174 protein-coding genes, 1 tRNA gene, 7 pseudogenes and 3 CRISPR repeat arrays (2 of these 185 only partly in view) are annotated in these 230,686 nt (G+C 71.2%); of the genes and pseudogenes, 94 read left to right on the top strand and 88 right to left on the bottom strand.

The window, feature by feature from the left end; all coding sequences use genetic code 11:
• The 8 genes from ACN27J_RS06080 to ACN27J_RS06045 all read left to right on the top strand — a co-directional run.
• Positions 1–1,155, top strand: partial view of an extracellular solute-binding protein gene (locus ACN27J_RS06080; protein WP_421364367.1) — the 3' portion only. 273 nt of this gene lie to the left of the window's left edge; 1,155 of the gene's 1,428 nt are visible here — the last part of the coding sequence; the start codon falls outside the window, past its left edge; its stop codon occupies positions 1,153–1,155.
• The gene (locus tag ACN27J_RS06075; protein WP_421364365.1) at positions 1,152–2,102 is read left to right on the top strand and encodes a carbohydrate ABC transporter permease; all 951 of its coding nucleotides are present in this window, start codon (positions 1,152–1,154) and stop codon (positions 2,100–2,102) included. The genes ACN27J_RS06080 and ACN27J_RS06075 overlap by 4 nt, the downstream gene beginning before the upstream one ends.
• Positions 2,102–3,013: a carbohydrate ABC transporter permease gene (locus ACN27J_RS06070; RefSeq protein ID WP_421364363.1), complete on the top strand. Its 912-nt coding sequence runs from the start codon at positions 2,102–2,104 to the stop codon at positions 3,011–3,013. Before ACN27J_RS06075 ends, ACN27J_RS06070 begins: the two co-directional genes overlap by 1 nt.
• A complete protein-coding gene (locus tag ACN27J_RS06065) occupies positions 3,013–4,080 on the top strand; it encodes an ABC transporter ATP-binding protein (protein ID WP_421364361.1) in 1,068 nt (355 codons plus the stop codon). Before ACN27J_RS06070 ends, ACN27J_RS06065 begins: the two co-directional genes overlap by 1 nt.
• 62 nt (positions 4,081–4,142) lie before the next feature.
• Positions 4,143–5,156 (top strand): ABC transporter ATP-binding protein, encoded by a 1,014-nt coding sequence (locus ACN27J_RS06060; RefSeq protein WP_421364360.1) that lies wholly within the window; start codon positions 4,143–4,145, stop codon positions 5,154–5,156.
• A gap of 65 nt (positions 5,157–5,221) precedes the next feature.
• A complete protein-coding gene (locus ACN27J_RS06055) occupies positions 5,222–6,682 on the top strand; it encodes an NAD-dependent succinate-semialdehyde dehydrogenase (protein WP_421364358.1) in 1,461 nt (486 codons plus the stop codon).
• Positions 6,683–6,709: 27 nt separating this feature from the next.
• Complete coding sequence (locus tag ACN27J_RS06050) at positions 6,710–7,915, top strand: iron-containing alcohol dehydrogenase (RefSeq protein WP_421364356.1); 1,206 nt, start codon at positions 6,710–6,712, stop codon at positions 7,913–7,915.
• A gap of 685 nt (positions 7,916–8,600) precedes the next feature.
• Positions 8,601–9,335, top strand: a complete 735-nt coding sequence (locus tag ACN27J_RS06045) for a DUF981 family protein (protein WP_421364354.1) — start codon at positions 8,601–8,603, stop codon at positions 9,333–9,335.
• Here ACN27J_RS06045 and ACN27J_RS06040 read toward each other — a convergent pair whose 3' ends face one another.
• The 7 genes from ACN27J_RS06040 to ACN27J_RS06010 all read right to left on the bottom strand — a co-directional run bounded on the left by ACN27J_RS06040 (position 9,336) and on the right by ACN27J_RS06010 (position 22,074).
• A complete protein-coding gene (locus ACN27J_RS06040) occupies positions 9,336–9,674 on the bottom strand; it encodes a DUF5984 family protein (RefSeq protein WP_421372126.1) in 339 nt (112 codons plus the stop codon).
• A 67-nt stretch (positions 9,675–9,741) separates the two neighbouring features.
• Positions 9,742–10,578, bottom strand: a complete 837-nt coding sequence (locus ACN27J_RS06035) for a TIGR02452 family protein (RefSeq protein WP_421364353.1) — start codon at positions 10,576–10,578, stop codon at positions 9,742–9,744.
• Between the two features lie 98 nt (positions 10,579–10,676).
• Positions 10,677–11,156: a nuclear transport factor 2 family protein gene (locus ACN27J_RS06030; protein WP_421364351.1), complete on the bottom strand. Its 480-nt coding sequence runs from the start codon at positions 11,154–11,156 to the stop codon at positions 10,677–10,679.
• Positions 11,157–11,241: 85 nt separating this feature from the next.
• Entirely contained in the window at positions 11,242–12,132 is an 891-nt protein-coding gene (locus tag ACN27J_RS06025; protein WP_421364349.1) for an SDR family oxidoreductase, read from the bottom strand.
• Positions 12,129–13,535, bottom strand: a complete 1,407-nt coding sequence (locus tag ACN27J_RS06020) for a phthiocerol/phthiodiolone dimycocerosyl transferase family protein (RefSeq protein ID WP_421364347.1) — start codon at positions 13,533–13,535, stop codon at positions 12,129–12,131. Before ACN27J_RS06020 ends, ACN27J_RS06025 begins: the two co-directional genes overlap by 4 nt.
• On the bottom strand, positions 13,532–14,710 hold the full coding sequence (locus tag ACN27J_RS06015; RefSeq protein WP_421364345.1) for an FAD-dependent monooxygenase: 1,179 nt from the start codon (positions 14,708–14,710) through the stop codon (positions 13,532–13,534). The genes ACN27J_RS06020 and ACN27J_RS06015 overlap by 4 nt, the downstream gene beginning before the upstream one ends.
• Positions 14,707–22,074: an amino acid adenylation domain-containing protein gene (locus ACN27J_RS06010; RefSeq protein ID WP_421364344.1), complete on the bottom strand. Its 7,368-nt coding sequence runs from the start codon at positions 22,072–22,074 to the stop codon at positions 14,707–14,709. Before ACN27J_RS06010 ends, ACN27J_RS06015 begins: the two co-directional genes overlap by 4 nt.
• 478 nt (positions 22,075–22,552) lie before the next feature.
• Between ACN27J_RS06010 and ACN27J_RS06005 the strand changes: the two genes are divergently transcribed.
• Genes ACN27J_RS06005 through ACN27J_RS05995 form a run of 3 tightly spaced genes read left to right on the top strand, consistent with a single transcriptional unit; the run spans position 22,553 to position 26,372 of the window.
• The gene (locus tag ACN27J_RS06005) at positions 22,553–23,920 is read left to right on the top strand and encodes a cytochrome P450 (protein ID WP_421364342.1); all 1,368 of its coding nucleotides are present in this window, start codon (positions 22,553–22,555) and stop codon (positions 23,918–23,920) included.
• Entirely contained in the window at positions 23,917–25,281 is a 1,365-nt protein-coding gene (locus tag ACN27J_RS06000; protein ID WP_421364340.1) for a glycosyltransferase, read from the top strand. Before ACN27J_RS06005 ends, ACN27J_RS06000 begins: the two co-directional genes overlap by 4 nt.
• Positions 25,278–26,372 (top strand): sulfotransferase, encoded by a 1,095-nt coding sequence (locus ACN27J_RS05995; protein WP_421364338.1) that lies wholly within the window; start codon positions 25,278–25,280, stop codon positions 26,370–26,372. The genes ACN27J_RS06000 and ACN27J_RS05995 overlap by 4 nt, the downstream gene beginning before the upstream one ends.
• Before the next feature lie 100 nt (positions 26,373–26,472).
• On the opposite strand, the gene ACN27J_RS05990 is transcribed toward ACN27J_RS05995, so the two are convergent.
• The 4 genes from ACN27J_RS05990 to ACN27J_RS05975 all read right to left on the bottom strand — a co-directional run bounded on the left by ACN27J_RS05990 (position 26,473) and on the right by ACN27J_RS05975 (position 29,301).
• Positions 26,473–27,348 carry a hypothetical protein gene (locus tag ACN27J_RS05990; protein ID WP_421364336.1) on the bottom strand — a complete coding sequence of 292 codons (876 nt, stop codon included), beginning with the start codon at positions 27,346–27,348 and terminating at the stop codon, positions 26,473–26,475.
• A gap of 457 nt (positions 27,349–27,805) precedes the next feature.
• Positions 27,806–27,892 (bottom strand) — tRNA-Leu (locus tag ACN27J_RS05985).
• Positions 27,893–28,048: 156 nt separating this feature from the next.
• A complete protein-coding gene (locus ACN27J_RS05980; protein ID WP_421364335.1) occupies positions 28,049–28,312 on the bottom strand; it encodes a hypothetical protein in 264 nt (87 codons plus the stop codon).
• Positions 28,309–29,301 carry an AraC family transcriptional regulator gene (locus ACN27J_RS05975; RefSeq protein ID WP_421364333.1) on the bottom strand — a complete coding sequence of 331 codons (993 nt, stop codon included), beginning with the start codon at positions 29,299–29,301 and terminating at the stop codon, positions 28,309–28,311. Before ACN27J_RS05975 ends, ACN27J_RS05980 begins: the two co-directional genes overlap by 4 nt.
• Positions 29,302–29,578: 277 nt before the next feature.
• Here ACN27J_RS05975 and ACN27J_RS05970 point away from each other — a divergent pair, with 277 nt between their 5' ends.
• The 7 genes from ACN27J_RS05970 (at position 29,579) to ACN27J_RS05940 (ending at position 36,030) form a co-directional block, all read left to right on the top strand.
• A complete protein-coding gene (locus ACN27J_RS05970) occupies positions 29,579–32,044 on the top strand; it encodes a phosphoketolase family protein (protein ID WP_421364331.1) in 2,466 nt (821 codons plus the stop codon).
• A gap of 29 nt (positions 32,045–32,073) precedes the next feature.
• Positions 32,074–32,388 carry an antibiotic biosynthesis monooxygenase family protein gene (locus ACN27J_RS05965; protein WP_278169432.1) on the top strand — a complete coding sequence of 105 codons (315 nt, stop codon included), beginning with the start codon at positions 32,074–32,076 and terminating at the stop codon, positions 32,386–32,388.
• 19 nt (positions 32,389–32,407) lie between these two features.
• Positions 32,408–33,079 carry a potassium channel family protein gene (locus ACN27J_RS05960; protein WP_421364329.1) on the top strand — a complete coding sequence of 224 codons (672 nt, stop codon included), beginning with the start codon at positions 32,408–32,410 and terminating at the stop codon, positions 33,077–33,079.
• Positions 33,027–33,233, top strand: a complete 207-nt coding sequence (locus ACN27J_RS05955; protein ID WP_421364327.1) for a hypothetical protein — start codon at positions 33,027–33,029, stop codon at positions 33,231–33,233. Before ACN27J_RS05960 ends, ACN27J_RS05955 begins: the two co-directional genes overlap by 53 nt.
• Before the next feature lie 41 nt (positions 33,234–33,274).
• Complete coding sequence (locus ACN27J_RS05950; RefSeq protein ID WP_421364325.1) at positions 33,275–34,420, top strand: mechanosensitive ion channel family protein; 1,146 nt, start codon at positions 33,275–33,277, stop codon at positions 34,418–34,420.
• Between the two features lie 402 nt (positions 34,421–34,822).
• Positions 34,823–35,440, top strand: a complete 618-nt coding sequence (locus tag ACN27J_RS05945) for a hypothetical protein (RefSeq protein ID WP_421364323.1) — start codon at positions 34,823–34,825, stop codon at positions 35,438–35,440.
• Complete coding sequence (locus tag ACN27J_RS05940) at positions 35,425–36,030, top strand: copper resistance CopC family protein (protein ID WP_421364322.1); 606 nt, start codon at positions 35,425–35,427, stop codon at positions 36,028–36,030. The genes ACN27J_RS05945 and ACN27J_RS05940 overlap by 16 nt, the downstream gene beginning before the upstream one ends.
• A gap of 33 nt (positions 36,031–36,063) precedes the next feature.
• On the opposite strand, the gene ACN27J_RS05935 is transcribed toward ACN27J_RS05940, so the two are convergent.
• The gene (locus ACN27J_RS05935) at positions 36,064–37,104 is read right to left on the bottom strand and encodes a T3SS (YopN, CesT) and YbjN peptide-binding chaperone 1 (protein ID WP_421364320.1); all 1,041 of its coding nucleotides are present in this window, start codon (positions 37,102–37,104) and stop codon (positions 36,064–36,066) included.
• Positions 37,091–37,480 (bottom strand): hypothetical protein, encoded by a 390-nt coding sequence (locus ACN27J_RS05930; RefSeq protein WP_421364318.1) that lies wholly within the window; start codon positions 37,478–37,480, stop codon positions 37,091–37,093. Before ACN27J_RS05930 ends, ACN27J_RS05935 begins: the two co-directional genes overlap by 14 nt.
• 250 nt (positions 37,481–37,730) lie before the next feature.
• Here ACN27J_RS05930 and ACN27J_RS05925 point away from each other — a divergent pair, with 250 nt between their 5' ends.
• On the top strand, positions 37,731–38,891 hold the full coding sequence (locus ACN27J_RS05925) for an AbfB domain-containing protein (protein ID WP_421364316.1): 1,161 nt from the start codon (positions 37,731–37,733) through the stop codon (positions 38,889–38,891).
• Here the strand turns inward: ACN27J_RS05925 and ACN27J_RS05920 are convergent.
• Positions 38,869–39,837, bottom strand: a complete 969-nt coding sequence (locus ACN27J_RS05920; RefSeq protein ID WP_421364314.1) for a hypothetical protein — start codon at positions 39,835–39,837, stop codon at positions 38,869–38,871. The genes ACN27J_RS05925 and ACN27J_RS05920 overlap by 23 nt on opposite strands.
• Positions 39,834–40,055 carry a hypothetical protein gene (locus ACN27J_RS05915; RefSeq protein WP_281555132.1) on the bottom strand — a complete coding sequence of 74 codons (222 nt, stop codon included), beginning with the start codon at positions 40,053–40,055 and terminating at the stop codon, positions 39,834–39,836. The genes ACN27J_RS05920 and ACN27J_RS05915 overlap by 4 nt, the downstream gene beginning before the upstream one ends.
• Before the next feature lie 290 nt (positions 40,056–40,345).
• On the opposite strand from ACN27J_RS05915, the gene ACN27J_RS05910 reads away from it, so the two are divergent.
• A complete protein-coding gene (locus ACN27J_RS05910) occupies positions 40,346–41,266 on the top strand; it encodes a helix-turn-helix domain-containing protein (protein WP_421364312.1) in 921 nt (306 codons plus the stop codon).
• Here ACN27J_RS05910 and ACN27J_RS05905 read toward each other — a convergent pair.
• A complete protein-coding gene (locus tag ACN27J_RS05905) occupies positions 41,172–42,038 on the bottom strand; it encodes a transposase family protein (RefSeq protein WP_421362034.1) in 867 nt (288 codons plus the stop codon). The two genes, ACN27J_RS05910 and ACN27J_RS05905, sit on opposite strands and share 95 nt — an antisense overlap.
• 207 nt (positions 42,039–42,245) lie before the next feature.
• On the opposite strand from ACN27J_RS05905, the gene ACN27J_RS05900 reads away from it, so the two are divergent.
• Positions 42,246–42,434 (top strand): DUF397 domain-containing protein, encoded by a 189-nt coding sequence (locus tag ACN27J_RS05900; RefSeq protein ID WP_421364310.1) that lies wholly within the window; start codon positions 42,246–42,248, stop codon positions 42,432–42,434.
• 133 nt (positions 42,435–42,567) lie between these two features.
• Positions 42,568–43,633: direct repeats of the CRISPR family, unit length 29 nt; unit sequence CTGCTCCCCGCGCACGCGGGGATGGTCCC.
• 82 nt (positions 43,634–43,715) lie between these two features.
• Positions 43,716–44,355: a CRISPR direct-repeat array (repeat unit 29 nt; unit sequence CTGCTCCCCGCGCACGCGGGGATGGTCCC).
• 164 nt (positions 44,356–44,519) lie between these two features.
• Here the strand turns inward: ACN27J_RS05900 and cas3 are convergent.
• Positions 44,520–47,393, bottom strand: a complete 2,874-nt coding sequence (gene cas3 / locus ACN27J_RS05895) for a CRISPR-associated helicase Cas3' (RefSeq protein ID WP_421364308.1) — start codon at positions 47,391–47,393, stop codon at positions 44,520–44,522.
• Between the two features lie 305 nt (positions 47,394–47,698).
• Here cas3 and casA point away from each other — a divergent pair, with 305 nt between their 5' ends.
• From casA to ACN27J_RS05855, 8 genes and pseudogenes are all read left to right on the top strand, one after another.
• Positions 47,699–49,348 (top strand): type I-E CRISPR-associated protein Cse1/CasA, encoded by a 1,650-nt coding sequence (gene casA, locus ACN27J_RS05890; protein ID WP_421364306.1) that lies wholly within the window; start codon positions 47,699–47,701, stop codon positions 49,346–49,348.
• Positions 49,345–50,004, top strand: a complete 660-nt coding sequence (casB, locus tag ACN27J_RS05885; protein ID WP_421364304.1) for a type I-E CRISPR-associated protein Cse2/CasB — start codon at positions 49,345–49,347, stop codon at positions 50,002–50,004. Before casA ends, casB begins: the two co-directional genes overlap by 4 nt.
• Positions 50,001–51,146 (top strand): type I-E CRISPR-associated protein Cas7/Cse4/CasC, encoded by a 1,146-nt coding sequence (cas7e, locus tag ACN27J_RS05880; RefSeq protein WP_421364302.1) that lies wholly within the window; start codon positions 50,001–50,003, stop codon positions 51,144–51,146. The genes casB and cas7e overlap by 4 nt, the downstream gene beginning before the upstream one ends.
• Entirely contained in the window at positions 51,143–51,844 is a 702-nt protein-coding gene (gene cas5e, locus ACN27J_RS05875; protein ID WP_421364300.1) for a type I-E CRISPR-associated protein Cas5/CasD, read from the top strand. Before cas7e ends, cas5e begins: the two co-directional genes overlap by 4 nt.
• Position 51,845: 1 nt before the next feature.
• The gene (gene cas6e / locus ACN27J_RS05870; RefSeq protein WP_421364298.1) at positions 51,846–52,526 is read left to right on the top strand and encodes a type I-E CRISPR-associated protein Cas6/Cse3/CasE; all 681 of its coding nucleotides are present in this window, start codon (positions 51,846–51,848) and stop codon (positions 52,524–52,526) included.
• Positions 52,523–53,485 (top strand): type I-E CRISPR-associated endonuclease Cas1e, encoded by a 963-nt coding sequence (cas1e, locus tag ACN27J_RS05865; protein WP_421364296.1) that lies wholly within the window; start codon positions 52,523–52,525, stop codon positions 53,483–53,485. The genes cas6e and cas1e overlap by 4 nt, the downstream gene beginning before the upstream one ends.
• Positions 53,485–53,877: a type I-E CRISPR-associated endoribonuclease Cas2e gene (gene cas2e, locus ACN27J_RS05860; RefSeq protein ID WP_421364294.1), complete on the top strand. Its 393-nt coding sequence runs from the start codon at positions 53,485–53,487 to the stop codon at positions 53,875–53,877. The genes cas1e and cas2e overlap by 1 nt, the downstream gene beginning before the upstream one ends.
• A 40-nt stretch (positions 53,878–53,917) precedes the next feature.
• Positions 53,918–55,777: direct repeats of the CRISPR family, unit length 29 nt; unit sequence CTGCTCCCCGCGCACGCGGGGATGGTCCC.
• Between the two features lie 305 nt (positions 55,778–56,082).
• A pseudogene (locus tag ACN27J_RS05855) lies at positions 56,083–56,163 on the top strand (PadR family transcriptional regulator); the annotation flags it as partial.
• Here the strand turns inward: ACN27J_RS05855 and ACN27J_RS05850 are convergent.
• From ACN27J_RS05850 to ACN27J_RS05840, 3 genes and pseudogenes are all read right to left on the bottom strand, one after another.
• Positions 56,146–56,873 (bottom strand): annotated as a pseudogene (locus tag ACN27J_RS05850) (YybH family protein); the annotation flags it as partial. The pseudogenes ACN27J_RS05855 and ACN27J_RS05850 sit on opposite strands and share 18 nt — an antisense overlap.
• A gap of 102 nt (positions 56,874–56,975) precedes the next feature.
• A pseudogene (locus ACN27J_RS05845) lies at positions 56,976–57,931 on the bottom strand (RNA polymerase subunit sigma-70).
• A 124-nt stretch (positions 57,932–58,055) separates the two neighbouring features.
• Positions 58,056–59,279, bottom strand: a complete 1,224-nt coding sequence (locus ACN27J_RS05840; RefSeq protein WP_421364292.1) for an effector-associated domain 2-containing protein — start codon at positions 59,277–59,279, stop codon at positions 58,056–58,058.
• Between the two features lie 106 nt (positions 59,280–59,385).
• On the opposite strand from ACN27J_RS05840, the gene ACN27J_RS05835 reads away from it, so the two are divergent.
• The 3 genes from ACN27J_RS05835 to fxsT (ACN27J_RS05825) are packed head-to-tail and all read left to right on the top strand — an operon-like array spanning position 59,386 to position 66,159.
• Positions 59,386–60,852, top strand: a complete 1,467-nt coding sequence (locus ACN27J_RS05835) for an effector-associated domain 2-containing protein (RefSeq protein WP_421364290.1) — start codon at positions 59,386–59,388, stop codon at positions 60,850–60,852.
• On the top strand, positions 60,845–61,897 hold the full coding sequence (locus ACN27J_RS05830) for an AAA family ATPase (RefSeq protein WP_421364288.1): 1,053 nt from the start codon (positions 60,845–60,847) through the stop codon (positions 61,895–61,897). The genes ACN27J_RS05835 and ACN27J_RS05830 overlap by 8 nt, the downstream gene beginning before the upstream one ends.
• Entirely contained in the window at positions 61,897–66,159 is a 4,263-nt protein-coding gene (fxsT, locus tag ACN27J_RS05825; protein WP_421364286.1) for an FxSxx-COOH system tetratricopeptide repeat protein, read from the top strand. The genes ACN27J_RS05830 and fxsT (ACN27J_RS05825) overlap by 1 nt, the downstream gene beginning before the upstream one ends.
• 8 nt (positions 66,160–66,167) lie before the next feature.
• On the opposite strand, the gene ACN27J_RS05820 is transcribed toward fxsT (ACN27J_RS05825), so the two are convergent.
• A complete protein-coding gene (locus tag ACN27J_RS05820; protein WP_421364285.1) occupies positions 66,168–68,024 on the bottom strand; it encodes an HEXXH motif domain-containing protein in 1,857 nt (618 codons plus the stop codon).
• Positions 68,025–68,489: 465 nt separating this feature from the next.
• Here ACN27J_RS05820 and ACN27J_RS05815 point away from each other — a divergent pair, with 465 nt between their 5' ends.
• Genes ACN27J_RS05815 through fxsT (ACN27J_RS05805) form a run of 3 tightly spaced genes read left to right on the top strand, consistent with a single transcriptional unit; the run spans position 68,490 to position 74,502 of the window.
• Positions 68,490–68,927 carry a hypothetical protein gene (locus ACN27J_RS05815; protein WP_421364283.1) on the top strand — a complete coding sequence of 146 codons (438 nt, stop codon included), beginning with the start codon at positions 68,490–68,492 and terminating at the stop codon, positions 68,925–68,927.
• Positions 68,928–68,969: 42 nt separating this feature from the next.
• Positions 68,970–70,490 carry an effector-associated domain 2-containing protein gene (locus ACN27J_RS05810; RefSeq protein ID WP_421364282.1) on the top strand — a complete coding sequence of 507 codons (1,521 nt, stop codon included), beginning with the start codon at positions 68,970–68,972 and terminating at the stop codon, positions 70,488–70,490.
• 55 nt (positions 70,491–70,545) lie between these two features.
• Positions 70,546–74,502, top strand: a complete 3,957-nt coding sequence (gene fxsT, locus ACN27J_RS05805) for an FxSxx-COOH system tetratricopeptide repeat protein (protein WP_421364280.1) — start codon at positions 70,546–70,548, stop codon at positions 74,500–74,502.
• A gap of 42 nt (positions 74,503–74,544) precedes the next feature.
• On the opposite strand, the gene ACN27J_RS05800 is transcribed toward fxsT (ACN27J_RS05805), so the two are convergent.
• From ACN27J_RS05800 to ACN27J_RS05785, 4 genes are all read right to left on the bottom strand, one after another.
• Entirely contained in the window at positions 74,545–76,443 is a 1,899-nt protein-coding gene (locus ACN27J_RS05800; protein WP_421364278.1) for an HEXXH motif domain-containing protein, read from the bottom strand.
• Positions 76,440–76,700 carry a hypothetical protein gene (locus tag ACN27J_RS05795; protein ID WP_421364276.1) on the bottom strand — a complete coding sequence of 87 codons (261 nt, stop codon included), beginning with the start codon at positions 76,698–76,700 and terminating at the stop codon, positions 76,440–76,442. Before ACN27J_RS05795 ends, ACN27J_RS05800 begins: the two co-directional genes overlap by 4 nt.
• Positions 76,701–76,773: 73 nt before the next feature.
• Positions 76,774–77,895, bottom strand: coding sequence for an effector-associated domain 2-containing protein (locus ACN27J_RS05790; protein WP_421364275.1), 1,122 nt, complete (start codon positions 77,893–77,895; stop codon positions 76,774–76,776).
• Positions 77,892–78,992 carry a PaaX family transcriptional regulator C-terminal domain-containing protein gene (locus ACN27J_RS05785; protein ID WP_421364273.1) on the bottom strand — a complete coding sequence of 367 codons (1,101 nt, stop codon included), beginning with the start codon at positions 78,990–78,992 and terminating at the stop codon, positions 77,892–77,894. Before ACN27J_RS05785 ends, ACN27J_RS05790 begins: the two co-directional genes overlap by 4 nt.
• A gap of 249 nt (positions 78,993–79,241) precedes the next feature.
• Here ACN27J_RS05785 and ACN27J_RS05780 point away from each other — a divergent pair, with 249 nt between their 5' ends.
• Complete coding sequence (locus tag ACN27J_RS05780; protein WP_421364271.1) at positions 79,242–80,615, top strand: PHB depolymerase family esterase; 1,374 nt, start codon at positions 79,242–79,244, stop codon at positions 80,613–80,615.
• A 306-nt stretch (positions 80,616–80,921) separates the two neighbouring features.
• Here the strand turns inward: ACN27J_RS05780 and ACN27J_RS05775 are convergent, their stop codons facing one another.
• The 4 genes from ACN27J_RS05775 to ACN27J_RS05760 form a co-directional block, all read right to left on the bottom strand.
• The gene (locus ACN27J_RS05775; protein WP_421364269.1) at positions 80,922–82,241 is read right to left on the bottom strand and encodes a cytochrome P450; all 1,320 of its coding nucleotides are present in this window, start codon (positions 82,239–82,241) and stop codon (positions 80,922–80,924) included.
• A 122-nt stretch (positions 82,242–82,363) separates the two neighbouring features.
• Positions 82,364–83,110 carry a hypothetical protein gene (locus ACN27J_RS05770; RefSeq protein WP_421364267.1) on the bottom strand — a complete coding sequence of 249 codons (747 nt, stop codon included), beginning with the start codon at positions 83,108–83,110 and terminating at the stop codon, positions 82,364–82,366.
• On the bottom strand, positions 83,107–83,922 hold the full coding sequence (locus tag ACN27J_RS05765; protein WP_421364265.1) for a hypothetical protein: 816 nt from the start codon (positions 83,920–83,922) through the stop codon (positions 83,107–83,109). Before ACN27J_RS05765 ends, ACN27J_RS05770 begins: the two co-directional genes overlap by 4 nt.
• Positions 83,919–84,635 carry an ABC transporter ATP-binding protein gene (locus ACN27J_RS05760; protein WP_278166953.1) on the bottom strand — a complete coding sequence of 239 codons (717 nt, stop codon included), beginning with the start codon at positions 84,633–84,635 and terminating at the stop codon, positions 83,919–83,921. Before ACN27J_RS05760 ends, ACN27J_RS05765 begins: the two co-directional genes overlap by 4 nt.
• Positions 84,636–84,768: 133 nt before the next feature.
• Between ACN27J_RS05760 and ACN27J_RS05755 the strand changes: the two genes are divergently transcribed.
• A complete protein-coding gene (locus ACN27J_RS05755) occupies positions 84,769–85,632 on the top strand; it encodes a sensor histidine kinase (RefSeq protein WP_421364263.1) in 864 nt (287 codons plus the stop codon).
• Positions 85,629–86,324 carry a response regulator gene (locus ACN27J_RS05750; protein WP_421364261.1) on the top strand — a complete coding sequence of 232 codons (696 nt, stop codon included), beginning with the start codon at positions 85,629–85,631 and terminating at the stop codon, positions 86,322–86,324. Before ACN27J_RS05755 ends, ACN27J_RS05750 begins: the two co-directional genes overlap by 4 nt.
• A 252-nt stretch (positions 86,325–86,576) precedes the next feature.
• Here the strand turns inward: ACN27J_RS05750 and ACN27J_RS05745 are convergent, their stop codons facing one another.
• Together ACN27J_RS05745 and ACN27J_RS05740 are read right to left on the bottom strand one after the other, a co-directional pair.
• Entirely contained in the window at positions 86,577–88,271 is a 1,695-nt protein-coding gene (locus ACN27J_RS05745) for a S8 family serine peptidase (protein WP_421364259.1), read from the bottom strand.
• A gap of 128 nt (positions 88,272–88,399) precedes the next feature.
• Complete coding sequence (locus ACN27J_RS05740; protein WP_421364257.1) at positions 88,400–89,194, bottom strand: siderophore-interacting protein; 795 nt, start codon at positions 89,192–89,194, stop codon at positions 88,400–88,402.
• 117 nt (positions 89,195–89,311) lie between these two features.
• On the opposite strand from ACN27J_RS05740, the gene ACN27J_RS05735 reads away from it, so the two are divergent.
• Entirely contained in the window at positions 89,312–89,437 is a 126-nt protein-coding gene (locus ACN27J_RS05735; protein WP_421364255.1) for a hypothetical protein, read from the top strand.
• Here the strand turns inward: ACN27J_RS05735 and ACN27J_RS05730 are convergent.
• Positions 89,427–91,115 (bottom strand): amidase, encoded by a 1,689-nt coding sequence (locus tag ACN27J_RS05730; protein WP_421364253.1) that lies wholly within the window; start codon positions 91,113–91,115, stop codon positions 89,427–89,429. The two genes, ACN27J_RS05735 and ACN27J_RS05730, sit on opposite strands and share 11 nt — an antisense overlap.
• Positions 91,116–91,288: 173 nt before the next feature.
• Between ACN27J_RS05730 and ACN27J_RS05725 the strand changes: the two genes are divergently transcribed.
• Positions 91,289–92,500 carry an RNA-guided endonuclease InsQ/TnpB family protein gene (locus tag ACN27J_RS05725; RefSeq protein ID WP_421364251.1) on the top strand — a complete coding sequence of 404 codons (1,212 nt, stop codon included), beginning with the start codon at positions 91,289–91,291 and terminating at the stop codon, positions 92,498–92,500.
• A 14-nt stretch (positions 92,501–92,514) separates the two neighbouring features.
• On the opposite strand, the gene ACN27J_RS05720 is transcribed toward ACN27J_RS05725, so the two are convergent.
• The 4 genes from ACN27J_RS05720 to ACN27J_RS05705 all read right to left on the bottom strand — a co-directional run bounded on the left by ACN27J_RS05720 (position 92,515) and on the right by ACN27J_RS05705 (position 97,402).
• Positions 92,515–92,820, bottom strand: a complete 306-nt coding sequence (locus ACN27J_RS05720) for a hypothetical protein (protein ID WP_278169395.1) — start codon at positions 92,818–92,820, stop codon at positions 92,515–92,517.
• Positions 92,821–92,932: 112 nt separating this feature from the next.
• Positions 92,933–94,105, bottom strand: a complete 1,173-nt coding sequence (locus tag ACN27J_RS05715) for a hypothetical protein (protein WP_421364249.1) — start codon at positions 94,103–94,105, stop codon at positions 92,933–92,935.
• Complete coding sequence (locus ACN27J_RS05710) at positions 94,098–94,655, bottom strand: RNA polymerase sigma factor (protein WP_421364247.1); 558 nt, start codon at positions 94,653–94,655, stop codon at positions 94,098–94,100. The genes ACN27J_RS05715 and ACN27J_RS05710 overlap by 8 nt, the downstream gene beginning before the upstream one ends.
• Positions 94,656–94,711: 56 nt before the next feature.
• A complete protein-coding gene (locus ACN27J_RS05705; RefSeq protein WP_421372125.1) occupies positions 94,712–97,402 on the bottom strand; it encodes a hypothetical protein in 2,691 nt (896 codons plus the stop codon).
• A gap of 434 nt (positions 97,403–97,836) precedes the next feature.
• On the opposite strand from ACN27J_RS05705, the gene ACN27J_RS05700 reads away from it, so the two are divergent.
• Genes ACN27J_RS05700 through ACN27J_RS05690 form a run of 3 tightly spaced genes read left to right on the top strand, consistent with a single transcriptional unit; the run spans position 97,837 to position 101,426 of the window.
• Positions 97,837–98,790 (top strand): LCP family protein, encoded by a 954-nt coding sequence (locus ACN27J_RS05700; RefSeq protein WP_421372124.1) that lies wholly within the window; start codon positions 97,837–97,839, stop codon positions 98,788–98,790.
• Positions 98,791–98,846: 56 nt separating this feature from the next.
• Positions 98,847–100,289: a sugar transferase gene (locus ACN27J_RS05695; protein WP_421364245.1), complete on the top strand. Its 1,443-nt coding sequence runs from the start codon at positions 98,847–98,849 to the stop codon at positions 100,287–100,289.
• A 45-nt stretch (positions 100,290–100,334) separates the two neighbouring features.
• Positions 100,335–101,426 carry a glycosyltransferase gene (locus ACN27J_RS05690; RefSeq protein ID WP_421364243.1) on the top strand — a complete coding sequence of 364 codons (1,092 nt, stop codon included), beginning with the start codon at positions 100,335–100,337 and terminating at the stop codon, positions 101,424–101,426.
• Between the two features lie 19 nt (positions 101,427–101,445).
• Here the strand turns inward: ACN27J_RS05690 and ACN27J_RS05685 are convergent, their stop codons facing one another.
• The 5 genes from ACN27J_RS05685 to ACN27J_RS05665 all read right to left on the bottom strand — a co-directional run bounded on the left by ACN27J_RS05685 (position 101,446) and on the right by ACN27J_RS05665 (position 108,111).
• Positions 101,446–102,612: a hypothetical protein gene (locus ACN27J_RS05685; protein WP_421364241.1), complete on the bottom strand. Its 1,167-nt coding sequence runs from the start codon at positions 102,610–102,612 to the stop codon at positions 101,446–101,448.
• Positions 102,613–102,731: 119 nt separating this feature from the next.
• A complete protein-coding gene (locus ACN27J_RS05680) occupies positions 102,732–103,427 on the bottom strand; it encodes a hypothetical protein (protein WP_421364239.1) in 696 nt (231 codons plus the stop codon).
• Positions 103,417–104,520: an adenosine deaminase gene (locus ACN27J_RS05675; protein ID WP_421364237.1), complete on the bottom strand. Its 1,104-nt coding sequence runs from the start codon at positions 104,518–104,520 to the stop codon at positions 103,417–103,419. Before ACN27J_RS05675 ends, ACN27J_RS05680 begins: the two co-directional genes overlap by 11 nt.
• Before the next feature lie 22 nt (positions 104,521–104,542).
• On the bottom strand, positions 104,543–107,278 hold the full coding sequence (locus tag ACN27J_RS05670) for a molybdopterin-dependent oxidoreductase (protein WP_421364236.1): 2,736 nt from the start codon (positions 107,276–107,278) through the stop codon (positions 104,543–104,545).
• Positions 107,275–108,111 carry an FAD binding domain-containing protein gene (locus ACN27J_RS05665; RefSeq protein ID WP_421364234.1) on the bottom strand — a complete coding sequence of 279 codons (837 nt, stop codon included), beginning with the start codon at positions 108,109–108,111 and terminating at the stop codon, positions 107,275–107,277. The genes ACN27J_RS05670 and ACN27J_RS05665 overlap by 4 nt, the downstream gene beginning before the upstream one ends.
• A 147-nt stretch (positions 108,112–108,258) precedes the next feature.
• On the opposite strand from ACN27J_RS05665, the gene ACN27J_RS05660 reads away from it, so the two are divergent.
• Together ACN27J_RS05660 and ACN27J_RS05655 are read left to right on the top strand one after the other, a co-directional pair.
• The gene (locus ACN27J_RS05660) at positions 108,259–108,921 is read left to right on the top strand and encodes a nucleotidyltransferase family protein (RefSeq protein ID WP_421364233.1); all 663 of its coding nucleotides are present in this window, start codon (positions 108,259–108,261) and stop codon (positions 108,919–108,921) included.
• Positions 108,918–110,159, top strand: a complete 1,242-nt coding sequence (locus tag ACN27J_RS05655) for an XdhC family protein (protein WP_421364231.1) — start codon at positions 108,918–108,920, stop codon at positions 110,157–110,159. The genes ACN27J_RS05660 and ACN27J_RS05655 overlap by 4 nt, the downstream gene beginning before the upstream one ends.
• On the opposite strand, the pseudogene ACN27J_RS05650 reads toward ACN27J_RS05655, so the two are convergent.
• A pseudogene (locus tag ACN27J_RS05650) lies at positions 110,106–111,572 on the bottom strand (PucR family transcriptional regulator); the annotation flags it as partial. The gene ACN27J_RS05655 and the pseudogene ACN27J_RS05650 sit on opposite strands and share 54 nt — an antisense overlap.
• A 154-nt stretch (positions 111,573–111,726) precedes the next feature.
• Here ACN27J_RS05650 and uraH point away from each other — a divergent pair.
• Genes uraH through alc form a run of 7 tightly spaced genes read left to right on the top strand, consistent with a single transcriptional unit; the run spans position 111,727 to position 120,231 of the window.
• Positions 111,727–112,647 (top strand): hydroxyisourate hydrolase, encoded by a 921-nt coding sequence (uraH, locus tag ACN27J_RS05645; protein WP_421364229.1) that lies wholly within the window; start codon positions 111,727–111,729, stop codon positions 112,645–112,647.
• A 4-nt stretch (positions 112,648–112,651) separates the two neighbouring features.
• Positions 112,652–113,512, top strand: a complete 861-nt coding sequence (gene pucL / locus ACN27J_RS05640) for a factor-independent urate hydroxylase (RefSeq protein ID WP_421364227.1) — start codon at positions 112,652–112,654, stop codon at positions 113,510–113,512.
• Entirely contained in the window at positions 113,506–114,909 is a 1,404-nt protein-coding gene (locus tag ACN27J_RS05635) for an 8-oxoguanine deaminase (protein WP_421364226.1), read from the top strand. Before pucL ends, ACN27J_RS05635 begins: the two co-directional genes overlap by 7 nt.
• A complete protein-coding gene (aceB, locus tag ACN27J_RS05630; RefSeq protein ID WP_421364224.1) occupies positions 114,909–116,531 on the top strand; it encodes a malate synthase A in 1,623 nt (540 codons plus the stop codon). Before ACN27J_RS05635 ends, aceB begins: the two co-directional genes overlap by 1 nt.
• Positions 116,531–117,841: a DUF6986 family protein gene (locus ACN27J_RS05625; RefSeq protein ID WP_421364222.1), complete on the top strand. Its 1,311-nt coding sequence runs from the start codon at positions 116,531–116,533 to the stop codon at positions 117,839–117,841. The genes aceB and ACN27J_RS05625 overlap by 1 nt, the downstream gene beginning before the upstream one ends.
• Positions 117,831–119,156: an allantoinase AllB gene (gene allB / locus ACN27J_RS05620; protein WP_421364221.1), complete on the top strand. Its 1,326-nt coding sequence runs from the start codon at positions 117,831–117,833 to the stop codon at positions 119,154–119,156. The genes ACN27J_RS05625 and allB overlap by 11 nt, the downstream gene beginning before the upstream one ends.
• The gene (gene alc, locus ACN27J_RS05615) at positions 119,146–120,231 is read left to right on the top strand and encodes an allantoicase (RefSeq protein WP_421364219.1); all 1,086 of its coding nucleotides are present in this window, start codon (positions 119,146–119,148) and stop codon (positions 120,229–120,231) included. The genes allB and alc overlap by 11 nt, the downstream gene beginning before the upstream one ends.
• Before the next feature lie 78 nt (positions 120,232–120,309).
• On the opposite strand, the gene ACN27J_RS05610 is transcribed toward alc, so the two are convergent.
• The 3 genes from ACN27J_RS05610 to ACN27J_RS05600 all read right to left on the bottom strand — a co-directional run bounded on the left by ACN27J_RS05610 (position 120,310) and on the right by ACN27J_RS05600 (position 124,088).
• Positions 120,310–120,897 (bottom strand): hypothetical protein, encoded by a 588-nt coding sequence (locus ACN27J_RS05610; protein WP_421372123.1) that lies wholly within the window; start codon positions 120,895–120,897, stop codon positions 120,310–120,312.
• Positions 120,898–121,234: 337 nt separating this feature from the next.
• Positions 121,235–122,227 (bottom strand): glycosyltransferase family 2 protein, encoded by a 993-nt coding sequence (locus ACN27J_RS05605; protein ID WP_421372122.1) that lies wholly within the window; start codon positions 122,225–122,227, stop codon positions 121,235–121,237.
• A gap of 28 nt (positions 122,228–122,255) precedes the next feature.
• Complete coding sequence (locus tag ACN27J_RS05600) at positions 122,256–124,088, bottom strand: hypothetical protein (RefSeq protein ID WP_421364217.1); 1,833 nt, start codon at positions 124,086–124,088, stop codon at positions 122,256–122,258.
• 174 nt (positions 124,089–124,262) lie between these two features.
• On the opposite strand from ACN27J_RS05600, the gene ACN27J_RS05595 reads away from it, so the two are divergent.
• Genes ACN27J_RS05595 through ACN27J_RS05585 form a run of 3 tightly spaced genes read left to right on the top strand, consistent with a single transcriptional unit; the run spans position 124,263 to position 128,056 of the window.
• Complete coding sequence (locus tag ACN27J_RS05595; protein ID WP_278169382.1) at positions 124,263–124,604, top strand: hypothetical protein; 342 nt, start codon at positions 124,263–124,265, stop codon at positions 124,602–124,604.
• Positions 124,605–124,645: 41 nt separating this feature from the next.
• Positions 124,646–125,053: a hypothetical protein gene (locus ACN27J_RS05590; protein ID WP_278169381.1), complete on the top strand. Its 408-nt coding sequence runs from the start codon at positions 124,646–124,648 to the stop codon at positions 125,051–125,053.
• Between the two features lie 27 nt (positions 125,054–125,080).
• Positions 125,081–128,056: a hypothetical protein gene (locus tag ACN27J_RS05585; protein ID WP_421364216.1), complete on the top strand. Its 2,976-nt coding sequence runs from the start codon at positions 125,081–125,083 to the stop codon at positions 128,054–128,056.
• 56 nt (positions 128,057–128,112) lie between these two features.
• Here ACN27J_RS05585 and eccB read toward each other — a convergent pair whose 3' ends face one another.
• Positions 128,113–129,549, bottom strand: coding sequence for a type VII secretion protein EccB (eccB, locus tag ACN27J_RS05580; RefSeq protein WP_421364214.1), 1,437 nt, complete (start codon positions 129,547–129,549; stop codon positions 128,113–128,115).
• A 3-nt stretch (positions 129,550–129,552) separates the two neighbouring features.
• On the bottom strand, positions 129,553–130,908 hold the full coding sequence (eccD, locus tag ACN27J_RS05575) for a type VII secretion integral membrane protein EccD (RefSeq protein WP_421364212.1): 1,356 nt from the start codon (positions 130,906–130,908) through the stop codon (positions 129,553–129,555).
• A 214-nt stretch (positions 130,909–131,122) separates the two neighbouring features.
• Here eccD and eccCa point away from each other — a divergent pair, with 214 nt between their 5' ends.
• Positions 131,123–135,052: a type VII secretion protein EccCa gene (eccCa, locus tag ACN27J_RS05570; RefSeq protein WP_421372121.1), complete on the top strand. Its 3,930-nt coding sequence runs from the start codon at positions 131,123–131,125 to the stop codon at positions 135,050–135,052.
• Positions 135,053–135,118: 66 nt separating this feature from the next.
• Here eccCa and ACN27J_RS05565 read toward each other — a convergent pair whose 3' ends face one another.
• On the bottom strand, positions 135,119–138,391 hold the full coding sequence (locus tag ACN27J_RS05565; protein WP_421364211.1) for a right-handed parallel beta-helix repeat-containing protein: 3,273 nt from the start codon (positions 138,389–138,391) through the stop codon (positions 135,119–135,121).
• Positions 138,392–138,648: 257 nt separating this feature from the next.
• On the opposite strand from ACN27J_RS05565, the gene ACN27J_RS05560 reads away from it, so the two are divergent.
• The 4 genes from ACN27J_RS05560 (at position 138,649) to ACN27J_RS05545 (ending at position 148,873) form a co-directional block, all read left to right on the top strand.
• Positions 138,649–138,942 (top strand): hypothetical protein, encoded by a 294-nt coding sequence (locus ACN27J_RS05560; protein WP_278169375.1) that lies wholly within the window; start codon positions 138,649–138,651, stop codon positions 138,940–138,942.
• Positions 138,942–139,364: a YbaB/EbfC family nucleoid-associated protein gene (locus tag ACN27J_RS05555; RefSeq protein WP_421364209.1), complete on the top strand. Its 423-nt coding sequence runs from the start codon at positions 138,942–138,944 to the stop codon at positions 139,362–139,364. The genes ACN27J_RS05560 and ACN27J_RS05555 overlap by 1 nt, the downstream gene beginning before the upstream one ends.
• Positions 139,365–139,475: 111 nt before the next feature.
• Positions 139,476–139,787, top strand: coding sequence for a hypothetical protein (locus ACN27J_RS05550; RefSeq protein WP_421364208.1), 312 nt, complete (start codon positions 139,476–139,478; stop codon positions 139,785–139,787).
• Between the two features lie 26 nt (positions 139,788–139,813).
• Positions 139,814–148,873 (top strand): hypothetical protein, encoded by a 9,060-nt coding sequence (locus tag ACN27J_RS05545; protein WP_421364206.1) that lies wholly within the window; start codon positions 139,814–139,816, stop codon positions 148,871–148,873.
• Here ACN27J_RS05545 and ACN27J_RS05540 read toward each other — a convergent pair.
• A complete protein-coding gene (locus ACN27J_RS05540; protein WP_421364204.1) occupies positions 148,857–151,421 on the bottom strand; it encodes a hypothetical protein in 2,565 nt (854 codons plus the stop codon). The genes ACN27J_RS05545 and ACN27J_RS05540 overlap by 17 nt on opposite strands.
• Before the next feature lie 179 nt (positions 151,422–151,600).
• On the opposite strand from ACN27J_RS05540, the gene ACN27J_RS05535 reads away from it, so the two are divergent.
• Entirely contained in the window at positions 151,601–152,182 is a 582-nt protein-coding gene (locus tag ACN27J_RS05535) for a sigma-70 family RNA polymerase sigma factor (RefSeq protein ID WP_421364202.1), read from the top strand.
• On the opposite strand, the gene ACN27J_RS05530 is transcribed toward ACN27J_RS05535, so the two are convergent.
• A complete protein-coding gene (locus ACN27J_RS05530; RefSeq protein ID WP_421364200.1) occupies positions 152,133–153,434 on the bottom strand; it encodes a LysM peptidoglycan-binding domain-containing protein in 1,302 nt (433 codons plus the stop codon). The two genes, ACN27J_RS05535 and ACN27J_RS05530, sit on opposite strands and share 50 nt — an antisense overlap.
• A 188-nt stretch (positions 153,435–153,622) precedes the next feature.
• Between ACN27J_RS05530 and ACN27J_RS05525 the strand changes: the two genes are divergently transcribed.
• The gene (locus ACN27J_RS05525; RefSeq protein ID WP_421364198.1) at positions 153,623–155,485 is read left to right on the top strand and encodes a S8 family serine peptidase; all 1,863 of its coding nucleotides are present in this window, start codon (positions 153,623–153,625) and stop codon (positions 155,483–155,485) included.
• Positions 155,486–155,495: 10 nt separating this feature from the next.
• On the opposite strand, the gene ACN27J_RS05520 is transcribed toward ACN27J_RS05525, so the two are convergent.
• Positions 155,496–157,118: a ricin-type beta-trefoil lectin domain protein gene (locus tag ACN27J_RS05520; RefSeq protein WP_421364196.1), complete on the bottom strand. Its 1,623-nt coding sequence runs from the start codon at positions 157,116–157,118 to the stop codon at positions 155,496–155,498.
• Between the two features lie 266 nt (positions 157,119–157,384).
• On the opposite strand from ACN27J_RS05520, the gene ACN27J_RS05515 reads away from it, so the two are divergent.
• From ACN27J_RS05515 to ACN27J_RS05490, 6 genes are all read left to right on the top strand, one after another.
• Complete coding sequence (locus tag ACN27J_RS05515) at positions 157,385–160,750, top strand: S8 family serine peptidase (protein ID WP_421364194.1); 3,366 nt, start codon at positions 157,385–157,387, stop codon at positions 160,748–160,750.
• Between the two features lie 363 nt (positions 160,751–161,113).
• Positions 161,114–161,548 carry a hypothetical protein gene (locus ACN27J_RS05510; protein ID WP_421364192.1) on the top strand — a complete coding sequence of 145 codons (435 nt, stop codon included), beginning with the start codon at positions 161,114–161,116 and terminating at the stop codon, positions 161,546–161,548.
• A 22-nt stretch (positions 161,549–161,570) separates the two neighbouring features.
• Entirely contained in the window at positions 161,571–164,168 is a 2,598-nt protein-coding gene (locus ACN27J_RS05505) for a TIR domain-containing protein (RefSeq protein ID WP_421364190.1), read from the top strand.
• A 15-nt stretch (positions 164,169–164,183) separates the two neighbouring features.
• The gene (locus ACN27J_RS05500; protein WP_421364188.1) at positions 164,184–165,104 is read left to right on the top strand and encodes a radical SAM protein; all 921 of its coding nucleotides are present in this window, start codon (positions 164,184–164,186) and stop codon (positions 165,102–165,104) included.
• Entirely contained in the window at positions 165,104–165,661 is a 558-nt protein-coding gene (locus tag ACN27J_RS05495) for a hypothetical protein (protein WP_421364186.1), read from the top strand. Before ACN27J_RS05500 ends, ACN27J_RS05495 begins: the two co-directional genes overlap by 1 nt.
• Positions 165,658–166,125 (top strand): NUDIX domain-containing protein, encoded by a 468-nt coding sequence (locus tag ACN27J_RS05490; protein ID WP_421364185.1) that lies wholly within the window; start codon positions 165,658–165,660, stop codon positions 166,123–166,125. Before ACN27J_RS05495 ends, ACN27J_RS05490 begins: the two co-directional genes overlap by 4 nt.
• A gap of 112 nt (positions 166,126–166,237) precedes the next feature.
• Here ACN27J_RS05490 and ACN27J_RS05485 read toward each other — a convergent pair whose 3' ends face one another.
• Positions 166,238–167,689 (bottom strand): PepSY-associated TM helix domain-containing protein, encoded by a 1,452-nt coding sequence (locus ACN27J_RS05485; protein ID WP_421364183.1) that lies wholly within the window; start codon positions 167,687–167,689, stop codon positions 166,238–166,240.
• 158 nt (positions 167,690–167,847) lie between these two features.
• On the opposite strand from ACN27J_RS05485, the gene ACN27J_RS05480 reads away from it, so the two are divergent.
• Positions 167,848–168,354 carry a DUF5134 domain-containing protein gene (locus ACN27J_RS05480; protein ID WP_421364181.1) on the top strand — a complete coding sequence of 169 codons (507 nt, stop codon included), beginning with the start codon at positions 167,848–167,850 and terminating at the stop codon, positions 168,352–168,354.
• Between the two features lie 115 nt (positions 168,355–168,469).
• Here ACN27J_RS05480 and ACN27J_RS05475 read toward each other — a convergent pair whose 3' ends face one another.
• The 6 genes and pseudogenes from ACN27J_RS05475 to ACN27J_RS05450 all read right to left on the bottom strand — a co-directional run bounded on the left by ACN27J_RS05475 (position 168,470) and on the right by ACN27J_RS05450 (position 170,930).
• Complete coding sequence (locus tag ACN27J_RS05475; protein ID WP_421372119.1) at positions 168,470–168,649, bottom strand: DUF397 domain-containing protein; 180 nt, start codon at positions 168,647–168,649, stop codon at positions 168,470–168,472.
• On the bottom strand, positions 168,646–168,792 hold the full coding sequence (locus ACN27J_RS05470; RefSeq protein ID WP_421372118.1) for a Scr1 family TA system antitoxin-like transcriptional regulator: 147 nt from the start codon (positions 168,790–168,792) through the stop codon (positions 168,646–168,648). Before ACN27J_RS05470 ends, ACN27J_RS05475 begins: the two co-directional genes overlap by 4 nt.
• Before the next feature lie 31 nt (positions 168,793–168,823).
• Positions 168,824–169,234 (bottom strand): annotated as a pseudogene (locus tag ACN27J_RS05465) (DUF5753 domain-containing protein); the annotation flags it as partial.
• Between the two features lie 27 nt (positions 169,235–169,261).
• Positions 169,262–170,050, bottom strand: a pseudogene (locus ACN27J_RS05460) (ISAs1 family transposase); the annotation flags it as partial.
• Positions 170,051–170,150: 100 nt separating this feature from the next.
• Positions 170,151–170,450, bottom strand: a pseudogene (locus ACN27J_RS05455) (transposase family protein); the annotation flags it as partial.
• A gap of 96 nt (positions 170,451–170,546) precedes the next feature.
• A complete protein-coding gene (locus ACN27J_RS05450) occupies positions 170,547–170,930 on the bottom strand; it encodes a Scr1 family TA system antitoxin-like transcriptional regulator (RefSeq protein WP_421364179.1) in 384 nt (127 codons plus the stop codon).
• A 353-nt stretch (positions 170,931–171,283) separates the two neighbouring features.
• On the opposite strand from ACN27J_RS05450, the gene ACN27J_RS05445 reads away from it, so the two are divergent.
• The 6 genes from ACN27J_RS05445 to ACN27J_RS05420 all read left to right on the top strand — a co-directional run bounded on the left by ACN27J_RS05445 (position 171,284) and on the right by ACN27J_RS05420 (position 176,573).
• Entirely contained in the window at positions 171,284–171,628 is a 345-nt protein-coding gene (locus ACN27J_RS05445; RefSeq protein WP_421364178.1) for a hypothetical protein, read from the top strand.
• Entirely contained in the window at positions 171,621–171,971 is a 351-nt protein-coding gene (locus ACN27J_RS05440; protein WP_421364176.1) for a hypothetical protein, read from the top strand. Before ACN27J_RS05445 ends, ACN27J_RS05440 begins: the two co-directional genes overlap by 8 nt.
• 45 nt (positions 171,972–172,016) lie before the next feature.
• Complete coding sequence (locus ACN27J_RS05435) at positions 172,017–173,174, top strand: hypothetical protein (protein WP_421364174.1); 1,158 nt, start codon at positions 172,017–172,019, stop codon at positions 173,172–173,174.
• Positions 173,175–173,308: 134 nt separating this feature from the next.
• Positions 173,309–174,484, top strand: coding sequence for a DUF262 domain-containing protein (locus ACN27J_RS05430; RefSeq protein WP_421364173.1), 1,176 nt, complete (start codon positions 173,309–173,311; stop codon positions 174,482–174,484).
• A complete protein-coding gene (locus tag ACN27J_RS05425) occupies positions 174,481–175,629 on the top strand; it encodes an AAA family ATPase (RefSeq protein ID WP_421364171.1) in 1,149 nt (382 codons plus the stop codon). Before ACN27J_RS05430 ends, ACN27J_RS05425 begins: the two co-directional genes overlap by 4 nt.
• A gap of 20 nt (positions 175,630–175,649) precedes the next feature.
• The gene (locus tag ACN27J_RS05420) at positions 175,650–176,573 is read left to right on the top strand and encodes a hypothetical protein (protein WP_421364169.1); all 924 of its coding nucleotides are present in this window, start codon (positions 175,650–175,652) and stop codon (positions 176,571–176,573) included.
• Between the two features lie 109 nt (positions 176,574–176,682).
• Here ACN27J_RS05420 and ACN27J_RS05415 read toward each other — a convergent pair whose 3' ends face one another.
• Together ACN27J_RS05415 and ACN27J_RS05410 are read right to left on the bottom strand one after the other, a co-directional pair.
• Positions 176,683–177,075, bottom strand: coding sequence for a hypothetical protein (locus ACN27J_RS05415; protein WP_421364167.1), 393 nt, complete (start codon positions 177,073–177,075; stop codon positions 176,683–176,685).
• 64 nt (positions 177,076–177,139) lie between these two features.
• Positions 177,140–178,519 carry a helix-turn-helix domain-containing protein gene (locus tag ACN27J_RS05410; protein ID WP_421364166.1) on the bottom strand — a complete coding sequence of 460 codons (1,380 nt, stop codon included), beginning with the start codon at positions 178,517–178,519 and terminating at the stop codon, positions 177,140–177,142.
• A gap of 173 nt (positions 178,520–178,692) precedes the next feature.
• Between ACN27J_RS05410 and ACN27J_RS05405 the strand changes: the two genes are divergently transcribed.
• Together ACN27J_RS05405 and ACN27J_RS05400 are read left to right on the top strand one after the other, a co-directional pair.
• Positions 178,693–178,899: a hypothetical protein gene (locus ACN27J_RS05405; RefSeq protein WP_421364165.1), complete on the top strand. Its 207-nt coding sequence runs from the start codon at positions 178,693–178,695 to the stop codon at positions 178,897–178,899.
• A 351-nt stretch (positions 178,900–179,250) separates the two neighbouring features.
• The gene (locus tag ACN27J_RS05400; RefSeq protein WP_421364163.1) at positions 179,251–180,099 is read left to right on the top strand and encodes a hypothetical protein; all 849 of its coding nucleotides are present in this window, start codon (positions 179,251–179,253) and stop codon (positions 180,097–180,099) included.
• Between the two features lie 18 nt (positions 180,100–180,117).
• On the opposite strand, the gene ACN27J_RS05395 is transcribed toward ACN27J_RS05400, so the two are convergent.
• Positions 180,118–181,542 (bottom strand): Nramp family divalent metal transporter, encoded by a 1,425-nt coding sequence (locus ACN27J_RS05395; RefSeq protein ID WP_421364161.1) that lies wholly within the window; start codon positions 181,540–181,542, stop codon positions 180,118–180,120.
• A gap of 300 nt (positions 181,543–181,842) precedes the next feature.
• Between ACN27J_RS05395 and ACN27J_RS05390 the strand changes: the two genes are divergently transcribed.
• Positions 181,843–182,739 (top strand): hypothetical protein, encoded by an 897-nt coding sequence (locus tag ACN27J_RS05390; RefSeq protein WP_421364160.1) that lies wholly within the window; start codon positions 181,843–181,845, stop codon positions 182,737–182,739.
• 175 nt (positions 182,740–182,914) lie between these two features.
• Positions 182,915–183,913, top strand: coding sequence for a hypothetical protein (locus ACN27J_RS05385; RefSeq protein WP_421364158.1), 999 nt, complete (start codon positions 182,915–182,917; stop codon positions 183,911–183,913).
• On the opposite strand, the gene ACN27J_RS05380 is transcribed toward ACN27J_RS05385, so the two are convergent.
• Genes ACN27J_RS05380 through ACN27J_RS05365 form a run of 4 tightly spaced genes read right to left on the bottom strand, consistent with a single transcriptional unit; the run spans position 183,891 to position 188,006 of the window.
• Complete coding sequence (locus ACN27J_RS05380; RefSeq protein WP_421372117.1) at positions 183,891–185,165, bottom strand: adenylosuccinate synthetase; 1,275 nt, start codon at positions 185,163–185,165, stop codon at positions 183,891–183,893. The genes ACN27J_RS05385 and ACN27J_RS05380 overlap by 23 nt on opposite strands.
• 17 nt (positions 185,166–185,182) lie before the next feature.
• Positions 185,183–186,151: a hypothetical protein gene (locus ACN27J_RS05375; RefSeq protein ID WP_421364156.1), complete on the bottom strand. Its 969-nt coding sequence runs from the start codon at positions 186,149–186,151 to the stop codon at positions 185,183–185,185.
• Positions 186,152–186,180: 29 nt separating this feature from the next.
• On the bottom strand, positions 186,181–187,191 hold the full coding sequence (locus ACN27J_RS05370) for a serine/threonine protein kinase (protein ID WP_421364154.1): 1,011 nt from the start codon (positions 187,189–187,191) through the stop codon (positions 186,181–186,183).
• Complete coding sequence (locus ACN27J_RS05365) at positions 187,188–188,006, bottom strand: NUDIX hydrolase (protein ID WP_421364152.1); 819 nt, start codon at positions 188,004–188,006, stop codon at positions 187,188–187,190. Before ACN27J_RS05365 ends, ACN27J_RS05370 begins: the two co-directional genes overlap by 4 nt.
• A 221-nt stretch (positions 188,007–188,227) precedes the next feature.
• Between ACN27J_RS05365 and ACN27J_RS05360 the strand changes: the two genes are divergently transcribed.
• From ACN27J_RS05360 to ACN27J_RS05340, 5 genes are all read left to right on the top strand, one after another.
• Complete coding sequence (locus ACN27J_RS05360) at positions 188,228–189,970, top strand: ABC transporter transmembrane domain-containing protein (protein WP_421364150.1); 1,743 nt, start codon at positions 188,228–188,230, stop codon at positions 189,968–189,970.
• On the top strand, positions 189,967–191,766 hold the full coding sequence (locus ACN27J_RS05355) for an ABC transporter ATP-binding protein (RefSeq protein ID WP_421364148.1): 1,800 nt from the start codon (positions 189,967–189,969) through the stop codon (positions 191,764–191,766). The genes ACN27J_RS05360 and ACN27J_RS05355 overlap by 4 nt, the downstream gene beginning before the upstream one ends.
• A 46-nt stretch (positions 191,767–191,812) precedes the next feature.
• Positions 191,813–193,219 carry a cellulase family glycosylhydrolase gene (locus tag ACN27J_RS05350; RefSeq protein WP_421364146.1) on the top strand — a complete coding sequence of 469 codons (1,407 nt, stop codon included), beginning with the start codon at positions 191,813–191,815 and terminating at the stop codon, positions 193,217–193,219.
• A 287-nt stretch (positions 193,220–193,506) separates the two neighbouring features.
• Complete coding sequence (locus ACN27J_RS05345; RefSeq protein WP_421364144.1) at positions 193,507–195,468, top strand: AMP-binding protein; 1,962 nt, start codon at positions 193,507–193,509, stop codon at positions 195,466–195,468.
• Positions 195,469–195,576: 108 nt separating this feature from the next.
• Positions 195,577–196,458 (top strand): metallophosphoesterase family protein, encoded by an 882-nt coding sequence (locus ACN27J_RS05340; RefSeq protein WP_421364142.1) that lies wholly within the window; start codon positions 195,577–195,579, stop codon positions 196,456–196,458.
• Positions 196,459–196,493: 35 nt separating this feature from the next.
• Here ACN27J_RS05340 and meaB read toward each other — a convergent pair whose 3' ends face one another.
• From meaB to ACN27J_RS05300, 8 genes are all read right to left on the bottom strand, one after another.
• A complete protein-coding gene (gene meaB, locus ACN27J_RS05335) occupies positions 196,494–197,528 on the bottom strand; it encodes a methylmalonyl Co-A mutase-associated GTPase MeaB (RefSeq protein ID WP_421364140.1) in 1,035 nt (344 codons plus the stop codon).
• A complete protein-coding gene (scpA, locus tag ACN27J_RS05330) occupies positions 197,525–199,729 on the bottom strand; it encodes a methylmalonyl-CoA mutase (RefSeq protein WP_421364138.1) in 2,205 nt (734 codons plus the stop codon). Before scpA ends, meaB begins: the two co-directional genes overlap by 4 nt.
• A complete protein-coding gene (locus ACN27J_RS05325; RefSeq protein WP_421364136.1) occupies positions 199,726–201,618 on the bottom strand; it encodes a methylmalonyl-CoA mutase subunit beta in 1,893 nt (630 codons plus the stop codon). Before ACN27J_RS05325 ends, scpA begins: the two co-directional genes overlap by 4 nt.
• A gap of 97 nt (positions 201,619–201,715) precedes the next feature.
• Entirely contained in the window at positions 201,716–202,621 is a 906-nt protein-coding gene (locus tag ACN27J_RS05320) for an oxygenase MpaB family protein (RefSeq protein WP_421364134.1), read from the bottom strand.
• 11 nt (positions 202,622–202,632) lie between these two features.
• Positions 202,633–203,865: an MAB_1171c family putative transporter gene (locus ACN27J_RS05315; protein WP_421364132.1), complete on the bottom strand. Its 1,233-nt coding sequence runs from the start codon at positions 203,863–203,865 to the stop codon at positions 202,633–202,635.
• 6 nt (positions 203,866–203,871) lie between these two features.
• Entirely contained in the window at positions 203,872–204,426 is a 555-nt protein-coding gene (locus ACN27J_RS05310; RefSeq protein ID WP_421364130.1) for a hypothetical protein, read from the bottom strand.
• A gap of 47 nt (positions 204,427–204,473) precedes the next feature.
• The gene (locus tag ACN27J_RS05305) at positions 204,474–204,941 is read right to left on the bottom strand and encodes a helix-turn-helix domain-containing protein (RefSeq protein ID WP_421364128.1); all 468 of its coding nucleotides are present in this window, start codon (positions 204,939–204,941) and stop codon (positions 204,474–204,476) included.
• Positions 204,942–205,196: 255 nt separating this feature from the next.
• The gene (locus ACN27J_RS05300) at positions 205,197–206,252 is read right to left on the bottom strand and encodes a hypothetical protein (RefSeq protein ID WP_421364126.1); all 1,056 of its coding nucleotides are present in this window, start codon (positions 206,250–206,252) and stop codon (positions 205,197–205,199) included.
• A 296-nt stretch (positions 206,253–206,548) separates the two neighbouring features.
• Between ACN27J_RS05300 and ACN27J_RS05295 the strand changes: the two genes are divergently transcribed.
• The 5 genes from ACN27J_RS05295 to ACN27J_RS05275 are packed head-to-tail and all read left to right on the top strand — an operon-like array spanning position 206,549 to position 212,214.
• Positions 206,549–207,571: a LacI family DNA-binding transcriptional regulator gene (locus tag ACN27J_RS05295; RefSeq protein ID WP_421364124.1), complete on the top strand. Its 1,023-nt coding sequence runs from the start codon at positions 206,549–206,551 to the stop codon at positions 207,569–207,571.
• Positions 207,568–209,172 carry an FAD-dependent oxidoreductase gene (locus ACN27J_RS05290; protein WP_421364122.1) on the top strand — a complete coding sequence of 535 codons (1,605 nt, stop codon included), beginning with the start codon at positions 207,568–207,570 and terminating at the stop codon, positions 209,170–209,172. Before ACN27J_RS05295 ends, ACN27J_RS05290 begins: the two co-directional genes overlap by 4 nt.
• A 33-nt stretch (positions 209,173–209,205) precedes the next feature.
• Positions 209,206–210,465 (top strand): ABC transporter substrate-binding protein, encoded by a 1,260-nt coding sequence (locus ACN27J_RS05285; protein WP_421364120.1) that lies wholly within the window; start codon positions 209,206–209,208, stop codon positions 210,463–210,465.
• On the top strand, positions 210,465–211,382 hold the full coding sequence (locus tag ACN27J_RS05280; RefSeq protein WP_421364118.1) for a carbohydrate ABC transporter permease: 918 nt from the start codon (positions 210,465–210,467) through the stop codon (positions 211,380–211,382). The genes ACN27J_RS05285 and ACN27J_RS05280 overlap by 1 nt, the downstream gene beginning before the upstream one ends.
• Positions 211,372–212,214, top strand: a complete 843-nt coding sequence (locus tag ACN27J_RS05275; RefSeq protein WP_421364116.1) for a carbohydrate ABC transporter permease — start codon at positions 211,372–211,374, stop codon at positions 212,212–212,214. The genes ACN27J_RS05280 and ACN27J_RS05275 overlap by 11 nt, the downstream gene beginning before the upstream one ends.
• Here ACN27J_RS05275 and ACN27J_RS05270 read toward each other — a convergent pair.
• Positions 212,204–213,874: a SulP family inorganic anion transporter gene (locus ACN27J_RS05270; protein ID WP_421364114.1), complete on the bottom strand. Its 1,671-nt coding sequence runs from the start codon at positions 213,872–213,874 to the stop codon at positions 212,204–212,206. The genes ACN27J_RS05275 and ACN27J_RS05270 overlap by 11 nt on opposite strands.
• Positions 213,871–214,224: an ArsR/SmtB family transcription factor gene (locus tag ACN27J_RS05265; RefSeq protein ID WP_421364112.1), complete on the bottom strand. Its 354-nt coding sequence runs from the start codon at positions 214,222–214,224 to the stop codon at positions 213,871–213,873. The genes ACN27J_RS05270 and ACN27J_RS05265 overlap by 4 nt, the downstream gene beginning before the upstream one ends.
• A gap of 220 nt (positions 214,225–214,444) precedes the next feature.
• On the opposite strand from ACN27J_RS05265, the gene ACN27J_RS05260 reads away from it, so the two are divergent.
• Entirely contained in the window at positions 214,445–214,999 is a 555-nt protein-coding gene (locus tag ACN27J_RS05260; protein ID WP_421364110.1) for a snapalysin family zinc-dependent metalloprotease, read from the top strand.
• Positions 215,000–215,052: 53 nt separating this feature from the next.
• Here ACN27J_RS05260 and ACN27J_RS05255 read toward each other — a convergent pair whose 3' ends face one another.
• Positions 215,053–216,876: a metallophosphoesterase family protein gene (locus ACN27J_RS05255; RefSeq protein WP_421364108.1), complete on the bottom strand. Its 1,824-nt coding sequence runs from the start codon at positions 216,874–216,876 to the stop codon at positions 215,053–215,055.
• A gap of 106 nt (positions 216,877–216,982) precedes the next feature.
• A complete protein-coding gene (locus ACN27J_RS05250; RefSeq protein ID WP_421364107.1) occupies positions 216,983–217,729 on the bottom strand; it encodes an SDR family NAD(P)-dependent oxidoreductase in 747 nt (248 codons plus the stop codon).
• An 84-nt stretch (positions 217,730–217,813) separates the two neighbouring features.
• Between ACN27J_RS05250 and yidD the strand changes: the two genes are divergently transcribed.
• A complete protein-coding gene (gene yidD / locus ACN27J_RS05245) occupies positions 217,814–218,218 on the top strand; it encodes a membrane protein insertion efficiency factor YidD (RefSeq protein WP_421364105.1) in 405 nt (134 codons plus the stop codon).
• A complete protein-coding gene (locus ACN27J_RS05240; RefSeq protein ID WP_421364103.1) occupies positions 218,218–218,826 on the top strand; it encodes a class I SAM-dependent methyltransferase in 609 nt (202 codons plus the stop codon). Before yidD ends, ACN27J_RS05240 begins: the two co-directional genes overlap by 1 nt.
• Before the next feature lie 22 nt (positions 218,827–218,848).
• Here ACN27J_RS05240 and ptsP read toward each other — a convergent pair whose 3' ends face one another.
• The 11 genes from ptsP to ACN27J_RS05185 form a co-directional block, all read right to left on the bottom strand.
• Complete coding sequence (gene ptsP / locus ACN27J_RS05235; protein WP_421364101.1) at positions 218,849–220,498, bottom strand: phosphoenolpyruvate--protein phosphotransferase; 1,650 nt, start codon at positions 220,496–220,498, stop codon at positions 218,849–218,851.
• Positions 220,491–220,802 (bottom strand): HPr family phosphocarrier protein, encoded by a 312-nt coding sequence (locus tag ACN27J_RS05230; protein WP_421364100.1) that lies wholly within the window; start codon positions 220,800–220,802, stop codon positions 220,491–220,493. The genes ptsP and ACN27J_RS05230 overlap by 8 nt, the downstream gene beginning before the upstream one ends.
• A 73-nt stretch (positions 220,803–220,875) precedes the next feature.
• Positions 220,876–221,916, bottom strand: a complete 1,041-nt coding sequence (locus ACN27J_RS05225; RefSeq protein ID WP_421364098.1) for a zinc-dependent dehydrogenase — start codon at positions 221,914–221,916, stop codon at positions 220,876–220,878.
• The gene (locus ACN27J_RS05220; protein ID WP_421364096.1) at positions 221,913–222,380 is read right to left on the bottom strand and encodes a PTS sugar transporter subunit IIA; all 468 of its coding nucleotides are present in this window, start codon (positions 222,378–222,380) and stop codon (positions 221,913–221,915) included. The genes ACN27J_RS05225 and ACN27J_RS05220 overlap by 4 nt, the downstream gene beginning before the upstream one ends.
• A complete protein-coding gene (locus tag ACN27J_RS05215; protein ID WP_123601681.1) occupies positions 222,373–222,681 on the bottom strand; it encodes a PTS lactose transporter subunit IIB in 309 nt (102 codons plus the stop codon). The genes ACN27J_RS05220 and ACN27J_RS05215 overlap by 8 nt, the downstream gene beginning before the upstream one ends.
• 2 nt (positions 222,682–222,683) lie before the next feature.
• A complete protein-coding gene (gene mtlA / locus ACN27J_RS05210) occupies positions 222,684–223,856 on the bottom strand; it encodes a mannitol-specific PTS transporter subunit IIC (protein WP_421364094.1) in 1,173 nt (390 codons plus the stop codon).
• Between the two features lie 68 nt (positions 223,857–223,924).
• Entirely contained in the window at positions 223,925–224,869 is a 945-nt protein-coding gene (gene pfkB, locus ACN27J_RS05205) for a 1-phosphofructokinase (RefSeq protein WP_421364092.1), read from the bottom strand.
• On the bottom strand, positions 224,866–225,627 hold the full coding sequence (locus ACN27J_RS05200; protein ID WP_278169287.1) for a DeoR/GlpR family DNA-binding transcription regulator: 762 nt from the start codon (positions 225,625–225,627) through the stop codon (positions 224,866–224,868). The genes pfkB and ACN27J_RS05200 overlap by 4 nt, the downstream gene beginning before the upstream one ends.
• Before the next feature lie 301 nt (positions 225,628–225,928).
• Positions 225,929–227,368 (bottom strand): amidase, encoded by a 1,440-nt coding sequence (locus tag ACN27J_RS05195; protein WP_421364091.1) that lies wholly within the window; start codon positions 227,366–227,368, stop codon positions 225,929–225,931.
• Positions 227,369–227,409: 41 nt separating this feature from the next.
• Positions 227,410–228,123: an alpha/beta fold hydrolase gene (locus tag ACN27J_RS05190; RefSeq protein ID WP_421364089.1), complete on the bottom strand. Its 714-nt coding sequence runs from the start codon at positions 228,121–228,123 to the stop codon at positions 227,410–227,412.
• Between the two features lie 59 nt (positions 228,124–228,182).
• Positions 228,183–229,166 carry an AraC family transcriptional regulator gene (locus ACN27J_RS05185; protein ID WP_421364087.1) on the bottom strand — a complete coding sequence of 328 codons (984 nt, stop codon included), beginning with the start codon at positions 229,164–229,166 and terminating at the stop codon, positions 228,183–228,185.
• Between the two features lie 193 nt (positions 229,167–229,359).
• Between ACN27J_RS05185 and ACN27J_RS05180 the strand changes: the two genes are divergently transcribed.
• Together ACN27J_RS05180 and ACN27J_RS05175 are read left to right on the top strand one after the other, a co-directional pair.
• Positions 229,360–230,130 carry a sugar transferase gene (locus ACN27J_RS05180; protein WP_421364085.1) on the top strand — a complete coding sequence of 257 codons (771 nt, stop codon included), beginning with the start codon at positions 229,360–229,362 and terminating at the stop codon, positions 230,128–230,130.
• Positions 230,127–230,686, top strand: the 5' portion of a protein-coding gene (locus ACN27J_RS05175) for an NAD-dependent epimerase/dehydratase family protein (protein WP_421364083.1). Its footprint extends 349 nt past the window's final position; only the first 560 of its 909 coding nucleotides appear in the window; the start codon lies at positions 230,127–230,129; the stop codon falls past the right edge of the window. Before ACN27J_RS05180 ends, ACN27J_RS05175 begins: the two co-directional genes overlap by 4 nt.

The raw sequence follows: 230,686 nt of genomic DNA, 5'->3' as shown, positions 1-230,686 counted from the left end.
AAGGTCAACACCGTGCCGAACGCGAACTGGCACGACGCGATGTTCACCCAGTTCGCCGCGCGCAAGACCGACTTCGACATCGCGATCCTGGACTCGCAACACATCGGCGAGGCCGTGACGAACGGCAACATCCTCGACATCACCGACTTCGTCAACGAGAACATCGACGTCGAGGCCTACGACCCGTACCTCCTGGCGGCCTACGGCCAGTTCCCCCAGGCGGAGACCGGCCAGCGCGACGAAAACGCCAGCCTGTACGGCCTGCCGCTGCTCGGCGACACCTGGACGATGATCTACCGCAAGGATCTGATCGGCGACGAGCCACCGGAGACCTGGGACGAGATGATCTCGGTCGCCGAGAAGTGCCAGGCGGACAACCCTGGCGTCAGCGGGCTGGCTTTCCACCAGGCCAACGGCTCCGACGCCGCAGCCGTAACGTACAACACGGTCAACGGCGTCTACGGCGGAAACCTCTGGAACGCCAAGGAGCGCAAGATCGAGGGCGTTCTCAACGACGAGGCGGGGCACGAGGCGATGGACGTCCTCGTCAACAAGATGAAGCCGTTGACCGCCAAGGGTTCCGGGAACTGGTTCATCGACGAGGTGAACGCGGCGGTCGCCCAGGGCAAGGCATGCATCGCGTTCAACTGGATCGCCGCGAGCGGCGGCCTGCTTGACCCGGAGCAGTCGACGCTCGGCACCTCGCGCGAGGAGATTCTCGACAAGCTGGGTTTTGCCACCCTGCCGGCCCAGAAGACGAACCTGGTGCCCCTCGGCGGCATGGGGATGCACGTGTCGGCCTACGCCTCCGAGGCGAACCAGGCGGAGGCCCTGAACTTCATGAAGTGGTTCGAGCAGGCTGAGATTCAGAAGAAGTGGGCCTCGGCCGGTGGTGTGCCATCGCGCACGGACGCCCTGGAGTCGCCCGAGTTCCTCGATGCCCAGCCGTTCAACCAGGTGTACACCGACTCGGTTTCACGGATGCGGGACATGTGGAACGTGCCCGAGTACGCGCGCCTCGTCGACATCGAGAACACCAACGTGAACGCGGCTCTCAACGGCGTGAAGACGCCGAAGGAGGCGCTCGACGACATCGCCAGGGAGCAGCAGAGCGTGCTCGACTCCAGCAGCCGCGAGGGTGGCGGCGGACTGTGAGTGACTCCGCCCCTCTGACGACCGACCGCCCGGTGCAGGTGGCATCTGCGACGCCACCTGCACCGGGGTGGTCCCGCCGATTGAGTGACCGCGGGCTCGCCGTGGCCTTCATCGCCCCCGCCTTGCTCCTGCTGCTCGCGATGTCGGTGTTTCCGTTGCTGTGGGCGTTGTACCTGTCGTTCACCGACTACTCGGCCACTCGCGGGGGGCCCGCCCACTTCATCTGGTTCGGGAACTACACCGCCGTCCTGACCTCGTCGCAGGTCCACCAGCGGGCCTTGACGACGTTGATCTACGTCGTCGGTGCGGTCACCCTGCAGACCGTGCTCGGTTTCGCCATCGCGTACCTGATCTCACGGCGCACCCACGGGCGAGGACTGCTGACAACTCTGTTCCTGGTCCCGATGATGCTGTCGCCGGTCGTGGTCGGGCTGTTCTGGCGATTCATGCTCGACACGCAGTTCGGCGTGATCAACAGCATGCTCGGCTCGCTCGGCCTGGGGCAGGTGGAGTGGCTGACCCAGCAGCGAACCGCATTGTTCTCCCTGATCCTGGTCGACACCTGGCAATGGACGCCGTTCATCATGCTCATCGCACTTGCCGGCCTTACGGCGGTCCCCAAGTACCTGTACGAGGCCGCCTCGATCGACCGGGCATCCGAGTGGTTCCGGTTTCGCCACATCACTCTTCCGCTGGTATGGCCGCTGCTCCTCATCGCCGTGTTGTTCCGGGCCATCGAGGCCTTCCGGCTGTTCGACCTCGTCTACATCCTCACTAGCGGAGGTCCGGGTGTCTCCACCGAGACGTTGTCGTTCCACGTCTACAAGGTCGCGTTCCTGGGCTTCAACACCGGAACCGCATCGGCGTACGGGATCCTCATGGTCCTCGTCGTCATCGTCCTCACGCAGTTCTACCTGCGCTACCTAAACAAGCTCAAGGAGGACTGATGGCCGTCTCCGTCGACGAGGCCGTGTCCACAGGTCCTGCCCGGGACAACCCGCCCCCAGCGCGCCGTTTTCGCGGCCGGGGCCGCTCGGTGCTGGAGGTCGCGCTGCTGGCCGTGCTGGCCGTCGTGATGCTCTTTCCGGTGCTGTGGATGATCGAGACGTCCATCAAGGAAAACCGGGACGTCTACGCGATCCCAGCCAAGTTTCTTGGCTTCACGGTCACCATGGACCATTTCAAGGATGTGTTCGTCGGCTCGGCCGGCGGTCGCTCATCCTTGTCCGTCGCGTTCCTCAACTCCGTCGTCGTCGCCGGGGTCTCCACGGTGCTGGCCACCGTCCTGGGAGTCCCGGCAGCCTGGGCCTACTCTCGCTTCGCCGTGAAGGCCAAGAAGGATCAACTCTTCTTCATCCTGTCCACCCGCTTCATGCCGCCCGTGGTGGTCGTTGTCCCGATTTTCCTGATGTATCGTCAGGTCGGACTCATCGACACCAAGCTCGGACTGATCCTCATCTACGCCGCGTTCAACCTCCCGTTCACCATCTGGATGATGAAGGGGTTCGTCGACGAGGTGCCCGCGGAGTACGAGGATGCCGCCATGCTCGACGGCTACACCAGGTTGCAAGCGTTCTGGCGATTCACGCTTCCGCTGCTCGTGCCCGGCATCGCCGCGACAGCGGTCTTCGCGCTCATCTTCTCCTGGAACGAGTTCGTGTTCGCCATCTTCCTTACCTCCAGTGACGGCGTACGGACGGCCCCGCCCGCCATCGCGGGCCTGATCGGTGGCACCACTGTGGACTGGGGCCTGGTGGCTGCTGCCTCCGTGGTGTTCGCCCTGCCGGTGCTCGTCTTCGCCTACCTGGTGCGTAAGCACCTCGTCGCCGGTGTGACGCTCGGGGCGGTGCGACGCTGATGGCGGGCATCGAGGTGACCGCGCTGCACAAGCGCTACCCGGACGGGACGGTCGCGGTCGAGCACGTGGATCTGTCCATCGGCGACGGCGAGCTGTTCGTGATGCTCGGCCCTTCGGGCTGCGGCAAGACGACCACGTTGCGGGCCGTAGCCGGCCTGGAGAGGCAGACGACGGGCGACATCCGCATCGGCGACACCCTGGTCAACGACCTGCCGCCCGCCGAGCGCGACATCGCCATGGTGTTCCAGTTCTACGCTCTCTACCCGCATCTGAGAACCCGCGACAACCTGGCGTTCCCACTGCGGGCCGAGGGCCTACCCAAGCCGGAGGTGCGCGAGCGGGTCGACGAGGCCGCCCGGCTGATGCGGCTCGGTCCACTCCTGAACCGACGGCCGCGCCAGCTGTCCGGCGGGGAGCAGCAGCGCGTCGCGCTTGCCCGCGCCCTGGTCCGACGGCCGCGTGCATTCCTCATGGACGAACCTCTCACCAACCTGGACGCGGAGCTGAGGGCGGACATGCGTACCGAGATCAAGCACCTGCAGGGGGAGCTGGGGGCGACGATGGTCTACGTCACCCACGACCAGGTCGAGGCGATGTCGCTCGGTCACCGAATCGCCATCCTCAACAAGGGCCGCGTCGAGCAGATCGGTACGCCGCTGGAAGTCTACGACCGTCCGGCGAGCCTCTTCTGCGCCGCGTTCATCGGCTCCCCGCCGATGAACCTGATCGAGGTGGAACTGGTCGACGGGAAGCTGCGCAGTCAGGGCGGACTGGTTCTCCCGCCACCGCCGGGCCTGCGGCGCGACCGTCGCCTGGTCGCAGGCGTCCGGCCGGAGGCACTGGAAGTCACCGAACCAGGGGCGGACCGTTCGGTCCCGGCCCGCGTGGTCTCGGCGGAGTGGCTGGGCGACGAGATCATCTACGTGGTCGACCACGGCGGCCAGCGTGACCTACGGGTTCGGATGCCACCGACGGTCCGTTTCGCCGCTGACGCATCGGTCGGGCTGCGGCACATCGGCGGGACCCCGGCGGTCTACGACGTGAGCACGGAAGAGCTGGTGGCCTGATGGGAACCGTGGCAGTGAACGGGCTGTGCAAGTCCTTCGGCAAAGTCCAAGCCCTGGACGGGGTGACGCTGGACGTGCCGGACGGCTCGTTCTTCGTCGTGCTCGGGCCCTCCGGGGCAGGCAAGACGACGACCCTGCGAGCGATCGCCGGCCTTGAGAAGCTCGACGCCGGGTCGGTTCATCTGGACGGGAGGGACGCGACCGGCGACACTCCGGCCGCACGCGACCTGGCCATGGTGTTCCAGAGCTACGCCCTCTACCCGCGACACACGGCGTACGAGAACATCGCTTCGCCGCTGCGGGCACGCCGCTGTTCTTCGAGCGAGATCGCCGCTGCCGTCGACCAGATGTCGAGCCTGCTGCACATCGAACGGCTGCTGCAGCGTCGGCCCGCTCAGTTGTCGGGCGGCGAGATGCAGCGCGTCGCCCTGGCCCGGGCACTGGTCCGTCACCCGCGCGCGTTTCTCATGGACGAGCCGCTGACGAACCTCGACCTCAAGCTCCGCGTCGAGATGCGCACCGAGCTCACCCGCATCCACCGCAGCCTCGGCGCAACCTTCGTCTACGTGACCAACGACCAGGTCGAGGCCTTGTCCATGGCCGACCAAGTCGCGGTCCTCAAGGAAGGGAAGGTGCAACAGGTCGGAACGCCGACCGAGGTGTACGAGCGGCCAGCCAACCAGTGGGTCGCGGGATTCGTCGGGAGCCCGCCGATCAGCCTGCTCGCCTGCCGCGCCGAGGGAGACCGTCTGGTCGGTGCGGACGGCTGGACGCTGCCGAGGCCCCGCTGGACCACGGCCGAGGACGGTCGTGCGCTGCTGCTGGGCCTGCGCGCCGAGGACCTGTCCGTCGAGCGGCGTGGGGACGCGTCGTTGCCGGGGGAGCTCTACGGGCTTGAGCCGCTCGGTGACCGCACGGTGGTCGACGTTCGAGTGGGGACGGAGATTCTCAAGGTCAAGGCACGACCCACCGTCACCGGTACGCCGGGCGAACGGCTGCTTGTCACGGTCGACCTGGACCGGGCGCACCTGTTCGACGCGGGCACCGGGCTGTCACTGTCCGAGGCGGGGCGGTAGCCGTGTCGGATGCGATCGCCGAGGTCCCGCCGGAGATCAGCAAGAAGATCGCAGGAGGCGACGCAATGAGCGACCCGATGAACATCCTGGCCCCCGAGCACCGGCGGCTCCGGATCGGCGACGCCTGGCGCGACGCCGCAAGCGGTGCCACCTTCTCCGTAGAGGACCCGGCCACCGGCAAGACCATCGCCGAGGTGGCGGACGCCGACGTCGTCGACGGGCTCGCCGCTCTGGACGCGGCGAGCAAGGCGATGGCGCAGTGGGCGGCGACCCCGCCGCGGAAACGGTCAGAGTTGTTGACCGCGACGTACCGGGCACTGACCGAGCGATCCGAGGAGGTCGCCCGGCTGATAACGCTCGAGATGGGCAAGCCGCTCGCCGAGGCTCGGGCCGAGGTGGTCTACGGCGCCGAGTTCTTCCGCTGGTTCGCCGAGGAGGCGGTGCGCGTCGAGGGGCGTTACAGCACCGCTCCCGCAGGTGGATATCGCATCCTCACCGTGCCGAAGCCGGTCGGACCGTGCGTCTTCGTGACGCCCTGGAACTTTCCGTTGGCCATGGGTGCCCGCAAGATCGCTCCTGCGCTGGCAGCGGGCTGCACGACGATCACGAAGCCGGCAGCTCAGACACCACTCACCATGCTGTTCCTGGCCCGCATCATGGAGGAGGTCGGCGTACCCCCGGGCGTCGTCAACGTGGTGACAACCAAGCGTGCCGGCGAAGTGGTCTCCGCTCTGCTAGCCGACCGTCGGACCCGCAAGCTTTCGTTCACCGGGTCGACCGAGGTCGGGCGCGTGCTGCTCCGGCAGGCGGCGGACAACGTGCTGCGCACCTCCATGGAACTGGGTGGCAACGCGGCCTTGATCGTGTGTGCCGACGCGGATCTGGACGTCGCGCTCGACGGTGCCATGGTGGCCAAGATGCGCAACGTCGGGGAGTCCTGCATCGCGGCCAACCGGATCTACGTCGAGGAGCCGGTGCGCGAGGAGTTCACGGCGCGCTTCGCCGCGCGGATGGGCGCACTTTCGGTGGGCCATGGTCTCGACGACGGCGTGGACGTCGGGGCATTGATCGACGAGGCCTCGGTCGCCAAGATCGACGAGCTGGTCGCCGACGCGGTCGATCGCGGTGCCCGTGTCTTGGTGGGCGGCGAGCGTCCGGATGGGCCGGGCCACTTCTATCCGCCTACGGTCCTTGTCGACGTGCCCGAAGACGCGCGGATCCTGGAGACGGAGATCTTCGGCCCGGTGGCGCCGATCATCCCGTTCACGTCCGATGACGAGGTGATGGCGAAGGCCAACGACACCGAGCACGGCCTCGTCGGATACGTCTTCACCCGTGACCTGCAGCGGGCGCTGCGGTTCACCGAAGGGCTGGAGACGGGGATGTTGGGCATCAACCGTGGGCTGATCTCGGACCCGTCAGCTCCCTTCGGAGGCGTGAAGCAGTCCGGGATCGGCAGGGAGGGGTCGCACGAGGGCATCCTTGAGTACCTCGACCTCACCTACGCGGCGATCGACCTACCGTGACCGATCTGCTGCCGGGGAGGCGCCGACATGCTTGAGACCGTCCGCGGACCACGCCAGCTGATAGTGGGCGAAGGGGTCGCGCAGAACATCCCACGAGTGGTGGCCGAGAGCGGTTCGCGAGTCCTCATCGTGACCGACCAGGTTCTACTGGGACAGCCGGGCGTGGCCGAGATCGTCGCCGCTGTGCGGGAGAAGGTCGAGATCGTCGAGGTGTTCGCCGACGCCACTTCGGATGTGCCGCTCGCCGATGTCGCCCTGGCCGTCTCGGCCGCCGCAGAGGTGGACGCCGACGTGATCCTCGCCATCGGTGGCGGCACGGTGATCGACCTCGCCAAGATCGTCGGCGTGATCCGGCGCCACGGTGGGACGCCGCGCGACTTCTACGGCGAGTCGAAGGTGCCGGGGCCGACGATTCCTCTCGTCGCGGTCCCGACGACGTCCGGCACCGGCTCCGAGCTCACACCCGTCTCGGTGTTGACCGACCCGGACCGCGAGCTGAAGGTGGGGGTTTCCAGCGTCCACATCGTGCCCGACTTCGCGATCGTCGACCCCGAACTCACCTACACCTGCCCTGCGACCGTCACCGCCCACTCGGGCATCGACGCGTTCTGCCACGCGGTGGAGAGCTACACCGCGCGACCCCGGGCCCACGGACCGCGCGACCCGGTGGAGCAGGTGTTCCTCGGCCGCAACCCGGTCACCGACCACTACGCGCTCCTGGCTGCGGAGCGGATCGGACGTAGCTTGCGTCGTGCGGTCCGGAACGGAGGCGACAAGGACGCGCGCGCGGACATGTCCTACGGGTCAATGCTAGCCGGGCTCGCGTTCTCCCACGCAGGCAACGCGGCCCCGCATGCCCTCCAGTACCCCATCGGCGCAGCCACCCACACGCCGCACGGCCTGGGCGTCGGACTGCTACTGCCCTACGCGCTGGCCGCGGCCAGGGATGCCATCGGAGACCGGCTGGCCATCCTCGCCGGGGTTTGCGGGCTCGACGTGACCGACGCCTCGGAGGCCGAGGCCGCAGATGCGTTCCTCACCTGGCTCAACGGGCTCCTTGCCGACATCGGCATCCCACCCACCTTGGCGGACATCGGCGTGGCCCGTGCCGACCTGCCGCGCTTCGCGGAGATGGCCAGTGGCGTCACCCGTCTGATCCAGAACCATCCGGGCCCGACCGACACCGCGAGCCTGACCGCCATCCTCGAAGCGGCCTGGACCGGGGACCGGTAAGGCGCGGAAGCGGCGGCTGGCATCAGTTGGACCAACTGTGGCCGGCCAGGTCCCAGGCTGCCGGGACTGGCTCTGGCCGACGGCGACGGCCGTCGCCGTGGCGGTCTTCCTGCCGTCCGGTGTGGGCTGTACTGATAGGACAACACGCTTCGGCCCTGGCGCCGGCGGGTCGGCGGTCGGTCGGTAGGCGGTCCATGGCGAGGCAGCGCGTCCAATGTCGTCGGTGCCGCCCGTCCCGACGTCGAGTCGCCGGCAGATCACCTGGCGTTCCAGCAAATGTCACTGTGGATGATCAAGTTGGCCCGGTCAAAGCCCTGGCGTAAGCAGGTTGATACTACGTAAAGTGGCTATGTGGTTACAGCCCAGCTGACCATTGGTTGGATGCGACGCGGACCGGCGACCACTGTGGTCACGGATGAACCGCCACGCGGATCCGCTCCAGCCGGTGCCACCTGGGGCCAGATTCCCGAACTCGACGAGCGACTCCCGGACCGCGACACGCCGACAGCCGGCGACGGCCGCGCGGGCAGCACGGAATCGCTCGCCGTCGCGGTCGCGGAAGACCGGGCGGATCCGACCGCGCAGTGCCGCTGCCCAGGCAGCGGCGGCCGCGGTCATGGTGACGGGCGGATGCCGACGAGGCACCGATCCCAGGCAAGGGTCGACACCACATGAGGGAGGGCACGTGATTCTCTACAACACGTCCATGGGAGTGGTCGCCGGGCTGGCATTGATCCTGGTGTCGCTACTGCTTCGGCGGGCGGCCGCAGCCGCCCTGCCGGCTTTCGACAACACGGAGCCCGATCTAGCGCAGGACCGGCCGGTGGCGGTGGCACCAGCCGGTGGCACCTTCGACCCGCGGCTGTGGGCGGTGGTATTCGGCGCGCTCGGCCTGGTCCTCGCGCCGCTGGGCGCGCTGATGGCGACCACCTGGCCGTTGACCGTCAACCCGCCGCTCAACTTCATCTTCGGCGAGCCGTGCCTGATCCTGGGCGTCTTGCTGCTCGCCGCAGCGGTCTACCTCTGGCACCTGCGAGGCGACCTCGCCGGTCTGCAACAGGTGGACCTCACCCCGGTCGCCGTGGTCGTCATCGGACTCGGCGGCGTCCTGATCGCCTGTGCCGCCGCCATCGCACGGTTCGAGATCGTCGGCGGCGCGCCGGCCGCCGAACCCATCACCGGGCTGCTCAACGGCTATCCACTTGTGGAGAACACCTTCTTCGTGCTGCTCTACCTGGCTGCCGGCCTCGGTGCCATCCTGGCGCCGCTGAGCCGCCTGCGTCCGGGCTGGCTGCTCACCGCCGCGCGGTGGCTCTGGTTCGGCAGCGGACTGGTCTTCGCCCTGTTCAGCATTCTGAACTACTACACCCACGCCGGCCTGGACATCAACCTTCGTCTCGGTACGGAGTACCGGATCTGATCAGCCTGCGCCCGGCCTGACCACAAACGAATCCGCCGCGACCCGTGAGACGCCGGCACCGGCCCGGCGTCTCACCACGAGCAGACGGCAACCAACAGCCGCTGCGTTCATGGCGGCCATCGGGTGGCGATCCAGATCACGCACCGCATCGGTGAACTGCTGTGTGCCGAGCTGTACGCCCCGCGTACCGGGCCGGCGAAGGCGATGTCGTCGTCGCCGGCGGCGCGCCGTCTCGGCGGAGTAGCGCAGCAGCTGATGTCCGTTGAGGTCGAGCCGGTACCAGCCGTCGGTGAGTCCGAACCAGCGCAGCGTCTGCTTGTCCCGACCGCAGGGGTGCACCTGGTTCAGCGGGCGTAGCTGGAACTGGAAGCGGATTGCCGGTGGTGTCCGGCGTACCGGGCGGTGGTCAGCCACGAGGGTGGCCGCTGGTCCGTTCGTCGGTGGTGAGGCTGAAACGTTGGGCGAACGCCGCGTGGACCGGCGTTCCGGGCAGGTTGTCGCGGATGGCGAAGACGACGTGGTCGAAGTGAGCGACCGCGTTCAAGGCTTGGGCGAACGCGTCGGCCACGGTCGCGGCATCGTTGCGGAACACCCCGCATCCCCACGCGCCGAGCACGAGGCCGCGATGCTGGTGCGCGGCGGCGACCTCGAGGATCCGCCGGGCTCGCCGGGCGAGTACGGCTGGCACGTCAGCGGCGTGGTCAGGTTGGTTGCGTACGATCGCGCCGAGGTTCGGCGCGGCCGCGGTCAGCAGCGAGGTGGTGTACGGCTGGTCGAGCAGGTTGCCGTGGTCGTCGCGGAATACCGGCACGTTGGGGGAGTAGACGAGCCGGTCGCTGTAGCGCAGGTCCTGTTGGGCGCGGTGGAAGGCGTAGAAGTCGGGTGCGGCCCGCAGACATGCGTAGAGGGCTGAGGATCGGGCGATGCTCTCCTCCTGCGCTTGGGCGCCGTTGAGGAACCCGCCGCCGGGATTCCTGGCCGAGGCGAACACCAGAGCCGCCGCACCGGGGCCGAGGCGGCGTGCCGCGAGCAGCGTCGATTCGTCTGTCACCTCCACTGTGCAGGTACCTGCCTCGCGGCGCGCGAGGGTGATCGTCTCATAGGGTAGGTAATGCCGGGTCCCGGCGACCGCGGCGCGGACCGCGTCAGCGATGACGACCTCGTCACCGATGTCGTTGCGGTAGCGGCCCGAATCCGTGATCGTCACCGTCTGCCGCGCGATCTGGCGAAGACGGCCGCTCACGGGTACACCGGGCCGGTGATCTTGCCGAAGAGTGACACAGCCAAGGAACCTACGCAGCACCGTGGTGGCGGACAACCCGATTACGGTAGGGCGCGAGGTCAAGCTGGCCCTCGCTTGGATGCCGGACGCATCAGATCGACGAGACCACGCCACACGTGGCCGACCGTGGCGGCGGCGCGGATCGTCACCAGCGGGTTCCAAAAGTCCCGGAAGTGGACGATGCGGCCGTCCCGGAAGCGGACCACGGAGATGTAGACCTGGTGGAACGGTCGCCTGGTGACCACACCCCTGCCCTCGCCCACGAACTCGGCGATCACCAGTTCGGGATCGGTCGTCTCGTGAAAGGTGAGGCCGGAGAAGCGAACGTCGAACTGCTTCGGGAAGTCCTTCATGTGCTCGTACAGTTCCTGGTGCCCGACGAACCGGGACGGCACGCCCGGCGGCGGATACGGGAACTCCAGCACCCCGGCCGGGTCGAACAGCTCCACCCATTCCCGGATGCGTCCAGCGGTGATGTACTCGAGGTTGCGGGCGAACACCTCCTGCGCCTGCGCCCGGGTCTGCTGGTCGATGTCCACGGTGTCCACCTTTCGAGGTCGGTCGTCACGAGCCGAGGTTCCGGGGCCGGGCCTGGTCTCTGCCCGGCACCGCGGGGCGGGCGGGTCAGCCCGCGCGGGGCCGCACCCGCGCGGCGAGGTTGCGGTCGATCAGGGTGTCCGGCAACAACCGGGCGGCCAGGCTGGCGAACCGGACGTCCGGGCCGACCGGATAACGGGTCTTCGGCCGGGACGCGGTGAGGGCGCGAGCCACCGTCCGGGCGTACCGCGCAGGTGTGGTCCTGCTGCGGAGCACCTGGCGTGCGTTGTCGCGCAGGAAGGCCCGGAACGGACCCCGGTACAACGCCACGGTCGACTCCGGCGCGCCGTCGATGACCTCCTCGCCGGCCTGGTCGAGCTTCTCCCAGATCGGGGTACGGATCGCGCCCGGCTGCACCACCGACACCGTGACGCCGGACGGACGCAACTCGCGCCGCAGGCTGTCGCTGATCGCTTCCTTCGCGAACTGCGCTGCCGCGTACGCGCCGAGGTACGGCAGCGCGACCCGGCCGAGCCCCGAGGTGACGTTCACGATCCGGCCCCGGCCGGCCCGCAGCAGGGGCAGGAACCCCTGGATCGTCTCGACCTGGCCGATCACGTTCGTCTCCAACTGCCGCCGGAGCGCTGCCGTGGGCAGGCACTCCAACGGACCGGGTTGGGCGACACCGGCGTTGTTGACCAGGCCCCAGAGTGCGGTGTCGCCGAGCCGCCCGGTCACCTCGTCGACCGCCTGCCGGATCTGTTCGGATCGCGTCACGTCGATGCGTAGCGGATGCAGCCGGTCGCCCGACGACTCCGCGAGCAGCCGCTCGCCGTCGGCCGGGGCGCGTACTCCGGCGAAGACCTGGAAACCGATCCGGGCCAGATGCAGCGCCGCTTCCCGGCCGAGGCCGGACGACGCGCCCGTGATCACCACGGTACGGCCTGTCGGGGAGATGCGTCGCGTTCCCTTGGTCATGGCCGGCGCCGCTCCGATTGAGAGTCGATCGCGGCGAGTACCGCGTCGATACTCGCCGCCACCAGCGCGGCCGCCCGATCCGGTGACAGCGCGTCGGGCACGTAGGTGAAGTTCCAGAACAGTTGCCCGTGGCTGGTATTCACAGTGGATACGAAGTAGCCGACCACGGACAGTCCGGCGATGAACTGGGCACCGCAGAGCCGCCACGGCCCGACCCGGTCGGGAAAGTCGTACCGACCGATGTTGGACAGGCACAGGTTGACCGGTCCGGTCCGTTCCATCATTGCGATGAACCGCCCGGCGGTGGCCACCGACCTCGGGCAGGAGATCGTGACCAGGTCGACCATGGCGAAGTGGCCGCCCGCCTGGCGGCGGACCGCGAGATCCGCACCGATCGACCGGGCGACGTCCCAGAGGGAGCGGTCCGGACGGTACGCGACGAAGGTGGGCACGGTGGCGACGTACGTGCCGACGGCCCGCTCGGGTACGGCGGGTACCAGCGCGTCCCGGAAGGTGATCGGGGAACCGATCGTGACGTGTCCCGGTGCCGGTGAGCCGGCCTCCCCGGCCACGGCCAGCACCATCGCCGCCGCGAGCGCGCCGTGCACCGTGGTCTGCTCCCTACGGCAGGCCGCTACCAGCGCCTCGACCTGCGCCGGGGCGAGGGCCCGGGAGATCAGCCGGGTACGTCGCTCGGTGAACGGCACGAAGCGGCTCGGTACGACCCGGGCCGGCCGGTACCGGCGTACCCGGAACAGGTCCTGGGCCAGCAGCCACCGCAGCCGCAGCGTCCCGACCAGGCCCCGGTACCGTCGGGGAAACATCGCCTCGCACCCGGGTAGCGCCGGCTCACCCGGCTCGGTGTCCCCGCTGCCGTCAGTGACCGCGGCACGGGAACGCTCCAGCTCGGCGAGGTCGATCCACTGTCGCAGCAGGGAGAGCACGGTCGTGCCGTCGGCGACACAGTGCGGCATGGTCAGCAGCAGGTCGTGTACCTCGTCGTCGGCCACCGCGCGTGCGCAGGGGCGGGTCAGCGCCACGGCCCGGCACAGCGGGCCGCTGCGCCAGTCGACCCGGTCGACGAGTTCGTGCTCGTTGACCCACCGTTCCCAGCCTGCCTCGTCGTCGGCGGCCCGGCGCAGCGGGATCGGCCGGTCGGTCGGCACGAACCGGGGGGAACGCCCGTCCGGCTCGGTGGCGATCGCCACCCGCAGCAGCGGGTGTCGCCGGCGCAGTCGGTCCAGTGCGGCGCGCAGCAGCGGTTCAGGTAGCGGCCCGCGTACCTGGACGCGGGCGATGACGTTGAGCGGCGAGACCTGATCGGCGATCCAGTACCAGCGTTCGAGCGGGCTCAGCGCCCGCCGTACCTCGGCCGGTGAATGACTGTTCGGCTGCGCGTTCATCCAGGTGCCACCGTCTCGTCGCGCACACCGGGGAAGGTGAGCGCGATCTCGTTGCGTCGGTCGAGGAGACGACCGGGCAGCCAGCGCAGGTAGACGCGGCGGGCCAGGTCGGCGAGTGGGTGGGCCAGCTGCTCGACCCGACTCAGCGCGTACGCCTGGTGGACCATCCAGCGGGTCCGCTCGCGTCGCGCGGCCTCGTAACGCCGCAGGGCCAGCGGCAGGTCGACCGCCTGACGCAGGCAGTGGGCGAGGACGACGGCGTCCTCCACGGCCACCGCCGCGCCCTGACCGAGGCTCGGCAACATCGGATGTGCCGCGTCACCGAGCAGCGTCACCGGTCCGTGGCCCCAGCGTTCGAGGAACGGCCGGTCCCGTGCCGGCACGGCGATGATCGCCGACTCGGGGGTCCGGGCGATCGCGGCCCGGACCTCCTCGGCCCAGCCCGTGTACGTCCGTTCGATGTCGGCCTTGCCGCCCCGCCAGTCGCGGGCCATGGCCGGTGCCATGTTCAACGTTGCCCACCAGTAGACCCGGTCGCCGTCGAGCTGTACCAGGCCGAACCGCTGGCCCCGTCCCCAGTAGTGGGCGGCGTAGCCGTCCCGGATCTTCGGGTGCCGCATCGGGACGGTCGCGAGCCAGCAGACGTACCCGGGCTCGCGGGGCTGTTCGGGCCCGGCGATCTGCCGGCGGACCACCGAATGGAATCCGTCGGCGCCGATGAGCAGGTCGCCCTCGGCGGTCCGCCCGTCGCGGAACTCGACCCGGACCCGGTCACCGGCCAGCTGGAACCGCCGGGCCGCCGCGTCGAGGCGCACCTGCGGGTCGCCGGCCGCCGCGAGCAGGGCCTGATGCAGCTCGGCGCGGTGGATGGCGACGCTCTGCGCGCCGACCCGGTCGCCGAGGTGCGCGAACGGTACGGTCCTGATCAGGTGGCCGGCGGCGGTGCGCAGCTGCAGTGCCGGGTACACCCGGCCTCGCTGTTCGACGTCGAGATCGATGCCGAGGGTGCGCAGCGCGACGCGCGCGTTGCCGGTCAGTGACAGCGCCGACCCGGCCGGTCGCGGTTGGGCGCCCTGTTCGTAGATTTCCACGTCGATGCCGACCCGACGCAGCGTCGCCGCCGCCGCCAGTCCGCCGATGCCCGCGCCGACGATCAACGCCTTGGGCGCGGTCACTGCGCACCGCCGACCGGGCTGGATTCGACCCGGGCGGCCGACCACGCCGACGAATCAGCCAACAGCCCGGCGATCCGGTCCGCCACGCCCGCCACGTACGGCGGTTCCATCAGCGCCAGGTGGTTGCCGGGTACGTCGAGCACGTCGATCCGGCCGGTGGTCAGTTCGCCCCATCCGTTGCGGGGGTCGCGATGCAGCGTTCCGGCGATGTCGTGCATCGGTACGAGCAGCGTCGGTAGTGGATCGCCGGCCCGCAACAGTGTGATGTCCTGGTCGACGACCTCCGGGTGGTAGGTGATGATCGCCTCCCAGTTGGCCTTGAAGACCTCGAACAGCCGCCGCACCGCCGCCCGCGATTCGCCCGGACGCAACACTCCGGCGGCGCCGGCCCGGCGGGCGACGAAGTCGAGCTTCTCCTCGGGCGTCACCAGATTCGTCGGGATCGGCTCCAGCGACGGCCGGTCCTGATCGAGCGGGATCAGCTCCCAGAAGAACCAGTCGAGCAGTACGTCGTCGGCGACCGGCACCGGATCACCCGGCCGCCGGGCGATCGGGTCGATGAGAATGAGCGGCTCGACCGGGCCAGCTGCGGCGGCGTCGAGTTGGCGGGCCATCTCGAAGGCCACCACGCCGCCGAACGACCAGCCGCCGATCGCGTACGGCCCGTCGGGCTGGATCCGGCGGATCGCCGCGACATAGCTGGCGGCCAGCGCCGGCACGGACCGCACCGGCTCGGTCCCGGCGTCGACCCCGGCCGCCTGCAGCGCGTAGACGGGTTGATCGCCGGGCAGCTGTCGGGCGAGCTGGAGATAACACAGGACGTTGCCGCCGATCGGGTGCACGAGGAACAGCGGTGGCCGGCTGCCGCTGGCGCGGACCGGCACCAGCGGGTCGAACGCCGCCGGGTCCGCACCGCCGACCCGAAGCAGCTCGGCCAGGCTGGCCACGGTGGGGGCGGTGACGAAGGCGGAGACCGGTACGGCGACGTCGTACCGCTTCTCGATCAGGGTGACCAGGCGCATCGCGGTGAGTGAGGTCGCGCCCAGTTCGAACAGGTTGTCGTCGACGCCGATCTGCGGCAGGTGCAGCAGGTCCGCGACGATTTCGGCGAGAACATGTTCGCGTCGGTTCCGTGGTGCCACCGGCCGTGCGGTCTCCACCCGCAGCGGCAGCTCCCGCAGGCGGCGGTCGTCGCGCTTGCCGCTCGGCGTCAGCGGCATCTCGGGTAGCCAGCTGAAATTGGTGGGAACGAGGTGTTCGGGCAGTGTTTCCCGCAGCCGTCGACGCAGGTCGGTGAGGTCGACCCGGGCCGGGTCGCCGACGAGGAAGGCGGCCAGGAAGGCATCGACGCTGTCCCGCCGGCGCGCCACCACCGCGGCCTCGCGGATGCCCGGATGCTGCGCGGCCAGCTTCATGATCGCTATCTCGGCTTCGAGTGGTTCCACGCGGAAGCCCCGGATCTTGGTCTGGGTGTCGGTACGGGCCAGCCAGACCAGGTCGCCGTTGGGCAGCACCCGGGCCAGGTCGCCGGTGCGGTAGATCCGGTCGCCGGGCGGGCCGAACGGGTTGGGCAGAAACCGCTGGCTGGTCAGTTCGGGCTGCCGGTAGTAGCCCTGCGCCACCTGTACCCCGCCGAAGTAGAGCTCCCCGGCGACCCCGGTAGGCACCGGGCGTAGCCGTTCGTCCAACAGGTACACGTCGACCCCGGGAATCGGCGGTCCGATCGGGGGCAGGTTCGGGAAGCGCTCCGGGTCGCCGGCCATCGGGTACGCGGTGACCAGGTGGGTTTCGGTTGGTCCGTACTGGTTCTCCAGGATCGCGCCGGCCGGCAGCGCGGCGATGAACCGGCGGATCTCGGCGGTCACCCGCAACTGCTCGCCCGACGAGATCACCACCCGCAGCGCCCGGGGATAGATACCGAGCACCACCGCGGCCTCGGCGAGCTGCTGGAGTGCCACGTACGGCACGAAGATCCGTTCGACGGACTCGCGGTCGAGCAGCCGCAACAGCTCCGGGGTGTCCCGACGCTGCCGCTCGTCGATGATCTGCAGGGTGCCGCCGGCGCTGATCGTGGTGTAGATCTCCTGGAACGACACGTCGAAGCTGAGCGGGGCGAACTGCAAGGTGACGCCGCCCGCCGCCGAGCTGGCCGCCGCCACCTGCCACTGCTGGTAGTTGTCGAGGGCGGCGTGGGACATCGCCACCCCTTTCGGGGTACCGGTCGAACCGGAGGTGAACAGCACGTAGAGCAGGTCGTCGGGCCGGATCGGGGGCAGCGGAGTCGGCACGATCGCCCGGGACGGCGTACGGAGGTCATCCACGACGAGCACCGTGGCCGGTTCGCCGATCAGTCCGGCGTGCTGCCGGTCCGCGACGACCAGGGCCGGTCGCGCCTGGGCGAGCATCGCCGCGATCCGCTCCGGCGGGTAGGTCACGTCCAGCGGGACGCAGGCCGCCCCGGCCAGGGCGATGCCGTAGATCGCCGCGATCATCTCGGGGGAGCGGCCCACCGCGACCCCGACCAGGTCGCCCCGCCGTACGCCGGCGTAAGCCAGCGCGGAGGCGATCCGGTCGACCTCGCGGTGGAACCGCGCGTACGTCCACCGCCGGGTTCCGGCGGCGACCGCGACGGCCTCCGGGGTACGCCGTACGTGGTCGGCGAGGCGGCGGACGATGTCGCTGCGTGCCCCGCCCGGCGTGCCGGTGGGCTCGGCTGTGCCGCTCGGCCCGGGCGCGCCGCTCGGCCCGGGCGCGCCGCTCGGCCCAGGCGTGGCCAGCGCCCTGGCCGGGGCGGCCAGGAACCCGAAGTCCGGTACGGCGTCCGGCTCGTCGACGATCCGGCCGAGGATCCGCAGGTACGTGTCGGCGATCAGGCCGCTCTGCGCCCAGGTGATCGTCCGGCGGTCCGCGTCGATGCGCAGCGACACGCGCTGCTGCGCCGGGTGCACGAACACGTTCAGCAACAGCGTGAAGTTGGTTTCCTCCCAGGCGTCGAAACCGAGCGGTTCGATCGTGGGCAGTTCGAGCAGTGGGGCCAGGACGTGCATGTGCACGTAGTTGAAGGCGAGTTCGAACACCGGCCCGGCACCTCGGTCGTGCTGGATCGCGTGCAGCGGATACCGCCGGTACGGCTGGCACTCCTGCTCCCGCCGGTACACCTGCCGAACGGTCGCCAGCCAGGAGGCGGGCTCGGGTCCGGGCCCGAGGCGCAACGGCACCGTGTTGAGGAACAGCCCGGCCATCCGGTCCGCCCCGGCCAGTTCCGGGCGGCCGTGGGTGACCAGCCCGACGGTCACGTCGGTGGCACCGGAGTACAGCCGTACCGTCAGGCAGTAGGCCGCCAGGAACAGCGACTTCACCGGCAGCCCGTGATCGCGGGCGAATGCGCGTACCCGCTGCTCCAGGGATTGCGGCAGGTCGACCAGGCGGACCGGCGGCTCGTCGGCGCCCGGCGGCTCGTACTGCCGGAAGCCGTCGAGCTGGGTCGGCTCGGCACCGGCGAGCCGGTCGGCCCAGAACTGTCGGGCCGGTTCCGAGGCGAGCGCCCGGCGCTCCTCGGCGGCGTACGCGGCCGGTCCGGGCAGCGCCGTCTCGCTGACCGCCGCGATCGCGGCGCCGGTCAGGTGCAGGTAGTCGCGGAACAGGTCACCGATGACGGTGGCCACGCTCCAGCCGTCCAGCAGGACGTGGTGGAAGCTGAACACCAGGTCGACCACACCGGAAGGGAGCAGGTGCGCCCGGAACAGGAACAGCGGGGGGCGGTCGAAGGCGTACCGGTGGCGGCGCCGCTGTCGCATGTGCGCCAGCACCTCGGCGCGGGCAACCTCCGGGTCGCAGGTGCGCAGATCGACCACCTCGAGGCCGCCGGCGATCCGGTTGTGCACGATCTGCAGCGGCTCGGTGAAGCCGCCCAGGTCGAAGGAGGAGCGTAGGCCGGGGTGTCGGGCGACGAGCCGGTCGTACGCCGTGCGGAACGCCTCCTCGTGCCACGACATCCGGACCGAGTAGCGGAAGACGTCGTGGTAGGCGGTGGCCGCCTCGTGCTCGCTGCTGTGGTACAGGAGGCCGAGTTGCAGCGCGGTGGCCGGGGAGGCGTCGGCCGCCTCGCCGAGCCGGGCCCGGTCCAGCGGGGAGACGAGCGCGAACGGGGCGGCCGGGTCGGCCGGCTGGTCGGCCGGCGCGATGTGCCGTACCTTGCTCGCCAGCGCCGCCACGGTCGGCCGCTCGGCCAGGTCGGCGAGGGTGAAGTGCAGGCCCTGCCGCTGCGCCTCGGCATGCACCCGCAACGCCAGGATCGAGTCGCCGCCGACGGCGTAGTAGTCCTGGTGGATGCCGATCGACGGCAGGTCGAGCACCTGCGACCAGATCGCGGCGAGCGTCCGTTCCACGTCGTCGCGGGGCTGCTGGTCGAGTTCCCGCTGCTGCCGAGCCACGGGGTCGGGCAGCGCCTCGACGTCGAGCTTGCCGTTGCGGGTGAGCGGAACCCGGTCCAGCCGGGCGAACAGGGCGGGCACCATGAAGTCCGGCAGTTGGCGCAGCAGGTGGCCGCGCAGCCGTACCGGATCGAGATCCGTCTCCGCCACGTAGTAGCCGGCCAGGTAGGCATCCCGGCTGGCGGAGGTACGGGCCACGACCACCGCCTCCCGGATCCCCGGGTAGCTGGCGAGTACCTGCTGGACCTCGCCGGGCTCGACCCGGTTTCCCCGGATCTTCACCTGTCCGTCGATGCGGCCAACGTATTCGAGGCTGCCGTCGGCGAGCCGGCGCGCGAGGTCACCGGTGCGGTACATCCGGCCCGCGCCGCGTACCGGATCGGTGACGAACCGCGTTGCGGTCGGGGCCGCCCCATCGGCTCCGGCATCGCCGGCTCCCGCCCCACCGGATCCGGGGCGGTCCAGGTAGCCCCGAGCGACGGCGACCCCGGCGACGCACAACTCGCCGACCGCGCCCACCGGCTGCGGTTGGTCGTCGGGGCCCAGCACGTAGAGCCGGACGTTGTCGATCGGGCGGCCGATCGGCACCCGACGCGTCGGCCGGTCCGGATCGTGGTGGCACTCGTGATGCGAGACGTCGACCGTCGCCTCGGTTGGCCCGTACAGGTTGACCAGCCGTGGCCCGGTGGTGGGATCAGCGCCTGGTGGCGGGTGCCACAGTCGGTGGAACTGGTCGACCCGCCGGGCGGGCAGCTCCTCGCCGCTGGCGAAGACCAGCCGGAGCGTGTCGGCCTGCCGACGCCGGTCCGGCTCCTGGGCCAGCAGGTCGAGAAACGGCCCCAACATCGACGGTACGAAGTGGATGACCGTCACGCCGTGCCGCGCCACGATGGCCTCCAGCGTACGAGGATCCCGGTGCGCCCCGGGGCGGGGCAGGACGAGCCGGGCACCCGCGAGCGCCCACCAGAACAGCTCCCACACCGAGACGTCGAACGAGACCGGCGTCTTCTGCACCAGCACGTCGTCGCCGGTGAGAGGGTACTGACGCTGCATCCAGGCGAGCCGGTTGACCACCGAGCGGTGCTCGACCATCACCCCCTTGGGCTCGCCGGTCGATCCTGAGGTGTAGATGACGTAGGCGAGGTCGGTGGCCCGGGCGAGTGGTCCGACCGGGTCGCTCGGACAGGTCGTCAGCGCGTCGAGGTGGCGCACGGTCAGTCCCGCGACGACGTCGTGGTCGCCGCGCTCCCGCTCCGCGTGCGCGGTCGTCAGTAACACCTTGGCGCCGCTGTCGACGAGCAACCGCCGGATCCGGGCCGGCGGCTGGTCCGGGTCGATGGGAACGTAGGCTCCGCCCGCCTTCAAGGTGCCGAGGATCCCGGCGATCAGGGGCACTCCCCGTTCGGCCAGGATGGCCACCCGGTCGTCGCGGCCGACGCCGTCGGCGCGCAGCGTTCGCGCCACCTGGTTCGCGCGGGCGTCGAGTTCGGCGTAGCTGAGTGTGTCGCCGGTGCCGTCCGTCACCACGGCGACCCGGTCGGGTGTCCGGGCGGCCTGTTGCTCGAACAGGCCGTGCAGCGTCGCCTCGGTCGGGTACTCGACCTCACTGCCGTCGTGCGCCCCGGTGACCAGGTCGCGTTCGGCGTCGGTGAGCATCGGGATCCGGGCCAACGGCTCCCCGGGCCGGTCGAGCGCGTTGCCGATGAGGGTCTCGAGGTGCCGGGCCAGCGCCGTGACGGGGGAGTTCTCGTCGAACACGTCGAGGGAGTAGTCGAGGTCGACCGTCAGCGCGCCGTCGTCGTACTCGTTGACGAGCACGGCCAGGGCGTCCTGTTCGTGTAGCCGGCTGGCGGCCACCGTCCGGTGGGTGATGCCGGGAATCGGCTCCGGTCGTGGCCAACGCAGCCAGGAGAGAGTCACGTCGTAGAGCTGCCGGGGCCCGCCCGGTGGCATGATCTCGCGCAGCAGTTCGCCCCGGGACAGGCGTTGGTGGGTACGCAACGAGCGCAGGGTCCCTTGCAGTTCGGCTACCAGGTCGAGCATGGTGTGCGTACCGGGAACCGCGACCGGTACCGGTAGCTCGTTGGCGAAGTGTCCGACTGTCTGCCGCTGCGCGTACGTGCTCCGGTTGAGCACCGGTACGCCGAGTACGACCTGCTCGGTGCGGTGTATCCGGCCGAGGTAGACCGCGAGGGCCGCCGCGAGGAAGGTGAACGGTGACTGGCCGGTGGCCCGAATCCGGTCGACGACCTCCGGACGCAGGGGGAAGTTGTACCGGGCGGTCCGGTAGCGACCGGCGGTCCGGCCAGCGAACAGCGCGGGGGTGACTCCGTCGAGGCTGGCGCGGAAGTATTCGACGTCGCGTTGTCGCTGGGGGGAACCGGCGTAGTCGACGGTGCTTCGCGCGAGGTCCAGGTAGGAGGGGACACGGTCGACCGCAGGCTCTGCTCCCGTGACGGCGGCCGCGTACCCGGCGCAGAGCTGCCGCAGCAACAGCCGGGCGCCCCAGCCGTCGGTGACCAGGTGGTGCGCGTTGAGGTACGCGTAGGCGACGGACTCGCTCTCCCGGAGCAGGGCCACCCGGTACAGCCGGTTGCGGCGCAGCTTGAACGGCTGGGAGAACGCCTGTGCCATCCAGGAATGGCACGCCTGGTGGGGGTCGGGTGCGGTGGCGAAATCATGGACCTCGACCACCGCCGACTCAGGCTCCACCCATTGGACGAGCTGCCCGTTTTCCTCGTCGAAACGTAATTGAAACGCGTCGTTCCGTTGTAGGGCCTGTTGCATACAGGACAGCAGGACCTCGTGGTCGATCGGGCCGACGAACTGTTCGTATCCGCACACATTAAACTGCGGAAGATCGGGAGATAGGCGACTTGCGACCCAGATGTCTGATTGGTAGGTGGTTGGCGGCGTCCGACCTGAGTCCATCACGGGGCACCTTCTACTCGCTGCCGCTCACTGACCTGGGCCTTTGCGAATCATGCATGATCAAGAGCCGGGTCAACGTGCCGGCGACACTGCTGGAGTCGAAACTTGGCCACCACGGAGCGCCCTCGTGACGGCAGAGTCCATGCGAAGACCGTACTCAGCTGTTTCCTGATGCCTGTTCCTGGTGCACGCGTAGCGCAAATCGTTCGAGCGTGGCTTTGTGTCACAGCTGCCCAGTTGATCACGCTGGGTCAGCATACCCGAGAGGCTACGCAATGTCATCGCCGTGAGTCAATCCTTGCCGATCGAGCCTCTCGCTCACCAATCTGGGAGGCGTTGCGTGCTGACCATCGACTGCTGTATAAGTGTATTCGGGTCGGCGCACTCGACGCCCAATGAAAACCATCGATGTCCGACCGGGGTTGATGTACTGGTGTTCGGCTCTGGTCACCAGCGGTTTTGGAAGGGAATGGGGCGGGTGGACTCGTCGGATCGACGATCTGAGGCCGGCATCGCGCACCGGACGAGGGGAGTGCCGAGGGCCGGGCCGGGAACCTTCCTCCGGTGGGCGACCCGGCACGGACTGCTGCGGCTCAGCGTCGCCGCCGCGGCACGCCGGGATGATCCACAGGCCCGCCACTTCCTCGATCCGATGATTCGCGAGGACCCGTACCCGTTCTACCGCCAGGTCCGCCAGGCCGGTGCGCTCGTAGGTGGCCACCTGACCTGGAGCACCGCCCGGCACGACGTGGCCACCGAGGTGCTCCGCAGCGACGCATTCAGTGTCGATCCGGACACCTTGCCGTTGCCCGCCCCGATCGCGATGCTGCGCGACCTCGGCCGACGCCGGATGCCGGTCGGGCCGATCGACCCGCCGTCGATGCTCGTCACCGACCCACCCGAGCACACCCGTTACCGCAGGCTCGTCGTCAAGGTCTTCACCGCGCGGGCGGTCGAGAGCCTCCGACCCCGGGTCGAGCGGCACTGCGCCGACCTGCTCGACGAACTGGGGCGGGCCGCGCCGGACGGCGGGCCGGTGGACCTGGTCGCGCACTACGCCAGCCTGCTACCGGTCACCATGATCGCGGAGATCCTCGGCGTGCCGGCACAGTTGCGGCAACGCTTTCTGGACTGGGGCGCCGCCGTATCGCCAGCATTGGACCTGGGACTGTCCCTCGGCCAGTTTCGGCGCGTCGAGGCGGGAACCCGGCAGCTGAACGACTGGCTGCGGGGACACTTCGCCAACCTGCGCGCCGACCCCGGTGATGACCTGCTGAGCCAACTGGTGCTGCCGAACAGCGAGGGTGAACGACTGACCGAGGACGAACTGGTCGCCCTCGCCGGACTGCTCATGGCCGCTGGCTTCGAGACGACCGTGAACCTCCTCGGCACGGGCACGGCGCTGCTGCTGGCTCACCCCGAACAACTCGCCCTGCTGCGTGCCGAGCCGCACCGGTGGCCCACCGCGGTGGAGGAGATCCTGCGCTACGACTCCCCGGTGCAGACGACCGGCCGGTACTGCCGGACCGACACCGAGGTGGCCGGTGTACGGCTACGCCGAGGCGAGATCGTGATACCGATGCTGGGCGGGGCCAACCGGGACCCGACCGTCTTCGCCGATCCGGACCGCTTCGACGTGACCCGGCTCAACGCGCGCGACCACCTCTCCTTCTCCAGCGGTGCGCACTACTGCCTCGGTGCCAGCCTGGCCCGGCTCGAAGGTGAGATCGGGCTGCGTAGCCTGTTCGAGCGGTACCCCGACCTGGCGCTCGGCGGCGTGCCACGGCGTCGGCCGACCCGCGTCCTACGTGGCTACGACCACCTGCCAGTGCGGTTGCGGTCATGATCGGGCCCGCGCCGCCACCCCGACCGATCATGTTCGCCAGCTCGTCCCACTCTGGACAGCTCAACCCGCTGCTGACCATCGCAGCCGAGATGTCCCGACGGGGGGAACCCGACCTCTGGTTCAGCGTCGACGCCGAGGCCCGGCACCGGGTCGAGTCGGCAACGATCGGCAGCCCGCTGCGGTACCTTCCCGGCGCGGACACCCCCGTGCGGATCGACGGCGAGCTGTACGCCGCGATGGCCCGGGGGCCACGAAGCACCGCCGGCGTGGCCGCACTCGCCCGGACCATGCGTACGGCCGATGCCACCGCGCAGGTCTACCAGCGGACCCTGGACCACATCGATCGGGTCAACCCACGACTGATGGTCATCGACGTGATGAACCTCGGTGCGCTCGACGCGGCGACCACCGCAGGCGTGCCCTTCGTGCTGAGCGTGCCGTATCCGGTAAGTGCCGTCTACCTGAGCCGTCTGCCGTGGAACTATCCGACGCCCACCTCCGGGCTGCCGCGCCGGCTGACCAGGACACAGAAGTTGACCAATGCGCTGTTCCGCGTACGGTTGCACCTGGCGCTGCTGCGCGCGGTGGCCGGACCGACCCGGCGGCGCCAAACCCTGGGGCTGGCCAACGCGTCCGGCGACCCCGCGAAGCACGCCGCCGCCGCGGTCGCTGTCTTCGGCTACACGGTGTTCGGGCTGGAGTATCCCTTTCCCGCGCCGGACCACCTGCACCTGTTGGGCGCGATCGTGCCCACCGACGTCACCGGGCCCGGCCAGCCCGTCGACGAACTGACCGCCTGGCTGGACCAGCATCCCAGCGTGGTCTACGTCGGCCTGGGTACCCTCGCCACCCTCTCAACCGCCCAGCTTGACGCGTTCGCCGAGGCACTGGACCGGATCGGCCCGCGACACCGGGTGCTGTGGAAACTCCCGGCCGACCAGCGCGCAGCGCTGACCAGGCCACTGCCCCCGCACGTCCGCACCGAGGAGTGGATCCCGTCCCAACTGGCCGTGCTCGCCCACCCGCACGTACGGGCCTTCGTCTGCCACGGCGGGGCGAACGGCTTCCACGAAGGCGTCCACTTCGGGCAACCCATGCTGCTCACCCCGTTCTGGCTGGACTGCTACGACATCGCGGCCCGGGCCGTCGACGCGGGCGTCGGACTGGCTCTCGACGACCCGCCCACGGTGGACCCGGACGAGGTTGCCGGCAAGCTGCTCCGGCTGCTGTCGGAGGACGGTTTCCGGCAGCGCAGCCGGTACTGGGGCGAGCAGAGCCGTAAGGCCGGTGGGGTGCAGCGCGCGGCGGACCTGTTGCGCGAGCTCGCCGGCCGCGACGAGCGACCACGGGAGACGGCATGATCGCGCAGGTGCTACGGATCGTCGACAAGGTGGCTCCGGGCGAGTTCTTCCCCGCCGTACCGCAGAACTTCGTGACACACGCGGACGGGCAGCTCCCGGCGCGGGACCTGCTGCACCGACCGGACGTCAGTCTCTACTGCCTCGACATCGACGACCAGCTGGCGTACTTCGTCGAGACCGCCCCAGGTGTCGACCTGACCAGGGCGCCATTCGTCTACCTCGCCCAGTACCGGAACGCGCGGCGACTGTTCACCGTGCCGTACGAGACGCTGCACCGGATCGCCGAGGAGGTGCCGGACCCGGTGCGGCCGATCCTGGTCTACTCCGTGGGTCGCTGCGGTTCCACCGCCCTCAGCCACGCGCTCGGGGCGGTGACCGGCGTCCGCAGCTATTCCGAGCCCGACGTCTTCACTCAGATCGCCGTGTCGCGGCACGAGGATCCCACCCGTGACGACGAGTACGCGAAGCTGCTCCGCAGCTGCGCCCGGCTGCTCGGGCGGGGAGCCGGGACGCTGGCCGTCAAGTTCCGCGCCAGCGGCATCCAACTCGCCGACCTGTTCCAGCAGGTCTTCCCCGACGCCCGTGGCATCTTTCTCTACCGGCACGCCGAACGGTGGCTGGAGTCGATGCACGTGGGCTTCACCCCGCACCTGTCCGCTCCCCAGGATCAGCAGACGTTCCTGCGGTACGTCACCGCGCAGGCGCCGCTGCTGATGCCCTTCGCCGTCCGGCACCAGCGCCAACCCGCCCCGGTCGAGGCGTACCTGCTCACCTGGCTTTCCGCGATGGAGGCCTGCCTGCGGCTGGGCCGGGCCGGCGTGCCCCTCCGGCCGGTTCGCTACGAGGACCTCACCGCCGATCTGTCGGCGACGCTGGCCGCGGTGCTGGCATTCTGTGGGCTGCCCGCCGACGAGATCGACGCCGCGTACCGGACGTTCGCGGCCGACTCCCAGGAGGGCACGGCGCTGTCCCGGGCCAGCCGCCAGCGCACCGAGACACCGGTGCTGCGCGAGGATGAGTACGCGCTGGCACGTGCCGTACTCGCCGAGCATCCCACGATCAACGTGCCCGACTTCGCCGTACCGGCGTGAATCATGGCTGGGTGCCGCCGCCGCCCACCAGCAACTCGACGGGTCCCTCACGCACACCGGACTCACTCTCGAATCCGCCACAATCTGACCATTCAAGGTCTTATCCGTGCAGGGCGCGGTTCACCGTGTATACCAGGTCCGGATCATCGCTTTTCGCGGCGGCGATGAAACGGATCCGTTGGCCCGACCGCAGGGTCACGGTGTAGTTGACCCACGTGTACACCCACGTGGCTGCCGACCACCCGTCGATGCCGGCGATTTGGTGCCAGGTGGCCACCATCCGCAGGCGCCCGGTCACACCGGTCACCACGAGGCCGCCGTCATGGAGCAGCAGCATCGAGTGCCGGCGAATCCACACCACGGTCCAGGCGGCGGCCGCAGCGATGGGTACCGCGCCCAGGCCGAAGTACCACGAAAGCACCAGCCCCAGAATCGCCGCTTGTGACGTCAGGAGGATGCCGATCAGCACGAAGGGGCCGACGAACGGGCGGTAGCGCCATTGGACCGCGCCGAGATCGGCCTGCCGGGCAGCGTTCGCGGCACGCTCTCCGGCTTCGACGCGCTCGGACCGTGCGTGGAGCCGGCGGTACCGGGCCTCATCGCGGGCGTCGGCGGCCCGCGCGGCCGATACCCGGGTGTAGACCTCACCCGCCAGCGGGTCCAGGGTCGCCGGCGTGACGCCGTCGACAAGCGCGGCCAGCGCCGGTGGCAGGTCGCGGCCGGCGGTGAGCGCCTCGTCGATCGGCGTCGCCCAGTCGGCGGCTGCCGCGACGAGGTTCTGCCGGCTCTCCCGGCCCCGCGCAACGCTGCCGCGGATCTCGGCGACGTCGGAGGGACCGAGCCCGGCGTAGGCTGCGACCGTCTTTGCCAGCCGGTCCCCGTCGGCGTCACCACCGGCAGCAGAGCCGTGTGCGAGGGCCTCGATCATCCGGGCCGCGATCGTGGACGACCATGCCATCTGGGCGGCGGGCTTCATACGTCAACCTCCAGAGTGCACGCGGCGGTTGCGCCGAGATCGTTTACGACGGAGCGGATCCCGCGCCACGGCCACCCCGGAAACATCGCGTGTCTCGTCGCAGGCTCCGATACCGTCGCGTACGCCGAACGCCTGGCGCAAGCGGGTTCTCCTCCCTATCGGCGAGGGTACGGGAACGAAGCTCGGCCATGGCCCGCGCTGCTTGCCGGCTTTCACCCGGTATCGGGCGGGGTCGCGGTCGGTGGGGCAGTGGGGTGGGGATGAAGGCGCCGATGAGCTGCTCACGGTCGCGGCGACGAGGTGATGTCAGGGCCGGTCCAACCGGGAGTACGCCGCTGCGCGCCGGTAGCGATGTGCGGCTCGCCGGTGCCGACGATCACCTGTTACAGCGGGTATGTCGTGCGTGCACAGCTGCGGAGTCGAGTCCGACTCATCATCAGTAAAACTCCACCAGAACTGGTGTCCGAGGGGGGACTTGAACCCCCACGCCCTATACGGGCACTAGCACCTCAAGCTAGCGCGTCTGCCATTCCGCCACCCGGACCTGCCCGGACCACTCTACCGCCCCCATCCGATAGGTCGACATCCGGACGTCGACACCGTGGGGCCGGCGGCTGAGGGCCGCACGGGGCAAGACTGTACACGAAGGGAGTGGATCATGCACAACCGTGCTGACGGGCGTTGCCGGCAGGCACGGCGGCTAACCGGACAGGAGCACCTGGATGGTGCCGGCCACTGCGGCCACCGCGTCGAGCGGGGCGTCCGCGAGCCGGCAGATCGCCACACCGAGCAGTAGCCAGGCTCCTCGGCGGCGCAACACGACCCGGACGGTGACATGGAACTCGACCGGCGGCAAGGGCCGGGCCGCCTGGCTCGCTCCGACGCTGCCATCGCCGCCAGCGTCCGCGCTGTCACCGGGTCCGCGTCGGCCTTTGTCTCCGACGGGCCCTCGTCCGGTCGTCATGGCCGATTCCGATCTCCGGCCGACCGGTCCCGGACCGACTGACGTACCTCGGTGGCCGACATGCCGAACAGTTGCCTGAAGTCTCGGGCGAACTGGTCCGGACGGGAGTAGCCGTGCGCGGAAACGATCTCGTTGATGGCGGTCGACGACAGTTCCGGGTCGCGCAGGCTGCGGTGGCATTCAGCCAGCCGCAGTTTCTTGACGAGTTGCATCGGTGTCGTCCCGGTGTCTTCGAAGATCCTGTACAGGTAGCGTGGCGAGATGCTGGCGGCCCTGGCGATCCCGTCCAGGTCGAGATGCGGATCGGCGAGTTTCCGACGGATCACTGCGGTGACGTGGGCGCGGTGCAGCATCCGGCGCGCGGCCGGGCTGATCCCCGGACGTTGGCCGAGTCGTTGCCGGATGATTCCGCCCACACATTCGCCGAGAGCGTCGACGAGCTGGGGGTCCGCCGCCGGATCCGCGGCCTCGGCGATTCCGACCAGGAACGCCGCGACGAGCCCGCGTCCCGGCATCCGTCTCGGTAGGGCCGAGCCGACGAGTGGGCGTACCGCCGCCTCGGGCACTGGCACGAGAGCCCGGGGGAAGGTCACCATCGCCAACCGCATGGGGGTACGCCCGGGCACGTGCCGGGCGTCCCAGGGGCGTGACGTGTCGTAGAGCGCGATATCCCGTGGGCGTAACCGCCCCTGGTTACCGTTCTGCTCGACCCGGAGCTCACCGCTGACGAGGACGCAGATCCGGTAGGACTCCGGGTCACTGGCCCGGATCAGCCGTTGCGTCCGGAGGGCCACGCCTTCGATGTCGGACCGCCAACTCGTCGCCTCGATCTCATATCGGCCGACCTGGGCGATCCGCATCGCGGCGGTGAGGGACAGCGACGATCGGCCACGGATTTCCACCGGCGCCACCTCGGCCGTCGCTTCCGTTCGGTAGTACTCGTAGCGGTCCAGCGGATGGACCGACCCAGTGTCGTAGAGGGTACGCACTGCAGATCACTTCCTACTCGAAACTCCTCTGACAAGAAAAGTGTCGGGCACTACGGGCCGGGTCGAGTTGGCTGTGGACGCACAAATCACACTGCCGTGCGTCGATCGACTGACTGCCGCCTTCCAGCTCACCGTGGCCGCCGGCGGTGGCCAGCAACGGCCCCGGCCAGGGGCATGTCAGGGCATGTCAAGGGTCGTTGTGCCCCTGCCCGACAGGCACTGGAGCCGCGAAAAACCTCAGCCGTCCCTCTACGATCAGTCGTGGACGTACCCCTTGATGAGGAGGAATCCGCTCGTGACTGCCGTGACCGATCAGCGCACCCCGACCCTGACCGGCCGTGCCGGCGCGGACGACGGGCTGCTGCGGGTCCTCGCCGCGCCCGACGACGCCGAGCTGGCGCAGCTGGACGCCTGGTGGCGGGCCGCCAACTACCTGACCGTCGGGCAGATCTACCTGCGGGGCAACCCGCTGCTGCGCGAGCCACTCGCCTCGGAGCACATCAAGCCGCGACTGCTCGGCCACTGGGGCACCAGCCCCGGCCTGTCGCTGATCTACGCCCACGTGTCCCGACTGATCCGGCACACCGGGCAGCAGACGATCTACCTCACCGGCCCCGGTCACGGCGGCCCGGCGCTGGTCGCCGCCGGCTACCTGGAGGGCACGTACACCGAGATCTACCCGGACGTCACCCGGGACGAGGCCGGCATGCTGCGGCTGTTCCGGCAGTTCTCCAGCCCCGGCGGCATCCCCAGCCACGTCTCGGTCACCACTCCCGGCTCCATCCACGAGGGCGGCGAGCTGGGCTATGTCCTGGTGCACGCGTTCGGCGCGGTGATGGACAACCCGGACCTGCTGGCCATCGCCGTGGTCGGTGACGGCGAGGCGGAGACCGGCCCGCTGGAAGGTTCCTGGAAGGGTGTCTCGTTCATCAACCCCGCCCACGACGGCGCCGTACTGCCGATCCTGCACCTCAACGGCGCGAAGATCGCCGGGCCGACGGTGCTGGGACGCAAGGACCGCGGCGAGGTCCGCTCGCTGCTGGAAGGCCACGGGTACGAGATCATCGAGGTCGAAGGCGACGACCTGCCCGGGATGCACTACCGGTTCGCCGCCGCCCTCGCCGATGCATGGGGCAAGATCCGCAGGATCCAGGAGGCTGCCCGCTCCGGCGACTGGGACGGCTCCCGCCCCCGCTGGCCGATGATCATCCTGCGGTCGCCGAAGGGCTGGACCGGTCCGGAGAAGGTCGACGGCATCACCGTCACCGGCACCTGGCGGTCGCACCAGGTGCCGCTGTCCGGCGTCCGGGACAACGCCGACCACCTGGCGATCCTGGAGACCTGGCTGCGCTCGTACCGCCCGGAGGAGCTGTTCGACGCCGACGGTGTGCCGACCGCGACGGTGACCGGCGTCAACCCCGACGGCGACCTGCGGATGAGCGCCAGCCCGCACGCCAACGGCGGCCTGCTCACCCGCGACCTGGACATGCCCGACTTCCGGGAGTACGCCGTCGACGTGCCGCAGCCGGCGCAGCTACGCGCCGAGTCGACCCGCAAGCTCGGCGAGCTGATGCGTGACATCTACACCCGCAACCCGGACCGCTTCCGGCTGTTCTGCCCGGATGAGACGAACAGCAACCGGCTCGGCGCCGTCTTCGACGTCTCCGACCGCGGCTTCATGGAGCAGGTGTACCCGACGGACACCGCGATCAGCCGCAACGGCCGGGTGATGGAGGTGCTGTCCGAGCACAACTGCCACGGCTGGCTGGAGGGCTACAACCTGACCGGCCGGTACGGCATGTTCGCCACCTACGAGGCGTTCGCCATGGTCAGCGCGTCGCAGACGGTGCAGCACGGCAAGTGGCTGCAGGAGGCGGCGCACCTGCCGTGGCGGGCCAAGGTGCCGAGCCTCAACATCCTGTTGACCTCGACCGCCTGGCGTAACGACCACAACGGCTTCTCCCACCAGGGGCCCGGTCTGATTCAGGTGGTGCTCAACCAGCGGGGCACGGTGTCGCGGGTCTACCTGCCGCCGGACGCCAACTGCCTGCTGTCGGTCGCCGACCACTGCCTGCGGTCCAAGTCGTACGTGAACCTGATCGTCATCGACAAGCAGCCGCAGCTGCAGTGGCTGACCATGGACGAGGCGGTCGAGCACTGCGCCAAGGGTGCGGACATCTGGGAGTGGGCCGGCACCGACGACGGCAGCTCCGAGCCGGACATCGTGCTGGCCTGCGCCGGTGACGTGGTCACCATGGAGACGGTCGCCGCCGCGCAGATCCTCCGGCAGCGGCTGCCCGGCATGAAGGTCCGGGTGGTCAACGTGGTCAACCTGATGCGGCTGCCCCGGCCCAAGGACCACCCGCACGGCATGAGCGAGACGATGTTCTCCGAGCTGTTCACCGACTCGGTCGACGTGGTGTTCGCCTTCCACGGCTACCCGGGCGCCATCCACCAGCTGGTGCACGGCCGGCCGGACGCCGACCGGTTCCGGGTGCGGGGCTTCATCGAGGAGGGCACCACCACCACGCCGTTCGACATGACGGTCCGCAACCGGGCGTCGCGCTACCACCTGGTGATGGACGCGATCAACAACGCCCGGCGGCTGCCGCGCGGCGCCGCCGACCTGAAGGTCTGGTGCGAGCAGCAGCTCGCCAAGCACGAGGCGTACGTGGTGGAGCACCTGGAGGACATGCCCGAGGTACGGGACTGGTCGCTGGGCGACTGGGCCAAGCAGGGCTGACCGCGCCCACCCCCGACTAGGCTGTCCACATGGCAGTCGTGAAGATCAACGCGATCGAGGTCCCCGACGGAGCCGGCGACGAGCTGGAGCGACGGTTCGCCGCCCGCCAGGGGGCGGTGGAGAACGCGCCTGGGTTCCTGGCGTTCGAGCTGCTGCGCCCGGTCGCGGGGGAGGGCCGCTACTTCGTCTACACCCGGTGGGAGAGCGAGGAGGCCTACCAGGCGTGGGCGGCCGGCCCGGCCCGGCAGGCCCACGCGGGCGGGGACGGCGAGCGTCCCCGCCCGCCGGTGGCGACCGGCGCCAGCCTGCTCGAGTTCGAGGTGGTGCAGTCGACCAGCCGGTAAACGGGGTATACCTGCGCCCATGATGTGGCTGTGGGCGGTACCGGGTGGCGCGTTGATCGCCGTGGTGGTGCTGGTGACCGGCACTTTCCTGGCCTGGATCGTGCCGCTGGTGGTCGGCGTCGCGTTGGTGGTGTGGCCGCACCTGGACGGCTACCACCGGGTCGCCGGCTACGGCCCGACCGGTTTCGACGACGCCCTGTACTTCTCCGCCGGCACCCTCACGGTGCTCGGCTACGGCGATCTCACCCCGGACACTCCGGCGCAGAAACTTCTCGCGGTGTGTGTCGCGGCGCTCGGCTTCGCGCTGTTCGCCGCGCTGGCGACGTACCTGATCGAACTGATCACCGGGTTGACGGTGCGGAACCGGTTCGCGCTCGCCGTGCACGACCAGGTCCACGGCAGCGACGGCGTCGGGCTGATCGTCCGTAGCCTGACCGCCGAGGGGGTCGACATCACCCGGCAGCGCTGCGCGGACTGGGCGGCCGACCTGCGCGCGATCGAGGACACCGTCCGGCGGTACCCGCTGGTGGCGCTCACCTACCGGCCGCGGCGGCCGGACTACGACCTCGAACCGGCCCTGGAACATGTCATCGAGGCGACGGTCGCCGCGCTGCTCACCGCCCGCTGCGCCACCTGGCGTGGTCTCGGACCACGGGCGCCTGCAGTCGCGGCTCGCCGCCGAGCTGGGTGACCGGTACGACCAGCAGACGAGCCGGGACGGGCTGGTCGGGGTGGTGCTGGCCCGGTCCGTACCGTTCCTGGCCGGTCTGCGTGGCTGGTCCGCGCCGTTGGTCACGCTGCGCGACGTCGACCGGTCCTCGGCCGGCACCGGTCGATGTGATTAGCTGGCCGCTGCCGACAAACCGATGGGAAGGAGATGTCGGACGTGTCCGACGCCCTGGTCAGCGCCGCGATCGTGATCGGATCGGCGGCTGCGGCGGCCCTTGCCGTCACCGTCGTCTACCGCATCCTCCGCTTCGCGGGCCGCCGCTCCACGCTGCTCACCGACATCTCCCGGCGCGCCTTCTGGCCGACAGCGATCATCGCCGCGCTGCTCGCCGCCCGCTTCACCATCCCGATCGCCACCACCAACGGCTGGCACGAGCCGGTGCAGCACGCGATCCTGCTGGCCACCATCGCCACCGGCGGCTGGCTGGTCGCCACCCTGCTCGGGCTGGCCGCCGACACCGCGCTGCGCCGCTTCCCGATCGACGTCAACGACAACCTCGCCGCCCGCCGCGCGCACACCCAGATCACCGTGATCCGCCGGGTCGCGTTCGCCGTCGTCGGCGTACTCACCGTCGGCGCGATGCTGATCACCTTCCCCGGGGCCCGCGCCGCCGGGGCCAGCGTGCTGGCCTCCGCCGGCCTGGTCGGCGTGGTCGCCGCGCTCGCCGCGCAGAGCACCCTCGGTAACATCTTCGCCGGCCTGCAGCTCGCCTTCGGCGACGCGCTACGCCTCGACGACGTGGTCGTCGTCGAGGGCGAATGGGGCCGCATCGAGGAGATGACCCTCGGCTACGTGGTGGTGAAGATCTGGGACGAGCGCCGGCTGATCCTGCCGTCGAACTACTTCACCACCACGCCGTTCCAGAACTGGACCCGGACCGCGTCGTCGGTGCTCGGCACCGCCGAGATCGACGTCGACTGGAGCCTGCCGGTCGAGGCGATGCGTCAGGAACTGCGCCGCATCGTCGAGTCGGAGGCGGCCGCGCCGCTGTGGGACGGTCGGGTCTGCGGGCTTCAGGTGACCGGGGCCACCGGCGGCAACATCCGGACCCGCGCGCTCGTTTCAGCCGCCAACTCGTCCGCGTTGTGGGACCTGAGGTGTCTGGTCCGGGAGCAGCTGGTCGCCTGGGTGCAGGAGCAGCACCCGCAGTCGCGGCCCCGGGTCCGCGCCGAGGTCGGCGGTCACGACAGCGGTACGTCGCACCCGTCGGCCCCGCTGCAGCGGGTCAACCTGTCCGACCCCGAGGCGGTCGAGACCACCCCCGGCGTCGGCGACCAGAGCTCCTCCGCCGACCACCGGTAGCGGCACCAGCACGGTAGCGGTACGGGCTGTCATCGATATTCGGCCGCCGGTGACGGTGCGCTTCGGTCCTTGTGCGCAACGCTACCGCTTCGGGTCGAGGTGCGGGTCGAGTCTGATGCCGGAGATGCATCAAGATGCACCTGCGGCATCACGTCCTCTGCAGCACCACCGAGTATCTGGGGGCCGGCCCGGGGCCGGTGCCGTGATCAGGAGTAAGCCGACGGCGTCACAACCCTGACACTACGGAGTCGATCTCGCGGGAACTTCCGCGTGGGCGCGTCCGACTCAACACAGGGACGGCCCAAGAACGCACGGACCGCCCGAACGGTCAGACATGTGCCGGCAACCGGGCGGTCCCGGCGGCCGGCCTGCCTTCGTATCCGAACAGGGAGAACACGACACGTGAAGATCAACGGATCGGACCGCTGGCGTACCGCTGTCGCGGTGGTCGGCTTCGCGGCGGTCGGCGTCCTCGCCGGCTGCGGCGACGACTCGTCCGGCACCACCGACGCCGCCGACCCGACCCCGGAGCCGTCGGCGACGGCCTCCGCGATGTCCGACAACATGGACTCCGACGGGATGGACAGCATGGACGGGATGATGAACGACCCGTCCGCCACCCCGGCCGACCAGATCGACGGCGCGGTGGAGGCCACCTTCGCCCTGCTCGACACCCGGCCACCGGGCACCGACGACGCCGCCGGGACCGCCTGGCTGGCGCAGACCGACGACGGTACGACGGTCACCGTCACCATAACCGGGCTGGAGCCCGGCGCGCAGTACATGGGCCACCTGCACGCCCAGGAGTGCGCCGCCGACAACGGCGGACCGCACTTCAAGTTCGACGAGAGCGGCCCGGAGACCCCGCCCAACGAGGTCCACCTGGGCTTCACCGCCGCCACCGACGGCACCGGCACCGCGACCGTCACCAACGAGCAGCAGGTCGGCGACGCCGCCAAGTCGGTGGTCATCCACCCGATGGAAGCCATGGACAACCGGCTGGCATGCGCCGACTTCTGAGCCACGCCACGGCCCTGGCCTGCGCGGGGGTGGCGGCGGTCGCGTTCGCCGCTCCCGCGTGGGCACACACCGAGCTGGTCGCCGCCGCACCCGGGCCGGGCGACGAGGTCGCCCCCGGCGTGGCGACCATCGCGTTGACGTTCGGCCCGCTGGCCGGCACCGGGGAACGGCGGATCACCCTCACCGGCCCCGACGACACCACCGTCGCGGTGGGGGAGGCGATCGTGGTCAACGCGAAGACCCTGTGCGCCACCGTCGACCCGCTGACCACCGGCGTGCACACGCTCGCCTACGAGGCGACGTCGGCCGACGGACACGAGATCAGCGGCAAGTTCTACTTCGAGGTCGTTGACGGCGGCACCGACAGCGCCGACCCGGCCGACTGCGCCCGCGCGGTGCTGCCGGCACCAGGCGCTGCGGCGGCCGAGCCGGCCGACTCCGCCGATCGCGATGGCGGTACGGCCGACACGGCCGCCGCCGGGTCGGACGACCGGGGCAGCGGGCCGCTGCTGGCCGGGGTCGCCGCCGGCGGCGGGGGACTGCTCGTGCTGCTGCTCGCCGGCTGGCTGCTCCGTCGGCGGGCCCGGTAACGCCTGGCCGGCTCGACGTCGAGCCGGCCAGGCTCAGCCTGCCCGGTCGCGCAGCAACGCCACCGCCTCGTCGACGCGGCCCTGCCGGGCCAGCAGGGTCACCAGCAGACCCACCCCGTGCCAGTCGTCGGCGGCCACCCCGGCCTGCAGCAACGCGATCGCCTCGTCGACGTCGCCCCGCCCGGCCAGTACCGTCGCCAACTCGGTCCGCGCCGACGGCTCGCCCTTGTCGGCCGCCAGCCGCCAGAAGTGCTCCGCCTCGGCCTGCTCGCCCTGCGCGTACAGCAGGGTCGCCAGCCGGGACGCCGCATGCCAGTCACCGCTGGCCGCCAGGGTCCGCAGCTGGTCCAGGTGGCCCCGGTCAGCGAGCAGGTCGACCAGGATCCGCCCGGCCGGCGACTCACCGGCCGCCGCCAGGTCCCGCAGGTAGCCGGTCGGGTCGGGCAGCGCCGCCAGGCCCGGTGACTCCGGCCCGGCCGCCCGGCTGCCGCCGAACTCCTGCTGCAGCCGGTCGTCGAGGTCGTCGGCGAGGCGCAGCATGGCCCGGATCGCCAGCAGCAGATGGGTGGGCTGGAAGTCGACGCCGAGCACCGGGATTGAGGCCCACACCGTGTCGCCGGTGCAGTAGATCCGACCGACCGGCATCGTCACGGTCAGGTCGGTCAGCCGCCGTAGCAGCGTCTCGGACGGCTGCACCCCGGTCAGCAACGGCGAGAAGACCTCCACCAGCGGCGGGTCCTCCTGGGCGCGTACCAGGATCATCGCCGAACCGGCGCGGATGCCGATGTCACCGTCGGAGTCCAGCAGCAGCTGGTCCACGGTGGTCTTCAACAGCTCCGCGACGACCAGCTTGACCTGGCCGGTCAGCTTGTCCCCGGCGGACACCGCCCCGGCCGCCGTGCCGACGACGGCACTGTCGGCGGGCCGGTCGATTGGCTGCCCGACCACCGGCCGGGCGGCGAGCGCCGCCGCCAGCCTGGTCCGCGCCGGCAGCGGCACCGACGTCGTGGTCTCGGCCGGCCGGGCGGCCAGCGCCGCGACCAGCCGGGACAGGAAACCGTCACGGGCTTTCATCGCCAGGCTCCCGTACAGGTGAATCGGGGTCTGCGGCAGAGCGGTGCGTGATCGACGGCGGCGGCGTGCCCCGGTCCACCACCCGGACCTGGTCGAACATCCGGGCGATGAACAGCGGCGCGGCGACGCCGAAGACGAACGTCGCGAACGCCGTGGTGGCCACCCCACCAGCCGCCGCGGCGGCGGCCAGGCCGGTGCCCGCGACGGCCCGCAGCGTGACGGCGAAGATGATGATGGGCTGGTCCGCCCGGGTGCGCCACGGCCACTGCCAACGCCCCTTCGACTCGGTGGTCGGGCGCATCATGGCGTAGAGATTGAGCGCTTCGGCGACTACGCTGCCGACCAGTCCCCACGTCGCTGCGATCCACAGAGGCACGTCCCCACTCTACTGATCGTGGTCGCCCGTTCACTTGCGGGGACCGACCTGATCGACTTCGCTACCGTGAGTCGACCGGTCACCCTCGTAACGGTAACCGAGACCGGCAACGAACCCGGCGAACACCGAAAAGAGATCAACTCAGTGGCTCCGGGTACTGGCGCAGCCCAGGGGCGAAATGAGAATGTATGCGCCGCGATGCAGTGACAAAACCGGAACAGTCTGTGATCCGGAAAGTGGGAGGACCGCGATGTCCGACGAGGACACCCAGCAGGATCCGCTGCGCGTCGGGCGCTGGCTCACGTCCGAGGGGGAGCCGACACCCGGCCGCGAGCTGTCCCGGCGGGCCCGCGCCAACCCACGTTGGCCCAGGCCACCGGCGGAGAGCCCGCTCACCGAGGCCACCGCCCGGCTCGGCCAGGTCAGCTGGTCGGCCTCCCCGACAATCGACGGAGAGGTCACCGACGGCACCGCAACCGGCGGCACGGTACCGGGCGGCAGAGGACCCGGCGGTGGGGGACCGGGCAGCAAAGCATCTGGTGCCCACGCCCTGCCCGCCGCGCCGGTCAGCCACGCCGAGCGTCCGGCGATCCCGCAACGCCGTACCGCCATCGGTGCCGTTGCGGTGCTCACCGCCGCCGTCATCGCCGCGACCGTGGCCACCAACCGGGGCGCCCAGCAGGAGCCGATCCGGGGCGAGTTCGTCGCCGGAGCTCCGAGCGGCGTCAACACCGGGTCCGGCCCCGGCAACTCCCCGGCCGACACCGACCCGACCGGCGACCCCGGTGCGACCGCCGACCCCTCGGCCGTACCGCCGACCGGCGAGCCGACGGCACAGGCCGGACCGGTCGGCGACGGCGTTCACACCACCACGCCCGACGCCGCCGCACCCGGCGGCGGATCGACCTCGGCCGCCCCGGCACCACCGCCGCCGGCCACCGACCCGAAGCCGGACCCGAAACCGACCGCCCCCGCGCACCTCACCCTGACCGTCGGCGGCATGTACGGGCTGGAGCCGGTCAACCTGCCCGGCCGCAGGGTGCGGCACTTCGAGTTCGAAGGCCGCGTCGACGTCGTCGACCAGCGCAGCAAGGCCGACGCCGCGTTCGTGGTCCGCCGCGGCCTGGCCAAGTCGGACTGCATCTCCCTGGAGGCTGTCAACTTCCCCGGCTACTACCTGCGCCACCAGGACTTCCGCTTCTTCCTGCACCGGATCGACGGCAGCGCCCTGTTCCGGGCCGACGCCACGTTCTGCCCGGTCGCCGGACTGACCGGGCAGCACACCTCACTGCGCTCCTACAACTACCCGGACCGCTACCTGCACCACGACGGCAGGTACCTGAAACTCGCCGAGATCGGCAGGGGCGCCAACGCGTCCTACGCCACCTTCATCGTCCGTACCCCGCTGTAGGCGGAATCGGCCGGGTGCCGGGGTCGCGGCGCATCGACCACAGCGGCGGCCCGCCGGGGGAGAGGTGCCGGGGGCCGGGCGTCCGCCAACCCCGCACCGCCAGCAGGTCACGGGCGTACTCCTCGTCGGTGACGGTGTGCCCGACCAGCCCGGCGGCGTCCAACGTGCGCTGGTGGTGGTCGAGCAGCGCCGCGCCGATCCGGCGGCGTCGCAGCCACGGCGCCGCCGCCAGATACACCAGCTCGTGGCCGACCACCGGCTCCGGCGCGGACCCGCCGGCCGGCCCGGCCGACCCCACCGGCGACCGCGCGGACAGGCTGGCCGACGGCCCGACCGGCAGCCGCAACGCCGCCGCCCGGTGCTCGTCACGCACCGCCCGCAGGTGCGCGACCCGCCGCCGGTAGATGCCGGCCGCGCCGAGCACCTCCCGCTCGTGGTCGGTCACCGTCGTCAACCGCATCGGGTACGGCTGCCAAACGGCCACCCCTTCGCGGTTGCCGGCGACGTGCACGACGCCGTGCCTCAGCCCGTGCGTCAACTCGACGTCGAACAGCCGCAGGAACGTGGTGTACCGGGTGGACACGTCGGCGATCAGCCAGCCGGCCACCGGATTGGTCACGAACGCCTCAGCGAGCAGCGCCGACAACTCGGCGATGTCGGTCACGTCGGCGTCCCGGACGGTCATCTCGGATTCCATCGTGGTCTCTCCAGTGGGTTCGGAACGGGTGGCGGCCCGCGCCCAGCCGAGGAACCGGGCGTACGCCGCCGCCGGGGTCAGCCCCGGCAGGTCGAGGGCGGCCGCCGCGGACCGCTCGGCCACATACAGACACAGGCCGATCCGGTCGTACGCGGCGACAAGTTGCGCCTTCGCCGGCTGACACGGCCACGGTGCCCGGCACACCCGGCACCGCCACGACGGCCGCGCCGCCACATGCTCGACGGTCACCGGCCGGCTGCCCGGGTCGCCGACCGCGCCCGGGGCGACCAGCGCCGCCCGGTCGTCGGCCGGATGTCGAAGGTGACGAACTGCCGGGAGCCGCAGTCGGGGCAGCGCAGCGTCTGCCCGCAGGCCGGGCACCAGCGCCGCCGCAGCCGGCACAGCAGCAGACCCGGCGGAATGCCGAGCACAAAGCCGGCGGCAATGAACGCGAGGGCGGTGGACATTTCATTTCCTCCCGAGCGAAGATCAATTAATCGTGCGGGCAGGAGCGCATGCGCCGGGCCCGCCGCAGCCGGTCACGGGGGGTTCTCCGACTGCGGCGGGTGACTATGGACAGCACCGGCATCAGTTATCTAAGTTGGACCGCATGCATAAGACAAGGCGCGATGCGCACTCATCGTCGTGGGCAACCTCTGGTCGAGGTCAATCATTTCAGTGCCGAGCGCCTTCACGATTATGAAGGCGCTCGTCAGTTGATTGTCCGCCACGTTGGTGACTACACTCACCACAGAGGATGAAGGGGGCGAGCGATTTGTCCGGCTCCATCGGCACAACCCTGCTCCGCCGACACATCGGCCGCTGGCTCACCGTCTTGCGGGAGTCCGCCGGCATCAGCCAGGACGCCGCAGCTCGGGCACTGCAACGCGGCTCCTCCACCATCTGGCGCATCGAGGCCGGCGACGAGCGGATCCGCTTCCGCGACGTCGACGTCGACGCCATGTGCACCCTCTACCGGGTCTCCCCGGAGACCCGCCACCGCCTGCTCACCATGACCAGAGAGACCCGCGAAGCCCCGAGGCGTGCCTGGTGGCACGACTACACCGAATCGGCTCTACCCGCCTGGTTCGGCCTCTACGTCTCCCTCGAAGACAGCGCCGCCATGATCCGGCAGTACGAGCCGGAGTCAGTTCCAGGACTACTGCAAGTACGTGCTTACGCCGAGACGGTGACCCGCCTTCCGGTCGGGCTGCTCACCGAGGAACAGATCGCACACCGAGTCAAGGTTCGTATTGAACGGCAAGCGCTTCTGGCTTCGCCGCGCCCGCCACACCTGAAGGTGATGCTGAACGAGGCCGTACTGCGTCGGGAGGTCGGCGGGCCTGAGGTGATGGTCGAGCAGCTTCAGCACCTTCTCGACATGACCGAGCGGCACAGTGTCTCGGTTCAGGTGATCCCTTACACGGTCGGTGCCCACGCCGGCATGAACTCGGCGTTCAGTTTCCTGACCTTTCCCAACGCCCCGCTCAGCCCGGATCCGGTTGAGCCGCCGCTGGTCTACGTCGACACCCTGACGGGATCGCTCTACCTGGAGGACTTCCCGAAACTATTACCGGGCTTTCTCAACGTAATCCGTAAACGCGAAAGATCTCCAACTTCATTACCGTACGTAATGTGGCAGGAAAGTGTTCCAACGATCTGCGGAACCCGGTCTTGAGAACCTTCCAACACTTCAGATGGGCGATCGCGCGTTCGACGGCGGCGCGGAGCCGGTTGAGTGCGGTGTTGCACGCGCGTCGGACCCCGGTCAACTCCCGACCCCGAGGCTTCTTGTACGGACTCACGATGCCGGCACCCTGGTACCCCTTGTCACCGATCATCCCGGGCCCGCCGGGGGCGTAGTGGCCGGCCCACCCGGCGGCGATCCCGGACACGTCGAACGCCTTCCGGTCGTGCATGCCACCCGGACACGGGTCACCCACATCGACCACCCGCCCGGCGAGATTGGCCACCACCTGCACGTTCTGCCCACAGAAGCCCTTCTTCTCGGAGAACAGCCCGTCGACGTCGTCGCGTTCCCCGACCGGCGCGACCAGACCATCGACCAGGACCGCGTCCCGGCGGGCCTGGTCACGGACCTGCTCGTACAGCGGGGTCAACACCACGTCCACCAGCGGCTCCAGCTCCTCCTGATACCGCTCCACGGTCGTCGAACCGCAGCCGAAAACCTCACCGATCACGTCCGGCGCCAGATTGTGCCGCAGCCCGAACAACACCAGCACCAACGCCGTGTACAGCGGCAACGCCCGAGGGCGCCCCACCGGCAGGTCCCAGTCGACCAGCGCGTCCACCTGCTCGTACAGCCAGTCCAGTTGATCGGAGTCCAGTCCGGTCATACGCTCACAGCGCGGCGGCCGGCCGTCGATCGTTTGAGTCCACACAACCCAGATGATCCAGACGTCGCCGGCCGCCGTTTCCACAAACGACACGCCCACCTTGGTCACACCACAGGCCGTCACCCCACGTAATATCGACGAACCTCGGTGCCAATCGGCTCGAAGCCTATTGGGAAGTCCTCCTGAACAAGGCCGATGAAGTCAGGGCCTACGATTTGGTCTGGAAGGATCTTGAGAGCCGTGCCCTCGACGAATCGGCGTCAAGGGATCTCATCCGTCAGATACTGGAGGAATTCGCTAGTGGACAGCCTGACCGACGCGAAGTGGCGGAAGAGTAGCCGAAGTGGCAACTCGGGCAACTGTGTCGAGGTGGCGACGAACCTGCCCGACGTCATCGCCGTACGGGACAGCAAGGACGCGACCGGCTCGGTCCTGACCTTCGCCCCCGCCCAGTGGGCCACCTTCACCGCCCACCTGCCCACCCGATAGGTCACCGTCTGGCGGATGCAGACAGGTACCCTGCCTGCATCCGCCCCGCAACACCTCGTTGGACCTGGAGTAGCTCCGAATGAAAGTGAACGAAAACCGGCCGGTAACCTCGTAAGCGCCCAGGTCAGGAAGTCTGCTCCCCGCGCACGCGGGGATGGTCCCGGGCGTTTGCCGCTGAAGCACTCGTCTTCGCGCTGCTCCCCGCGCACGCGGGGATGGTCCCCGGCGCAGGCAGTGGGTGGCCAGCTGCCCACGCTGCTCCCCGCGCACGCGGGGATGGTCCCGCGCCAGCGGCGGGGAACTGACCGTGTCCCTCCTGCTCCCCGCGCACGCGGGGATGGTCCCGAGGTCATTGGACGCAACCCGGCCGTCCTCAACTGCTCCCCGCGCACGCGGGGATGGTCCCTCGCCAAGCCAGCCAAGTAGGCGCGGCAGGTTCTGCTCCCCGCGCACGCGGGGATGGTCCCTTCACCAGCTGGGGCAGCGCGTCGGGGACGTTCTGCTCCCCGCGCACGCGGGGATGGTCCCCGCTACAGCCGCAACCTGGGCGGGTTCGTCGACTGCTCCCCGCGCACGCGGGGATGGTCCCCAGGCGATACGCGACGGATAGCCGGTACCGACCTGCTCCCCGCGCACGCGGGGATGGTCCCGGCTGGTAGTGGCTGCCGTTGCGCGCGGGGCGCTGCTCCCCGCGCACGCGGGGATGGTCCCGCGGACCGGATGCGCGAGCTGAAAGAGGGCTTCTGCTCCCCGCGCACGCGGGGATGGTCCCGCGCTGCAGCCGACACCGAGCGCGCCCAGCTCCTGCTCCCCGCGCACGCGGGGATGGTCCCTGCACGCCCAGGGTGTAGTCCTCGCCTGCGTCCTGCTCCCCGCGCACGCGGGGATGGTCCCGGGTGGAAGCCACCGATGGCCTACCGGTACGGCTGCTCCCCGCGCACGCGGGGATGGTCCCTGCGCCCCGGTACTGACGGATTACCTGTCGCTCTGCTCCCCGCGCACGCGGGGATGGTCCCGCCTCGGTAGCCCTCCCAGCCCTCGATGGTGTCTGCTCCCCGCGCACGCGGGGATGGTCCCAGGACCCGGACGAGTGGGAGTCGGCCGAGCTGCTGCTCCCCGCGCACGCGGGGATGGTCCCAACGCCACTAGCGTCTGTTCCATGGATCGAACCTGCTCCCCGCGCACGCGGGGATGGTTCCCCAGTCCTTCGCGGCGGTGGACGCGCCAGCGAGCTGCTCCCCGCGCACGCGGGGTCCTAATCAGCCTCCAATCCACCGTGCCACTGCTCACCGCGCACGCGGGGATGGTCCCGTCAGCGACTTCATGGCCATGGTGTTGAGTTCCTGCTCCCCGCGCACGCGGGGATGGTCCCGCGGCGAACTACCACGTCAGCCCGATCATCGACTGCTCCCCGCGCACGCGGGGATGGTCCGGTTCAGGCCTACGCGACCGCGTGGGGTACGGACTGCTCCCCGCGCACGCGGGGATGGTCCCGTGACCTCGTTGGTCGCGGCCTGGCCGAGCTGCTGCTCCCCGCGCACGCGGGGATGGTCCGTGGGCGGTCGACTGGATCGTCACCGGCTGGACCTGCTCCCCGCGCACGCGGGGATGGTCCCGGGTGGCAGACGCGCCCGCCGCGCGGCAAGGGCTGCTCCCCGCGCACGCGGGGATGGTCCCTCGTCCATCAGCTGCGGGTACGCGGGGCTGGTCTGCTCCCCGCGCACGCGGGGATGGTCCCGGGGCGGGGATGGCCCGGATGGGACGGCACCGCTGCTCCCCGCGCACGCGGGGATGGTCCCTGCTCGCGGTGTGCGCGGTCATCGTCGCCGTCCTGCTCCCCGCGTACGCGGGGATGGTCCTCCGGGCCTCTCGAACGCCGCTACGTGGACAGTCTGCTCCCCGCGCACGCGGGGATGGTCCCGGAACCGTCGCCCAGGACGAGATCACCGACGTTTGCTCCCCGCGCACGGGGATGGTCCCAAGAACCTGTATGGGGGCGAGGGCGGGATCGTGCTCCCCGCGTACGCGGGGATTAGATCTTGAGTTTCCTGGACGCTGGTGGGCTGGTCACATGGCTGACGCCTGTCAGGTCGGTGACGCGTCCAGTTTGGTGACGGTGAGTCCGTCGGTGTTGTCGTAGTGCAGGTCGAAGCCGGCGATCTGGGTGTGGCCGGTGTCGTCGATGTCGAGCACGAGTTCGCCGGCCAGCCAGTGCGACGCGTCCCAGGCCGGGAAGCAGTCGCGGGCCTCCAGCTCGGCGATCACCTCATCGAGTCTGCTGGTCATCAGCTGCGGCAGGGCGAGCGTGCACCGGGCCACCGACCGGGCCAGCCGGTTGTCCGGTGCCATCTCCGTCGGCACCTCACGACCCGGGTCGTCCGGCACCCAGTCCGGGATGTGCAGCCGGCCGTCACGGCGTACCAGGAGAATCACCTCCAGGCTCTCGGCGGAGTCGGCGCGGACGTGACCACGCCCGCGCGCGTCGTCGCCACCCGCGTCGGCGTCGCCGATGTGCGCCACCAGCCAACCGAGCAGGGCGGCCGGCTGCGCCGCAACCGATTTCAGCCGGTACGCGTCCGCCCGTACACAATGCTCCTGCTGCTTTTTCGTCGCCGCCTCGTCGGCTTCGCGCATCGCCGGATGCCAGCCGGTCGGGCCGACCAGCGGCACGTCGTACGCGGTCTGCACCAACGTCGGGATGTCCCCGGGCAGCTCGACCGGGACGTCGCCGTCCAGATGCGGCCAGAGGACGCCGGCAGCCCGCCACAAACCGGCCCGGCCGTACACGATGCGTGAACCCTGCACCGGCTCGGGTGGGTCCGTCGACCAGTCCGCGCCGGTGATCAGGCAGCGCGCCGTCGCCAGATGAGCCGGCCGGCTGCGGTGATGCCGGTGCAGCCGGCCCATCCGCTGCAACAGCAGATCGACCGGGGCCAGATCGGTGACCAGCAGATCGAAGTCGACGTCCAGCGACACCTCCGCCACCTGGCTGGCGACCACGACATACCGCTCCGGGCGGTCCGCGACCCGGCTCGGCGGACCGAACATGTCCAGCAGCCGCCGGTCGTTCGCGGCCCGGTCCGGTGCCAGGAAACGGGAGTGCGCCACGAACACCGGGATGTCCGTGCCGAACCGTCGCCGCAGCACGGCGGCGGTTTCCTGGACCCGCCGGACCGTGTTGCGGACCACCAGGGCGCAGCCGCCCCGACCGATCTCGTCCGCGAGCAGGTCGGCGAGGCGCTGCGGGTCGTCGTCGAGGCGGCTCACCCGCACCTGCACCGCCCGGCCGGACGAAGCCGTCGTCGTCACCGCCGGCTGCCGGTCCGTCGCGCCGGAGCAGGTGATCACCGGGTAGCCGATGTCCCCGGCCAGGCCGGCGTACGGGTCGGCATCCGTGCCTGGGGCCGCGTCGGATGCCGGCGTGCGTCGCCGCTGCTGGCGCTGCGTCGGCTGACCGAACCGGCCGTCGTCGTACGCCTTCATCATCTCCCGGCGACGCCGCGCCGGCAGCGTCGCCGACAGCACGATCACCGGTACGCAGTACGCGGCCAGCCACTCCAACGCCCGGTCCAGGTACTGGCTCATGTGCACGTCGTAGGCGTGCGCCTCGTCGACAACGACGACCTTGCCGGCGAGCCCGAGGTGACGCAGCACCACGTACCGGGCCTTCAACGCCATGAACAGCAGCTGGTCGACGGTGCCGACGACGAAGTCGGACAGCAGGATCTTCTTGCGCGACGCCAGCCACCGGTGCACGGCGAGCTGCACGCCGTCCTCGTCGACGCCGATCGAGCTGGGACGCCGGTCCATGCGCAGCGTGTCGTACTCGTTGTTGAAGCTCGACTTGCCGTGCGCCAGCGCCACCCCGTAGGCACCACGGTCGGCGTCGCGGTCCGGCAGCCGCTCCATCCAGGACAAACCTCGGGACAGCATGGCGTCGCTGGTGGCCCGGGTCGGCAGCGCGACGAAACAGCCGGACAGCCCGAACCGGGCGGCGAGGATCTCGACGGCGGCGAGCGCGGCCTCCGTCTTGCCGTCGCCCATCGGCGCCTCGACGATCATCAGACCGGATTCGGCCATCCGCCGGGCCTGGTCGATCACCGCCCGCTGCACCGGGTACGCGGTCGCGCCGGCCGGCAGCCCGAACCGGGTGGCGATGATCGCGTCGGGGGAGAGGTCGAGGTCGACGGCCCGCCACGGCGACGGCAGGTCCAGGTCGTCCCAGGCCCGCTCGACCCGGTGCGCGTCGGCTGTGTACGTCACCGGGAACAGCTCCTGGTTGCTGGCGATCCAGTCGGCGACCACGACGATGCCGGTCAGCAGCGCCTGCACCGGCTGGGGGAGCCGGACGTCACACCAGGCGGGCAGCCGGTCCCGTACGCCGCACCGGTCGGTCATCCAGTCCAGCAGCTCTCGCTGCACCGCCGGCCACGGCCCGGTGCCGAGCAGGTAGCCGAGGCTGCGGGCCGCGTGCAGCTCCTTGTCCGTCGGCGGTACGCCGTGATGGCCACCGACGACCACGGCGAACGTGGCCGCCGCTCGCGGCACCCAGTCGTGCCCGTCGATCAGCCAGTCCTCCAGCAGGATCTGGCCGGCCAGGGCGTGCGGCGCGATACGCCGGTCTGCCTTGACACGGTTGTCGACCGTCAGCCCGCGAGCGTGCATCCGGCTCATCAGATCGTCGCGCTGCACGGCGAACGCCGGTGTCGCCTTGCCGATGTCGTGCACCCCCGCCAGCCAGGCGACCAGGAGTCGCCCGTCGGCGTCACCGCCGGGCAGCGCCGAGCTGATCCGCTGCCGTACGGCGTCGTTGAGCCAGTGCCGCCACAGCCGTTCCGCGACGGCCGCCGCGTCGGCGAGATGCTGCCACAGCGGTAGCCAGCCGGGGCCGTCCTCGCTCGTCTTGCCCCACGCCGACGACGCCGCGTCGCTCAACTCAACCGTCTGTTGCGTAGCCACGGCTGTTGATCCAAGGTGCCAGCTTGGCCAGTCGCCATAGCGTGATCGACCGGACAACGTGGCCGAACGGTTGAGGATCTGTCGGCAAGGCGACTGCATTTTTGCCATCTGTGGTCTTGTTCGAGGCCGCCCGGCTCCTTGCCCCGGCCAGAGCTGAGGAGACAATTCCCTGCTCAGGGCAAGGATTGCTAGCGAAATGCGATGTCACCTCGTATCCCGATGATCAAGTTTGGAATGTCGGTGGCCCGCAGTAGGGTCCCGATCCATGTCAGAGCGTCCTGTCTGGCCACGATGGGAAAAGCCCAATGTCATTTGATCTTGTTGATCGGCCCTGGCTGCTCGTGCAGCGGCTCGACGGGCAGGTGGAGGAGGTGTCGCTCGCCGACGCCTTCCGCCGGGCCGGCGCGCTACGCCGGATCACCGGTGACGTGCCGACCCAGGAGTTCGCCGTCCTGCGCCTGCTGCTCGCCGTCCTGCACGACACCGTCGGCGGCCCCAGCGAGGACGACTGGGAGCAGCTGTGGGGTGCCGCCGACCTGCCGGTCGACGACATCCTCGACTACCTCGACGAGCGCCGGGAACGGTTCGACCTGCTGCACCCGACCACGCCCTTCTACCAGGTCGCCGACCTGCGGACCAGCAAAGGCGAAGTGTTCGGTCTCGGACGGATCATCGCAGACGTGAACAGCGGCGCACCGCTGTTCACCGCCCGGTCCGGCCCCGCACTGCGCCGGATCACTCCGGCCGAAGCCGCCCGCTGGCTGGTGCACGCCCAGGCGTACGACGTCTCCGGGATCAAATCCGGCGCGGTCGGTGACAGCCGGGTCAAAGGCGGCAAGGTCTACCCGCTCGGCACCGGCTACGCCGGCTCCCTCGGCGGCGTCTTCGTCGAAGGCGACAACCTGCGCGAGACGCTGCTGCTCAACCTGGTGCCACACGACGTGCCGTACCTGCGCCGCGACGACAACGACGCGCCGATCTGGGATCTCGACCCACCCGGCCCCGCCGAGCAGGACGACCTGACACCGTCAGGAGTGCTGCGCCTCTACACCTGGCAGTCGCGGCGGATCCGGCTGCACGGTGACGAGCACGGCATCACCGGCGTGGTGCTCGCCTACGGAGACCCGCTCAGCCCTCGCGACCTGCACCAACGAGAACCACTCACCGCCTGGCGGCGCAGCCCCACCCAGGAGAAGGCACTCAAGACCACCCCGGTGTACCTGCCGAAGACCCACGCACCCGGCCGGGCGCTGTGGCGCGGCCTCGAAGCGATGCTGCCCGGCACCGCCGGACGCGGCGGCAGCGGCGAACCACCGGCCAACCTCGACCCCGGCGTCCTCGAATGGATCGGGTACGCCGCCAACCGTCGGCTGCTGCGCCGACCCGTCATCCGGCTCTGTGCCGTCGGCGCCGTCTACGGCACCCAACAGTCCGTCCTGGACGAGATCATCGACGACGCGGTCACCATGCCGGTACGGGCCATCACCGACCCGCAGGCCGCCATCGAGGTGCAACGCGCCGCCGACGACGCCGACCAGGGCGTACGCGCCCTCGTCAACCTCGGCCGCAACCTGCTGCGCGCCGCCGGCGTCCGCGACGACAAACGCGTCGAAGGTGCCCGCGACGAGACGACCGCCGAAGCGTACGCCGCCCTCGACCAGCAGTTCCGCGACTGGCTGCGCGGGCTCGTCGACGGAGTCGACCTCGCCGAGGCCCGCGCCGCCTGGCACCGCGCCGCCGCGAAGTCGCTGCGCGGACTCGGTGACCGGATGGTCGCCGAAGCCGGACCGGTCGCCTGGGCCGGCCGGGAAATCGACAAGACCCTGATCACCAGCGCCCAGGCCGACGCCTGGTTCCGCAACCAACTGTCGAAGGCGCTGCCACTGGCCGGCCCGCTCCGGCCGGCACAGCCAGACACCACCGACCGTCCGCAGGAGGAAGTGGCCCTGACATGAGCCAGACAAGCACCCCGGCCAGGGCGGCGATCCGTCGGCGACGCCCGTTCGGCGACGACGTCGCCAAGGACGTCGCGAAGCTCCAGAGCGCCTTCATCAACGACGCGCCCGCCGCCATCGCCACCCTCGCCCGGCTGCGGGCCGCCGCCGGCACCCTCGCCGGATCACGCCTGGACATCCTCGGCGTCACCGCCGTACCGACGGAGTTCCTGCCCCGGCGGCTCGCCGACGACCCCGAGCCGGTCGAACACGCCCGGCACGCCGCGCTCACCCTGTACGCGGTACACCAGCAGTCGGCACACGACCGTGGGATGCACCGCGACGGGTACGGCTTCGGCCAGGCCGTCGCGCTGCTCGCCGCGCAGAGCCCCAGCAAGGAAGCCGTGCGGCGGCGGTTCGTCGCGATGGGCACCGCCGCCACCTTCACCGAGGCGCTGCACCACTGCCGGGGCCTGGTCCGACTGCTGCGCAACAAACGCATCGCCCTCGACTACGGGCTGCTCGCCGACGACCTGCGCGAATTCCAGGCACCCGGCGGCCCGGACAAGATCCGCTCACTGTGGGGCCGCGAATACCACCGCACCACGGACACCACCACCGGCACTGACACCGACGCCGACACCACCGACAGCGACTCCTCGAAGGACCAGCCATGAGCCGAACCGTGATCGACATCCACATCCTGCAGACCGTCCCGCCGAGCAACCTCAACCGGGACGACACCGGCTCACCGAAAACCGCCGTCTACGGCGGCCAACGCCGGGCCCGGGTCTCCAGCCAGGCGTGGAAACGCGCCACCCGGACCTCGTTCGACGCGCTGCTCGACCGCGCCGATCTGGGGGAGCGGACCAAACGGCTCGGCGAATCCCTCGGCGGGCTGATCGTCGGGCAGGCACCGGACCTCGCCGGAGTGAAGATCGACCTCGCCAACAAGGCACTGACCGCCCTCGGGCTCGCCAAACCGGCCAAGGCGACCAAAGCCGCCAAGAACAAGGCCGACGACGGCGTCACCGCAGCAGAGTCCGAGTACCTGGTATTCCTCAGCCACCACCAGCTCGACGCGATCGCCGCACACGCCATCGCCGCGCACCGCGCCGGCAAGGACCCCGACGGCAAAGAGCTGAAGAAGCTCGCCAATCAGCGGCACTCCGTCGACATCGCACTATTTGGCCGGATGCTCGCCGACCTGTCCGACATCAACGTCGACGCCGCCGTCCAGGTCGCCCACGCGATCAGCGTGCACGCCGTCAACAACGAATTCGACTACTACACCGCCGTCGACGACCGCAAGGACGACGCGAAGGAACAAGGCGCCGGCATGATCGGCACCGTCGAATTCAACTCGTCGACCCTGTACCGCTACGCCACCCTCGACGTCGACCGGCTCAACGACAACCTCGGCGACCCGGAAGCCACCCGACGCGCCATCCACGCCTTCGTCACCGTCTTCGCCAAGAGCATGCCGACCGGCAAACAGAACACCTTCGCCAACCGCACCCTGCCCGACGCCGTCATCGTCCGGCTGCGCGACACCCAGCCGATCAACTTCGTCGGCGCGTACGAAGAAGTCGTCACCTACGACTCGCCGACCGGCCGGGTCCGGGAAGCCGCCGAGCGCCTCGCCTCCTACGCCACCTCCGTCGAAACCACCTACGGCGAGCAGCCCCTCGCCGCCTGGATCAGCCGGGTCGGCGAACACACCGCCGCGCTCGACACCCTCGGCGACGCGCTGCCCTTCGCCGACCTCGTCACCGCAGTCGCCGACGAGGCCGCCGCGCGACTCGGGAAGGAAGAATGAACACCCTGATGCTGCGGCTCGCCGGACCGCTGCAAGCCTGGGGCGCCAGCAGCCGGTTCGTCTACCGTGGCACCGAAGCCGCGCCGACGAAAAGCGGCGTCATCGGCATGCTCGCCGCCGCCAAGGGCATCCGGCGCACCGAGCCGCTGACCGAACTGCTCGGGCTGAGCTTCGCCGTACGCGTCGACCAGCCCGGCACCGTGCTGCGCGACTTCCAGACAGCGCGACGCCTCGACGGCTCCGCACTACCCCTGTCCTACCGGCACTACCTCAGCGACGCCGTCTTCGTCGCCGCCGTCGGCGGCGACGAAGACCTGCTCACCGGCCTGCACGACGCGCTGCGCCGACCACAGTTCCCGCTCTACCTCGGCCGCCGCTCCTGCCCGCCGGTGCTGCCCGTCAGCCTCGGCGTGCACACCGGCACCCCGGTCGACGTGCTGCACCGACACCGCTGGGAAGCGTCCGCCTGGCACCGGCGCACCAGACGGTCAGCGACCGTGACCCTGGAGATGCTGCGCGACGCCGACGCCACCGACCCGTTCACCGAGACGCTCCGCGACCAGCCGGTCAGCTTCGACCCCACCCACCGGCAACACGGGTGGCGGCTCGTCGTGCGCGAACACGTCGAACTGCCCCACCCCGACACACGGGTGGCCACCATCCCCAGCCACGACCCCATGCAAGTCCTCGGAGGCTGACGTGTACCTCACCCGGTTCCGACTCAACAAGGCACGTCGGGACAGCCGACGACTCCTCGGCTCGCCGCAGGTCATGCACGCCGCCGTCATGTCCGGCTTCGCCGACGACGCCGACCACACCCGCGACGGCCGGCGCACCCTGTGGCGGCTCGACACCACCGGCAACCAGCCGGTGCTCTACATCGTCAGCCCTGGCCGACCCGACCTGACCCACCTCGTCGAACAGGCCGGGTGGCCGACCACCGGCGAACGGTGGCAGACCCGACCGTACGGCGGCTTCCTCGACCAACTCGCCACCGGACAGCAGTGGGCGTTCCGCCTCACCGCCAACCCGGTCCGCGACGGCCGGCCCAAGGACCCCACCGCCGACACCAAACGGTACGGCCACGTCACCGTCGACCAGCAGACCCAGTGGCTGGTCAAACGCGCCGAACCGAACGGGTTCGAGATCCTGCGCGGCACCGACGACGACCTGAACCTGATCCTGCACAACCAGACCACCCAGAGTTTCGGGCGACGCGGGGGAGACCGCCCGGTCGTCATCCGTACCGTCACGTACGACGGCGTCCTCGCCGTCCGCGACCCGCAGGCGCTGCGCCGCGTGCTCACCGCCGGTATCGGGCACGCCAAGGCGTACGGCTGCGGGTTGATGACCCTGGCCCCCGCCGACGCCGCGCGATGAAGATCCCCGGCGTACGGCCCCCGGAGCTGCCCGACCTGGTCCGCGCCCAGGACCGGATCAGCTTCATCTACCAGGAACGCTGCGTCATCCACCGGGACAGCAACGCCATCACCGCGACCGACGCCAAAGGGACAGTGCACATCGCGGCCGCGAGCCTCGGAGTGCTGCTGCTCGGCCCCGGCACCACCGTCACCCACCAGGCGATGATGCTGCTCGCCGACAACGGAGCCACCGTCGTCTGGGTCGGCGAGCAGGGCGTGCGCTACTACGCCCACGGCCGATCGCTGGCCCGGTCCAGCCGGCTGCTCGTCGCCCAGGCCGCCGCCGTGTCCCACCGGGACCGGCGGCTCGCCGTCGCCCGCGCCATGTACGACATGCGTTTCCCGGACGAGGACACCGACAAGCTGACCATGCAGCAGTTGCGAGGCAGGGAAGGAGCCCGGGTCAGACGGATCTACCGGGAGCATGCCCGGCGTACCAAGGTGACCTGGACCCACCGGGACTACGACCCGGAGAACTTCGCCGGATCCGACCCGATCAACCAGGCGTTGTCCGCCGCGCACGTCTGCCTGTACGGGGTCGTCCACGCCGTCATCGTCGCCCTCGGCGCGGCACCCGGCCTCGGCTTCATCCACACCGGCCACGAACGGTCCTTCGTCTACGACATCGCCGACCTGTACAAGGCGGAAGTGAGCATCCCGGTCGCGTTCGACGTCGTGGCGGGCGGATCGGTCGACGTACCGGCGGACACCCGCCGCGCGGTCCGCGACAAGCTGTTCGAGCTGAACCTGCTCGACCGGTGCGCCGACGATGTCCGCAGACTGCTTCTGCCGCCGTCCGCCAGCGACGAGCCGGACGGGCACGCCTTCAGTGAGGACGTTGTCAACCTCTGGGACGAGTCCGGTGTCGAGATGCCCAGCGGCATCAACTACGCCGACGAGTACGAGGTCGACTTCTGATGGTCGTCATCGTCCTCACCGCCTGCCCCGCGGGCCTACGCGGGCACCTGACGCAGTGGCTGCTGGAGATCTCGGCCGGCGTGTACGTCGGTCACGTCACAGCCCGGGTACGCGACCGGCTCTGGGGCAGAGTCGTCGAGCTCGCCGGCCCCGGCCGTGCCCTGATGGTCTACCAGGTACGCGGCGAGCAGCGGCTGTCGTTCAAGGTGCACGACCACCACTGGCACCCGGTCGACTTCGACGGCATCATGTTGATGCGCCGTCCGGCCGATCCCGCCGCCGTTGCCGCTGCACCGCCAACGGGGTGGAGCAAAGCGTCCAAGCGGCGCCGATTCGCCCGACGCGCCTCCACCCGGTCCACTGATCGACAGGAGCCAAACCAAAGTGAATGAAAACCCGGCCCCGCGCCTCTAAACGCCCAGGTCAACAAGCCTGCTCCCCGCGCACGCGGGGATGGTCCCTTGATGTGCGCTCAACACGTTACAGCACGTTCCTGCTCCCCGCGCACGCGGGGATGGTCCCAAGGGCAGGCTGCGCCACCCGGTCTACGGCAACTGCTCCCCGCGCACGCGGGGATGGTCCCTCGTGACGGGTCACCGAGCGACCCCGGGGCGACTGCTCCCCGCGCACGCGGGGATGGTCCCTCGTGACGGGTCACCGAGCGACCCCGGGGCGACTGCTCCCCGCGCACGCGGGGATCGTCCCCGGGCGTTCAGCCCGGAGGAGCAGGGCCAGTGCTGCTCCCCGCGCACGCGGGGATGGTCCCCAGAAGATCCGGGTCAAATAGCGATGGCGCGGCTGCTCCCCGCGCACGCGGGGATGGTCCCTCGGACCGCATGAATATCTACGGGCTGATACGCTGCTCCCCGCGCACGCGGGGATGGTCCCTCTGGTCCGATCACTTGCTGCAGTCCTTCATGCTGCTCCCCGCGCACGCGGGGATGGTCCCCAGCTGGGGCCCGGTGTCACCGTTCCGGCAACCTGCTCCCCGCGCACGCGGGGATGGTCCTTGGCCGGTGAAATCGCGCAGGTCATCGCTGATCTGCTCCCCGCGCACGCGGGGATGGTCCCAGCTGGTCGGCCAACCGGTTGGCCTCGTCCTTCTGCTCCCCGCGCACGCGGGGATGGTCCCACCAGCGTCTATCCAGGTGAGATGTCGACTCACTGCTCCCCGCGCACGCGGGGATGGTCCGGCTTCCCGAAAGGGACGGACGTCGGGAAGAGCCTGCTCCCCGCGCACGCGGGGATGGTCCCAGGACGACGCGGTCGGCGACGGTGGCGGGGATCTGCTCCCCGCGCACGCGGGGATGGTCCCTTCACGTCGTGGGGGTCGGCGTCGGGGACGTACTGCTCCCCGCGCACGCGGGGATGGTCCCGCGCCGATCGAGGCGGGCGACCTCGTTGTCGTCTGCTCCCCGCGCACGCGGGGATGGTCCCGGCCCGCTTTCGCGGGCCGTTTCAGTCGCTCACTGCTCCCCGCGCACGCGGGGATGGTCCCGGCGCCGCGACGGTGTCGCCCTCGCGGGTGGACTGCTCCCCGCGCACGCGGGGATGGTCCCGCGGACGCCCGCGCTTCGGCCTGCTTCGGCGTCTGCTCCCCGCGCACGCGGGGATGGTCCTGGCAGGACCTGAAACGGTCCCGAGACTCCGGCGCTGCTCCCCGCGCACGCGGGGATGGTCCCTCCACATAGACCGCGTACCGGGCGGTAGCGGACTGCTCCCCGCGCACGCGGGGATGGTCCCCGGGTTTCGAGGCCGGCCCGGCACCGGCCGACCTGCTCCCCGCGCACGCGGGGATGGTCCCCGCGAATTCGGCAATCAGGATGCGCTGTGCCGCTGCTCCCCGCGCACGCGGGGATGGTCCCCTACCGAACGCCGCCATGACCGTGGCCACCGACTGCTCCCCGCGCACGCGGGGATGGTCCCGGGTCGCTAGACGAGCGAATGAAGGCGGCTGTCTGCTCCCCGCGCACGCGGGGGTGGTCCGCAGTGGCTGCTCAACGCCGCCATGTACGCCAACTGCTCCCCGCGCACGCGGGGATGGTCCCCCGACCGCCTACGACTGGCGCGACGCCCAGCTCTGCTCCCCGCGCACGCGGGGATGGTCCCTTTCGGTCGGGGTGACGATCGGGCCGTGTTCGCTGCTCCCCGCGCACGCGGGGATGGTCCCAGGTAGGAGTCGAGCCGGTCGAGCACCGGCGGCTGCTCCCTGCGCGCGAGGGGATGGTCCTGTTGCGATCCTCGCCGGACCCGGATGTCCGGCTTGCTCCCCGCGAATGCGGGGATTGACCCCAGCTCTGCCCTTACGACGAGACCGGCCAAGGTCGCTCGCAGCGTACGCGGAAAAGGCTTTTTCGGGTTTAGCGTTTGCCCCGTTTGGCGGCCACGAGCAGGGCGGCGATGACTGCTGTGGTACCGCCGACGCACAGTAGACCGGTGAGCAGCAGTACGGCCAGATGCCAGGGCTTCAGCGCGTGCATGGCTTGCCACCGTACCTGGGTGGAGACACCAGACGTGTACCGCCGCATCGAGGGGGAATGCTTACTGGGCAACTACCTACTTGGTCGCGTGTCCGGTATGTAGCGAACTGCGGCGCGGTGGGGCTGTTGGCTCTCTTCGCCGACGGCCCCAAGTACGGCAACCAGCTCAGGACCGAGTTTGGCACCCGTCCACGGGGGGGTCGTAGGGTACGAAAGGTGCTGGTGGACCATCCGCCACGCGCCATCCCGACGTTGGAACACGCGGGTCCGGCGCGACCAGCTGCCGGAGGGCGTCGCTTCGGCCGGCTCCAACCGGACGTGGTTCAGGACCGCAGAGGTTGCTCGTGTTCGTAGGAGACGACGTCGTCGGCGATCGGGGCGGTCGGCCGTTCGAGGTCCTTCGCCGTGGTGGCGTCGAACCAGTCCTGGTGCAGCTAGCGTAGGTCTTGTTCGGCTTGGGTCGCGCCCTGATCCGAGGTCGGGTCCGGGGCCGGGTTCTGCGGGGCGGTGTCGGCCAGTGGGAAGGAATGGTGCTCGTGGGCGACAATCCACCGGCCGCTGTGCCTGCGCAGGCCGAGGGTCAGTCGCAGCCGGACGTCCGGGTGCTCGGCGAAGCTCGCCTCGGTGCCGCAGCGCAGCAGCGCGTACGCGTAAGCGACGTCGTCGCCTGCGGTGACCTCCAGCGATTCGATCTCGAACACCCCACCTCCGCTGGCCAGCCACTGGAAGAACGGCGGCCAGCTCTCCCGGTAGGCGTCGATGCCGCGTACCCCCTGCTGCGGTGGTGGGACGTCGAACATCACGATGTCGTCGGCGTGGTCGGCCAGGACGGCGGCCAGGTCGCGGCGCTGGACCGCCGCCGTCCAGCGTCCGATCAGCGTACGGATTTGTTCTTCGGTGGTGGCCATGGTCGGTGGTGTCCTTCCGGTTGGTGTGTCCGTCGGGACTACCACCCCGGCCGGGCCGCAAACTCATCGCGCCGCGCCACACCGGTCCGATCGGCCGGCCGGTCAGCGGGTCAGCTGGGCCGGTAGGCCGAAGGTCGGCAAGTCGGCGTCGAGGAACGCGACCACCTCGGCGACCTGCTGTCCGCGCAGCGTGAGCACGTCCAGGCCGGCGGGGACGTACGCGTCCCGGTCGTCGTTCCACAGGTACGTGCCGAAGGCGAGTTGCCCGTTGGCCCGGGTCGGCAGGAACCGCCAGCGGTGCCGCAGCACCACGTCGACCAGGAAGGGGCGGATCGCGTCGCGTCCGTCGTACCAGGTGGTCATCGGCGGCATCGAGTAGCGCGCGTCCTCGGTCAGCATCGCCACGATGGTGTCGACGTCGTTCGCCTGCCACGCGGCCGCGTACCGTCGGGCGAGCTCGCGCCGTGCGGCGTCGCCGAGCGCGGCCAGGGTCCGCTGCTGGCTGGCGGCCGGGTGCAGCTCGGCGACGGCTCTGCGGGCGCGTTGCAGGGCGCTGTTGACGGCGGGGACGGTCGTGTCCAGCAGGTCGGCGACGTCGCTGGCCGGGTAGGCGAGTACGTCGCGGAGCAGCAGGACCGCGCGCTGCGTGGCCGACAGGTGTTGCAGGGCCGCGACGAACGCCAGCTCGACGCTTTCCTGGGCGATGATCTGCGCTTCCGGGCTGCGCGACGCCGTCGGTCCGGCCGGCTGGTCCGGGTACGGACCCAGCCACACCGTCTCGGCCAGGGGTGCCCCCTGTGGGCTCAGGTCGGTGGGGAGTTCCCGTCGTCCGCGACGCTCGATGATGGTCAGGGCCCGAAGGTTTCCTGGACCGCGTCGTCGGCGTCGTGCACTGAGCCGAGCATCCGGTAGCAGTAGGCGTGCAGTTCGTCGCGGAGCGGGCCGACGAGGTGGCCGAAGGCGGTGCCGTCGCCGGCGCGCGCCGCAGTCAGCAGCTGCGGTGCGTCCGTCCCATTCGTCTGATCCGGGCTGCTCACCCGGTCTCCTACCTCGCTCATCTGCGAGACGGTACGCGTCCGCTGGAGCGGCATGCCGCTGTCGCCCAATCAACCGGGCAGTTCGACGGTGGCGCGGTTCGGCCGGGTCTTCTCCGCTGGATCGGCGAGGGCGTGCGGTCGGTGATCAGCTGGCGGCGGTGAGTCGGTGTGCGGCGGCTGCGAAGTTGTCGGCGCGGGTGGTGTCGCTGCTGAAGAAGCGGACAGCTTCCACCAGTTCTGACAAGCCGCCGGAGTAACGGCTGCAGGTCCGAAGCGCGCTAATGGCCTCCAGCCGGGCGTTGGCCTGCCGATTGATCGACGCGTAGATGCTGCGGCGCAGCGTAGACAGTATTTCCTCGCGTGTGTCCATGCGGACGAACTCGTCGATCATCACCAGGGCGTCGGCAGCGGTGCCCAGCAGCCGCAGGTCGACCCGGGCCGAGTGGGTGGGCGTGGCTGGTGCCGGGCCGGACTGCAGCAGCTGTCCCTCGTCGCCGTGCCGACTGCGGTACCACAGGTAGGTAGGTGTCTGTCCGTGGACGCCGCTGTCGCGCAACCGGGTGAAGTGCTCCCGGAGCCGGGCGGTGAGCGCGTCGATGTCGGGCGGCCACGGCCCTTGGTCGACGGCTTCGAGTTCGCGCAGGACCTCGGCGCTGAACAGGCCGGTGCGCGCGGCCGTCAGGTTCAGCGCTGGTTGTCCCAGGCTGGCTGCGAACAGCGCGTCCTGGTCGCGGGTTTGTTCCGGAGTGCCGAGCGGGAACGTCTCGGTCCCGGCCACCCAGCGTGGTCTGGCCGCGACGCCGTGAGTTTGACAGGCGTCAATGACCCAGATCTGCCGATCGAACGCGGGGATGTAGCTGCTCGCAGCCATGGCCATCGCCGATTCGAGGTCGAGGGTTGCTGGGTCGGCGTGGGTGGAGTCAGCGTAGTAGAGGCGCCGCCGCCGTAGTTCGTCGACGGCGCCGTGGCCGCCCCAGACTACCCACAGCAGGTCGCCGTCCCACTTCGGCAGGTCACGGGTGAGCAGGCGGTGGATGTCGGCTTTGCCGGCGCTACGGACGTCGACGCCGGCGCTTCGGAGCTCGTCGGCCTTCGGGGGGCACGGCGTGACGGCGAGATGCAGCCTGGCGGCGGGCACGCCGCTCTTGAGGAACCACTGGGTGAACCGGATCGCGTCGTCGACGGGTCCGGTCAGCCGTGCCGCTGTCCCGATTTCGTACTCGTCGATCCCGACGACGATGGCGTGTGTACGAGAAGGACCGGCCATGAACGACACCATCGCATGCAGCCAGACGGTTTGCCTATCGGCCGGGCGTGTCAGCTGTATGCGAGTGGCCTTCGATGCTTGCGTTGCGGGTACGCCGATCAATTAGCATGCCATCAGTGGACCAAGCCGGTAGTCGGCTACAACGCTTTGGACGGTGCTCAGCCGCATGCCGGAGACGCCTGCTTTCGATCATGGTTCGAAGACGGCCATGCATGACCGGTGGCGCCTCCGCGGCCGGCTCGTTGCTCTCCTCGGGGAGTCGCCCACCATCCGCAGTACCGCAGGACGTCAGCTCTTTCTGCAGGAACTCGACACCGTACTGGGCGGTCCGCCGCCCAGGCGCGAGCACGAGGTGCTCCATCTGCAGTTGGTCGAGCTGGTGAAGTCGTGCGCTGAGCAGCCGGGAGCCCTCCGGTCACTGGCCGAGTGTCTGGAGTCGCTGGAGCCGAACACCCGGCGGGTCGCCGAGGTGTACCGGCTGGTGGATGAGTGGCATGCGACCGAGGTCTTTGATGGACACGAGGTCTGGTGGCTGCGGGAGGAGTTGCACCGTCTGCGCGGGCGTGAGGTGCTGCGCCATCTGCTCGTGGCGGCCAGATCACCGGAGGCACCACCGTACTGCGCATCGGCGTGGCACGTCCTCGCCCATCTGTCCGGGCTCAACGCCGTCGACGGCATGCCGCCCTGGCTGCGGTTTCTCGACGCTGTGGCGCCGTTGCTGCCGCCCGAGGCGGAGTCGCGACTGCAGGCGCTGGCCGCAGCGCTGGCCGACAACTGGGGCATGGGCGCGCAGTTGACGGCCCTGCGGACGCGCCGATCCGAGCCGTCACCGGGGCCCAGCATGGCCTACCTGGTGATTCAGTTCGAGAAGTACGGCGGAGACGACGACTCGTACATCGTCTCCTACTGGCGGCAATGGGCGTCGCCGGTCTGGCAGCCGATCCGGGGTGAGGACCAGCGGGTCGAGCGGGACGGTCTGGAGGCTGCGGTCGACCGCATCGTCCTCCGGACAGAGAGCGACTGGGCGGACAAGGACGGCCCGGTGACGATCGAGTTCGTCCTGCCCTGGGAGTTGCTCAACACGCCGGTGGACGCCTGGCGTAAGGAGCTTTCGTCGCCGTCGCCGACGCCACTGGCGATGGACTACCCGGTGGTGATCCGGAGTCTCGACCGTCTCTACGCCCGGCAGTGGCACCGCCTGTGGCGATCCCGCTGGCGACAGCTTACCGACGGCTCCGGGCACCCACACCCGGTCTACTACGCCGAGCCCGATCAGAACGACATTCGGCTCGAGGCGATCCTGAAGGACGAGGCCGGCATCGTGGCGATGGTCCTCAACCAGCCGCCGACACCGAGGAGCCCCGGCGAGAGCCAGGCGCTCGCCGGGCTCCGCGCCGGTCTGCCGATTCTCATCTGGCACCGGAGTCAGGTGGTGGACTCGAGCCTCCGTTCGCTGGTGGCGGCGCTGTTGGGCGTAGGGACGTCTGCGGAGTCCGAGCTGGCGCAGTTGCCGGTGCGGATGGCCCAGCTGAGGCGTCGGGCGTGGACCGAGGACACCGCGCATCGGGAACAGCACGTCGGGCACGGATTCTCCATCTTGTGGGACGATCCGGATCGGCAGCCCGGACGTATCTGGCCACCAGAGAGCGCACCGAGAGAGGCTCGTAATGACTGACCAGGACCAGCAGGATCCGCCTCCGGCTGCGGGGTGGTGGCTGTACGACGGATCGGGACACCCTCGGCTGGGAGCAGACGGGGGCACCTGGCCTGATCCGCCGCAGTGGCGCGCCTTCAACGGTGGTCCCGACCTACCGGATCCGCCGGACGACCCCGACGAGACCGCGCGCCGGCTGGGCAGCCCTGGCGTGGCCCGCCCGGACCGCGACCAGTTGGACGTGATCAACACGGCGCTGCGGCTGTACCGGCCGCTCCTGGTCACCGGGCGTCCTGGTGTCGGCAAGTCGAGCCTGGCCTATCAGCTTGCCCGGGATCTCCGGCTGGGCCGGGTGCTGCACTGGCCGATCACGTCCCGGTCCAACCTGCAGTCCGGACTGTACGACTACGACGCGATCGGCCGGGCACAGGCCGCCGCCGAGCGGCCCGCCGGTGAGCAGTCGCCGGATGGCCCCGAGTCGGTTCTCGGCGACTTCATCCATCTCGGCCCGCTCGGCACCGCGTTGCTGCCATACCGGCGTCCCCGCGTCCTGCTCATCGACGAGCTCGACAAGAGCGACATCGATCTGCCGAACGACCTGCTGAACGTCTTCGAGGACGGCATGTTCTCGATTCCCGAGCTGATCCGGGCCAGGAACCGGATGCCGGCGGTTGAGGTGCACACGGCCGACCCTGGCCACCGCGCCGTCATCCGGGAAGGGATTGTCCACTGCCATGCGTTCCCCGTCGTGGTGATCACGTCGAACGGTGAGCGGGACTTTCCGCCCCCGTTCCTGCGTCGCTGTATCCGGCTCGACCTGCCGGACCCGGATGAGAAGCGGCTCGCCGATCTGGTGTCGGCGCACTTTCCCAGAACTGATGAGAACGCGCGGCAGCTGATCACGGCTTTCATCGAGCGGCGTGGCGAACAAGGTACGCTCGCGGCGGACCAACTCCTCAACGCCGTCTTCCTGGCGGCGTCCGGGGCACGCCCGGCCGGCGACGAGGCGGAGTGGACCCGGCTGCTCGACACGGTGTGGCGCAACCTGTATGCGACGGGTGTGTAATGGAACCTTCGCAGTGGCCGCGCCCGACTTCACTGCATTGGTCAGACATCGCCGATGCGCTGTGGCTGGCCAGCCGTGACGGGTTCGAGGCGGCCACGCGGGCACTGGTTGCGGTGCCGGACGAGGCGGAGCAGGCAGCTGCTGCAGGAGGCGGTGTTTCCGATCCGGAGGCATCGCCCGGCGGGCCCGACCCGGCAGACCCGGAGCCGTCGGTGCCGGACCCCGGCGTCGGTGCCGGCATCGACGCCGGGTTCGCTGAGGCGGCACGGCCCGAGCCTTCGGCGCGTACCCGGCAGCAACTGGCCGTCCCAGTCACGCAGGGGCGGGCCGACTTCTTCGCGAGCCTGAGACAGGACGTGCCGTCCAGCACGGACCTGGTCATCGACGAGGAGGCGACAGCGGAACGTGGCGTGATCGACCGCCGCTGGCTGCCGGTGATGCGTCCCGCAGTCGAGCGCCGGTGGAGTGTCGTGCTGTTGGTGGACACCGGGCCGTCGATGTGGATCTGGTCCGGCTATGTCGCCACCATCTCCGCGTTGCTCGAACGGCAGGGTGTGTTCCGGGACATCCGCGTGCGGACCATGGCGTCCGACGGGCGTGACGGGATCGGGATCGGCTCTGTCTCCGGCCGGGCGACGATGGCACCAGCCAACATCGTCGACCCCACCGGTCGTACCGTCGTGTTGATCCTCACCGACGGATACTCGGAGATCTGGTGGACCGGCGCGGCGCAGTCGGCCGTCGCGCTCTGGTCGTCGCGCATGGTCGTCGCACTGCTGAACCCGTTACCGCAGCAGCGGTGGTCGCAGACCGCGCTCGACCCGCGGCGGACCTGGCTGCGCACGACCAAGATGGCCACGACCGCGCGAGTGTCGTGGAGCAGGTCCGCGATCGATGCCGCGGACCCGGACACGGCCCGGCTGGCCGACCCGGTCGCGGTGCCGGTGCTGGAGATCGACGGCCGGTGGGTTCGCCGCTGGGCGAACCTGGTCGCGGGGACCGGGCCTGGTGTGGTGGCGATGCCGGCGATTCTCGTCTCGGCCAGCCACCCGCGGATGACCGCAGTACAGGACGACAACGTGGGCCAGCACTCCGCGGAGTACGCGGTAGCCCGGTTCCGGGCGATGACTTCACCCACTGCGGTCCGGCTCGCGATCGCGCTTGCCGCCGCGCCGCTCAACGTCCGTACCATGCTCGCCGTTGCGCGGAGGCTGCCACGGGCCGGCCCGGCAGAGCTGGCGGAGGTGCTCACCAGCGGGCTGATCCGCGCCGTCGTGCCGGACGAGGAGGTCACCGATCCGGCCAGGGTGACCTTCGATTTCACCCGTGGGGTCCGGCAGCGGCTGCTGGAGTACGGGCACCGCGACCGGACGATCGACGTTGTCAGGATCGTCGAGGCGGAACTCCGCGACGAGGTGGAAGCCGTCCAGGGCCTGAGTCGCCGGATCGCCGCGCCGGCCACCGCCGAACCGCCTGGCCCAACCGAGGGTAACCGTCCGTTTCTGCGGGTCGAGCTGGCCGTCAACGAGGCGTTGAGCGGACCCCACCTGGTCGCGGCCGCCCGGCTGCGGAATCTTCTCGCTGATCGCCCGGCGGTCTCCGGGCCACGCCCTACGCTGGTAACCATGGCGCCGGTGGATCGGTCCGACGTTCCCGCCTCCCGCCTCGACGAGTTGCTCGGGCCCGACCAGCACCGCGCCGGCGACACCGATCTCGGCCGTGGCGTGGAGTCGTCCGCCGAGCGGGAGAGCCGCCGTGTCGCCACCATCAGCAACATTCCCCCGCGGAACGCGAATTTCACCGGCCGAGCCGAGCTGCTCGCCATCCTTCATTCGCGGCTGGGTTCGGGGACGACCGCAGTGCTGCCGGAGGCGATCCACGGTTTCGGCGGCGTGGGGAAGTCTCAGCTGGCGAACGAGTACGTGCATCGCTACCAGAACGACTACGACATCGTTTGGTGGATTCCCGCCGAGCGGCCTGCACAGATCCGCAGCGCACTCGTCGAACTGGCGCAACGCCTCAACCTGCCGGTCGCGCCGCTGGCGGGTTCGGCGGTCCCAGCTGTCATCGACGCGCTTACCCGGGGCGAACCGTCGCCGTCCTGGCTCCTGGTGTTCGACAACGCCGTACATCCCGACGACGTTCAACCGTTCTTCCCTGCGGGGGAGTCGGGCAAGATCATGGTGACGTCACGGAATCCGGAGTGGGGCGAGGTGGCCAACCCGATCCCGGTTGACGTGTTCAGCCGAGCGGAGAGCATCCTACTGTTGCGGCGGCGACGTGGGCGCTCGCTGTCCGAGAGAGACGCTGACCGGCTGGCCGAGGCGTTGGGCGACCTTCCGCTCGCCGTGGAGCTGGCTGCGGCTTGGGTCGCCGAGACCGGCATGACGACCGACGAGTACCTGCGGCGCCTGGACGCTGGACGGCCGGCTCTGACCACGGCGGCCGCCGATGGCACAGCGGTCTCCTCGCCGCTGGACTATCCGGAGGCGGTCGCCGCCGCCTGGAGTATGTCGCTGATCGCGCTCCGGGAACGGGAGCCTGCGGCGTTGCGCCTGCTCCAGGTGTGCGCCTTCTTCGCGCCCGAGCCGATCAGCCGCATCCTGCTGTCCAACGCGCGCGGCCTGGGCATCCATCCGGACCTCGACCCGGTGCTGCGCAACGCGACCCGGTTCAACCAGGCGGTGAGGACCATCGGCCGCTACTCGCTGGCGAGAGTGGACTACCGCACTAACTCGCTGCACATGCACCGCCTGGTGCAGCGGGTGCTGGTGGCCCAGATGGATCCGGACGAGCGTGATGAGCTGCGTCACAGCGCGCATCTGCTGCTCGCCGCCAATGACCCTAACCTTCCCGACGAGACGGATCACTGGCCACGGTACGCGGAGCTGTACCCGCACGTGCTGGCGTCACAAGCGTCGCAGTGCCAGAACGGCTACGTCCGTGACCTGGTGCTCAACGAGGCGAAGTACCTGTCCCGCTGGGGTGACTTCCGGGGTGCCCGGGACCTGGCCCGACAGGCGTACGACGTGCTGGTCCGAGTCGAGGGTTCAGCGCATCTCGACACACTGCGGATGGCGAACTGGTTGGGCTACATGCATTTCACCGTCGGTGACTACCGTGCGGCGGCTGATCTGAACGCCGACACCTTGCAGCTCTATCGAGAGGCGCTGGGTGACGACCGTGAGGAGACCCTGGACGCCATCGGCTCGGTCGCTGCCGATCTACGGGTGGCCGGTGACTTCTCTGGCGCACTCGACCGGTCGCTGACTGTCTATGAGCGGTCCCGTGCCAGCTTTGGCGAGGGCGAGCCGTTCACCCTCCGGGCCGCGCACAACCTCGCCGTCAGCCTTCGGCTGTCCGGGCTGTTCAGCCGGGCGCTTCAGCTGGACGAGCGGACCTATCCCCAGCTTGTTCAAGTGCTTGGTGCGGACCATCTGGAGACCCTGAACACCCGGGGCGGCATCAATCTGGACCGGCGTGAGCTCGGGGATCACGTGGCGGCCCGTACCGACCAGGAGAGCCTGGTCACCCTGGTTCGTAGCCTGCTGCCGGACGAACGCCATGCGCTGCTGCTCAGCCAGACGCAGCAGCTGGCGGTCACCCGCCGGAAGGCCGGTGACCTGGCGAACGCGCTGACGATGTCAGAAGGGGTGCTGCTGCGCTACCAGGAGCGGTACGGCGAGGGCTATCCGGACACCACGCTGGCGAGACTGACCGTATCGATAGATCAGCGGGTGCTGGGCAACCTCACGGCCGCCCGTGAGGCGGGCGAACTCGCGGCCGAGCAACTGCGCCAGCTGTACGGCCCAGACCATCCGCACACGGCCAGCGCCGACGTCAACCTGGCGATCACGATGCGCCTGCAAGGGGAGAGCGAGACCGTACGGCAGCTGGACGAGCGGTCGATCGCCCGGCTGACCGACCGGCTGGGCCCGAACCACCAAAACGTTCTGCACGCCCGCATCAATCTCGCGAGCGACTACCAGGCCGTCGGTGAGGTGGCCCAAGCGCGCGACTTGGGCGCGATCGTCCTGCGGCAATGCCGGGACCTGCTCGGCGTCAACCATCCCACGACCCTGGCCTGTGCGGTGAATTTCGCCTGGGACCTACAGCGGACCGGACGCGCCGAGGACGGTGAACGGCTGCTGGCGGACACACTCGTTCGATTCCGGGCGGTCCTCGGTGCGAGGCATCCCGCGACGGTCAGCGCGGCCGATGGGGTCCGGGCCAACTGTGACATCGACCCGTTACCGCTGTAGCCGGCCGTTCAGACGATCTGCCAGACCGCAGGCACCGGCATGTCCAGCGACTCCGCTGGTAGCCCGGCGCCGAGCCACGCGGCCAGCCGCACCGGATCGGGTGAGGGTTCAAGTAGGGACGCCACCGCTCGGACGAGTTCCGGTCTGCTCAGGAGGGCGCGGGCGGCCGCGTCGCCGGTCTGCTCCGACCGGGCCAGCCCGAGACCGACCCAGGCATGGATGCTCGCGGGGTCGGCCGCGATGATGTCCGCGTACGCCGCCTGCGCGGCCTGCCGATCACCGGAGATCAGTAGGGCGTCGGCCGGCCGGGCGCCGGACACGGTGGCCGCCAGCAGATCGGGATCGTCCCGCATCCGCCGCATTGCGGCCGGGTCGGTGAGCTGATGCCGGATCAGCACCGCGCGGGTGTCGAACAGCCCGACCTCGGGACTGGTAGACGTGGTCACCCGGCAGCTGCCTGCTGGGACGACGGCCGGCCCGCCCCGCCGCCACGCATCCGCCAGCGTCTCTGCGGATGCTGGGTCCACGACCAGGTGGTGACCACGCCACATCGCGCGATGGTCGATCGCGGCCATCCGGGCAAGGCGTTGCAACGACTCGGGCACAGGCTTGTCGAGGCACGCCTCGACGGGGCCGTGCAGGGGGTCGAGAAACTGCCGCCCGCGCGGGGTGAGTCTGCCGCTGGCGATCAGGGTCTGCAACGCGCTGGAGGTCTGTCCACGCCACAGGCTCAGTTCGAACCCGGCGAGATCCGCGTGTTCGGGTGACTGGTGCCGGCTCCAGAACTCGGTTATGCCGGCGAAGGCGTACACCCCCTGCAGGAGGCCGCTCAAGGGCCGGGGGTCGTCACGCCACGGCGCGTAGTACCGCCGATCCGCGTCTTCGTCATGGAATGTGAGCAGATGGAGAAGAGCGCCCAGCTTCTGATGCTGTGTCTCGTGGACGAGGGTAACCGCTAGGTCGACGGCGTCATCGAGACCGGACAGCAGAACGTTGCCGAAGGCCTCGCCGCCGGAGGCGGACAGGTAGCGGAACCGTTCGCGGGACTGCACCGGGGTGAGTACCCGTAGGGTGGCGGCGATCGCCGGGGCGCGTTCCGGCTGTTCGCGGACGAGGATGGACCAGGCTTCGGTCAGTAGCCGTTGCCACTGGCTGACCTCGGTGGGCGATAGTGAACGGGGCGCGGTCGGGCCGCGTAGGTCCCGGTAGTGATCCCGGTCCATCAGTTCCACGGACAGGGAGAGTCTGCCCGCCGTCGCGGTCACGACGATCGGCGGCCGCCAGGCACCGGCGCCCGGCCCCACCGCGGTTTCGTCGGCGGTGAGGACCTCGAACACTCCATTCACGCAGCTGACATGAGCCGTAGACCAGGGCTCGGCGTCCGGAACTGCTGCCGAGCCGATCGTGGGTAGCACTACCATTCCGTCACGCGCCGGGACCGTCAGCTCGAACGTCAGGCCGGCACGGATCGCGGCGGCTGCTGCCAGCGTGTGCAGATACCCGGCCTCGGCCCACAGCGGAGGTGTTCTGCTGCCCTGATCCCAGCCGTTGAGGCGGCGCAGCAGGTGGGCGGCCCAGATGCCGACCTGGGGCTGGGCTAGGACGTCCTCGGCAACACCAGGATCGGCCCGGTCGGCCGCTACCACTAGTTGCCAAGCTTCACTGGCCGGGACCAGATTGCCGGATTTATCGCCAGCACTGGCCAGCCCGTTGAGCAGGAGAGACAGCACGACCATGCGCCAGCTGCGCTCGGTGGACCGCAACTGCTGAATGGCTTTCTCATCGCCGAGGCCGACGGAGAGGGCTCGGTAGCCGTCTACGCTCAGGCGGTGTCGAGGCCGGGTGGCGGCCAAGCCGATCGTCATGACCCGTGTGCTGTGGTTGGCGCTGAGTTGTCCGGTTCGGCGAACTTGCCGCTGTAACCGCTGATGCTGCCGCCTGACGCTTGTAAACGACGTGAGACCCAGGCTTCGGCTTCCGCCAGCCGGGTTCGGTGCAGTTCCGCGAGAGCGACCAGGGACAGGTCGACCAACTCGCACTCGACCGAGGGCTCAACCTCTCGCGAGGGTTCAGTCATCTGGGGCAGTCCTTCCACCCACCGCTTGGCGACGGCTAATCATGCCTTACCGCCTGACGCCGAAGGGCCATCGGGCAAGAGGTTCGTGCTGCACCGCTGGGGGAATCGTACCGGCGGTCCTGCGCTGCGACCGCCTAGCCGCGCGTAATCGCCACTTCCGCAGCCATCTTCTGGCGGTCACCCGAAGGTGCCTCAGAAGCCGCCCGGTCGGGCGGGGACGTCCGGGCTCGCGTGGTCCACATACCATCGTCACATGCTCTCCGAGGAATCCGTCGTCACCGTGCCCGCAGATGCCAGTCCGGGGCCCGTGGCCGGCACCGACGTGGTGTTTCTGCCGCAGGCGTTCGACCACGGCACACCGGTCTACCCGGCACATACGACACAGTTGGTCGACCAGTTGACCGCGCAGGGGGTCACCGCGCGCACCTGGCATCCGGCGGCGGATTCCGAGTTCCTGTCCGCCCGAGGCCCAGTGGGCGACACGTTGCTGCAGATCGCGGTCGGCATCGCGTCGTCGGCCGGCTGGTACGCGATCCAGTCGATGTTGCGCAGCCGCTCCGGGCCGCTGCGAGTGATCGCCGTGTTCGAGCAGGACGGTCAGCGGCGGCGGGCGGATCTGGCCGGTGACGCCGACGACGTGGTTCGCGCGCTGAAGACATTGGACCCGTTCGGACCGGGACGGCCCGATTGATCCGGTTCGGGTCGTCCCAGTGTCCGTGGAGTGGCCAGCCCGATGTTGGACCCGAGTGACGGCGAGCGGCGTGTGCCGTCCCTGCCTGGGAAGGAACATCGCCGGATCACCACCAAGGTAGCCGAGCTGCTTGAGGAGTCGGAGGTGGTCCGGGATCCGAGCAGCCGTCAGTCGCTGCTGCGTTTGATCGAGCGCGATCTGGCTGGGCCGCTGCGGCTGCGTGAGCTGGGGGGGGTGCGCCTGCAGTTGGTGGAGCTGATCACGGCCTGCATCGACCGTACAGGTGGGCTGCGGCTGCTGGCGGAGTGTCTCGACCTGCTGGAGCCGGACAGCGCGCGGACCCTGACGCTGTTCCAGTTGTCCGACGAGTGGCAGGTGTTCGAGCAGTTCACCGATCATGACTTGGGTTGGTTGCGTGACGATCTGTCCCTGTTGCCAGTGACCGCGCAGTGGCGCCGGTTCGTGGCCGAGTGCCGGCAGCTGCCGCCGCCAGAGCACTGCACGTCGCTTTGGCATCTGTTCGCCCACCTGGTGCTGGCACCGCCGGCCGGCGGGGTGCCGCACTGGTTGCGGCTGCTTGGCCGGCTCGACGACAGTGTGCCGGCCGGGTCGCGGCAGCGGCTGCGCCAGCTGGTGCGGACCCTTGCCGAGGAGTGGGACGTGCTGGAGGACGCCCTCGTCGCGACGGCCGTCTCCGACTCCACCGTCGCCCCGGACGAGGCCGCCGGCCCGGCGACGGCCTACCTGATCATCCAGTTCGAGAAGTACGGCGGCGACGACGACACCTTCATCATGTCGCACTGGTACCAGTGGGCGTCGCCGACTTGGGAGCCGGTGCGTGGTGAGCACCGCTATGTGCGCAACGGTGATCTCGAGGCCGCGGTCGACGAGGTGCTGTCGGAGACGGAGCGGCGCTGGGCATATCAGGCGGGTCCGGTAGCGATCGAGATCATCCTGCCGTGGCAGTTGCTCAACGAGCCGGTCGACACCTGGCGCAAGGAACTTCGGTCGCCGGTGCCGAGCCCGTTGGTGGTGGAGTATCCACTGGTGATCCGCTCGTTGGAGCGGCTGCGATCGCCCGAGTGGCATCGGCGTTGGCGGGTGCGTTGGCGTGGCGTTGCTGCGGGCGGTGGGTCTTCTCGGATATTCTGCGCCGCGCCTGATCAGGTTGACGCACAACTTGAGGCGTTGCTGACGGGTGACGAGGCGGCGGTCGTTCTGGTGTTGAGCGATCCGCCGTTGCCGGACAGCGCGGCCGAGCGGCAACTGCTCGTCGGCGTACGGTCCGGTGTCCCAGCCATCGTCTGGCACCGCGATCCGGTGCTGGCCGTTGAGCTGTGCCGGGTGCTGCGATCGATGGTCGAGTCGGCGAATGGGTTCGCCGGGGGGATGGCGCAGCTGCCCATGCATGTCGCAAAGTTGAGGAAGTCGGCCTGGGGTGAGGATCCGTCTGCCTCGGGCCGGCATGTCGGGCACGGCTTTGTGATCTTGTGGGACGATCCGATGCGGCAGCCCGGACAGACTGGCTCAGCCGGCGACGACTTGGGAGAGGCCCGCGAATGAGCGGTGACGGTCACCGGGGGACGGTCGGCGACGCCACTCGCCCTGATGGTGCACCATGATGGATTCTGTATGGTCGCGCGGGTCGGCCTTCGCCATCCGCCCATCCCTGCCCGAGCCGACCCGGCAGTTGGAGATCGTCGGTCGGCGTGAGGTACTCGTCGTCATCGACGACGACCCGGTGATGGAGTTCTGGTCCGACGAGTTCGCCCACTTCCTGGCGATGCTGCGCGAGCAGGACTGTTTCGCCTCGGTATCGGTCCGGTCCATGGTGGTCGCCGACGGCGCGGTGCGCTGGCGCGACGACCCACACGCCCCGCTGACCGTCCCCTCGGGTGACGGCGGGCCGCCGGTGGTCTTTCTGGTGACGCACGGCCGGTCATCGGCCTGGACCACCGGGTTGATCTTCCCGGTGCTGGTCGGCTGGGCAGCCCTGGCGGCGTTGGCCGTGGTCAACGTGTTGCCGCAGCAGCACTGGTACGACCGGGGAATGGACACCGCCGAGGTGCTGTGGACCCCGGCCGACGCCCGGCTGCCGACCGCTGAGCGTGCATGGCGGACCAGCGTGCCGGATGCGTGGTCGGCGACGGAGCCGGCGCAGACCGCCGTGCCGGTGATCGAGCGCGGCGGCGACTGGCTGTCGCGGTGGGGCCGACTGCTGGCCGGGTCGACGGCCGGTACGGTGCGGATGCCGGCGCTGCTGGTGCGCTCGTGGCGTACTGGCTCGGACCTGGATCCGGATTCGGGACCCGATCGGGTCCCGGGATCGGTGCGCGTACCGCGGCTGGTGCCCTCGGGGCTGCGGGCGACGGAGCTGGTCGCCCGGTTCCGGGCCAAGGCGTCGCCCCGGGCGTTCGCGTTGGCGACCCGGCTCGCCGCCGCCCCGTTGACCTCGCGGATCATCCGGGCGGTGCAGCGGACCGCCGGGCGGCTCGGCCCGGCGCATCTCACCGAGGTGCTGACGAGCGACTTGTTGCGGCCGGTCCGGCACGGCGGCGGTACGTCCGGCGGGGACACCCGGCTGCGGTACGAGTTCCGCCACGGGGTTCGGGACCAGCTGCTGGCGTCGAGTTACCGGGACCGCATCGTCGAGGTGCAGTACACGGTGGAAAGTGAGCTCGGCCGGGACATCGAGGCGGTGCGGAACCTGACCCGTCGGGTACGTAGCCCTCGCCAGGCCACGTACCCCCGGGTGACCCCGGCGTCCGAGCCGTACCTGCGGGTCGAGTTGGCGGTGCACCTGGCGTTGGGCGGCCCGAACCTGGTCGCCGCCGAGCGGCTCGGACGGGCGTTGGGATCGCCGGTTCGAGCCCGGAGACCTCGCTATCCGGCGACAAATTCGCAAGCGAGTCATACAGGTATGGAGCGGTCGATGTCTGACATAATGGAGCCACCGGGAGCGTCCTTCCCGTTCGGCGCCCGGCAGCCGGTGCCCCACCCCGGATCCGACCTAGAAGGGAGTGCGGTGTCTCCGACCGGCAGTGTCGTCCCGCCAACCACCGCTGTCCTGCACGCCCAGCGGCGCGACCAGCAGCCAGCGGTCGTCGGTAACCTGCCGCCGCGCAACACCAACTTCACCGGGCGGCGGGCGCTGCTCGACACGCTGCACCAGCGGTTGCGTGCCGGCACCACCGCGGTGCTGCCCGAGGCGGTGCACGGTGCCGGCGGCGTCGGCAAGTCCCATCTGGTCATCGAGTACGTCTACCAGCATCAGCAGGACTTCGACCTGGTCTGGTGGATCTCTGCCGAGCGGCCGGCGCAGATCCAGTCCGCGCTCGCCGAGCTCGCCAGCCGGCTCGATCTACAGGTGCCGGCGACGGCGAACACCGCTGTGCCTGCGGTGCTCGACGCGCTGCGCGTCGGTCGCCCGTACGCCAACTGGCTGCTGGTGTTCGACAACGCCGAGGATCCCGAAGACGTGGAGCGGTTCTTCCCCCGCGGCGGGCCGGGCAGCATCGTGGTCACCTCGCGCGACCCGCGGTGGGGTGAGATCGCCAGCAGCCTACCGGTCGACGTGTTCGACCGGCAGGAGAGCATCGAGCTGCTTCGTCGGCGCGACCCGGACCTGCTGGTCAGCGACGCCGAGCGGCTCGCCTCCGCGCTGCGTGACCTGCCATTGTCCATCGAGCAGGCAGCGGCTTGGCGTGCGGAGACGGCGATGACCGCCGACGAGTACCTGCAACTCCTGCACGACAGTCAACCCGACGTCGACGACGTGACCGACGTAGAGCAGGACTACCCGCCGCTGGTCGCCGCGGCCTGGCACATCTCCCTCAACGGGCTGCGGGAGCGGGACCCGTCGGCGCTGCGACTGCTGCAGGTATGCGCGTTCTTCGCGTCCGAACCGATCGGCCGGTCGCTGCTGTCCAAGCCCCGGTTGCAGATCCATCCCGACCTGGACCCGCTGGTGCGCAGCCCGATCCGGCTCAAGCAGGCAATCCGGACCATCGGCCGGTTGTCGTTGGCCCGCATCGACCACCGGACCAACTCGTTGCAGATGCACCGGCTGGTTCAGCGGGTGCTGATCCACCAGATGCGCGAGCAGGACCGCAAGGAACTGCGGCACAGCGCCCACCTGCTGCTCGCCGGCAACGACCCTGACGAGCCCGACGACGCCGACCACTGGCCGCGCTACGCCGAGCTGTACCCGCACATCGTCGCGTCCGGAGCCGATACCTGCCGGAACGAGCTGGTCCGGGACATGGTGCTCAACGAGGCGAAGTATCTGTGGCGCTGGGGCGACCACATCGGTGCCCGCGACCTCGCCCAGCGGGCGTACAGCTCGTGGATCGAGATGGGTGATGAGACCCACCCGGACAGTCTGCGGATGGCGACCTGGCTCGGATTCATGTACTTCGTCGTCGGGGACTACGCCGCCGCTGCGGAGTTGAATGCCCGGACGTTGCAGTTGTACCGGCAGACGGTCGGCGACACCGAAGAGGAGACGCTTGACGCGCTCGGTGCGGTCGCCGCCGACCATCGCGTCGCCGGTGATTTCGACGGGGCGCTGGAGCGCTCGATCACCGTCTACGAGCAGTCCAAGCGCAGCTTCGGCGACGAAGAGCCGTTCACCCTGCAGGCGGCACACAACCTCGCGGTCAGCATGCGGCTGTCCGGCCTGTTCGGTCGGGCGCTGCAGCTCGACGAGCAGACCTACGAGGGATTGGTGCAGATCTACGGCACTGATCATCCGAACAGCCTGGACACCCTCGGCGGCATCAACCTCGACCGGCGTGAGCTGGGCGACTACGCCGCTGCACACACGAGTCAGGAGAATCTTGTAGCAACCGCCCGGCGGGTGTTCAAGTACGATGACCACCCAGACCTGATCCGGCAGAGCCACCAGCTTTCCTGCTTCCGGCGTAAGGCCGGCCAGCATCACGAGGCGCTGGACCTGTCGACCGACGCGCTGCGGCGGTTCCGCATCCGCTACGGCGACGACCACCCGGACAGTGTGCTGGCCAACCTGACCGTCTCGATCGACCTGCGCGTCACCGGTGACCTGCGGGCCGCGCGGCAGGCCGGTGAGGCAGCCGTGCAGGGCCTACGGGCGCTGTACGGTGACGACCACCCACACACCGCCGGGGCGCAGGTCGACATGGCGGTGACGTTGCGCCTGCTCGGCGAGCACGAGCAGGCCCGGGAGGTTGCCGAGGATGGCCTGCGCCGGCTGACGCGGCGTCTCGAGGACGGACATCCTCTGGTTCTCGCCGCCCGCATCAACCTGGCCAGCGCCTGGTGTGAACTCGGTGAGTACGAGGCGGCGCGGGCGCTTGACGATGAGACGTTCGCCAGCTGCGTGGAGCATCTCGGGCCCGGCCATCCGACTACGTTGGCCTGCGGAGTCAACCTGGCTATGGACCTGCGCGGGCTGGGGCGGGAGCCGTCGGCGAGCCTGCTGTTCGACGACATCGTGGAACGGTACCGGTCGACGTTCGGTGAGCTGCATCCGGCGACCGCGGCTGCGGCGGCCGGGGTGCGAGCCAACTGCGACATCGATCCACTGCCATTGTGAGCAGGTACCGTCGGCGTAGCTGATCGGCCCGAACGGGTTAGCTCACCGGCCGGCCGGGCCCCGTACCGGCCAACCAGAGGACTCGTCCTGGCCGGCCGGGGTATTCGCCAAGCACTCACCGACCCAGGTCGCCAGTTCAACCGGGTCCGGTAGGTCGACCGCTGCGCTGCCGCGTGCGGTCTGCCGCAGCGTCTCCATGACCAGCTCCGGCCGGTGCAGCAGGGCCCGCGCCGCCGGGTGTGTCGACTCATCTGGCCAGGTCAGTCCCAGCCCAACCCAGCTGTGCGCCGCCATCGTCCCGCCAGCCAGGTCAACGGCCAGCTGTCGCAGGTAGCCGGCGCGGGCCCGGTCGACGTCGCCGCCGACCAGCGCGACGTCGGCGGCGGTCGCGCCGGCGACTCGGTCGGCTGCCGCGTTCGGCTCGGCGCACCACCGCTCGAAACCGGCCGGGTCGGCCAGCCGGTGGCGGACCAGCACCGCGCGGGCGTCGAACCAGGCCCGATCGGGCCGGGGCAGCGCGGCCGGCTGGCCGGACCGGGCATCCAGCAGCCACGCCGGCACCGGCCGCCGGTCAGACCAGGCGGCGGCCAGCTCCGCCCGTGCGGTGGCGTCGAGCCGTAGGTTGTGAGCCCGCCACAGGGCCCGGTGGTCGACCGCCATCCGGTCGGCCATCCGTAGCGGGTCGGCCGGCACCGGCTCGGTCTGGAAGGCGGCGACCGTGTCGTACAGGATTTCGACGAACTGGGTGCCGTGCCCGGTGAGCCGACCTGAGCCGAGCAGCGACCGTATCGCGTGCCGGGTCTGGCGGCGCCACAACGCGAACTCGAAGTCGGCTAGCCCGACCCGCCGGGCCGGGGCCTGCCGGCGGTGCATCCGCCAGAAGTCGGTGATGCCGGCGAACGCGTACACGCCCTGCAACAGCCCGGCTGCCGGTCGCGGGTCGTCGCGCCACGGTGCGTAGAAGCGCCGGTCGGGATCGTCGCGCACCAGGGTCAGCAGATGGGTCAGCGCACCCAGCTTGTGGTGCTGGGTCTCGTGCACCAACGTCATCGCGAGCTCGGTGGCGTCCTGGGGGTCGGACAGCAGTATGGCGCCGAATGCTTCCGCGCCGGAGGCGGACAGCTGCCGGAACGGCTCCCGGGCTGGTAACGGCGCGACGGTCCGCAGCACCGCCGCGATCGCCCGGGCACGGTCCGGCTGTTGCCGCACCAGCAGATCCCATGCCTGCTGGGTCAGCTCCCGCCAGCGGCGTACCCGCTCTTCGGCCAGCGGTGCCGGCGAAGCTGGTCCGCTGAGGTCCCGGTAGACGTCTCGGTCGAGGAGTTCCACCCGCAGGTCGATGCCGCCGGCGGTGGCGACCAGTCGGACCGGCGGATGCCATTGGGGGTCGCCAAGGCTGACCGGACCCGCGTCGCCTGCGGACACCTTGACCGTCCCGTCGACGGCGACCACCCGTAGCAGATCTACCTGTGGGTCGAGTTCCACGGCGGCGACGGTGGGCAGCACCAGGTGACCATCCCGGGCCGGGACTACCAGGTCGAAGCGGAGCCCAGCGCGGACCGCCGCTGCGGTGGCCAGCGCGTGCAGATAGCCGACGTCGACCCAGAGCGGGACGTCGCCGGGCCCGTCGGCGGTGAGCCGGCGCAGGGTGTGCGCCGCCCAGATGCCGACCTGCGGTTGGGCGACGACGTCCTCGGTGGCGTCCGGGTCGGCGCGGTCGGCTCGGACCAGCAACTGCCACGCGGCGTCCACACCGGGCAGCGGGCCGGTGGCGTCGGTGCGATGTCGGGCGGCGTCCACCAGGGCACGCAGCGCGGTCAGCCGCCAACTGCGTTCGGATCTGCGCAGGGCGGCGATGGCACGCGCGTCGCCGCCGGTGGCTGCCAGCTGCCGGAAGTCCTCCGCCGTGACGGTGTGCGTAGCTGTTGCCGGGCCGCTCAACCGAGCAGGTCTTCCGCCTGCGGGCCGGCGGGGGCGGCCCGGCTGGCAAACGAGACGCTGTAGCCGCTGATGTTGCCATCAGGGTCGGCGATCCGGTGCCGTACCCGGGTGATAGCGGCGGTTATGCCGCTACCGTTCATGCTGGTGAGCTGCGATATTCCCACCGTCGACAGATCGAGCATCTCGGACTCGATACCGGCCGGGGTGCTGTCCATCAGCGGTAGCCCTTCACGAAAGGTGACGGTCGATATCCTCATCATCGCCTATCCCCGCACGGCAACGGAAGCGCCGAGGCACATGCGTCACAGTGGTCGCGTCGATCGGCGGCACCTACGCGGCGAGCCGTCGGACTGTCTCGGCGAGGTGGTCGACGGCCGGATCGTCGCCGGTGAAGAAGCGGACGGCGGCGACGAGTTCGGACAGTCCGGTGGTGTGACGTAGGCAGCCGCGGACGATGTTGACGGCGTCGATCCGGGCAGCCGGGTTACGCCGGATCGAGGCGTACACCGACGGGGGCAGCAGGGACAGCATCTCCTCGCGGTCGTTCGGCCGGAGGAACTCCGGGATCTCCAACAGCGCGTCCACCACCGCGCCGATCGCCGCCGTCGACGGCCGCACCGGCCTCTCGACGGGCTTGCGCGACCCGCCCGGCTCCGCCGCCAGTAGTAGACCTTCGTCGCCGTAGGCGTTGCGGTACCACAGGTAGGTCGGGGTCTGCCCGGTCAGACCGTCGGCGCGTAGCGCGGTGAACTGGGCCCGCAGCAGCTCCGCGAGCCGCTGCGCGTCGTCGAGCGCCGTCATGCCGTCGGTGTCCATCAGCCGCAGCAGTTCCCGGCTGAACAGCCCGGTCCGCTGCCGGTCCAGGTTGGCGGAGGGTTGGCCGACGGCTGCGGCGAACAGCACGTCCTGGCTGCGTCCGGTGACCGGCCCGCCGCTCGGGAAGGTCTCATGTCCGTCGATGTGGCGCGGCCGGGCCGGGCCGTACGTCTGGCAGACGTCGACCAGCCAGAGCTGCCGGTGCAGCGCCGCGACGAAATCCGAGGCGTACGTCGCCAGCAGCGAGTCCAGGTCGAGGTCGACGGCGTCGGCGTCGGTGGCGTCGGCGTAGTACAGCCGGCGTCGCCGACCGGGGTCGACGAAGCCGTGACCGCCCCAGTAGACGTACAGTTCGCGCGCGGAGCTGGCGGGCAGCTCGCGCAGCAGCAGTTGGCGGACGGTGGCCCGGTCCGCGCGTCGCCGCCGCACCCCGGCCGGCAGGTCGTCAGCCGGCGGCGCCGGGTCGGTCAGCAGGTCCACGTTTCCGGCGGGTACGCCGTGGGCGACGAAGAACCGCGCGAACCGGATGGCGTCGTCGACCGGCCCGGTCAGGGCCCAGTCGTCGCCGGCCTGGTAGGCGCCGACGCCGACGGTGACCACCCGGATGTCGGGGCGCTGCGGCCCGGTCGTGGTCACCGTCCGACGGTACGGGTCGCCGACCCGGCTTGCGTCGTCTGGTCACCGGCTCCGGCTCCGAGGCCGAGGCCCAGGCCCGTTCCCAAGCCTGGGCCGGGGCTGAAACCGGGGCCCGGGCTGTAGCCGGGGCCAGGGCCGGCCGGCTGGACTCCCGCCAACAGGTCGCCGGTGGTGTGGGCCCGCACGTCGTCGGGGGCCGCGTCACCGGCGAAGCGGGTGACGACGGCCCGGACGTGTCGTTCGGCGACGTCGGCGAGACCGTCGTAGACGGCGGCGAAGACCTCCCGGGCGGGATCCCGTAGCCAGTTGGCCGGCAGCAGCTCGACCGGCAACTGCGGATCGAGGGTGGGGAACCGCCGGAAGGTGTCCATCACCTCGGTGCGGGCCCGTACCGCCGCCGGTCCACTCACCTGACCGGAGCGCACCTGGGGCAGCAGCGCCTGCCACCGGTCGACGAAGTCGCCGTACTGTCCGGCGATGGCCTCGACGTCCCAGGCGTCGAGCGGGTCGCGACCGGTGGTGGCGCCCAGGTCGGCCTGCCGGCCACGGAAGACCGAGATGGTGCCGGGAGTGAGCTGGGCGAGATGGCGCATCGCGGGCCCGGGCAGCGTGCGGGGGGAGATCCACAACCCGTCGTAAAGCGGCGCGAACCCCAGCCACCGGAGCTGGCCGCGCAGCGCCCGCCGTTGCGCACTGTGCTCCTGCGGTAGCGAGAACGCGACCAGGGTCCACTGGCCGTCCCACGGCCGGGTCGTCGCGGTGGCGGTGAGAATCCAGTGCCCGCCGATCGCCAGGCTGGCGGCGGCGGCGTGGGCGAGCCGGTACGAGCTGTGCCGGCCGCGCCGACTGCCTTCGAGTACCCCTCGGCGGGCGAGCCGGCTGATCGCGGTCCGGGCGCCGGCCGGCGTGACGCCGGACTCGGCGAGCAGCGCGACGATGGCGGCCGACGGCAGCCAGGCACGGGTCCGCAGGGTGTAGTCGGCCAGCAGGGTCACCGCGAGGCCCTGCGGCGAGTTGCCGGTCTGCCGTCGGGGCAGGCGTACCGGCCGGCCCGCCTCCTCGGGATAGATCTCCTCGATGCTGAACAGGCTCGTCACGGGCACTCCGGCGTGGCTCGGGGGCAGCGGTACCGACTGTAGACGGCGTGATCTCCGGTTGGCGCAGGTGACCTGGGTTCCTCGGTGCCGCCGCGCCTGCTGATAGAGCCACATCGATTGACACTTGTCGGTCCGGCGGGAACACTAAGTGACACACGTTGCCGTGCGAAGGCCGGGCGGGGCAGGGCCGGACGTCCCGCCGGTCGGCACACGACAGGGGACAGCACACGACAGGAAGGAGTCAGGTGCATGAGAATCAGACGAAAACTGCTGCTCGGCATGGCGATGTCGCTGGTCGCCGCCGGCCTGGTCGTCCCGGCGCTCCGGCCGGCGTACGCGGCGTCGTTGGTCCAGGTGACCAACTTCGGCAACAACCCGGGCGGGATGCAGATGCACGTCTACGTGCCGGACAGCCGTCCGGCGAACCCGGCGATCGTCGTGGCGATGCACGGCTGCGGCGGATCCGGGCCCGGCTTTTACTCCGGCAGCGAGTTCGCCTCACTGTCCGACCGGTACGGCTTCATCGTGATCTACCCGACCGCCACCCAGCAGGCCGGCTTCGGCAACTGCTTCGACGTCTGGTCCGAGGCGGCGAAGCGGCGCGGCGGCGGCAGCGATCCGGTGTCGATCATGTCGATGGTCCAGTACGCCCAGCAGCAGTACGGCGGCGATCCCAACCGGGTGTACGCCACCGGCAGTTCGTCCGGCGGCATGATGACCAACCACATGTTGGCCGTCTACCCGGACGTGTTCAAGGCCGGGTCGGCGTTCATGGGTGTGCCGTACAACTGTTTCGCCAACGCGGCGGACTATCCGCCGTGGAGCAGCCAGTGCACCGGCGGCAACATGAACCGGACCCCGCAGCAGTGGGGTGACGCCGTTCGCCAGGCGTACCCGGGTTACTCCGGCCCGCGGCCGCGGGCGCAGCTGTGGCACGGCACCGCCGATACCCTGGTGCCGTACTCGTTGCTGCAGGAGGCGGTCGACCAGTGGACCAACGTGTTCGGGCTCAGCCAGACGCCGACCCGTACCGACACGCCGCAGCCCAGCTGGAACCGACGTCAGTTCGCTGACAGCTCCGGCACCGTCCAGGTCGAGGCGTACAGCGTCCAGGGCGCCGGTCACAGCCTGCCGGGTGGCGGCATGGCCGCCGTCGCCATCGAGTTCTTCGGGCTGACCTCGACCGCGCCGCCGACGACCGCACCGCCGACCACGGCGCCGCCGACGACCGCGCCGCCGACGACCGCGCCGCCGACGACCGCACCGCCGACGACCGCGCCGCCGACGACGCAACCGCCGCCTACCGGCGCCTGCCGGGTCGCGGCCACCATCAACGCCTGGAACAACGGGCTGACCGGGAACTTCCGGATCACCAACACCGGTTCCAGCGCGGTCAACGGTTGGTCGCTGGTCTTCACCCTGCCCGGTGGGCAGACCATCACCGGGGGCTGGAACGCCACCTACTCACCGAATTCGGGGCAGGTGACGGCCCGCAACATGTCCTACAACGCCAGTATCCCGGTCAACGGCTCGGTGGACATCGGCTTCCAGGCCACCCACACCGGCAACTCCGGCGCACCGAGCTCGTTCACCCTCAACGGTGCCGCCTGCACCATCAGCTGACCAGCGGCTGAACCACCGTTCCGGGCAGGCTGGAACACCGGTCCGGGCAGTCAGACAGGGAGGGTCCCCGGGGCCCCGCGATCGGCGGGGCCCCGGGGACCCAGTCCTGCAGTCGTCGACGTCGTCCGCCGGGTCGGTCTACTCGTAGTGGTAGGGCCAGTAGATGTACCGGCCGCTGACCCGCTTCCTGCCGGCCAGCCGGGCGGCCAGGTGACGCAGTGTCCGCATGGCTACCTCCTCGCTCGATCGAGGTGAGTAATTCTCATGACCATCGCACACCGGTCACCTGTACGCAACGAGACGTGATCACGACTTTCTGTCGATAAAGCGGGCCCGTAGGCCGGCCGGTGCGAGCCGACCGGCGAACCGCAGCCGGGTCGACGCGGCGTTCGACGACTCGACCGAGCCGCGCTGGGCCAGCCGGGAGACGGTGAGGGTGAGCTGGCGCATGGTCAACGCCGTACCGATACAGACCCGGGGCCCGGCGCCGAAGGGCAGGAACGCCGCCCCCGGTGCCGGCCGGCCCGCCGCCCACCGGCCGGGGTCGAACTCGTCAGGCCGCCGCCACCACCGTGGATCCCGGTGGATCAGGTACGCGCCGATCAGCACCTCGTCGCCGGGCCGCAACGTCCACGGACCCAACCCGGTGGCCGTACGGGCGGTCCGGGTCATCAGCCACGCCGGCGGATACAGCCGCAGCGCCTCGTTGACCACGGCCTCGGCCAGCGGTAACCGGGCCGCCGGCGGCGGGTCGCCGGACCCGGCCGGCCCGCCCGCCTCCGCCCGCAGCGCGGCGACAAGCTCCGGCCGGCTGGCGAGTTCCCAGGTCAGCGAGGTCAGCGCGGCAGCCGGCACGCCGTGTCCGCCGAGCAGGACCGGGCGCAGCGTCGACACGACCGCCCGGTCCGGCAGTGCCGGCCGGGCCGCCAGCAGCACGTCCAGCAGGTCCGGGGTGGACGTACCAGCCGAGGATGTACCAGTCGGGGCCGTCCCGGCCCGACGGCGTCGCACCACCGACAGCAGGGCGTCGGTGAACGCGCGGTGCGCGCGGAAGAACCGACGGTTGCGGCGCACCGGCAGCCAGGCCGCGAACCCGTACCTGGCGGTCTCGAACGGCGCGGTGGCGGCGACGCCCTCGGCGAGCAGCTCCGGGACCCCGGCGGCGTCGGCCCCGAAGCAGTAGTCGGCGATCGTCGCGGCGGCGTACCGTCGCATCAACGCCAGCACGTCGGTCTCCCGACCGGCGGCGGCGTCGAGGGCCGCGTCGAGGATCTCGACGGTACGCCCGTCGAAGGCGGCGCTGGCCTGTCGGTCGAGACCGGCCCATGCGGCCCGGCGGGCCGGCAGCCAGGCATCGGCCCGCTCGGCGGCCCGGTCGAGATCGGGGCGGGCGTCGAACGGGGCCAGCTCGGGCAGGAACGCGTTGCCCGGCCGGGTGAGCACGTCGTGGGCCAGCTCCGGATCGATCACGAATACGGTGCGGTCGTCGAAGGTGAACACGTCGCCGTACTCGCGGTGATTGCGCTCGATGAAGCCGATCCGGTCGGCCTCGTAGGCCGGGGTGTTGCCGGTGAGCCAGTGCCCGCGCGGCCCCGGTGGCCGGTCGCCCTGCTCCCACCGTGCCATGGCCGTCTCCTGCCCGCGCACGCGACCACTTCCTGAACCGGCCTCGTGCTGATCTCGTCAGGCGAATGTCCACCGTGATCGTTTCACGGCAATGGCGCCGAACACAACGCATCGCACACGGCTCAGACGTCCCGTCGGAGGAAGACCGTCGCCGCCACCGTGCCGATGACCCCGATCCAGCCGAGCAGGACGATCAGCCCGGTCACCAGATCCGGCACGGCGACCGCAGCAGTGTCCGACGCTCCGGCCAGCAGCCGACCGGCCCGCTCCGGCAGGACACCGGCGACGCCGGTGAACCCGGCCAGCACCGGGCAGACCACGAACACCAGCCCGAGCGTCACGGCCAACCCTGGTAGGACTCCGCGCAGCACGACCGCGACGGCGTGGCCGAGCAGTCCGACCAGGACCAGATAGCCGACCGCGCCGACCGACACCTGCACAGCGGCCCACCCGACCGGCCGCACGGCGGCACCGGCGATCCAACCGGTCGTCAGGCCGGCGCCCAGCGCCGCCGTGGCGGTGAGCGCCGAGACGACCAGGTACGCCGCCGCCCGACCGGCGAGCACCGCCCGCCGGTCCGGGCAGGCGACCAGGGTGGTCCGCAGCAGGCCGCCGGCGTACTCGGCCGCGCCGCCGAGGACCCCGATGATGATCGGGCCCGCCTGCAGGAAGGGAACCGCCCGGCAGGCCAGGGCCACGGCGTCGACATCCGCTGGCCCGCCCTCGCCGGTCGACCGGGCCGTGGCGACCGTGGCGGCGACGACGGCGACCGCCGTGCCGACCGTACCGCCGAGGGTGGCGACGACACCCGGCAGCGTCCGCAGCTTGACCAGCTCGGCCGCGACGACGTCGCCGAAACCGCCGGTCACACGTCGCGCCGATGGAGTACCCCGGCGGCGACGGCGAGCAGCCCGAACGTCCAGCCGGCCATCACCAGCCCGCCGGCCAGTGGGGCGAGCGCGTCGCCGAAAGCGACGTGTTCGCGGGCGAACAGCCGGATGCCGGCGAGATCCGGCAGGTAGCGGGCCAGCGGGGTGACGTACGACAGCAGCAGTGACAGCGACACCAGCGAGTTGTTGACGATGAGCACGGTCATCGGCACGATCCCGTTGCGGGTCACGACGGTGACCGCCAGTGCGGTGAGCGCGGTCAGCGCCCAGTAGACGGCCGCGCCGACCGCCCGGACCACGGTGTCCGCCGTCGCGGTGGCGCCGGCGACGGTGGCGGCACCGGCGTTGGCGCCCGCCCCGCCGACGACAGCATGGGCCAGGGCCAGCGACGCGGGCACCGCCACCCCGGCCGTCACGGCGACCAGCCCCACCGCGACCAAAGCCTTCGCCGCCAGCACCGGCAGCCGCCGGGGCGCGGCGGTCAGCGTCGTGGTGATCTGCCGGCCACCGCCGCTGTCGCTGCTGTTGGCGGTGTACTCGCTGCCGACCACGACGACGCCGATGACGACCGCGCCGACGGTGCCGAGTGGCACAGCGGCGAAGAACGCCTCCGGCGCGGACGTGTACGCGACCAGTTCGGGACGGCCGGACGCCAACGCGCCGCGTACCGTGACCGAGTTGACCAGGGTGATCGCGACCGATCCGATGACCGCGACGGCCATCGCGACGGCGGTCGCCGGCAGGGTGACGGCCTTGCGCCATTCGGCGGCGACCGTGTCGAACGCCGTCACCGGGCGCCGGGCCGGGCGTCGCTGCCGGTGAGGGCGAAGAACGCCGCCTCGGCAGTGCCGTGTCCGGCGACGACCTCGGCCAGCGGGCCGGCCGCGACGGTCCGGCCGTCGGCGACGACCACCAGGTCGTCGGCGATGCCGGCGAGTTCGCCGATCAGGTGACTGGACAACAGCACCGTCCCGCCGGCGTCGGCGTGGGCCCGCAACAGCCGCCGGACCCACCGGACGCCGTCCGGGTCGAGTCCGTTGACCGGTTCGTCCAGCACCAGCGCCGCCGGCTCACCGAGCAGCGCGGCGGCGAGCCCGAGTCGGCGGCCCATCCCGAGGGAGAACCGGCCCGCCCGCTGCCGGGCGGCCTCGGCCAGCCCGACCTGGTCGAGGACCTCGTCGACCCGGCGTCGGGGGATCCCGTTGCTGCGCGCCAACCAGGTCAGATGGCTGCGGGCGGTACGGGACCGGTGCGCGCCGGAGCCGTCGAGCATCGCACCGACCGTGTGCAGCGGCCGGCGCAGCTCTCGGTACGGCCGTCCGGCGACCAGGGCCCGGCCGGCGTCGGCGCGGTCCAGACCGAGCAGGATCCGCAGTACGGAGGACTTCCCGGCCCCGTTGGGGCCGACGAATCCGGTCACCCGACCGGGCACCGCCTCGAAGCTGACGCCCCGCAGCACCTGTCGGGCACCTCGCCGTTTGACGACGTCGTCGATGAGCAGCATGCCTGCCATCCCACCGCCGATCCGTCGCCGTGTCGTCGGGCCGGGGACGGGACCTGCGGACCGGTCCTGCGACCGTGGTCGTGCGACCACGGTCCGATTGTCGGCCCGACCCGGCGGACCTAGACTCGGGCCGGTGGACAGCAGTGGGCGTCCGACCTGGCGTTCCCGGGTGTGGCTGGTCGCCGCCGCGCTGGCCGCCGTCCTTGTCACGCTGGCCCTCGTGACCGGTGCCGAAGGGCCGGCGGCGCTGGTCGTTCCGGCCCTCGCGATCGTCTCGGCGTTCGTCGTGCTGGCCTGGGCCTTGGTCCGCAGCCGCCGGCAGCGCCGCCGCTACGAGGAGCGGCTGACCGCCTGGGCCGCCGAGCGGGCCGGTCAGACCGAACGCCTGCGGATCGCCCGTGACCTGCACGACCTCGTCTCACACGGGCTGGGCCTGGTCACGGTGCGGGCGGCGGCCGCCAACCGGGTGGCCGGCGTGGGCGGTGACGCGGAACGTGCAGCCGCACTCGCCGACATCGAGCGGGTGGCCCGCGAGACGACCACCGAACTGCGACGGCTGCTCACCGTCCTGCGTACCTCGGGTGACGGGCCGGCACCGGTGCTGCCGGCGGCGTCGCTGGGCGACCTGCCGGAGATCGTCGACGCGGCCCGGGACAGCGGGCTGCCCGCCGCGCTCGACCTGGCGGAGCTGGGCACGGTCTCGCCCGGGGTGCAGCTGGCGGTGTGCGCGGTGGTCCGGGAAGGACTCCACAACACCGCCCGGCACGCCGGGCCGACCGACGTCCGGGTCAGGGTGCACCGCGACGGGGACGCGGTGGTCGCCAGCGTCCGTGACGGCGGACCCGTTGCCGGATGGTGCCCGCAGCCCGGTGCCGGCCACGGGCTGACCGGGCTACGCGAGCGGGTGGACGCCCTCGGCGGGTCGCTGCACGCCGGTCCGGTCGGTCCCGGGTTCCACCTGGTGGCGCGGCTACCCGAGCCTGGGGCGGCGGGGTGACGTCGCGACCGGTGCGGGTCCTGGTCGCCGACGATCAACCGTTGCTGCGGCACAGCCTCGCCATCGTGATCGACAGCGTCGACGACCTGGTGGTGGTCGGTTCGGCCGCCACCGGCGCGGACGCGGTGACCCTCGCACGGCAGCTGCGCCCGGACGTCGTCCTGATGGACATCCGGATGCCCGGCGGGGACGGCATCGCCGCCACCCGCGCGATCACCGGCGACGGCACGCTGCCCGACGTGCGGGTGGTGGTGCTCACCATGTTCGAACTCGACGAGTACGTGTACGGAGCGTTGCGTGCCGGCGCGAGCGGATTCCTGCTCAAGGATACCCACCCGGACCGGCTGCTCGACGCCGTCCGGCGGATCCACGCGGGGGAGTCGTTGTTCGCTCCCAGCGTCCTGGCCCGGATCGTGGAGCACTACGTGGACCGTGCCGACCGGCGCGCCGCGCGTTGCGCGCCCACCCTCGACGGGCTCACCGACCGGGAGAAACAGGTGCTGGTCCAGGTCGCCGGGGGGTTGTCCAATGACGACATCGCGCAGGTACTGACCATTTCGGTGAAGACCGTCAAGACCCACATCGGCAACCTGCTGACCAAGCTGGCCGCCCGGGACCGGGCACAGCTGGTGATCGCGGCGTACGAGAGCGGCCTGGTCCACCCGCGACCCGCCGGCCGGCGGTCCTCCTGAACAGGCTGTCCGGCGCCAGCCGGTCGATGGGTGGGCAGTGGCCACCCGAACGACGGCGCAACCTTGACCGGTCACCGGACCGGCCTGTGGTCCGTACCCTGCGAACCTGACGATTCTGTTGGTATGACGAGGAGGGTCCGATGGATTCGGCGATGTCACGCGACGTCGACCGGCGGCGGTGCGGAACCGGCTGCGGCCGGCGGCCGGGGTGGGCGGTGATCAGCCAACCCCGGCCGTCCGGACCGGACGTCCTCAGTGGTGGTGCAGCGGTCGGGTGACCGCGGCGAAGGCGTCGACGATGCCGTGGCCGTAGAAGCCGTTGAAGCTGGTGCCGCCGTCGCAGTAGGCGTCCCATTCGGGGGACCGGCCCTCGTTGGCGTAGGACACCAGGCGCGGCTCGGGGCAGGCCGTGTCGGCGGCGGTCCGGTACAGGTGCCGTTCCACCTTGTCCGGGTCCAGGGTCAACCCGCCCCGGTGGCCGTCGCGCTTGCCGTACCGGCTGACGATCAGCGCCGCCACCCCGGAGACGTGCGGCGACGCCATCGAGGTGCCCTGCAGGTACGTGTAGTAGCCGCAGGTCCCGGCCGACGTGCACTCCTTGAACACGTACGACTCGGCGTCCGGCACGATGTTGCCGTCGGCGTCGACCGCGCCCTCCTCCTGCAGTACGTGCAGCGGGTACGACGACAGGATGGTGTTGTCGTAGGTCCGGTGGGTCGGGGTGCCGTACCCGTCGCGGAACCAGCCGCCGGGCGCGGCGACCGAGATCTCCTCGGTGCCGTAGTTGGAGTAGTCCGCCTTGGCCTTCGACGGGCCGAGCGCCGACACCCCGATCACGTGTGCACCTTCGACCGGCAGGTCCCAGCAGGTGTCGTTGTCGATGGTGCGCAGCCGGGGGGTCCCGCCGTAGTTGGGGCTGGACGAGTCCGGGCGGGGGTCGCCCAGGTCCTCGTGGTTGTTGCCGAGCGAGCCGACCAGCGTGACGCCCCGCTTGTGCGCGTACCGCAGCGCCCGGTTGACCGCCTCGATGGTGGCCCGCTGCGACGCCTGCTCCTCGGCGGAGTCGGCCGGGTTGTCCAGACAGTTGTACAGCCACGGGTCGATGTAGAACGACATGTTGACCACATCGATGCCGGCGTCACCGGCGTAGACCAGGGCGTTGACCACCGAGTCGAGGAAGAAGTAGCCGGAGTCCTGGCCACCCTTGAGCGCCACCAGGGTGACGTTGGGGGCGACGCCGGACAGGCCGAAGCGGTTGGCGGCGGCGCCGATGGTGCCGGCGACGTGGGTGCCGTGGCCGCTGTCGTCGCGGTCGACCGGGTCCAGGCAGGACTCCACCTCGCACGTCCCGTCGATGTCGGGGATGTCGGGGGCGAAGTTGCGCGACAGCGAGTAGCTGAAGTTGGGCCTGATGTCCGGGTGCTGCCCGTCGACCCCGGTGTCCAGGATGCCGACGGTGACCCGCCGGTCGCCCGGCTCGACCCGGCGTGACTTGTCCGCCCGCATCATCGGCAGGCCCCAGAGCTTGTCGTCGAGCGGGTCCATCCGGGTGCCGCGTCGCCCGGCCGCCCCGGCGGATGTCGCGCCGGCGATGTGGTGCTCCTGCTCCACCGCGTCGAAGCGCTGGCGTGGCGCGTACCCGATGGCCCGCTTCTCCGCGGCGCCGAGCAGCGCGGGAGCGGCGGCGACCTTGGCAGCGAACTCGGCGTCGTCGGTGACGACCTGGTACATGCCCACGTCGACGGTGCTGCCGGTGACGGTCCCGCCGGCGGCCTCGATGGCCGCTGTCGCCTCGGCGGTGCCGGTGCCGGCCTCGGCGACCACCGTGTACTCGGTGACGTCGCCCGAGGCGCCGGGGGCGGCGGCGGCCGGTCCGGCCGGTACGGCGCCCAGCAGGGCCAGGGTCGTCGCGGTAGCGACGGCACCGGCGGTGAAGCGTCTGCTCACCACATCATCCCTTCGTAGAATGTGCACGGACGAACCGTGATCGGCACCACCGGGGGGCGGTGGCGCTGGGGGGTAATCTACCGCCGCCTCCGGCGCAGAAGGATCCACTGCGGTCTGCGATTCGCCGTTCAGTGCGTCTTGCCGAGCCGCCAGTAGCCGGTGAAGCTGATCCTGCGCTTCGGAACACCAGATTCGACCAGGTGGCGGCGGGCCCCGGCGGGCAGGGCCTGCTCGCCGGCGAAGTAGGCGGACACCGTGGTCGGGCTGTCGGTCGTCCAGGCCTGCACCGCGGCGAGCGCGAGGCTGCCCGGCCGGGCCTCGGCCGGGCGGGGCAACCAGCGGACCTCGAACCCGGTGGGCGCGTCGACCGGCTGGGTGTCGGCGGGGTCGGGGATCTCGACCACGGCCAAACCGGTGGCGTCGCGCGGCAGGTCCCGCAGGATGCCGACGATCGCCGGCAGCGCGGTCTCGTCGCCGGCCAGCAGGTGGAACGTGGTGTCGGGGGCGAATTCGTAGCCGCGGCCCTGGTCGAGCAGGGCGACGGTGTCACCGGCCTTGGTGCGTTGCACCCACCGGCTGGCGACCCCCTCGTCGCCGTGCACGACGAAGTCGATGTCGAGTTCGCGGGCCTGCGGCCGGAACGCGCGGACCGTGTAGTTGCGCAGGTGTGGGCGGGTCGCCGACGGGATCCGCAGGTACTTCAGGTAGCCGATGGTGTCGGCCCGGTTGGGCAGGTCGAAGGTGGTCTCGCCGTGTTCCTGCGGCAGGAAGAGCCGGAACCAGTGGTCGAATCCGTGGTCGGGCAGGCGCTGCAACTGGTCGCCGCCGAGGGTTACCCGGATGAAGTTCGGGCTGATCCGTTCGGTGCCGACGACGTTCACCACACACAGCGTGGTGTGCTTCTTGGCGTCCTTGAAGCTCATCGCTCTCCATAAGGTCGCGCGGGAGCACGCCCGGCCGAGCGACAGCGGCCGGTGCGGCTGGCGTGGCCACGGACTCCCGGTGTGGTCAGGTTTGCCTAACCTTAGTTGGTGGTGCCGGTGTCCGGAAGGCCGACCCGCAGCGAGCGTCGGGGCACCGCGTTCCGCCGGGTGGCGAACTGCGGGCCGCCCACCCGCCGGGTGGACGGCCCGCAGCGCGCCGAAGCGCGTCCGGTCACTGGGTGAGCTCGGCGACCTCCTCGGCGGTCAACCGGCCCCGCGACGGTGTCGCCGCCGTGGACCGGGCGGCGGCGGTGGACGCGGTCGGCGACGGGCCGACCGCCGGTGGGTCGGCCGGCCGCCGCCAGTGCCAGTCGGTGACCGCCTGGTACGCGGCGACCACCGACAGCGGACGGTCCTCGGCGTACGGCTGCCCGCCGAGGATGGTGCCGATCGGTACCCCGCCGCCGGAGAAGCCGATCGGGAACGCGATCTCCGGCAGCCCGACGATGTCGAACGGCACCGGGCTGGTCTGCACCACCACGTCGCAGCTACTGAAGATCTGGTCCAGAATCCGGTCCAGCAGCAGCAGCTTGGCGCGCTGGCCGGTGACCCACCCGTTGGCGCCCAGCAAGGCACCCTGCAGCCAACTGGTCACCGACACCCCGAAGCCACGCAGGTCACTGCGCAGGTACGGCATGAACGGCTCGCTGCGTTCCGGCAGCCGTACGTTGTTGAACGCGCTTCCGGTGAGCAGGCTCCACTCGTCCGGGAACGGCACCTCGACCAGCTCGCACTCCGGTATGGCGGACATTTCGGCGAGGAACGCCCGGCGGGCCGCCGCCGTCTCCGAGCCGCCGTCGGCATAGCCGGGCAGCACCCCGATCCGGGTCTTCCAGCGCATCCGCAGGTTGTCGCCGTCGTAGCGGGGCGTTGCCGCGTTGATCAGGTTCGGCACCGGCGGCAGGCCCTGGCTGCGCGGGTCGGCCGGGTCCGGGCCGGCCATCGCCATCAGCATGATCGCCGCGTCCTTGGCGTCGCGGGCGAGCGGGCCGGGGTGGTCGCGGGTGTAGGTGAGGGGGACGATCCCGGCCAGCGACACCCGGCCCATCGTCGGTTTGATGCCGGTGAGGTTCTGGGCGTTGGACGGCGAGGTGATCGAGCCGCCGGTCTGAGTGCCGATCCCCGAGCTGGCCAGCCGGCCGGCGACGGCGGTGGCGGTGCCGGTCGACGATCCGCCCGGGTTGGTCGACGGGTTCGTCGGCGTCCAGGCGTTGACGGTGGTGACCTGACCGTTGGGCAGGGTCGCCCGGGTGGTGGCCAGCGGACCCATCTGGGTCTTGCCCAGCACGATGCCGCCCTGCACGACCAGCTTGGTGACCGAGGTGGCGTCGTACGGTGGGACGAAGTCCTGGAACAGGTACGAGTTCGCGGTGGTCGGCACGCCCTCGGTGAAGTAGTTGTCCTTGATGGCCAGCGGGATGCCGTGCAGCGGCCCCCGGTACGGCCGGTTGGCCCACTGCCGGGCGGCCTTGACCGCCGCCTCCGCGAGCACCACGTTGAACGCCTGGTACGTCGACTCGTACGCGGTGATCCGGTCCAGGTAGGCCTGCACCAGCTCGACCGGCACGATCTTGTTGTGCCGGATCATCCAGGCGGCTTCCGAGATGGTCCATTCGGTCGGATCGGACATAGCCGACTCGCGCGGTTTGTTGTACGCGGCTCCCCGGTCCAGATCCGGGTTGAATGTGACGGCCGGGGCGCTGGTGTCGCTCGGCGCGGCCGAGGCGAGCCCGGCCAGGCCGGGCAGCGCCACGGTGCCGACAGCGGCGGTGGCTGCCAGCGCGGCGGTGCGGGCCAGGAACGCGCGGCGGTCGAGGAGCCGGTCGAGCGGCAGTTGTACGCCTGTCGAAGCGTCTGTCATGGCGTCCTCTGTTGTCATCGGATTCCTTCCGTGGATACTCCGGCCTTCAGGCCGGGGAGGAAACGGAACTCCTGCGGAGCAGGGCAGGGAAAGCCGATCCGCCGCCAGGGCGGATCGGCGTCCACCCCACACGCGACCCCACGGCTCACGACCGAATCGTTAGACTGTGGACTGTGTCGCGGACCGTGAAGCGGGCGTTCAGGTACCGCTTCCACCCCACCCCCGGGCAGGCCGCCGAGCTCGCCCGGACGTTCGGTTGTGTCCGGCTGGTCTACAACATGGCGCTGGCCGCCCGCAGCGAGGCGTGGACCCTGCGTCGGGAACGGGTCACCTACAACGCCACGTCGGCGATGCTGACCGCGTGGAAGAAGACCGACGAACTGGCGTTCCTCAACGACGTCTCCTGCGTCCCTCTGCAGCAGGCGCTGCGGCACCTGCAGACCGCGTTCACCAACTTCTGGGCCAAACGGGCCCGGTACCCGACGTTCAAGTCGAGGAAGCGGTCGCGGCGGTCGGCGGAGTACACCGCCAGCGCGTTCCGGTGGCGCGACGGCCGCCTCACCCTCGCCAAGATGACCGACCCGTTGGACATCGTCTGGTCCCGGCCACTCCCGCAGGGCGCGGCGCCGTCGACGGTGACGGTGACGCAGGACCCGGCGGGCCGCTGGTTCGTCTCCCTGCTCTGCGACGACCGGATCGAACCGGCCCCGGCCACCACCGCTGTGGTGGGGGTCGACGCCGGCCTCGACAGCCTGTTCACCCTGTCCACCGGGGAGAAGATCCCCAACCCGAGGCACGAACGCCGCGACCGCGATCGGCTGGCCCGGGCCCAGCGGAACCTCGCACGCAAGGCCAGAGGTTCGGCGAACCGGGCCAAGGCCCGGTTGGCGGTGGCCCGGGTTCATGCCCGGATCGCCGACCGCCGCCGCGACCACCTGCACAAGTTGACCACTCGGCTCGTTCGTGAAACCCAAACGATCGTGATCGAGGACCTGACCGTCCGCAACATGATGGCCAATCACCGTCTGGCCCGCGCCATCTCCGACGCGGGCTGGCGGCGGTTCCGCAGCATGCTGGGGTACAAAACGGACTGGTACGGCCGGGACCTGGTGGTCGTGGACCGCTGGTTCCCGTCGACCCGACTGTGCTCGGGCTGTGGCGCCCTGGCTGAACACCTGTCGTTGCAGGTGCGGTCGTGGACCTGCCGGTGCGGGCAGGCCCACGACCGGGACGTGAACGCGGCACGGAACATTCTCGCGGAGGGGCTCTCCGTGATTGCCTGTGGAGGCGGTGTAAGACCTCACCGGGAGTCCTCCTCTCGGACGGGGCGGTCGTCGGTGAAGCAGGAACCCCCTGGGGCGACCCAGGGAATCCCCGTCCCTTAGTGCGGGGAGGATTGTCAACGGGGCTTGCGCCATTCGGTGCTGATCGACGGGTAGAGGACCGGTGCGGGCTGCTGGGACAGTGCCATGGCGGTCGCCGGGTCGCCGGCGTCCGGGGTCGGCATCTGGTAGGCGGCGAGGGCCGGCACCGTACTGCGCATGAAGGACCGCAGCGAGGCGAGGACCGAGTCGCGGCCGGGAGAGCCGGTGACCGGGTCGGCGGTGGTGCCGGCCGGCAGTTGGTCGAGGTCGATGCCGAGCGAGGCGAGTTGGGCGACGATGAAGGTGTTCAACTCGTCGTCGGTCGGAGGGGTGGGGGCCATGGAACCTCCTGGCGGTGAAGCGGTGGCCACAATCTCCGGCCGGTTGATGTCGGCACCGTGACGCGGCTGTCACGTGATCATGAATCCGCGCAGCTCAGACCAGGTTGGCAGGTCATTCTGTCGGCAGTGGTACGGATTGCCAGCTGGTGCCGTCGACGGTGACCGAGCCGGGCGCGCCGGGCTGCCCGGCGGAGACCCACAGCCGTCCCGGCAGGGCGCCGAGCTCGCCGTACGGGCCGGCGGTGCCGGCGGTGAAGGTCGTGCCGTCGTCGTCGCTGGTCCACGTCGGCACCGTGTGCCGGCCGAGGCCACCCACCAGCAGCCGGCCGTCGTCGCCGACGGTGAGCGCGCTCTGGTCCAGCCTGGGCAGCGGTATGGCCAGGTCCTGCCAGCTGCGTGCGCCGTCGGTGGTACGCCACAGCACCGGTCGGGCGGCCGACGAGCCGGTCCCGCCCGCGTCGAACGGGTCGAACAGGACGAACGCCTGCCGGGCGTCGCGGGCCGCGAGGCCGGCGACCAGGGCGCCGGCCGGCCCGGCGGTGACCCGCCAGCTGGCGCCCCGGTCGGTGCTGACCGCGACCACGGTGCCCGGTCCGGTTCCGGCTTGTCCGGCGGTCCAGATCGCCCCGTCCGGGGCCACGTACACCCGCCCGCCGACCGTCGGCGGGTCGGCCAGCCGGTACACCGTGCCGTCGACCGGGTCGACCGCGACCGGCGGGCGCAGATCAGCGCAGCGGGTCAGGCAGTCCACCGGCTGCGCTCCGGGTGGGAACGCGGAGACGGTGCGGGCCGTGGCGGTGGCGTCCCGCCAGGTCCGGCCGGCGTCGGTGGACACGTGGTCGTTGACGCCGACACCGACCAGGAAGACGTCCGGGGTGAGGCTGAACGCCACCGCCCGGGACACCGGGTGGCCGTCCGCGTCATGCAGGCAGTCCGCCGTGGTGTCCGGTCCGTTCAACGGCAGCCACGTTGATCCGGCGTCGTCGCTGCGAGTGAACCGGAACCGGCAGTCCTCGCCGGGGCCGTCGACACCCACCACGGTCCGGTCGTCCCAGACGGTGATCCGCAGCGGGCCGGGTGGCGCGGGGCCGTCGGACCGGTGACGGCCCACCGTGGCGGCCAGGCCCGGGGCGACCAGCGCCACCAGCAGCAGGCCGAGCGCGGCGGCGACGATCATGGTCCGCCGTCGGCGTCGGGCCCGTGCCCGGAGCCGGTCCAGCGCCGGCTGGATCACCGCTTCGCTGATCCGCTCCCGGTCGAAGGTGGTCAGCCGCAGGTCAGGCATGGCTGCTCCGGGTGTAACTGGTCGACGTGTCGACGAGCAGACCGGCGAGGGCCGTCCGGCCTCGGGAGAGTCGCGACTTGACGGTGCCCTCGGTGACGCCGAGCGCGTCGGCGACCTCGGCGACCGGCAGGTCGGCCAGGTAGTGCAGGGCGATCGCGTGTCGTTGCCCGGCCGGCAGCTGGCGCAGCGCCCGCATCAGCGCGACGTGCTCGGCCGAGCTGTCGGCGATCAGCCGTTCGGTGTCGACCGGGGCTGCCAGCCGGGGTAGCAGCCGGGCGAGAACGGCTTGGCGTCGGTGCCGGCTGCGGGCGACGTTGACCGCCACCCGGCGTAGCCACGCCTCCGGGTTGTCCAGCTCGGCGAAGCGGTGCGGGGCGAGCAGGGCGCGGACGAACGCCTCCTGCACCGTCTCCTGTGCCTCGCCCAGGTCGCCGGTGACGGCGTACAGCTGCACGACGAGCCGCCGGTAGCTGCCGGCGTACACCTGGCCGACGACGTCGTCGGGGTGCGCCAGGCCGCCGCCGTCGGCGTCCGGCGGGGATTCTCCCATGCAGTGCCCGACTCCCCGGCGGTCCGGAAGGTTCCATCCGTCGGCCGGTGGGCGGCTCAGCCGGTGTCGCCGGTCGGGGTCGCCGGGGCCGGATGGCAGCCGGGCGGGTCCTCCGGCTGCGCCCGGCCACAGTAGAAGACCTCCTGCGGTTCCTGGTCGACCTGCGGCACGCTGGCCACATACATCAGCGACAGTCGCTTCTCCACCGGCTCGCCGGTGTCCGCCGAGAACCGGGTAGGCCCGGTCACCCCCGGGTACGCCGCTGCGGCGTTCTGCCGCAGCACCTCGGTGAAGACCGCGACCGGGCTGACCGCCCGCGCGTCCCACGGCCGGGAGCCGACGTTCAGCCGGGCGGCGAGCTGCTCCACCGCCGCGATCAGCATCATCGTCGCGTCGTAGGCCAGCGCCACGCGTTCGCCTACCGGCGGCCCGGAGCCGTCCACGCACCGCCGTTCGCCGAGCAGGTCGTCGCGCCGGATCAGGTCGAGGAACCGTCGGCGTGACTCGTCGGCGACCGCGTCGGTCACCAGCCGGGTGCACATCGCCAACGCGGCCTTCGACACGTACGTCACCGGCAGGTTGCCCGGCGCGTTCGCCCGCAGCTGGTGGTTGGCCAGGTACCGGTTGACCGAGTCGTCGGCCACCAGATGCAGCGGAGGATTGTTCCGGCAGCCCCGCAGCGCCTCCAGGAACTCGTCGAACTCCGAGTACCGGCCGGCGAAGAAGAGCAGACCGGGGTAGCCGCATTCGTGACCGAGCGAGTCGCCCACCCGGAAGGCCCGCGCGGTGGCCTGCTCGCCGAGCCGGTCGGTCAGGCCGGTGACCAGCGTGTTGACGTACAGGTCGTCGGCGAGTGGGCTGTTGTCGCCGGTGGTGTAGTAGATGTGCGCCTCGGACAGGCCGAGCTCCCGGGCGGCGTACGCCGACACCAGTTCGGCCTGGTCCGCGTTGGGCGGGACCATCTGCAGGTACAGCCGCGAGTTGCGGTGCAGCCCGTCGGCGGACAGCGTCGGCGCGACCGCCGGCAGCCCCACCTCGTTGAGTCGCCGCAGGGCCCGTGCCGTGGTGGTGCGGCTCTCCACCAGGCCGACCACGCCGACCACCGTCGGATCCCGGCGGGCCAGCCCGGCCAGCAGCTCCACCGTCCGCTCCGCGTGTCGCATCTGCTTGCCGCCGTTGGCCACCACGATGCGCAGCAGCGCCTGGCCGTCGGTGCTCGCCGACGCCTTCATCCGGGCATACTGGGCGACCGCCATCCCTTCCAGCTCTTCGCGTTCGGAGACGTAGGAGACCTCCCGGGGACCGGTCCGCTGGCCGGTCATGATGCCCAGATAGACCAGCGTCATCAGTGGGCGGCGGCGCTGGCTGCTCCGCCAGACCTGCATGACCTCCTCGTTCTGCCGGAAGATGCGCTCCTGCACCCCGCGTAACGCCTCCTGGCCCGGGTCGTGGTTGAACACGTACGCCAGGTTGTCGCTGTAGCCGATGCACTCCCCGTCGATCAGCCGCAGTGAGATCTCGCCCTGCCCCGGGCGCGGCAGGCAGCCCGGACCCCACCGCCCGGCGGCCCAGAACAGTCCACCGGCGAGCAGGGCCAGGACCACGGCGGCGGCGACGGTGCGCCGGGCCCACCACGGTGGCGCCGGCGGTGCCAGGTCGGCGGCGGTCGGGTGCCCGTACCGGTCGTCGGGGTCGGCGGTCGCCGCCAGCGGCAGGATCCATGCGTCGGCGCGGCGTAGCCGCCGCTGCTCCGGCAGGGCGTCGCGCCACTCGTCGAGTCCGATGTCCACCTCGGTCAGCCGGATCGGGGTCGCAGCGTCCGGTACCGGGGTGTAGCCCTCGGCCGCGGTGGCCAGGATCAGCAGGGGGTCCCACCGGCCGGTCTCGTTGCGGACATCGTTGACCAGCCGCAGCAGGGCGTGTCCGGCGTTGCCCGGGGCGACGTCGCGCAGCAGCAGCACCGGATAGGCGGTGCGCTGCCAGCCGTTCGGTGACCAGACACGGCGCAGATGTCCGGCGCGCAGGTCCTCCAGGAAGGCGTGCACGAGCAGTTTGCGCACCTGCTCGGGCTGTTCCCCGGTACGCAGGTCGGTGGTGAGTCGTTCGGCGAAGCCGATGAAGGTGCCGCTCTGTCGTGGCGCGAGGTATTGCTGGCGCATGAACCAGCGGTACCGGCCGCCGATCACCGGTAGGCGTCCGGACAACGCGGCCCGGAAGACCACGTCCGGGACCGCCCGCAGGACCAGCCAGAGCAGCAGCCGGTACGCGGTGGCGAACATGGTCTCGGCGTCCGAGGCGCCGCTCAGGTTCTCGGCGGCCGGCCGGCGGCGCCAGTCGCGGAGCATCTGGGTGAGCCGGGCCCGGCGTTCGGTGACCTCGACGTCGGCCAACCGCTGGTCCATCAGCCAGCGGGCCAGCGGATAGTGGCGGAAGGTGAACGGCTCACCGCCGAACGCGTCGAGGGCGAGCTGGTGGTGCATCGCGTCGAGCAGCGGGCGGATTCCTGCTCCGTCGGGGAACTCGGCGGCGTCGACGTCGACATGCGGCACTCGGCGGTGGGCCGGCCGGCGTAGCCGGCGCAGCAGCCCGGCATGCACCTCGGACCCGGCGGCGCCAACGGCCACAACGACCGGCAGGTCGTGCTCGCCGCGCCGGGGCCGGCGCAGTAGTCGGCCGACGAGGGTCAGCAATTCGGCCACGCCCCGGGAGGCGAGCCGGTCACGTGCCCGGTTCGCACCGGCCTCCATGGTCACCTCGGCACTCCGATCCTGCGGTCGAGCGGACGGTCCATCCAGTGTCGGTCAGGCTGCCACCTGCTGGCTTGCGGACCGGACGATTAGGGCAGAATGCCCGGCGGTCTGACGGGAATCCGTCAGGTCCGTCGGCAAGGTAGGGATGATGATCCGCTGTCCCGAGCCGCGCCGGTAGGAAGATGAATGCGGATAAGACCGGCGTGGATGATTAAAGTGGATCTTTGACTGTCCCGGGCGGACATCATCCGGAAACCTTCGTCAGTACTATCACTGACATGTCACGTCGAGAACGGCTCGCGGACCCGACGGCCGCCCAGGAGATGGGCGGGGCTGCGGACGGGGTGCGGTCGGGGACGCAGGATCCCGGGTCGGTAATGGACTCCGCCGCCGCGCCGCCGCGTCGCCGTCGCCGCGGGCTACGGATCGTTCTGACGGTGCTCGTGGTCCTGACGCTGCTCGGTGGCGGTGGACTGCTCGCCGGTGGGTTCTACCTGCGGTCGATCGAGTCCGGGATCGAGCGGGTGGAGGCGTTCGTGGACGTGCCGGAGGAGTTCCGGCCGGAAAAGGTGACCACCGCCACGAACATCCTCATCCTCGGCAGCGATACCCGGGACCCGCAGAGCACGTCGGGCTCCCGCAGTGACACGATCATCCTGGCGCACATCGCGGCCGACCGGCAGAGCGCCCAGCTGATCTCCATTCCCCGGGACACCTGGGTCTTCGTGCCGGAAAACCAGGAAGGAACATACGGCGGACGGGAAGCGAAGATCAACGCCGCGTATGCCTGGGGTGGTATCCCGCTGATGGTGCAGACCGTCGAGGAGTTCACCGGAGTACGGGTGGACAACGTCGCCCTGGTGGACTTCGCCGGATTCCGGGAGATCGTCGACGCGCTCGGCGGGGTCGAGATCGACGTCGAGGAGGCGTTCACCTCCAACCATTCCCTCAACCCTGACAACCGACGGTCGTTCGCCGCCGGCCCGCAGACGATGGACGGCGCGGCGGCCCTCGACTACGCCCGCGAGCGGTACGCCTTCGCCGATGGCGACTTCGCCCGGATCCGCCACCAGCAGCAGGTCATCAAGGCCATCCTGGAGAAGGCGGCCTCCGGTGGGGTGCTGTCCAGCCCGGCCACGCTGAACTCGTTCATCCGGGCCACGGCCGATGCGGTGGCGGTCGACGAGACGTTGTCCCTGCTCGACTTCGGCATGGACCTGCGACACCTGCGCGGCGACGACCTCACCTTCGTCACCAGCCCGACCGAGGGCACCGGTCGGGTCGGTGACGAGAGCGTGGTGTTCGCCGACACCGAGGCGGCCGACTCCTTCTACGACGCGGTCCGTCGCGACGCGGTCGACGAGATCCTCGCCGCTGCGCGGTGACCTCCGGCGCCGACCACCAGCCCCGCTCCACCGAACCGGGAAGGCATGGCCAAGTCGTGGAAGCCCCGTTGCTGCCGCTGGTGCCCCGGCCACGGCCGGACGAGGGGCCGGACCCGTCGACTGGCGCCACCGCGGTCCTGCCGTACGCCGGTTCGCGGGCGTCGAGCCGCACCCGGCCGCTCCGGGCCTGGATGATCGCCGCCCCGGTGGACCTCGCCGCGTTGCTCGCTCCGCTGCTGATCTCCGACCGTTACTGGCGGGGCACCCTGTTCATGGCGGCGTTGACCATCGCCGTCTTCGCGTTCAGCGGGCTCTACCGGGCCAGACGCCATGTCAGCTTCCTCGACGAACTGCCGACCCTGTGTGGACGCCTGCTCACCGCGTCCGGCACCGTCGCGATCATCGCCGGGTTGCGGCACGACTCGGTGGAGTACGTGGCCGACCTGATGCGAGGGATCGCCGTTTCGGCCGTACTGCTGATCATCGGACGCTCGGTCACCCGGGCGGTGGTGGTCTTCGCCCGCCGCCGCCGCTGGGTCGAACACAACGCCCTGATCCTGGGCAGCGGTCCGGTCGCAGCCGAGCTGGCCCGGCTGATGCGCCGCTACCCCAGCTACGGCCTACGGTTCGCCGGCTGCGTGGACTCGGCCGCCCGGCAGACCGACGGTGCGTCGTTGCCGCTGGTCGGGACCTTCGACGACCTCGGCCGGCTGATCGACATGGTCGAGTGCGACGTGCTCATCATCGCCGATCCGGACTGCCCCGAAGCCGGGCTGATGGATCTGCTGCGCCGACCCGAGTGCGCCAGCCAGGACCTCTGGGCGGTGGCCAGACTGTGGGGGTCGGGATCGTACGGGCGGCAACCCGACCACATCGGCGCGATCCCGCTGGTCCACGTGCGGCACATCGCCCTGTCCGGTCCGCGCTGGATGGTGAAGCGGGCCTCCGACGTGGCACTCGCCTCGGTGGCGCTGGTCCTGCTCAGCCCGGTGCTGGCGCTGTGCGCACTGGCGACCTTCATCGACGGCGGCCGGGGGATCTTCTTCCGGCAGGAGCGCATCGGCCAGCACGGCCGGACCTTCAACGTGATCAAGTTCCGGTCGCTGCGCCCCGAGACCGACCAGGAGGCCCGGACCACCTGGTCGATCGCCGATGACCGCCGGGTCAGCCTGATCGGACGGTTCATGCGACGTACGTCGCTCGACGAGCTGCCGCAGCTGTGGAACATTCTGCGCGGCGACATGACCGTGGTCGGTCCCCGGCCGGAACGTCCGTACTTCGTGGCGAAGTTCTCCGCCGAGCTGCCCGGCTACGCCTCGCGCCACCGGGTCCCGGTGGGACTCACCGGGCTGGCTCAGGTCAGCGGCCTGCGGGGGGACACGCCGATCTCCGACCGGGCCCGGTTCGACAACTTCTACATCGAGCACTGGTCGCTGTGGCTGGACATCAAGGTGGTGCTGCGTACCGTCGCCGAGGTGCTCCGTGGCCGCGGGCGCTGATCCAGCCGACCGGCACACCGACGCAGACGAGGGGAGCTCACGGAGTTGACGACACCACTTGCCGGCCGTTCGGTCGCACTCGTCCATGAGTGGTTCGGCGACACCGGCGGGTCGGAGCAGGTGTTCCGGCGGATCGCCGACCTCGTCCCGCACGCCCAACGGTTCGTGCTCTGGTCCGACCCCGGGGTGACCGACCAGGGCCTGCGGGAATCCTGGCTGGCCCGGACACCGCTGCGCCGCAGCAAGACCCTCGCCCTGCCGCTGATGCCGCTGGTGTGGCGGACCCTGAGTCGGGAGCACTTCGACGTGGTCCTGTCGTCCAGCCACGCCTTCGCGCACACCGTACGGCTCGGTGCGCCGGGGCGGACCCGGCATCTGAGCTACGTCCACTCGCCGGCCCGCTACGTGTGGAGCCCCGACTACGACGGCCGCGGCTCCGGCCGGCTGCTCGCCCTGCCCCGGCGGGCCCTGCAGACGGTGGACGTGCGGCTCAGCCGGCACGTCGCCAGCTACGCCGCGAACTCCCGTGAGGTGCGGGACAGAATCCGGCGGTTCTGGCACCGCGACGCGGTGGTCATCCATCCGCCGGTCGACGTCGACTTCTTCGCCACCGCCCAGCCGGACGACCCCGTCGCGCAACGCGACTACCTGCTCGGGGTGGGGCGCTGGATCCCGTACAAGAACTTCGATCTGATCATCTCGATCGCCGCGGCCGCCCGGATGCCGGTGGTCGTCGCCGGCTCCGGGCCCCAGGAGGCCAATCTGCGCCGGCACGCCGACCGGGTTGGTGCCGAGGTGACCTTCGAGGTACGTCCGGACCGGGCCCGGCTGCGGCAGCTCTACCGGGGTGCCCGGGCGCTGCTCTTCCCGGTGCACGAGGACTTCGGCATCATTCCGGTCGAGGCCCAGGCCTGCGGTACGCCGGTCCTCGGGCTGCGCCGTGGCGGGCTGCTGGAGACCGTCGTCGACGGTGCGACCGGACACCTTGTCGACTCGACCCGGGCCGATGACTACGTCCCGCTGCTGCGTCGGCTCGACCAGCTCGACGCCGCCGGCATCCAGGCACACGCCAAGTCGTTCGCCGCGGCCGAGTTCGCCGCGAAACTCGCCGACTGGATCGAAGCCGAGTGTCGGTGACGGCACCACCGCCAGCCGACTACAGCAGCAGCGAACTGCGGAGATAGTTCGCGATCATGCGCAGCGGGCTGGCCCCGTCGGCCGGGCCGGTCAGTCGCAGCACCAGCTGCCGGTCGATCGACCCGTCCTGCCCGCCGCGCCAGTAGGCGACCATCACCAGACCGTGCCGCCGCTCACCGTCGACCTGCAGCGTGCTGATTTCGGCGTACGCGGTCGCGATGCCTGCCTGCAGCCACCGCTGACTCCACGCCTCCTCGGCCTGGCGCATCCTCGCCTGCCGGTCCGGGGTGCACCGCTGTGGACAGGGCCGGACCACGACCTCGCCACCGACCTCCTGCTGCTGCTCGCCGAACGTGCCGCTGCACCGCAGCCGGCGGATCTGCGGGGCCCCGTCGTCCGGGACGGGGGAGCAGTCCCAGCTCCACGGCACCTTGAGGATCAGACCCACGTCGGCCAGGTCGGTGTAGGTGCGGACCGTGTCCTCCGGGGTGAACTGGGGCCAGTCGGCCCGCCAGGAGCTCTCCGCCGGTGGCTCCAACCCGGGCTGGTTCGGAGTGGCCAGCGGCGGGGTGCCATCCTGCGGAGGGCCGCCCGGCGGGGTGTCGCTCGGCGGGGTGTCGACCGCCCGGCCCGGCGACGCGCTCGCTGCGGACCGTGGTGGGTTCTGGTCGGACCGGTCCGGCCACCAGATGACGGCGGCACCGGCCAGCAGGACCGCCACGACCGCCACGACCGCCGCCCCGGCCAGCAGCGGGCCCGGAACGCGTCGGCGCGGTGGTTCGGCTGGGGCGAACCGGGGCACCGGAGGGTACGCCGGCTGGTGGGCCAGGGCCGGTGGTCGCTCGGCTGCCGGGCCGACCGCGCCCTGCGGTCCGGCCGGTTGGTACTCCTGGCCGAGGGCGAGGAAGATCCGCTCCGCCCCTCCACCGGGCCCGGCAGCACAGGCGACCCAGGGGACCCGGGCGGTGAAGTTCGCGTATCGGAAGGCCGGCGCTCCCGCCGCCGGGTCGGCCAGCGCCTCGGCGGCTGAGGAGAACGCCTCCCGCCACCGTTCGTCGGCGGCCACATCGGCGTCGAGGATCGCCACGGTGATCTGCTCGCCGTGGGGTTCCACAGCCGACCAGACGCTGCCCGCCGGACACGATCCCAGCATCTCGACGAGCCGGTACGGATCTACCGGTTGCATTCGGCCTCCCGCCCCTGTGTCCTGCTGGGGATCATAGCGACCGAGGGTGACCACGCTGCTGCTCTGGGTTAGCGACACGGCTCGGGGAGCCCTGCGGACCTGTCCGCACGGCCGCCCGGTCAGGCAGCGGTGTCGCGCACCCATGCCTCGGCGTGCGGCCCGGCGCCGACGATCCGGAGCAACTGGACCGACTGGGCCGGATCATCCACCGTGACGAAGTAGGAGTTGCCCCGCCGCACGTGCTGGTGCACGGCCAGGCCGAGCGCGTCACCCGCCTGGGTCAGCGCGGTCAACGCAGCCGGATCCGGCACCCGGACCCGGACCTGGCTGCGGCGGCGGGAGCCATTGGCGACCAGCAGCGCCGCCCGCCACATCGTCCGGGCGGCCGGCGTGCGCAGACCCGGCCGGGCGTGCGGCCCGACCTGCTCAGCTGCCGTCTGCCACAGCCGCGCGAGCCAGCCGAGCACCTCGTCGGCCCGACCGCTGGGGACGAGTACGTCGAACCGGTCCCGGTCGTCGCGTCCGCTCATCCGGGCGGTGGCGGCGATCCGTACCCCGGGGAACTCGCCGTCGACCACGGTGGCCACCCGGTGGGCGAGCGCCGGGTAGGCGGTGCTGACCAGGCTGACCAGCCCGGAGCGCCGCTGCCAGGGCACCGGCCGCAGCAGATGGGTCACGGTGGCGGTCTCCACTCTGGGCAGCCGGTCGGCCGGGACCGCTGCGGCGACCGCGTCGAGCAGCCTGCGGTGCGGGATGGCGCCCCACCGGCCGGCGGTCGCACCGCCGCACCGGCGGGGTTGGGCGTCAACCGACACGGTCGACCTCCTCGTTCTCGACGAGGGACCGGTACGCGGGCTTGATGACGTCGTCGATGACCGCCAGCCGCTCGTCGAACGGGATGAACGCACTCTTCATCGCGTTCACCGTCAACCACCGCAACTCCGACCACCCCCACCCGAACGCCTCCACCAACAACCACATCTCCCGCGACATCGACGTCCCACTCATCAACCGGTTGTCCGTGTTCACCGTCACCCGGAACCGCAGATCACGCAACAACCCCACCGGATGCTCACCGATCGAACCCACCGCACCCGTCTGCACATTCGACGACGGACACAACTCCAACGGAATCCGCTTGTCCCGCACATACGACGCCAACCGCCCCAACCGCACCCCACCCCCACCCACCTCAATATCATCCACAATCCGCACCCCATGCCCCAACCGATCCGCACCACACCACTGAATCGCCTGCCAGATCGACGGCAACCCGAACGCCTCACCCGCATGAATCGTGAAATGAAAATTCTCCCGCTGCAAAAACTCGAACGCGTCCAAATGCCGCGTCGGCGGAAAACCCGCCTCCGCACCCGCGATATCGAACCCCACCACCCCCACCTCCCGGTACCGCACCGCCAACTCCGCGATCTCCTGCGACCGCGCCGCATGCCGCATCGCCGTCAACAACGTCCCCACCCGGATCACCCGACCCGCCCCCGCCGCCTCCGCACACCCCGCCGCGAACCCCGCCAACACCGCCTCCACCACCTGACCCAACCCCAACCCCCGCGACAGATGCTGCTCCGGCGCGAACCGCACCTCCGCGTACACCACCCCGTCCGCCGCCAGATCCACCGCACACTCCGCCGCCGCCCGGAACAACCCCGCCTCCGTCTGCATCACCGCCACCGTGTGCGCAAACGTCTCCAGATACCGCTCCAACGACCCCGAATCCGCCGCCGACACGAACCACCGACCCAACTCCGACGGATCCGTCACCGGCAACACATGACCCACCTCGTCCGCCAACTCCACCACCGTCGCCGGCCGCAACCCACCATCCAGATGGTCATGCAGCAGCACCTTCGGCGCCCGAACGATCTTCGCCAACGAAACAGCCACCATGCGAATCTTTCTTCCTTCGTCGTTACTCGCCGCCGGCCCGGCCGCGCTGCAGTCGGTCCCACACCCGGTCCCGGGTGAGCGGCAGATCGGTGAAGCGGACTCCGGTCGCGTCCCGCAGCGCGTTCGCCAGCGCGGCGGCCACCGGATTGAACGGGCTCTCGCTCATCGACTTCGCGCCCGCCGGCCCGAGCGGATCGCTGGTTCGGGCGAACAGCACCTCGGTGAGCGGCACGTCGGCATAGGTCGGCAGGTGGTAGCTGCGGAAGTCGTCGGTGGTCACCCGACCCTGGTCGTCGATGTCCACATGTTCGGTGAGGGCGGCACCGAGTGCCTGCGCCACCCCACCTTCCACCTGCCCCCGGCACTGCATCGGGTTGAGCACCGTGCCGGCGTCCGCGCTGTGCACGCTGCGCAGGATTCGGATCTCCCCGCTGTCCGGGTCGACCGCTACCCGGAACCAGTGCGCGTCGAAGGCCACCGAGCGGTGCGCTCCGTCGGCGTGCCCCTCGGCGGTGAGCGGCCGGCCGGCCGTCGACGCGGCCCGGGCCAGGTCGACCAGATCGATCCGCCGGCCGGCGCACCGCACCGTTGTCGCGTCCACCCGGCACTCCCGCCGGTCGACGCCAGTCGCCCGCGCGGCGGCGTCAACCAGTACGTCCCGCAGTGCGAGCGCGGCCAGCTGGGCGGCGGCGCCGGCCACCACGGTGCCGGTCGAGGCGAACGCACCGGTGTCGTGACCGACCAGCGCGGTGTCCGACTGCCGGATCCGTATCCGGTCCACGGTGGTGGCCAGCGCGTCGGCGACCAACTGCCGGTGCACGGTGGTCGACCCGTTGCCGAACTCGGCCATCCCGATGTCCAGCTGGTAGCCGCCGTCGGTGTCGAGGGTGACCCGGGCCCGGCCGTGGTGACCGCCCGGTGGTCCGGTGGCGATCATCGCCACCGCCATGCCGTCGCCGACCAGCCAGCCGGCTCCGGCGTCCGCATGCCGGTTCTCGTCCCGAGCCCGCTGAATCAGCTCCAGGCACTGGTCCAGGCCGTAGCTGTGCACCCGTACGGTGTCGTCGTGCCCGACCGGGGTGACCAGCGGATCCTGCGGGCCGATCACGTTGCGGGCGCGGAACGCGATCGGATCGAACCCGAGCCGGCGGGCCAGCTCGTCCACGGCGGACTCCACCGCGAACGACACCTGCCCCAGCCCGTAGCCGCGGAACGCGCCGGCCGGCACCGTGTTGGTGTAGACCGACCAACCGTCGACCTGCTTGTTCGCACACCGGTAGAGGGCCACCGATTCGCTGCAGCCGTGTGCCAGCACCGCCGGGCCGTGGTTGCCGTACGCGCCGGTGTCCGCGACGACATGCAGCCGGATCGCGGTCAGCGTCCCGTCGCGGCGCCCCGCCACCGTCACCCGGGTCCGGAACGGATGCCGGGTGGTCGCCGCGGTGAACTGCTCGGCCCTGGTGAACTCCAGTTTCACCGGTCGTCCGGTGCGCAGCGCGGCCAGCGCCGTCACGTCCTCGACGAGCATCTCCTGCTTGCCGCCGAATCCGCCGCCGACCCGGCCGGCGACCACCCGGACCTTCTCGACCGGCAGGCCGAACAGCCGGGCCAGCGCCCGGCGGGTCAGGTACGGCGTCTGGGTGCTGGACCGTACGGTCAGCCCGCCGTCCGGCTCCGGCCAGGCCACCGCTCCGTGCGTCTCCAGGTGGGCGTGCTGCACCCGTTGGGTACGGAACGTCGCGGTGAAGACCTCGTCGGCGTCAGCCAGCGCCCGGTCGACGTCGCCGATCTCACCGTGCACCTCACCGGCCACGTTGTCCACTGGCCGGGCGATGCCGCTGACCGCCGGATCCAGGTCGTGCAGGACGGGCGCGCCCGGGAGCATCGCCGCCGCCGGGTCGAACACCGCCGGCAGCGGCTGGTAGCTGACCCGGACCAGGTTGGCGGCTGTCTCGGCGGCCGCCTCGGTCTCGGCGACCACCGCCGCCACCCGCTGTCCGACGAAGCGGACCACGTCGTCAAGGAGCCGGGTGTCGGCAGGGTCCTCGCGCGGGTTCTCATGCTGGGCCGTCGAGTACCGCAGGTCGGGGCAGTCGCGGTGGGTGAGTACCGCCAGAACCCCGGGTACCCGCATCGCGTCGTCGGTGTCGACGTCGACGATCCGGGCGTGCGGCACCGTCGAGCGGACCAGCTTCAGGTGGGTCAGCCCGGGAACGTCGACGTCGAAGGTGAATCGGGCGGTGCCGGTGACGATCTGCCGGGCGGCCGGGGCGGCCACGTTGCCGCCGACCGCCGGGCAGCCAGGGCCGCCGTCGGCGGTGCCGGTCACGTGCCGTACCCCGTCGAGCGCGTCGCGGATCGCCCGGTAGCCGGTGCACCGGCACAGGTTGCCTTTCAGCGCGCGCGGCAGGTCAGCGTGCTGGTCGCCGTCGAGCGCGGCCACCGTCATCACCAGCCCGGCGGTGCAGAACCCGCACTGGAATCCCTGCGCGTCGAGAAACCGCTGCTGCACCGGGTGCAGCGTGTCGCCGTCGGCCAGTCCTTCGACCGTGGTCACCGACCGGCCCTCGGCCCGTACCGCCGGGTAGACACAGCTGTGCACCGGGACTCCGTCGACGTGTACGGTGCACGCCCCGCAGTCCCCGGCGTCACAGCCCTTCTTCACGCCGTACCAGCCCTGGTCGCGTAGGAACGTGCGCAGGCACTGGCCGGCGGCCGGCTCCCCGGCGGCGGCGGTGCCGTTCACCACGACGTTCACCGGCCGTCCTCGCCGTCGGCGCCGGCCGTGGCCAGTTCGGCCCGGACCTGTTCGGCCATCCGTAGCGTGCGGTGCCGCCGCCAGCGCGGCAGGCCGTGCACGTCGTCGACCCAGCCAGCGGCGGCGCATCCGGCGTCGACCCGGTCCAGCAGCTCGGGCCCGGTCGGTGCGGCCGGCAGCGACAGCACCACCGGGCGGCGGGTGGCCGCGGTCACCGACATCGTCCATCCGCCGGTGTCCTGATCGACCGAGCCGATGACCAGCGCCGCCGACCGGCCGTGCCGGAACAGCGACGCCCGGCGCATCGCGTACCGGGCCCGAGCGGCGGCGGCCGGCAGCCGGACGCTGCGCAGGTACTCGCCGGTGTCGAGCACCGTCGCACCGACGTCGCGGATGAATCCGTCGGCGGGCACCCGGCGCTGCCCGCCGGCCAGGTCGGTGAGCAGGTACTCGGCCCGGGTCGCCACCGCCAGCGACGTCATCGGACCGGCCGGCAGCGCCGCGCAGATGTTGCCGCCGACGGTCGCCACGTTCCAGATCTTGCGGGAGGCGAGGAACGCGTCGCAGCAGCCGGCGACCAGCTCCGTCACCCGATTCCAGCCGGGCGGCGGGGCGAACCGGGCGAGCTCGGCGACGGTGCAGGTGGCGGCGATCTCCAGCCCGTCGTAATCGATCCGGATCGACGGCCAGCGTAGCCGGGTCAGGTCACGCAGCCGGCGCACCCCGGGCTGAGGTTGCGAGAACAGGTAGCTGCCGCCGGCGAGCCAGCGGTCGCCGGGGCGCCAGGCGTCGGCGTCGGCGGCGATCACGTCGGAGACGGTATGCAGATCCACGGTCCGCATCGTCCGTCGCCGCCGTCGGCCCGGACAATGACGGCGGAACACAATCCCGACCCGCCGATCAGCCGGGTGGTTGGACGAACCTCCAAGGCGTACCCGGGCGCCTTGACCGGGTGATCAGCCGCTGCCCATCGTTGACGGGTGCTTGCCGGAATCGTCCTCGCCGCCGGCGCCGGCCACCGCTACGGTCGGCCCAAGGCGCTGGTCCGTCTCAACGGGACCCCGTTGGTGTCCCGGGCCGTCGAGACGCTGCGCTCGGCCGGCTGCCGGCCGGTGATCGTGGTGCTCGGCGCGGCGGCCGACGCGGTGTGTACGAGTGCCGACCTGGCCGGTGCCGTGCCGGCGGTCAACCCGGACTGGGCCACCGGGATGGGTTCGTCGTTGCGGGTCGGCCTGGCGGCGGTGGGCGCCGGCCAGGCGGACGCCGCGGTCGTCCTGCTGGTCGACATGCCGGGGATCGGTCCAGCGGCGGTCCGCCGGGTGGCGGCCGGCGCCGATCGGCGGACGCTGGCTGCGGCCAGCTACGTCGACGGGCGGCCGGGGCATCCCGTGGTGCTGGGTCGGGCACACTGGACGGCGGTGGCGGCGTCGGCGACCGGTGACACCGGCGCCCGCGACTATCTGCGGGCCCACCCCGACCAGCTGCGTCTGGTGCCGTGCGGCGACGTGGCCGACCCGACCGACCTGGACCGGCCCGGCGACCTGGCACGGTTCCCGGAGCCCGACCGGTTCGCCGGCCTCGACCGGCTCATCGAGGGCAGCGGGTCCGGCGGTGCATCGGCCCGGACGGTGGCGACCGGATGATCGGGCCGGTCCTCGACGAGGCGATGCGCTGGTGGTACGCCGGTGAGCAGGTGGCCGTCGCGACGGTGACCGCCACCGCCGGTAGCGCACCCCGGCCACCGGGCACCAGCATGCTCGTCGCCCCGGACGGTACGGTCACCGGAAGCGTCTCGGCCGGCTGCGTCGAGGCCGCCATCTACCAGCTGTGCCGTACCGTGCTGGACACCGGCGAGGGGCGGCTGGCGCGCTTCGGCGACACCGGCGACGAGCTCTTCGACCCCGGTCTCACCTGCGGCGGCACCATCGAGGTGTACGTGCAGCGGGTGGACCGCGACAGCGTGCCGCAGCTCGACCGGCTGCATGCGGCGACCCGGGCCGCCCGCCCGGTCGCGGTCGTCACCTGCCTCACCGGGCCGCCGGCCAGCCGGGGCCGTTGGCTGCTGGTCGACGCCGACGGTCAGTGGGGTTCGCTCGGCGGTCCGACGCTGGACGCGGCGGCGGTCCGGGCCGCCCGCCCGGCGCTGGACACCGGGCGGACCACGCTCGCCCAGCCCGCCGCCGGCACCACCCTGCTGGTCCTCGGTATCCTGCCACCGCCCCGGATGATCATCTGCGGGGCGACCGAATTCACCGCCGCGCTCGTCCGGCAGGGCCGGTTCCTCGGCTACCGGGTGACCGTCTGCGACGCCCGGGCGGTCTTCACCACCCGGCAGCGGTTCCCGGACGCCGACGACGTGGTCGTCGACTGGCCGCACCGCTATCTGAGCGCCGAGGCCGCTGCCGGTCGGGTCGACGCGCGTACGGTGCTCTGCGTACTCACCCACGATCCGAAGTTCGACGTACCGCTGCTGCGGACCGCGCTCGACCTGCCGCTGGCCTACATCGGGGCGATGGGATCCCGGCGCAGCGCCGCCGACCGGGCGGCCCGGCTGCGTGCCGTCGGGGTGCCGCCGGCCGCGTTGACCCGGCTGTCCGCGCCGATCGGGCTGGACCTGGGGGCGGTGACCCCGGAGGAGACCGCGGTCAGCATCGCCGCCGAGATAGTCGCGGCCCGCAGCGGCCGCGACGGCGGACGGCTGACCGGCGGCCGGGGCTCGATCCATCCGGCGGAGTACGGGCCTGCGGCGCACGGGTCAGCCGGCGGTGAGCCGCAACGCCAGGAAGAAGTCCACCCGGTCCTCGAACCGACCGAGGTCCCGGCCGGTCAACTGCTCGATCCGGCCGATCCGGTACCGCAAGGTGTTGACGTGCACATGTAGCCGTTGCGCGCAGCGGCTCCACGATCCGTCACAGTCGAGAAAAGCCGACAGCGTACGCAGCAGGTCGGCGTGGTGGGCCCGGTCGTACTCCTCGACCGGACCGAGCAGCCGGCCACGGAACCCCTGCCGGGTGCCGGCCGGCACCCCGGCCAGCAGCAGCGAATGCGACGCCAGCTCACCGGCGGCCACCACACTGACCGGGCCGGTCGCGGTGCCGGTGGCGGACCGATGCGCGTGCAGCGCCTCCTCGACCGCCCCGCCCAGCCCGGCGGCACCCACGCCGGCGGCGGAGACGCCGAGGATGAGCCGGCCGCCGCGCAGCCCCGGCGCCATCCGGTCGGCGGCGGCGACCAGCGCCGAACCGATGGTGCCGGCCGCCTGCGGTGTCAGCGCAAGCACGGCGAGCGCCCCCGAGGGCAGGTCGGGTTCGAGGACGGCGACCGCCCGGTCGGGTGCCAGCCGGCTGAGGAACTCGTCGACCACGGCGACGGTCAGCGTCGCCGGTGCGCGCATCCCGTCCAGCGTGGCGGCGACCGCGACGAACGTGGCGTCCGGGTCGAGTCGGGCGGCCAGCAGCGCGGCCCGCAGCCCGGCGAGGTCCCCCGGCGCCCGCAGCGCCGCCCGCAGCTGACCGGCCAACCGTGCCTCCACCCGGGCGGCCTCGTCCAGGTGCGCTCGCTCCAGCGCCACCACGCTGGTCAGCTCGTCGACCGTGCCGGGCAGCGTGTCGAGCGCGCCACGGCAGGCCACCAACCAGGCAGCCAGCCGGTGCTCGGCCCGGCCGGGCACCCCGAACACGGAGAACCGCGCACCATCGACCGTCACCGTCGCGGGCAGCCGCTGCGCGGTCAGGAAGGCGCGGCTCAGCGCGTCGGCGACCGGATCGGCCAGCTCGGCCGTTCCGGCCACCACCCGGCCGCTGGTGGTCAACGTCCAGCAGTCGGTGTCGATCGCTGCGGCGACGGTCGGCAGCAGATCGGTCAGCCGGGCGCCGGCGGCCATCGCGGCGACCAGTCCGCGCTGCCGGCCCAGCACCGCCGCCAGCGAGCTGGCCCGCTGCGCCCACAGGGTCGGGTGAACGTCGTCGATGATGTCGCGGAACGACACGTCGGCGGGCACCTCGAACAGCGGTAGCCGGTGCCGGCGGCAGGCGGCGACCAGGTCGCCGGGCACGCTGCCGTGCAGCGCCTCACCCGCGCCCAGCGCGGTCACCCCGGCGGCGGCCAGCGCCGCGACGAAGACCTCGGAATCGGCCGGCCCCCGGTGCCACATCAGGCCGGTGAGCACCAGGTCTGCGGTGGACACATAGCGGCCCGGGTCGGGCAGGTCGATGACGTTGACCCGGCCGACGGTGCGGTCCCGACCGTCGTCGCCGGTCAGCGGCACCAGCTTCAGATGGGCCTTGTCGAGCACGTCGGCCAGCAGCACAGGGGTCGCCTCCGGTCACGGTGATTGGATGAACCTCCAAAACCGTACGGTGACGATGTTTCGTCTTTGGTCCCTGCGCCGCTACCGGCCGGCTCGCCGCAACTGCTTGACTGCTGCTGCCCAGCGAAAGGGGACCGGATTGGACCGCGGACTCGACGTGTTCAACACGTTGCCCGCCGATGACGTGCGGGAACTGCTGCTGAGTTGCTGCGCCGCGCCCGGCTGGGCCGCCGCGGTGACGGCCGACCGGCCGTACGCCGACCGGGCGGCGTTGACCGCCGCCGCGCGGGCACGGATCGGGGCGTTGCCCTGGCCGGAGGTGGTCGGCGCGGTCGCCGCCCACCCGCGGATCGGGCGGCCGCCCACCGGCACCGGCCGGGACGCCGAGTGGTCCCGTCGTGAGCAGGCGGCGGCGACGGCCGCTTCCGCCACCGACGGCTCCGGCACCGACGACGCCGGCACCGACGGCTCCGGCACGGACGGCTCCGCCGCCGACCGGGCCGGCGCAGCCGTCGCGGCCGACCTGGCGGCCGCCAACGACGCCTACGAGCAGCGGTTCGGGTACCGCTTCCTGATCTTCGCCAACGGCCGCGGCGCCGCCGAACTGGTGGCCGCCGCCCGGCAGCGGCTGCACCACGACCCGGACACCGAGCAGGGCGTGGTCCGCACCGAGCTCGGCGACATCGCCGCGCTGCGCCTGGGCCGGCTGGTCGACGACATCGCCGCGCCGGCGCCGCTGTCCAGCCACGTGCTGGACACCACCACCGGAACCCCGGCGGCCGGCATCGCCGTGCGGCTCGACGCCGCCGACCCGGTCGACGGCTGGCGCACCGTCGCCACCGGACACACCGACGCCGACGGCCGGCTGCGTGACTGGGTGCCGGGCGCCGGCTGGGCCGCCGGGACGTACCGGCTGGTGTTCGACGTGGCCGACCGACTCGGGGCGGACGCCTTCTACCCCGAGATCCCGGTGGTGTTCACCGTCCGCGACACCGCCCGCCACCACCACGTACCGCTGCTGCTGAGCCCGTACGGCTACACCACCTACCGAGGGAGCTGACCGGATGGGAATCGTTCTGGGGCCGAACCGGTACGGCAAGGCACAGACCCGGGTGGTCCGGGTGGACCGCGACGGCGACCGGCACAGCCTGCGCGACCTCAACGTCTCCGTCGCGCTCGCCGGTGACCTCGCGGCCACCCACCTCACCGGCGACAACAGCCAGGTGCTGCCGACCGACACGCAGAAGAACACGGTGTACGCGTTCGCCCGTCGCCACGGTATCGCCAGCGCCGAGGACTTCGCCCTGCTGCTGGCCCGGCACTTCGTGGACAGCCAGCCCGGCATCACCCGGGCCCGCGTCGACATCGAGCAGTACGACTGGCGACGGCTCGGGTCGCACTCGTTCGAACGCGACGGCGGGTCCACCCGTACCGCCACGGTCCGCTACGACGGCGACCGGGCGGAGGTGATCGCCGGCCTGTCCGACCTGGTCCTGCTCAACTCCACCGACTCGGAATTCCGGGGCTACGTCGTTGACCCGTACACCACCCTGCCGGAGACCGACGACCGGATCCTCGCCACCGCCGTGGACGCCCGGTGGCGCTACGCCGGCACCGCGCCACCCGGCGGCTTCGACGCCGCCCACACGGCCGTACGGCAGGCACTGGTCGACGCGTTCGTCAGCACCTACAGCCGGTCCCTGCAGCAGACGCTGTACGCGATGGGTGAGCGGGTGCTGACCGACCGGCCCGACGTGGTGGAGGTGCGGCTGGCCCTGCCGAACAAGCACCACCTGCTGGTCGACCTGAGTCCGTTCGACCTGGACAACCCGAACAGCGTCTTCGTCGCAGCCGACCGACCGTACGGGCTGATCGAGGGCACCGTCACCCGCGACGACGCGCCGCCGGAGCTGGGGCAGTGGTGATCGTCGTCACCGGCGCGGCCGTCGCCACGGTCGACGCCGCCGGCACCGAGCACCGTGACGGGCATCTCGTCGTCGGCGACGACGGCCGGATCGCCGCCGTCGGCCCCGGCGACGTGCCCGCCGACCTGCTCGACACGCTCACCGGCGGGGACCAGCGCCGGGTACGCCGGGTCGACGGCGCCGGCTGCCTGGCCACCCCCGGCCTGGTCAACACCCACCACCACCTCTACCAGTGGGCCACCCGTGGCCTGGCCCAGCAGCAGAACCTGTTCGGCTGGCTGACCACCCTCTACCCGGTCTGGTCGCGGATGGACGCCGACACGGTGCACGCCGCCGCCGCGGCCAACCTCGGCTGGCTGGCGCTGTCCGGCTGCACCACCAGCACCGACCACCACTACGTCTTCCCCCGCGACGCCGGTGACCTGTTCGCCGCCGAGATCGCCGCCGCGCGCCGGATCGGGCTGCGGTTCCATCCCTGCCGGGGTTCGATGGACCTCGGCCGGTCGGCCGGTGGGCTGCCCCCGGACTCCACGGTGGAGGACACGGACGCCGCGCTGGCCGCCACCGAGGCGGCGATCGACCGCTGGCACGACCCGGCGCCGGAGTCGATGCTGCGGGTCGCCGTCGCCCCCTGCTCGCCGTTCTCGGTCACCCCCCGGCTGATGCGCGAGTCGGCCGAACTGGCCCGTCGCCGGGGGGTCCGGCTGCACACCCACCTCGCCGAGACCGTCGAGGAGGAGGAGTACTGCCGGACCACGCACGGCTGCACCCCGGTGCAGTACGCCGAACAGCTCGGCTGGCTCGGCGACGACGTGTGGCTGGCGCACGGCGTACACCTCGACGACGCGGCGGTGACCCGGCTCGGCGCCACCGGCACCGGCGTCGCGCACTGTCCCAGCTCGAACGCCCGGCTCGGGGCCGGCACCGCCCGGGTGACCGACCTGCTCGCCGCCGGCGTACCGGTCGGCCTGGGTGTCGACGGTGCCGCCAGTCAGGAGGTCGGCCACCTCGGTGCGGAGCTGCGCCAGTCGCTGTACGCGGCCCGGCTGCGCGGCGGACCCGCCGCGCTGACCGCCCGCGACGCCCTCGCGCTGGGCACCATCGGCGGCGCACGTTGCCTGGGCCGGGCGGCCGAGATCGGCTCGCTGGAGGTGGGCAAGCTCGCCGACGTCGCGCTGTGGCGGGTCGACGGGCTGGGCCACGCCGGCATCGACGACCCGGTCGCCGCGCTGGTGCTCGGCCCACCCGCCCCGGTGGAGCTGCTGCTGGTCGGCGGCCGGCCGGTCGTCGAACGCGGCGAGCTGCGTACCGCCGACGCCGCCGACCTGGCCCGCGAGGCCGCCCGTACGCACCGGACCCTGATGTCCCCGGTCCCATCGAACAGGAGTGACCTCTGATGCCCCGCAGCCAGGTCGACCCGCCGCCAGCCGCCGTGACCGTTTCGGCCCCGGCCGGCCGGCCGGCGGCCACCGGGGACGTGCTGACCGGCGACGCGGTGGCCTTCCTCACCGGACTGCACCGCCGGTTCGCCGGCCGGCGGGCCGAGCTGCTCGCCGCCCGTGGTCGCCGCCGGGCCGACATCGCCCGCACCGGCCGGTTGGACTTCCGCCCCGACACCGCGCAGGTGCGGGCCGGCAGCTGGACGGTGCCGCCGCCCCCGCCCGACCTGGCCGACCGGCGGGTCGAGATCACCGGGCCCACCGACCGGAAGATGACCGTCAACGCGTTGAACTCCGGTGCCCGGGTCTGGTTGGCCGACCTGGAGGACGCGAACACCCCGCACTGGGCGAACGTGATCGACGGGCAACGCAACCTCGCCGACGCCGTGCGGCGCACCATCGAGCTGCGGACCGAGTCGAAGATATACCGGCTCGGCCCGGGACCGTACCCGACCATCGTGGTCCGGCCCCGTGGCTGGCACCTCGACGAGCGGCACCTCGTCATCGACGGCGCGCCGGCCGTCGGCGCGCTGGTCGACGCCGGTCTCTACCTTTTCCACAACGCCGCCGAACTGCTGCGCCGGGGCAGCGGCCCCTACCTCTACCTGGCCAAGACGGAGAGCCACGAGGAGGCAGCGCTGTGGCACGACGTGTTCGTTCACACCGAGCAGGCGCTCGGCCTGCCGGCCGGAAGCATCCGGGCCACCGTACTGATCGAGACCATCACCGCCGCGTTCGAGATGGACGAGATCCTGTGGGCGCTCGGCCCGTACGCCGCCGGGCTCAACGCCGGTCGGTGGGACTACCTGTTCAGCATCATCAAGAACTTCCGTGACGCCGGCGAGCGGTTCGTGCTGCCGGACCGCGCGGCGGTCACCATGACCGCGCCGTTCATGCGCGCCTACACCGAACTGCTGGTCGCCACCTGCCACCGGCGGGGCGCGATGGCGATCGGCGGCATGTCGGCGTTCATCCCCAACCGGCGGGACGCCGACGTCACCGCGCGCGCCGTCGACCAGGTCCGGGCCGACAAACGTCGGGAGGCCGCCGACGGCTTCGACGGGTCCTGGGTCGCCCACCCCGACCTGGTGCCGGCCTGCCGGGAGGTCTTCGACGAGGTCCTCGGCGACCGGCCCAACCAGCTCGACCGGCAACGCCCGGACGTGGCGGTCACCGCCGCGCAGCTACTGGACGTCGCCGCCACCGGCGGTGCCGTGACCGAGGCCGGGCTGCGCGCGAACGTCGCCGTCGCGGTGCGCTACCTGGAGGCCTGGCTGCGCGGCAACGGCGCGGTGGCGATCGACAACCTGATGGAGGACGCGGCCACCGCCGAAATCTCCCGGTCGCAGATCTGGCAGTGGATCCGCAACGGGGTACGGCTGCCCGACGGCACCCTGGTGACCGCCGACCTGGTCCGGGCCATCGGCGACGCCGAACTCGCGGCGATCCGCGCCGCGCTGACCGAACCGGACTGGGCGGCGAGCCGGTTCCCGCAGGCCCGGGCGTTGTTCGAGGAGGTCGCTCTCGGTGCCGACTACGTCGACTTTCTGACCCTGCCGGCGTACCGGCTGATCGACTGATGGCCCGGCTCGACCCGGCGGTGTACGCCGCGTTGGACGACCGGCTCGCCGACGTCGACGCCGCGCTGCGGGCCCGCTACCCGGGCGAGACGCCGGGGCGCCAGCCGGTGCACACCGTGTACGTGCCCGCCGACCGGATCACCGCCGATCTGGTGCCGACCTGGGGCGCGGCCGCGTTGGCCGCGCTGGACGCCCACCCGCCGGCACCGTACCCGGCCGAACTGGACCGACGGGTCCGCGCCAAACTGGCCCGCGAGCCGGTCGAGGACCTGCGCATCGACGTCGAGGACGGGTACGGCGTACGCGACGACGCCACTGAGGACGCCGACCTGCGGGCCGCGGCGCGCGCGCTGACCGAGGCACGGGCCGCCGGCGTCGGCCCACCCCACGTCGGGGTTCGGATCAAGTCTCTGGAGGCGGCCACCCGGCGGCGGGCGGTGCGCAGCCTCGACCTTTTTCTGGACGCCTGCGCTGGGCCGCCCGACGGTTTCGTGGTCACCCTGCCGAAGGTGAGCCACCCGGCCCAGGTCGCCGCGATGGTCGACGTCTGCTTCCGGCTGGAGCAGGCGTACGGGCTGCTGGACGGGGCGCTGCGGTTCGAGATCCAGATCGAGACGCCAGCGGCGGTGCTGGCCGGCGACGGCACCGCGACCGTCGCCCGGCTGATCGGTGAGTCAGCCGGACGGTGTGCCGGACTACACTTCGGCACCTACGACTATGGAACCGCCTGCGGCGTCGCCGCCGATTACCTGAGTATGGACCATCCAAGTTCCGACCACGCGAAAGCCGTCATGCAGGTGGCCGCCGCCGGCACCGGGGTACCGCTCAGCGACGGCTCCACCAACATCCTGCCGGTCGGCGACACCGAGACGGTGCGGTCTGCCTGGCAGCGCCACGCCGGCCTCGTCCGCAGATCCCTGGAACGCGGCTTCTACCAGGGTTGGGACCTGCACCCGCACCAGTTGCCGACCCGGTTCGCGGCGACCTACGCCTTCTACCGTGCCGGCCGGGCGCAGACCGTCCGGCGGCTCGACGCCTACCTCGCCCGCCGGTCCGGCGGAATCCTCGACGAGCCGGCGACCGCCCGGGCGCTGGCCCGTTTCCTGCTGCGCGGGCTGGACTGCGGCGCCGTCGACCCGGCCGACGCCGGTTTCGACCGCACCGTACTGACTACCCTGGCCGGTCCGGGCGCCACCGAGGTAGCGCCGACCGCCGACCGCGATGCCGCGCCGACCGCCGCTGGAGATGCCGCGCCGACCGCCCACCCACCGACCGCGTCCGGTGAGGAGCCCACCGACCATGCCCGTTGATCTGGTACTGCGGTCCCGCCGCACGGTGCTGCCCGACGGTGAGCGTCCGGCCGCAATCGCCGTCGGCGACGGTCGGATCGTCGCCGTCACCGACTACCGGGAACACGTGCCGGCGACGGTCGACAGCGACCTCGGCAACGTCGCGCTGCTGCCCGGACTCGTCGACACCCACGTGCACGTCAACGAACCCGGCCGTACCGAATGGGAAGGATTCGCCACCGCCACGCTGGCCGCCGCCTCCGGCGGAGTCACCACCATCATCGACATGCCGTTGAACAGCCTGCCGCCGACCGTCGACCCGGCCGCGCTGGCCGTCAAACGGCGGGCCGCCGCCGGGCAGTGCCATGTCGACGTCGGCTTCTGGGGCGGCGCGGTCCCCGGCAACCAGCAGGTGATGCCCGACCTGTACGCCGCCGGGGTCTTCGGGTTCAAGGCGTTCCTCGCCGACTCCGGGGTGCCGGAGTTCCCCCCACTGGACACCGGTCAGCTCGCCGCCGCGTTGGCGGCCGTACCCGCCCTGTTCGTGGTGCACGCCGAACAACCCGACCAGCTCATGGCCGCCGCCTCCTCGACCCGCTACCGGGACTTCCTCGCCAGCCGACCGCCGGCCGCAGAGATCGAGGCGGTGACGGCGGCCATCGACGTCGCCCGTCGGGTCGGCGCCCGACTGCACATCCTGCACCTGTCCGCCGCCGGAGCGGTACCGGTGCTGGCTGCGGCCCGGCGGGCCGGGGTGCCGGTCAGCGCCGAGACCTGCCCGCACTACCTGACCCTGGCCGCCGAGGAGATCCCGGACGGGGCCACCGAGTTCAAGTGCTGCCCGCCGATCCGGCAACGCGACAACCAGGACGCGCTGTGGGCCGCCCTGGCCGACGGCACCATCTCGTGTGTGGTCTCCGACCATTCCCCCTGCCCGCCCGCGCTGAAGGCACCCGACACCGGGGACTTCGCCGCCGCCTGGGGCGGCATCGCCTCGGTGCAGATGGGGCTGCCGGCGGTCTGGACCGAGGCCCGTCGGCGCGGGTTCGGTCTCGGCGACGTGGTCCGGTGGATGTGCCAGAGGCCGGCCGACCTGGTGGGGCTGCCCACCAAGGGCCGGCTCGCCGTCGGCGCCGACGCCGACCTAGTCGCCTTCGACCCGGCACCGAGCTACCACGTCGACCCCGCCCGGCTGCGGCAACGTCATCCGATCACCCCGTACGCCGGACGACGCCTGACCGGCATCGTCCGGGCCACCTGGCTGCGCGGCGCGCCGGTCACCCCGGACGCGCCACGTGGCCGCCTGTTGTCGCGAGAGGGGACCGTTGACCGGTAGTCACGTATCCACGCCACCGCCCGGTCCGCCGGACGGATCCGACCCGACCCGACTGCCCGACCTGGCGTCCCGTGCCCTCGGCGGGGGAGTGGTCGCCGCTAACGACGAGTTCTTCGCCGCCGCCGACAACCTGGTCGACCCGCGTCCGCCGGTCTTCGCCGCCGGCACCTTCGGGGCGAAGGGCCAGGTGTACGACGGTTGGGAAACCCGCCGCCGGCGGCTACCCGGCGCGGACCACGCCATCGTCAGGCTCGGTGCCCCGGGGATGGTCCGCGCCGTGCTGATCGACACCGCGCACTTCACGGGCAACTACCCGCCGTACGCGGCGGTGGACGGTTGCTGCCTCCTGGGCTATCCCGGGCCGCAGGAACTCGTCGCGGCGCGGTGGACACCGCTGGTGCCCCGAACCGCGCTGGCCGGGGACAGCCAGCTGGTCGTCCCGGTCGACGTGCCGGCACGGCAGACCCACGTACGGTTGACGATCTTTCCCGACGGCGGGGTCGCCCGGCTGCGGGTATACGGCGAGCCGGTGCCCGACCCGGATCTGCTGACCGAGGTGCTCGACCTTGCCGCGGTCGAGCACGGTGGCCGGGTCGAGGCGTGCAGCGACCGGTTCTACGGATCCCCGCAGCAGCTGCTGCTACCCGGGCCGGCCCGCACGATGGGCGAGGGCTGGGAGACCGCCCGCCGCCGCGACGACGGCAACGACTGGGTCCAGGTCCGGCTCTGTGCCGTCGGCGTCGTCGAGTTCGTCGAGCTGGACACCAGCCACTTCAAGGGCAACGCACCGGCGGCGGCCCGGCTGCTCGGCACGGACCTCACCGGCACCGACCCGGCCCTCGACGGCGGCTCCGGCGTCGACTCCACCGACTGGCCCGAGCTGCTGCCGCTGACCCCGTTGCAGCCGGACACCCGGCACCGATTCCGGCTGGACCGGCCGCGCCCGGTCAGTCACGTCCGGCTGGACATCCATCCCGACGGTGGGATGGCCCGGCTGCGGCTGTTCGGCCGGCTCACCACCGTCGGCGCCGCCGACCTCGCCGCCCGATACCGGACGGCGGCTGCGGCCGGCTGACCTAACCTGGGCATGCGTCGAGGGCCGGACCCCGGGGTACGGGGTCCGGCCCTCGCGCTGAGCTTGGGGTGTTTCGGGTCAGCTGTTCCAGTGCTGGGCGACGAGTTCGGCGGCCTGGGTCTCCCACTGGGCGTAGTGGTCCGGGTACGCCGACACCTGGACGGTCTGGGCGGCCTGGGTCAGCGGCATGTCCTGCCAGCCGTCGACGGCCTTGAGGGCGTCGAGGAACGCGGTGGTGGAGTACTCGACGTCGGTGATCTGCTCGACGGTGCCCCAGCCGGAGGAGGGGCGCTGCTGGAACAGGCCCTGCGAGTCGTGGTCGTTGCGGTCACCGAGGTGGCCGAGGTTCTCCAGCTTCGACTCCTGCAGGGCGGTGGCGATCGCGACCACAGCGGCCCGCTCGTCCATGCCGGCCTTCTTCGTCGCGGCGATGATGCCCTTGACGTTGTCGGTCTGCTCGCCGGACAGGGTGATGCGGGACTGCTCGCCCTGCACACCGTGCGGGGTCAGCTTGTCGGTGTCGACGCCGCTGCTGGCGGCGGCGGACACGGGTGCGGCCAGGGCGGTGGGGGCGTGGTCGGCGGCCAGGGCGGGGGCGGCGATCGCGCCGCCGGCGAGGGTGAGCCCGGCGATGCCGAGGGCGGTGGTGCGCAGGCTGGTACGCAGGGTACGGGTGATGATCGTGGTCATGGGGGGTCCACCTTCCGTTTGCCGAGGGGGCGCACCCGTCACGGGCGGGCGGGTGCGCGGTAAACGGTCATCCGGGTGGTACGGGATCTCAGACGTGCGATGTCGGCTCGCGGGCGGCTCCGGCGCGCCCCGGGGTCGGGCGCGGGTGCGCTGCTGCGCGCCGTGACCATGTACAACCACGCCGACCCGTCGACGATTCCCGACCGGGTCCACCCGCCGGGGCTGCCCGGCCGGGCCCGGAGCCTGACTGCCGCCTGGCGGCTGCGGGCCGGAGTGCGTGGCGCGACCATGCACAACGACGGTGCCCGCCGGATCATTCCGAGTCGGCCGCCGGGCCGGGGACGGCCGTCTCCCGCCGAGGCGTCGGCACCTGCGGCGTACCGTCGGCCCCTTCGGACTCCATGACCAGGTAACGGGGGCGGCGCTTCGTCTCGTAGTAGATCCGGCCGATGTACTCGCCGATCACGCCGAGGATCATCATTTGAATGCCGCCGAGACCGATGACGCTGACGATGATCGTGGTGTAGCCGGGGGCGTCGATTCCCCGGATCAGCGCCGCCGCGACCACCCAGGCCGCATACGCCACGGCGACGAATGTGAGCCCCATGCCGGCGTAGATCGCCGACCGTAGCGGCCGGTCGTTGAACGACAGCAGCCCATCGAAGGCGTAGTTCAACAAAGACCGGAAACTCCAGCGGCTGCCACCGCCGGCGCGGGCCTCGTTCGGGTACGCGAAGACGACCGTGTTGAACCCGATCCACGAGTAGAGGCCCTTGGAGAACCGGTTGTATTCGGGCATGGCCCGCAGCGCGTCGACCGCCCGGCGGGAGAGCAACCGGAAGTCGCCCGCACCGTCGAGCAGTTGCACGTCCACCCAGCGGTTCATCAGCCGGTAGAACGTCCGCGACGCGACGGTACGGACGAACCGGTCACCCCGTCGGTCGCGGCACGCGATGACCTGGTCGTACCCCTGCCGGTACAGGGCGACCATATCGGGCAGCAGGCGTGGAGGGTGTTGCAGGTCGGCGTCCATCACGATGACGGCATCCCCGCTGGCCCGGTCCAACCCGGCGAGCATCGCCGACTCCTTGCCGAAGTTGCGGCTCAGCGCGAGATACCGGACGGCCGGGTCGGCGGCGGCCAGTCGGCGCAACTCGGCCAAGGTGCCGTCGGTGCTGCCGTCGTCGACGTAGACGTACTCGACCTCGACGTCGTCGAGCGCGGTCACCGCGGCGGTCACCGCCGTGTGCAGCCGGGTCAGCGAGGCGTCCTCGTTGAAGCAGGGGACCACGACCGACAGCCGCAGCGGCCGACCGGCCGCTGGCCCGGGACGGTCAGTCGAGCCGGTAGACGAGGACACCGTCGATCTCCTCACGGGTGATGCCCAACCCGTCGACCGGACGTTGGGCGACCCCGTCCCACGGTGTGCCGATCAGTCGGTCCGGCATCACCAGCACCGTACGCACCCCCAGGTCACGCAGGTATTCGACGCTCGCCGGGTCGGGGAAGAACGCGGTGACCGCCCGGGTCTGCTCCTGGCTGGCCGGGACGAAACCGGCCAGACCGTTGGCGACCTGCGGAAAGTCTCCCTCAGTGGTCCAGAGCATGACGTTCAGCTCGAACGCGCCGGCGTCGCTGGGCAGCACCAGCACCGGCCCGGTGACCTGGTCCCAGGCGGCCGGTGGGGTGGGCACCTGCGGATGGGCGGTCCGGTTCATCCCCTCGACCACCACCAGCGCCAGCGGGATCGCCAGTACGGCACCGACGGCCTGCCGGGACCACTGCGGCCATCCGGCGGCGGCCCGGCGCAGTGCCGTGGCCGCGGCGGTGAGCGCCCCGGCGGCCAGCACCGCGAGCAGCAGGCTGGTCCAGATCATCATCCGCCCCGGGGTGCGCAGCGCGTCCCAGCCCGGCAGGTGCTTGGACAGCGTCAGGTAGCCGGGGTCGCCGTCGCCGCCGAGCGTGGCACCGAGGGCGAGCAGCGCCGTGCCGATGACTCCGGCGGCGAGCGCCACCCGGTGCCGGATCCGAAACGACGAGACGACCAGGCCTGCGGCGGCCAGGGCGATCAGCGTCACCCCGGGCAGCAGCGTCATCTCCGGCGGCCAGAAGATCTGCTCCCGGGTGGCGGCGTGCCGTTCCCCCCACAGCCAGGACTCGGCGGGTGCGGTGATCAGGCCGACCACCGGCGGGGAGAACATCTCGGTCCAGGCCAGGCTCCGCTCCGCCTGCGGGTTGAGCTCGACGACGCGGAAGTAGGCCGCCGCGATCGCGAGGGTGACCGCGCCGAAGATCACCCCGCCGAGCGCGTCGGCCGCGAGCAGTCGTCGGCCGAACGGTGGGCGGCGGCGGTGCCGCCACCAGGAGATCCCGTAGCCGCCTGCGGCGACGACCCCGGCGGCGAGCAGGAAGTAGACCAACGGCAGCCCGATGCCGAAGCCGAGGCTGATCTGCCAGGCGGCCACCAGCCAGCCGGCGAGGGCCCAGCCCGGTCTGCGCCGTTCGGGGCGGTAGCCGTGCCGCAACGACCAGCCGTGGCCACGGGCGAGCATCGCCAGACACAGCGCGATCCCACCGGTGGAGAGGATGTTCATGTGCCCGGAGTGGGCCAGCCGCCAGGGGGCGAAGGCCCACGCGACCCCGGCCACCGCCGCGCCGATCCGGCCCGCGCCGAGCTGCCGGATCAGGGCGTACGCGCCGATGAACGCCAACGCGTACAGCAGCACGTACAGGATGTTGTAGCGGATCAGCGCGGCTTCGAAGCCGGAGCCGATCATCCCGGCCGGTGCGTAGCCGAGCAGCGTGTCGCTGTAGGCGTAGGTGTAGCGCTCAGGGAAGAACGTGTTGGAGTGCCAGAGCCCGGTCGGGTCGGTCAACAGGGCATGCCCTCCCCAGGCGACCTGCCAGGCCTGCAGGGTGGGGTCGGCGATGTCGCCGGGGATGGTGCTGGCGGGGTGGCGCAGGGTGGGCCAGGTCAGCACCACTGCGAGGAGTAGTCCGCCGAGCACGGCCAAGGTCCATTCGTGCCGCAGGAACCGCCACAGCGAGGGCTGGGGGGCGGACGGGCGGTCTTGAGCGGTCTCCACGAGGATCGATGATCTCAAATCAGGACGTGGGCTGTCGAACCCGCCCGTCACCTGCCGGGCCGGATCTGGTTCGCCGATCATCGTTGCACTCGGTGACCCCGCGCAAGTCCTACCGGACCTGCGGGATCTAGGGATTCCGCTATTGCCGCGCTCGGCCCGAGCCGCAACGCTGGCTCCAGCGGGTGCTGTGCAGCCGGGGTCCGTCGTGTGGTCGGCGGTGTGGACCCGGTGTCGACGGAAAGGTGGGGCGCGACTGTGAACGGGAACTTCAACAAGGAGGACGCCGGGTTCGCCACCGCGATCGCGGCGTTGGACGACCACGTCAGCAGCATGATCGTCGCCGGGCAGACCGCGTACCGGATCCAGGGCGAGATCCGGGCGACCTACCAGGCGGGCTCCAGCTCGGTCTTCCAGGCGAAGCTCGATGAGTGGATCAGCGCGTACAACAACGTGATGATCAAGTTCCAGGATCTCGGCGAGAAGACCGGCTTCGTCGGCCAGATCATCGACTCCGGTGAGGATAGCGCTGGTGTCACGGGAGCCAGCTGGGACACCGACGACGGGATCTACGACATCCTCGCACCGGTCGGCCGCTGATCCGGTACGCAGCGGGAGTCTGAGCAGCGGGAGTCTGAGCCGTGGCCGAAGAGACCTTCACCGTCACCGAACAGTATCTCAGCGGTACCGTCCGGGAACGCTTCGAGGAGTTCCTGGCCGAAGTGCGGGACAACGACGACGTGCGGCGGCTGCTGGCCTACACCGGAGAGCCGCCCGCGCCGGCGGACCTCGCACCGTTCACCATCCTGCTGGCCGGCAACGAGCGGGTGATGACCGAGGTCGGTCAGGTGGAGACGAACTTCAAGGCGATGGCCGACAGCGCGAAGGGCAACATCCAGGCGCTGTTCACCATCATCGAGAAGCTGCGTGACGACTTCCTGCAGGTCAAGGAGACGCTCGACGTCGGTGCCGAGGACGCGTTGACCGAGGCCCAGATGCTCGACCTGGTGCGTGAGGTCTGGCAGCCGACGCCGAGCCTGTACAGGTAACCGCCGAGTAGGCGGGAGGCGACTCAGGTGGCCGAGGGCAGCGTTCCAGCAACCGATCAGAAGTGGGAGCTGGCGAACTCACTGTTCGTGCCGTCGGACGCGGAGATCGCCTACCGCGATGCCGTCGCGGGCCCGGAATCGCCGAAGTGGGTGACCGGCGGGGACGCGTTCGTCATCAACTACGCGCCGCCGACGGCCTCCCGTGGGCTCACCTACAAGGATCTGAACGCCTACGCGGTCTTCTTCTTCGCCGGTGAGGGCGTCCAGCATCGCCCGATCCCGCCCAACGGCTCGCAGTTCGGGTTGAGTAGCACCACGTACGACCCGGACGACTATGTCGTCGCTGGCGTCAAAATCGACGACCAGGTCCTGTCGATGCCGAAGGACAGCCCGATTCGGCGTTTCGAGCGGTTGTTCATCTCGCTGACTCCGCTGATCAACTACAACCCGGCCGCCAACGACGTGGCGTCCCGGCGGACCTTCTGGAACACCGAGCCGGTCCTCGTCGGCGTCAGCAAGTGGGCCGAGCACTGGGCGGGAGAGTTCAAGCGGTACGCCGAGGAGCTGAACGTCGACTCCGCCCACTGGGAAGGGTCGGCGGCCGGGCAGTTCTCCGCGCTGCTGCGGGAGTTCGAAAAGCTGCTGCGTGACGTGCACAGTGAGATCAACCCGGGCAGCGGTACGTCCGTGCCGCGTGCCATCGGTGACGGTGTGCTGGCCATGGAGAAGGCCCTCAACGACCTGTACGACGGGCACGGCGCCTTCTACACCTCCGACGGGATGTGGCAGCCGTCCTACCACGTGTTCGACGCGTTGCACGACCACTACGACGGGGTCGACAACCTGGTCCGGATCGAGGACGACAAACCGGTCTTCAAGGAGGAGCGGTACGACCCGCGTAGTCAGGCGATGTGGGACGCCGTTGACGCCGAGGCGAAGAGGCGCTGGTTGAACCGGGTGACCGAGCTTCTCGACCCGGTCGGGACGACGGTGCTCAACAACATCCGCACCCAGTACGGCACCTCCGCGGAGGTGTTCGCCGACGCGAAGTTCGACCCCGAGGTCCGGCTCATCCCACCGACCGGCAGCGGATCCGGCGGCGGCAACGGCCAGAACGAGATCGATCGGCTCCAGGAGGACTACGAGAAGACCATCGACGATCTGGTCGAGGACTACGAGAAGATCATCGACGACCTCCAGAACGACCTGCGGTCGCAGAAGGAGGAGTTCGAAGAGATCCTGGCGCAGAACAACGACGACAACCGCGAATCGATGCAGAAGATGGAGGACGACTACGACCAGATCATCAACGATCTCCAGGACGATCTGCGGGCCCAGAAGGAGTCGTACGACGAGATCATCAACAACATGGGCGATGATCAGCGCACCGCCGTCACCAGCATGCAGGAGGACTACGAGCGGGTCATCGACGGGCTGCAGAACGATCTGACCTCGCAGAAGGAGGACTACGAGAAGCTCCTCGGCGGGGGCGAGGGCGGCCCGCAGCAGTTCGGCACGGTCAACCCCGGCCCGGTCCTGCTGTCACCCACCCAGTCCTTTCAGCCGCCCGGCCGCGACGGATCGCCGCAGCTGCAGTTTCCGGAGGGCACGGTGCTCGGCCCGGACGGCCGTCCGGTGCTCGACGCGGACGGCGCCGGGGTCCTGGTGCCCCCCGGCTCCCGCGTTGGTCCGGACGGCACCGTCACCGGTCCGGACGGCCAGCCGGTACGCGACACCGACGGGGCACCCGTGGTGGTGCCGCCCGGATCCTCGATCGTGACCGACCCGCCCCGCAGCCCGTCCCAGGTCGGCCGGCTCGAACCCCCCGCCGGCGGATTCGACACCCTGCCGCCTGACCTGCAGACCCCCTGGGACCTGGCGCAGGACCGCAACCCGATGTGGCTGGTGCCGGGCAGCGACGGGGGACTGAACCTGGTCGGCCCGGACGGGACGCAGCGCTCCGTCGGAGGCCTGGAGTTGGTGCCGGACGGGCAGGGTGGTTACGACCTGGTCACCGACGGCGGTACCCGCACCCCGGTCGGTGATTTCGACCTCGCCCCGGGCGACGACGACGGGGTGCGGCTGCTGCCCAACGGTGACGGCGGTGTCGACCTGGTGAGCCCGGACGGAACCCGCCGGACGATTGACGGCCTGGAGTTGGTGCCGGACGGGCAGGGTGGTTACGACCTGGTCACCGATGGCGGTACCCGGACCCCGATGGACTGGCTGACCCCCGGTGGCGGCGTCTCCCCGCCCGGGACGGTCCTCCCGCCGAACGTGCCGCAGCCGAGCCCGACCCCCCGCCCCGACCTGGTCGGCGGCCGTGACGACTTCGGCCTGGACACGCCCCGCCCCGACCCTGGGACGCTGCTGCCGCCGTCCGGGTCCGGCACGGTGATCCCGCCGCCCGAGGTCGGGACCGCCGACCCGCCGTCCGGACCCGGCGCCCTGCTGCCCGCCGCCGGCGACCGGGTCGTCGACCCACCGGGCGGGACCGCTGACGACCAGCCGTCAGCTCAGTCCCCGACCGCTGCCGTCGGCGCCGGGCTCGGCCCGGTAGGTGCCGCCGGCAACCCGGCCGGCGAGGGCAGCTACCCGCCGTACATGCCACCGCCCGGTGGTGGCGGTGGTGGCGGTGGCGGCAGCCAGGACCAGCCACGCAGCCGTACCCCGTACCCGTTGCGCGAGGACATCGACCAGGCACGCAGCAAGGCGGGCCGGCGCAAGGGCGACGAGCCGCGCGGCTGGCCGTGGGAACCGACCGAGCCGGTCGAGGAACAGCCGGTGTCGGCCGATGACATCGTGAACGTGCTGGCCGGCAACCCGCAGCGGTCGGCGGCCACCGCCCGTACCGCCAAGGACGCCGCCAGCGATCTGCCGGTCGGGGATGCCCGCGAAGCAGGGCTCGCCGCGACCCGGGTGCCGACAATGGAGGACACGATCCGGGGCGAGGAGAACACCTGGGGCGCCGACTTGGCCGCCAGCGGTGAGGCCGCCCGCTGACGGCGGCGGTAGCACCTTCGCTGATCCAGCGGTTCGATCTCGGCTGATCCGGCGGGTCAGCCGCAGTCGGGTCGGCGGGGCGCGGCGGGCGTTCCGCCCTCGCGGTACGCCTTCGGATCCAGCATCGGGCCGGTCGGCAGCAGATCGACCAGGGCCGCCGGCAGCCGTCCCACCTGGACTCCCCGGTAGCCCAACTCGCCGGCCGGGCCGTTGGCACCCAACGGGTACCGCACGCCGTTGTCGGCCACCAGGTACCAGTCGGCCGTCGGCGCGGTCTGCAGCAGCACACCGGTGTCTCCCCGGACCGCCACCTGGTCCACCTGGCCACACCCCGGCACCACACCGACCGGCAGCGTGCCACCGTCCGGGACACCACCCGAGGCGACCGGCAGCGGCCCGGCGGTGACCAGGGTCAGCGTCGGCTGCTCCTGATCGGCCGACACGCTCGCACACAGGTCCACACCGACCAGGTCGATCAGCGCGGGCGGCGCCGGCGGCAGCGCGTCGATCCGGGTCCCCAACGGAGCAGCCGAGCGGTGGTCGGCGACGTCGCTCGCGCCGAGCGGCACCAACTCCGGGGTGGCCCCGCCGTACGCCTGCTCCTGGGTGCGGGCGTCACCGATCAGCAACGCCAGCACCGTCGGGGTCAGCTGCGCCAGGCCGGCGGCGGTGAGCAGGTACGCCGTGCCGCCCGGCCCGCTGAACAACTGGCCGACGCGGGTGTCCCGGCCGGCCAGCGTCGGCCCGGCCGACCCCCGTCCGGGCACGTCCGGAGCTGTCAGGTCGGGCCCGGCCGGCAGCAGCCGCAGGAACTCGGCAGGTACCGGACGGGCGGTCGCGGCACCGTACCCCAACGCCTCCCGGGCGCCGCGGTCCGCGTCGATCAGGTGCCGGGTCTCGCCGACCAGCAGGTGGACGCTGCCGTCCGGCGCGCTGACCAGCGCCGCGTCACCGCCGAGCGGCTCGACCGCGCGCGTCGCGGCGACCTCCAGGGTGAACCGTGGTGCGGAACCGTCACCCGGACCGGTGCGACCCGCACAGGCCAGCCAGGGCGCCACGCTCAACCCGGCGGCGTCCGGCAACCGCTCCGGCACCCCGACCACACCCAGCGGTACGCCGCGAGGGGTGCCGGCCAGTACCGCGCCGCCGACCGTCACCACCGACGGCTGGTTGCCCAGCAGCAGTTGCAGGCTCGTCAGGTTGGCCACCGGATGCAGCACGCCGTTGGCGTACAGGTACCGGGCACCGGTGTCGAGGTCGACCACGACCGCGCCGTTGACCCGCCAGTTCACCTCGCGGGCCGGCGGGAACAGGACGGTCACGATGGTGACCAGCACCGCCACGATGAACGCGATGGCCAGCCCGCCGGCCATGCCGCGCAGCGACCGCCCGGTGGGCTGGTCCGGGTGGTCCGGCGCCGACCGCAGCAACGCCGCCGACAGCCGGCTCATCATGAACATGTGCGCCTGGACCTGGTCGCGCCGGGACTGCACCGGTCAGCCCATCACGCTGCGGATCAGGCCGTACAGGCCGAGCACCTGGAGCATCAGCGGCACCGTCACCGCGGCCGCCACGGTGTGCGCCAGGTCCGCCGCCCGTCCCCAGTACGGCACGAACCGTCGGCCGGGAACGTAGTGGCTGGCCATGACGAGCCCGGCCGAGACGGCGAGCAGCACGCCGACGATCACCAGGAAACCGACCTGACCGGTCCGCGCCACCAGGTCGAGCAGGATCAGCACCACTCCACCGCTGCCCGGTACGACGGCGGCCAGCCGCTGCCAGCGGGCCCGCAGCACCAGGGCGTGCAGCAGCAGCCGCAACGTGAGCACCGCGGTGAGGGCGAACGTCCACCAGCCGTCCTGCCCGGCCAGCACGAACAGGCAGGCACCGGCCACCGTGCCGCTGGCCAGGTACAGCCAGTTGAGGTACACGTCGGCGCGGGCCGTGCGTCGCCGGACACCGGTGTCCGGTAACGGGTCGACCTCGTCGGCCAACTGGCCGGCGTCGGTCGGCAGCATCGGCATCCGCAGCCCGGACAGCCGGAACGCGGTGGCCGGCAGCAGCGAGTCGACCACCACGGTGGTCACCGCGACGATCGCCGCCGCGCCGGCGGCGGTGGCCCCGACCAGCAGGGTGACGCCGCCGAGCGCCGCCATGGTGCCGGCCAGGCACACGGCGGTGAACACCGGTGCGGTCCGGGAGCCGACGGCTGGCACCGCCACCAGCGCCGCCGCCACCACCGCCAGTCCGGCCAGCAGCAGAGCGGCCCCGGCGCCCGGCGCGAAGGCGGTGACCCCGACCGCGACGTACGCCGTACCGACAGTGGCCAGCACGCCGGCCGCCGCCGGATGCATCCGGGCCCGGGCCACCGCAGTGGCCACGCCGAGCAGGATCACACCGACGGCCAGCGCCGCGAACGTCCCCGGCCGGCCTGCCCCGGCCAGCAGCGCCAGCAGCAGCACGAGCGCGCCGCCCACCCAGGCCAGCAGCAGCGCCCTGGTCCACGCCGGCCGCCAGGTGTCGGGGCGGTCGGCCATGGTGGTCACCACCCCGTCGACCATGTCGTCGAAGTGCACCGCAGGGATCTCGGCGTAGTACGGCCGCAGGTGCAGCTGTTCGCCGTCGACCAGGCCCGCCTGGCGCAGCGTCTGCTCCCCGTCGAGCCGGCTGCCGTCGAGCCGCTGCAGCGCCCAGCCGCCGTGCGGGATGCCCGCCTCGGCGAGTTCCTCGCCGCCCAGGCGCACCACGGCCGGCAGCAACTCGGCGACCACCACGTCGGTCGGCACCGCCAACTCGACCCGCCCCGAGGGCACCACGACGACCAGTCGGCACAGGGTGTCGACGTCTGCCACCAGAGGTAGGCCTTTCCGTGAACCGTGCCAGTATCACACTGGATAGTCCCCCGGCCGCAGCGTTGTCCAACCGGTCCATCGGAGACTGGGTGAATCCCCAGACAATCGCGGCCTCCTGGCCTGTCGACGGGCCGCGGCGCAGGATGGCGCGGTGAGCACGCTGCTGATCCGACGGCCGCCGCGGCCACCTGGACCGGAAGCCGTCGAGGGCGACATGACCCTCCAGGAGCCACCGGAGCTTCCCGAGCCGGTCAGCGGCCTGTCACAGATGCTGAGCTACCTGCCGATGGCGCTCGCCTCACTCGGCATGGTGATCATCTTTCTGCGGCCGGTCGGCGGCGGCGGTGCCGGCCTGACCGTGTTCGCGGTCGGCCTGATCCTGATCGCCGCCCTGGCCATGGTGCTGAGCCAGGTGGTCCGGACCGCACGCGACCGTAAGCGACAGCTGCACGGCGAACGGCGCGACTACCTCAGCTACCTGAGCCGGATCCGCCGGCAGGTACGGGCCGCCGTGATCAGCCACCATCGGGCCCAGCAGTGGCGCCACCCGGATCCGCAGGCGCTGCCGAACTTCGTCGGCACCTCCCGGATGTGGGAACGTCGTCCGAGTCACGACGACTTCACCGAGGTCCGGGTGGCCACCGGGGTGCAGCCACTCGGACTGCGTTTCCACCCGCTGCACACCAAGCCGGTGGAGAACCTCGAACCGTTGTCCGCGCACGCCCTGCGACGCTTCGTCGAGGCGTACCGCACCGTGCCGGACCAGCCGATCACGGTGACCCTCGCCCGCTACGCCCGGGTGCTGCTGCACGGCGATCGGCCCACCGCCGTGACGCTCGTGCGAGCCCTGCTCGCCGAGATGGCGGTGTTCCACGGGCCGGAGGAGGTCCGGATCGTCGTCGTCGCCGACGGCGCGGTACGGCAACGGTGGGAATGGATCAAGTGGTTGCCGCACGCCCTGCACCCGGCCGACGACGACGGTGCCGGCCCCGTCCGGCTGTTCACCGACCGGGTGGCCGACCTGGAACGTCTGCTCGGTGCGGAGTTCGCCGCCCGAGGTGGGTTCACCGCCGACGCGGTCGCCAGTGTCGATGAGCCGTACGTCGTCGTGCTGCTCGACGGCGTCGAGGTACCCGACAACCACCGGATCCGGTACGACGGGTACCGCAACGTCACGGTGCTGGACCTGGCCGGCGCATTGCCGTGGCGCACCGGGGCGCAGACGCTCTGGCTGCGGATCTCGGCGCAGCAGGTCGAATCCGTCACCGCCGCCCCCGACCAGTCCGAACGGGTGACCGTGCTGGGCCGCCCTACCCGGCTCGGCCCGGCGACCGCCACCGCGCTCGCCACCGCGCTCGCCCCGCTGCGGCTCAGCGGCGGACTGGACGGCGGGGAGGCGCTGACCGCTGACGTCGAGCTGACCTCCATGCTCGGCATCGCCGACCTGAACCGGCACGACCCGGCGCAGCTGTGGCAGCGCTGGCCGGCCGAACGGCGGCTACGGGTCCCGATCGGGGTGTCCGCCGACGGACGCGCCGTCGAACTCGACATCAAGGAGTCCGCGCGCGGCGGGATGGGCCCGCACGGACTGCTGATCGGCGCCACCGGGTCCGGCAAGTCCGAACTGCTGCGCACCCTGGTGCTCGGGCTGGCGTTGACCCATTCGTCGGAGGCACTCAACTTCATCCTGGTCGACTTCAAGGGCGGGGCGACGTTCCTCGGGCTGGACCAGTTGCCGCACACCTCGGCGGTGATCACCAACCTGGCCGACGAGGAAGCGCTGGTCGGCCGGATGGAGGACGCACTCAACGGCGAGATCGTCCGCCGTCAGGAGGTGCTGCGCCGGGTCGGGGTGACCTCCGCCGCCGACTACGCGGCCCGCCGCGCCCGCACCGACCCGGCGCTCGCCCCGCTGCCCAGCCTGTTCGTGGTGGTCGACGAGTTCAGCGAGCTGCTCGCCGCGCACCGGGACTTCATCGACCTGTTCGTCATGATCGGCCGGCTCGGTCGCAGCCTCGGTGTGCACCTGCTGTTGGCCTCGCAACGGCTCGACGAGGGCCGGGTGCACCAGCTCGAGTCGCACCTGTCGTACCGGATCGGCCTGCGGACCTTCTCCGCGATGGAGAGCCGCGGTGTCCTCGGCGTGCCGGACGCGTACGAGCTGCCGTCGCAGCCGGGCAACGGGTTCCTCAAGACCGACGTGACGACGATGGTGCGGTTCAAGGCGGCCTACGTCTCGGGCCGGTACCGGCCAGCCCGGCGTTCGGATCCCGGAGCCGGCGTCGCGACCGGGGTGCTGCCCTACCGCAGCGGCTGGGTCGACCCGCCCGGTGCCGACCAACCGCCGCCTGCGGAACCTGATCCCGGCGAGTCCGGCACCGACGACGAGGCGCCGTCGTTGCTGGAGACCGCGCTGGACCGGCTCCGCGACAGCGGCCCGCCGGCCCACCAGGTGTGGCTGCCGCCGTTGGGCGACCCGCCGTCCCTCGACGACCTGCTCACGGCGTTGACCACCGACCCTGCGCGCGGGCTGACCTGGCGCCGTCGAGCGGATCCAGCGCAGCTGTCCGCCCCGGTCGGGGTCGTGGACCGCCCTTTCGACCAGCGACGGGATCTGCTCACCGTCGACCTCGCCGGGGCCGGGGGACACGTCGGCGTCGCCGGCGGGCCGCAGAGCGGCAAGAGCACCCTGCTCCGTACGCTGATCATGAGCCTGGCCCTGTCGCACACCCCGGACGAGGTCCAGATCTACTGCCTGGACTTCGGCGGTGGCCTGCTCTCCGGCGTCGCCCGGCTGCCGCACGTCGGCGGGGTCGCCGGTCGGCTCGACAGTGAGCGGATCAGCCGGACCATCGCCGAGGTCCTGGAGGTGATGAGCCGCCGGGAACGGCTGTTCGCCACCGCCGGAGTGGACTCGATGGTCGACTTCCGCCGCCGGCGGGCCGCCGGCGAGTTCCCGGACGAGGCTCACGGTGACGTGTTCCTGGTCGTCGACGGATGGGCCACCGTCCGGCACGACCTGATCGACCTCACCCCGGCGTTCACCAGCATCGTGTCCCGTGGCCTGAGCTACGGCGTGCACCTGGTGGTGGCGGCGGCCCGGTGGGGCGAGATCTCCACCAACCTGCGGGACCTGCTCGGCACCCGGCTCGAACTGCGGCTCGGCGACGCCGTCGACTCGATGGTCAACATGCGGGTCGCGCAGACCGTGCCGAAGATCCCCGGCCGGGGTATCACCGAGACCAAACTGCACTTCCTGACCGCGCTGCCACGGCTGTCGCATCTGGTCCGCGATGCCGGGGACCCGGGAGACGGGGTGGCCGCCACCGTCGACGCGGTCCACGCCGCCTGGCCGGGCCGGCGGGCCCCGGCGGTACGGATGCTGCCGGTGGTGCTCACCGCCGACCGGTTGCCGGCGGCGGACGGTTCGTTGCGGGTGCCGCTCGGCTGGGAGGGGCAGACCCTGGGCGTGCAGTGGCACGACTTCGAGGAGAGCCCGCACCTGGTCGTCGCCGGTGACGCCGAGACCGGCAAGACGAATCTGCTCAGGCTGGTGACCGCCGCCGTGGTGGCCCGGTACCGTCCGGACGAGGCCCGGGTGATGGCGGTCGACGTGCGCCGCGGCCTCTACGATGCCATCCCCACCGAGCATCAGCTCGGCTACGGGGTGTCGGCGTCGGGGATCAAGCAGATGGTCGAGTCGGTGGCGCGGGCGATGCGTCAGCGGCTGCCCGACTCCAGCATCACCCCGGCGCAACTGCGTCGCCGTGACTGGTGGCAGGGCCCGGAGCTCTACCTCGTGGTCGACGACTACGACATGGTGTCCAACTCGTCCGGGGCCAACCCGTTCGGTCCGTTGCTGGAGTTCCTGGCCCAGGGCACCGAGCTGGGCCTGCACCTGGTGGTGGCGCGCAGCGCCAATGGTCTGTCCCGGGCCATGATGGACCCGCTGCTGCGGACCCTGATGGAGGTCAACAGTCCGGCCCTGCTGCTGTCCTGCCCACCGGCCGAAGGGGTGCTGTTCAACAACGTCCGGCCCCGGGTGCTGCCGACCGGCCGGGCACAGCACATCACCCGGCGGCGGGTGACCGAGGTGCAGACCGCTCTGATCGAGCCCGACCCGCCGCCGGACCTGGCCGGCTGACCGGGCCCGAGGAGCGAGGGCCGGCTGACCGGAGCTGGTCGACCAGATTCGGCTGACCGGGGCCGGTCAGCCGACGCCGACGCGTTGCGGAAGGTCGTCGGGCAGCAACAGCCGCAGCTCGTCGACGCTGGCCCCGGGCCGGGCGAGCAGCCGGCCGGCCTGCCGGGTCACCATGGCCTGCAGCAGCGTCCGCGCGTACCGGGCGTTGCCGAACGTCTCGGTCCGGGGTACGGCGGCGAAATGCTCCCGCAGCGCCGACACGGTCCGCGGATCGCACTCGTACCCGTCGGCGGCCGCAGCCTGTTCGACGATGGACACCAGCTCGTCGTCGGAGTAGCTGTCGAAGGTGATGGTCCGGCTGAACCGGGACGCCAGCCCGGGGTTCGACGCCAGGAACTGGCGCATCTGCGTCGAGTAGCCGGCGGCGATCACCACGACGTCGTCGCGGTGATCCTCCATCAGCTTCAGCAGCGTGTCCACCGCCTCCTGGCCGAAGTCGGCGATCGCGCCGCCGGTCGAGGTCAGCGTGTACGCCTCGTCGATGAACAGCACCCCGCCCCGGGCGCGTTCGAACGCCTCCTGGGTCAGCTGCGCGGTCTGACCGATGTAGCGACCCACGATGTCCGCCCGGGCGACCTCGACCAGCTGCCCGGTCCGCAGCAGCCCGAGTGAGGTCAGCAGCTCCCCGTAGAGTCGCGCCACCGTCGTCTTGCCGGTCCCGGGCGGCCCGGCGAACACCAGATGGTTGTCGATGGACATCGCGGGCAGCCCGGCGGCGCGGCGCATCCTGGCCGCAGCCAGCAGGTTGACCAGATCCTCGACGGCGTCCTTGACCCCCTGCAGGCCGGTCATGCCACGCAGCCGCTCGACCGGGCCGGGGATGTCCGTCGGGTCCGGCCCGGTGGTGTGCTGCTCGCCGACGTCGGGCGGCAGCAACGTGCTCAGCTCGTCGCCGTCCACGTCGGGTTGGGCGGCGAGCCGGCCGGCCTGCCGGTCCACCATCTCCTCGAAGGTCTGCCGGGCGGTGCGACCGTTGCCGAACGTCCGGTCGCGCGGCATCCGGTCGAAGTGGGCGGCGAGCGCCTCGGCGGTGCCCGGCCCGAGCCGGTAACGGTGCTGCTCGGCGAGTTGACCGACGATGGTCACCATCTCGTCGCTGGTGTAGTCGTCGAACTCGATGGTCCGGCTGAACCGCGACGCCAGCCCGGGGTTGGAGGCGGCGAACCGGCGCATGTCGTCGGAGTAGCCGGCGGCGATCACCACGACGTCGTCACGATGATCTTCCATCAGCTTGACCAGGGTGTCGATCGCCTCCCGGCCGAAGTCGTGGCCACCGGCGGACTCCTGCGAGGTCAAGGTGTACGCCTCGTCGATGAACAGCACCCCGCCGAGCGCGGCGGTGAACACCTCGGTGGTCTTGATCGCCGTGCCGCCGATCACCTGGGCGACCAGATCGCCCCGGCCGACCTCGACCAGGTGCCCGCTGCGCAGCACACCGAGCTCGGCGAGGATGCCACCGTAGAGCCGGGCGACGGTGGTCTTGCCGGTGCCCGGAGGGCCGGCGAAGATCACGTGCCGGCTGGTCGGCGGCACCGGCAGACCGGCGGCCCGCCGTCGTTGGGCCATCCGGTTCAGGTCCACGAGGCTGGTCAGCTGCCGTTTCACCGTCGGCAGCCCCACCATGGCCTGCAACTGGCGTAGCGGGCTGTCGTCCGGACCGGGCTCTGCGGGGAGCCCGTCGGGGCCGGTGGCAGCGGCCGACTCGTTGTCGCGGTCCACCACGTTGTCGGCGCTGACCCGGGCGGCACCGACGCTTTCGCGCAGGCCGACACCCCGGTTGCCGGTCAGCTGGCAGTCGGTCAACGTCACCGGCTCGGCGCTGTCGACCCGGACACCGTCGCCGCTGTTCTCACTCACCGTGCAGCCGGTGAGTGAGACCCGGGCGGCGCCGGCGACCTGTACGCCGTGCCGACGGTTACGCAGGCTGCGACTCCGGTCAGCGACCAGCTGCCCCTGCTCGTCGGCGAGCATCCCGTGCCCGCCGGCTCCGGTGGACTCGCAGTCGGTCACGGTCACCCGGGCCCGTCCCGCGACGGACACGCCGTTGTGGGCCGCGTTGCGGACGGTCACTGCGGTCAGCCGGGGGTGCGCCGAGCCGGTGACCCGTACGCCATCGTCCCCGGTGTCGGCGATCTCACCGCCCTCGATCCGGCCCTGACCGCCGCCCTCGATCAGCAGACCCGGACCGTCGGTTCCGGTCAGTCGACAGTCGCGCAGCAGCGGGGTCGCCGAGTCGTCGACCCGTACCGCCGCCCCGGTGCCGTGGTCGACGGTCAACCGGTGTAACTGCGGGTTGGCCCGCTCGAGCACCGCGACGCCGCAGCCGCCGGACCGCCGTACGGTCAGGTCAGTCAGCACCGGCCCGGCGGCGCCCTTCACGAACAGACCGTCCAGCCGGGCCTCGGTGACCTCACACCGGTTGAAGGTCCCCCGGGCCTGCTCGACCACGCAGATGCCGTGGCCGCCGGGGCGGTCCATCCGTAGCCCCTCGACGACCGGATCGGAGACATCGCCGAGAACCATGCCGTGGCTACGGGTGTCGCTGATCTGGCAGTCGGTCAGCGTGACCCGGGACTTGCTCGTCACGTAGACGCCGATGTCGGTGTCCCGGACGGCGGTCCGCTGGATTCGGGTGGTGCACTGCTGTTCGAGGGCGATCGCCGGTTTGTCGGTCGCCGACACCTCGCAGTCCTCGATCAACCCCCGACCCTGCCCGTTGACGCAGATGCCGTTGCCGCGGGCGTCGCGCAGCACGCACCGACGGACCACCGGATCGCCGCGTTCGGCGATCACCAGTGCGGACGTTCCGACGTGCTCGACGACGCAGTCCTCCAGCACGCTGCCGGCGCCGGAGGTGTCGACCACCCCGGCGCCTTCCGGGTTGACCACCCGGCAGCCGCGCATCGCCACCGCGCCCTGATTGGCGGCCAGCACCGCGGTCCAGCCGGCGCCGACAACCTCGCAGTCGTCTGTCTCCACCTGACCGCGCAGGATCTCCAGAGTGGCGCTCTCGGCGTCCTGGCCCTGCAGGATCAGGCCGGACAGTTTGACGGCCTCGCCGAGCACCCGGACCACCGGGCCGGTGCGAGTGGTGATCCGCGCCGAACCACGACCGTCGGCGGCGACGATGGTGACCACGGTGGTGATGGTCAGCCGCTCGTCGTACTGACCCGCGGCGACCGTGATCAACGCGCCGGCGTGGGCGGCGCGCAGAGCGTCGGTGATCGTGCGGTGGCCCCCGGGGCGGGACGGGTCGACCGTCAACACCTGGCGCGTCACGCGGGCATCGCCGTCCCGTCACGTTGTCGTGGACCGGACGCCATATGGTGGCCCCGACGCCGCGGACCGTACCTGGAATATCGTTTCGCGCACCAGCGTACCGGCGGGTGTGGCGGGCTCCACGGCGGCGGGCACAAGCCTGGGGTGGTTACTAGAGTTCGCGGTCCGGTGCCGTCCCACTCTGGCCCCGCCGCCCGGGTACGCCGTAGTGTCCGGGCCTGAGGCGACCAGCTGGTCTGTTCACCGAAGGAGTGGCCGTGGCCGACATCCATCTGAACCACCCGGGCCTCAGTCAGGCCATCGATGACATGGTGCAGGCGACGACCCAGATGCGTAACGCCATGCAGCAGCTCATGCAGGGTCTGACCCCGTTCGAGCAGACCTTCGCAGCCGACGGATCCCGTCCCCAGTGGGACGCGTTCAAAGTCGCCGTCTCCCAGGCCGACGCTCAGATGCAGAACTCGTTCGGCAAGGGTGCGCTCGCGCTGAGCGACATGCAGAACATCCACATCGACTCGGATCGCCGCGGCACCAACATCCTGGGCGGCTGATGACCTCCGCCTGGGAGGCCCGGATCGAACAGGGCATGGCCGAGGTCCGCCGCTACCAGGAGGACCTGGCCCGGATGCAGCAGTCGTTGCTGGAGCGCAGCGCGTCGGTCACCACTGCCGACCGGGCGATCACCGTGGTGGTGGGTGCGCAGGGCGATTTGACGGACATCGAGTTTCACGGTGCCGCGTACCGGTCGATGGCCGGCACCGATCTGGCCAAGGCCATCGTCGGGGCGTACCAGCAGGCCCGGCAGAAGATGGCGGCGGAAACCGATCAGGTGGTGCGGTCGTTCGTCGAACGCGGAACCGGCATCCGGGACACCATGGTCGGTGACAATCCGCTGGAGGAGCTGCTCGGCCCGATCCGCCGCGCCGCCCGCGCCGCCGGCGGACTCGATGTCGAGCCCCGGGGACGGAACTAGGGAGATGCCCACTGGTGCCGGTGGGAGGTGATCTGACACGTTGACCGTGCAGAGTTGCCGCAGCGCTGCCGGCCGGGCGTCCGGTGGCCCGATGTCGGTCGGGGGAGTCGCGTGTCTGAGCTGATGGTTCCTTCGGACCTGCGAAACCGGTTCGCGCGGTTCGGCCAGGCCGAGCAGGTCCTGGCGCGGCTCGGCGACACGATCGAGCAGATCCACGAGCTCAATCTCGCCGGCGCGGGCAACACCGGCGACGAGATCGCCCAGACCTACCGCTCCAAGGTCGATGGACCGACCGACAATCTGAAGGTACTCGTCGAACGAGTGCGTGGCGTGCTGCTGATGACCGACGAGAATGGCCAGCAGGTGAGCAACATCTTCGACCAGGGCGAGGTGGACGCCGGCGGCGCAGGCCGACGGTGGTGAGTTCACCACCCTCGGCGGAGTGACCGGTGGCGATCCAGCCCTCGGACGAGGTCAACAACCTCTACATGGTCCTCACCGGCTCCCGGATGCCGGACATCAACGAGGACATCCTGCGGACCGTTGAGGACCTGTACCTCGCTGTCTCCGGCGATCTCGGTGAGCTGCAGGGTCACGTCGAGTACCTGGTGGCCGGCGTCCGCCGGTCCTTTGACGGGCAGGCCGCCGAGGCCTTCGCCATGCACATGGAACAGTTTGTCTCCGGCGACATCTCCGTGCTGGAGGGCGCGGCCGAGCAGGCACGTGCGCTGGCGGCGTTCGCCGGCGAGGTCGCCACCGAGGCCGAGTACATGAAGCTCATGATCATCGCCGAGTTGATCGTGCTGCTCGTCGAGATCGCGATCGCCGTGGCGATGTCCTACTTCAGCTTCGGGCTGTCCACCGCACTGCTGCCGGTCAAGTTCGCCATCACCCGGATGCTGATCCGCCTGGGCATCCAACGGCTGATCCTGCGGATCACCTCGTCGCCGCTGTTCAAGACCGTCGTCAACACCCCCTGGTTCAAGTCCTTCATCAACTCGCCCTGGTTCAAGACAGTCGGCCAGGGAGTGTTCATCTACGGCCCGATCGACGGGGTCATCGAGACCGGCATGTCGTACGGTGTACAGGACTACCAGATCAAGAAGGGCAACCGCGACGGCTTCAACGACAAGCACGGCGTGTCGTCGTTCGTCAGCGGCTACTTCTCCGGCCTGTTCCAGCACGTCATCACCGACAGCCTGCTGCGCAAGTTTCTGCCGCCGCCGCGACTGGGCCGTGACGGGCCGGGGGGATTCGACCTCGACCCGCCGGGCGGGCCGCGACCGGGTATCGGCGGACTCAGCGAAAAGGTCCCGCCCCCGGTGAAGCGGGACGGGGCCAGCGGTCCTGATGGCGCAGGTCCAAGACCCGGACCGGGGCCGAACGTCGGCCCGGGCCCGCGTACCGGCGGGGGACCGTCACCCGTACGTCACCTGCGTCTACCGATCATCCTGACGTCAGTGGCCGTCGGAACGGCGATCGGCGAGACCCTCGGTGAGGTGATCTCCGGGGCGGCTGTCTACGGCAAGGTCGACATCGACCCGGGAATGCCCGGGCTCGCGGCCACCGCCGCGGTCCTGCAGAGCATCACCGAAATCAAGGTTGCGCAGCCGCTCGGCAACTGGCTCGGCCGGTTGACCTTCGGCCCGGTGCCGGTCGTCGGGGGCAGCACCGCCGGCCCGCCATCCGGCGGGACGTCGCAGCCGCCTACGACGCACCCGCCCCCGCCCGGCCAAAGCCCGGTAGCCGGCGAGAAGGGTGCGGGCGACGCGCCCCGCCCCGGCCCGGTGGGGGAGCGGACACCGGACCGGCCAGACCGCCCGGGCCTGATCGACGGATCAGAACACCGCACAGAGTCGGGCCCCTCCGCGTCGGAGGGGGTGTTCCGGCCACCAGTGGTCGGCACCACACCGAACCCGGATCTCCTGGTGCCGACCGCGCCGCCGCCCCCCTACCCGGCACCACCGGCAGCGCCGGTCGTCACTGCCGAGCCGAATGTTCCGAGCGGTACGGTGGCGCCGCCCGCGATGGCTGGTCCGCCCGCGATGGCTGGTCCGCCCGCGACGGCTGGTCCGCCCGCGACGGAATCCGTTCCGACACCACTCCTGTCCCCTGCGCCGGGCGACGGAGATCTGGTCGAGGAGTCTGCGGCACCCCATCGCGGCTCGGACCAACCGGACGGAGAGCAGGCGGCCCAGGCCGCGGCAGGAGCCGACCCGGTCCGGCAAGGAGCCGACGTCGCCGACCAGCGGACGCACACCCCGCCGGAGCCGCCGCCATCGCCGGTGGTTACCCCGGTCCCGCCGCCGCCACTGCCCAGCGACGCCGCCTGGACGTCGGCAAGGGAAAACGCGAGCGTCGGAGTTCGCACGCACTCCTGGGGCGATCCGGTTCACCGGTTCGGCCCCGACGGCGAGCAGCAGCTGGTCGTACGGTCCGGCTTCGACGCGCGGCGGGTGTTCCACGACGGTCAATGGTTCACCGACCTCGAAGTCCGGGTGTGGATCGACGACAACACCGAAGTGGGACCCGCCGGCGTTGACGCTGTCCACGACCGACTCGCCTCCGGTGTGCGCGAGCACCTGAACATTCCCGGCTATCAGCTGGGCAACGGCGATCGCCTGCATGTCACCGTGCTGCGTGCCGATTCGCCGGACAGCGCACACCTGACGGTGAACCTGGTCGACCGGGACCAGGAGATGCACCAGTACTCATGGTGGGCCGACGCGGCGGCTGAGTACTACACGCACGAAATCGCTCACCAACTTGGCCTGCGCGACGACCGGTCCGGCAGCGGATCGGTCCCCGGTAGCCTGCTCGGCGACTTCACCGTGCCCAAGCCGACCGGCGACGACGTGGCGACGCCAGCGGACAGGTGGCACCTCTGGCGCGACGGCGGCCTGCGGCAGCGCCATCTGGATCTGCTGGACGTCCTCATCGGGCCGGTCGGTGAGGACGGCGGCTATCACGGCGTGGACCGGCCCGTCCGGCCAACCGCCGATGAGTACGCACCACGTGCGCCGAAGCAGCCGCCAGCCGCTGCGAACCGTCCGCCGACTACGTCGCAGGCTTCCACCCCGGTCGACCGCCCAACCGCCGACGGACAGCCCGGGACCGAGCTCGATGATCTGGCCGATCGTCCGCGCCCGGAGCCGCCGGTGTTGTCTGCGGTGACCACCGAGTCCGGTCCGATCGCCGGACCAGTGGACCGGCGGACCACGACGACCGGCGAACCGGAGTCCGCGACCGACTCGGATGGTGAGAGCAGCGAGGACGACGACTCCGACCGCGAGATAAGCGACGACGGCGACGCGGTCCGTCCGCAGGTACGCCGGCCACCGGTCATGTCGGGCGCTCTCCCGGTCAATGATTTTCCGGATGATTTGGATTTGCCGGCGTTGTTCGCGGGGCGGTCGGATGATTTTCCGGATGATTTGGATTTGCCGGCGTTGTTCGCGGGGCGGTCGGATGATTTTCCGGATGATTTGGATTTACCGGCGTTGTTCGCGGAGCGGTCGGACGACTTTCCGGACGATCTGGATCTGCCGGAGCTGTTCGCCGAGCCACCCGCTCTGCCCTGGTACACCCAGTTCGACGGTGCGCTCGGCCAGATGTACGCCTACCAGGCAGGCCCCCGACCGGGACAGCGGGCGGAGGACCTCGTCGGTGAGCTGCTGAGCGATCTCATAGCTGGTCCGACACCCGCCATCTTCCCGGCCGGGCAGCGGGACGCGGTCCGCCGGGCGGTACGCGACGCGCTGATCGACCTCTACACCGCGCCACCGTTGCCGCCCGCACCGGCCGGCGGGCCGGCGGACAACACCCCGGATCCGTTCATCGACGAGCGGTACAGCGAGTTCCTGGAGAAGTGGGACCGGGTCCTCGTGCAGGGGATCACCGTACTGGCCGGTGATCGCCTTGTCTGGATTCATCCGGTCATCGACAACGGCCGGCCACACCAGCGGACCCGGACCGGCCCGGTTCCGTACAAGGTCGTCTTCGGTTCGGGATCGACGAACACCTCGCGCGGCGGCGGGGTCGACCGAGGGGTTCCCGCGCCGATGGATCTGATGCTGGTCGGCCTCACTGGTTTCGCCAAGCGGGTCAGCCGGCTGATGTTCAACTTCCCGTTCAAGCTCGAAGGAGGTTTCGACAATCCCCGGTCGGAGAACCGGACCCTGGTCGCCGGCCGGCAGATGTTCGTCAAGAACCGGCAGATGTTCGATGTCGGCCTGCGTTTCGAGGTGTACGCCGACGGCCGGCGGTTCGGCTCCACCGGCACCGCTCCGCCGGACCGGAGCGGACTGACGGTCGTGGTGCCCGAGCAGTACGCCAACCGGGACAACGGGTGGCCGGGGCACGAGACAACCCCGGCGCCGCAGCGGCAGGAGCAGCAGCGAATCACCCGGGCCAGGCCGGTGCTGAACGCCATCGGCCTGACCACACTCGTCGTCCAGTGGCACCGGCAGCTCGCCAGGAGCCGGTTGACACCGCAGCAGCGGGTCGCCGTCGCCGCAGCCGGTACCCGCCAACTGCTCAACGAACGCAGTCTGATCAACCGCAGCACACATCTGCTGTCCAACGGGGTACGCACCGATTCGCTGTCCGTCGGCGGACTCAACGGCAGTCTGAACCTCACCGTGACGCCCACCAAGATCCAGTACATCGGCTCGGCACCTGGTGTCGAGGTGCGCGACGACACGAGTGTCGTGCTCAGCCAGAGCGACGGGGCGACCGTCACCAGCGGACTGGCGTTCGACCCGTCGTTCACGGCGATCGGCATGGTCGACCCGAGCACCGGCACGATCGGGAAAACCGGCCAACGGGTCACCGGGACGCTCGGTGTCGAACTGAAGGTCTCCGGCGGGGAGAGCCTGGCCCTGGATCTCAGCAGCGACGTGTCCAACCATGTCGTGCTGGTCCGCCGCTCCGATCAGGCTCGCTACCTCGTCCGCTACCGGGTCGCGCTGTACACCGAACTGGACAATCAGCTGATCGCTCCGGTGTCGTTGAGTGACGTACCGGCCGAACTCGGCGTGGCCGAACCCGACCGGGTGAGCTTCGAGCGGGCGATCGCCGGTGGCGTGCTGACCCGGGGTGTCACCCGGTGGACGCGGACTCCACCGGGGCCACTGGACATGATCCAGTACCACCCCCGGCAGATTCTGGACCGGCTGCTCGGCGTCTCTCAGCCGGGCAACCCGCGGCAGCCGGCACCGCCGCCGTCGCAGCCGCGTACCCAGCCGGTGGTGCCGATGCCGCACCACCGGGGTCGGAGGATCGCCACCCCGACGGCGGGCGAGCCGCTCGCGCTGGCCACCCGGCGCGGCACGGGCTGGGGGGTGCCGGTGTCGCTACCGAGGTCCGAAGTGGTGGTTCAAACCATCGAGCGGGCTCTGCGGCTGATCGCCGGGGTGCCGCGGCTGGACCGGGACACCTCCCAGACGATCGTCCAGCGACTGGGCCGTCCGGCGTTGGAGGCCGACCTCAACCGTCAGCTGGTCGGCGACCCGTTCACGGTCACTGTCGGCGGCAAGGACTACGACATCATGCTGACGGTCTACCTGGAGGAGCATCGCGACAGCAGCCGGTACGGGATGAGCGTCAACACCCGGACGATCGTCGCGCAGGGCCACTCCGGGTCGATCGCCGACGACGCGAGCGTGACCGTCGCGTTCAGCGGAGGTCCGGTGATCCCGGTCGCCACGGAGGCCCGGGTCGCGCTGCCGTTCAGCGCGGAGAAGGGTCACTCGGCGGGGCACAGCGACGACCGGTCGGTCTCGGTCGAGTCGTACCGCCGGACCGAGACCACCGGCGACGTCGTCGACAACGGTTACGGTGTGGCCTACGTATTCGTGATCCGCGAGTCGAAGGTCGGCGGGCAACGCCGCACCTGGGTCTTCGGCTCGCAGGCCGGCATCGTCACCCCGGTCGAGCATGTCCCGGAGACACCGCTGACCCTCGACCAGGTCCGCCAGGCGAACACCCTGACCTCCGGTGCCGCTGTCGAGACACAGTGGTCGGCGATGCGGGAGGACGTCGACGCTCTCGATTTCGTCCGGTTCGACCTGTACGGCGTCAATGCCGTCGAGACCGCGTTCGTGACGATGCCGGAGCTGGTCGCGCTGGCCGCCGACCTCTACCGGCAGAGCACCGGCCGGACCCAGGAGTGGTTCAGCGATCCGCTGAACTGGCCACGCGAACTGTGGCAGATCGGTATCCCGAACCACCTCAATGCCCACTTCGGCGAGTTGACCGACGGCCGTGGCTGGATCATTTCGCTGGAAAGTGGCATCACCTCCCACATGGTGCTGATCATCCGGGCCCGGGTGGTGCCGCCGGGCACCGGCCGCGTCTCCGGGACGGTCGAGATCGAGCACTACCTCAAGCGCGCGGGCAAGCACGAGCTCGGCGCCGAACAGAGTTCCGACACCAAGCTGGGGTTCGCGCCGAGCGGCAGCTACCTGGCCCCCAACCCCAGCGGTGACGACGAAGCCGCGATCGGCCGGGTTGATGTCGAGATCGCCGGCGTAGGCCGGAAATGGTCCGTCGGTGAGGAGAACGCCGACAGCGCCGGAAGCGCCGACATCAGCCGCGCCACGTATGGCGGGGACAAAGGGATCTTCCAGGGCGACGTATTGATCGAAGCCTCGATCGTGGAGTGGAACGACCTGAAGGACCTTTTCCAGCCCGACCGGCCGGATCAGCCGACGAGCACCACCCGGACCGGTTACCTCAAGGTGCCGGGCGGACTCGACTTCATGATGCCGGTCGAGATCGCCGACGAGCTCAGCCTGCCACTGCCTGTGCCGCCAGCCGATCCGGCCGATTCCGAGACGGGCACCGATCCAGCGGATTCCGAGACGGGCACCGATCCGGCGGCGGTACCCGCGGCGCCCGTCGCGATCTACTCGGATCCGGATCTCGCGCAGGCCCTCGGCCACCCGGAACGGCTGCAGGCCGGCCCGGTTCTGACGTTCATCGAAGACACCATGCGGACCAATGGACTGATCCCAGCGGGCGACCGGCACACCCTGCTGCGCCGCGCGGTGCGTGCCCAGTTCGCGTCCATGCCGTTGGAGAACCAGTGGACCGCGCTCGTCGGCTCCGGCGTACGGGGGCTGTTCGTCGTGCCGAGTCCGTTGCGCAATCTGCGGTTGATGCTGATCGAGGTGACCGGTCGGTTCACCGGTGCGCCGACGGCCAGCGGCAGTCGGAGCGACGTGGACCTGTTGTTGCGCGGCGAGGCGTTGGACGGGTCGTCCCGGTCCGAGAGCCAGGGCGACGAGTGGTCCTGGACGGTCGTCAAGATCAAGGGTTACGGCAAGCCCACCGACGCCACCGACGCCGGTGCTTCCGGTGGGCTGGCCTACTCCCGCGAGCACGAGTCGGACCTCGGGGTCACTCAGGACGACAAGGACATCTTCCGGGTCGGTGTCAAGGGCGGGGCCACCCAGTTCATCCAGCCAATGGAGTTCGAGGTACGGATCGGACTGACCAACCACAAGCCGTACTGGATGCAGCTGATCTCCGCGACGCTACGCGAGACGTTCTTCCTCGCTAGCTCGCTGCGCGACGGCGGCGAGCAGTGGGCCCGGCAGATCTGGTTCGACAACCGGCTGACGGAATGGGACTGGGAGAGCGCCACCGCGACGCCGCTGACCGGCACGGTGAAGCTGCTGGTGCCGACGTACCTCGCCGAGACCGCCGACCAGCGGGGGCGGTGGGTTTCCTCCACCGCGCAGCGGCCAGCCGGGTTTCCCGCCGCGCCGCCGGTGCGCTGGGGCACCAGACCGGCGAGTCGTCCGCAGGCCAACCGGGATCTGCTCACGGACCAGTCCCTGCATCCCTGGACGTTGGACAAGGTCGCCCAGCTGGTGCGCGCGTTCGCCGGACTGACCACCCTGTCGGCACAGCTGCCGCCGACGTCGGTGGTCGAGGGCCGGGTGCCCGGCCTGCCGTGGCACAGCGTCGTCACCCTGGCGCTCGGCGACCACGCCGACGGATCGACGATGCGGTCCCGGGTGTGGGATCTGCTCGACAACGGGTACCGAATCCCCGGAACGGACATCACCGTCGGTATCGACATTCGGGCTGTCCAGTACTACGAGTCGTCGACCGGGGAGCCGCTCACCGTCCGGAAGAAGGGCCGCAGATACGGGCAGAAGGAAGCGGCCCCGAGTGCCGGGAACACCAGCGGGTCCAGGACCACGGTGACCCTGGGGCCGTCCGGCCGGGGTGACGTCGTGAAGGGGGTCCGGCTCGGCACGGACGCCCCGTTCACCGTCGAGCGGTCCCGGGAAGCCGGTGGTGAGCTGTCGATCGGGGACGTCTCCGAGCGCAACGTCGAGTCGTTGCGGAGCTACCACCAGTACCGCTACGACGTCACCGTCTACATATCCGGCCGGGCCGGCACGCTGGTCATCGACGTCACGGACGGCTTCCTCGCCATGTCGGCAAACCCGCCGGCGCGCCTTCCCGCGCACATCCCGCTGCCGCCGGGCAGCGACATCACGACGGACGCGGAGTCGAGCCACAGCTCGGGCACGGCAGAGGCCGGGTACGAGGCTGATTCCGGCAGCGACTCCGAATCCGAATCCGAATCCGAATCCGAATCCGAATCCGACTCTGACGACGGGTCCGGGGCGGACCATCCCGCGCCTGCGGCAACTCCCACCGCCGGGGCACCGCCAGCCGCCCGTACCGCGCCGGTGGGTGACCGCCGGGCGAGCGCAGCGTCGGGCCCACCGGCTGAGGTCGACTCATCCGAGGCGGAGTCTTCGTCCGAGTCCGACTCAGCTGAGGAGTCCGACGTCACCGTCGTGCCGCGGCGGGCGGGGCCGGCCGTGGTCGGCAGCAGGACCCAGCCGGCGTCATCCGCCCGCCCGCCGACGGCGGCTGCCACGGAGCCGGAGCACGATCCGATCTTCGCCGCGCTGACCCCGTCGTCCGTTGCGGGCACGGCATCGGCCCCGGCGACGCCCGCCGGGACCGCGCAGCCGACTGCCGGAGAGGCGGACCTGACCAGGAGGCCGGACCGGCGCTGGTACCTCGACGGGCAGCAGGTGCTGGGCGAGCGGTTGACCGGCGACCGGACGGGACTCGCGCTGCTCGACGACGCGGATCTGGAGCGGATGTCGCCGGCCGACCTCCTGCCCCCGGGCGAGATGCCGGTGGTGGTCGTGCGGGCAGCCGGCGACCGGATTCTCGTTCCGGTACTGGACGCGGACGGCCGGACCCGGCAGGTGCCGGTGACGCCGGGCCAGCTGGCCAGGATGACCGCCCCCCTGGCCGGTCTGTCCGGCACGGTGGCGTTGATCATTGGTGACGTCGGCACCGCCGACGGCGGTTTCGTCTCGGCCTACGCGAGCGCCATGGGTGTCGACGTCCTGGTGCTGTCAGTCGCGCCGCGCGTCGGCTCGCCGGCCGCGCGGCTGCGGGTGCCGCCGGAGCAGTCGGCAGACGACTCGCCGTGGCAGCTGTTCAGCCCGGTCAGCCGGGCTGGGTGAGCAGCGTCGCCAACGGCAGTTCGACCCGCCGGGCGCGAAGGACCCAGCGGCCGCCCTCGGCGCCGTACACCCGGGTCACGGTGACCCGGTCGTAGTTGCGCGGTGGCAACAGCACCTCGACACCGGCGGCGTTGAGCGCCACCAGCCGGGACCGGACGGCGGCCAGCGGCGCGATTCGGCCGGCGCTGGCCGCGACGTCGATCGCCTGGCCCGGCTCGATCCGTAACCGCACCAACCGCACCCCGTCGGCAGGTGCCGCCGGTCGGGAGTCGGAAACCACCAGCTGGTCGCCGTCGGGTCCGCCGGCGGCCGGCAGCATGGCGTACGCGGTCGCGGCGCGCCGCCCCGCCGGCCAGCGGACCACGTCGTTGGGCAGGCCGTCAGCACCGTGCCGCGCGCCGGTGCAACGCAGGAACAACGAGGTCGGAGCGAGGTCCGGCTGTGCCCGCCACTCGCCGGGGCCCGCCGGTGTCCAGCCCTGGGTCACCTGGACCCGGTCCAACCATCCGGCCGGCAGCAGGTAGCTGTCCACACCGCGCAGCAGGTGGCGGACCTCGGCGGGCGCGGTCTCGTCGAGCCCCGTCGTCACCACCGCCCCGCCTGGGGCCACCGACACCCGCAGCGCCACCGCGCCAGGGTGTGCCGTCCGGAGCCGGTCCGCGTCGAGTTGACCGACGACGAACAGCTCCGCCGTGGGCAGTCCCTCGGCCGCGATCCGGGCAGCGGGCTGCGTGACCGGGACGTACAGCTCGACCGGCTCGGCGTTCACCATGGGTCGCTCCGGCAACCAGGTCACGCCGTGCCCGCGGCTGCCTCGGGCGGCCGGGACCATCGACGGTCGCCGGCCGGTTGGCGGTGGATCGGTCGCCGGTGGATCGGTGGTGAGCCGGCCCTGGCCGGGCGACGCCGACGTCGGTACCAGCCAGCCGTCGTGGCTGCGCCACCGCCCGGACACGGTGACCAGGTCGGTGGCGCCGGGTGCGGACGGTGCCACCCGGCACCACCGGGCCGGCTCACCGGCGGCCCGCAACGACCGCGGCTGCCCCTGCACCACGGCCAGCCGCGCCCCCGGCTCCGGCACCCAGATCTCGGCGGGAATCTGGTCGGCGAGTGCTGTCACGTGGGCCCGCAGATGCCCGAAACCCTCCGGTGGAACCGAGATCAACAGGGCCAGGTCCTGGCCGGCCCAACCGGCCCGGCGCAGCAGCGCCGGTAGCTCCCGCGGCCCGAGGGCGAGCAGCCCGCCGTCGCCGTGGCGGGCTGCCAACCGTCCGTCGTCCAGCACCGCCAGCTCGACCCGGAACTGCCCGTCGCGTCGCCGGACCGTCGCCCAGCGGCGCAACGCCGCCGGCCGGGCCTCGGTGGCCACGCTGACCAGTTCGACACCGCTGGCCGCCGGTGCGTGCGGAGCCTCCTCGCCGGTCTCTTCAGCTGCGGCCTCGCCGGTCTCGCCCGGGTGCTGGAGCCGGATCTCGGCGGTCGACAGGCCCGTGTCCATGGTTCCGCCGACCGGTGCCAGCCGTCCGTCGCGGTCGGACCAGAACCGGTCCGGATGGTCCGGGCCGGGCGGCCGGAACGCCTGCCAGCCGCGCTGGTGGCCGTCGCGGTCACGGACGGCGAGGTCACGGACCCCGTCGAGGAGCACCACCCGGCTACCGGTCGGCGGTGCCCAGACCGTGGCCCCGACGCGTCCCGCCAGTTCGGCCAGGTATGCCGCGAGGCCGGCGGTGACCTCGGCGCCGAGGCCGGGGAACATGACCCGGTCCGCTGGGTCGACGCGCGGATCCGCCGGGTGACCGCTCGGGTCCGCCGGAGCGTTGTGGTCGCCGCTGGCGCCGCCCCGGCTGGAAGCCGGTCGGTGGTCAGGCACCTGCGGCCAGACTCGCAGGTCGCCGCCGTACAGCGGAACGGCGGCCAGCGCCGCCGCCAGGTCGGTTCCGGACGCAGCGGTGCGCACGCCGTCGTACCCGCTCAGCAGCGGTGTGTCGCCGTCGACGCTGAACGCGACGGTGGCCAGCCCGGGATGACCACCGCCGAGCCGCGCTGCGGCGGCCCGGGCGATCGGGAACGCCTCACGGGTGGTGAAGGACAGACCCCGGGGCAGCGGCAGGGTGGCCCAGCCTCGACGGGGCCGGACCCGACCACCGTCGAGGTCGTACCAACCGGGCAGGCTGGTCGACATCGACGGCGGCTGGATGTGCAGCCAGTCGACCACGGCACCGGTCGTCCGGTCCACCGGGGTCGGTTCGTCGGCGTCCGCGGTCGGCCGGCTCGCAACCGCGCCCGCCGGGACGATCAGCACGTCCCGGCCGAGTAGATCGGCGAGCGCCAGCAGCACCGCGGTGTGCCGGGCACCGTCCGGGACCAGCACCTGCACGTCACGGCCTCCGCCGCCGGCCCGGACGACCATCCTGGCGAGCTCTCCGGCGGTGAGCGCGGTCTGCGGCCTGTCCGGTTCGGCCAGTCCGCCTCCGACGGTGGTCGTCAGGGTGATGCGATGCGGGGCGACATCGTGCGTCGGCTTGGAGGTGTGAGGTACCAGGGTCATGTCGCTCAATCCCTACCATGGTGGCCTGGTGCCAGGGAGACGCCGTCGGTTAACAATCCGTGTCGAGATGGGATCCTCCAGGCGTTGGCTGGGGGATCGGACACTTTGCCTTGCCGCATCATCGTCGACCTCCATACCGTCGCGTAGAGCCAGCCACTCGTACGAGGACGACAACGAAGATGACCGTGCACCCCGGCGCTGCGTCGGCATCAGCCGGCCTCGACGCGCAGCTGCGTGCGCTCTACGACGGCCCGGCGCCGGGCCTGTTGCGCTACCTGGTCCGGCTCACCAACGGGGACCGGTACCGGGCCGAGGACCTGCTGCAGGAGACCCTGGTGCGGGCGTGGCGGCACCCGGAGTCGCGCACCGAGACTGGTGAGTGGCGCAGGTCCTGGCTCTACACCGTCGCCCGCAACGTCGCCATCGACGACCTGCGGACCACCCGCCCGGTCGAGCTCGTCGGGGACCTGCTCGACGACCATCCGGACGACGACGACCCGGTCGAGCGGGTGATCGATGCGGGAGTGGTGCACGCCGCGTTGGACGCGCTGCCGGAGCGGCAGCGCACCGTACTCGTCGAGGTCTATCTGCGCGAACGATCCGGCCAGGAGGCCGCGCAGCGGCTCGGGGTGCCCGTCGGCACGGTCAAATCGCGCACGTTCTACGCTCTGCAGGCATTGCGGGAGCTGCTCGACCCCGTTGCCGCGCCGGTCAACCATCGACTATCTGCAAGGTCCAGCGGGCCGGCGGCCCTGCGGTGACCACTATCGGCACGGTGGCCGGGGTTGGCCGTTCGACCAGCGCCGCCAGTGCCGCCAACTGACTCGGTGCGGGGTCGGTGACCAGGGTGACCACTGTCCGTGCCGCGTCGTCGTCGGCGAGTGCAGGCAGGTCGGCGGGGTAGCGCCGGCAGCCCGGCGGCAGCGTGGTGAGCCCGTCGCCGACGACGGTGACGGCGGCCCCGGCGGCCAGCAGCCGGGTCGCGAGCAGCCGGGCGACCCGTTCGCGGGCGTCGGCCGACCCGGTCACGGCGAGTACGTCGGGCGCCTGCCGCAGCTCGATCCAGAACTGCCCTCCGGTGCCGGTGCCGACGTCGAGCGTCGTCTCCGATCCCGGCTGGTCGGTGTCCGGTTCCGCCGACCGCCAGCCGTACGGCGTGTCGCCGCGTGGCCGCCTTAGGCCGGTCAGCCGCAGTACCGCCGGATCGTCACCCACCCGCAGCCGCACCTCGAGGTGGGCGAGCCGACGGTCGTCCTCGGCCGAACTCTCCGGTGGCCCGGTCGTCGGCATCGGGTCGGAGGTCGGGGCCGGCCCGGCGGTCAGGTCGGCTGCCGGAGCCGGTCCGGTCGCCGGAGCCGGCACCAGCGCGGACGCCGGCCGGACTGCCCTGGACGCCGGCCGGACTGCCCTGGACGCCGGCCGGACTGCCTTGGTAGCCGGTCGACGTCCGCCGCCTCGGCGCAGCACTACCACCGCGAGAGCGAACAGCCCTACCGCGACCATCGCCGCCCCGCCCCGCAACAGCAGTTCGGATCCCGGGTCCGGCTGCCGCGCACCGCCGACGGTCGGCAGCTGCGGCCCGGTCGACACACCGTCGGCTGCCGGCAACGGCCCGTACCGGACGCCCGGACCGCGCGCGTCGTCGGGCAGCCGTAGCACCCAGCCCGGCTCCAGGACGGTCGGATCGGTCAACCGTCCACCGTCGGGCTGCGTCCGCCCCACGTTCAGATCGAAGATCTCCGGGTACCGTCGGCCATCGCCGAGCGTGCGAGCGGCGATAGCGAACAGGAAGTCCCGCTCACCGCCCGGCTGCTGACCGACGACGTAGTACCGCACGTTGCCCGTGGTCGCGGCATCCTGGGTGGAGCTGACGTCGGGTGCCGGACCAGCGCCGGCCGGTCGGGCATCGGCCCACCCGGTCGGTACGCTGACCGCCGTCGCGCACACCGCGACGGCGACGATCCGGCCCGCCCGCCTCACCAGGCCGTGGCGGATCTCCGATCGGTGCCGCATGCCCACTCCTGCCGCTGCGCGGGACGGCCCCGCCAACCATCAAAGCTCTGCCAACGCTGGGACGAAGCAGCATATGCAAAGGTTCACGATGTACTTCCCTAGTGGTGGTGAACCTAGGACATCGCGCCGTCGTCCATGCCGTAGCGGACCGCCGGATCACCGGCACCCGATCAAGGAGGAACGATCTGATGAGGATGCGCGGCGGCCGCGTACCGGTCGCCTTCGGCCTGCTCCTCGCGGTCATCGCCGCTGGCCCGCTCGGCGTCACCGCGCCGGCCGGAGCGGCGGGCGGTGCCGTCGCAGCGGTACCGGTGCACCGGTCCGCCCCGGACCCCGGGCCGTCCGGCAGCTACCAGCTCTACTACGTTGTCGCCGCGAGCGTCGACGGCCGACCGGAGAACCTCTGGCTGATCGCCAGCCGGCTGCTCGGCGACGCCGACCGGGCCACCGAGATCTTCGACCTCAACGCCGGTCGGCCGCAGCCGACCGGCGGCGCTCTGGTCGATCCGAGTGTGCTGCGGGCGGGCTGGGAGCTGGTGCTGCCGTGGGACGCGGTCGGGGAGGGCGTACGGTACGGCCATCTCAGCCCGGTGAGCGCCCCGACCAGCCCGGCACCGTCACCCCGGCCGCCGGCTCCGGACGCGACGTCTACTCCCCGCCCCGGGGGCACCGGCAACGGCCAACCGGGAGGCGGGCAGCCGTCCGGTTCCCCACCGGGCCCGACCCCCGCCTCGCCGTCCGCCTCGCCGACACCGACAGCGAAGCCCTCGGCGGGGGCGAGCCGGCCACCGGGTACGGCCTCCGGCGCCCTGCCCTGGCTGACTTCCGGCTGTCAGGCGAGCTTGGCCGACTGGGGGCAGCCGTGGCCGGCGCTGGACCAGGTCTGGTCGCGTAGCCGAGGGGCAGGGGTGACCGTCGCGATCGTCGACTCGGGGGTCGACGCGACGTTGCCGGAACTGACCGGCCGGGTCACTGCGGGGGCGGACATCGTGACCGGGGCCGGGCGGGCCGGCACCGACTGTCTCGGCACCGGGACCGCCATCGCTGGGATCGTCGCCGCCGACCACAGCGCCGGCTCCCGTAGCGGAGTGGCACCGGAGGCGACCGTGCTGCCGGTGCGTCTGGTCGAAACCGATGCGCGGGCCCGGATCACCGATCAGGTGACCGCGATCGAGGTGGCCCTGTCCACCGGGGCCGGGGTTCTGATGATCGGCGGCTACGTCGACCTGTCCGACCCGCAGGTGGTGCAGGCTCTCGCCGGTGTCGCCGAGCACGACAGCGTGGTGGTCGTGCCGGCCAGGTCCGGTGCGGACCTGGATCCGGCGCCCGGCCCACCTGACGCGGTACTGCGGGTCGCCGCAGTCGACGAGCAGGGCACGCCAGTGGCCGAGCACCCGGCCGGCGAGGTGGACGTGGTGGCACCGGCGGTGTCCGATACCGAACCGCGCGACGCCACGGTCTACGCGGCGGCCTATGTGGCGGGCGTCGCCGCGCTGCTGAGGTCCGCGCAACCGGATCTCACCGCCGCCGAGGTCGTGCAACGGCTCACCGAGACCGCGGAACTCGCGGCTGCGGCCGACCGGGACGACGAAGTCGGCTGGGGCGGTGTCGACCCGGTAGCGGCGATCGGTGCCGGCGGTGCCCGTCCGGGTGGTCCTGTCGACGACGGCGCCGGCGGATCCGGCGCGGCGGCCGGCTGGCCGTTGGCGGTGGCGTCGGTGGTGCTGGTCATTCTCGGTGCTCTGTTCTGGGCCCGGCGCAGACTCGGTGCACCGGTGGAGGCGGCCGCCGCCGAGGCGGCGGACACCGGAGCCGGTGCCCGGGGCGGCGGCGAGTCCGCCGTCCGGCCGGCGAACTCCTTCGCGGCCGAGGACGACCAGACGTCCGTCGCCGGCACCGACCCGGCGGGTACGGGGTCGCCCGGCGGTGCCACTGACCTCGACGGCGGCGGTTCGACGGCCGCGACGACCTCGACGGACACCCGGGTCACCACGGTCCTCGACCTGTCGCAGGGGCGGCCCGCGCCTGGGGCGAAGCCGCCGCCGGCCTGACGTCAGCCGGTCAGCGGCGGCTCCAGCTCGCGTTGGCCTGACCGGTGCAGGGCCAGAGGATGACCTGGCTGCCGTCGGCGGTGCGTCCGTCGTACACGTCGACGCACATCAGCTTGCCGCGTGCGTCGGAGGCCTTGAGTGAGGTCAGGTCGTCGGCGCCGTTGAGGTAGAACCGTTGAGCGGCGGTGCCGTTGCACCGGGTGCTGCCGATGACGGTGAGGTCCGCCGTCCGGCCGTTGGTCAGGTCCATGCACATGCCCTGGGAGCGGATCGTGTCGTCGGGCAGGAACTCCCACAGCTGGTTGGCCGCCCCGGTGCAGGTGGAGATCGTCAGCGGGGTGGACCGTTCGGTCTGCGGCCCGTGGTGCTGGGTCAGGCACTTGTCGGAGGCGTGGCTGACCAGTTGCCACCGGGTCTTCGGCGCCGGGGTGGTCGCCTTCGGCGCGATGCTGCTGGGGGCGGGCGTGGGGGCCGGCGTACCGGCTGCGGCTGGCGGCGGCGTGCCGGCGGCGGGCGCCGGGCTGGGGTCGGCAGCGGCCGACGGCGATGGTGCCGCCCCGGTACCGAGCCTTGGATCCGCCGCGTAGAACTTCTCGTGGCCGTGTACCAGTGCGGTGAAGGCGGCGAGGGTGGAGGAGCCGTCGACGTCACCGGCGGCCTGGATGGTGCCGGCTCCCCACTGGTACGCGGCCAGGGCCAGCGGGTACGGGTCGTCGCTGAGCGGCGTCATCTCCTCGACGAGGCGGCACATGGTGCGGCCCAGCGCCGGGATGGCCACCTGCGCGTCCCACGGTGTCGCGTCGCCGGCTGCCTGGACGTACTGGACCCATACCTGCGGCAGGAACTGCGCGATGCCCTGACCGCCGGTCGGGCCGAGCAGGTTCGGGTCGAACCCGGACTGGGCCATGATCTGAGCGGCGATCCGGGCCGGTGTCACCGTCGGACAGACCCCGCCGGCGGTACGCACGGCCGCGAGGTACTCGTCCGGTACGGCGACCGGCGCGGCCCGGCTGACCGTCGCCTGAGCCGCCGGTACCACCGCCGGGGTCGGATCGGGAGTGCCGGTGCCGCCGAAGGCGGGGTAGAGGGCGTACCACCGGGTGTATCCCTCGACGGTGTCGACGTAGTCGCCGGCGGCGGTCGGCACCCCGGCGGCGGCGCGTACCTCGGGCACGCCCAGTTGGTGCGCGGCGAGCGCCAGCTGCCACGGTTCGCCGGGCACCTGCGCGACCCGTAGCGCCCCGACCAGCTGGCACATGTGCCGGGCGAGCGCGTGGATGCTGGCGCTGCGGTCGGTGGGTTGCGCCTGCGGCCAGGGTGCCCAGCGGCGCCACACCGGGTCGGTCAGCCCGGCGACACCCCTACCGCCGCTGGCGCTGACCGCCTGCACCGGCTCGGACCTGAACTGCGACGCCGTCATCAGCTGACCGGCCAACCGGGCCGGGGTCAGCGCCGGGCAGGACCCGGCTGCGGCCATGACCGTGCGTTGATCGTCGGCCGGCACGTCGGCGCCGCGCAACATCCCGGCGGCGGTGGCCGGGGTGAACTCCACCGAGGCCACCATGGTGCACAGCGCCGCGGCGGACAAGACCGCGCCGGCGATCGCCCGGCGGGTACCGGTCGTCAGTTTCACGATGACTCCTCGTCGGTGGCTGCTCCACGGCAAGGACGATCAGCCGGCCGGCGAGGTTCAGATCAGGGACGAGGACTGCGGCGACGCCCGGTCCGGTGCCGGGCGGCGCGCAGACCGGCTGACGCCGAATCCGTTGCATTGCCAGCTTATTGCCCGGCATTGTCACAGTAAGTCGACTTCAACCCTTTCCTCCGGTGGTCGGCTGTGTAACGCTGAGGTTTCGCGTCTGCCCGACGTCCTGACAGACGTCCAATGGGGAGGTATTGGTGACACGTTCGAGAAGACTCGCGGCGGCCGGACTGGCCGCCGTACTCGTGATCGGGCCGGGGCAACCCGGCCGGGCCGCGCCGACCGACGGTGCGAGCGCCGGTCGGACATCGATCGGACAGCAGTCGGCGGGGGAACGCACCACCGTCACCCTGATCACCGGCGACCAGGTCACCGTTACCGGTACCGGCGCCGCGGCACTGCGTCCGGGCGAGGGCCGCGACGGCATGCAGTTCCGCACCTACCGCATCGACGGTGACCTGCACGTCGTCCCGAGTGACGCCGCTGAACTGGTCCAGCGCGGCACGCTGGACAGCAGGCTGTTCAACGTCACCAAGTTGATCGAGTGGGGCTACCACGATGCCGCGCGGGACACCCTGCCGCTGATCGTCACCGCCGCTCCGGGAGACACCGCCACCCGTAGCGTTGCGGCACTCGCCGCCGACGGTCTCGACGTCCGACGTGACCTGCCCGCGATCGACGGTGCGGCGGTGACCGCCGACAAGTCCACCATCGCCGACCTGTGGTCCACGGTGTCCGGCGGCCCGGCCGCCCGTGGCACCGAAACCGGCATCGAGCGGATCTGGCTCGACGGCAGACGGCAGATGCTGCTGGACCGCAGCGTCGCGCAGATTGGCGCGCCCGCCGCCCACCAGGCCGGGTTCACCGGCGCCGGCGTCACCGTCGGGGTGATGGACAGCGGCGTCGACACCGGACACCCCGACCTGGCCGACGTCGTCATCGAGACGCGCAACTTCACCGACGCGCCGGAGGAGGGCGACACCGCCGGCCACGGCACCCACGTCGCGTCGATCATCGCCGGCAGCGGTGCCGCCTCCGGCGGCAAGTACCGGGGCGTCGCCCCGGACGCGAAGATCATCTCCGCGAAGGTCTGCCCCGGCTCGTTCTGCGACGACTCCGCGATGATCGACGCGATGCACTGGTTCGCCGTGGACAAGCAGGTCCCGGTGGTCAACATCAGCATCGGCGGTGGCGACGGACCGGAGATCGACCCCCTCGAGGAGGCGGTCAACACCCTCACCGCGCAGACCGGCACCCTGTTTGTCATCTCCGCCGGGAACGCCGGCGCCGAGCGTACCGTCGGCTCACCCGGCAGCGCCGACGCGGCGCTGACCGTCGGCGCGGTCGACCGCGATGGTTCCCTGGCCGACTTCTCCAGCCGCGGCCCCCGGGTCGGCGACGACGCCGTCAAACCCGACATCACCGCACCCGGTGTGGACATAGTCGCAGCCCGAGCCGAGGGCACCACCCTCGACATCCCGATCGACGAGCACTACGTCTCCGCGCCGGGCACGTCGATGTCCGCGCCACACATCGCCGGCGCCGTCGCACTGCTCGCCCAGCAGCAGCCGGACTGGAGCGCCACGCAGTTCAAGTCCACCCTGATGGGCTCCGCCGCGCCACACCCCGGAACCGCTGCGTACGGCCAGGGCGCCGGCCTGGTCGACGTGGCCCGCGCCATCACCCAGACGGTGACCGCCGAGCCGGCCAGTGTCTCGTTCGGCCGGGCGATCTGGCCGCACCAGGACGACGAGCCGATCACCCGGTCCGTCACCTACCGCAACACCGGCACCGAGCCGGTCACTCTCGACCTGACCTGGGAGATCACCGGACCGGCCGACGCGAGCGTCCCGGCCGGAATGTTCACCACCAGCGCCGCGCGGGTCGAGGTGCCAGCCGGCGGTACGGCCAGTGTCGACGCCACCGCCGACACCAGTGTCGACGCTACCGACGGCTTCTACAGCGGCCACCTGGTCGCCACCGCCGGGCAGACCCGCGTCGTCACCCCCGTCGGAGTGCACCGCGAGGTCGAGAGCTACGACGTGACCCTGTCGCACATCGACGTCGACGGCGAACCGTCGGCGTCGTACTGGACCGCGCTGGCCGGCCTGAACAACTCGTACTTCGACTACCCGTACGACGAGGACGGCACCATCGTCACCCGGCTGCCCAAGGGCGCCTACGGCCTGTTCACCGCCATCGACGCATACGACGGGCAGGACCGGTACACCGGCAGCGCGATCCTTGCCCAGCCTCGGATAACCGTCACCGGGGAAACCGCCGTCACCCTGGACGCCCGACAGGCCGCACCGGTGCGGGCCACGGTGCCGCATCCGGCCGCCCGGGCCGCGATCGTCGACGTCACGGTCGGCTTCGACACCGTCGACGGCCCGCTGGGCATCGGCTCCGCGTACCCCGGATTCGACGGGTTGTCGACCAAGCAGCTCGGCGACGACGACCCGGCACCCGGGTTCAGCTCCGCCATCTCCCACCAGTGGTTCAAGCCGGACCCCGACGGCGGGTACGCGAACAGCCCGTTCGCCTACGCGTTGAGCGACGTCGTCGACGGTCGGCTGCCGACCGGATACCAGCGCGACTACACCACCGACGAGCTGGCCCGGGTCCGCCAGGACTTCCGGGGCACCCCGACCGGTGACATCTCCGACCGGCTGCTCGTCGCCGAGTTCGACGACCCGGCGCTGGGCGGGGTCGGCGAGGTCACCGCAGTGCCCGTACCCGGTGAACGGATCGAATGGTTCAGCACCGACCAGGTGTCCTGGTTCTCCGACCTGTACTTCTCCAACTCGGTCGAGGGCAGCTGGCCGGAGCCGGTGTCGTTCCTGTTCGACCCGGCCCGCGCGTACACCGCCGGCGGCCGGCACACCGACACCTGGAACCGGCCGCCGTTCGGCCCGGCCATGCCGGCCACGCCGCTGCCGCGCGGTTGGGCCAGCCGACTCGGCGACGAGATAGTGGTCGAGGCACCGCTGTTCGGCGACGCCGCCGGGCACGCCGGTGACTCGCAGACCCTGACCGCACGTACCGCCCTCTACCGCGACGGCGAACTCGTCGACGAGTGGGACGTCGCCGGGTTCGGCTACTTCGTCGTCCCGCCCGGTCAGGCCGACTACCGGGTGGAGACCACCGCCACCCGCGACGTCAGTGACCTCGCCACCGAGGTCGCCATGGCCTGGACCTTCCAGTCCGGTCGGGCAGGCGGCGACGAGTGGCGTCGGCTGCCGGTGATGGTGGCCCGTCCCGCGCCGCCGGTCGACGAAGCCGGTAACGCCACGGCCGGCGAACAGGTCGACATCCCGGTGACGGTGCGCCGGCAGACCGGGGTCACCGTCAACCTGGACGCCCTGTCGGTCGAGGTCTCCTACGACGAGGGGACCACCTGGCTACCGGCTCCGGTGCGCGCCGACGGCCGTAACTGGGTGGCCACCGTGCAGCACCCGGACAGCGACGGCTACGTGTCGCTGCGGTTCGCTGCCGAGGACCGCCAGGGCAACACGTTCAGCCAGACGGTGATCCACGCCTACCGGCTGGCCGCCGCCGACTGACGTCACGCACACCGCGAAGGGCCCTGGTGGCCGTGACCCGTACCCGGGTCACGGCCACCAGGGCCCGCGTCGTCTTGCGGCCGGATGCGTTGATCGACTTTGCCTGGTCGACTCGACACGCCGACACCCCGTCAGATCAGCAGCATCCGATCACGGCAACCCCGTCCACAGCCGCCCCGGTTGTCCACAGACCACGCTGGTGACGGCCGCGCAGGCGGGGCCTGACGGGGCACCCTCTGCGGCAGGACTCGACCCGGCCGGGCCCGGCGGGCAGCGCTCGGCTACGCCGACGGGCGGGGTGCGTTCAGCCACCTGACCGCCCTGCACCTGTGGGGGCTGTGGCAGCCGGCCACCGGCGAGCCGGTGCACCTGACGGTCCCGGCGACAGTACGGCTGAGCAACCACCCCGGGCTGGTGGTGCACCACGTATGCGGGTTCAGCCTCGACGCGCCGCAGACGCTGACGCGCCACGGGGTGCCGGTCACCCGGCTGGACCGGGCCCTGGTCGACTCCTGGCCGCTGCTGCCAGCCGGTGAGCGGCGCGGCCCGGTCATCCAGACGGTGGCGGGGCGGCACAGCACCCCGGAGCGTATCGCCGCGGCGCTCACCGGGTGCCGAAGCTGCCCGGCCGGGCGCAGCTGCGGGACCTGCTGGGCAAGCTGGCGGCCGGCTGCCACGGCCCGTTGGAGATCTGGGGGTCACGACCACTTTAGGTGGTGCACCAGCCGCCGGCGGCTGGTGCACGACACCGCCGAGGTACGCCGGGAGATCCTCGCCGTGCTGGCCGCCCGCCGCTGACGTCTTGCAACGATGAGTGACGATGGAGAAAACCGACGCGCACGTGCTGATCGATGCGGAGGAGCCAGTGCCTCGCAGGTCTGCACCGGGCGTCACCGCTTCGGTTGCTGCCGGCGTCGTGGCCACCGTCTCCGTGCTGGTGATCGCAGAGGGCGTCGCGCACCTGGTCGTCGTGCCGGTGGCGGTGGTGACCATCACGGTCCTGGCGATCTGGCGCTTCGGCACCATGTCGAGTGGGGCGGTGGTGACCGGCGGGGACCCTGGTGTTTCCGGACGGTACGCGTTCGTCAGCTATGCGCGGCAGGACGCGGCGTACGTCCGACGGCTGGTGGCCCACCTGCGCGCGGCGGGCGTCGGGGTGTGGATGGACGATCAGATCGCCAGCGGCGACCGGTGGGACCGGGTGATCAGGGACAGACTCGGCGCGTCGGTGGGGGTGATCCTCGTCGTCTCGGCGGCTTCGGAGCGGTCGCGGTGGGTGGCCGAGGAGGTGGAGCATGCCCAACGGCAGCACAAGCCGATCTTTCCGTTGCTGCTGCAGGGGCAGGTCTGGTTCGGGCTCGGCCGGATCCAGCACGAGGACGTCACCGGCGGGCGGCTGCCGGGGGAGCGGTTCATCGGTCAGTTGCGCGGATTGACGGCGTCTGCGGCCGATCAGGTTCGGGCCGATCAGGTCCGGGCCGACCCGGGCGGGCGCGCCGTCGCGGGTGTCGGGTGGCACCTGCTGCCGGTCCCCACTGCTGGCTGTGTCGATGTCGGGCCGCTGCTCGCCGGCCTGAGCGGGCATGCCGGGCATCGGATCGATGTGCTGGTCGGGCCGGATGACGCCGGCAAGTCGACGGTGCTGCGTGCACTGGCCCGGCACTATCAGACCGCCGACGAGCGGACCCGCTACCTGGACCTGTCGCTGGTCAACTGGCGGGAGGAGCTGCTGCGCGGCGAACCGGCGACGGTGCTGCTGGTCGACCACATTGACCGGACGGCCGACGAGGACGGGCTCAGCAGCGCGTTCGACCTGTTCGACCGGGTGCTGCCGACGCTGCTCACCGCAGGTGTGCGACGGGTGACGATCGCCGTGACGTCGGACTGGGCGGCGCGCTTCGCTGAGGCGTACCGGCTGACACCCCAGGCCGTGCTGTTCAACGCGACCCCGGGCGTGCGGTGCCAGGTGCACGTGATCCGGCCGTACGACCTCGATGAGATCACCGAGCTGTGCCGTACGCTCGGCCTGGACCCGGCGGACTTCGCCGATGAGGCCCTGCGTCGCGCCGGTGTCCTCGCGATGGCCCGCAGCGCACCCGCCGACGAGCGGAAACTGACCGCCTCCGGGGTGCGTGATCTGCTGGCAGCCCGCTGGATTCAGGCGGGCGGCACGGTAGCTGATCGTGAGGCGCGTCGGGGCATGTGGCGGCTACTCGGAGAGTTTACACTTGCTAACGATCCGTTCATGGTGACGCTGTCGCGGATGTCGTCACTGCTGAGTGGATCGCGGGTCGAAGGCCGGTACGGCAGCGCGCAACTGCGAGCACAGCTCGGGGGACCGCTACGGTGGGAGGCCGGATACGTGCAGCCTGATTCTCCAGCGTGGGCGGATCTCGCCGCCGCCCGGCGGCTGAGTGATCTGTTGAGTGACAGTGAGCTTCGGCCGATCGGCACTCCGCTGCGGGTCTCGGTGCTGGATGTGCTCAGCGAGCTGGTCGGCAGCGCTGAGCTGGCCGCGTTGGTGGATCGCAAGCTGACATCGCTGGCCGGGCTGGATTTCGACCAGACCGGCTACCTCGGGCCGGTGTTGGGCACGCTGCGGGCCCGTCTGCCGGCCGGTCGGGTGCTGGAGTTCACCGATCTCACCCTTCAGGGCCCGGACCACTCCGAGGTCCGCACGATCGAGCCGGCGGTCGCCGCCACTGTAGAGGGCGCGCTGCTGGCGGCGATGCAGGGCGCGGTCGCCGCGTTGATCGAGGCGTTGCGCGCCACGCCGGATACGGAGCACAGCTGTTTCCGGGGCGGGGAGCTGATCTGGTGGGCGGCGCGGGCCTGGGCCGCTGGGTTGCCGCTGCGCACCTTCGCGGAGACGGCGTTGACGGAGCTGTTGCCGAACGACGGGTCGTGGCGGTACGAGGACATCCTCGATGTGGCGGTCACCGGTGCGACGACGAGCCTGATGCGCCGCAACGCGGAGGGGTTCGATGCGGCCGTGCGCCACCTGACGGATGCGGGGGCGGAGTATCTCGCCGACGTCTGGGACGGCATCAACGACGGGGCGTGGGACCAGATCGACCGCAGCACCCGGTCCTACGTCGCCGCCTTCGACCTGCCGGAGTCGGTGGCGAGCACGCTGGTCGCCCGGGGCTGCCGGATGCAGCGGGCACATCTGGGCCGGCAGGATGTCCGGGGTTGGCGGCTGCTCGACTGCGAGTTGATGTTGGCGGATTTCCGGTCGTGCACCAATGTGCACCTGGCCGACTTCACCGGCTCGAACTGGTGGTCGGCGATCCTGCCGCCAGCGGCCAGATACCACCTGTCCCGCCAGTGCGTCGCGGAGGATTTCCTGGCCTGGTGCGCACGGCCGCCGTGGATCAATCCCTACTACACGAGACCGTGGCCCGCACCGTTCGCATGATAGGTGAGCGTCCCGATGCCTGTACTCGCCAATGGAAAGATCCGGCTCATCGTCACCGGCAAGTGCAATCTCGACTGCTTCTACTGCCACAACGAGGGTCAGGCCAAGGAGGAGACGTTCCTGCGGCTGGCGAGTGTCGAGGCGGTGGGCGCGGCGCTCGGCGCGGTCGGCACCCGGGCCGAGGAGTTGACGATCAGCGGCGGTGAGCCCTTCCTGCACCCTCAGCTGGTGGAGATCGTCGCCGCCGCGGCCAGGTTCAGCGACCACGTCTCGTTGGTGTCCAACGGGGTGCTCGCCCGACCCGAGCAACTGGCGGTGCTCGCCGCACAGGGGCTGCGCAAACTGCGGATCGGGGTGGACTCGTTGGACGACACCAAGCCGCGACCGTCGCCGGGGCGGCTGGCGGGGCGGTTCGTCCTGGCTGACGTGGTGCGTGCGGCGAGTGCGGCCAACCTGGCGGTCGACCTGAACGTGGTGGTGACCCGGTTCAACCGGGACATGCTCGGCGAGCTGGCGCGGTTCGCGGTGGTCAACGGGTTGTCCATCAAGTTCTTCGAGCATGTCGAGGTTGCCGCGTACGGTGCGTCCGGGCGGGTCGGCGGCATGGTCGCCCGGCCGCACGTGTCGATGGACAGCGCGCTGCGCAGGATCGTCGAAGGTGTCGGTGCTCCCGTGACTTTCGAGCCCACCGCGGACTTCGGCGAGTCGAACCTCGCCTGCCGGGTGGACGGCGTGGAGATCCGCTACTGCAGGTACCTATGTGGATTCGACCTCTGCTGGGTCACCGGCACCCGGATCGATCCGCAGGGCTACGTCTATAACTGTATGGTCAACCGTGGCCTCGACCGGTTGCGTGACCTGACGCCAGCCGGGATCGTTGACAGTCTGTCCAGGGCAACAGCCCGACCATGCCGGGCCCGGACGCGGGTTGACTGATGATTGTCGCTGTCGAAGGGCTGGACGGGGCCGGCAAGACTGTTGTCGGTGAAGCACTGGCCGACCGGCTCGATGCCATATACATGACACTGCCACCAGCTGAGTTGGCGCTGCGGGACAGCACGATCTTCGGGCGACACGACTCATTGGCCAGATACCTGCACTACCTGAGTGGGGTGGCGTCCATCGCGGAGGCGGCCCGAGCGGGTGGCCCGGTCGTGGCGGACCGGTTCGTGGCCTCCGCCCACGCGTTGCACCTGCACGTGCCCGGACCGGTCGCGCAGTCGCTGCGGCGGCTCGCCTGGCCGAGCGCGGACATCACCTTCTTCCTCGACGTTGACGAGACCGAACGGCGTGCCCGGCTGTTGCGCAGACCACGACCGCTGGATCCATTCGAGCGGGCTCTCAACGACGATGACGGGTTCCGGGCCGCCGTGTCGGGGCACCTGCGGTCGTACGCCGGCACTCATGTCGTTGACACGACAGGCCGGCGGCCCGAGGCGATCGTCAGCGAATTGGTGGGTATCTGGAACTCGAAGATCGGTGGTGCTGGGTGAGCTGGTGGCGACGCAATCAGGAGTTCTACTGTGGTGTGCAGTGCGTCGTGCTGCGGCGCGGCGCCGGGCGCGTCCAGGAGGTGCTGCTGGGCCTGCGGGTGCGGACGACGGGTGCGGGTCAGTGGTCGTTGCCGGGTGGGCACGTCGAACGCAACGAGTCGCCGATCGAGACCGCACGGCGTGAACTCCATGAAGAGGCCGGCCTGGTCGGCCTTGACGCGCGGGTCGGTCCCGCCTTCTTCACCTACGGCACGCGGGTGCCGTACGCCCATGTCCCGGTGTTGTTCGAGCGCGTCGAAGGGAAGCCCCGGCTGATGCCGAAGGAGCGTTTCGCGCAGCTCGACTACTTCCCACTCGCCGCGCTTCCCGACAAGGTGTTCGAGCCGTCCGCGCTCGCGCTGCAGGAGATCGGCAGGATGCCGGCCGTGTGGGACGAAGCGCAGACCATCGGCGCGTCCTGGTAGCCGAGGGCATCGCAGGGCAGGTAGGCAGGCTGCGGTGCGGGCACCCGGCACGTGTCCATCCCGGGTCGACCGGTGCCACTGCGGTCGACCCGAGATGGGGAGATGGTGCCGGTCAGACCGTACCGAAGAAGGACCTGAGTGCCGGGATTCTGCGGATGAGGAACTGGTCCAGCGCCAGGACGACAAGCAGGGAGAGACCGAACAAGGGCAGGAAGACGCCGAGTACGACCATCGAGGCGAGCAGTACCCAGTTGCCCCAGACCGGGAGTTTCGCCCGCGGTGCGGCGAGGCCGGCGGCCGTGGCCCGGCGGGTCCACCACATCATCGGCCCGGTGACGCACATGAAGATCACGGCGAGGCAGAAAAGCGTGGACATGATCGTGTTGAAGGTGCCGAGGCGGCGTCCTTCGTGCAGGGCGATGCCCTGCGAGACCACCTTCGCCATCGCGCTGTAGTCGTCGTAGCCGTACTCGCCCACGACGTCGCCGCTGTACTGGTCGACGTGGATCGTTGTCTCCTGGGTCACGTCGGATTCGGCGGGGTTGCCGACGTCGTACCACTGGCTGCTCATCACGCTGAACACCCCGGTCTCGCCCTCCGGGTACAGGACGAGGTGCGGCCCGGGGGCACCCAGCGCCTGGGCCGCGCCGACCGCCCGGTCGATCGAGATCGGGGTGCCGCTGCCGGTGCTGCTGCCCTGCGGGGCGTTGCCGGAGGCCCAACCGGCGGGAGCCGACTGACCGTCGGCGTCCTCGATCTGCTGCCGGATGGTGGACTCGGCACCGGGGTCCGCGCCCCACAGCCCAGAGCCGGAGTTGACGGCGATCTGCTGGGCCTGAGCACCCCATACACCGGTCCAGGGCAGCCCGGAGACGACCAGCAGCAGGATGCCTAGGCCGACGGGGAGCCCGACGAGGGCGTGGTAGCTGCGGAGCCGAGCACCACGCTTGCCCTTCGCCTCTGCGCCACTGCGCGCACGGCGGCCGAGGAAGAAGATGATGAACCCGGTGATCGTCAGCACAATGGCCCAGGATGCACCGAGTTCGACGATGCGGTCGCCGAATCCGCCGTCGCCGATGAGCAGGTCGCCGTGGATGCGTTCGGCCCAGGTGGAGATGAGCTGGTCCTGACTCAGCTCGCCGGTGACCGTGGCGGTGTAGGGATCGACGTAGATGTTGGTGCTGCCGCCGTCCTCCAGCCCGGTAACGAACAGGGTCGCCCGGTCACCGGTGCCGTCCTGCACGGACAGGATGGGACGGTCCGGGAACTCCGCGTGTACGGCCGCTTCCTGGGCGGACAGGTCGGCCCGTTGCGCGCCGTCGGCCACCGGCACCTGCAGCACCCCGGGGTGGGCGAGGGAGTCCACTTCTGCCCGGAACATGTAGGTCATGCCGCTGACGGCGAGGCAGAAGAGTACGGGTATGACGAGGACCGACCCGTAGAAGTGCCAGCGCCAGAACGCGGCGAACCAGTTGGTCTTGCGCGGCCGGGCCAGGGACGACGGCGCCTCCTCGGAGGGCGGTGTCTCCCCGGGAGACGGTGTCTCGGCTTCTGCGGTGGTCATCGCGGCGGGCCCTTCCCTGATCGTCACGTTGTTCGTCGGCGGAGCCTGTGGTACTAGCTAGAGTCGTGCTGGAGGCCCCGTGGGTTCCCGTGTTGACGATCGTCTTCCTGCTGACCGGGCTTGTCTGCGTCGGTGACCTCGTCATCCGTCGTCGTGGCGTGCCGCGCGACCAGGCGTTCTCCGACGCAGAGCTGATCGACGTCAATCACTGCGGGATGAGTGCCGCGATGATCCTGATGGTCTGGCTGATGGTGGACGGCCCGCTCGCCTGGGCGCAGGTCGCGATCTTCGGCATCCTGGCGCTCGCGTTGCTGCCCGGGTACGGGCGGGCGCGTGGCAGGTCGGAGCGCGTCGACGTGCTGGGCCACGTCACGCAGAACCTGGCGATGATCTGGATGCTCGCCGCGATGCCGACCCTGATGTCGGAGTTGGGGATCGGCGGTGGCTCGGGGCACGTGCACGGGGTAGCCGCTGCCGGGGCGACGCCCACGCCGACTCCGGCGTGGGCGGACCTGACGAACGTCGTCTTCGTGGTCCTGAGCGCGGCCGGGGCGCTGTGGTGGCTGTATCGTGCCGCGACGACGTCCCACCATCGGCTGCATCTGCTGAGCTACGGCGTCATGAGCGCCGGCATGGCGATGATGCTGCTGCTGATGAACGTGTGAGATCGGCCGGCGGTACGCGTCAGCCCCCTGCTCGGCCCTGCTTGCGGGCCGGACAGGGGGCTACGGTGCGCGCCGGTGGCCGGGCCGGTCAGTTGCCGGCCGGCCGGCCGGTGGTTCAGCGGTTGACGGTGATCTCGGCGAGGAACGACCGCCAGGCAGCCGGGGCGAAGGCGAGGGTGCCGCCGTCGCGGTCCTTGGTGTCCCGGACGTACACCCGGCCGGGCAGGTTCTCGGCCACCTCTACACAGCCGCTCGTGTCGCTGTGCGTGCTCTTGTGCCAACGTGCAGCGGTTATGTCCACTTCTCCGCCATCCTCATGATTACGTCGCGGCTCTGATTCCCGGGCAGAGCGTACTCTCGGACTGCCTCCCAGGTCCGTTCGAGGTCTGCCGTGTCTTCGGAGCCTTCGACTACGCGGCCTTTGAGGTGGCCTTCCAGGAGGACTTCCCGAAACTATTACCGGGCTTTCTCAACGTAATCCGTAAACGCGAAAGATCTCCAACTTCATTACCGTACGTAATGTGGCAGGAAAGTGTTCCAACGATCTGCGGAACCCGGAGGACTTCCCAATAGGCTTCGAGCCGATTGGGAAGTCCTCCAGGTAGCCGACTGATCTGCCGTCGACCGTCGCGAGCGTGAATGGGCCGTCGAGTCCGAGATAGGCACCCGCGCTCGTCGGGACGATGTGCACCCGGATGCTGGGTGACTCGCTTGCGGCGAGGATCGCGAGCAGTTGTTCCCGCATGACCTCCGGCCCGCCGATCTCTCGATGGAGCATCCACTCGTCCATCACTGCGACGAGCTGGCAGGGGTCGGGCTTGCGGTGCAGAATCTCCTGCCGGGTGAGTCGCGTGCCGAGCGCGGCTTCCAGGTCTTCCTCCCTTGCGCCGTCACGGCCGTTTCAAGATCATCTGGTGAGGTCGAGGATGGTGAATGGCCTGGTCATGTTGCGGGCGGCCCATCTGGTGGCTTCCGTGACGTCGGTTCGGCCGGCCAGGCGTAGGGCGTTGATCGCGAGGTTACGTAGCGAGGCCAGGATCCGGGGCCCGGACCGGGTACGCGTGGTCGACCGGTCCTCCCGGTAGCAGGTGTCTCTGATCCAGTGCAACGATTCGATGGCCCAGTGACTGCGGTTGTAGGCGGCCAGTTCGGCGGGGCCGGCCTGGTCGGGAGTGTGGCTGGCGACGCCGAGCTGCGCGGCGGCGGACTGTTTCCCGGTGGCGGTGTGCGTGACGTAGCGTTCGATCAGCCAGACCTGGTTGACGTGCGGGAACGGCAGATCGGGCGGGGCGGGCAGGACACGGATCGTGCGGCGGGTCCGGCGGCCGTGTCCGATGTCGACGCTTTCCAGGTCGGGCGGGGTGTCGGCCCAGGGCAGTGTGTTGAGGGCGTCGAACAGGGTCCGGCGGTTCTCCTTGACCGGGAACATGAACTGGCCGCCACGGTGGTGGATCAGTTCGGCGGTCGCCCTGGCGGTGTGCAACGCGTCCGCGGTGACGGTCATGCCTGGCAGGTCGAGGGTCTGCAGCAGGGCGCGGGCGGTGGCCGGTTCCGTGGTCTTGGCGCCGTCGGTCGGCGCCTGGGCGAGCACGACGCCCACCGTTCCCGGTCGCGGGTCCCCGGCGAGAGCGGACAGCAGGTGCAACTGGTTCCCGTCGTCGTCGACGGCGCCGCCGACGGTCTTGCCGTCCAGGCGTAACTGGGTCGGCGCGCCGGCTCTGACGTGGGCGTGTCGTTGTCCATTCGGCGATGACGGCGTCGAGCACGTCGGCGTCGGCGTCGGTGCAGACCCGCCAGATCGTCGACCGGGACGGCCGTCCGGCCGGGCGGGCCGCGACCCGTTCGTAGAGGCTGTCCACGATCTCGCACGGCACGTCGGCGACCCAGCCCGCGATCGCCGTGTAGCCGGTCGCTCCGGCCACGGTCGCGGCCGCCACCAGCGTCAGGACGACCGCGACCGGATGGTCGCGCCCCTGTGCCGACCGGCCGTCGGACACCGCGATCAACAGCTCCAGCAGGTCGTGACACGACGACGCGACGTCACCGACGACCGGCGTGGACACCGGATCGACGGTAGGGGTGACAGAATGCGGCATGACGAAGCTCCGGGTGGACAAGATCCTTGAGAAGACCTCGTCCTAACGGAGCTTCGTCCCTACTCGACACGCCGACACACCAACCGTCACCCACGGTCACAATGATCTTGAAACGGCCATGCTTGCGCCGTAGGCGGTGATGATGGTTTTCGCGTACGCCTCGGTTTGCAGTAGACCGGGGACTGCGAGTGGTTGGAAGACACGGAGCAAGCTGGCCTGCTGCTCGTGTTCGATGAACGGCCGTAACCAGATCGGCGCGTGTTCGCCGATGACGAACTCGCGGTAGAACTTCATGAACGCGGTGCCGAACACCTTGTCGACCATGCCCAGGTAGTTGGGCAGGGCAGGGCGTTCGCCGCGCTCGATGGAGCCGACGTGCTTCGCCGAAAAGTGGACGCGCTCACCCCACGACTCCTGGGTGAGGCCCATCGACTCGCGCACCCGCCGTAGCTCCGATATCAGATACTCGCTGCCGCTCACAAGCCCTCGCATCCCTCGGGTTCCCTCGTGTACACGCGGCGGAGGCATCGCCGAAAAGCGTCCCCGTTGCGTGCGGTCGCCATTCATCTTCCTTCACGGGTGCTAAGGCGTCCAGCATGGATTCCGGTCCTGTGGATAACTGCGAGATCAGGTTGAGTAATTGATCTTCAAGCGTCTATCAGATGGACTCTTGCCGTTGCAAGGCTTTCGTGTCCCTCAGTTTCCCTCGGGGTGTTCGAGGTCTGCGGTATGGGACTCCCGGCGTGCACAGGGTTGCCGGTCGGGTTCCGCCAACCGTGGTTTCGAGTCCAGGGTGGATGTCACGACTGATCGGCTATCCAAGGAGGATCTTGGTGGTGCAGAGGAATGACGGGATCGGCGGGACGCCCCGGCTGACCGCCGCCTGCGCGGTCGCGCCCACCCCGGCCAGTGCGCTCGACGCCGCGCTCGACCCGGGCGACACCGTGGTGGTGCAGGCGGTGCACCAGGCGCGGCTCGACATCGCCGAACACCTGCCGTCGGCGCGGCTCGGGGAATGCCGCACCTGTGACGTCGCCGCGCCGTGCCAGCCGTTCCTGCGGTCGCTGGTCATCCTCGACCGCTGGGACCCGGGCAAGGCCCGGCGGGTGCGGGCGGTGCTGCAGCTGTCCGGGCTGATGCCGGACGGCTACCCGCACGGAAAGGACGACGATGTCTGACGAGCCGCTGCGGGTCGGTGAAACGCTGCACCTGGGCAAGGCCGACTGGGTGTTCGGTGACCGTTCGATGCGGGTGCGGGTGTCCGACATCCGTTACGGCCACGATAACGACGAGTCGCCGGTGATCGGCATCCTCGCCACGATCGTCGGCGGTGGACGCGACGGCCGGATGGTGGCGATCGCGATCTACAAACGTTCGCTGACCGACCCCGGCGTGCGGCAAGCCCCGCGTGCCGTCAACGGCACCGACCCGTACCCGTGCTGGAAGCCGGCTGCGGTCGGCGCGGCGCTGACATCGTCGCGCCGGCCGTGTCTACCCGGCCGACCAGCAAGTATAACTTAAAGTGATGTAAACATTGCTCCTCGTTTCTGGCTTGAAGGGCTGCTTGTGCCAACTGAATCGTGGTGGACCGCTGACGACGTCGCCAACGTGGAGAAAGACCTGGCCCGGCACCCCAAGGCCGGGCTGTGGAGCTACACCAGCCCTGCGGAGCTGGCCCACTGGGTCTTCGCCGATCCGGCGTTGCCCGCCGCCGGGGAACTGGCGGCACCGAGCGTGGCTCCACTCGACGCTGATCTTGACGAGTCGGCGCGCGCCTCGTGGGCACTCGCCGGCTGGTATATCCGGATGACCGTGCCGAAGCCGGTCGAGACCGACGGCAAGTTGTGGTTCCTGAACCAGCGGCGGGTACGGGGCCGGTCGCTGCTGCGGGTGACCCTCGGCCGGCTGGAGACACTGTGGCTCTACGAGGACGGCGACGGGATCAACTTCCACCTGGACACGGCTGCCCTCGATGCGGCCTTCGACGCCGGAGCCATCGACGAGGACGCCTGGGTCGCCCGGGTCGCCGAGCGCGAGGATGACCCGTACGACACCCTGCGTGGCGAGAAGGTCGGCTGCGTGTGCGACACCGTCGACGACGCGCTGTGGGCGCTGCGGCAGCCGCAGGTCCTCGCCGCGGCGCGGCTGGTCAACGTCAAGTGCCTGGCCGTCGGCGGCTTTTCGTTCCAGCGGCTCTACCGGCCGGAGCGGCTGGCCCGGGCCTGGTCCGCCGGGCAGGTGCACTTCGATTCCCTGATGCCGCAGCCGGTGCCAGGGGCGCCGTTTGACCGTCCGTATCGGTCTCCGGTGGTGGACCCGGCGGCGCTGACCGACACTCGGGCCTTCGACAAGAAGGCGTACGTGGCCGGGTGCGACGAGCACGACCGGCTCAGCCGCTGGCTGATCGACACGCTGGCGGCCACCGGTGTTCTGGTGGGCACCGGGCTGGCCGGGGTGCCGGTGGACCTGGCCTGGCAGGACGCTGACGGCCGGCAGTACATCGCGGAGGTCAAGAGCCTCGTCGGTGCCAGCCCGGAGGATCAGTTGCGGCTCGGTCTCGGGCAGGTGCTCGAGTACCGGCATCTGCTGGCCCTGCTCGGCCGGGCGGTCACCCCGATCCTGCTGACCTCGGCCCCGGTCGACGTGGTGTGGCGCGACATCTGCCGGGACAACGGCGTGACTCTGCTCGTCGACGGCGACCGATTCCCAAGACGGTCCCAGTAGAGCTCGGTGGGGCTCGGTCGACTCCGGGTTGGGAACTGGAAGTTCGGGCAGTCGGCTAGGCTCACGGCGGTGGCCCCAGCGCGCGTGACGCTTGGCTGTACTGCTGTGAATCGAGGTGCGCGATCATTTCATCCGTGACCGACGATGTCGTCGAGGAGCTTGACTCCCTCGGCCTGCGCACAGGCGTCGAGATCGAGGAGGATCCCGACGCCCGCGAGGGCGTGTCAGGCGAAAGCATCCGTACCCCGTTCGATCCGGAAAAGATCGACGTGGTGACTCGTAACACCACCGTAGACCTGCTGCTGTCCAGGGTGCGGAGCGGGCGGATCGACCTGCAGCCTGACTTTCAGCGGCGCGCGGGCATCTGGAAAGCCAGCAACAAGAGCCGACTCATCGAGTCGTTGCTGCTGAGGATCCCACTGCCGACATTTTACGCAGCCGAAGGTGACGACGAAGTGTGGGCGATGGTCGACGGGATCCAGCGGTTGACCAGCATCGTGGAGTTCATCGAGCCGAAGTCGATCGGGGCGCAGCCGCTACGGCTGCGTGACCTGGAATATCTTGGTACCGAATACAACGACGCCGTGTTCGCGGATCTCCCCGGTCGGCTGCAGACCCGGCTGCGAGAGACCGAGCTGATCGTGCACCTCATCCGGCGTGGCACGCCGGATGAGGTCAAGTTCAACATCTTCGCCCGCATCAACACTGGTGGACTTCCGCTCTCCCGCCAGGAGCTGCGACACGCCCTGATACCTGGGCAGGCCCGCGACATCCTCCGTGACTGGGCCGGGTCCGAAGTGTTCCGGCAGGCGACCGGCAACAGTGTCCGTAGCGAGCGGATGGCCGACCGTGAGATGGTCCTGCGGTTCATCGCGTTTCAGCTCACCGATCCGTACAGGTACGGCGAGGAGGATTTCGACGCCTTCCTGCGTAGCTCAATGAAGCGTTTGAGTGCCCTGTCGCGTACGGAGACGGAAGTGCTCAGGGCCAGGTTTGAGCGGTCGATGGTGGCGGCGGCCGAGATCTTCGGGGTCCACGCCTTCCGAAAACGTAACCGCGCAGGTGGCGAGTGGAAGCACCCGATCAACAAGGCGCTGTTCGAATCTGTGGCGGGGAACCTCGCCGCCGTATCGGATGAGGAACTGCAGCTTCTGGTGCAACGTCGCAAGGTCGTGGGTGAGAACTTCGTCGAGCTTATGGGTGATGTTGAGTTCCAGTTGTCGATCAGTCAGGGAACTGGTGACCCCGGACAGGTCCGCCGACGGTTCGTAGCGATCCAAAACCTCTTTAGTGGAGTCTGCGCCTCGTGATCGATAGTATGCGGCTGCGAAACTTCAAAGCTTTCCGAGAGCTCGAGCTCCGGCTCGGGCCGCTCACATTACTGACTGGGGTCAATGCTGCTGGTAAGAGCACCATCATCCAGAGCCTCGCCCTGGTGCGGCAGAGCTACGACGAAGGCGTGCTCGACGCTGGTGGTGGGTTCCTGCTCAACGGCGATTTGGTGGAGTTGGGTGTCGGGCAAGACGTGCTACACGAGGACTACACGGATGGGCGAGGCGACGCGCCGATTCCGATCGAAATCGGCTGCACCGTCGGCTCCCGTGACCTCTGGTGGCAGGCCGAGTACGAAACCAGTCGGGATCGCGAGGCGGACCTGCTGCGATTCGCTGCGGGCCAGCCCTTGCCGGACAGCGCACAGGACGGGGCTGGCGGGCTCCTAGGGAGCGGGTTCCAGTTCCTGAAGGCGGACCGTATCGTTCCCGCCGTGCACTACCCGAAGTCCTATCAGGCGGTTATTCGTAGAGGTTCGCTGGGCGCGCGAGGTGAGCACACCGTCAACTTCCTCAGGGCACGACGTGATGATCCGGTGGCTGCCTTGCCGGTGCGGCATCCCAAGGCGAAGTCGACTGGTCTGCTGGACCAAGTCGAGGCCTGGCTGCAGACGGTGTGCCCTGGAGTCAACCTGATGGCGGAGGACGTGCGCGGCACAGATTTCGTCAAGCTGAGCTACGGATTCGGCGGAACCGCCGGGATCGGATCGTCGAACATCCGGTACCGGCCGACGAACGTCGGGTTTGGACTCACCTACGCCCTACCGATCATCGTCGCCTGCATCTCCGCCGGTCCCAGCAGTCTGATCATGCTGGAGAATCCGGAAGCTCATCTGCACCCTCGGGGTCAGACCGCGATGGCGCGACTGGCCGCGCTGGCCGTCGCGGCGGGTGCCCAGGTCCTCATCGAGAGCCACAGCGACCATATCCTCAACGGGATCAGGCTGGCGGTCAAGGAGTCGGTCGTCAGCCCGGACAGTGTGGCGCTGCACTACTTCGATCGAGACGATCATGGCAAGATCGAGACGAGTTCGCCACAGATTGATGTGGACGGTATGCTCTCGCGGTGGCCCATCGGCTTCTTTGACGAATGGGACAGAGCACTCGATCGCCTGCTTGACTGACCCTGATCTCGGAGTCCACAGTGCCGCTGCTGTTGGTCCTGAACGAGCTTTCGTACCGTGAGGTCAAAGCGCGCTACGATGATCTCTCTGACGCGTTGCACAAACTGGTATCGGTGCTGCGACAGGCCCGCCGGCACCGCACCGACGTCGCCCTGGTCACCGAGCGGCAGTTCATCGATCTTCCGATGTCGGATGACTTCTCGCTGCGCAAGTGGGCTGCGGATGGACGCAACGCCGATGCGCTGCGGTACATCAGAAGCATGCGCAACCGGGCACCGTTCCGGGCGGTGGTGACCACAAGCGCTGATTCAGAGGCGGAGTATTTCCACGCCGGTGTTCCGGCAGACGGCCTCGGCGTTGCCCATCTGATGGGCGGACTGGCGCTCAGCCTGCCGCTGGAGGCGAAGTGGGACCACGGCGTGTTGCCACTCGTGCAGCGGACCCTTCGCGAGACGGCTGCCGGTGATGTGGTCCTCGCCGACGGCGAGGCGTCCGTGCGCCATGCCTTCTCGGTAGGCCACGTCGATGGTCATCGGGCGTGGATGTGCACTTCCGCCCTGACCCGCCTGATCAGCCCGGGCGATCTGTGGGACGCCCGGGAGGACGTGTTTCCGCATCTACGTTTCCTCGCCCGCGTCGCTGATGACCTGCATAAGCTCCCCGCCACAGCGCTCGACGCGGTGAAGGTCCGGCTGGCGGAGCTGGAGTCGGCTGCGGCTGAATGGAGCGCTGCGGGCGGCCCCTTACCGAGCTGGCGCAGCAAGGTGACACCGGACAGCGACAGTCGTAAACCTTTGTGCTGGTTCACCGACGACGAGGACGGCGAGCGCCGCCTGTTTGACCTGCATGCGCGGTTCACGCCCGGCCCGGGACGGCTGCACCTTCGGCTCGACAGTAGCCGTAGAGCTCTCGTGATTGCTTATATCGGACGCAAGCTGGTGTAGCTGGCGCTGATCCACCTCCTCGCGGTGGTTGATCTACTGCGCGTCATCGAACCGACACGCCGGTGGCGGGTTTGCTGGGGCGTATCGGATCATGTGTGGGCTGACTGCCTCAGCTGCGCTCGGCGCACTCGTCGATCACACGCTGGACCTCGGTCATCCAGATCGCCTCATTGCTGCCGGAGCGCTTGAAGGGTGCCCGCCGTGCCATGGCGAAGAAGCCGCCGGACGGCATCGACGGCCGACCGTCGAAGCCCTGCTGCACGACCAGCGCGGAGATCAGCCCACGGCCTTCGGCGTGCTCGCGGCGTGACGCGTGCTCAAGGATGTGCGGCAGGGGCCCCTGGTGGTAGGGCACCAGAAGATTGTCAACGGCGAGCCGCTCGCTGAGCTGGCGATAGGTGATCAGCGCATCCTCGAAGCGCCTCGCCTGCCGGGCAAGATCCCGAAGTGCGTCGATGCTGAGGTCGACAGCGTGGTCGAAGTCTGGGTCACCAACACGCATCCGTCCATCGTGCCGTCGTGCCGGCAGTGTGCCATCGGCGGATCGGTCGGCCTGCCGCGTCGGATCAGGCGTCCACGCCGACGCGGGCGGCGAAGGTGCGCAGGTCCGGAAGAGACCGGTGGCGGTCGCTCGACAGTAGGTCTACGGTCAACCGCTGAGCCCACGGCCGGTAGCGGACCTCCTGCGGCGCGGTCTGCTCGGCGGCGAGCAACGCCCGGTACGCCTCGGCGTTCGCGCCTCGGCCGTGCAACGCCAGCGCGGTGTCCTGCCAGTAGCGGGCCCGACGCTCCACGGTGCCCAACTGCTGTGGGGTGATGGCGCGGGCGCATTCGACCGCCGCGCCGAAGTCACCCAGCGCTCGGCAGACTCCGATCCGGTACAACGCGACATCGACGCTGCCGAAGGCGGGCTTCAGATCCGCTCGCCGGGTGGCCTCGTCCGCCTCGGCGAGCAGATCCAGCGCGGTGTTCCGCTGGTCGCCGAGTGCGGCTGTGTAGGCAGCGGTGGCGAGCAGCCGCCCGTACGCGGTGACGTCATCGCGCCGCCGTAGGCCGGTCGTGGTGTCGAGCGTCGTCGCGCCGGCGAGCACGACCTCCTGCGCGGTGCTGTGGTGCCGGGTCCGGCGGAGCACGATCGCGGTGATCCGGGCATGTTCGGCCTGCAGCAGCGGGTCCCCGCAGGCCCGCGCCGTCTGACCGGCCCGGTCCATGATCGACCAGGACATGCCGTCCTCGTGAAGTTTGATCAACACCTGTGCGGTGAGGTGGTATGCCCGGGTCGCCAGGGCGGTGGCGGCACACCGTTGGTCGTCGGAGGCGTTCGCGGTGGCCGTCGCCGCGCCGGTGACCAGCTGCGGTAGGCGGGGGGCGAGTCGGGCGTACCGACATGCTTGAAGGTCCGCTGACGCGGCGGCCAGCGTGGCGCGTAGCTCGACCGAACCGACAGGTGGGGTGGTGCTCGGATCCGCACCGAGGAGCAGGCTAGACAGCCCGGCGGCCAGCTGCGGTGGGTGGGCAGTGGCGTGGCCGGCTGAGCCCGGGCCGGTGGGGATGGCCGCACCGGCGAGCCCCGCCAGACCGCCCAGTACCGCGCGCCGTCGGATCACGTCCTCTCCCGTCTCAGGCCAGGATCGGCTACCGCGAAGCCTAACGATCGAAGTGGACTCGTGGTGGCTGGCCGATGTGCCAGAGTTGGTCAAGCCGAACAGCTCCGGTGGAATGTCGAACACGTCGGCGAGCCGTCGTAGGGCGGACACGTCGGTCAGACGCTGGCGGCCGCGTTCTATCCGCGAAAGGCTCGCCGCAGAGTAGCCGCAGCGTCGTCCGGCCTCCGCGAGGGTCAGCCGGGCAGCAGTGCGGGCCAGCCGGATCAGGTTGCCGTAGTCGCCAGCTGCCGCCGCCCGACGCGTCTCGGGAAGGCCGGCCCACCGGCGGTCGCCGCTCATCGCAGTCTCCCACCCATGATCACGCTCGGTATTGCCTCCACTGTGCAACGGGCGTGCCAGCGCGTGCAAAGCGCTTGCGTATCCGGTAACGGGGCGTGTCGGCGCTACCTGGTCCTGCTGTCCTGGAAGGGGCAGCGGTGATGACGCCGGACGGTGGGTGAGGAGCGCAGACAATGGACCAGTCGGATCAAGGTCGACCTGGCCTTCGCCGGGTCGCTGTCGTCAATCGGACACTTGGCGTGGGCCTGTTCGGCGTCGTGGCGATTGTCGTCATCATGCTCGTGGCGGGTGGTCCCGGGCGATCGACTGCGGTGAGCGCGATCGGCGGGATCGTCGCCGCGCTGGCCGGCCTCGCCGCCGCGTACCTCCGTCAAGGATAAGCCGGACGTTATAGCTCAATTACTTATGGCGAGCACCGGGCGTCCGGTGGCCTTGCGGAGCTGAGAGTGACCACGAGCCCAAGATCGGGGCCTATCTCCGGAGCGATGTCGACACGTACGGCGAGTGAGCGAAAACTGAGCGTAGTGGAGATATAACGAGCGGAGCCGCCCCCGACAGGTCGAGGTCAAGAGGTGACTATGAGAGTGGCCGGGTTCGGATCCGTGACAGCCATCGCGCTGGTGGCGGCCTCCGCCACCGTTGTCTTCGCTTCTGCGGCGCACGCTGATCGTGGCGACCCGTCGCAGACGGCAGCCGCCGCCAGCGCGGACACTGCCAGGATCGATACGTGGGTGCGCGACCGCAACACTGGTGCCCGGGTGGCTGGCGTCTGCGTGTTCGCGACCCCGGTCCGGGTGTTCAGCATCCCGGCGCAGTGCCGGCCGAACAGCGGCCGTACCGGTCGGGTGTCGATCGATCTGCCGGGGCCCGGCTCCTACCATCTTTTCGCGTTGCCGGCTCCGGGCAGCCCGTACGGTGCGCAGTGGGTCGGGCCGGACGGCGGCACCGGCGTCCAGTCCGAGGCCCGTCGGATCACCGTCGCGGCCGGCGAGATCAAGTCCGTGCCGGCGGTCCTGCTCGACCTGCGGGCTACCATCACCGGGTACATGGTGCCCAGGAAAGGGGAGATCGTCGGCGGTGTGGTCGGTGTCGCCGCCCCGCCGCCCGGTGCCTACCAGGGTGCGCGTGAGACACCGATCGACGACGACGGTGCGTTCACCATCGACTGGGTCGGCCCGTACCACTGGCCGTTGATGTTCCGGGGCGACAACCTCGCCGTGCAGTGGAGCGGTGGTGTCGCCGGTCGTGCCCAGGCAGACCTCGTCCCGGCGGTCGTCGGCACCCCGGAGCCGGCAACCTACCGGCTGCGGTACGGCGGCGAGTTGACCGTTCACATCCTCGACGGGCCGACGAGCGCCGGCCGGCAACTGGTCCTGTACAACTCCGGTTCCGGCGAGCATGCCGGGTCGGTGGCGATCGGCGACGAGGCGACCTGGGGGTATCTGCGGGTCAGCGGCGGGCAGCACGTCAAGATCCGGTGTCGCTGTACGGGTGGCGACCGCTGGTACGGCGGTTCGGACTTTGCGACGGCCACCTCGGTACGGGTCCGTCACCGGGACTGGTTGAACCTGATCCTGTGAGCCGGTGCCGGACAGGGGTCATCCGATTCGGACTTCGACCAGGCTCAGCAGGTAGACGATGGCGAAGGCGCCGAAGAACACCCCGGCGGTGCCGAGCGCCGCCTGACTCGTCCGCGACGGCCGTACCGGTGCGGGGAGTCGGCGGTTGACGTACAGGGTGAGGCCGACCACGACGGGGGTGTGCGCGGCGGCGATGATCCCGCCGACCGACAGGATCTCGACCGGGTTGCGGACCAGCAGGAACAGCACCAGCGGGGCAAGAGTCATGGCGACCGCGACGTACGTCAGGTAGACCGCCCGTGGGCCGCGTACCAGCCGGGCAACCCGGCCAGCCGGGCCCTCGTCGCCAGCTGCCCCGTCGTCGTGTGGGCCGCCGGCGACCAGTCGGGTGGCGTCGGCGTAGGTGCGCGCCCAGCCGTCCTGGTTGGCGAAGATGGTGCCCCAGAGCGCGACCACCACACAGGTCAGCAGCAGCACTTCACCGAAGGTGCCCCACAGGTCGCCGAGCAGCGCGGTCAGGTCGCGGGCAACGTCGACCCCGTCGGGAACCCGCCCCTGCGGGGCGAGCAGTTCGGCGCCCAGCACCAGGAAGGAGACGATGACCAGCCCACCGCCGGCGACGCCGAGCGCGGCGGTCCGGCTCATCGTCCGGGTCCAGGCGCGTACCCGCTCGATCCGCTCGTCGCGGTCGACCTGCCCGCCCGAAGGCATGTCGCCGCGGGCCCCATCGGTCTGATCTGTCGACGTGGACGCCCCAGTCGGCCCGCCGAAGCCGCGCGCCGCGACCCAGTAGGAGAACCACATGATGCCGACGGCACCGGCCAGGATGAAGCCGACCCAGGGCAGGACGAAGTACAGGTCGAGGTCGTCCGGCACGTCCGGTACCAGGCCCGTGGTGATGTCCCTGCTGACCGTGCTAGCGGCTGCGGTGAGGGCCGCGCCGACCAGCACCAGGGCCATCACCGCGGTGATCCGCTCCACGCCCCGGTAGCGGCCGGCCAGCACCAGCGTCCCGGAGCCGAGGATGACGACGCCGGCGTAGAGCGCCTGTCCGCCGGGCAGCGCCACCATGAGCGCGCTGCCGACCAGGGCGGCGATGCCGGCGATGGTGACCACCCCGGCGACGACCTGCGGTACGAAGATCACCCAGACCGCCCAGTCGGCCGGCCCCGGCACGTCGCGGAAGCCGTCGAGCAGGGTCCGGCCAGTCGCGACGCTGTACCGGCCAGCCTCCCGGATCATGATCCACATGAGAACGGTTACGATCAGTGCCAGCCACAGCAGTTCGTAGCCGTACCGCGCCCCGATCCGGGGGGTGAACAGCACCGAGCCGGAACCCACTGACGACACCATCCACAGCAGGCCAGGTCCGTACCAGCGGGGCCGGTCACGGCCGGACGGAGCGGGGGTGGGCTGTTGGCGCAGACGGAAGGTGGTCGGCACGGTGAGTTTCCCTGGGTCGTGTTCGAGCGGAGGGCCGGACCTCTCCGGACCTACCCACGCACCGGTCGGCGACACCTGGATGACGGACACTCGTCGACACGCCGGCTGTCCGGGCCCCCAACGTCCCCGACGATCATCTATGCGTGTGGTAGGCATTTGATTACTCCACGTCCAGGAAGGATCGGCAGGTGGGCAGTGACGAGCAGTAGGCAGTGGTTTCCGGATGCCCAGTCGGGCGTCCGCTCCGGCCACCCTCGGTGGCTGTTGTCGGCTGCGGCCGGTGTAGCGCTGGCAGTGGTGATGAGCAGCGCTGCGGCGGCGACGCCAGCCTCGGAGAGCGACATTGGCGCCGCCATCACCACCCGGGTGTTCGACCGGGCCACCGGCGAGCCGGTCAAGGGCGTCTGTGTGCTGGCCATGCCGGTGCTGACGTTCAGCCTGCCGGACGACTGCCCGGCCCGTAGCGGTGGTGGTGGTCGGGTGACGGTGCAGGTGCCGGGGCCTGGTCAGTACAACCTGTTCGCCCTGCCAAAGCTGGACAGTCCGTACGGTGCCCAGTGGGTGGGTCCGGACGGCGGCACCGGCCGGCAACAGGACGCCCGGCGGGTCACCCTAGCCGCAGGCGAGTCCAAGCGGGTCGGGCAGGTCCTGCTCGATCCTCGTGCCACGATCAGTGGGCGGACAGATCCCGGGGACCTACCCGGTCTGGTCTCCATCGCCGCGCCGAATCCGGACGTTGCCGACGACGCGCGGGTGCTGCCGATCGACCCGGATGGTTCTTTCGACATCGACTGGGTGGGCCCGTACGAGTGGCCGCTGCTGTTCCGTCTCGACGGTGAGGAGCTGCAGTGGAGCGGCAGGGTCGGCAACCGGCTACTCGCGGAGACGGTGCCGGCACTGCCGGGCGGCTCCGCCGATCGTTACCGGTTCTATGAATCACACAACGAGGCCCGGCTGTTCGTCCAGATGGCAGATACCGCACCACCCTGTCTGGACCTTCGCGTGTTCTACCGCAACGCGGCAACCGGCGATGTGATGGGTGGCACCGGCTACAGCCGGCTGATGGCCGGTGGGCAGCAGATCAAGGTCGAATATCAGTGCGACGGGGAGACCCGTTGGTACGGCGGTACGGACTTCGACACGGCCACTGCGGTCGTCGTCAAGTACTTCGACTGGATCCGGTTGTACCTGACGTAGCCGGACCGGCGGACCGTCTTGTCCGCAGCGGTGGGGCGGTGCGAGGTGAGCCGTACCGGTACGCCGAGCGGGAGCGCCGCCACCCAACTGTGACATCCAGAGAGCAGGGAGTGACGACATGGCAGGCAGCGGCAGGAGATCGTCTGGTCAGGTGCATGGCCGGCACCATCAGATGGTGACCAGGTTCCGGACGGCAGGCATCGCGGTAGCGATCGCCGCCCTGGTCGTCACCATGGTCGGCGGGCCGCCGGCGCGTGCCGCCGCGGCGCAGTCCACCGAGGCGTACATCAAAACCTGGGTGTACGCCCGCGACACCGGACTGCCGATGAAGGGCGTCTGCGTCATTGCCGTCCCCGTGCGAGGCACCTTCAGCTTCCCGGACGGGTGCGGTCCGAAGAGTACCGGACTGGGGCGGGTGAACGTGCCGGTGCCGGTGCCCGGGTCGTACAACCTGTTCGCGTTCGTTCCGCCCAGCACTATGTACGGGTCACAGTGGGTGGGACCGTCTGGTGGCACCGGGACACAACAGTCGGCTCGGTTGATCACCGTGTCGGTGCCGGGTGAGACCAAGACCGCTCCGACGATCCTCATTGATCGGCGTGGCTCGATCCGGGGTAAGCTCCCGGCACCGGAGGAGATCCTGCCCCCAGGGCAGGTCGGCACCGTCGGGATCGTCGCCCCGGAGCCGGGGAACCGGTGGCAGCCCTACGCTTCCGTGATCGGTTCCGACGGTAGCTTCAGCATCCTCTGGCTCGGCCCGTACGAGTGGCCGCTGCTGTTCCGGGTCTCCGGCCATGCCGACCAGTGGAGCGGGGGTGGCGGCAACCGACTGCGGGCTGATCTGATCCAGGCCGCCGTACCGGGCAATTCGCCTATCCGCGACTTCACTGTCAAGCGTGGCGTATCCGCCATCGTCAATTTTGCTGACCCGCCGGCGGGCTCGGACAACCGGGTGGTGCTGCGCAACGTGACCACCGGTGAGTCGGTGGGCGTCGGATCACTCGGCTCCGGTTCCAAGGTGCGGATCCGGGTCGTGCTGGGGCAGCAGGTCAAGATCCAGTGTCTGTGTGGCGGCACCACCAGTTGGCATGGCGGCACCGACTTCGACAGCGCGACGCCAGTGGTGATCACCGGCGGCGGGCCTACCGAGGTCACCTTCCTGCCGCCGCAATGAGCCGGGCGACCTTGTCGGCGGCCGTCGGGCCGTGCGAGGTCAGCCGCACCGGTACGCCGAGCGCAGTCTCGACCGCCGCCATCCAGGCTGCCGGCTCCGGCTCCGGGTCGGCGGCGTACCGGGGTCGGCTGGCCAGCAGCTTCGCGGTCAGCGCCGCTTGGCGGTCCAGGTCGCCGGGCGGGCCGACCGGCAACCGGTCGGTCCAGTCGTACCCGTCGCACAGCCGCAGCCGGTGCGCGCCGACCAGGTCCAGATGGGTCAGCGCGAGGGCGTCGACGCCGCCGGTGACGTCGAGGGCGTACCGGTGGGCCACGGCGTCGAAGTGGCCGAACCGGAACCGGCCCTGCCAGGCGTTGGTGCCGTTGTGCCGCTCCGGCGGCCGCAGCGTCGGGTCCTCGGTGACCAGCGGGCCGGGCCCGTGCCGGGGGGTGACCACCCGCAGCACCCCGAGCCGGGTCGCCGTACCGGGCATGCCCGCCTCGGCCAGCAGGGTGTCGACGTTGCCGTACGTCGTGGTGCTCCACGTGGTGTACGGGTGGAAGCCGTGCCACTCGTCGAGCAGCACCCCCTGGGCGCCTTCGAAGACGACGGTTCCGGCGCGCAGCAGTCGAGCCGTCCATGACCGGTCGACGATCGACACCCGCCGCGCGAACGCGGTGAACGCGGTGACGGTGTCCGCCACCGGCGGGGCGTCCAGCGGCCCCAGTTCGGCGGTGAGCCGGTCACGCAGCAGGGTCAACCGGTGTCGCAGCAGGCCTTCGTCGAGGCAGTCGCCGACCCGGGGAGCGGTGTCGGGGTGGGCGAGAGCGTACGACATGCTCTCGCCCACCCCCATCCCGCAGGAGCCGTGCCGGTCGGCCCCACGGGCGATCTCCCGGGCCTGGTTCGCGGCCCGGTGGTACGGGGTGGCCAGCAGCGCCTCCCGGTCGACGGTCACCCGGTCCAGTGCGTCGGGCACCCCGATCCCGGCCAGGTGCATCGCCTCGCCGGCCAACGCCAGCGGGTCGACGACCACGAACCGGGACAGGTGCGTCGGTACGCCGTGGAAGGTGCCGGCGCCGAACTGGGCGAAGGTGTGGGCCCGGCCGTCGGGCAGGACGACGTTGTGCGCCGCCTGCCCGCCCCCGTTGAACCGGATGACCGCCTTGACCGGCCTGCTCGCGCACAGCCAGTCGACGACGGTGCCCTTGCCGGCGTCGCCGTAGCCGAGGTCGACCACGGCGACGTGCCGGCCGGTCCCGTCCCCGATCATGCTGCTGGCCACCGGGTTCACAGCCGGGTCACCTGGTCGGCGTGGCCCGAGGCGGCCGGCAGGGTGCCGCGTACCGCGGGGGTGCGGCCGGTGCCGATGCGGGCTAGTGCCCGCGACACGGTGGTGGCGGCGTCGCCGGCACCGACGTCGCGCAGGTCGGCCAGGGCGGTGTCGAGGTCGCAGGCCTCTTCGCCGAGCGCCACGGTGGTGGCGATGGTCTCGCAGACCGCGTCCAGGTCGTCGAGTTCGACGGCGTTCTGCCCGAGCAGGTCCCGCCAGAAGTCGAGGATGCGGCGGTTGCCGGCGTAGTGGCTGCCGGCCGGCATCAGGTAGTAGGTGTCCCACCGGCGACGGACCTCGTCGACGATGGCGCGCAACGGGACGTCCTCGTCGAGGTCGTCGCCGATGACCTTGCGGATCTCGCGGGCCTTGACCTTGGGGTACGCCATTTCGTCGCCGATGACGAACAGGTAGCCGCGCTTGCCGCGCCGCTCGTGGCAGTCGATCGACGTGTGCCGGGCCATGAAGTACATGGCCAGCTCGTACGACTCCATCATCTGCCCGCCGCCACCGCCTTCGAGCACGATGTTGCCCAGGTGGTCGTCCATCCGGTTGTCCGACTCGAACTGGCCGATCTGCAGCGGCACCCGGTCGCAGGTCGCGTCGCCGATCGCACCGAACAGGATCTGCGGGTCGGTGACGTAGCCCTTGCGCAGCAGCAGACCGAGTAGCTGTGGCAGCTTCTGCTGCAGCGTCCGGGGTACGCCGCCCATCGATCCGGTGACGTCGAACAGGACGGCGACAGCCAGCGACTGCGGGTGCTCGGTCGAGTCGCGGCTCTCCCGGGCGGCGACGCCGCGTGGGTCGAGGGTCGGGTGGACGGTGCGGGCGCCGCCGTCGCTGTAGGCGAACGCGCTGGCGCCGGTGGCCTTGCGGTAGGCGCTCGCGGCGCGGTAGACGTCGGTCGACCAGGCTCCACTGCCCATGACGGGCCTCCTTTGGGATGGGTGGTTTTCTAACGGTGGTTCGGGTCGGGCATGGTGAACGGGCGGAACCGGCGGGGGCCCCAGAGCCGTTCGAGCAGGTCGTCGAACTCGGCGAGCAGCCGCCACGCGTCGTCGGGTCGTTGCCGCAGCGCGGCCAGCTGGCAGCCGGCGGTGAACCGGCGCATCGGCTCCGGTGCCCGGGGACCGGTCAGCCAGTCCAGGCAGCGGGCGGCCATGGCGAGGTCGGTGCCGGGGCCGGGACTGCGGCGTCGGCGGATCTCGTCGGGGTACCAGTCGACGTACGCCGGGACCAGCGCCGGCACTGGCGTGCCGTCGATGCTGGCGTAGCACCAGTCGACCAGCACCACGCCGTGCTGGTCGGGCTCGATGAGGACGTGGCCGGGCAGCACGGCGCCGTGGACCAGCCCGGTGCGGTGGGCGAAGCCGAGCGCGACCAGCAGCCGCCGCCACATCCAGGCCGCGTCGCGGGCGTCGATCCCGTCCGGGTACGCCCGGCGGACCTCGGCGAGGCTGCGCAGCCCGGCGGCGGTGCCCAGCACGGTGACCTGCCGGACGGCGCCGGTGCCGGTGTCCCGGTGCCGGAACTCGTCCACCACCCGGGGCACGTACGGCAGGTAGCGGGGGTCGCCCCGCTCGGCGAGCCGGGTCAGCGCGGTCGCCTCCCGGGCGATCAGGTCGTTGTTGGCCGGGTCCCGGGGCACCTTCACCAGCTGGTCGTCGCCGTGCCGGTACAGGTCGGCGAGGTCGCCGGTGTAGCGGGCGGCGCGGTCCACGACGTACCGGTGCCGTCCGGTGTCGATGGTGACGGTGTCCCGGCCGCCGGCGAGGTGCCGCCGCCACAGCTCGGTCAGCTGCATGAACGCGGCGGTGGCGCGCCGGTCGGGTGCGGTCGTCCCGGCGGTGTCCGGGTGCAGCAGCCGGGCCAGTTGGTGGTAGCGCCGGGTCGTCTGGTCGGTGCCGAACACCTCGGCCGGGTGGTGCGCGGTCAGGACGAGTTCGATCGCCTCGGTCACGGTCACCTGACTTCCTCCTCCCGGGCGGGGCGCAGCAGCGCCGGGTGCAGCAGCCGGGCGTCGCCGGCCCGGTAGATGCGCGACCGGGGTCCGCCGCGCGGGCCGCCGCGTTCGGTGGTGGCGCCGACGCTTTCCAGGAAGCCGGGCACGGACAGCACCTTGCGGTGGAAGTTGCCGGCGTGCAGTTCGACTCCCCAGACGGTCTGGTAGACGCTGCGCAGCTCGCTGATGGTGAACTCGTCGCCGACGAACCGGGTGGCCAGCGGGGTGTACTCGAGCTTGGCGCGGGCCCGATCCAGGCCGTCGACGACGATCCGGGCGTGGTCGAAGGCGAGCCGCCGGCTGGTGCCGGGCAGTTGCCGCACCGGCCGGTCCGGGTCGGCCTGCTCGGGTAGGCCGAGTGCGTCCACCGGTACCCAGGCCGCGGCGGCGGCGTCGCTGCCGGCCGCCGGGTCGGGCAGCTCGGGCGCGAAGGCGAGGTACGCCACGGAGACGATCCGCATCCGCGGGTCCCGCTCGGGTGCGCCGTAGCTGGCCAGCTGCTCCAGGTGCACCCGGTCCATCGCGGCGGCCCGGCCGGGCCGGGTGTCCAGCCCGGTCTCCTCGGCCAGCTCCCGGGCGGCGGCGGTGGGCAGGTCCTCATCGGGCTGGACGAAGCCGCCGGGCAACGCCCAGGCCCCTTCGTGTGGCGGCGCGCCCCGCCGCACGAGCAGCACGTGCAGCCGCGCGTCGCGGATGGTCAGTGCCACCACGTCGACGGTGACGGCGACCGGCGGGAACGCCCGAGGGTCGTAGCTGGCGAGGAACTCGGCCTCCGACATCGCGATCCTTCTCGTTGCTAGAAAATCTCTAACTAAGAACAACTCAACCTGAGAAGAACTTATCTCATGGTGGACCGGATGTCACCCCCAACGTGGCGACCGTCATGTCTGGTGCCGGTGATCGATGATGGAGCCCGGTCGCGGCTTAGGTTAGCCTCTGCTCACCGGTAGCCGGTCGGTGAGCCGGACCCGCCACCGACCCCGCCGGAGAGAGACCTGCCGTGCCCGTACCCCGTCCCGCCCCGCTGACCGCGGCCCGGCTGCTGCGGCGCACCCTGCGCCGGCACCGCGGCCGACTCACCGCTGGCGTCGCACTGCTCAGCCTGCACCAGGCGGCCGAAGCGGCGGTACCGCTGGCCATCGGACTGATCGTCGAGCAGGCCGTCGCGACCGGCGACTGGACCGCGCTCGCGGTTTCGGTCGCCGGGCTGGCCGCTCTGTTCACCGTCCTCACCTTCGCCTGGCGGTTCGGTGCCCGGCTGACCGAGACCGCGATCCACCGGGAAACCCACCGGCTCCGGGTGGAGGTCGCCGGGCGGGCACTCGACCCGCGCGGGCACCGCACCGGGCTGCGCTCCGGCGAGCTGCTCGCCATCGCCGCCGCCGACGCCGAACGGACCGCCTTGATCATCCGGGCGGCCACTGTCGCCGTCGCCGCAGTGGCGGCGCTGGCGGTCTCGTCCGTGGTCCTGCTCACCATCGACGTGCCGCTCGGCCTCGGTGTCCTGCTCGGCGTGCCGGCGCTGGTGCTGGCCCTGCAGGCGCTCGCCCCGGTGGTCACCCGGCGTACCGGCGCGCAGCAGGCCGCCGCCGGGGCGACCACCGCGCTCGCCACCGACCTGGTCGACGGGCTGCGCGCGCTGCGCGGGTTCGGCGCGCAGCGCAACGCGGCCCGGCGCTACCGCGAGTCGAGCCGGCACACCCTCCAGGTGACCCTGCGGGCGACCACCATGGCCGGCGTCTACCAGGGGATCACCGCCGGTGCCAGCGGGCTGCTCCTGGCCGGCGTCGCCGGTGCGGCCGGCGTGATGGCGGTCCAGGGTCGGATCGGCGTCGGTGAGTTCATCACCGTGGTCGGTCTGGCCCAGTTCATCGCCGAGCCGGTCCGTGCCCTCGGCTTCTGCGGTCAGCTCGCCGCCGCCGTGCGGGCTTCGGCCGCGCGGGTCGCCCGGGTGCTCGCCGCACCGCCCGCCGTACTGCCCGGTCAGCGTCCGGCGCCCCGGCCGCAGCCGGTGCGCCTGACACTGACCGGGGTCAGTTACCGCTCGCTGCGCGACGTCGACCTGCGGCTGGCAGCGGGTGAGCTGCTCGCAGTGGTGGCGTACGAGCCGCGCGACGCCGAAGCGCTGCTCGACCTGCTGCGCGGTGCCGTCGCCGCCGACGACCATCGGGGAACGGTGGCGGTGGACGGCGTACCGGTCGCCGAGCTGACTCTCGACGGCCTGCGGGAACGTGTCCTGGTCGAACCGCACGACACGGCGCTGTTCGCCGGCACGCTGCGCAGCAACCTGCTGGTCCGGCCCGGCCAGGCAGCGGACCCGCTACCGGCGGCGATCGGCGCCGCCGGCGCGGACGACATCGTCGCGGCGCATCCCGCCGGGCTCGACCATCCGGTCACCGACCGGGGCGCCAGTCTCTCCGGTGGCCAGCGACAGCGGATCGGGCTGGCCCGGGCGCTGGCCGCCGACCCGCCGATCCTGGTGCTGCATGACCCGACGACGGCGGTCGACGCGACCACCGAGGAACGGCTGGCGGCCGGCCTGCGAGCGGTTCGCCACGGCCGTACGGTGGACCCGGCCGTCGCGGCAGAGGCCCCGGCCACCCTGGTGGTGACCAGCAGCCCGGCGCTGCTCAGCCGGGCCGACCGGGTCTGCGTCCTGGCCGCCGGTCGGGTGGCGGGCGCCGCGCCGCACCACGATCTCGTCCGGACCGATCCGACCTACCGCGCGGCGGTGCTGCGATGACCGGCCCCGCCCGCGACCGGCTGCCGACCGCCACCGGCGGGCGCACTTGGGCGGTGCTCGGTGGGCAGCTGCGCCGAGCCGGCGTGCTGAGCGGATCCGCGCTGGTGAGCGTCCTGGCGGCCAGTGCCAGTGGGCTGGTCGCGCCCTGGGTGCTCGGCGTCATGGTCGACGACATCCGGGCCGGCGCCGACACCGGACAGGTGGTCCGTTCGGTGGTGCTGATCGTGCTCGCGGCCACCGTCGGCGCCGTACTGACCGGTCTCGGGGCCGCGCTGGTCGCCCGGACCGGGGAGACCGTGCTGGCCCGGCTGCGCGAACGGGTGCTCGACCGCGCTCTGCACCTGCCCGGTCAGACGCTGGACCGCACCGGCACCGGCGACCTGCTGGCCCGGGTCGGTGACGACGTGTCGGTAGTCACCCGGGTGATCACCGACACCGCACCGGTACTGGTGTCCGCGCTGCTGACCGTCGGGCTCACCGTCGCCGGACTGTTCGCGCTGGACTGGCGGCTCGGCCTGGCCGGGCTGACCGCGGTGCCGATGTACCTGCTGGCGCTGCGCTGGTACCTGCCGCGCTCGGGGCCGTACTACGCCCGGGAACGGCTGGTCACCGGGGAACGGTCCCAGGCGATGATCGGCGCGTTGCGCGGCGCGGCGACGGTCCGCGCGTACCGGCTGGAGGCGGCCCACCTCGCGGCGATCGAGCAGCGCTCGGCGGCGTCGCGCGACCTGTCGGTGTCCGTGCTGCGGATGTTCACCCGGTTCGGCTCCCGGCTCAACCGGGCCGAGTGCGTCGGGCTGACCTCGGTGCTGGTGGTCGGCTTCCTGCTGGTGCGGGCCGACCTGGTGACGGTCGGCGCGACCACGGCGGCGGCGCTGTACTTCCACCGGCTGTTCAACCCCCTCGGCGCGCTGGTCGCCGAGTTCGACCAGGTCCAGCAGGCCGGGGCCAGCCTGGCGCGGCTGGTGGGGGTGGCCGATCTGCCCCCGGCACCGGCCGTGACCGGACCGGTCGTGCCAGCCGACACCGGGCTCGAGATCGACGGCGTCAGCCACCGGTACGACGACGGCCCGTTGGTGCTGCTCGACGTGACGCTGCGGGTCGAGCCGGGGCAACGGGTGGCGCTGGTCGGGGTCAGCGGCGCCGGCAAGAGCACCCTGGCCGGCGTGGTCGCCGGCCTGCTCCGGCCGACCGCGGGCACGGTCCGGCTCGGCGGGGTGCCGGTCGCCGGGCCGGACCGTGCCGGTCACCCGGGGCTTGCCGGTCGGATCGCGCTGGTCAGCCAGGACGTGCACGTGTTCGCCGGTCCGCTGACCGAGGACCTGCGGCTGGCCCGTGCCGACGCCACCACCGACGAGATCACCGACGCGCTGGCCACGGTCGGCGCGCTCGGTTGGGTCCGGGCGCTGCCCGACGGCGTCGACAGCGTGGTCGGGGAGGGCGGTCACCAGCCGACCGCCGCCCAGGCGCAGCAGCTCGCCCTGGCCCGGTTGGTGCTGGCCGATCCGGACGTGGCGATCCTCGACGAGGCGACGGCGGAGGCGGGCAGCGCCGGGGCGCGGGACCTGGAACGGGCCGCGTTCGCCGCGACCGCCGGTCGGACCACCCTGATCGTCGCGCACCGGCTCACCCAGGCCCGGCGGGCCGACCGGATCGTGGTGCTCGACGCCGGCCGGGTCGTGGCCTCGGGTACGCACGACGAGCTGATCGCCGCCGGCGGCGACTACCGGCGGCTGTGGGACAGCTGGACCGGTGGTCCCACCTCGACGGTTGACCTTACTGAAAATCTTGTTTAACGTCGCACGTCGATATGTTGTGCCCGCTGACCTGAGGGAGGGCGTCGTGCGTCGTTGGAGATTCGTCGTTGCAGCCGGAGGGCTCGCGGCGGCCGTCGTCGGGGCGGTGGCCCTGCTCGCACCGTCGGCCAGCGCCGCCACCGCGGCCTTCGTGAAGGTCAACGACTGGGGCAGCGGCTACGAGGGCCGGTTCACCGTCACCAACGACACGGCCGGCACCATCACCTCCTGGCAGGTCGGCTTCGACCTGCCGGCCGGCAGCCGGATCAGTTCGTCGTGGAACGCGCGGTCGACCATCGTCGGTAACCGGTACACGTTCGACAACGCCAGTTGGAACGGCACCATCGCGGCCGGCGGCACTACCACGTTCGGGTTCATCGTCGTCGGCAGCGGAACACCCGGCAACTGTACGGTCAACGGGGCCGACTGTGCTGGCGGCCCGGCCCCGACCACCCCGCCGCCGACGACGGCTCCACCCACGACCCCGCCACCGACGACCCCGCCGCCGACCGGCACCACGCCGGTCGCGGTCAACGGTCAGTTGCGGGTCTGCGGGGTCAACCTGTGCAACCAGCACGGCCACCCGATCCAGCTGCGCGGCATGAGCACGCACGGACTGCAGTGGTACGCCCACTGCCTCGACGATGCCTCGCTGGACACGCTCGCCACCGACTGGCGGGCTGACGTCCTGCGGATCTCGATGTACATCCAGGAGGACGGCTACGAGACCGATCCGCGCGGCTTCACCGACCGGGTGCACGGACTGATCGACGAGGCGACCGACCGCGGTATGTACGCCATCGTCGACTGGCACATGCTGACCCCGGGTGACCCCAACTACAACCTGGACCGGGCCAAGACCTTCTTCGCTGAGATCGCCCAACGGCACGCCGGCAAGCCGAACGTGCTCTACGAGATCGCCAATGAGCCGAACGGGGTCGACTGGGCCGGTATCAAGAGCTACGCCGAGCAGGTCATCCCGGTGATCAGGGCGGCCGACCCGGACGGCGTCGTGCTGGTCGGCACTCGGGCCTGGTCGTCGCTGGGTGTGTCGGAAGGCGGCAGCGAGGCCGAGGTCATCGCCAATCCGGTGAACGCGACCAACATCATGTACACCTTCCACTTCTACGCCGGCTCGCATCACGACGCGTACCGCTCGGCGCTGTCGCGGGCGGCGGACCAGCTGCCGATGTTCGTCACCGAGTTCGGCATCCAGACCTACACCGGCGACGGGGCCAACGATCTGGTCAACGCCCAGTTGTGGATCGACCTGCTGGAATCGCGCAAAATCAGCTGGGTGAACTGGAACTATTCCGACGACTTCCGGTCCGGGGCGGTCTTCCGAACCGGTGTGTGCGGCAGCGGCTCCTACGCCGGTACCGCCCCGCTCAAGGAGGCGGGTGTCTGGATTCGGGAACGGATTCGCAGTGCGGACGACTTCCCGACCCACTGAAAGCCGGCATTAGCCACCGAGCGGGAGTATCCGCGTCGGTCGGTGGGCGCCGTGACGGCCGAACCCGAAGGTCGGCACGGCGCCCACCGCCTTTCCGGCATGTGCCGCATAGGAACTATGTGGGCGTAGGGGAGCGGAGTACCTGTTGTCGGAAATCGTCGTCACGCAAAGTTAGATGTTTTCACTTCTGCCTATTTGACATAGCCTCTCTGGGTGATGGTCCGATCGCGGTGAGTTTGCGTTCGTGGCCGATCGGCAGCGCGCCGTCGCCAGGGGAGGACAGCGGAATGGCATCCGAACGTGTCCAGGCCAGCGACGGGACGGCGGCGTCCACCCGGGTGGCCCCGACCGTGGCGACCTACCGCACGTCCTGTGTCGGCGCCCGGACGTCGATCGACGAGGCCCAGGCGGTTGTCTTCGGGGCGCTCGCCGCGCTGGAGACCGCCGCCCGGTTGGACCGGCCGGTGCCGATCCGGTCGACCACGACGACGCTCGGCCTCGACCTGGTCGACCCCCCTGAGCAGCTGCGCCATCTGGCCGGCCCGGCGGTCCGCTCCTGGCTGTCCCGGCGGCTGCGCCCGGTGGACCTGCTGCCGGAACGGCGGGACACCCTGCTGGTGCGGGCGACCACCGGGGTGGCGGCTCCGCCCGGCCCACCCACGGCCCGAATCGACTGGCGGGTCACCGCGAACCACCTGACCATCCACGCCAGCTGCCCCGGAGGGGACCCGTGGCGGCGCTGCCTGCCGGCGGTCGCCGAACTGTACGCGGAGGTGCTGCGCGAACTGGTCGACGAACCCGGCCAGGCCAGCTGGCGCACCGCCGGCATCAGCGGCACCTCGCGTGACCTGTTGCTCGACCGGTACGCCGGTCGTCGGGTGGACCGCGGGCCGTTCCGTCCGCTGCACCTGCTGGTCGAGCAGGTGGTGGACCGCCATCCCCAGCGGGTCGCCGTCAGCGGCGCGGGAGGCCGCCTCACCTACCGTGAACTGGACGACGCCGCCAACGGACTGGCTGCGACCCTGGCCGAGGTCGGCGTTCGGCCCGGCGACCCGGTGCCGGTACTGCTCGCCGTCGGCCCGGCGCTGCCGGTGGCCAGTCTCGCGCTGCTCAAGATCGGGGCCGTCCATGTCACCGTCGATCCGCGCTGGTCACCGGCCAGGCTACGGTCCGTGCTGGCATCGGTACCCGGTGCGCCCGTACTCGCCGCCGCGCCGTCCGGGGACCCAGCGCTGTCCGGCGCCCGCGTGATCGACGTACGGCCGGGTCAGGTCCCCTCATCCCGCCGGCGCCCGGACCCGGCCGGGACGCCCGACGACCTGGCGCACGCCCTGGTCACCGCGGACGCGGACGGGGTGCCGCGGTGCACCGTCAGTCGCCATGTCGCCCTGACGGACCGGGTGCACTTCATGACCCGCTTCTTCGCCGCCACCGGCGGTGAGGTCGTGCTGCCGGGCGGCCCCGGGCCCGCTCCGTCGGTCGGCAACCTCATCTGGCCGTTGACCACCGGCGGGCGGCTGGTGCTGGCGTCCCCCGTCTCCGGCCGGCCGGATCTGTCCACCATGGTCTCCGTTGTCGCGGCCGAGCAGGTGACGATGATCGACACGGAGCCGGACACGCTCGACGCGATGGTGGCGGCGATCGAGCGGGACGCCGCGGTCGCCGGGCGTCTCGCCAGCCTGCGTCATGTCGTGGTGCCGGGCCCGGGGCTGCGGCCGGCCAGTGCCCGCCGACTGCGACGCCTGCTGCCGCAGGTCGAGGTCAGCACCGGGTACGGTCCGGTCGGGACGGCCGCCGTCGCCTACCACCGGGTGGGTGAGACCGACGGCGACGCCATCCCGGTCGGCCAGCCGGTCGACAACTGCCACCTGCTCGTCGCCGACGACCGGCTGCGGCTGCTGCCGCCCGGTGCCACCGGCGCCATCCTGATCGGTGGCGCCGGCGTCGGCGCCGGCCGGCACGGCACGGCATGGCGCGCCGCCGCTGGGTACGTCGCCAACCCGTTTCCGGAGATTCCGGGTGAGCTGCTCTACCGCAGCGGGGACCTGGGCCGATTCGACGAGGACGGCCGGCTGCATCTGGTCGGTCGCGGTGACCGCCGGACCGACGGCGACGAGACACCCGAGCGGTCCGGGGCAACCCGGGCCGCCGAGCCGGAGCCCGACGTCCGGCTGCGCGGCGAGAATCGGGTGGTGGTGGCGGCCAGCGCGGGTGTCGCCGGTCGTGGTGGCGGCCCCGGGCCGGGGTGACCCTTGCCGACATCGATCGGCGGGCGGGCTACCGCTCGGCGGCCGCGTACCGGATGATCGACACCGGTGGTGGACCGGACACGGAACGCGGACGGGAGGGCGGCCACGGTGACGGTACGGCAGACCGGCGGCGACGGGGAGGCCACAGGGACGGCACCGACGCTGTGGGCGATCAGCGATCTGCACATCGCGTACCCGGAGAACCGCCAGATCGTCGCCGACCTGGCGGCGCCGGCGCCGCAGGACTGGCTGATCGTCGCCGGCGACGTCGCCGAGACGATCGCCGACGTGCGGTGGGCGCTGGCCACGCTGCGCGAGCGGTTCGCCGAGGTGATCTGGTCGCCGGGCAACCACGAACTGTGGACCACCGCGCACGACCCGGTACAGCTGCGCGGCGTGGAGCGCTACGCGCACCTGGTCGACCTCTGCCGGTCGCTCGACGTGCGGACCCCGGAGGACCCGTACCTGATCTGGTCCGGTGCCGGCGGACCGGCGGCGGTGGCACCGTTGTTCACCCTGTACGACTACAGCTTTCTGCCACCGGGCACCGGCACCAAGGCGGAAGGGCTCGCGTACGCACACCGCACCGGCATCGTCTGCACCGACGAGGCGATGCTGCATCCGGACCCGTTCCCGACCCGGGAGCAGTGGTGCTGGCGACGGTTGGCGGAGACCGAAGAGCGTCTCGCCGAGGTGGGACCGCAACTGCCCACCGTCCTGATCAACCACTACCCGCTGGTCCGGACGCCGATGGACGTGCTGCGCTACCCGGAGTTCGCCATGTGGTGCGGCACCGACCGGACCGCCGACTGGCACCTGCGGTACCGGGCGGCGGTGATGGTCTACGGCCACCTGCACATCCCGCGCACCACCGTCTACGACGGCGTGCGCTTCGAGGAGGTGTCGGTCGGCTACCCCCGGGAGTGGCGTCGCCGCCTGGCGGTGCCCGGCCAGCTGCGCCGGATCCTGCCCGGTCCGCAGCCGGGCTGATCAGCGTCCGGTCGCCCGGGCTGATCAGCGTCGGGTCAGCCCTGGCCGCTCGACCGGTCGGTGCCGCCGCCGGCCGGGCCGGTGAACGCCGCCAGCAGTTGCGCCGCGGCCTGCGCGGGGGTGATCTCCCCGGCGAGCACCCGCTTCTCGGTCTGCGGGGTCAGCGCGACCACCGCCGGATGCCCGTGCAGCTGGTCCAGCAGCCCGTCGCGCACCATCGCCCAGACCCAGCGCAGCTGCTGCTGCCGGCGGTGCCGGTCCAGCTCACCGCTGGCCCGCAGCCGGTCCTGGTGGGCGGTCACCTGCTGCCACACCTCGGCCAGCCCGGTCCCGTCCCGGCCGCTGGCGGTGAGCACCGGGACGGTCCAGTCGTCGTGCCCGCCGCGCAGCATCCGTAACGCCCCGGCCAGCTCACGTGCGGCGGACCGGGCCTCGGCCGCGTGCGCGCCGTCGGCCTTGTTGACCACCACGACGTCGGCGAGCTCCAGCACACCCTTTTTGATCCCCTGCAACTGGTCACCGGTGCGGGCCAGGGTGAGCAGCAGGAACGTGTCGACCATCTCGGCAACGGTGGTCTCGGACTGTCCGACCCCGACGGTCTCCACCAGCACCACGTCGTAGCCGGCGGCCTCCACCACCACCATCGCTTCCCGGGTGGCGCGGGCCACCCCGCCGAGCGTGCCGGCGGTCGGCGAGGGGCGGACGAACGCGGCCGGGTCGGCGGCCAGCCGGGCCATCCGGGTCTTGTCGCCGAGGATGCTGCCGCCGCTACGGGCCGACGACGGGTCGACGGCCAGCACCGCGACCCGGTGCCCGTCGCCGGTCAGCCGGGACCCGAGCGCGTCGATGAAGGTGGACTTGCCGACCCCGGGTACGCCGGTCACCCCGACCCGCCGGGCCTGCCCGGCGTACGGGGCCAGCGCCACCAGCACCTGCTGGGCGTGTGCCCGGTGGTCCGGCCGGGTCGACTCGACCAGGGTGATCGCCCGGGCCAGCCACGCCGGTGCCCCCGCCCGCACCCCGGCGACGTAGTCGGCCACCGGTGCCGGCGCACGTCGTCCGCCGGTCATCCGGCCTCGGCGGTGTCGTGCCCCAGCCGACGGGACAGCTCGGCGAGCAGGTCCACCGCGGCGTCGGCCAGCACCGTGCCGGGCGGGAAGATCGCCGCCGCACCGGCTGCGCGCAGCGCCTCGAAGTCCTGCGGCGGCACCACCCCGCCGACGATCACCATGATGTCGTCCCCGCCGAGGGCGGCCAGTTCGTCGCGCAGCGCCGGCACCAGGGTCAGATGCCCGGCGGCGAGGGAGTTGACACCGACCAGGTGCACGTCGGCCTCGACGGCCTGCCGGGCGACCTCGGCCGGGGTCTGGAACAGCGGACCCACGTCGACGTCGAAGCCGAGATCGGCGAAGGCGGTGGCGACCACCTTCTGCCCCCGGTCGTGCCCGTCCTGGCCCATCTTCGCGACCAGGATCCGGGGCCGGCGTCCCTCGGCGACGGCGAACGCGTCGGTCGCCGCCCGGGCCCGGTCGATCCCGGCCACCGCGCCCGCCTCCTGTCGGTACACCCCGCTGATGGTACGGATCTGCGCGGCGTGCCGGCCGTACACCTGCTCCAGCGCGGTGGAGATCTCCCCGACGGTGGCACCGGCCCGCGCGGCGTCGACCGCCAACGCGAGCAGGTTGCCGGACAGCCCGTCACCGCCGGCGTCGGGTCCGGCGTCGGCAGCGCGGGTCAGCGCCGCCAGCGCAGCGTCGCACGCCGCCCCGTCCCGCTCGGCGCGCAGCCGCCGCAGCTTTTCCAGCTGCGCGGCCCGTACCGCCGTGTTGTCGACCTTGAGCACCTCGATCGGCTCGTCGGCGTCCGGCCGGAACCGGTTCACCCCGATCACCGGTTGCCTGCCGGAGTCGATCCGGGCCTGGGTGCGGGCGGCGGCCTCCTCGATCCGCAGCTTTGGCAGCCCTTCGTCGATCGCCCGGGCCATGCCACCGGCGGCCTCCACCTCCTGGATGTGCTGCCAGGCCCGCCCGGCCAGGTCGTGGGTGAGCCGTTCCAGGTAGTAGCTGCCACCCCACGGGTCGATCACCCGGTTGGTGCCGGACTCCTGAGCCAGCAGCAACTGGGTGTTGCGGGCGATCCTGGCGGAGAAGTCGGTCGGCAGCGCCAGGGCCTCGTCCAGGGCGTTGGTGTGCAGCGACTGGGTGTGCCCCTGGGTGGCCGCCATCGCCTCCACACAGGTGCGGACCACGTTGGTGAACACGTCCTGGGCGGTCAGTGACCAACCGGAGGTCTGGCAGTGGGTGCGCAGACTCAACGACTTCGGGTTGGTGGCGCCGGCGTCGCGGACCAGCCGGGCCCACAGCAGCCGGGCGGCCCGCAACTTGGCGACCTCCATGAAGAAGTTCATCCCGATCGCCCAGAAGAACGACAGCCGGGGCGCGAAGGTGTCCACTGCCAGCCCGGCGGTCTGCCCGGCCCGCAGGTACTCGATTCCGTCGGCGAGGGTGTACGCGAGCTCCAGGTCGGCGGTCGCCCCGGCCTCCTGGATGTGGTAGCCGGAGATCGAGATCGAGTTGAACCGGGGCATCCGCGCCGAGGTGTAGGCGAAGATGTCGGAGATGATCCGCATCGACGGCCCCGGCGGGTAGATGTAGGTGTTGCGGACCATGAACTCCTTGAGGATGTCGTTCTGGATGGTCCCGGTGAGCTTCTCCGGCGGCACGCCCTGTTCCTCGGCGGCGACGATGTACAGCGCCAGGACCGGCAGCACCGCGCCGTTCATGGTCATCGACACACTCATCCGGTCCAGTGGGATGCCGTCGAACAGCTGGCGCATGTCGTGGATGGAGTCCACCGCGACCCCGGCCATCCCCACGTCCCCGGCGACCCGGGGGTGGTCGGAGTCGTACCCCCGGTGGGTGGCCAGGTCGAAGGCGATGGACAGGCCCTTCTGTCCGGCGGCCAGGTTGCGCCGGTAGAAGGCGTTGGACTCCTCGGCGGTGGAGAACCCGGCATACTGGCGGATCGTCCACGGCTGGGTGGTGTACATCGTCGGGTACGGTCCGCGCAGGTACGGCGGGACGCCGGGCACCGTGTCGAGGAAGGTCAGGTCGGCGGTGTCCGCCGCGGTGTACAGCGGCGCGACCTCGATCCCCTCCGGCGTGTGCCAGCTCGGCCCGGGCGGCTGCGGGCCCGGTGTCGCGGCCGGCCCGCCGGCGTTGCCCGCAACGTCCTGCGGCAGCAGCGTGGCCTGCGAGAAGTCCGGGATCATCGGGGGACCTCCAGGTCGTCGAACGTGGCGTCGAGGACGGTCGTCGCGTCGCAGCCGGCGTACAGGTAGCCGTCGACGTGGTCGTGGCCGGCGGGCCGGCCGGCCAGCCAGACCCGCCGGGCCCCGGCGGCGGCCAGCGCGGCGGCCAGCGGTGCCGCGGCCGCCGGGTAGCTGGCGTCGGTGCCGCAGATGCAGGCCACAGCGGACGGGTCGGCGGCGAAGGCGGCGGCGATCGCCGCCGGGTCGTCGGCCGGGTCGCCACCCCGGGTGGTGGCGATCCCACCGGCGGCGAAGAGGTTGCCGGCGAAACCGGCGCGGGCGCTGTGCGCCGCGAGTGGCCCCAGGGTGGCCAGGAAGACGCTCGGCCGGGCGCCGGTGGCCGCCAGGTACGCGTCGGCCCGGTCCCGCCGGGCCTCGAACCCCTCGGCGTGGAACCGTCGCGGCAGGCCGCCGCCGGGCGGTACGGGCACCGGGGTACGGGCGGGCAGCCGCTCGTCCAGATCGGGGAACTCGCTGACCCCGGTGACCGGGTCCCGTCGGTGCGCCAGATTGTCGGCCCGGCGCTGCCAGGTCGCGTCGATCCGGTCGGCGATCAGCCCGGCGGACAGCGCGGCGGCGGCACCACCGGCCCGCTCGATCTCGGTGAACCAGTCCCAGGCGGTCGCCGCCAGGTCCGAAGTAAACTGTTCGACGTACCAGGACCCGCCGGCCGGGTCCAGTACCCGGCCGAGATGCGTCTCGGCGAGCAGCACCGACTGGGTGTTGCGGGCGATCCGCCGGGCGAAGCCGTCCGGCAGCCCCAGCCGGGCGTCGAACGGCGCGACGGTGACCGCGTCCGCCCCGCCGACCCCGGCGGCGAAGCAGGCCACTGTGGTGCGCAGCATATTCACCCACGGGTCCCGGGCGGTCATCATCGCTGCGGAGGTGACCGCGTGCTGACGCTGCCGACCCGCCTCGGGTACGCCGCAGAGCTGCCCGACGCGGGCCCAGGCCTGGCGCGCGGCGCGCAGCTTGGCGATGGTGGCGAACTGGTCGGTGGTGGCGGCGAAGCGGAACTCCAGCTGCCCGAAGGCGGCCGGCAGGTCGAGGCCGGCGTCGGTGAGCGCCCGGAGGTAGGCCAGCCCGGTGGCGAGGGCGCAGCCGATCTCCTGGGCGTCGCTGCCACCGGCGTCGTGGTATGCGGTCACGTCCACAGTGACCGCGCGCAGGCGCGGTGACCGGGCGGCGTACCCGGCGAGGACGCCGAGCTGCGCGAGGTCACCGGGCTGGCCGGTGCGGGCCTGCCAGCCGAGCGGATCGGCGCCCAGGCAGCCGGCCAGGGCACCGCGTTCGACGCCCCGGTCGTCGGCGAGCGTGAGCAGCGCCTTGGCCGCGGCGACGCTGTCCGCGCCGGCGTCGAGCACCACCGGGGCCAGGTCGAGGTGGACCCCGTCGAGTATCTCCGGCAGGTCGGTCGGGTGCAGGCCACCGGCGGTCAGGTCGATCCAGACCGAGGTGCAACCGTTGGCGAGGTCGGTCAGCATCGCCTCCCGGACCGCCTTCGGATCCGGGTCGGCGTACCGTTGCCGGACGTCCCAGCCGGCCACCGTCTCGGCCGGGTCGGTGCCGCCCGCGCCGCCGCCGTCGCGTCGGGCCTGGGCCCCGCGCACGTACGGTGCGGTCCCGGGCACCCCGACGTCCGGTGGGGCCGCCGGCCGGGTGTGCAGCGGGGCGAGGCGGATGCCGTCGTAGGTGGTGGTGGCCAGCAGTTCGTCCACATGCTCGGCCGGGGTGTCCGGGCCGGCGGCGCCCGACTTGCGCAGGACGCCGAGCGCGAGCCGTCGCCAGTCGTCCGGCGTGGCCGGCGGGAATCCAACGGCCGGGTCGAGGCTCTCGGATGGCACCGTCATGCACGGGATGTTAAGGGTGCGTCGCGCTGATGGTTGGACCCGTACCCGGACTGTGACCACATCCACCAAACATGGTCGACTAATCGTGTCTGCTCGACTACGACGATTCCTCGGTGCGGTGGCCGGGTTCCGTCGCGACCGGGCCGAGCCGGGATATGTCGTACCCGTCCGGATACGTGGGTGTGTGGATACCGTCGGCGAACAGCGGGGTCCGACGCGGTCGGCCGGCCCAGCGCAGCAGCGCGGCGCGTAGCAGCAGCCCGGCGTGCAGACCCGCGCGTACCGCCGGGTTCGGCGTGGCCACCCCGGTCGCGGCCCGCAGTCGGTCGTCGTAGAAGGCGGCGACCAACGCGTCACCGAACGGCGCGAGCGGCCGTGGGATCTTCCCGCGCAGCAGCGCCCGGGTGGCCCGCTCGATCGACGCGGCGTCGTCGTTGTAGCGCAGATGCGTCCGGTCGTGGTCGTCGAACCAGGTGGCGAACTCGTCGAAGGAGCCCGGGATGTCCCGGATGCCCATCCGTCGACCCAGTTCGCGATAGTAGTGGTAGGTGGCGGTCCGTTCATGGCAGCAGGGCCGCCGCCAGCCGTACCGCTCCAGCCAGCGGATCGGGACGACCACCAGACAACCGAGGACGTAGCGATAGTCGTCGTCGGCGATGTCGTAGTGGCGGTGGATCTGATTGGTCCGCCGGATCGCGTCGCGACCCCGCGGGGCGTCGAGACCGTGCAGCATCATCTCGTACATCAGCAGTCCGGTGTCGTCGATCCGCTTGCGGGTGTGGTGCAGCAGCTCCCCGGTGCGCACGTGCACGGCGGCGACCCGGGGCAGCGAGAAGGACCGGTTGAACGCCAGGTTCAGGCCGAGTTTGCTGTCCCACGGAAACTCGTGGCGCACCATCGTCTGATAGATCTCGAGGTAGTCGAGTTGCGGGTCGAGGGCACGGATTCGCCGCAGGTTGGCGTATCGGTTACGTCGGAGGTTGGCGTATCGGTGCGGCTGCACGAAGGCCCCGTTCAGGATCGGTGTGGCGGTGGTGGCGCGGGCCGTGGCTCGGGCGACGACGCGGCGGCGGCCAGCACCTGGTCGACCAGCGGGGAGCGGCTGAACCATTCGGTCACCCGACTCAACCAGGCGATTTCGCCAGGATAGCCGTTCGGCGGATCGTGCGGCTCGGAGAAGTCCGGCTCCCGCACCGGCGTGCCGGTTGCGGCCTGCCGCACTCCGGCGGCGATCATCGCCGCCTCGACCAGCGCCGTGCGGTCGGGGCCGGTCAGGCCGGCGGCTGCGGCCAGCCGGTCGGCCGTCGGCGCGATCCGGCGGTCGATGTACGGGCGCAGCGCCAGCCGGCTGTCCCGGATCTCGGTGATCCGGCGGTGCAGCGCGTAGTCGATGTCGCGCAGGGCCACCCGCCGGTGGTGGGCCCGGTCGTCGAGGACCAGGTGCGGTTGCGCCGCGCTGACCGCCCGCCACAGGGGTGCCAACCGCCGCCACGACCGGTGCCGCCGCAACCAGGTCCGCCCGGTGTCCATGGCGGGACCCCAGGTCGGCAGGGTGAGACCGATCAGCATGCTGAGCGCACCGACGGTCACCAGGACCGCCGCGATCTGCGGCTCGCCGGCCGGTTCCCGGCCGACCCGGTAGGCGACCAGGTAACCGGCCTTGGTGGCGCAGTACAGTAGCGCGGCGGTCGCGCCGAACGCGGTGATCCGCAGCCCGCGACGGAGCCACCGACGTGGCGTGACCAGGGAGAAGCGCCAGCAGAGCCGGGCCAGGTCGGCGGCGTAGCAGACGAAGACGATCAGGTAGACGACCAGGTAGCCGGCGACCGCCGGATGAGCGGCGTCCTCGACCACCAACCGGATCGGTGCGGCACCGGCCAACGTGGTCGCCCAGAGTACGGTGAGCAGCCCGAACGCGGTCATCGAGGCGATCACCCGACGCCGGACCCGGCGGGCCGCGACCGCCGGCGGCAGGGCCAGGAACAGCAGCAGGATCTCGGAGTTGGCCGCGACCCCCATCACTCCGGCGTGCGCCAGCAGCTTGGCGAGGTTCGGCAGCCCGGTGATCCGGTCCACCGCCTCGGCGACCGGGCGGACGGCGACGGTCACTCCGGCGGCGAACGAACAGAAGGCGTACACCATCGCCCGCAGCACCCGGTTGTCGCGGTCCCGCCGCAGGTCACCCAGTTTGTAGCCGAAGGCGAGCCAGCCGGCGGCGGCGCAGACCGCGTACAGCGGGATGTCCATCGGCGCTCACCGGGGCGGTGGTTCGAGCCCGTGCCGCAGCCGGGCCTCCAACGCGGCGTCGGTGACCGGCCCGGCATCGTCGCGGGCGGGTGCCGATCCGAGGTCGGTCTCGCGGGCGGCGGCCTCCAGCAGGATGGTCGCCATCATCTCGGCTTCCTGCTCCTCGCCCCGGCTGTACACCCCGGTGCGGGGGAGTACCCGGTGCACCAGGGTGGGGCGCAGCGCCGGCATCAGCAGCTGGCTGGCCTGCTGGTCGTCGAGGGCGAGGGCGCGGTGGCCGAGCAGGATGTGGCCGATCTCGTGGGCGATGATGTGGTCCCGGTGCACCCGGCTGGTGCGTTCCTCGTAGGCGACGACGTGACCGGCGTCGGTGAAGAAGGTCAGGCCGAACGGCGCACCGGCGGGCATCGGCACGCCGACCAGGGTGATCCGCTGGCCGAGCACCGCACCGACCCGCTGGCACAGTTGTGGCGCGTCGAACGGCCGGGGCATCCGCAGGCCCTGTTCCTCGAGCTGACGCAGCCGGTCGCGGCAGGTCCGGCGCAGCGGGGATGACTTCATGTCCGTGCTTCCCTCAGCTTGGTCCGTCCGTCGCCACTGCATGACGATCACCGGTTCTGCCGTCCGTCGGCACCGGGGCCGCCCTCGGCGTGACGGTTCTCCAGCGCCTGGACCACCCGGTCGAGGATGTCGCCGACCGCGTCGAGTTGCGCCTCGGGCAGCGCGCTCAGCCGGGTCGCCACCGCGCGTACCTTGAGGTTGCGCATCGCCTGCAGCGCATGCAGGTCCCGCTCGATCTCGCCGGAGCGGCGCCGGTCGAAGAAGTACGCCGGGTCCACGTCGAAGAAGTCAGCGAGCGCCTCCAGATGCTCCTTGGTCGGGTTGGTCCGCCGCCCGGTGCGCAGCTGCCAGATGTACACGTCGGAGATGGAGCCGCCCCGGTCCCGGATGGCATCGGCCACCTCCCGTGAGGTGTACGGGTCGCGGCGGGCCGGCCGGACCGTCTCGAAGAGCAGGTTGAGCTTGTCGGCCAGGCTGGATCCCGATCCGCCAGGGGGGGTGGTGCCGCCCGTCACGGCTACCTCCGTCGGATGTGCAGCTGAGATCTGGGGAACTACAGCTAAGATCTGGTTGGGAACTACAGCTAAGATTAGCCACGTTGGCGCTGTCGGTTAATATCGGTTGACGACCATACGCCGAGTCAGTATACGATCACGACTTGAGGTTGACCAACCCGTTGGAGTGGCCGACCTCGATGCCGCTGGTGCGGTGAGGGGCGCGGAACGGGGGCGCCCCTCACCCCACCAGCCAGCGGTCGCTTTGGACGGCTGTCACATCGCCCGGGCCACCGCGATCCTGGTGCTGCCCCGCTGGCCGGCTTCGTAGAACATGTACCACCGGCCGCGGTCGGTGCCGAACGCTGGCGCCGCCGATCGGCGGTTGTCGGGTGCGCCGGTCAACGGTGCGTGGAACACCCCGAGGTGGATCTCCCGGTCGAAGTTGTTGCCCACCTCGGTCAGGTACATCCGGCCGGACCCGCCGTGGTACACCACGTACGTGGTGCCGTTGCGGTGCAGCAGGTGCGCGCCGCTCAGGTCGCTCTCGCCGTCGCCGGCCGGGCTGATCAGCGGCTGCGGGTCGAACTGCCATCTGCGGCCGTCGGCCGACCAGCCCCAGAAGATTTTCCGGTAGCCCGGTCGGACCTGGTGGTATCCCATGTAGACCATGACGTACCGGCTGCCCAGGGCGGGAATGCTGTGCTCGAAGACCCGGGCGTACGACGACTCGGTGATGTTCGGGACCATCGTCGTGGACAGCACCACCCCGTAGTAGGTGAAGTGCACGCCGTCGTTCGAGATCGCCAGCCGGGTGGTGTCGTTGTCGCCGTGGAAGTAGAGGTAGAACTGCCGGGTCGCGGCGTTCCACAGCACATGCGGTGACGAGACGTGCTCGACCGAGTAGTGCGGTGACCAGTCGCGCCGGACGATCGGGTTGCCGGCGTACTCGGTGAACGGGCCGGCGAGGGAGTTGCCGTAGGCCAGGCAGATCCCGCCGGGCCTGTCGTGCGGGGCGTAGTAGAGGTAGTACCGGGCCAATCCGCCGCTGATCCGGTCGTACACCCCACGTACGCAGGGGAAGATCAGCTCACCGGTCGGGTTGTAGCGCAGGTTGGCGTGGTCCAGCGGCTGTCCGAGATAGGCGTAGCTGGGGAATCCGGCGGGCGCGGCGACCGCGGGTCCGGCGGTGGCGGCGAGCGCGCCGACGCCGCCGGACAGGGTCGCGGCGCCGAGCAGGCTCGCGCCGCGCAGCAGCCGGCGTCGGTCGATGCCGCCCAGGTCTGGTGGTGTCGACCCGGGCGAGGCTTGCGGGTGAGGGTGCGGACGCATGGGGTGGCCTTTCCGACACGTGGGCCGTGGACCGGGGGAGTCCATGGCGTCGTTACTGGCAGTCAGGTGAGGCGGGACGGCCGGCCGAGCCCTCGGGTGGCTTGAGTCTGGTGTGGCCGGCGGCGTGGCGTCAAGGAGCTAATACGAATTATCACCGCAACTTCGATACCCGACGATCTATTCATCAGGGGTTGACGCGAGCGCCTGACAGGGTCCAGGCTGTGACTCACGACAGCCGCTAATGCGTATTAGCAGAGAATGGACGGGTACTCAGCGTGACCGGATCCCGTAGGCGGGTGACCCAGCAGGACATCGCCCGGATGACCGGCGTCAGCCAGGCGACGGTGTCCCTGGTCCTTAACGGCCGGGCCGACGCCGACGTGCGCATCGCCCCGGAGACCCGCGAGCGGGTACTCGCCGCCATCCGCGCTACCGGCTACGTCGCCGATCCGGTCGCCCGCCGGCTCGCCGACCGGCACAACCGAATCCTCGGCGTGTTCACCTCCGAGCCGGTCTTCCCCAGTAGTACGGGCGACTTCTACCACCTGTTTCTGCTCGGCATCGAACAGAGCGCCGAGCACCTCGGTTGTGATCTGCTGCTGCTCACCAGCGCGCCGGTCGTCGACGGGCGCCGTCGGCTGCTCCACCAGGACAACCGGCTGCGGCTGGCCGACGGTGCCATCCTGCTCGGCCGCCAGCTCGACCGAGTCGAACTGACCAGGTTGCTGGCCGACGGGCCGCCGTTCGTCTCCGTCGGCCGCCGCGACGACGCCGGCGGCCCGGTGCCGTGTGTCGGCGCCGACTACCCCGCGGCCACCGCCGGGCTCGTCCGACGTGCCGTTGCGATGGGCCACCGCCGGTTGACCTACCTGGGACAGGGGGAGGGGCCGGAATCGCACGCCGACCGGATGCGTGGTTTCCGTGCCGCCGCCGTCGCCGCCGGTGCCGAATGGCGGCACGAGCAGACCGCCGGCCGCGACCCGGGCGCCGTGCTCGACACGGTCATCGCCGGCACGTCCACCGCGGTCTTCGTCGAGGAGTACGCCGACGGCGTCGCGATCGCCGCCCAGGCCCGGCACCGCGGTCTGGACGTTCCGGGTGATCTGTCCATCGTCGCTCTCGGCGACCCGACCCGCCCGGCCAGCACCGACCTGGACTTCACCGGCTTCCGGATTCCCCGTCAGCAGATGGGCTGGCAGGCCGTCGAGGTCCTCACCGGACTGATCGGCGGCTCCGGGCCGGTGCAGCGGCTGCTGCCCTGCGAAGAGGTACCCGGCACCACCCTGGCGCCGCCAACCGGAAGGAACCCGGCACAGTGACGGAACACGGCTGCGACATCCTGGTCGTCGGCGGCGGACTCGGCGGGGTCGCCGCCGCGCTCGGTGCGCTGCGCGCCGGCCGGACGGTGCTGCTCACCGAGGAACACGACTGGCTCGGTGGGCAGCTGACCAGTCAGGCCGTCCCGCCGGACGAGCACTCCTGGGTGGAACGGTTCGGGGTAACCGCCAGCTACCGCGCGCTGCGCGACGGCATCCGGGCCTACTACCGGCGGCACTACCCGCTGACCGAGGCGGCCCGTGCCCACCCCGAACTGAACCCTGGCGGGGGTCACGTCAGCCGGCTCTGCCACGAGCCCCGGGTGGCCGTCGCGGTCATCGAGGCGATGCTGGCGCCGTACCGGGGATCCGGACAGCTGCGGGTCCTGCAGCCGTACCGACCGGTGGCCGCCGACACCGACGGCGACCGAGTCACCGCGGTCACCGTCGCACACCGCGACGGCGGCGGCGAGATCACCCTGACCGCGCCGTACGTGCTGGACGCGACGGAGACCGGTGAACTGCTGCCACTGACCGGCACCGAGTACGTCACCGGCTTCGAGTCGCGGGCCGACACCGGCGAACCCAGTGCCCCGGACGTGGCCGACCCGACCAACATGCAGGCCGTGTCGGTGTGCTTCGCCATCGACCACGTCGACGGCGACCACACCGTCGACCGGCCGGCCCGGTACGGGTTCTGGCGCGACTACCAGCCGCCGTTCTGGGGCGACCGGATGCTGTCGTGGCGCTCACCCAACCCCCGTACCCTGCAGATCGGGCAGCGCAGCTTCACCCCGAACCCCGAGGACGACCCGCTCACCGTCGTCGCCGATCAGCGGCTCAGCCCCGGCGACGGCAACCTGTGGACGTTCCGGCGGATCGCGGCGCGTCGGATGTTCCGCCCCGGGGCGTACGCCAGCGACATCTGCCTGGTCAACTGGCCGATGATCGACTACTTCGAGTCGCCGGTGATCGACGTGCCCGACCCGGCGCACCACCTCGCCGCCGCCCGGGAGCTGTCCCGCAGCGTGCTCTACTGGCTGCAGACCGAGGCACCCCGCCCCGACGGCGGCACCGGTTTCCCCGGGCTGCGGTTGCGCGGCGACGTCACCGGCGGCACCGACGGCCTCGCCCAGGCCCCCTACATCCGGGAGTCCCGCCGGATCCGGTCCGAGTACACCGTCGTCGAACAGGATCTGTCGCTGGCGGTACGTGGCGACAAGGGCGCGGTGCGCTACCCCGACCCGGTCGGCGTCGGCATGTACCGCATCGACCTGCACCCCTCCACCGGCGGTGACAACTACGTCGACGTCGCCGCGTGTCCCTTCGAGATCCCGCTCGGCGCGCTGCTCCCGCAGCGGATGCGCAACCTGCTACCGGCCGGCAAGAACATCGGCACCACCCACATCACCAACGGCGCGTACCGGCTGCACCCGGTCGAGTGGAACGTCGGCGAGGTCGCCGGCGCCCTCGCCGCATACTGCCTGGACCGGCGGGTCGAGCCCCACGCGGTGCGCGCCGACACCGACCTGCTCGCCGACTTCTCCGCCCGGCTGGACGCCGCCGGTGTCGAACGGCGCTGGCCGGACGTGACCGGCTACTGACCTCACCCGTCACCTGAGGAAGGACCCCACGACATGAGGAACCGGATAGCGACCGCGGCCCTGGCGGTCAGCCTGCTCGGCGTCGCCGCCTGCGGTGGCGGTGACACCGACAGCTCCGACGGGCCGGTGTCGCTGCGGATGACGATCTGGTCGGCCAACGAGGCGCACCTCGCGTTGTTCGACGAGATCGCCGACGCCTACCTGGCCGACCATCCCGACGTCGCCGAGATCAGTTTCGACCCGCTGCCGTTCGAGAGCTACACCACCACGCTGACCACGCAGATCGCCGGCGGGAACCCGCCGGACCTGGCCTGGATCTTCGAAAGCTCGGCACCGGACTTCGTCACCTCCGGCGCGCTCGCCCCGCTCGACGACGTGGTCACCGACGCCGACGACCTGGTCGACTCGGCCACCGCGCTGTGGCGCGACGGGGACACCCTGTACGCGTACCCGTTCTCGACGTCGCCGTTCGGGGTGTTCGTCAACCGCGACCTGATCGCCGAGGCCGGCCGGCCCGACCCGGCCGCGCAGCTCGCGGCGGGGGAGTGGACCTGGGCCAACGCGATCGACACCGCCGCAGCGGTCCACTCGGCCACCGACCGGGCCGGCCTGGTCATCCGGGACTTCGACTACCAGGGCTGGGACAACCTGTCGACGCTGTGGACCGGCTGGGGTGCCGAGGCCTGGAGCGACGACGGGCGCGATTGTGGCTTCACCGACCCGGCGATGGTCGACGCGATGACCTTCCTGCACGAGGCGATCTTCACCGCCGGCGCGCTGCCCGGACCGGGCACCAGCGCGGACTTCTTCGCCGGGGAGGCCGCGCTGACCGTCACCCAGATCTCCCGCGCGTCGCTGCTCGAGGACGACGGATTCGACTGGGATCTGCTGCCGTTGCCCGCCGGCCCGGCCGGCGAGTACGCGGTGATCGGCCAGGCCGGGGTCGCGGCGCTGCAACGCGGGCCCCACCCTGAGATCGCCGCCGACTTCCTGGGCTTCCTGACCAACCCGGAGAACTCGGCCAAGTTGGCGCAGTTCTTCCCGCCGCCCCGGCAGTCGCTGCTGACCGCCGACACCCTGGCGCAGACCAACCCGCTGCTCACCCCGCAGCAGCTGCAGCAGGTCGTCATCGACGGCATCGCGGACGGCGTGGTCAAGCCCAGCCACACCGACAGCGCCGAGATCAACCAGGCGGTCCGCTCCGCGCTCGACCCGATGTGGCAGGCCGACGCGAACGTGGCCGACGTCCTCGCCGGGGTCTGCACGGCGATCGAACCGTTGCTGGCCGGGTGATGCCGGCCCGGTCGACGGCGGTGGCCCGGCCCGCCTGGTGGACCACCCGGCGTCGGGACCAGGCGGCCGGCTACCTGTTCGTCACCCCGCAGCTGATCGGCACCGCGCTGTTCGTGCTGGTGCCGTTGGGCCTGGTCGGCTGGTACAGCCTGCACGAGTGGAACGTGCTGGCCGGTACCTTCGAGTTCACCGGCACGGACAACTACCGGCAACTCGCCGCCGACCCCGGCCTGCCCGGCGTGCTACGGGCCACCGTGCTGTTCTCGGTCGGCCTGGTGCTGGTCAACCTGAGCCTGGCGCTGCTGCTGGCGGTGCTGCTCAACCAGAAACTGCGCGGCACCGTCGTGTTCCGGACGCTGTTCTTCTCGCCGGTGGTGGTGTCACTGGTCGCCTGGACCATCGTCTGGCGGTTCCTGCTGCAGGACAACGGCGGCGTCAACGGTGTGCTCGACACGGTCGGCGCCGACGGTCCGAACTGGCTGCGTGGCGAGGCCACCGCGATGATCTCGGTGATCGTGGTGCAGGTGGTCAAGAACGTCGGACTCAACATGGTGCTGTTCCTGGCCGCGCTGCAGGGCGTGCCGGGCGAACTGTACGAGGCCGCCCGGGTCGACGGGGCCAGCCGGTGGACCCGGTTCCGGCGGATCACCGTACCGCTGATCAGCCCGACCATCCTGCTCACCTCGATCATCACGGTGGTCGGCTCGTTGCAGGTGTTCGCGCAGATCGCCGTGCTCACCCAGGGCGGGCCGGGCAACTCGACCACGGTGCTCGTCTACTACCTGTACCAGCAGGCGTTCCAGTTCCATCACTTCGGCTACGGGGCCACCCTGTCGGTGCTGCTGTTCGGCATCGTGCTGGCGTTGACCGTGGTGCAGTGGCAGATGCGTAGGAGATGGGTGTTCCATGAGCAGTAGCCTCTCGCCACGGGCGAAGCTCGCCCTGTACGGCGTACTGCTGGTGCTGGCCGTGCCGTTCGTCTTCCCGACCTGGTGGATGGTCACCTCGTCGGTGAAGCCGGTGAGCCAGATCTTCGCCTTCCCGCCGGCGCTGTGGCCGACCGATGTCAGCTTCGCCGCCTACCGTGACGTGTTCACCCTGCAGCCGTTCGCCCAGCAGTACTGGAACAGCGCGTACATCGCCGCCGTGGTCACCGTCGGCACCCTGGCGGTGTCGTCACTGGCCGGCTACGCCTTCGCCCGGATCCGGTTCCGGGGCCAGAACGGGCTGTTCCTGCTGGTTCTGCTCGGCCTGCTGATCCCCAGCGAGGTGACGATCGTCCCGCTGTTCCAGATGTTCAACCAACTGGGCCTGATCGACACCCACTGGCCGCTGATCCTGGTGCCGATCTTCGGTGCGCCGAGTGTGCTGGCCACCTTCATCATGCGGCAGTTCTTCCTGGCCCTGCCCGGGGAGCTGGAGGAGGCGGCCCGGGTCGACGGGCTCGGCCGGTTCGCCACCTTCTGGCGGATCGCGCTGCCGCTGGCCCGCCCGGCGCTGGGCGCGGTGGCGATCTTCACCTTCCTGCACAGCTGGAACCTCTACCTGGAGCCGATCGTCTTCCTGTCCACCCCGGAGAAGTTCACCCTGCCGCAGGCGTTGACCCAGTTCGTCGACGCGTACGGCGGGCCGATGTGGAACGTGCAGCTGTCGGCGGCGTCGCTGACCGCGATCCCGGTGCTGATCGTCTTCGTCATCGCCCAACGGCAGTTCATCGAGGGCCTGGCGCACACCGGCCTCAAGGGGTGACGCCGTCGTCGCGGGTGCTGTGCAGTTGGCCGAGGACGGCTCGGGCGGCGGCGATCGCCTCCGGCGTGTCGCGGAAGATCCGGTCGAGTCCGCTCAGCCGGGGCAGCAGCCCGTACGCGGTGAGCGCCTTGTGGTGTCCGTCCCGGATCCCGGACAGGTAGACGGTGATGCCCCGCCGCTCCAGCCGCTGCACCACGTCGCGCAGCACCAACGCGCCGGAGGCGTCGATGGTGGACACGCGGGACATCCGCAGGATCACCACCCGGACGTCGGCGACCTCGGAAAGCTCCAGCAGGAACCGGTGCGCGGCGGCGAAGAACAACGGCCCGTCCAGCCGGTACGCGACGATGTGCTCGGCCAGTAGCGCCTGCTCCTCGGCGTGGTGGTCGCCGGTGTCCAGCGGCACCCGGTCCAGCCGTACCGCCTGGGCGATCCTGCGCAGCGCCAGCCCGCCGGCCACGACCAGGCCCACCAGCACCGCGGTGACCAGGTCCAGCAGTACGGTGGTCGCCGCGGTGAGCGCCATCACCAGCCCGTCGGATCGCGAGGCGCGGGCCAGCGCGGCCAGCGCGCTCACCTCGACCATCCGGATGGCGGTGGCGATCAGCACCCCGGCCAGCGCGGCCAGCGGGATATGGCTGACCAGCGGGGCCGCCGCGACCATGAGCAGCGCGAGGATCAGCGCGTGGGACAGCGCGGCCAGTCGGGAGGCGGCGCCGGCCCGGACGTTGACCGCCGTCCGGGCGATCGCCGCCGTGGCCGGCACCCCGCCGAACAGCGGCGTCACCAGGTTGGCCACGCCCTGGCCGAACAGCTCCCGGTCCGGGTCGTGCCGCTGCCCGACCGACATGCCGTCCGCCACCGTGGCCGACAGCAGGCTCTCCAACGCGGCCAGGGCGGCGACCGCGATCGCCGCGGTCGCCAGCGCCGGCACCGCCGCCAGGTCCAGAAACGCCAGCGACGGTGCCGGCAGGGTGGCCGGCAGTGCGCCGATGGTCGGCACCGGCAATCCGGACAGCATCGTCGTGACGGTCGCTGCGGCGACCGCGAGCAGCGAGAACGGCACAGTTGGCCGCCACCGCGCCCCGGTCAGCATCGCGGCGGCGACGGCGAGGGCGATCAGCAGCGACGGCCACTGCGGCTGCCGGACGAACGCCGCCACCGCCTGCCCGGCCAGCGGCAGCACCCGCTCGCCGTGGACGTCCACGCCGAGCGCCGTCGGGATCTGCTGCAGCAGGATCACCCCGGCGATGCCGGCGGTGAAGCCCTCGATCACCGGGGCCGGCATGTACCGGGCGACCTGACCCGCCCGGACCAGTGCCAGCAGGATCAGGATCACCCCGGCCAGCAGCCCGACGGTGAGCACCCCGCCCGGACCGAACTGGGCCACGATCGGCACCAGCACCACCGTCATGGCCCCGGTGGGTCCGGAGACCTGCAGGTTCGACCCGCCGAAGACCGCCGCGAGGGCACCGGCGACGACCGCGGTGACCAGCCCGGCGGCGGCGCCCAACCCGGAGGCGACACCGAAGCCGAGGGCGAGTGGGAGGGCGACGACCGCCACGGTGAGTCCGGCGAGCAGGTCCCGGCCCGGTTGCCGGCGGACCGCCCGCCAGTCGGCGGCCTGCGGCAGCAGGCGGCGTACGGCCGTGGTGTTCACCGGCGACCCGAGGTGGTGCCGGGGGACGCCTGACGCAGCGCTGCGAGCAGTTCGGTCTGGTCGACCAGCATCTCGGTGAGGATCCGCCGGGCGGCGCGCATCAGGTCCGCCACGTCCGGCCCGGCCAGGGCGTAGGTGACCGCGGAGCCGTCCCGGCTGGAGACCACGATCCCGGCCCGGCGTAGCACCGCGAGCTGTTGGGACAGGTTCGACGCCTCGACGTCGATCTCGGCGAGTAGTTCGCGCACCTGGCGGGGGCGCTCGCCGAGCAGCTCGAGCACCCGGATCCGCACCGGGTGGCCGAGCATCCGGAAGAACTCGGCCTTCTTCTGGTACAGCGGTACTGTCATATGAACAATTGAAGACTTCTTCAAGCAGTGGTCGGCTGCCGGGGGTCCGTGCTGTGCGAGTCGTCACGTCGGGCCCGGCTCCCGGGTGTGCCGCGAGGCTCGACCGGCGTACCGCGCTATGAGCGAAACGGGATAGGTGTACGTCGATCAAAGTGGCCTACGGTGAGCGATACCGGTCGATACCAGTCGGTATCGCGGCCCGTTCCCAAGGAGCCATGCCATGCCGAGACAACGCACCGTCCGGGCGATCCTCGCGACGGTCACCGCCATCCTGTCGCTGATCGGTGTCCAGGTCGTGGCCACCGCGCCGGCCTCAGCCGCGGTGACCACGATCTACTACGACGCCAGCCGGGCCGGCCAGTTCGCGACCAACTTCGCCCAGGCCGCGCAGATCTGGAACAGCAGCGTGGACAACGTCCGGTTGCAGCCCGGCAGCCCGGCGTCGGTCGTCATCTACGTCGACAGCGGCTGGCCCCGGGCGTACGTGACCCGGCTGGGCGCCGGCCGCATCTACATGGGTACCCAGGCGGTGGACCAGGGCTACGACCGGACCCGGATCGCCACTCACGAGTGGGGACACATCCTCGGGCTGCCGGACCGGCGTACCGGCCTCTGCTCCGACCTGATGTCCGGCAGCAGTGCGCCGGTGTCCTGCCGCAACGCCTACCCGAGCGCCGCCGAGGCGGCCCGGGTCGACCAGTTGTTCGCCCGAGCCGCCGCGACGGCCACCGACGCCTCCACCGCCGGCAGGTCCTACGTGTGGGCCGGCAACTGAACCGACGACCTGCGGTCCCGCCACCGGCCCGGCCGGTGGCGGGACCGCCGCTGTCAGCCGCCGAGCGGGAACCGGTCCAGCACGACCGGCGCGACATCCGGGGTACGCATGTCGTAGCGGTAACTGGTCACCTCGCCGGTGCCGGTGTCCAGGACGCTGAACACCGAGTAGTCGTTGCTCTGCACGAACGGCAACGGCGTACCGGCCGGGTCGGTCAGCGGCGCGACCGTCGGCACCTGCGGCTCCAGCCCGCCCGGGTTGCCCTGGACCAGGTAGTTGTCCGGGTTCCACGGTGCCGGCGGGACCGGCCGGGACCGACCCGACAGCGGGTGGAACGCGCCGTACGAGTTGCCCACGTTGGAGGTCTCCAGGTAGTGGGTGCCGGATTCCGCGGTGAACCGGTTCCACAGGTGCGAGTGGCCGTTGAGCACCAAGTTCACCCCGGCGGACTCCAGCAGCGGGGCGACGTCGCGGGTCAGCACGTTGTCCGCCCGCGGGTAGTCGTACCGGACCAGGGTGTTGCCGGCCGCGTCGGTCTGCACGGTGCGTACCGGGTCGGTGAACGGCGGGTTGACGTTGTCGCCCAGCCCGTGCGGGCCCTCGTGCAGCATCACCACCGTGTACTTCGCGTCCCGGAACTGTCGGCTGGCCACCTCACGCTGCAACCACCGGTACTGCCGGCTCCCGACGCCGATCTCCTCGAAGATGTGCGAACCCCAGCCCTGGGCGAGCAGGTCGTCAGTGGTCGCCGGAGCCTCGGTGTACCGGGTCCGCTGCCAGTTCGCCGGGTCGGCGGCGATGCCGGTGCCCCGCCAGATCCGGGTGGCGTACAGCGAGATCAACCGGACGTCACCGACGGTGGTCGCGTACCAGCGCTCCCCGCCGGGTCCGCTGGTCGGCAGGGAGAAGATCTCCTCGTACGTCTCGGTGTTGAACGAGTTCTCCAGGATCCAGCGTTCCTTGATCTTGCGGTTGTTCCGTGGGTTCACCTGCCGGGCGACCTTGCGGTACGCCGCCTCGGCCACCTCACGCGGCACCGGCGCGTTGAACGACTCGTTCAGCGTCGGCAGCCCACTACGGCCCTGCACCTCATGGTTGCCGATCGCCGGGAAGATCGGTGCGTTCTGCAGGATCTCACCGCCGGTCCAGGTGACCCCGTTCACGGTACGCGACGCCCGCCCCTGCAGCGCCGGGAAGAACGCCCCGCCGCGCTGGTCGTCGAACCACTCCGAGGCCCGGTCCGGGACGTTCACCAGGTCGCCGGCGAGGAACACCGCGTCGATCCGGCCGACGGTCTCGATCGCCTTCTGCAGGTTCGCCGGGGTGTTCGGCATCGACTGGTGGTCGCTGGTCAGCAGGATCTGCTGCGCCTGGCCGGGGGCGGCTGCCGGCGCCAGGGTGTATGTGTCGGAGGCGACCATCGCCCCACGGTCGATCGACACCACCCGGTACGGTGTCCGGCTGCCCACGCCGAGCCCGCGTACCGTCGCCTCGTGCCGCCAGATGTGCCGGCGGGTGATCTGCGCCGGCGGGTCCGGGATCTGCGAGCCGGCGTCCTCCGCTACCCGGGACAACTCGCCGGTCCGGGCCCGGAACACCCGTACCCCCCGGATCTTGCCGCCGGTGGCGGCGGCCCGCAGCTCGGCCCGGTTGAGCTCGCCGGCCCGGTGGCCGACCACCACGACGTGGTGCCGACCGGCGAACTCGGTCAACCAGACGACCCGGACGGAGTTCTTCGCCGGGGACTGCAGGAACGGTTCGGTGAGCAGGACCGGGTCGGCGCCGGTGCCGGCGCTCGCCCCGGACGGCGCCGCCGCGCCCATCAGTAGGGTCAGGACCGCGAGGATCGCGGTGAACTGCCAGATCGGTCTGGACACGATGCCTCCACGCTGCGGGAATCAGACGAGCCGCAGCATCGCCGGCACAGGTGAACAGCACCGTCGAGGGACGCTGACCAGCGGATGAACGCCCGTACCCGCCGGGTCAGCGGTGTACCAGCCCGCCGCCGACCTCGATCACCTGACCGGTGACCGCACCGGAGTCGGGGCTGGCCAGGAAGCGGACGGTGGAGACGATGTCGTCAGGGTCGAGTCGGCGCTGCACCGCCTGCCGGTGCAGGATCGCGGCGTCGACCGCGGCCTCGTCGACCGGGGCGTTCCCGGCGAGTTCCCGTTCGCCCTCGGTACGGATCGCACCCGGCGAGATCGCGTTGACCGTCGTGCCGTCGGGCCCGAACGCGCGGGCCAGCGAACGGGTGAGACCGACCAGCGCCGCCTTGCTCGACACGTACGACGGCCCGGACGGGCCGCCCAGGCGGACCGTGGCCGAGGTGACGTTGATGATCCGGCCGCCGCCACGGTCCCGCATCCCCGCCGCTAACGCCTGGCTGAGCAGCATCGGGGCGGTGACGTTGACCGCGAACGTCGCCTCCCATTCGGCCAGCGGCAACTCGTCGATCCAGACGTTGGACGCCCGTGCCGCGTTGTTGACCAGTACGTCGACCGGCCCGGCCGCCTCGGCCAGGGCCAGCACCTCGGCGGGGACCGACAGGTCCGCCTCGACGATCCAGGCGTGCGCGCCGGCCGCCCGGCACCGTCCGGCGACGGCCTCCGCCTCGTCGGCGGCGGCCAGGTGGTGCAGCACCAGGGTCGTCCCCGGCGCGGCGAGACCGGTCGCGAGGGCCGCGCCGATGCCGCGTCGGGCCCCGGTGACCAGGATCGTCCGATTCATGAGCTGATCCTGCGGCCGGTCCACTGCCACGTCAACGACGACCGTCTCGCGTCGCTGTTGCCTGCGTCGTCGATGATCAACAGCATGTTCCTGAAGGACCGGGCGAACGCCCGAAAGAATCGCCGCCGGCAGCGCAGGTCCCGCTCCCGTAGCGTCGACGGCTGCTGGGACGGCTGCGACTGTTGCGACCTGGGACTGTTCTCGACCCTGTTGACCGTCGGCGCGCTGGCGGCGGCCGCCACCCGGGCACCCGTGCTGGACCGGGCGGGGGAGGCGGCCATCCGTGGCTACCGCCGTTGGCTGTCGCCGTACTGGCCGGGCCGCTGCCGGTTCACGCCCACCTGCAGCGCGTACGGCCTGGCTGCGGTGCGCACCCACGGCCTCGGTATCGGCGGCCGGCTGGCCGCCGCCCGGCTGCGCCGCTGCCGCCCCGACGTGCCGTACGGCTCCGTCGATCCGGTGCCGGACGGGTGTGGCAGGCTGGTCTGATGGCGGACAGGCAAACCCACTGGGAGGGCGTGTACGGCACGAAGGAGATCACCGAGGTCAGCTGGTACCAGGACGAGCCGCGGCTGTCGATGCAGTTGATCGCGGCGGCGCTGGACGGCACCGGCGGCGCGGTTATCGACGTGGGTGGCGGCGCGTCGGCCCTCGCCACCCAGCTGTGGCAGGCCGGACACCAGGATGTGACCGTGCTGGACCTGTCCGGAAACGCGCTGGCCACCGCGCGGCGCGGGCTCGGGCCCGACGCGTCGGCGGTGCACTGGGTGGTCGCCGACGTACTGGACTGGGAACCGGCGCGCACCTACCGGGTGTGGCACGACCGGGCCGTGTTCCATTTCCTCACCGAGGAGGCGGACCGGGAACGGTACCGGGCGACGTTGCGCCGTTCGCTCGGACCGGGCGGGTACGCCGTCGTCGGCACATTCGCCGACGACGGACCCACCCACTGTTCCGGTCTGCCAACCGCCCGGTACACCCCCGCCGGACTCGCCGCGCAGTTCCCCTGGCTGCGGGTGTGCCAGGCACACCGGGAGGAGCACCATACGCCCGGTGGCACGGTTCAGCCGTTCACCTGGCTGCTGCTCGCCGGCTGACCGAGCCCGCGCGGCGACCGGGTCAGCCGGCGGCCGGGCCGACCGAGGCCGCCGCGCGGGCGGCCGGCGCGTCCGGCGCGGCCAGCGCGGCCCGGGCCAGCCGCTGACAGTCCTCCAGGGTGTGCGCGGCGAGCGCGGCCCGCACCGCCGGCACCGACCGGGCCGACATCGACAGGCTGGACACCCCGAGCCCGGTCAGCACCACGGCCAGGGCCGGGTCCGCGGCCGCTTCACCGCAGACCCCGACCGGTTTGCCGGCGGCCGCACCGGCCTGCGCGCAGGCGGCGATCAGCTCCAGCAGGACCGGCTGCCACGGGTCGAGCAGGTCGGCCAGGTCGCCGCAGAGCCGGTCGGCGGCGAAGGCGTACTGGCTCAGGTCGTTGGTGCCGATGCTGAGGAAGTCGACGTGCCGTAGCAGCGCCTCGGCCCGCAGCGCGGCGGCCGGCACCTCCACCATCACGCCCACCGTGGGTAGCCCGACCGCGCGGGCCAGCTCGGCGAACTCGGCCGCCTCCGCCGGCGTGGTCACCATCGGTGCCATCACCCACACCTCGGTGCCGGTGGCCCCAGCGGCCTGTGCGATCGCGTCGAGCTGGGTGCGCAGCACCTCGGGGCGGCGCCGGGCGGTCCGCAGCCCGCGTACGCCGAGCGCCGGGTTCGGCTCTTCGCCGGCGTGCAGGAACGGCAACGGTTTGTCCGCGCCGGCGTCCAGGGTCCGCAGCACCACCTTGCGGTCACCGGCGGCGGTGAACACCTTCGCGTACGCGGTGACCTGCTCGTCGTGACCGGGCGGCTCGGCGCGGTCCAGGTAGAGCAGTTCGGTGCGGAACAGGCCGACGCCTTCCACGTCGTCGACGAGGTCGGCGGCGGAGCCGACGTTGGCCAGCAGGGTCACCGGATGTCCGTCGGCGGTGCGTCCCGGCCCGCTGGTCGCCGCCAGTTCCGCCCGGCGGTGCTGTTCCCGCCGACGGGTCTCGGCGACGGTGTCGTCGTCGACCCCTGTCGTGACGTCGCCGGTGGTGCCGTCCACGGTGACCAGCGTGCCGTCCGGCACGTCGAGAATGCCCGGGCACCGCACGACCGCCGGCAACCCGAGCGCCCGGGCCACGATGGTGGTGTGGCTGGTCGGCCCGCCGGCCGCCGTGACCAGGGCGAGCACCCGGGTCGGGTCGAGCCCGGCGGTGTCGGCCGGGGCCAGATCCCGGGCGCTGAGGATGAACGGCACGCCCGGGTCGGGCACGCCGGGCATCGGTTCGCCCAGGCAGACCGCGACCGCCCGGTCGCGCAGGTCGTCCAGGTCGGCGACCCGTTCGGCGAGGTACCCGCCGGCGGCCGCGAACGCCGCCCGGTGCTCGGCGAGCGCGGCGTCGATGGCGTGCGGTGCGTCGGCACCGGCGGCCACGCGGGCCCGTGCCGCCTCGTGCAGCACCGGGTCCTCGGCCATCATCACCTGCGCCCGCAGGATCTCCGCCGCCGTCGGGTCGGTCGCGGTGCCGGCCCGCCGACCGAGTTCGGTGGCGACCGCCACCAGGGCGGCGACCGCCCGGTCCGCCTCGGCGGCCGGGTCGTCGACCGGCACCGGCGCGGGCAGCCGGGGCGCCTCGGCCACCCGGTGCACCGGGCCGGCGGCCAGACCGGTGCTGACGCCGAGCCCGGTCTGCAGCTCAGCCACGACCGGCCGCCGTGGCACCGGCGCCGTCGCCGTCGGGCTCGGCGTCGAGGTCGCGGGCGAGCAACGCGGCCAGCTCGTCGAGCGCGGCGTCGGCGCCGTCACCGTCGGCTTCCAGGGTCACCTCGGTGCCCTGCTTCGCGCCGAGGGACAGCACGGAGAGCATGCTGCGGGCCGGCACCGCCGGCCGACCGGCGGTGCTGATCATCACCGGCACCGGCGCGGTGGCGGCGGCGGCGACGAACAACGCGGCGGGCCGGGCGTGCAGGCCGCTGGCGGAGCCGACGGTGACGGTACGGGTAGGCATGGCTGCCTCCTTTGTCCCTGGTGGGAGTCAGGGCTCGATGGATTCCTGGGTCAGGGCTCGTTTGGTTCCTGGATCAGGGCTCGATGGTGACTTTGATGGCTTCGCCCCGGGCGACCACGTCGAAGGCGTCGAGGGCCCGGTCCAACGGCAGCCGGTGGGTGATCAGATCGGCGACCGGTACCGCGCCGCTGGCGATCAGGGCGAGCGCCTCGGCGTTGTGCGACGGGCTGGAGCCGTTGGCGCCGACGATGGTCAGCTCCCGGTAGTGCACCAGGTTGGAGTCGCAGGCGATGACCGGCTTGTCCTTGGGTAGACCGCCGAAGAAGCTGATCCGGCCCTGCCGGGCGGTCATCTGCAACGCCTGTTCCTGGGCGACACCGGCGGCGGTCGCGGTGATCACCACGTCGGCGCCGCGTCCGTCGGTCAACTTCTTGATCTCGTCGATCACGTCGGTTTCGGCACCGCAGACGGTGGCGTCGGGATGCACCAGCGCGGCGGCCAGGTCGAGCCGCTCACGGTTGACGTCAACCAGGAAGACCCGGGCGGCGCCGCGCGAGCGGGCCAGCCGTACGTGCAGGCAGCCGATCGGGCCGGAGCCCATGATGACGACGTCGTCGCCTGGGCCGACCCGGGCCAGGTTCTGCCCGTTGAGTACGCAGGCGAGCGGCTCGGCCACCGACGCCTCGGCGTAGCTCACCCCGTCCGGGATGCGGTTGAGCCCGTCGACGGCGAGCACCTTGGCCGGGACCACCATGTGCTCGGCGAACCCACCGTCGTAGTGGTAGCCCATCGACTCCTGGTTGGGGCAGACCGTCATCCGGCCGCGCCGGCACTCGCCGCAGGTGCCGCACGGGATGGCCGCGATCACCTGGACCCGGTCGCCGGCCTGCCACCCGGCGACCTCGGCGCCGACCTCGACGACCTCGCCGGCGATCTCGTGGCCCATCACCCGGGGCGGGGCGATGTGGTGGTGACCGTAGTTGCGGATCTTGACGTCGGTGCCACAGGTCGAACAGGCCCGGACGCGGATCAACACGTCGCCGGGGCCGGGCTGCGGCTGCGGTGCCTCCTCGATCCGGACGTCGCCGGGGGAGTGGAACCGGACGACCTTCATGTGGAGCTCTCCTCTCCTACCGGCGCGAGCAGCCGGAGCACGTCGTCGATCTCGGTGGCCTCACGCAGCTCGCGGGCCTGTTCCGGGTCGAGCAGGATCTGGGCCAGGGCGGCGAGCAGCTCCACGTGGCCGTCGCCGCGCGCCGCGATCGCCACGCAGACGGTGACCGGGGATCCGGCCCAGTCCACCCCGTCGGGGAAGCGCAGCACGGCGAGCGCGTCGCGGCGTACCGCTTCCTTGCCGGCCAGGGTGCCGTGCGGGATCGCCACACCTTCCCCGACGTAGGTGGAGATGGACTGCTCGCGCTGCAGCATCGCGGCGACGTACTCCTCGGTGACCGCACCGAGCTCGACCAGCACCTCGCCGCATCGGCGCACGGCGGCGACCCGGTCGCCGGCCTGTTCGGTCAGCCGGACGGCCCGGCGCTCGAGCAGAGCGCCGGGGTCCGATTGCGGTTCAGCCATCGAGTTGGCCGCCCTGCTGCACCACGGCCACCAGCCGGGCGACGGCCGGGTCGCCGAGGAAGATCTGCACCGGGACGACCACCTTGCCGGGTGCGCTGACGCGGGCCCGGTCGGCGAGCCCCTGGTGGCAGACGATGACGTCGGCGTCGGCCGGAATGGAGTTGACCGGGGTGTGCTCGACGGTCACCTGCTGCTTCTTGAGCTGCTTGCGCAGCTGGCTGGCGAGCATGACGCTGCTGCCCATGCCGGCGTCGCAGGCGACGACGACCTTGCGGATGCTCTGGGCGTCGATGGTGGCCATCGTCATACCTCCGTGGCGGTCGGCCGGTGGGTACCGGCGGTCGGGGTGGCGTGGTACGCGTGCGCACCGGCGGGCGTGTCCATGGTGGCGGCCTGCGGGCCGGTGTTCTCCTCGACCGGTTCCTTGCCCTCGCCGCGGCCGAAGCCGAGCAGCACCGAGGCGACCGCGAAGGAGACCGCCGCTGAGATGATCACGCCGAGCAGGACCGGGAACCAGCCGCCCCGGGGAGTGACCGCCAGGTAGGCGAAGATGCTGCCCGGTGACGGGGTGGCGACCAGACCGGCACCGGTGACCATGAAGGTCCAGACACCGGCCGCGCCGCCGGCGATCATGGCGAGGATCAGCCGCGGCTTCATCAGCACGTACGGGAAGTAGATCTCGTGGATGCCGCCGAGGAAGTGGATGATGATCGCGGCCGGGGTGCTGGCCCGCAGCAGCCGGGGCCCGAACAGCAGGAAGGCGACCAGCAGGCCGAGGCCCGGCCCGGGGTTCGACTCGATCATGAACAGGATGGACTTGCCGTCTTCGGCGGCCTCGGCCACGCCGAGCGGGCCGAACACGCCGTGGTTGATCGCGTTGTTGAGGAACAGCACCTTGGCCGGCTCGACCAGGATCGACACGAACGGCAGCAGGCTGTGGCCGACCATCCAGTCCACCGCGGAGCCGGCGGCGTCGGTGACGGCCTGCACCACCGGGCCGATCACCCAGATGCCGACCAGCGCCATGCCGCCGCCGATGATGCCGGCGGAGAAGTTGTTGATCAGCATCTCGAAGCCGGCCGGGATCCGGTCCTCGACCAGGCCGTCGAAGAGCTTCAGCAGGTACGCGGTCAGCGGGCCGATGATCATCGCACCGAGGAACATCGGTACGTCGGCGCCGACGATGATGCCGACCGTGGCGACCGCGCCGACCACCGCGCCGCGCTGGCCGTGCACCAGCCGGCCGCCGGTGTAGCCGATCAGGATCGGCAGCAGCGTCGAGATCATCGGCCCGACCAGTTCGGCCATGGTCGCGTTGGGGATCCATCCGGTGGGGATGAACAGCGCGGTGATCAGACCCCAGGCGATGAACGCGCCGATGTTGGGCATCACCATGCCGGCGAGGTAGCCGCCGATTCTCTGGATCGTGGCCTTTACCCCGGTGCCCTGCACCTGGGGTGTGTAGTCGGTGGCCATGGTCTGCTGCTCCTTCTATGTGCGGGGGTAGGGAGTAGGCGATCGGTCTGGGGTATCGAGGTGACGGGTCATCCTTGGGTGACGAGTTGTTGCAGGTCATCCGGTCGGGGGTGCAGTCGTACGGTGTGCCGGCGCAGGTCGGCCGGCCCCGGCATCCGGCTGCCCGGCAGGCTGACCGCCGCCGCCCCCCAGGCCAGCCCTTCGGCGAGGGCGTCCGGCCCGCTGGCACCGGCGGCGAGGAAACCGGCGAGCAGCGCGTCACCGGCGCCGACCGTGCTGCGCGGCTGGTCGACCGGCGAGTCGCCGGTGCGCACCCCGTCGGCGTCGACCAGCACGGCGCCCTGCGCCCCGAGGCTGGCCAGCACCGTGCCGGCACCCCAGGCACGGACCTGTCGGGCGGCGTCGACCACGTCGCCGAGGCCGTCCAGCGGCCGCCCGACGGCCTCGGCCAGCTCCTCCCGGTTGGGTTTGACCAGATCGGCTCCGGCCTCGGCGGCGGCCCGCAGCGGTGGGCCGCTGGTGTCGACGGCGAGCCGGAGCCCGGCGTCGAGCAACTGCCGGCACAGCGCGGTGAACCCGTCCACCGGCAGCCCCGGTGGCAGACTGCCGCAGACCACCACCCAGTCGGCCCGGTGCGCGGTGTCCAGCAGCCGGGCGGTGATCGCGTCGAACTCGTCCCGGCTCAGGGTCGGCCCGGGCTCGTTGACCTTGGTGACGGTGCCGTCCGGCTCGGCGAGGGTGATGTTGGACCGGGTCCGCCCGGCGATCGGCACGGCGACCACCTCGACCCCCTCGGCGGCCAGCAGCCGGACGAGTTGACCGCCCTCGTCGCCGCCGCAGGGCAGCACGGCGACCGACGGTACGCCGTTGGCGAGCAGCGCCCGGGACACGTTGACGCCTTTGCCGCCGGGGTCCAGGCGGGCACCGGTAGCCCGGATGACCTCGCCGCGGACCAGGTCGTCGATCTCGACGGCGCGGTCCAGACTGGGGTTGAGGGTGAGCGTGAGGATCATGCCCGTACCACCCGTGGCCCGGCCGCTTCTACCTCGGCGACGAGGTCCGCGTTGAGGCCGTTGTCGGTGATCAGTGTGTCGATGTCGGCGAGCCGGCCGAACCGGGCCAGGTAGTCGTTGCCGATCTTGGTGTGGTCGGCCAGCACGACCGACCGGCGGGCGGCGCCGATCATCGCCCGCTTGACCGCCGCCTCGGCCGGGTCCGGTGTGGTCAGGCCACGCTCGACGGAACAGCCGTTGGTGCCGATGAAGGCCACGTCGACGTACACGTCGGCGAGCGGACGAAGCGCCCAGTCGTCGACGGTGGCCATCGTGCGACCGCGTACCCGGCCGCCCAGCAGCAGGACGTTGAGGTTGCTGCGGGCACCGAGGACGGTGGCCAGCGCTGGCGAGTTGATCACGACGGTGAGTTCCCGGTCGGCCGGCAGGATCGCGGCCAGCCGGGCGGTGGTGGTGCCGGCGTCCAGGATGATCGCGCCCTCGTGGGGCAGCTCGGCCAGCGCGGCCTTGGCGATCCGTTCCTTCTCGGTGGTCAGCACCGCGTCCCGGGTGGCGAGCGCGGGCTCGAAGCCGATCCGTTCGACCGGGATCGCACCGCCGTGCACCCGACGCAGCACGCCGGCCCGCTCGAGGGTGGTGAGATCGCGTCGGATCGTCTCGGCGGTCACGTTGAGTGACTCGGCGAGCGCGGTCACGTCGACCCGCCCGTCGGCCCGGGCCAGCCGGACGATCTCCTGCTGCCGTTCCTCGGCGTACATGTGGTTTCACCGCCGTTTCGTTTTGCTTCAGGTTTGTTTACGCCCGACCTTGTGGGATGTCAAGAGGGGCGTCGAACGAATTTGGATCTTGGCCGCTCGGCTGACCTGCGGAACTGGCGGTGCCGCTCCTTGGCCGGTAGGTCGGCGGCAACCGGGAATCCGCTCATCCACCGGCCGTCCGCCGGTCGCCCACCCGGAGATGGCTGTCTGCCTGGCTGCGCCGGCCGTAGCGAATGGGGTAGGTCTGACCGGCGACGCCGGTCGGCCAGGGGTCAGGCCGGGACGCCGGCGGGCCAGGGGGTCAGGCCGGGTCGCCGTGACCCGTGCCCGCCGGGCCGGGGCCGGGCCTGACCAGGTCGGGTCGGGTCGCCTCCAACGCCGCCGCCACGGCGAGGACGGTGCGGTCGTCGCCCGGCCGCGCGCCGAGCTGCACCCCGATCGGCATCCCGGCGTCGTCGCGCCCCCAGGGCAGACTGATCGCCGGCCCGCCGGTCACGTTGAACATTCCCACGAAGGGCGAGATCGCGAAGATCTCCCGAAACAGCTCGCCGGCCGGCCGGTCGGTGTGCAGCTGCCCGAGCGGTGGTGCCGCCCGCGCGGTGGTCGGGCTGAGCAGCAGGTCGACGCCGTCGAGGACGGCAGCCAGCTCACCGGCGAGCCGGCGCAGTGCCATTGTCGCCCGGACCTGGGTACGGGCATCGGCCCGCCGGCCCTGCTCGACGAGGTCGAGCACCGCCGGTTCCAGGGTGTCCGGCCCGGCGTACCGTCCGGTGGCGGCGCAGATGTCGTCGACCGCGGTGGCCAGATGGCCGGCGATGACCGCACCGAGCACCGGCCCGAGCCGGCCGGCCGGCTCCACCGGCCCGACCGGGACCACCCGGTGACCGGCGGCGGCCAGCTCGGCTGCGACGGACTCGGCGGCAGCCCGGTACGCCGGATGTACCGGGGTGCCGTCGGGTGCCTCGGTGAGCAGCCCGACCCGCAGGACCCGGCCGGGGTCCGTCGAACCGGTCCACTGGACACCGTCCACCGGGTACGGCTCGCCAGCGGCCAACCCGCTGCTGACGGCCAGCAACAACGCGGAGTCCGCGACGGTGCGGGTGATGGCGTGCTCGTGGCTGAGCCCCGACCAGTCGTCCACCCGGTACGGCCCGGCCGGGTTGCGGCCTCGGGTCGGTTTGAAGCCGATGACGCCGCACCAGGCCGACGGGATCCGGATGGATCCGCCGCTGTCGCTGGCGTGCGCCGCCGGCACCATCCCCGCGGCCACCGCCACGGCCGCGCCGCCGCTGGAGCCACCGGCGGACCGGTCCGGCCGCCACGGGTTGCGGGTCGGCCCGTGCAGCACCGGCTCGGTGGTGATGTTCAGCCCGAACTCCGGCGAGTTGGTCCGTCCGATGATCAGTGCTCCGGCCTGTTCCAGGCGGCGCAGCAACGTGCTCGTACCGGCCGGCGCCAGGCCGACGGCCAGCCGGCTACCCCGGGTCAGCGGAAAGCCGGCGACCTCGGCGTGCAGGTCCTTGACCAGGTACGGCAGCCCGGCCAGCGGTCCGACCGGTCGGCCACCGGCGGCGGCCAGGCGACGCAGCGCCGGCCCGGAGTCGACCGCCACCACCGCGTTGAGCCCGGCGTCACGCTCCTCGATGCGGCGTACCGCCGCCTCGACGACCTCCCGGGCGTGCACCCGGCCGGACCGTACGGCGGCGGTCAGCTCGATGATCGACCCGTCCAGTAGCTCCAATGCCCCGCCTCCCGTTCGAGCCCCACCCGGTCGACGGGTGGTCAGTCCGCCGCCGCCTCGACCAGCTTCGCCGCCAGCGACTGCGGATCGGTGAACAGGACCTCGTGTGAACCCGGCATCTCGACCAGCCGGAACTCGCCGAGCCGCTGCGACTGGCCGGGATGCCAACGGAACTCGTCTGGCGGGAACGCGACGTCGTCGACCGCGTACAGGTACGAACGGGGGACCGGCAGGTCGGCGAACCCGGGCAGCGCGACCGGCTCCGCGGCCCGGGCCAGTGGCTCCGGGGTCAGCCGCGCGTAGGCGGCGCGGGCGGTCTGCTCGTCGGCGTCGCTGATGAACGAGCGGAACGCCTCGTACGGCAGCATCAGGGTGCCTTCCGGGGTGGCCAGGCTGGTGAAGGCGGCGGCGGCCGACGGCGGCACATGCTGGAAGATGGTGTCGCCGTCGGCGAGGACGTATGCGTTGTGGAACACCAGCCGGCGGAGCCGGTCCGGTACGGCGACCGCGACGGCCTGCACGACCGCACCGCCGAGGCTGTGCCCGACGAGCACCACGTCGCGCAGGTCGGCCCGCCGGATCAGCTCGGCGACGGCACCGGCGGTGCGGGCGAAGGACACCGTCGGGTCGGCGGCGGCACCGTTGCCCGGCAGGGTGGGCGTGTGGACCTCGTGTCCAGCGGCGGTGAGCACCTGCCGGACGCCGTCCCAGCAGCTGCCGTCGTGCCAGGATCCGTGAACGAGAACGAAACGCATGTCGGGTGCCTCCGTCGCGGTCGGTGGGCCCGACGGTAGGCCGGCCGGCGCACGGCGGGTTATCGGCGTCGCGCCGGATCGCTGTCGGGATCCTGCCCGCTGTGGCCGGCTGGTCGGCTGGCGCGTTGCTCGTTGCGCCACCGCGCGGGCGGGGCGCCGTACCGGATGCGGAACAGCGCTCCAAGATGCGACGCCGACGCGAAGCCGTACCGGTGGGCGAGCTGCGCGACCGGGACGTCGGACCCGGCGAGCGCGATGGCGCAGACGTCCAGCCGACGCTGCTGGATCCAGCGGTGCGGGGTGGTGCCGTCGGCGGCGAACGCCCGGTGCAGCTGCCGCGGGGACACCGCCAGCCGGCGGGCCAGCCACGGCACCGACAACGCCGGTTCGGCCAGTGAGTGCTCGATCAGCCGTTCCGCCGCGGTGCGCAGCGCGGCCACCGGGTCGGCGTCGACGGCGACGCCGGCACCGTGCAGCGTTGTGGTGAGGACGGTGTCGACCATGGCGGCGACCGCTGGCCGCTGCCCGGCCCTGGCGGCTGCGGCCGCGTGCATCAGGTGCGGCAACTGCCGGCACAACGCCCGGCCCACCGGGTCCAACGCCGCGGAGCGCACCGGTCCGTCGAGGCCGGGGAAGCGGGCCGTGACGAGTGCGCAGGGCAGCGCCACGAACAGCACGTGGGCCGGTGCCGGGTAGTCGACGTCGAACGTCTCCGAGCCGGGGACGACGACCAGCCGGTCCGGGCCGATCGGGTCGGTGCCGCCCCGGTGCGTGATGGTGCCGGTGGCCCGCTGGCCGAGCAGCAGGAACACCCCGTCCGCGGCGTCGGGTCCGGTGGTGTCGTGCGGTCGGCGGGAGGAGTGCAGCGCGGCGACCGCGGCGGAGATGAGCCGCAAGGGTCCCAGAGGCACCTCGGTGATGCGGGCGCGGAACCGGCTCGGATCGCGGATCGTGACGGTCTGCTGCACCAGGGTGTGTCGCAGCGCGGAGTTGAACTCGCGCAGCCCGGCCGGCCCGTCGAAACCCTGGCGTCGCAGCGGCACGCGTCCCTCCCTCTGCCGGCCCGGTCGGTGCTGCTGACCTGCGGATCAGCGTACCGGTCCGGGTCCCGTGGTCACCCGAGCCGACGGCAGCGGCTCAACCATTGTTCCGATTTACGGTGAACGACACGCTTAGTCGTATTCATTCTGTTACAAAGCTTTTGTCAGTTGAGTAGCTACTTCTGGAGGCCCGTCCATGACCTCGCCAGCGGCCTGCCTCGCAGCCGAACCGACGATGCCGACCAGTCGTCCCCGCCGCTACGACCGGGTCAAGCGGGTGTTCGACGTCGTGGGCGCGGCGACCGCCCTGGTCGTCGGCGCGCCGCTGTTGGCGGGGGTCGCCCTACTCATCCTCGCTACGCTGGGCCGGCCGGTGTTCTTCCGGCAGGTGCGACCCGGCCGGGACGGCGAACTCTTCGAGATGGTCAAGTTCCGCACCATGCTCAAGGTGGATCCGGCCCGCGGCCTGGTCACCGACGCCGACCGGCTCACGCCGGTCGGCCGCTGGCTGCGCGCCAGCAGCCTCGACGAACTGCCCGAGTTGTGGAACGTACTGCGCGGTGAGATGAGCCTGGTCGGCCCGCGTCCCCATCTGGTGAAGTACCTGGAGATCTACACGCCCTGGCAGGCCCGACGGCATGAGGTGCGACCCGGTATCACCGGCCTGGCCCAGGTCCGCGGCCGCAACGAGCTGGCCTGGGAGGACAAGTTCGCCTACGACATCGAGTACGTGGACAATCGCAGTCTCCGGCTCGACCTGCGGATCCTGGTCGAGACCGTCCGGGTGGTGCTGCGCCGGGAAGGGATCGCCGCGCCGGGGGCGGTCACCTGGCACGAGTTCACCGGGACCCCGACGCCGCCGGACCCCGTCCCGGCGGCCGGCCCGGTCCCGGCCGCCGTGCCCGACGGTTCGGCAGCAACCTCCCGTCGACCCCGCGCTGACCTGGCCGGCCGGTGCCGCAGTTGAGCCGGACCAGGATCCTGCTCTTCGGCTCCACCGGACTGCTGGGCCGGCAGATCCACGCTGCGCTCACGGCGGACGCGGTGGTGACCGCACCGACCCGGGCCGACTGCGATCTCGCCACGACGGGCGTGGCCGAACTCGCCCGGCTGCTCGCGGCCGTCCGGCCGGACGTCGTGGTCAACTGTGCCGGCCGCACCGTTGGTGACAACGCCGAGCTGATCCGGATCCACCTACTGGCTGTGGCCGCGCTCGCCGAGGCGATGGCCGACGTCGTGCCCGGCACCCGGCTGGTGCGGATCGGCTCCGCCGCCGAGTACGGCGTCGTGCCCAGTGGCCGCCCGGTGGGCGAGGACGATCCGGCCAGGCCGGTGAGCCCGTACGGGTTCAGCCACCTGGCCGCCACCCAGTTCGGCGAACTGGTCAGCACCGACGGACGGGTCGAGGTCGTCACGTTGCGGGTGTTCAATCCGGTCGGGCCGGGCCTGCCGGCGGACAGCGCTCTGGGGCGGGCGGCCGCTCTGCTGCGCCGCGGCGGGCGGTCGCCGCTGGCGGTGCGGCT

Origin of the sequence: Solwaraspora sp. WMMB762 (genome assembly GCF_049179115.1) — a bacterium.
In the GTDB taxonomy this organism is placed as follows: domain Bacteria; phylum Actinomycetota; class Actinomycetes; order Mycobacteriales; family Micromonosporaceae; genus Micromonospora_E.
The sequence above is the reverse complement of the archived record's forward strand: the minus strand, read 5'-3'. Positions and strand labels throughout refer to the sequence as shown.

Excerpts from the sequence above, each read along its gene's own strand:
- ACN27J_RS06070 (WP_421364363.1), top strand. The coding sequence starts at position 2,102 with ATGGCCGTCTCCGTCGACGAGGCCGTGTCCACAGGTCCTGCCCGGGAC.
- ACN27J_RS06065 (WP_421364361.1), top strand. The coding sequence starts at position 3,013 with ATGGCGGGCATCGAGGTGACCGCGCTGCACAAGCGCTACCCGGACGGG.
- ACN27J_RS06055 (WP_421364358.1), top strand. The coding sequence starts at position 5,222 with ATGAGCGACCCGATGAACATCCTGGCCCCCGAGCACCGGCGGCTCCGG.
- ACN27J_RS06050 (WP_421364356.1), top strand. The coding sequence starts at position 6,710 with ATGCTTGAGACCGTCCGCGGACCACGCCAGCTGATAGTGGGCGAAGGG.
- ACN27J_RS06025 (WP_421364349.1), bottom strand. The coding sequence starts at position 12,132 with ATGACCAAGGGAACGCGACGCATCTCCCCGACAGGCCGTACCGTGGTG.
- ACN27J_RS06020 (WP_421364347.1), bottom strand. The coding sequence starts at position 13,535 with ATGAACGCGCAGCCGAACAGTCATTCACCGGCCGAGGTACGGCGGGCG.
- ACN27J_RS06010 (WP_421364344.1), bottom strand. The coding sequence starts at position 22,074 with ATGGACTCAGGTCGGACGCCGCCAACCACCTACCAATCAGACATCTGG.
- ACN27J_RS06000 (WP_421364340.1), top strand. The coding sequence starts at position 23,917 with ATGATCGGGCCCGCGCCGCCACCCCGACCGATCATGTTCGCCAGCTCG.
- ACN27J_RS05995 (WP_421364338.1), top strand. The coding sequence starts at position 25,278 with ATGATCGCGCAGGTGCTACGGATCGTCGACAAGGTGGCTCCGGGCGAG.
- ACN27J_RS05990 (WP_421364336.1), bottom strand. The coding sequence starts at position 27,348 with ATGAAGCCCGCCGCCCAGATGGCATGGTCGTCCACGATCGCGGCCCGG.
- ACN27J_RS05980 (WP_421364335.1), bottom strand. The coding sequence starts at position 28,312 with ATGACGACCGGACGAGGGCCCGTCGGAGACAAAGGCCGACGCGGACCC.
- ACN27J_RS05970 (WP_421364331.1), top strand. The coding sequence starts at position 29,579 with ATGAGGAGGAATCCGCTCGTGACTGCCGTGACCGATCAGCGCACCCCG.
- ACN27J_RS05965 (WP_278169432.1), top strand. The coding sequence starts at position 32,074 with ATGGCAGTCGTGAAGATCAACGCGATCGAGGTCCCCGACGGAGCCGGC.
- ACN27J_RS05960 (WP_421364329.1), top strand. The coding sequence starts at position 32,408 with ATGATGTGGCTGTGGGCGGTACCGGGTGGCGCGTTGATCGCCGTGGTG.
- ACN27J_RS05940 (WP_421364322.1), top strand. The coding sequence starts at position 35,425 with ATGCGCCGACTTCTGAGCCACGCCACGGCCCTGGCCTGCGCGGGGGTG.
- ACN27J_RS05935 (WP_421364320.1), bottom strand. The coding sequence starts at position 37,104 with ATGAAAGCCCGTGACGGTTTCCTGTCCCGGCTGGTCGCGGCGCTGGCC.
- ACN27J_RS05925 (WP_421364316.1), top strand. The coding sequence starts at position 37,731 with ATGTCCGACGAGGACACCCAGCAGGATCCGCTGCGCGTCGGGCGCTGG.
- ACN27J_RS05915 (WP_281555132.1), bottom strand. The coding sequence starts at position 40,055 with ATGTCCACCGCCCTCGCGTTCATTGCCGCCGGCTTTGTGCTCGGCATT.
- ACN27J_RS05910 (WP_421364312.1), top strand. The coding sequence starts at position 40,346 with ATGAAGGGGGCGAGCGATTTGTCCGGCTCCATCGGCACAACCCTGCTC.
- casA (WP_421364306.1), top strand. The coding sequence starts at position 47,699 with ATGTCATTTGATCTTGTTGATCGGCCCTGGCTGCTCGTGCAGCGGCTC.
- casB (WP_421364304.1), top strand. The coding sequence starts at position 49,345 with ATGAGCCAGACAAGCACCCCGGCCAGGGCGGCGATCCGTCGGCGACGC.
- cas7e (WP_421364302.1), top strand. The coding sequence starts at position 50,001 with ATGAGCCGAACCGTGATCGACATCCACATCCTGCAGACCGTCCCGCCG.
- cas5e (WP_421364300.1), top strand. The coding sequence starts at position 51,143 with ATGAACACCCTGATGCTGCGGCTCGCCGGACCGCTGCAAGCCTGGGGC.
- cas1e (WP_421364296.1), top strand. The coding sequence starts at position 52,523 with ATGAAGATCCCCGGCGTACGGCCCCCGGAGCTGCCCGACCTGGTCCGC.
- cas2e (WP_421364294.1), top strand. The coding sequence starts at position 53,485 with ATGGTCGTCATCGTCCTCACCGCCTGCCCCGCGGGCCTACGCGGGCAC.
- ACN27J_RS05835 (WP_421364290.1), top strand. The coding sequence starts at position 59,386 with ATGCATGACCGGTGGCGCCTCCGCGGCCGGCTCGTTGCTCTCCTCGGG.
- ACN27J_RS05830 (WP_421364288.1), top strand. The coding sequence starts at position 60,845 with ATGACTGACCAGGACCAGCAGGATCCGCCTCCGGCTGCGGGGTGGTGG.
- fxsT (WP_421364286.1), top strand. The coding sequence starts at position 61,897 with ATGGAACCTTCGCAGTGGCCGCGCCCGACTTCACTGCATTGGTCAGAC.
- ACN27J_RS05820 (WP_421364285.1), bottom strand. The coding sequence starts at position 68,024 with ATGACGATCGGCTTGGCCGCCACCCGGCCTCGACACCGCCTGAGCGTA.
- ACN27J_RS05815 (WP_421364283.1), top strand. The coding sequence starts at position 68,490 with ATGCTCTCCGAGGAATCCGTCGTCACCGTGCCCGCAGATGCCAGTCCG.
- ACN27J_RS05810 (WP_421364282.1), top strand. The coding sequence starts at position 68,970 with ATGTTGGACCCGAGTGACGGCGAGCGGCGTGTGCCGTCCCTGCCTGGG.
- fxsT (WP_421364280.1), top strand. The coding sequence starts at position 70,546 with ATGATGGATTCTGTATGGTCGCGCGGGTCGGCCTTCGCCATCCGCCCA.
- ACN27J_RS05795 (WP_421364276.1), bottom strand. The coding sequence starts at position 76,700 with ATGAGGATATCGACCGTCACCTTTCGTGAAGGGCTACCGCTGATGGAC.
- ACN27J_RS05780 (WP_421364271.1), top strand. The coding sequence starts at position 79,242 with ATGAGAATCAGACGAAAACTGCTGCTCGGCATGGCGATGTCGCTGGTC.
- ACN27J_RS05775 (WP_421364269.1), bottom strand. The coding sequence starts at position 82,241 with ATGGCACGGTGGGAGCAGGGCGACCGGCCACCGGGGCCGCGCGGGCAC.
- ACN27J_RS05760 (WP_278166953.1), bottom strand. The coding sequence starts at position 84,635 with ATGCTGCTCATCGACGACGTCGTCAAACGGCGAGGTGCCCGACAGGTG.
- ACN27J_RS05740 (WP_421364257.1), bottom strand. The coding sequence starts at position 89,194 with ATGAGCTTCAAGGACGCCAAGAAGCACACCACGCTGTGTGTGGTGAAC.
- ACN27J_RS05730 (WP_421364253.1), bottom strand. The coding sequence starts at position 91,115 with ATGACAGACGCTTCGACAGGCGTACAACTGCCGCTCGACCGGCTCCTC.
- ACN27J_RS05720 (WP_278169395.1), bottom strand. The coding sequence starts at position 92,820 with ATGGCCCCCACCCCTCCGACCGACGACGAGTTGAACACCTTCATCGTC.
- ACN27J_RS05715 (WP_421364249.1), bottom strand. The coding sequence starts at position 94,105 with ATGCCTGACCTGCGGCTGACCACCTTCGACCGGGAGCGGATCAGCGAA.
- ACN27J_RS05710 (WP_421364247.1), bottom strand. The coding sequence starts at position 94,655 with ATGGGAGAATCCCCGCCGGACGCCGACGGCGGCGGCCTGGCGCACCCC.
- ACN27J_RS05705 (WP_421372125.1), bottom strand. The coding sequence starts at position 97,402 with ATGGAGGCCGGTGCGAACCGGGCACGTGACCGGCTCGCCTCCCGGGGC.
- ACN27J_RS05685 (WP_421364241.1), bottom strand. The coding sequence starts at position 102,612 with ATGCAACCGGTAGATCCGTACCGGCTCGTCGAGATGCTGGGATCGTGT.
- ACN27J_RS05675 (WP_421364237.1), bottom strand. The coding sequence starts at position 104,520 with ATGGTGGCTGTTTCGTTGGCGAAGATCGTTCGGGCGCCGAAGGTGCTG.
- ACN27J_RS05655 (WP_421364231.1), top strand. The coding sequence starts at position 108,918 with ATGATCGGGCCGGTCCTCGACGAGGCGATGCGCTGGTGGTACGCCGGT.
- pucL (WP_421364227.1), top strand. The coding sequence starts at position 112,652 with ATGGGAATCGTTCTGGGGCCGAACCGGTACGGCAAGGCACAGACCCGG.
- aceB (WP_421364224.1), top strand. The coding sequence starts at position 114,909 with ATGCCCCGCAGCCAGGTCGACCCGCCGCCAGCCGCCGTGACCGTTTCG.
- ACN27J_RS05625 (WP_421364222.1), top strand. The coding sequence starts at position 116,531 with ATGGCCCGGCTCGACCCGGCGGTGTACGCCGCGTTGGACGACCGGCTC.
- allB (WP_421364221.1), top strand. The coding sequence starts at position 117,831 with ATGCCCGTTGATCTGGTACTGCGGTCCCGCCGCACGGTGCTGCCCGAC.
- ACN27J_RS05600 (WP_421364217.1), bottom strand. The coding sequence starts at position 124,088 with ATGATCGGCGAACCAGATCCGGCCCGGCAGGTGACGGGCGGGTTCGAC.
- eccCa (WP_421372121.1), top strand. The coding sequence starts at position 131,123 with ATGACCCTCCAGGAGCCACCGGAGCTTCCCGAGCCGGTCAGCGGCCTG.
- ACN27J_RS05555 (WP_421364209.1), top strand. The coding sequence starts at position 138,942 with ATGACCTCCGCCTGGGAGGCCCGGATCGAACAGGGCATGGCCGAGGTC.
- ACN27J_RS05540 (WP_421364204.1), bottom strand. The coding sequence starts at position 151,421 with ATGACCCTGGTACCTCACACCTCCAAGCCGACGCACGATGTCGCCCCG.
- ACN27J_RS05535 (WP_421364202.1), top strand. The coding sequence starts at position 151,601 with ATGACCGTGCACCCCGGCGCTGCGTCGGCATCAGCCGGCCTCGACGCG.
- ACN27J_RS05530 (WP_421364200.1), bottom strand. The coding sequence starts at position 153,434 with ATGCGGCACCGATCGGAGATCCGCCACGGCCTGGTGAGGCGGGCGGGC.
- ACN27J_RS05525 (WP_421364198.1), top strand. The coding sequence starts at position 153,623 with ATGAGGATGCGCGGCGGCCGCGTACCGGTCGCCTTCGGCCTGCTCCTC.
- ACN27J_RS05505 (WP_421364190.1), top strand. The coding sequence starts at position 161,571 with ATGGAGAAAACCGACGCGCACGTGCTGATCGATGCGGAGGAGCCAGTG.
- ACN27J_RS05500 (WP_421364188.1), top strand. The coding sequence starts at position 164,184 with ATGCCTGTACTCGCCAATGGAAAGATCCGGCTCATCGTCACCGGCAAG.
- ACN27J_RS05495 (WP_421364186.1), top strand. The coding sequence starts at position 165,104 with ATGATTGTCGCTGTCGAAGGGCTGGACGGGGCCGGCAAGACTGTTGTC.
- ACN27J_RS05485 (WP_421364183.1), bottom strand. The coding sequence starts at position 167,689 with ATGACCACCGCAGAAGCCGAGACACCGTCTCCCGGGGAGACACCGCCC.
- ACN27J_RS05440 (WP_421364176.1), top strand. The coding sequence starts at position 171,621 with ATGTCTGACGAGCCGCTGCGGGTCGGTGAAACGCTGCACCTGGGCAAG.
- ACN27J_RS05415 (WP_421364167.1), bottom strand. The coding sequence starts at position 177,075 with ATGCGTGTTGGTGACCCAGACTTCGACCACGCTGTCGACCTCAGCATC.
- ACN27J_RS05410 (WP_421364166.1), bottom strand. The coding sequence starts at position 178,519 with ATGAGCGGCGACCGCCGGTGGGCCGGCCTTCCCGAGACGCGTCGGGCG.
- ACN27J_RS05405 (WP_421364165.1), top strand. The coding sequence starts at position 178,693 with ATGGACCAGTCGGATCAAGGTCGACCTGGCCTTCGCCGGGTCGCTGTC.
- ACN27J_RS05390 (WP_421364160.1), top strand. The coding sequence starts at position 181,843 with ATGAGCAGCGCTGCGGCGGCGACGCCAGCCTCGGAGAGCGACATTGGC.
- ACN27J_RS05380 (WP_421372117.1), bottom strand. The coding sequence starts at position 185,165 with ATGATCGGGGACGGGACCGGCCGGCACGTCGCCGTGGTCGACCTCGGC.
- ACN27J_RS05375 (WP_421364156.1), bottom strand. The coding sequence starts at position 186,151 with ATGGGCAGTGGAGCCTGGTCGACCGACGTCTACCGCGCCGCGAGCGCC.
- ACN27J_RS05365 (WP_421364152.1), bottom strand. The coding sequence starts at position 188,006 with ATGTCGGAGGCCGAGTTCCTCGCCAGCTACGACCCTCGGGCGTTCCCG.
- ACN27J_RS05355 (WP_421364148.1), top strand. The coding sequence starts at position 189,967 with ATGACCGGCCCCGCCCGCGACCGGCTGCCGACCGCCACCGGCGGGCGC.
- ACN27J_RS05345 (WP_421364144.1), top strand. The coding sequence starts at position 193,507 with ATGGCATCCGAACGTGTCCAGGCCAGCGACGGGACGGCGGCGTCCACC.
- meaB (WP_421364140.1), bottom strand. The coding sequence starts at position 197,528 with ATGACCGGCGGACGACGTGCGCCGGCACCGGTGGCCGACTACGTCGCC.
- scpA (WP_421364138.1), bottom strand. The coding sequence starts at position 199,729 with ATGATCCCGGACTTCTCGCAGGCCACGCTGCTGCCGCAGGACGTTGCG.
- ACN27J_RS05325 (WP_421364136.1), bottom strand. The coding sequence starts at position 201,618 with ATGACGGTGCCATCCGAGAGCCTCGACCCGGCCGTTGGATTCCCGCCG.
- ACN27J_RS05315 (WP_421364132.1), bottom strand. The coding sequence starts at position 203,865 with ATGGACATCCCGCTGTACGCGGTCTGCGCCGCCGCCGGCTGGCTCGCC.
- ACN27J_RS05310 (WP_421364130.1), bottom strand. The coding sequence starts at position 204,426 with ATGAAGTCATCCCCGCTGCGCCGGACCTGCCGCGACCGGCTGCGTCAG.
- ACN27J_RS05300 (WP_421364126.1), bottom strand. The coding sequence starts at position 206,252 with ATGCGTCCGCACCCTCACCCGCAAGCCTCGCCCGGGTCGACACCACCA.
- ACN27J_RS05285 (WP_421364120.1), top strand. The coding sequence starts at position 209,206 with ATGAGGAACCGGATAGCGACCGCGGCCCTGGCGGTCAGCCTGCTCGGC.
- ACN27J_RS05280 (WP_421364118.1), top strand. The coding sequence starts at position 210,465 with ATGCCGGCCCGGTCGACGGCGGTGGCCCGGCCCGCCTGGTGGACCACC.
- ACN27J_RS05275 (WP_421364116.1), top strand. The coding sequence starts at position 211,372 with ATGAGCAGTAGCCTCTCGCCACGGGCGAAGCTCGCCCTGTACGGCGTA.
- ACN27J_RS05265 (WP_421364112.1), bottom strand. The coding sequence starts at position 214,224 with ATGACAGTACCGCTGTACCAGAAGAAGGCCGAGTTCTTCCGGATGCTC.
- ACN27J_RS05260 (WP_421364110.1), top strand. The coding sequence starts at position 214,445 with ATGCCGAGACAACGCACCGTCCGGGCGATCCTCGCGACGGTCACCGCC.
- ACN27J_RS05250 (WP_421364107.1), bottom strand. The coding sequence starts at position 217,729 with ATGAATCGGACGATCCTGGTCACCGGGGCCCGACGCGGCATCGGCGCG.
- yidD (WP_421364105.1), top strand. The coding sequence starts at position 217,814 with ATGTTCCTGAAGGACCGGGCGAACGCCCGAAAGAATCGCCGCCGGCAG.
- ACN27J_RS05240 (WP_421364103.1), top strand. The coding sequence starts at position 218,218 with ATGGCGGACAGGCAAACCCACTGGGAGGGCGTGTACGGCACGAAGGAG.
- ACN27J_RS05230 (WP_421364100.1), bottom strand. The coding sequence starts at position 220,802 with ATGCCTACCCGTACCGTCACCGTCGGCTCCGCCAGCGGCCTGCACGCC.
- ACN27J_RS05225 (WP_421364098.1), bottom strand. The coding sequence starts at position 221,916 with ATGAAGGTCGTCCGGTTCCACTCCCCCGGCGACGTCCGGATCGAGGAG.
- ACN27J_RS05220 (WP_421364096.1), bottom strand. The coding sequence starts at position 222,380 with ATGGCTGAACCGCAATCGGACCCCGGCGCTCTGCTCGAGCGCCGGGCC.
- ACN27J_RS05215 (WP_123601681.1), bottom strand. The coding sequence starts at position 222,681 with ATGGCCACCATCGACGCCCAGAGCATCCGCAAGGTCGTCGTCGCCTGC.
- mtlA (WP_421364094.1), bottom strand. The coding sequence starts at position 223,856 with ATGGCCACCGACTACACACCCCAGGTGCAGGGCACCGGGGTAAAGGCC.
- pfkB (WP_421364092.1), bottom strand. The coding sequence starts at position 224,869 with ATGATCCTCACGCTCACCCTCAACCCCAGTCTGGACCGCGCCGTCGAG.
- ACN27J_RS05200 (WP_278169287.1), bottom strand. The coding sequence starts at position 225,627 with ATGTACGCCGAGGAACGGCAGCAGGAGATCGTCCGGCTGGCCCGGGCC.
- ACN27J_RS05190 (WP_421364089.1), bottom strand. The coding sequence starts at position 228,123 with ATGCGTTTCGTTCTCGTTCACGGATCCTGGCACGACGGCAGCTGCTGG.
- ACN27J_RS05180 (WP_421364085.1), top strand. The coding sequence starts at position 229,360 with ATGACCTCGCCAGCGGCCTGCCTCGCAGCCGAACCGACGATGCCGACC.